Genomic DNA, 230,686 nt, shown 5'->3' with positions numbered 1-230,686 from the left:
TGGAATGATAAGGAGCATCTTTCATACGAGAGATGCTTTTATCATTTAAAACCTTCGTATAATAATAGCAAAGGCAGAGCCAAGCAAGGCGAAAATCGTATGTAATAGAGCTATATAGCTAGCGCCAATGATAAGTGCACTAATATCCATAAAAGAAACGCCATGAATATATAGTGGATTGCTAAAATTATTAATGATGGCCCATACAAAAACAGGTATAGAGCTTATAGCAAAGACTATCCAAATATTTTTATAAAATAAATATGTTAAACAGCCGAAAAGGGCATATAATGCGACAAAGCTTTTATGATCGCCGAGTAGGGATGAGTTGAGGGCAAACATAAAAGATAACACGATAAAAACGAGATGGAAAAATGTTAATGTGCTTTTCATTGATAAGTTTTGATTAGATGAAAGCTTCGTTGCGGCCAACTGCTGACAGTGTTTACATGTAGCTAAATGCTGCTCGACAAATTCAGTTGTATCGGCTTGTAAACCTTTAGTTTTATATAAAGGTAGTAGATCTTCTACTATTGAACATTCATGTGACAAAATTTCCCCTCCTATCACTCCTATTATACGACTTTTTTTAGGAAATAAAAAAAGCCTTCCGTCGATCAATTCATCGGAAAACTTGTACATGCACGTTATTTGTTTGTGTTTAATATTTCATTCGTTAGCGTTTGAATATCAATATGTGTTTTCTCCTTAACAGCATCCTTCAATATTTCAGTACGGAAATATTGGACTGTTGCTGGAAGGGGAATTGCTAAAAGCTTCGCTAGCGCTGTTTGATACATATAGACGAATTCCATATCGGTATTACCGCGCTTTAATTCTGCGAATGCTTCATAAAATTGATCTAGTTTATCTGCAAATTCGAGCAAACGTCCTTCAAGTGTTGCATCTTTGCCTTCTTTCATACGCTCGAAAAAGATGTCCTGGAACTCTTTAGGGATTTCATTAATAATGAATTTTTCCATCATTTTTTCTTCCACATGTGCGAGCATTTGTTTAAGCTCAGGACTAGCATGCTTAACGGGAGTTTTTATATCACCGATAAATACTTCAGCGAAATCATGATTGATGGTTTTTTCATATAATGACTTCCAGTTTACTGTAGCGCCATTCATTTCTTCAAGAGTGGCAAAAAACATGGCATATTGTGAAACTTTCCAAGAATGGGCAGCAACATTATGCTCTTCGAATTTAAAGCGGCCAGGGCAACGAATAATACGTTCTAAATCATTAAGACTTGTAAAAAATTGATGAATTCCTATAAGAATCACTCCTTTTTGTTCTATAAGTGCATGTTACTATAATCAATACCCTCATTGTGCAGATTTCAAACAATTTTACAATGATTCATGCTACGTTTACAAAGGATTCACAATTAGAATGAGAGAACATAATGAGGAATGCTATAATTAGTAAGACTTATTAAAGGGAGAGTATGCATTATGATATCGATTTATACACTTCTTCTATATATACATATTTTAAGCGCTATCCTTTCGATTGGGCCATTGTTTGTAGTTTTAGCAATAGTAAAGAAAATGCGTACAGCTGTGCATGAGGAAATGCCACCATATATTCAAGTATTTCAGGGTGCGATTACGATTGTTAAACATGCTGGACATGTTCTAGTTGCCTCGGGCATTTTATTAATGTGGCGTGGAGGATACCCGTGGACAACATCTTGGGTAGTTTTAACATTTCTTGTTATGGCAGGTTCCATTGTCTTTTTAGCGCGAGCGTTTAAACCGACGATTCGAACATTTAATACGCCGGCTTATAATCAGCAAAAATTTGCCTCACTGTTACATCGAAAGGCATGGATGTATATTGTATTACTGCTCATTATGCTTTGGTTAATGGTTGCTAAGCCCGTAATTTGGTAATCGATGCATGCAAAAGATCAGCCTCTTAAATTGTAAAAATTGTGTGAGTGCCTGGCACTTCGCTTCTTAAATTGTAAAAATCCACTGCTCTTTCCGCGGGCACATTGTAAGCCGCAGGAGACTCAGTGGATTTTTATTTGGCTATCCATAAATTGTGTGAGAATTGTGTGGGTGCCTGGCACTATTTTGGGATGTTGAAGGTGATTGTTGTGCCTTCATTTGGTGTACTTTTAATTTGCAGCCTTTGTCCGTATATTCTTTTAAGGCGTAGGTCAGTATTGCGTAGGCCTATGCCTCTACTAGTTGTATTAGTATCGGAAAGCAGTTGTGTTAATGTACTGGCTTCTATACCAATACCGTCATCTATAACACTTACGGCTACATAATCTGAATACTCTTTGATTCGAATACAAACAGTACCGCCGTCCTTTTGTTGCAATACGCCATGGCGTATTGCATTTTCTACCAAAGTTTGCAATGAAATAGGGGGTATCTCAATTTGAATATGTTCATCGATATCCCAGTCAATTTGTAATAGGTCCCCAAAACGTTCCTGTTCGATATAAAGATACGAACGGACGAGTTCTAGTTCATCACGAAGCGGTACAACTCGTTGTAAATTCCTTACATCAAAACTGGCATGTAGATACTTACCAAAATGGTGCATCAAGTCGATCATTCGTTCAGGATCAATTGCGCTGAGTGAGGCAATTGTATTAAGCGTATTATATAAAAAATGAGGCTGTATTTGTGCCTGAAGCCAAGCAGTTTCCAAATGTAGTCGTTGATTAATGCTATATTTTAAATCGATTAAAGCTCGACACCGTACTTTTAATTCCAGCGAATTAATAGGTTTTGTGACATAATCATTTGCACCGTGAGCAAATCCAGTATAAACATCTTCGGGATTACTTCGAGCAGTTAACAATAATATGGGTAGTTCTAGTAAGGTATAATGCTCGCGAATATTTTCAATTAAAGCATATCCAGATATATAAGGTAGCATAGCATCAATAATAACTAAATCCCATCTTTGCATAGACAACAATTCCAATACCTTTTCGCTACTTGTGATTGTTGTAATGTCATATTCTGTAGAGGAAAATAAACTTCGCATCATCGTTAAATTAACAGGATCATCATCAACCATTAAAATTTTAAACTGTTTTTCAGAAGGTGTGGCCTTTAAGTTTGTAGTACTTGCTGATAAATGTACCTTCTCTTGTTGTTCATCATTCATCTGCTCCTCATTTTCCATCTCATCGGCAATTGGTATGGTGAAAAATATATCAAAGCCTTTATTCGGACTAGAATAGATTAGTAATGACCCTCCATGTAAATCAATTAGTTGCTTAGAAACCAATAAACTTAGATGTATTCTATCATTATCTTCAATCCCTTGATCAGAAGAAAATAGATGATCCTGAAGTATCATATCCTTTTTTTCTAATCCAGAGCCTGTATCTTTAATATGAATAACAGCCATATTTTTTTCATTAGTTGCGCTAATTTCTATTAAGTCAGCGTTCGTATATTTAATAGCGCTATGTAGGAGATTGAAAAGTATTTGAATAAGTCGTTTTTCATCCGCTAGTACACGAGGGAAGTTCCGTGCAATGGTAGAAGTCAGTTGAATTTGTTTTCCAGCTGAAATAAAACGTAGCATATCAAAAATACCTGAAACAATTCCTTGAATACGCACATTTTTCTTATGAAGATGTAAGTTTCCATCTTTTAAGCGTGTATAATCCAATATATCATTTAGCGTAAAAGACATGCTTCGTCCAATATCAATTAAATATTTTAAATTCTGCTTATCCTCTGTAACGAAACTATTATTAGGATTATCATAAATTGTTTGCCCCAGGGTAATCATTTTATTCATAGGATCCCATAATTTCTGTGCATTGCTTAATAGAAATTCATCCTTTAATTCGTCGTCTCTTTGTAATTGAGCAACTAACAGATTAATTTGTCGTTTGTTTTCATAAAAACGTTTAAACCAATAACCTGAAAAGCCAAGTGCAATCATTAAATAGTCGAATGGATAGAAAGGAATAGTTAACACAAAATACATTTTTATAAGGCCCCATATGATACCATTTGTTGTTCCAATGGCTGTAAACGCAATAAAAGCCGAACTTTCCTGATGACCTATGTACTCCCTCAAGGCAAGTGTTAAAACATATAAAAAGGAAACAATATAGAGCATGAAAAACACTAGGTTTGCTGTGTATAGCCATTGGATAGGTAATAGCACAATGAGAAGCGCTCCTATTGTATATAACATTGAGAACAATCGAAAATATTTTGCTTGTTGATATTTAACTAACAAGATGCGAATAAATTGCACAAAGAAAAATGAAGCACCGAGATAAATAATATTTGATAGCTTCATTGACCATACATAATCTAAGTGAATCCAATCCAAAATTGAACGGTCGTATGTAATGAGCTCATCAGCTAAAGGTAAAAGAAAGCCTACTGTAAACAGCAATACTATTTTTTTGCGATAAATAAAGAGAAAGACAAGAATGCTAAACAATGCAAATAAAATGAGTAGCATTGAAATAGCTACTAGTGATAATTCCGTAATGAGTTGATAGTGCGTCATAGCTGATGCTGAACTAAATGAAAGTCGCTTAGTTATAAGTACATTCGACGGCGTATCGAAATTGGATACTTGTAAAATGACATCAATTTCGGGCTGCTCTTCTGTAAAATATACAGTGTAAGGCGCGGCCTGCCCTTTATGATTACTAGCATTTGTTGATACTTCACCTGACTGTCCTGCAAGTTTGCCATTAATATACAATGCTGAGGCAGTTGAGATTGCAGGAATTTGAATTGCATATCGGTAATCTGAACCGTCATTAGCATTTAACAAAACTTTTAAACGATAAGTGCCAAAGTGTTGTGTTTCTGCTACTGCTACTGCCTCTTGCATAGGAATAGTTCTAATAGTTTGTTTTAGATGAGGGGAGCTAGTCGTATCTAACAATATTTCAGGATAATAAATCCATTCACCATTCATTTGAAAAACTTCATTCTCTGATAAAGAATGGTTGCGCATATCTAAAATACCAGCTTGTGCAGTTGGTTGGTCATTAGAAGGCATAAAATAAGTTAGCCAAAGTATGCGGAAGATAGTTAGGACGATAAAAATCAAAGCGATAATTAGTAAATGTCGTACGATGGTTTTTTTCAACGCTACATAGAGCCTCCTGTAAGTAAATAATTTATTGTATTGTTTTACCATGCCATGGAATGAAGAAAAAGAAAACGTACTTTTCTATAAAAGAAATCTTTATGTAACTAAAAAGAAGTTTTTTAGTTCTTTTTGAGTAGTTAACTTCTTCGGAAACAGGTTAAAACTATTAGTTGTTAAGTATTTTTTAAGAGGTATGACGTATGATGTTAAAATAGGAACTTTTAATATTGAAATCAATATAGCTTTTGCAAAATATCATCTCAATGGGAGAAATGATCTATTGTGGAGAAACTCAAGTTAAATTTATCGTTTGTCATTATTAGTATGATGATTATTGTTGTACTCGTTACATCTAGTATCAGTATTTGGATTAGTTATCAAAGTTTTAACGAAATGCTCGTACAATCTAAACTTGTCATGCAGGAAGAGTATATAGCAGAAGTTTCGGACATAGCTGAAAAGTATGTACAAGAAGGATTACAAAATGCTGAAACAGAAGGTTTAACAAAGGAAAAGTTTAAACAAGCCGTATATCAGGTGCAAAAGGAAAATGTTATCTCTATAAGTATGTTCTTAAAAAAAGTATTATTGCCTTTATTATTAATGCTTGTAATCGTTTTCATATTTGTGTTATGGCTAGCTTTGAAAATTGCCCGGCCGCTACAAGAAATTTCTAAAAGCGGACGGAATGGCAATAAAATTGGTTCTTTACAATCAGTTGATGACTGGTACGTAGAGGTGAGTAACTTGAAAAATGGCATGTTAAAATCGATTGCAGAGTCACAAAATACAATTGATGAATTGACTAACCAGTTGAAATTAGATTCATTAACGGGGATTCCAAATCGTCGGAGTATGGATCATGTATTAAACAAATTAATTACAGAAAAAGTGCCACATGCCATAATATTAATTGATTTAGATGATTTTAAAAATGTCAACGATACATATGGCCATACAGTAGGTGATGAAGTTTTAAAAGCATTTGCAAGCAAAATGAAGGATAGTGTGCATCAGCAGGGGAGCTGTTTTAGATATGGAGGCGAGGAGTTTATGGTTATTTTACCGAATACTGCAATCGAAGAAGCTGTCAATTTAGCAGAAGATTTACGGATTAAACAAGCGTTAGCAGAAAATCCTAGTGGACGCCCGGTTACTTTATCTGCAGGAGTAACAGTTTTTGCTTCCACTTTTAGCAGCCCAAATGAGTTAATTGCTATTGCTGACCAAGCATTATATGAAGCAAAACAATCAGGAAGAAATTGTATACGTATAGTTGAGGATTTATCGAGTGTTGTTAATTAGTGAACTCAAAAGAAATATAGCTGTCTCTGGAAAACAATTGTTGGGAGGCAGCTACATTATTTTTAATCTTGCGCTATAGTATCATATAACGCAATGGTCTCTGGGTTGGGTAAAATACCAAGGTCTGCATACAGGTTTTTCTTAAAGGTTTTGTATACTCTTACTGCATTTGCGCGATTATCTTCTTCGATATAGTGCTGAATAAGTTTTTGGATAGTATTATCAGCATAAGGATTATACTCGATCATCAATAGTAAAGTTTGCTCTCTTTTTTTTGCATTATGTTTTGTTGTATAATGCTCGACTAAATAACTAAGTAAAAGTGTAAGTTGGTTAAGAATAAAATTTGCTTTACTATGAATCCAAGAGTAATCTAGTGTCGCCATGTACTCTCCGGGATCATTTTGAATAAATAATTCTGCTTTTTCTACATCAAGTTCCCCAAACTCTTCTTTGTTTTTTAACATTTGCTCCAATTCCAGAACATCGCAATGGAAATTTTCTAATTGTAAAATATAACACCCATTTGCATATTGCAATACGTTGAAATAGCCTAAAGATGAAAGGGTTGTACGTAAATAAGAAACCGTTGTATGCAGTTGAACTCTTGCTTTTTTGTATTCTGTTTCTGCCCATAAGGCATCAATGATTGTATCGCGTAGTATATGACTGTTGAGATTAGAAAAGAGAAAGGCGAACAACTCTTTTGTTTTTACAGTTCGCCAATGTACGATGTTCTTGTTATGGAAGACGGTGAATCCACCTAAGCAATGGATGCTAAGGGAAGGCTCAATCTGCTGTACTTGTTTAGAGGCTGTTGTTTCTATTTGAAAGAGTTCCTGTATTCTATTAATAGTTGTCTCAAGACGGGATTTGGAAATGGGCTTTAATAAATAGTCGAGAGAATTAATTTCAAAAGCCTGAACAGCATAATCTCGATACGCAGTTACAAATACAATACGGACATCCTTTTTCCATTTTTTTAATAATTGAGCAATCTCCAAACCGTTCATACCTGGCATTTCCACATCTAAAAAGGCTACATGAAAATCCAATGTCGGTGCCTCATCCAGCAAGTCGTGAATTGTTGAATATGCTTTAACAACTTCTACTGAATCAAATTCTTCTAACTTTTTTTCCATGTTTAAAAGAGCTAACGGCTCATCGTCTGCTATAATTACCCGAATCACAGTAGGACACCAACTTTCAGATTAGTATACAACCTCACTATGTTGCACTATAGATAATACTAATAATATTTTAATTGTTATTATTAGGTTAATTAAGATTTATTTTACATTAAAAGGGAAGTTAAAAACTATAAGTATGTATAGCGACATAATTGAGCCGCTTCATATTCTACGCTTAGTACTAGCCTCATAAGAAATTTCTACTTTATAAGGTTGAATCTATTAGATATCCCCTTTTCTATATTATCGGTTACATAAGCTGTATTTCCATTATATAAAATATGCAAATGGTTAGTAGTAATACGAACTATATTTTCCATTTAAATGTTTAATTTGCTAAAAAATGATTGGAATTGTATAAAATCTTGTTTAAATAGTAATAATTTGTAATATCAGGTCCGATGTCCTGTGAAATTTAGAAGCATTCTACAATATTGCGTGCATATTTAAGAGCCTAATTCTCTAGTGTGCTAGCAACAGAATGCAGAAAAATTAAACAACTGGAGGTATTACTTATTATGAAGAAAAAAGCGATAGCATTAGCTGTAGCATTGACTCTTGGCATGGGGATGTTCGGGAGTACCACTCCCGCTAAGGCAGCATATACTGGTCAGATTGGCGAGACACTGTGGGGATTGCCCAATATTTTTGATTTGAGTTTAGCCGATTTGAAGGAGTTAGATGAGATTGATACCATATGGGTTGATCCGGAACAAACCTTAAGTATTGAAAGAATTTTAAAAGAGGATACAGCCGACGAGACTTATATTATTGAGGCTGGCGATACATTATTCAGCCTTGCAAAAGTTTATAATGTGGAAGTTGAAGATTTACAAGAATGGAACAACCTATCATCTGATTTAATTTTAGTTGGTGACACTTTAGCTGTTAAGGCATCTGCAGCAAAACCTAAAACTGAAAAGAGTGTAGCGAGTACTTCTAGTACTTCTAGTTCTTCGAGTACTGTGAAAAAAACTACACCAAAACCGGTAACAACAGTTACGAGTGCACCATCTAACCAAGATGGCCAAACATATACAATGCGTGCTACGGCTTACACGGCATATTGTACTGGTTGCTCAGGTATTACAGCGAACGGAACCGATATACGCTCAAATCCAAATTTAAAAGTAATTGCTGTTGACCCAAGAGTTATTCCTCTTGGAACAAAGGTATGGGTTGAAGGTTATGGTGAAGCGATTGCTGCTGATACTGGCGGTGCGATAAAAGGAAATAAAATAGATGTTTTTATTCCATCAGATGGACAAGCCCGTAATTGGGGTGTAAGAACAGTTACAGTGAAAATTTTAAATTAATTAAAATAGGGATTTCTCAGTGTTTTTTCTGAGAAATCCCTATTTTCTGATATGAGGATAAGTGCCTAGTTATCAGTTGCGCAATTATTTAGACAGGTGATAAACTATAAAAAAAAGGAGGTAATTTAATGAAACTGACAACTTTATTGATTATTTCTTTAGGTGTATTTTTGGTTGGGTGTGCTAGTAATAAGGAGGAAGCTAACTCTCCTTTAACAGCAACTGCAAAAGTAATAGGCTCTAATAATGAAAGCTATGGAGATGCCTATTTTGAAGAGCAGGATAATGGTGTCAAGGTGACATTAAATTTAAGTGGTTTTCCTGCAGAGGCAAAAGGATTACATGGCATGCATATACATGAAGCCGGAAAATGTGAAGGTCCAGATTTCGGAACAGCCGGTGGCCACTTTAACCCAACTTTTAAAGAGCATGGGAAGGATAATCCGAATGGTCACCACCTTGGAGACTTGCCGAATTTAGAAATAGCTGAGGATGGCACGGCCAACATGACTGTCATGGCAGAAGGTGTCACTTTAAAAAAAGATGCAGAGTATTCTTTACTTGATGGAGAGGGTACTGCGATCGTTATTCATGAATCAACGGATGACTACATGACTGATCCCACTGGTGAATCTGGTGGAAGAATTGCTTGTGGCGTAATTCAATCATAATAGAGAAGGACTATATCTTTTATAGATATAGTCCTTTCAGACTGTAGACAAACTCGGAAAATTTTGAGTTTGTCTACAGTCTTTTTTATTTAAAATAAATATAGAGGTCTACTGCCGTTGATTTCCGTTACGGGCGGGCGCTTTCCGCGGGCACACCGTAAGCCGCAACCCTCGCTAACGCGCGGTTTGTTGCATCTTACGTACTGTGCGTTCCCGCAGGAGTCGCCCACCCTCCACTCCAATCAACTTTATATGTATTGCTAACAGTCCACTATAAATAATATAAACTATTTGAGGTGATGGAAAATGATGACGAAGAATCAAATCAATGAACGTGAACAATTATAGAAATGCTGACATTGACTAAATGGTGCCACGAGACCATTTAGTTCGAAAACTAGAGGCAGCGCTTGATTTTTTGTTTATCAATTTATTAATGGAAAATCTTTTATAGATATAGTCTTTTTTATTTTAGATGCCTACTGGCGTTGATTTTCGCAGAGCGCTCTATGCGTAGCAACCTTTGCTAGTACGTGGTTTGTTTATTAGAGCCATGCCTGCTATAAAGAGAGCGACTTGAGCAGTAAACGCGGAGTAGTATTACTTAATACAAAGCTAGTTAGACGCAGAAGTTATTCTATTACCTTTTGAAAAGTGATGAGAAATCACCAGTACATATTGCATAAGTAATGGGTGAGATGGGTACCATCAGAAATAGAGGAGGTAATAACATGAAAAAAATATCAATATTAATTATTTCTTTGACCGTATTTGTCGGAGGATGCAGCTTCTTTGATAAAAAAGAGGATAAAGTAGCTGTAAACGCTCCAAAATCAACTTTAACGGCAACTGCAAAAGTAATTGGTTCTAACAATGAAAGCTATGGAAATGCCTATTTTGAAGAAGAGGACAATGGAGTCAAAGTGACATTAGCTTTAAGTGGCATACCAGCAGGAACACATGGTATCCATATTCATTCGGTAGGAAAGTGTGAACCACCAACATTTGAATCAGCGGGTCCTCACTTTAATCCGACAAATAAAGAGCATGGTACATTAAATCCAAAAGGCTATCACTTAGGTGACTTACCAAATTTAAAAATTGGTGAAGATGGTACTGTAGATTTAAATTTCATAGCTGAAGGTGTTACTTTACAAAAAAATGTAGAAAATTCCTTACTTGATGGAGAAGGTACAGCGTTAGTTATTCATGAATCAGCGGACGACTATAAAACGGATCCTTCTGGTAATTCTGGTGCAAGAATTGCATGTGGGGTTATTCAATAAGGGAGATAGAAAGACTGTATCTATGGAAAATTTAGATACAGTCTTTTCCTTTAATAATGACCTTGGTAAGGGGTGTAATGTTACCTTTATACAAAATGTATACATTTTAAATTAATTATATTTTCTGATAAAATATAATTTAGTAGTTTATTAGAGATAAATAAAGGGTAAATGAGAAATTGTTTGTAAGTGGCGATAATTGATGAATGGGACAAAGGGTATAAATATAATTATCTGAATTTACTATAAATAGATTGACATAATTATACTTAATTTGATAATTTTAAATAGATTCTTATAATATTTCCAAAGGGGGAAGATTAATATGAAGAAAAAGCAATTTAGATTGTTAATGCTATTAAGTGCCATTGCGTTATTAATTTTAGCTGCATGTGGAACTGATAGTAGTACAGGCTCGAAGGATACAGATAAGGAAAATACGAATGGTGATGCAGCTAGCTCTGAAAAGCCAAAATTTTTAAGTTTACTAACAGGTGGAACGCAAGGTACTTACTATGCATTAGGTGGTACGTTTGCTGATTTAATAACAACAGAAACAGGCATTAAAACAACAGCAGAAGTTTCTCAAGCATCTGCAGCTAACATGACTGCTTTGCAAGATGGTAAAGGTGAGATTGCGTTTGTACAAACGGATATTGCTTATTACGCAACTGAAGGAAAATTAATGTTTGAGGGTAAAAAAATTGATACGATTGCCGCTTTAGGTGCCCTTTACCCAGAGACTGTGCAATTAGTAACAACTGAAGCTTCAGGTATTAAAACATATGCTGATTTAAAAGGGAAAAAAGTATCTGTAGGTGCTCCGGGTTCTGGTACTTATGCCAATGCTGAACAATTACTTGAAATCCATGGCTTAACAATGGATGACATTAAAGCACAAAATCTTGATTTTGGCGAGTCTACTGACGGTCTTCAATCAGGTCAAATTGATGCTGCATTTATAACTGCTGGTACACCAACAGGAGCCGTAGAAGCGTTAAATGCAACAACGAAAGTAAATATTATCGGTGTAGATGCTGGTAAAGCAGATGAGCTAATTGCCAAATATCCATATTATGCGAAAGACACAGTAAAAGCTGGTACTTACGATATTGCTAATGACACAGAGACAGTTTCTGTACTTGCAATGTTAGCAGTAAGTAAAAATCTTTCAGACGATGTTGTTTACGAAATGACGAAAGCTATTTATGACAACACGAATAAGATTTCACATGCAAAAGGTGCATTTATTAAAAAGGAAACAGCTTTAGATGGTATTAGCATTGATATCCATCCTGGTGCACAAAAATACTTTGATGAAAAGAAATAAAAAACTCAAGTTCCATGCTAATGAGGAAATTTTTATTTGCTCTTAGTTTGACTATGTGATGTGAATATTTTAGAAATCGAATAAGAATTTTCCTAAACAGACAAAGGGGCTCGTATTGCGTAAGCTTTGGGCCCTTTTTGATTCGTTAAGGTAAAGTGAAAAAGCGGATAGTTTTTAAAGTGGGGGAACAGATGTGATGCGAAAGAGAAAAATAGTTTTTGTTATAGCAGTATGTTGTATGTGCTTTGGCATAATTATTTTTCTTCCTCTTCAAAAGGTATTCGCATTTACAGAAACACGTATAGACAGCCCGAAAGTACATTATATACCATTTGCTGCTGATGATGCTTTTCGAATAAGGTACACACATTCAATCCATAAATCAGATGTACTTGAATATTATCGGTGCGTAGAAGAAAAGCGTATTCAAATGTTAGGAATGGAGTATGAAGACTTAGCGATTGGCATGCCAGGTTACGCGGAAGAAAATCAAACATTAACACAACGAGATGGTAAATATTTTCTGCAATTTGACAAGGAAGTCATTGATAATTTTACAATATTTATTGGGGATTTAGATTTGGATCTTGTGTTTGTTTATAAAAGTTATGAATATGATTTAAAAAAAGATTTACAAAGGGGTAAATCCTATTTATTTGAGGTGAAGCGATTATCGCTTTATGAAAGATGGAAAGGAGTTAGGTTGAAATGACAAAACTGAAGGAACACAACAACGAAGTAAAAGAAGAATTTGAGCAGATATCGGCAGAAGAGCAACAAGCAATTCTAGAAAAGTACGATATTGAATCAAATGTGCGTACGATTTCAGGAATCATGAAGCATGTAATCTTCTTTGGATTATTAGCATTTTCATTGTTTCAATTATATACTGCGATTTTCGGGCAATTTACAGCACCGATTCAACGGACTATCCACTTAGGGTTTGGGTTAGCACTTATTTTCTTATTATTCCCAGCTCGGAGAAAAGCGCCGAAGCATAAAATTGCATGGTTTGATTATATTTTATCGTTATTATCTGTAGTTGTAGGTTCGTATTGGGCATTAAATTATACGGAGCTTGTTAATCGTAATGGTACTATCACACAGTTGGACTTTTTAGTAGGTTTAATTGCTGTCGTTCTCGTGCTTGAGGCTGCTCGTCGAGCGGTAGGCTTACCGATTATGATTATCGCAACTTGTTTCTTGATTTATGCTTATTTTGGTCCATATTTCCCTGCCTTTATGGCGCACAGAGGGCAAGATTTTGAAAGCATTGTTAACCTTATGTATTTTACGACAGATGGTATTTTAGGAACTCCGATTAGTGTATCTGCTACATTTATTTTTGTGTTCCTATTATTTGGTGCGTTCCTTGTAAAAACAGGGGTTGGTCAGTATTTTAATGATTTAGCTGTAGCTTTTGCTGGAAAATTAATTGGTGGTCCAGCTAAGGTAGCTGTCTTCTCAAGTGCTCTACAAGGGATGATTTCAGGAAGTTCTGTGGCCAACGTTGTAACATCAGGTTCGTATACAATCCCGATGATGAAAAAGCTTGGATATCGTAAAGAATTTGCTGGTGCAGTTGAAGCAGCAGCTTCTACTGGTGGTCAGTTAATGCCTCCAATTATGGGTGCCGCGGCGTTTCTAATGGTAGAATTTATAGGACGTGGAATTACATATTGGGATATTGCAAAAGCAGCCGCAATTCCTGCGTTGCTTTATTTTACAGGTATTTGGATTATGACGCATTTTGAAGCAAAACGGGTCGGCTTAAGAGGCTTACGTGATGATCAAATGCCTAATCGTAAAGAAGTATTCAAGAAGATATATTTGTTACTACCTATTATTGCTATTATTGTTTTGATGTTAACTGGAACACCTGTTATGCATGCAGCACTTTACGGAATCGTTATTTCAATTGCTGTAACAATGTTCAATAAAGATACTCGTTTAAAGCCAAAAGATATTGTCGATGCGTTAGTTGAGGGCGCTCGTACGGCATTGGGTGTTGTAGCAGCAACAGCTTGTGCAGGTATTATTGTCGGAGTAGTTGTTAAAACAGGCCTAGGCTTAAGTTTAGCTAATAGTTTAGTAGCATTAGCAGGGGGAAGCATTATTTTAACGCTTATTTTCGTTATGATTGCATCACTAATTTTGGGAATGGGTGCCCCAACAACGGCAAACTACGTTATTACGTCAACGATAGCAGCACCTGCCATTGTGGCATTATTATCGCCAAATACACCACAAGAATTAGTGCCAGTTGTTATTTTATTATCGGCACACTTCTTTGTATTCTATTTTGGTATCATTGCCGATATTACACCACCTGTAGCACTCGCCGCCTTTGCTGCTTCTGGTATTTCGGGTGGAGATCCAATTAAGACTGGCGTTAACTCTGCAAAGCTTGCTATTGCAGCATTTATTATTCCGTATATGATTGTCTTCTCTCCGGCTTTGTTAATGATAGATACGACGATACCGCAAATTTTATGGGTCGTATTTACCGCTGTTACGGGGATGGTGGCAATCGGTGCTGGAATTATAGGTTTCTGGTACCGGAAAGTACTATGGATTGAGCGTGTATTTGCTATCGCAGCGGGCTTACTCCTTATTTATCCTGAAAAGTTCTCAGATTGGGCAGGTCTCGGAATATTTATTGTGCTTGTAGTGATTCAAATTTTAACACAGCACAAATATGGTGGAAACGGTACTGATAATGACAACAGTCATAATAAAAGTGTGACCGCATAATCAAAAAATAATAAAATTTTGACATATATTATAAAATAAAAGCAAGAGTTGATGGTAGCGGAGGCGAGTGACTCCTGCGGGAACAGCACAAGACGTAAGCCACAACAGGCGGCGCGACAGCGACGGTTGTGGCTTACGATGTGCCCGCGGAAAGCACGCGCCATAGCGGACATCAATGAAGCGGCAAAAAAGTGTTAGATTGAGGGCATTTTTCCGCTATGTAATAAAAATGAAACCTTAGAGGTTCAATCTTTTGCAGTAAATAAAAAATTAGAAATGAACGATGGTAGCGGAGGCGAGTGACTCCTGCGGGAACAGCACAAGACGTAAGACGCAACAGGCGGCGCGATAGCGACGGTTGTGGCTTACGATGTGCCCGCGGAAAGCACGCGCCGTAGCGGACATCAAAGACATGGCGAAAAAGTGTTAGATTGATTACAGTCAATCTAACACTTTTTCCATTTCCTCTATCTATTTTTAGATTTCAAAAAAGAGAAAGGCATGATTTTTACGTGGAATTGCAATAAGTTTAAAGTTTTATTATCTCGAAAAGAGATAAAATTAATACTTATTATGCATAATGAGTATTATTTGTTGATTTTTAATAAAAAGCTAGTATATAATTCTTTTATCAGAAAATTCTATTAATAAAGGAGGTAACGAAATGGAGCACATTTTAAACTCGAAATTTGAAACGTATTTGATGGATCAGGAACCGGAATTACAAACTACTGACAAAAATAATGAGGAGCAACCAAGACAAATACGTTATGAAGAATATCCAGAGGGGTTTTTTACAAGTTTATAAATTTCGAAAGGGCTGTGTTAAAAGTGGAACATAAACTTTTAACACAGCCCTTTGTTATGTAAAAGAATTGTACAGACACAATTTGTATGAAGTTTACATAAAATAGTAAGAAGGTTTTAAACATTTTCTTAATATTAAGTTATATGATATTTAAATGAATATAGTACTAATTTCATATATACTTTTCTAAAAAGCTTTCATGTATAATGGGGGAGAAAAAAGGTATATCGAGGTGTGTAGTTATGACAGGTGCAGCAATGGTAGAAGAAGCAATGTATCAATGGTTTGAACATTTTCATAATTATCCAGAAGTAAGCTGGAAGGAATATGAAACAACAAAGAAAATTGCATCTATATTAGATGATTTAAACGTTTCTTACCGTTTATTAGGCGATGTACCAGGGTTGCTTGCAGAAATTGGTACAGGCGATGAGATTGTTGCAGTTCGTGCAGATATTGATGCACTATGGCAAGAGGTAGATGGAAAATGGCAGGCAAACCATTCGTGTGGTCATGATGCCAATATTACAATGGTTCTAGGAGCATTATTGTTACTAAAAGATCGACCGTTACAACATCGTGTACGTTTTATTTTCCAACCTGCTGAGGAAGTAGGAAATGGTGCTTGTGCCGCATTTGATCGTGGTGCTGTAGATGGTGTCTCCCATTTATTTGGTGTCCATTTAAGACCAATCGAAGAGCTTCCTTTAGGGAAGGTTTCACCTGCAATCCATCATGGTGCTGCGTATTTTTTAGATGGGACTATTCATGGCACTGATGCACATGGTGCAAGACCGCACCAAGGGAAAAATGCGATAGATGTTATTATGGCTATTCAGTTAATGTTAAATAGCATTCATTTGTCTCCGTTCGAGCCACACTCGGCAAAATTAACAAAGATTATTGCAGATGGTGGTAGCACAAATATTATCCCAGGGACTGCTAGCTTTGCAATGGATATTCGGGCACAGCATAATGATCAGCTTGAGTTGCTTCGAAGCCGTATTGAAGCAGGTTTGAAATCAATTCAGCAGCAGTTTGAAATTGAACTGAAATGGAAATGGGTCGATTTCACGCCTGGTGCAGAAGTTTCACCTGTAGCCTCTCGTATGGCTAAAGATGCTATAGTAGAATCACTTGGCGAGCAATTTTTAGCTGAGGAGATTACAACACCTGGTAGCGATGATTTTCATTTTTATACAGTGAAAAAACCAGAGCTAAAGGCAACGATGATTGGAATTGGTGCTAATTTAGGCCCAGGGTTACATCACCCAAAAATGACTTTTGAACGAAGTGCATTAATAGATGCATCGAAAGTACTTGCGTGTGTATTAGAAAAAAAGCCTGAAAATAAGTAGAATATTTTTGAAAAGGTTCTATCCAACAGTTTACGTTGGGTAGAACCTTTTTTAGATTGCCTCTGCACAGCAGAAATGCATAAAGATGCGCCGTTTTGAATGGTTTCTAAAAGCTATTTGGAAGCGTTTTTTTTCCCTTTAACAGTCATAATTGCTATAGAAGCATAAAATTTTTGCGTTGACTTTATATTTTTTGAATATTAAGCTAAAAAACGTAAAAATATATTTGCGCCTGTGAAATAGCAAATCGTATTTAGGTGCAAAAAAAGGGGATGGGACAATGAAAAAGGAAATTAGTGCGAAATGGGCACTCCTGACTTTCGTTATAATGATTACTACAATGCTTGTTACTGTAGTTATGTTAGAGCAGAGTCCTCACGTGCCATTAATTGTTGGAACAATTGTAGCAGCGATTGTTGCCAAAATGCATGGCTTCAAGTGGATGGAAATTGAGGAAATGATGTATAAAGGCATCCGCCTAGCTCTTCCGGCCATTGTCATTATCATTTTAGTTGGTTTGACAATAGGAGCATGGATTGGTGGTGGAGTTGTTGCCACAATGATTTTCTACGGATTAAAATTAATTTCTCCAGCTTGGTTTTTAGTAACGATTTTACTATTATGTTCAATCGTTTCGCTAGCAATTGGAAGCTCATGGTCAACAATGGCAACTATCGGTGTCGCTGGTATGGGGATCGGTTTAAGTATGGGTATTCCCGCACCAATGATTGCAGGAGCAGTTATTTCAGGTTCTTATTTTGGTGATAAAATGTCACCTTTATCTGATACTACAAATTTAGCAGCAGGTCTAACAAACACAGACTTGTTTGATCATATAAAACATATGCTTTATACAACTATTCCCGCATTAATCATTACACTTGTAGCATTTGGCTTTATGGGAAGACGTTTCGCTGATGTATCGATGGATTCAGAAAAAATTATGACAACGCTTGATGTGATGGAAAAAAGCTTTGTAATTTCTCCATGGTTATTACTTGTCCCAGTTGGCGTTATTGTTATGGTCGCAAAAAAAGTTCCGGCAATCCCAGCATTAGTTATTGGTATTATTTCAGGCTTCTTATTACAAATTTTTGTACAAGGTGGATCACCAACTATGGCTGTCCATGCCTTACAAGAAGGGTTTACGATTTCTACAGGAAATGAAATGGTGGACGACCTCTTTAATCGTGGTGGCTTAGATTCAATGATGTATACGGTTTCAATGACAATTGTAGCTATGACATTTGGTGGGGTGTTAGAATATTCGGGCATGTTGAAGGCTCTTATGGATGTTGTCGTTAAGTTTGCTAAATCTACAGGTAGCCTTATTGCTTCAACAATTGCTGCATGTATTACAACAAATGCGACATGTTCTGAGCAGTACATATCAATTGTTGTACCTTCACGAATGTTTGCTGACGTTTATCAAAAACGAGGCTTGCACTCAAAAAATTTATCGCGTGCTCTAGAAGATGGGGGAACATTAACATCTGTATTCTTCCCTTGGAACACTTGTGGTGTATTTATTTTAGCGACATTAGGTGTAAGTGCGATGGAATATGCACCTTATGCAATACTTAACTTTGCTGTGCCAATTATTTCAATAATTTATGGTTATGTTGGATTTGCTATTGTAAAGATGACACCGGAAGAGATTGAAGAGGCAAAGCAACGAAAAAAAGAAGCGCAAGAGCAAGAGATGAATAATATGGTTGTTGCAGACTAATAAAAATGAATCTTGCTTAAATAGAAAACAAGACCAGCCCCAGTATATAGATTGCTGTTGGAAAGTGAAGAGACACTCTAAGCATAGTTGATGCCGTATGATGAGACTCTTCACTCGCCAATGAAAAGCGCTGTGTAGGGGCTTTGTCCTTGTATATTAATAGGTTGCAAAGTCCAATTCATAAATAGTGCGTGGTCGTCCTTGTTGGTGGGGCATTTCTTCGCCAACAACTTTAGCATAGCCATGATCAACTAATTTTTTGATAATACGTTCAGTCGTACGACGTGTAACTTGTAAGTACTCTGAAAGATTTTGCGCTGTAAATTGTGATGCCTGTCGTTCTTTGCTAAATTGAAAAATTTTAGAAATGTTTAATGGGCTTAAGCTTGTCTGTTTAGCCATTTGTAAAATAAACGGATCTTTTGTTTTTAAAGAGAGCTTACTTTCTGATTTAGGGAATGGACCAGATAAATTTTTATGTTCATCTAAAATATAAATTTCAAAAGGATTGGCAAATTTTAATGCATGTGTAGCATTTTCGGCTGCTTCAAAAATCGAATGTCCATAGCCAAAAGCAAGCCTAAAGGGAACGTCAATTTGTTGTATAAGATGCTGCAAATTTTCTTTTTCGAGTGCATTTTGTAAATGTCCAGCAGTTGTATAAAGCTCAAAATAGTTAGAGCTAATTTGCTTATAGGTTGAATGTGTTGTTGCAGTTATTTGCTGTAAAATATTCGAGCAATGACTAGTTTCAGGAATATCTAAAAATCCAACGGCAGCCTTTGCGGATTCGGATTTAGTAAGAAGAGATTGTGATTTCGTTTCTTCTAGACATTGTATAATGGAACTTGTTGCATCTAGCATTCGCATAGCAGGAATGTTTCGTAGCTGCAATTCATCAAATACTGCATGAATGCTTGTAACGATATAGTCAATTTTTTTGGACTCCCATAGAGCGATATGCTTTTGCAAAATATCGTCAGCCGTTTCTGTAATTGAAATAGAATGAACATATGGTTTTGTACCGGTGTATTCTATCTCCGTTAGAACGTTATCAACGAATATAGGGTGCATGACATCGATAGAAAGCCTTTGTAAAGGAATTGTCTTGTTCGCTATAAGAGATAATAAAGTCGTAGAAATTGTCATCTCATCTTGTTTTAAATAATTCCATGGAATCGGTAATGTCGCTAAAGATGTTTGTGCATGTAAATACGGTAATGTTCCTCCAAATAATAGTGCATCACAGGGCTTAATTTGTTTTAACAAAGACGGTGCATCAGAAGGTTGATTGTAAAGATAAAATTCTATTTGAATATTCTCTATGTTTTGTGCGATACTAAGGATACGCTTCATAAAAGCTTTAGAACAAATAATTGCTATTTTTGTAGACAAAGGCATCAGTCCTTTTCTAATATTTTTTAAATAATTAACGACGTATTAACGACAAATATAAATTATACAGGAGTATGATATAAAATGAAAATCCAACAAGTAGAAATTTTTGCAATTCAATTACCGCTTATTGATCCTTTTATTATTAGCTATGCTACTTATGATACAATGCCTTCTATCATTTTGAAAATAACAACTGATACAGGCATTGTTGGATATGGAGAAGCAGTACCTGATGAACATGTTACAGGTGAGTCGTGGGAAAGTACGTATGCAATTTTAAAACACCAACTTGTACCTGCAATCATTGGAGAAGATCCTATGGCCTTTGAGATGCTTCACGATAAAATGAATCACATCGTAAAAGATGTACCCGCTGCTAAAGCGGCGATCGATATTGCCTGTTTTGATATTGCTGGTAAAGCATTACAGGTTCCAGTTTATCAGCTACTTGGCGGTCGTTATCATGAAAAATTCCCAATTACACATGTGTTGAGTATCGGCACGCCTGAAGAAATGGCAAATGAGGCAGCTAAACGCGTGGAAATGGGCTATCAATCATTTAAAATGAAGGTGGGAACGGAAGTTAGACGAGATGTTGCCCGCATAAAAGCAGTACGTGAACGTGTAGGTGAGGATATTGCAATACGTGTAGATGTAAACCAAGGGTGGGGAAATGCTTCTACAACATTACAAGGTTTACGAGCACTAAAGGATTTAAATATCGACTGGTTAGAACAGCCTGTTGATAGTGAAGATATTGATGGAATGGTAGAAATTAAATCGAAATCCGATGTACCGTTAATGATTGATGAGGGACTTCGTGGAGTACGTGAAATGCGTGAAATCATTTTGAAACGTGCCGCAGACAAAGTGAATATTAAATTAATGAAATGCGGTGGGATTTACCCTGCTATGAAATTAGCGGTAATGGCGGAAATGGCAGGCATTGAATGTCAAATTGGTTCAATGGTTGAGTCTTCTGTAGGATCTGCAGCTGGTTTCCATGTAGCATTTTCTAAAAAAATTATGACAAGTGTAGAATTAACAGGTCCATTAAAATTCTCAAAGGACATCGGCAATTTATACTATGATGTTCCGTTCATTTGTTTAACAGAAAAACCTGGCTTAGGTGTAGATATAGATGAAGAAATACTTAAGGAACTATGCAAATTTTCAACAACCGTAACAGCTTAAGGGGGCTTCAACATGGAAAGAATTTATGAAGGAATACTCGGGGAAACGCCTTTTTATGTTACTCAATTACAGCTGCAGCATTTACCAGCAATACAGAAATTACAGCAAGAGGTATACGAAACATTAGCGGATCAAAGTATTTTACAGCCATTAACTACAGAAGAATTCGAATACATTTTGCAGGGAAATGGTTTGATGGTAGGGGCATACGTTAATAATGCGTTGATCGGTTTTCGAGCATTATTGAATCCGCCTATTGATGATGAGCACCTTGGATATGATTGCGGCATTGCTGAGGATCAATTCCATCGCGTGTTATATCAGGAGATATCAAATGTTTCACCACATTATCGTGGCTACGGATTACAAAAAACGTTAGCGACTATTGTGATGAATGAAATTGATTTGGATTGCTATGACTATGTTTGCTCTACGGTTAAACCTTATAATATTCCAAGCTTAAAAGATAAGTTTTCTCAATCGCTCGTAATAAAGGGTTTGAAGATTAAGTATGTTGATAAATTACGCTATGTCTTTTATAAGAATCTACAACAGGAGCAACCTGTATATACTGAAAAAAGAGCTGTTTTGATGAGAGATACGGCTTTACAGCAGCAATTTTTGAAAGAGGGCTATACGGGGACTGCAATGTATGAAGAACAAAATGATTGGTTCGTTGTCTATGAAAAATAACGGTAATGTTAATTAACATATATAGAGCTATTTAAATAAAAAGAAGGCCTTACTTTTTTCACGCAAATGTGAGAGTAAGGCTTTTTGTTATTTCTTAAGTGGACAAAATCCACAAGCAAGTAGGCCGGGAATATCCTTTGAAAAGCAGCAAGATTTTCGGACAGGAACATTAACTAACTTTGTAGGGCTCTGACCGCCAGTATATTCCGCCCACCATGATTTTTGTGAAATGCGAGCCCATGTTTTTGGGTTCTCTAAAATTTCAATATCATCCATTGCTTGATCTGCCAAGCCGGGGTTAGACAGCAGTATATGATAATGCCAAAGGAGGTAGCCAAAAAAGTTTTCCCAAATTGTTAAGGGTGAAATCGATGTTACTTTGCGCAGTTGCTGAACGATAACATGCCCGTCGTATAATATTTTTTCAATGACTGATTGTCGCTCCTCTTCATCCACATAACGCCAATCGTTAGGATTAACAAACATTGCGACAGTAAAGCTATTGAATTCCTTAGCTGCATCAAAGCGAATTTCAATTGGTTTTCCATCCCATACTTCATCGTAGGCAGCAAGCATATAAAGCTGCATAGCGAAAAACATACCATAGCGACGTGCAAAATGGGAAATGGCTGCTGTTTCTGTTGCAGCATCTGTAATGCCCATCATTAGATTTAAAAAATCAGGATGGTAGAAGTCTTTATGTATATCAGCCAATGTAAATAACGTTCGTTTTGGCTCCGTTGTATAAATACTGTAGGAATTCAGTTGTCTGACTTGATCCATCGTTAAAGCGGGCATTGTCATCACCTTTTCTTTTCAATCATTAACTTCAATTATAAGTTATTCATTTTTACTTCACAAATGGAATGCAATATAGTAAAATACATTAAACATATCTGAAAGGTAGGTTTTGAAATGTCATTGCCACATGCAATTCCAAGGCCGCTCGTACGACTCAATCAGTGGACGATACTGTTAAGTGTCATACTGACATGGCTAACAGGGTTTGAATGGATATTAGCGATTCCTTTAGTAGCAAATTTACTCGGTGTATTATGTAATTTTAATCCAATCATCCGATTTGGAAAGCTATTTTTGAAAAAAGCTTCTACAGCGTATATACCAGAGGACGCACAGCAACAAAAGTTTAATTCAAGTATTGCAAGCATATGTTTAGCTGGGGGTCTTGTCGCCTTTTTGTTTAATTGGCAAGTAGTAGGGTATGTGTTTACAACGATGGTAGCAATCGCTTCATCAGTTGCAATTGCAGGGTTTTGTATTGGTTGCTTTTTGCATTTTCAGCTAAAGCAATGGCAATATAGGCGGACACTTAAGAAAGCATGATATTCATTAAAAAAGTTTTAAGATAACAGTTGACATTTTAACTGATAATGATTATCATTATCATTGTAAAGATTATTCCTTCTCTGCAAAACAAGTGTAGAGAGGATGAACTTTAGCTACTTTTCTCCAGAAGTTTGCTAGTTCATAAAGCGCTCCTAAAACCCCCCTCATTTTTTGGGAACGTAAAATCTCTAGACGGCTTATTCATAACGGAATGAGCCGTCATTTTTTTTATGTGTAAATAGTTCAACAGCCTTTGTTAAGTTGACTGCTCAGAAGGGGTAGATTGTTGGGAAACGCTTTTCTTTCCAAGCACCATCGTATAGTAGCTATGCAACAACATACCAACAATAATAATACCAAGTCCAGCAAGAGCAATTGGCTCTGGAAACGCAATTCCAAGTAGTAACGCCTCACCAATAATGACAAATAGTATTTCAGTTGATTGAGTCGCCTCAACAGCGGCTAGTTTGCCTTGATGTTCACGAACGCGATCAGTTGCGATGAAAAATAGAATAGTTGCAATTACACCTGAGCTAATCCCAACTAGTAGTGATTGTAGAACTTGACTTAATGAAGGCAGTCCAACTGTTAAAATGGCGTAAATGGCCATTACAATCCATGCCGGCATTGAAGCAACTGTCATTCCAAGTACCCGCTGGAATGTATCAACACGTCCCCCGCAAACCTCCATCATTTTGCGATTACCGAGTGGGTAGGCAAATGCAGCGACTACAACAGGTAAAATCCCTAATAATAGATTTTTTGTTGGAACAGACTGTGCCTGTGGTACTTGAATAAGTAAAATTCCTGCTAAAATAACACATGAAATAAGCAAAGAAATTACCGGGATTTTTTGACGCACCGTTTTTCCAGCAATTACTGTTACAAAGAGGGGTGCGAGTAGAACACCAGCGACAATCGTAAATTGCCATGTTCCAGAAACGAGCCAGCCCGGACCAAATGCAGCAGCAAATGTAATGGGTGCATAAAATAGCACGAAGCCAACGAAGCTCCATAGTAGCCATGCTCCAGGTCTACTTTTCATTTCATTAGTTAGTTGCCTAAAGCCTTTACGGTAAAAGACGATGGCTAGTAAAAATGGCAACATGAAGAAATAACGAAGTGAAGCACTCCATAGCCAACTGCCTCCTTGCATTTCCATCGCATGATTTAAAATAAATGTCACTGCAAAAAAAAGTGAAGCTAAAATTCCTAATGCAATTTCTTTCAAAATCCATCATCCTAACTTTTATGTAATTTGAAAATTCAGTTATTATTGTAGAGAAATCACCATCGACATAATGGGCAATTTTTAATTTGCTTCAACAGAGGACGCTAATGCCATAAAAGGTGAATAAATGCCATATTCGAGCGGTTTACAGTGAAGATTCACCAACAATCAAAGGGCCCAGCATATGTAGTAGATTTTTAAGTAGCCTTTCGAGCGGGCTATAAGAAATGTGGACACAATTATGCCGAGACATAATTGATTATTAAAATAAAAATCCGCGTTGACTCCTAACAAAGAGCAAATGCACGGGCCTAGTAGCTTTACTAGTCGTACCTTACCCATCAGGAGCGAAGCGGATTTTAGTATCTTGAAGACTTTTTAGAAAGTCCTCGTGTTAATTTGTTTCTTATCGCTCGAATTTAAAAATGACTTATTTGCCTTGCTGTTCAAATAATTGCACGATTTCAATAATAACTTGTGTAGCTTTTTCCATTGTTTCGGCAGATACATATTCGTATTTACCATGCATGTTCTCGCCACCTGCAAAAATATTTGGGGTTGGTAAGCCCATATAAGAAAGTTGAGAGCCATCAGTACCACCACGAATCGGTAATGTATTCGGTGTAATATCTAATTTTTCCATTGCTTGACGTGCAATGTCAACAATTTCTTTTACAGGTTCAATTTTTTCACCCATGTTATAGTATTGATCCTCGATAGAAATTGTTAGTGCATCCTTACCAAACTGAGCTTGTATTTTGGCAGCAGCATCACGCATTAATTGCTTTTTCGCCTCAAATTTTTGACGATCATGGTCACGGACAATATAAGAAAGCTCTGTATGTTCAATAGCGCCTTTAAAGCCCATTAAATGGATAAAACCTTCATAGCCTTCTGTTTTTTCAGGTACTGCATCTGTAGGCATTTCGTTTTGGAAAGCAATAGCCATTGTGATAGAGTTGACCATTTTATTTTTCGCCGAACCTGGGTGTACGCTTGTTCCTTTTGTGATAACTTTAACACCTGCAGCATTAAAGCTCTCATACTGAAGTTCACCTAGTGGTCCTCCATCCATTGTATATGCGTAATCAGCTCCGAATGCAGCGACATCAAATTTATGCGGTCCACGGCCAATTTCCTCATCAGGAGTGAACGCTACACGTAATTTACCGTGCTTAATTGAAGGATTATTTATTAAATATTCCATAGCAGTTATAATTTCAACAATGCCCGCTTTATCGTCCGCACCTAAAAGTGTCGTACCATCTGTTGTAATTAGTGTTTGCCCAATGTAATTTTTTAGTTCAGGGAATTCAGTTGGAGACATGGCTAAATTTTCGTTTAATTGAATGTCACCGCCATCATAATTGTCAATTCGTTGCGGATTAACATTTGTACCAGTATAGTCTGTTGCTGTATCCACATGCGCTAAAAAGCCGATAGTCGGTACTTCTTTATCTGTATTTGCTTCAAGTGTTGCAAATAAGTAGCCATTGTCATCTAATGTAATGTCTGTTAAGCCGATTGCGGCAAGTTCATCCTTCAATACATGCAATAAGTCAAATTGCTTTTGAGTGGAAGGAGTTGTTTCACTTGTGAAGTCTGATTGTGTATCAATTTTTGCGTAGCGAATTAATCGCTCGATTACTTGTTCTTTCATAGAATATACGGCCTCCTTTGTAGGTGTCTGGCACTCAAACAATTCTGAATTGTTTGAGTGCCAGGCACTTTCATTGTACCACTTTACTTCGGATTTCGGAATATTGAAGGATGCTCAATGCAATAAGTATTTGAGCACTATAATATGTCATCATAATAACTTCATGTGAAAAAGGTAATGGCATAACAAATTTATTAATCGCTAAATAGGAATCCGATGCGATAAATAATATTGCGCCAATAATAGCGAAAGTAGAACGAGTGCGAATGGCAGTCCAGCCCATTGTTAAAATGATTGAAATATACGCTAAAACTGCAAAAGTAAGTATAGTTTCACCAGATTTAAAGACAGTAGTGGCAATCCAGCTCGCCATTAATACACCATATAGCAGTAATACAATCTTTGCCCAAGTCGGTACGGACTGTTCATTTGTACTTGAAAAGGCAAAAATATAAAAAATATGGCCAATTAAGAAGCTTGTAAGACCAATAAGAAACCATTGTAATGTGTAGTCACCTACCATACAAAATAGTAGCCCAATAATTATTAACAGTTGATATTTTTTAATTGATTGTGCTTTTTTGGTTGCAGCCATAATTATAATCAAAATCATAGGAATGACTTTGAATATTAGTTTCAAACTTTGGTCAATATGTGAAAAGAAAAAAATATAATAAAGACCAAATAGTATGATGAACGTTAACAAAATTTTTCTAGCCAAGTTTTTCAGCTCCTTTACATTGAAATTCTCTATCGTTGTTTAAATTTCCTTTTTCAAGTATAAGCTCTTTACCTCGCAATGTTCTTCTATTAAGTGTCCAATTCAATTTATGTTTGAAACTTTTTCAATATGTAACCGTAAATAAGTAGACAGTAAGTGAGGAGAGGGTGAACGGTATGACTAAGCTATTAATAGCTTCTGCAGTCATTGCATTAATTGCGAGTGTACTATTAACACCGCTAATAACGAAGAAGCGTGAAGATGGTGAATCGAAAAAAGTAGTTGGTTACTTTTTTATTGGTGTCTTTGTAATTGGATTTATAGCGTCGGGTATTACGCTGTATGTTACAAAAATTGATGTTAACTGGCTTGTCTTTTGGCCAGTAATTATATTACTCACTTTATGTGGTGCATTTCTTGCAAGTGGTATTGAAAGAAAGATTAAAGGTGTTTTATTTTTAGCAAGCTTAGTTGTTGGGGTCTATGTATTGTCCGCACCACTGTGGAATGCTAACGATAAATTTAAATCAGCGGAAATGAAAGAAGAGGTTGAAATTAAGCCGTTTGATGAAACGCAAACACCAGCGAGTGTCCCGCCTAAATTCGTCCGAAATAAAATGAAAAAGGCATTTGGGCAAGTACCAAATACAAGTTATTACGAGCTAGGACGTTTACAAATTCAAAAAGTAAATGGTGAGTATGTTTATATCGCACCAGTTGAATTTTCTGGGTTCTTTAAATGGATGAATGGTAAAACGACACCAGGTTATTTTACGATGAGTGCGACGGACTCAGCTGACAATCCTAAATTTATCCCGCAGGAAATGAAATACGTTCCTTCTGCGTTTTTAAATGCTAATTTAGAGCGTCATATGCGCTTGCAACATCCATTCCTTATATTCTATGGAGATGTTCAGCTAGAAATTGATGATGACGGTAAACCATACTATATCCGTTCGTATGGGGAGTTTATTTCTGCACGAAATGGTTTTGATGTACAGGGCATTGTACTTGTAGATGCATTATCAGGCAAATCTGAGCTTGTAAAATTAGATGATGTTCCGGCGTTTATTGATGGTGCCGTTTCACCAGAGACAGTAAGTTTACAAAATAGCTATTATGGAAAATACGTTCATGGTTATTGGAATAGTATGTTTGGTAAGAAAGATGTCAAATTACCTTCGGATGAAGGCACAGAATCAAATGTCAGCCCAATATTCGATGAGGCAGGCGATATGTATTATTTCACTGACTTCACAAGTCCGAAAGAGGGCGTGGATTCAATGCTTGGCTACTCATTAACGAATGCTCGAACTGGGGAAGCGACATATTACACAGGAAATCAAGATGAATCTTATATGGATTCACAAGGGAATTTGCAAATTATTGAAAAGAAATTTATTGAGAAAAAGTGGGCAGGAGAAATGCCTGTATTGTATAACTTTTATGGGGAGGCAAGTTGGTTAACAGCAGTGCTCGATGCGAATGGCTTCTTACAAAATTATTTCATCGTGTCCGCAGCGAATCCTGAAATTTCAGCTTATGCAACTACACCGAAAGAAGCGTTGAAACTATATAAAACAGCACTAAGCCGTGGTGGAAGTACGGTTGATGGTAGTTCAAATGCAGAAGAGAAAAATGCAAGTGGAACAGTACTGCGCGTTTATAAGGAACGCCTCGGTGACTTTACCATCGTATCGTTTTTACTGAATAATGGTGAAAACTATTTAGTAAGTGCAGAAACGGAGCCTCTTGCAATTTATTTACAAGAAGGTGACGAAGTAATATTAACTTATGGGAATACAGGAGAGCAATTTTTACCAGTACGCTCGCTAATAATTAAAGGTTTACAATAAACAAAAGACGATCAGCACAATGAATTTTGTTGTCTCGATCGTCTTTTTTATGTAGTCTGATTCTCGATGTAACGTAGCAGCTTTTCTTTATGATTAGAAAAGAGTGTTGCGGCGTGATCATTTAAAGCGAAAATCTCCTGAATATAGCTTTGTAACAAATTATTTTCGTACTCCAATGAATGGGCTGTTTCGTTAGCTATAATATGCTCCAATAAAAGTGCATGCAGCACAACCACTTCTAGGTTCTGAGTATTTGTCACAAATTTTAAGTTTAAAATGGTTGTATAGGAAACGAATTGATCGACATATGCAATAGCTTCTTTGTATTGATTGAGGTCGATATGTTGTTCAAGTCGCTTTCTTAAAAGTAAGCACTCGTTATTTAAGTCTTGGATTTTTAAAAATAAACCTCTTACGCTTCTCTTATGTTGTTGTTCTAGGGTACGGGCAAGATGCTTATTAACAAAGGACATTTTTACAAAACTCCTTTCGAGATAGGGTCCTTCTATTAATATTAATGGAAATGTTGGAAAAGGAAAGAGTCTTTTCGTTTAATTTGTACCTGAATTTAACATATCAATCAAGTCAAAAATACTAGGTTGGCAATAAAAAAACGTTAAAAATATGAAAAAAGTGGAGTTATTATCAGACGATAGTAACCCCACTTAAGTAATGTCATTTCCAATTAAATCCTTTTTTTGCTAGGAAGCTAGTAATGTGTGGACGACGCTGTTCAACTAAAAAATCAGCCATTTGCTTTGTCCAATTATCAATTTTACGATTTGAGGAACGACTATTGTAGTATGCTTCCATTGTTTCATTATAAGCAGGTAACAGTTCCTCATATTTTTCTGTATTGTATGCATTTTCATGGAGGATAGCAGCCACTGGTAAACGAGGTTTAACCTCATTGCGTCGAGCTGGAACGCCTATTGTTAAACCGAACAATGGGAAGACATAGTCCGGTAAATTAAATAAATCACTAATTTCTTCAGGCTTATTACGTACACCGCCTATATAACAAATACCGTATCCCATAGATTCAGCTGCAATAACAAAATTTTGTGCAAATAATGATACATCCGCTACGCCAACAAGAACGTTCTCAGCCGAATCTGCAACAATATCAATACCTTCTAATTTCCCTGCCATTTGTAGTCGTTTAAAGTCTACACAAAATACAAAAGCACCACCAGAGGTTTCGTATTGACGTGGATTTCCTGATAGCAAACCTAGCTTTTCTTTTTTCTCCTCGTCTGTTACCCAAATTACGCTATATGCTTGTACAAAGTGAGAAGTTGCTGCCATCTGTGCAGTAGCAATTAAATCCTCAACGATTTCTTTAGATATAGGATTCCCATCATAAATACGAACCGAAGAGTGGTTACGTAATAATTCTTTAACCATCTATAAAGTCCCCTTTTCCCAATTAATATACCAAGAGCATATCACGATTTATAGCTAAAATCGAATCAAATCCAATATAAAAGAATGTGAACGTTTAAGATGAAACTATTTTCAAATAATTAAGACTAATACTTAATTCACTCGTAAAGTAAAATATTTTGTTAGATATAGCTTAAATGTTCTGAATAGTGTAAAATTATGTATGACGACAGGTTATTTATCTCCTGTTTTTTTACATTGGTTGGGTGTACCGATGTGAAGGACAAATAATCTAGTTGAAGTAAATAAATGTGGGATGGAGGAATAAGGAATGGATGAAAAGTTAGCAAAAAAGCTTCGTAATGAACAATTACGGAACAAAGTCGTATCAGCAGAAGAAGCAGCATCTTGGATTAAGGACGGCATGGTACTTGGTATGAGTGGGTTTACACGTGCAGGTGACGTAAAAGTGGTACCGCTTGCACTTGTTGAGAAAGCAAAAACAGAAAGCTTCAAGGTAGATGTATATACAGGTGCATCACTTGGACCTGAAGTTGACCAATACTTAGCAGAAGCTGGTGTTATTCGCAAGCGCGGGCCTTTCCAAGGAGACGCAGGCATTCGAAACATGATTAATAGTGGGGAAGTTACTTATGTTGATGCCCATTTATCACACAATGCTGAATTAGTACGTCAGGGCATTATTGGTCCGATTGACTTTGCTATTATTGAAGCTGCTGCTATTACAGAAGATGGCTTATTAATTCCTACAACTTCAGTTGGTAACTCTCCGATTTTCGTACAAGAAGCAGACCAAGTTATCATCGAGCTAAACGTAGCACAGCTTGATGCATTAGAAGGTGTGCATGATATTTTTGTTCCAGGGCCACAAGGTAAACGTGATCCAATTCCAATGCTAAATGTGTCAGATCGACTTGGTACAATTGGCATTCCACTTAATTTAGACAAAGTAAAAGGTATTGTTATTTCAGATATTTTGGATGCGCCATCAATGATTGTTCCGGCTGATGAAGAAACAGATATTATGGCAAATCATCTACTGAATTTCTTAAGAGAAGAAATTAAAGTAGGTCGTTTAACGACGAGTTTACGCCCACTACAATCAGGTGTAGGTTCAGTGGCGAATGCTGTATTATTAGGTTTCAAAGATTCCGAGTTTGAAAATTTAGAAGTTTATTCGGAAGTACTACAGGATGCTGTATTTGAATTAATGGATGCTGGAAAAGTAAGCTTTGCATCTGCTACATCTATTACCCTATCTGAAAAAGTAGGAAACCAAGTTTACGGAAATTTTGAAAAATATGCAGATAAATTAGTGTTACGACCACAGGAAATTTCTAATCACCCAGAAATTATCCGTCGACTCGGCTTGATCTCTGTAAATACAGCGCTTGAATTAGATATTTATGGGAATGTAAATTCAACTCATGTTTCTGGCACAAAGATGATGAATGGTATTGGAGGTTCTGGAGATTTTGCTCGTAACGCACGATTAGGTATTTTCGTGACAAAATCGTATGCAAAAGGTGGGAAAATTTCTAGTATCGTTCCAATGGTTTCGCATGTAGACCATACTGAACATGATGTGGATGTTATCGTAACAGAGCAGGGCGTTGCAGACTTACGAGGTCTAGCACCTAAAGAGCGTGTCGGTCTAATCATTGAAAACTGTGCACATCCTGATTATAAAGAGCAATTATGGGCTTACTTTAATGACGCAAATGAAGCAACAGGTGGTCACCATACACCGCATGATTTAGAAAAAGCACTTTCTTGGCATGTGAATTTAGCAAAGAATGGTACAATGTTAGATCCATCATTTGCAAAATAATATATTTAAAAAGTGTTAGATTGACTGCTATCGATCTAACACTTTTTGCTGTGCGTTGATGTCTACTTCACGGGTAAACGTCAGCCAAAATCGTCGCTGCCGCGCTGTCAGTTGCGTCTGAAGTTTGTACTGCTGCCGCAGGAGTCACCGTCCTCGCTACTACCAACTAGTATCCTCAAAGTTATGTCCCATCTTCTTGTTTTATGCTGATTTTTTAAAGGCAGATGTTACTTTCGGTTCTGTTCCTTGGAATAGCCTTTTAATATTTTCAATATGCAAGATGAACGCTATGCATAAAAGTAGAATGGAAATAATAGTTGGGCCAATTCCAGGTATCCATAAATAAGTTGCCGTACAAAATACAATATAAAATTCTAACACACCGACGATTAAATAGTTTGTAGCGAAAGATAAAATCACAAATAATATAAGTGCACATAAAGCAATTTTCCAATCGACAGCAAGTAAAATCCCAATAATGGAGGCAGTACCTTTGCCACCTTTAAAGCCCATATGGAATGGGAAGTTATGCCCTAAAATAACACTAGCAGCCATTGTATAGATTAAGAGCCACGTTTGTATTTCAGTGAATTGTGATGCATTAGAAGAAAAGTAGTAGATGGCACAGAGAATAGCACCGACGCCTTTGCCAATATCAATTAGTGCCACTAATAGGCCGTATTTCCAGCCAAGAGAAAGCGTTGCGTTTGAGGCACCAGCATTGCCATGACCAGTCTTTTTTAAATCTACACCCGATAGAAATTGTGCTACTTTAGATCCGTGGATACAGCCGATTAAATAACCAATGATAATAATAATAAAAAAAATAATGGCTTTTTCCATAAAAAATGCTCCTTTCATTTTTATTTTTTAATATAGTGTATGTGCTCTTATTACGTAAATTAGCAGACAGAAGTTTCAGAAAAAAATAAATTTTACTGTTGACAGAAAAAAAGTCTATGTTTATACTGTGTAACAACGATGGAAATTGAATCACATACTCTTATCAAGAGCGGCGGAGGGATAGGCCCTATGATGCCCGGCAACCAGTGAGTGACGAACTTGCTAAGGTGCTAATTCCTACAGATTCTTACTTGGATCTGGCAGATAAGGGGAGGAAAACTTGCAACCGCAACCCTCTTCTTAACTGAAGAGGGTTTTTGTTTTCTACACATAAATCCTCCTCATCTCCGGTACCATCGTAAAACCATTAAGGAGGAAGAAAATATGTCGAATTTCAAACCAGAAACATTACTATTACACGGTGGTCAAGAGCCTGATCCAGTGACGGGTTCTCGAACTGTACCAGTGTACCGTTCAACAGCTTTCGTATTTAAAGACACTGCTCATGCGCAACGTCTTTTTGCATTAGAAGAAGCGGGCAATATTTACACACGTATTACAAATCCAACTGTAGATGTTTTTGAAAAACGCATCGCTTTATTGGAAGGCGGTACAGCAGCAGTAGCACTTTCATCAGGTGCAGCAGCTATCGCATTTTCAATTTTAAATCTAGCAAGTGCAGGGGATGAAATCGTAGCAGCAAGCTCTTTATACGGAGGAACATATAACTTATTAGCAAATACCCTACCAAACTACGGTATTAAAACAATTTTTGTAGATGAAACAAACCCTGAGAACTTCCAATCTGCGATTAATGAAAACACAAAAGCAGTGTTTGCTGAAATTTACGGCAATCCAAGTTTAAAGGTTTTAGATGTAGAAGCAGTAGCAGCGATTGCACATGAAAATGGCTTGCCATTAATTATTGATAGCACATTTGCTTCACCATATGGCGCAACGCCAATCGACTTTGGTGCAGATATAGTTGTTCACTCAGCAACAAAATGGATTGGTGGTCATGGTACAACTTTAGGTGGCGTTGTTGTAGATGCTGGGAAATTTGATTGGACACAAGGTAGATTCCCTAGATTTACAGAGCCAGACACATCGTATCATGGATTGCGATATGGTATTGATACTGCAGCGGCTGCATTTGCCACAAAACTGCGTGTGCAATTACTACGTGATTTTGGTCCAACATTAAGTGCTGATGCTGCATTTAACTTACTACAAGGTTTAGAAACGCTTCATTTGCGTATTCCTAAACATAATGAGAATGCGTTAGCAGTTGCTGAATATTTACGTAACCACCCATCTGTGGAATATGTAAATTATAATGGATTAGAGGATTTTGCTTCCCATGACTTAGCGAAGAAATACTTGAAAAATGGCTTCGGTTCAGTGCTTACATTTGGCATTAAAGGTGGACGAGAAGCAGGGCGTCAGCTAATAGACAGCGTGAAACTATTCTCGCATGTAGCAAACGTTGGAGATGCAAAATCGTTAATTATTCATCCAGCATCTACAACCCATCAACAATTATCTGCAGAGGAACTAATCCAAACTGGCGTATCCGAGTCGCTCATTCGCTTATCAATCGGTTTAGAGGCAGTTGAGGATATTATTGCAGACTTAGAACAAGCAATTGCACAAGTAACACCTACTGAACAAAAAGTAGAAGCTTAACATAAATTGATAAATTAGATTCATGTCGTAGCGTTAACGTATTTTCTCATTCGAAATGCCTCATTTGGTAATGCGTGTAACGTTGCTACATCAATCATTACCTCATTCGGTAAGTTATCTGAAATTTCCTATAAATAATACCTAGTATTTTTATAAGTATTGTTGACTTGATTAAAACCATGCTATATACTAGGGATTAAGTTGAATGTTCGAATGGCTACCAACCTAGAACAATTTTAAAGAGTGTCGATGTTACGTAATTCTAAATGCCGCTACAGTTTAGGCGGTAACAATTAATTTGTTTTCATAAGTGCTCCCCCACTTTTGAATAAATATATGAAAAGAGTGTAGCTACATAGCCAGTAGCTACGCTCGCTTAAAAAACTGATCGAAAAGGAGTGTTTTAAATGGGAAATGTTTATCGTGCACAAAATGTTACAGCTTATATAATTTATGAATTAAATGAAAGTCAACATTTTGTGAACAACCTATCCATTCAAAACTTACTTTCGACAGTTGAAACAAAATGGCAACAAACTTTTGGACATAGTGCTTTTGAAGAAATCGTATATGCTAAAGAAGAAGGCTATATAGTCAAAGAAGTTTTTGAAGAGTATGAAGCTTACGGTACAAGCCATATTGCACTACCAGCGACAGAATATTATTTAAAATACGGATCGTTTCAATTAATTGAACGCACATATGCGGTACCGGACTTTACACAAGAAGAAATAAAGCTAGTGCAATCAGCTTTAGCGCAATATCGTTATCGATTATTTTTACAAGCAAGTTAACTTTCCCTTATATTTTTTAGCTCATTCTCTACTGCTATAGGGAATGAGCTTTTTGTTGCGTTTTCGTTATTTGTGAAATTAGTTACTGCTTTTCAAAAACAGCTTATTCTATAACGGGTATCTTCATACATATATAATAGAAGAAAGGCATTTCTTTTTTTATAAGAATTCGTCAAGAGTTGTTCGAAAATTATAGATTTATTAATAAAACGTATAATAAAGGCAATGAAACCGATTTCTTTTGCACTCCTAGAGAAAACAATTGTCCATCCTAGAAAGATTTTTCTTGTGCAATGTATTTATTTGCGTTACAATTTTCTTTAGGTTAAATTTTGAATTATTTGAATATGTGCTTGTAGGCACAGACTTTATATATATATAAAACTGGAGAAATGTACGTTGGAGGGAATAACAAGTATGGCAACTATAAAGGCAGCAATCTTAGGATTTGGAACTGTAGGTCAAGGTATCTATCATATATTGAATGAAAAGCGTGAAGAACTTAAACGGAAATTAGGCATTGAATTGGAAGTAGCAAAAATATTAGTAACGGATACTAGTCGTGAACGTGTTCCAGGTACTGCTCATTTATTAACAACGAGTATGGATGAGGTTTTAGCAGAACCTGGCATGCAAGTTGTATTTGAAGCAATTGTCAATGAAGAACCGGCATTTGGTTATTTAAAGCGTGCAGTTGAACATAAGTGCCATGTGATTACAGCAAACAAAGTGATGTTTGCAAAACGTGGCTTAGAGTTACAAGAACTTGCAAAGTCAAATGGTGTATTCGTGGGCTTCGAAGCAACAACAGCAGGCGGCGTGCCTGTTATTAAAACGATGAAAAATATTTTGCTTGTAAATGATGTAAGCCGTATTCAAGGTGTCTTGAATGGAACATCAAATTATATTTTAACAAAAATGCGCGCACAGGGCTGGTCCTTTGAGAAAGCTTTAAAAGAGGCGCAAAACTTAGGTTACGCAGAAGCGGACCCGTATAATGATGTATCTGGTCAAGATGCCTTTAAAAAGTTAATGATTTTAAGCGCATTAGCATTTGGTGAACAACCAGATTGGGCTGACGTCGAAGTAATAGGCATTGACTGTATCTCAGCTGAACAGGTAAAGGATGCTTGTGAAAAAGGCTTACGTTATCGCCATGTAGCTGAAGTGGAGAAACTTACAAATGGTAAAGTGGTTGCAAAGGTCGGTCCACAACTAGTAGATAAAGAGCATCCGCTTTATCCGGTTGATGACGTTAATAATGCGGTTGCGCTTGAAACAAATTATATTGGTACATTAACATTAGTAGGTCCAGGCGCAGGCATGTATCCAACGGCAAGTGTGATGGTTGAGGACTACGCTGAGATTATCGGAAAACGTGCTGGATTTGTAGTAAGTATTTAGTTGAGTAGGTGCCAGGCACTCAAACAATTTTGAATTGTTTGAGTGCCTGGCACTTTTAAAGTTTAGTCTTCGTCCTTCACGTCGATATCTTCAGGAATAGGTGTGTTACGCCAAATTTCTATTTCTTCTTTTATCCGTTCTAACTGTTCAAAATAGGTACTAAATTGTCCGCTATTAATCAGTATTTGATCCCCATCATAAATTGAACGGATCCGTCCTTCATAAACAAGTCGCAGTATCTGCTCCTCAGGCATGCCAAGATCCAAGGCTGTTTCTTCAATAGTTTTATACATAAACGGTCGCTCCTTTTAATGTTATTATTATACCTCCTCTGTTATAGAAAACATAATAATGGATTGTATGTAAGGAAAGTAAGTTGGGAATTGTTTGATTTTGGATAAATCTGTATAGTTAACAGTAATAGTGTTAAAGGTTAGGAGGGAATCAGCAATGGTCTATCCATATTTTTTTGTACTGCTAGCAGCTATTTTATGGGGAATGACAGGGACAGCACAAACTTTTTTAGATAATGGCGTATCGCCGTTTGCAGTGGCGACTATTCGTTCAGCTATTGGTGGTGGATTATTATTAGTTGTAGTAGTGTTGTTACGTAAAATTACTTTTCGAACATGGTCCTGGAAATGGACAATATTGGCGGCGGCAAGTATTGCTTTATTCCAAGGTCTTTTTTTTACATCTATCCGTCTAACAGGCGTAGCAATCGGCACTGTTGTGACAATTGGTAGTGCCCCGATGTTTTCAGGCGTGCTGGAGTGGCTACTATTGAAATCGCGACCAACAAAAGTATGGGGCATCGCAACAGTTATGACAATTACAGGATGTATTCTTTTGTTTATTAATAATGGAGATGGAACTATACATATGGGTGGCATAGGGCTAGCCATTTGTGCGGGGGTTTCTTTCGCAGTATATACAAATATAAGTAAAAAACTAATGGCACAGCAGGAAGCATTACCTGCTGTGGCTATGACGTTTTCGATTTGTGCGCTTTTATTACTACCTTTTTCAATTGGCAATGGGTTTAGTTGGCTAGTAGTTACACAAAACTTATGGACAATGCTTTTTATGGGCGTTATGTGTACAAGCATAGCGTATTTATTGTTTTTAAGTGGTCTTCAGAAAATTAGCTCATCATCTGCTGTAACATTATCACTTGCGGAGCCCTTAACTGCAGCAATGTTAGGTGTAGTGCTAGTTGGCGAGCATTTAAGCGTAACATCTTGGTTTGGTGTTGCAATGCTACTTAGTGGCATTGTAGTTCTTACTTTTGCGGGAAGGAAAAAATAGAAATAGTAAGAATGGAAAATGGTAAAAGCTTAAGAAATTCTTCATTTTTATCCTAGTTGGTTTTTAAGATTTTATATGTAGACTAATAGTTGAGAGCGAGGTGTATATCATGACGAAGTTAACAGTTCTTGTAACAGACGATGATCAAGATATTCGTGATGGTATTGAAATTTACTTAAAAAATGAAGGTTATCATGTCATTAAGGCAGCAGACGGTGTAGAAGCACTTGAGAAACTAGAGAATAATGAAGTACATTTAATTATTTTAGATATTATGATGCCAAATATGGATGGTATTACGGCGACGTTTAAAATTAGAGCAGAGCGCAACATTCCAATTATAATGCTTAGTGCGAAAGCTGAAGATGGTGACAAGATTCATGGCTTATCCGTTGGAGCAGATGATTACGTTACGAAACCATTCCATCCTTTAGAGCTGTTGGCGCGTGTTAAATCACAATTGCGTCGTTATGTACAACTTGGGACGTATAATGACGGCGCAGCAAAGGTAGAAATTGATGGTTTAGTGCTAGATGAAGATGCTAAGGAAGTTGTGTTGGAAGGCGAACCTGTTCGTTTAACGCCAATTGAATATAAAATTACAGAATTACTAATGAAAAATGCAGGACGTGTTTTTTCGATTCGAGAAATTTATGAACGTGTATGGAATGAGGAAGCTTACAATGCTGAAAATATTGTAGCAGTTCACATTCGGAAAATACGTGAAAAAATTGAAGCAGATCCGAAAAATCCACGTTATTTAAAGGTGGTATGGGGCGTTGGCTATAAAATGGAAAAATAAAATAGAGAAGTATGTAACAATAGCAGGATTTGTGGCAGGTGTTATCGGTCTCGTTTATTTCGGTATTTATGCATATAAAATGGTAAATTCCCGCTCCTCCGAAATGTTACAATTTTTTGAAAAAATTTTTTAGAGGGGAGTTGGAAACATGATAAAAATTTGGAAGCCTCTTCTGACACTTATTTGTTTAACATGGTTTATTTTCGGTATATTTACGTTTTCTAAAATTGGCTATCAGTATTTAGGGAAATCGTATTTTCAATCCGGAAATTTTCAAAATGAACTGGATAATTTTCAAGCAGAACTAGGGCCATTAGTGCTTAATTTACCAACGGCTGAGGAATTAAAGAACAAGATTACAGTTTCAGAAAATGAAATTGAGGAACACCGCAATTATTATGGCTCACTAGGCACACAAATTGATAATATAAAGAGTCAATATGAAGAGAAGATTCAAGAAGCTGCTGATAATAATGCCAACGAATTAAAAACAAAGCTTGAAAATGAGCAAGATTCCAAAATAAAAGATATTACGAAAAACTTTGAAGATGATGAATATGTTCGGAAGAAAATTACGGCGCAAAAGGGTGCGCTCATCGATAAATATATAAAAGCTGTAAAAGATGAAGCAAAAGAATTTGCGAAAAACTATAGCTATTTATCTTATGAATTAACGAATGTTGAAACTGGAGAAACTTTTCAATCCGGAGATATTACTGACAGCAATGTATATAAAATAACATATGTACACCCTCCGCTAAGAACGGGAAGCATCAGTAACAATTCAAGTCATTTGTTATACGGTTCGGATGTCTACATTGAATCCGATGTATTAAATGAAACGAGTGAATACACAGGAACGATTACTATCTCGAAAAGAGCTGCACAGTCTGCAGCGATAATGGATGGGTATGACCAATTTAAACGGAATCAATACATGTTTTTTGTTATTTGGTTTACAAGTCTTATAGCAGCATTCTTTGCTTGGAAAGGACGTAAAGAATTGCTTCCTACTATAGGCAGCTTAAAGGAAAAAGAATCTTTAGCCAAGCTTCGCATTGATATCCAAATAGTATTACTGTTCATTACAGGTTGTATATACTGGTTTTCGTCACATATTGCATTCGAAGCAATTGAATATACGTACCAATACAATTATGTACGATTTTTAACGGACTTCGCATTTAAAATAGTGGTATTAATCGTTATTGGTGTTGCGTTTTTCGTGCAAGCTATTTGGCTGTATGAGCGCGTAAACACAGTGAAAAAACTAAGTGAAAATGTCCAAAATAGTTATATGTGGGGGATAGGGGAATCGATGACTGATTTATTTTTAAATCGATCGATCGCGTTAAACTCCATTGTCATGGTTGCAGCTGCCTTTTTTGGTGGTGGTAGTCTTGTTGCTAGTATTGTGGCAGGCGGATTCCCAGTCCTAGTATTGGGGATATGTGCGATTGTCGGTTTCCCAGCAATGATTGTCTTTCTCTCTAAAATGGGTTATTTAAATCGCATTATGAAGGATACAAAGGATATGGCAGAAGGGCGTCTAAATCGAGATGTGAAAGTAAAGGGGAAATCCCCGCTAGCAGCCCATGCAGAAAATCTTAATCATTTACGTGATGGTGTTCGTACATCAATGCATGAACAGGCAAAGAGTGAACGTTTAAAAACAGAGTTAATTACAAATGTTAGCCATGACTTACGTACCCCTCTTACATCTATAATTACGTATACAGATTTACTGAAAAATCCAGATATTACGGAAGAGGAGCGTAAGCAGTATATTCATATTCTCGATAAAAAATCAGACCGTTTAAAAGTATTAATTGAGGATTTGTTTGAAGTTTCCAAAATGGCGAGTGGCAATATTGAGCTTCATCGAAGTCGTGTTGATGTAACACAGCTTGTTCAGCAGGCGGTAGGAGAGCATGAGGAAGATTTAAGTAAAGCACGCTTAGATTTGCGCATGTCGATGTCTAATGATCCTATTTACGCTTATGTTGATGGACAAAAATGGTGGAGACTTATCGATAATTTAATTGTCAATGTATTGAAATATGCCTTAGAAGGTACACGTGTTTATGTTACGTTAAAAAGAACGACTAACGGTGATGCTGAATTCACTGTGAAAAATGTTGCGAAATATGAAATAAGTGAAAATGCTGATGAATTATTTGAACGCTTTAAGAGAGCAGATGCTTCACGTCATACAGAGGGCTCAGGGTTAGGTTTAGCCATTGCACAATCTATTGTAGATTTGCACGGAGCACGTATGAGCATAGACGTAGATGGAGATTTATTTAAAGTAATTGTTCGGATACCAGCTGTGTAAAAAGCAGCGGCATAATTTGCCGCTGTTTAAACTTTCCGCTCAAGAAACTTACTTTCCCAAAGGTACGGCATCTATGGCAAAGCTATTGTAAATTTCAGCTAGGTAGAGTGAACGAAAACTTAGCATTTCTATCCTTAGCAATCAATAAAGATTAGAAGTGAACACTAGTTGTTGGTAGCGAAGGAGGCGACTCCTGCGGGAACGCACACTGCGTAAGACGCAACAAACCGCGCGTTAGCGAGGGGTGCGGCTTACGGTGTGCCCGCGGAAAGCGTCCGCCGTAGCGGACAACAACGGCAGAGAAAAAGTGTTAGATTGACTAGAGCAATCTAACACTTTTTCCTTTTGTTCTAGTCGCATTTCCTCGCAGCGACAATGCTTTTTATAGCCCTACATTTTTTGCAATAATCATTTTCATCACTTCATTTGTGCCAGCGTATATAGACATTACGGGAATATCACGATAACGTCGTGCAATTTTATATTCCTCCATATAACCGTAGCCACCGTGCAACTGCATGCACTGAGCAGATATCTCTCGAGCGTTTTCAGTAATCCAGTATTTCGCCATAGAAACCTTTGTCACAACGTCTTTACCAGCAATATGTTCTTCGATTAAAGATTCTAAAAACGTTTTGCCAAGTTCTATTTTTGTCGCCATTTCAGCAATTTTAAATTGCGTATTTTGGAAGTCACCAATGGATTTTCCGTAAGCTTGACGTGATTTAACATAATCAATTGTTAATGCGAGCATATCTTCGGCTGCGGATTGGGCGGCGACTGCTACAGCTAAACGTTCCTGCTGAAGCTTTTCCATCATGTAAGTGAAGCCTTTTCCTTCCTCACCTAATAAATTTTCTACTGGAACACGACAATCCTCAAAAAATAGTTCGGCCGTATCTTGCGCATGCATGCCTACTTTTTCGAGTTTACGCCCCTTCGTAAAGCCTGGTGTTCCTGCCTCAATAACGAGAAGGCTAATTCCTCGATGTTTTTTCTCAGCATGGGGGTTCGTTTTTACCGCGACAACGACTAAATTTGCATGAATCCCATTCGTAATAAAGGTCTTTTGACCATTAACAATATAATGATCGCCATCTCGAATAGCGGTCGTTTGTATATTCGCTAAGTCGGAGCCTGTTCCGGGCTCTGTCATTGCAATTGCTGTAATAGTTTCACCTGTGACACATTTAGGGAGCCAGCGTGATTTTTGTTTAGCTGTTCCATATGCCTCAATGTAAGGGACAACGATATCATTATGCAAACCGACACCGATAAGGCTTGAACCTACGCGTTCTAATTCTTCTTGGATAATGACACCAAAGCTAAAATCTAAACCGAGACCCCCATATTGTTCTTCCACTTGTGGACATAGATAACCTAATTGTCCAAGCTTACGCCAAAAATCAAGCGGAATAAGGTGATCTTTTTCCCACTGATTATAATGGACCTCTGCTTCTTCTGTTAAAAACTTACGGAACGTTTTGCGGAATAACTCATGTTCTGTGGATTCAAATTTATACTTCCCCATCTGAGACAACACCCCTTTATTTGCTCGTTTATGCATAAATTTTCTAATACATCTATAATGTTACTGAAATATTGCCTAAAATAAAAGAGCTTTTAAAAATACGATTTCCATCTGTAATGCTATAATCACTATGAATATATGAAAGTAGAGGGCTAGTATATGGCAAAAATAAGCATGGGAGTTCTTTTTTTAGGTATATATAGTGCTTTAACGTTCTATTTAGGGTGGGGCTTAAAGCAGTGGCTTGTCGCAATGAATTGGTTTTACTATCCAATTTTCTATTGGCTGTTACTTTATATTGTTTCTTTTAGTGTTCTTATAGGAAGGATACATGAATCTTTACGTGTGTTTTCTGTAATAGGTAATTATTGGATGTTTATATTTGAATATGGCTTATTATTATGTTTAACAGTACAAATTGTTATGTGGCTAACGCCATTCAATAATATTCGCATTATTGGAAGTTTGGCTGTCGTTACGTTCTTTGTACTGTGGGTTGTCGGTACGTATCTGGCATATTCTCCGGTTGTACGTAATTTAGACATTACAATGGATAAAAAAGATAGTGAGTTATCGTCGATGCGGGTTGTTATTGCTTCCGATTTTCATTTAGGTGTGTTATCAAATAAAAAGCATTTACAACGTTTTGTAAATTTATCGAATGAAGCGAAGCCAGATGTTGTTTTTTTAGCAGGAGACATTGTTGATGATGACCCAAAATGGTTTGTTCAAGAGGGAATGGCTGATGTGATGAAACAGCTTACGGCTACTTATGGTGTGTATGGTGTGCTTGGTAATCACGAATATTATGGAAAGAAAATTCCTGAATTTGTAGAGGAAATGAAAAAAGCTGGAGTGGAAATTTTACGAGATGAAACAATTCTGGTAGGCAATGCGTTTATAGTAACGGGCCAAGAAGATATTACGAATAAAGAAAGACAACAACTCGATGCTATAAAATTGAACGATCATTTGCCTTGGTTTGTGATGAATCATACACCGGATGATTTGGCAACGCCGGAGCAGGCAGGGGTAGATCTCCATATGTCTGGTCATACGCATAAAGGGCAATTATGGCCAAATCAATATATTACAGCACGTGTTTTTGAGCTGGATCATGGTTATAAGATGAAGGGACAAATGCATACACTTGTTTCATCGGGCTTTGGATTTTGGGGACCACCAATGCGTATAGGTAGTCGTTCTGAGCTATGGGTTGTTGATATTACTTTTCAGTAAAAGAGGTAGTATATGAAAAAAGAGTAGCTTATAATAAGTTGGTGCGTGCAGAAAACGATTATGGCCAAGTATTTGATGTTATTGTCATAATTAAAGTGAATTCGGATTGTGAAAGAAGTACACAGTAGCTTTATTCAACATAGAGGCTGACTGTCTCCAACTGAAGCTAGCTTTCGTATGAGGTACTAGGAAGTTTATGAAAGCTATCTCACAATTGGAATCTATTGTAGAAGCTTCATTTTCCGCACATAGAGCAAAAGAAGAATAAAGGTAAAAGGTAAGGTGACAATGTGGATATAATAGAATTATTGAAGGCACTAATTTTAGGCTTTGTCGAAGGAATGACAGAGTTTGCACCAGTATCTTCTACAGGTCATTTGATTATTGTGGATGATATGTGGTTAAAGACAGAGGAGTTTTTAGGAAAGTATCCGGCTAATACTTTTAAAATCGTTGTTCAGTTAGGGTCAATATTAGCGGTCGTAGTGGTCATGTGGAAGCGTATGCTTAGCCTCGTGGGTCTATATAATATTAGTGGACAATCACGATCAATGAAAGGTCGCTTTAACTTAATGCATGTAATTGTCGGTATGTTACCAGCAGTGGTATTAGGATTTGCGTTTAAAGATTTTATTGACGATCATTTATTTAAAGTAGAGCATGTTATTTATGCATTAGTAGCTGGTGCAATTTTAATGATTGCTGCCGATAAATTTGCACCAAGAAAACCTAAAGTCGAATCATTAGATGATATTTCTTATGGCATGGCGTTTAAAGTAGGTTTAGTACAGTGTTTATCTTTATGGCCAGGATTTTCTCGTTCGGGTGCAACTATTTCAGGTGGTGTCCTTTTCGGAATTAGTCACCGAGTAGCTGCTGATTTCACGTTTATTATGGCTGTTCCAATAATGGCAGGTGCAAGCCTTGTATCTGTATTGAAAAACTGGGATACCCTTTCAATGGATTATTTAGGATTTTATGTAGTTGGTTTTATTAGTTCATTTGTATTTGCATTACTATCCATAAAGTTTTTCTTAGCTCTTATCTCAAAAGTAAAACTAATGCCATTTGCGATTTATCGTTTGGTATTAGCTGCTATACTAAGTATTATTATTTTTATGTAAATGAAAAAAGTCACTCATTTGTCACAATAATGAGTGATTTTTTTTTGAACCTAGAGCTATTCATTAAGTTGGTGAATATAAAAACGTTATTATTAACTAATTATTGGTAATGTTGTATGGTAAAATAGATAAAAAGTATTATAAAATCAGTGATAATGAGTGTCAAGAGGTGGTATAATAGATAATTTTTACTGAACTATTGTATCTATTAATACATACACTTTATAATCAATTATAGATAAGTTGCATACGAAAAAATAGAATGGCACAATATATTACTTTATGGGGTGGAAAGATGTTTCAATTTAGGAATAGACCTAAGCAAAATACAATTGTTATGAATGATGTGTCAAATACAGGTGTAACTATTCAAGATCCAGAACGTCTGCTACAGCTACAACTCGTCAATCTAACAAAACAAGATTTACAGTTAATAAAAAGTTTAAAGCCATATGTTGAGCAAAGTGTTGTGGAAGTGGTCGAAACATTTTATAAAGCAGTAGAGAGTGTACCAACTTTACGAGATGTTATTCAAAAGCACAGTTCGAGTGAGCGCCTTCGCCAAACACTTCGCCATCATATAATTGAAATGTTTGAAGGAAAAATAGATGACAACTTTTTAGAAAAGCGTCGGAGCGTAGGGAAAATGCATGTAAAGATTAATTTATATCCGAAATGGTATCTAGCTGCGTTTCAAAACCTAGAAAAATCTTTGCGGAAAGTCGTCTATAATTTGCATCTATCAAAAGAAGAAGAAGAAAAGTTATGTGATGCTATTAGTAAAATGTGTAATTTTGAACAGCAAATTGTTTTGGAAGAGTATAACAACTATTCTAATTCTATAGTAGAAGAGCAACGAAGTAGTATCCGTGCACATGTAAAAGATATAGTTGGGGGAATTTCGACGCAGTTAGAAGCCCAGTCTCATGAAACAAATGAATCGGTAATGGAGCTTATTTCTAGTACGAAGCAAGTAGATGCTTACTTAAAGGAAAGTATTGATGAAGCCAAGACGATGCAAAAAGTTTCATCTGAAGGCTATTCGAAAATAGTATTATTAAATGAGCAAACTGGAAAAATTAATGATAAGACTGCTGAAATGGCGATAATGGTAGAGGAGTTAAACCAGTCCTCTTCAAAAATTAATAATGTAATCGAGATGGTGAAAAGCATTTCTGGACAAACTAATTTACTAGCATTGAATTCAGCAATTGAAGCTGCACGGGCAGGGGAACATGGAAAAGGTTTTGCAGTAGTAGCCGATGAGGTACGTAAGTTAGCAGATCAAACGAAAGAATCAGTGGAACAAATTGCAGATTTGATTGGCATGTCTAATGGGATTACGAAACATGTAGTTCAGGCAATTCAAGAAATTCAAGAGCTCGTAAATAATAGTATCGAACAAAATTTGAACTCTCTAAAAGCATTCGATGCAATATCTGGCTCAGTTGAGGGCTCTATTGTAAACTTCCAAAATGTCGGAAGTCAAATTACTGAGTTGGCAAATGTAATTGAATCAATTGGCGAATCTTCGGAGGAATTAGAACGAGTTGCAAGTCGTCTTGATACGACAATTAAAGATTTCTAATTAAAATTATCGGTAGATAGTACTTAAAAAGATGCGTGAGACACTTTTTGCGCTCAAGCCACAACGTAAGCGGAAGCCCTTGTTTTTTATAGTTATATATCCCTTTTTTAAAATTACAAAAAACCTCAAGTTGAACTTCTTGATGACTGTTATCATAACTCTGAACTATGCATATAAAAAGTGCATAGTTTTTTTATGGATAAAATTGTTGAAATAGAGGGTAGAAAAGTTTGAAAAAGGATAAAATCCCATAACTGAAGGATAAAATTACTGATATGGAGGATAGATTTGAAAAAGGCAGAAAACCGTATTTTTTTATCGTGCAAAATGGAAATATTGAATATAAAAGCTTGCTTGTGACGTTAGCATATTAGTGTTACGCTAAAGGCAAAATGGGGAATTGACTCAAAGGGGTGTTGGAATATGAAAAAGAAATTGTTTATTACACGAAAATTTCCGGCTCAGTTTGTTGAGCCTTTAGAAGAGCATTATGATATAGAACAATGGGAGGAAGAAGAAATCGTTATTCCGCGAGACAAACTTTTAGCAGCAGTAGCCGATTGTGAAGTATTGTGGGTAACGATTGCAGACCAAGTCGACGAAGAATTACTAAAACACGCCCCCAATTTAAAACTAGTGACAAATCTAGCAGTTGGTTTTAACAATATTGATGTACCAGCGTTGCGCAAAAGAGGCATAATGGCTACAAATACGCCAGGCGTATTAACAAATACGACAGCTGATTTAGTATTCGGCTTATTGCTAGCAACAGCACGTAGAATACCAGAAAGTGAGCGTTATTTACGTGATGGTAATTGGAAAAGCTGGTACCCTATGCAATTAGTTGGTAAAGATGTGTCGGGCTCAACGATTGGCATTATCGGCATGGGACGTATCGGGCAGGCTGTTGCGAGACGTGCAAAGGGCTTTGATATGAAAGTTCTATATCATAACCGTAGACGTCGCCATGAAGCGGAAGAAATGTATGGCTTCCGTTATGCATCCTTAGAGGAGCTTTTAACGAAATCTGATTTTGTTGTTATAATGACCCCTTATAATAGCGATACAGTTGGTTTAATCGGCGCGAAGGAGCTTGCCTTAATGCAAGAGGATGCAGTATTGATTAATGCCTCTCGTGGAGGAATTATTGATGAAAATGCCCTTTATGACACGTTGAAAAATGGCAAGCTATGGGCTGCAGGGCTAGATGTTTTTGAGCATGAGCCAGTTGCATTGGACCACCCACTGTTAACCTTACCAAATGTCGTTGCGCTTCCGCATATCGGTAGTGCGTCATTAAAAACAAGAACAGCTATGCTAATGCTCAATGTCAATGCACTAATGGCATATGGAGAGGGCAAGCCGATATCAAATAGAATTGACTAAACAACTATTAAAGGGGTGCTTCCTCTCATGCGAGCGACCTCCATTAGAAATCAACTTCAAATTTAGTTGGGGTAGTAACAATAGGATAGTTTTTTAATTTTAATATTGCAAAACGTAGGCGCAAGATCTAATGGATCGAGCGTCTTTTTTTGTACCAGAAAGAGTAAATACTGCGCACTATTATTGAGAGCAATAAGAAAGTATGTTTATTAATTAATTTCATTTATGTGAATTTATTTCATAATACATTGAATATTTAGCTTAAATGTATTATATTATTCACAATTATGAAATTTTGAGGAGGTGAAGGAATGAATATAGGGATGGAAATAAAGAAATTAAGAACTGAAAAAGGAATTACTTTGAAAGAGTTAAGCGAAAAAAGCGAACTTTCTGTTGGGTTTTTGTCTCAATTAGAAAGAGGTCTTACTACTATAGCAGTTGATTCACTTGAAAAACTAGCTGATATTTTGGAAGTACATTTAACACATTTTTTTGATTATCCACATAAAAAGAAAGATATCGTTTTAAGGAGTTATGAACAAGAAATAATAGACGCCGTAGATGGTGGCTTTATTAAGTATAGTTTAAGTACAAATTTGGAAAATAAACAACTTGTTCCTAGGCTTATCGAAATATTACCTCAAAAGAAAGACGAAGAAATATTATCCTATAAGCATGAGGGAGAAGAGTTCATTTATGTTTTAGAGGGTATATTAACGGTTTACATAAATGGTAAGAACTATGAAGTGTATCCTGGTGATAGTATTCATATGGACTCAAATATTGCTCACAATTGGGCAAATTATACGAATAAAAAGGTTAAGCTCATCGCTGTTAATACGCCTAATTTCTATAATAGTAAGTTAAACAATATAGCTTCCGATTAGTCAAAACGTTAAATAAAGTTAATAGAAAGTGAAAATAACAATGGATAAATTTGTATTGCTCCTAATTGGCTCATTTTTTGTAATCGGAGGTATTGATTATATTACCGGTAATCATTTAAAACTGGGCCGGAAATTTGAGGAAGGCATAAAAACCATGGGGGCTTTAGGGCTTGGTATGATAGGAATACTTTCTTTAGCACCTATATTAGCAAATTTTTTATCCGCTAAGATTATTCCAATATGTCAAGTATTTCATTTAGATCCTTCTATCATTCCTGCAGCATTTTTAGCTGTAGATATGGGGGGCTATCAAATGGCTGAGGAGCTAGCAATGACAAAGGAAATGGGAGCATTCTCAGGAATTATCATTGCTTCTACTTTAGGAGCCACAATTAGTTTTTCAATTCCTGTCGCTTTAGGAATGCTTTCGAAAGAAGATGAGAAATTTTTTTCTAAAGGTGTTTTGGTTGGAATTATTACGATACCAATAGGATGCCTTGCAGCAGGCTTATGGCAAAAAATGAATTTTAATCTATTAGCATGGAATCTGGTACCTATATTTGTTTTTGCCATTATATTAGGGGTTGGATTATTAAAAGCTCCACATGTGTTTATAAAAGTTTTTAATGTATTTGGCAAGCTTATAATGAGTCTAAGTGCTGTAGGATTACTTTTACAAGGTGTAGATGTAATATTTGGTGTTAAGCTTGTTTCAGGATTAGCACCTCTTTCTGAATCTATGGTTATAGTAGGCAAAATCGCATTTATTTTAGCTGGTGCATATCCTATGCTAGAACTGATTAATCTAATTTTTAAAAATAGGTTTAAAAAAATAGGGAAGAAATTTGGCATTAATTCGGCGGCGGTAGCAGGCATTATCGGAAATTTAGCTAGCAATTTATTAATATTTGGCACATACAAGGATATGAATCCTAAAGGAAAAGTGGTATGTACTGCCTTCGGAGTAAGTGGAGCGTTTGTATTTGGTGGCCAATTTGGATATGTGTCAGAAGTAGCCCCAGAAATGTTAGGAGCGTTTATAGTTTCAAAACTTACTGCAGGCTTGTTGAGTATAGTACTAGCCTTATGGCTGTATGATCGTGAAAATAAAAAATTTAGTCTTAAGAATGATGGAGGTATAAGTAATGAATATTAGAAATAGAGTTGAAAAGCTAAGAGAGCTAATGCAAGAAAATCAAATGGATGCTTATATAATTCCGAGTTTTGATGCACATCAGAGTGAATATATAGCAGAACATTGGAAATGTAGAGAATGGATATCAGGATTTACAGGGTCTGCTGGTACTGTAGTGATTACGTTAAATGATGCTGGATTATGGACGGATGGCAGATACTATATTCAAGCTGAAAAGCAGCTTGAAAACTCGGGAATTAGATTATTTAGAATGGTAGATCCAGGGGTACCATTTTATTCAGAATGGCTAGCAGATGTTCTGCATGAAGGAAGCGTTGTTGGCTTTGATGGAAATGTTTTTTCAATAGATATGGTTAAAAAGATGGAAGAAGATTTAAAAGCAAAAGGTATCGTATTAAAAATGGATCAAGATTTTATTGGTGACCTGTGGGAAGATAGACCGGAAATTCCTAAAGGTTCGATTTTTACGCATGACGTAAACTATGCGGGGAAATCACGAGTAGAGAAATTAAATGAAGTAAGAGCAGAAATGAAAAATAAAGGGGCAAATTATTATATTTTAACCTCCCTTGATGATATTGCGTGGCTTTTAAATATAAGAGGTAACGATGTGCCTAACAATCCAGTTGCCATAGCCAATGTAATCGTAGCGGAACATAAATGTTATTTATTTATTGATTCGTGCAAGGTTCCCGCTTTGGTTAAATCGGAATTAGAGGCAGAAGGAATTGAAGTAAAAGAGAATGACGAAATACAAACATTTTTGGAAAATCTTTCGCACGAAGATGTCGTGATTTTAGATACAAATAAAACAAATATCAGATTATTTAACGCCATTAATAAAAAAACAAAGAAAATTGAAAGTCCTAACATTACGACGAATTTAAAAGCGATTAAAAATGACGTCGAGATAAAAAATTTAAAATGGTGTGAAATAAAAGATGGTTTAGCTATGGTTAAATTTATAAAGTGGCTAAAACACTTTGTAGATAAAGAAGAAATTACAGAGATTATGGCAGAAGAAAAATTAGAAGATTTCAGAAGTGAACAAGAAGGTTTTGTTGGACCTAGCTTTGATACGATTGCAGGTTATAAAGAACATGCAGCGATGATGCATTATAAAGCTAATCAAGAATCGCAACATACTCTGAACAATGAAGGATTATTTTTAATTGATTCAGGTGGACAGTATTATGATGGAACAACAGATATTACACGAACGATCGTTTTAGGAAAACTTACCGAAGAACAAAAAAGAGATTTTACTTTAGTGTTAAAAGGCTTTATAGCATTAAGCTCAGTAAAATATTTATACGGAGCAACAGGCTCTAACTTAGATGTTTTAGCAAGACAACCAATTTGGCAGTATGGTTTGGATTATAAGTGTGGGACAGGACATGGGGTAGGTTTTTTCCTAAATGTTCATGAAGGACCACAAAGCATTCGCAATACTAATCATGTTACATTAGAAAAAGGCATGATTGTTACGAATGAACCGGGAATATATCTTGAAGGTAAATATGGAATTAGAATTGAAAATATGATGTTAGTAGTTGAAGATGAGAAAACAGAATTTGGTCAATTTATGAAGTTTGAGGCAGTTACGTATTGCCCTATTGATTTAGCGGGTATCAATAAAGATATGTTAACAGAGAGTGAAAAGCAATGGTTAAACAATTATCATCAAGAGGTTTACACAAAGCTAGCGCCTTATTTAAATGAAGAAGAGAGTGCATGGTTAAGGGAAGAAACGAAAGAAATAGAATAAGGTATGGCCGGTGCCAGGCACTCAAACAATTTCCATGTTACCCACGCGATGGGTGCCAGGCACTCAAACAATTTTGAAAAAGCCTCATTAAATATAAGTGTAGGGTTGCTTGATATTCTTACAAAAGAACAAGCAACCCTGCAAAGTAATTTATTACATTTTGAATAACCATGTTAAGTGAAACGAAACAGAACATGGACTGCAACTACAGGAAAAGCACGAGCCCTGTTTAACTAGCTATTTGCCTATGAAAAAAGCTGATGATGACAGAAATTATTTTTTGTGACTAGGCTCTAGTTACTTATTGAACATATCGAATAGTCCACCGATACCACCTTCACCTGCTGAATGTCCGCCACCGCCTTGTGAAATCGGAGCAGCTGCAAAGACACGACTTGCTAAACGGCTAAACGGTAATGATTGAACCCAAACAGTACCTGGACCGCGTAATGTTGCGAAGAAGATTCCTTCACCACCAAATAGCGCAGTTTTTACGCCTCCAACCATTTCGATATTGTAATCAACGTCAGAAGTCATCGCTACTAAACAACCTGTATCAACACGCAATACTTCGCCAGGCTGTAAAGTTTTTTGATGAATTGCGCCACCTGCATGTACGAAAGCCATACCGTCGCCTTCAAGTTTTTGCATAATGAAGCCTTCACCACCGAAGAACCCTACGCCAATTTTTTTCTGGAATTCAACACCAACTGAAACGCCTTTAGCAGCCGCCAAAAAAGCATCCTTTTGACAAACAATTTTCCCTTTTAATTGACTTAAATCCATAGGGATAATTTTTCCTGGATATGGAGATGCAAAATAGACATGACGTTTACCTGAACCAGCGTTCGTAAATGTAGTCATGAATAAGCTTTCACCTGTCACAAGACGTTTACCTGCTCCAAGTAATTTTCCCATAAAACCGCTTTGTGAACTACCTCTTGAGCCATCACCAAAAATTGTTTCCATCTCAATAGCATCATCCATCATCATTAAGGCTCCTGCTTCTGCTACTACCGTTTCTTGCGGATCAAGTTCAACTTGTACATATTGCATGTCATCACCAAATATTTTGTAGTCGATTTCATGGTTATTCATAATGTAATTCCTCCAATATCGTTTATTGTTATTGTATACGATTATTAGACAGGATAGTTTCAGTACATAATTAATAATTTTAGAAAAAAAGGGAATAAGCTAGAAAATGTCGAATATAAAAAACTAGAATGTGTATTATTTATCTTTGCGCCAGTTGTGTCTATATAGTGATGAAAATATGTACTATCTATTTGAAATTGCTGGACAAAGATAAAGCCTTTGGTAATGTCACCGATATTTTTCACCAACGTTGCTTCGTGATTAATTTAATACTCATGAGGTTACTTTAAAATGAAAATTCGGAATTTTGACACTTTGTAACTGCATATATGTAATGTAGTGCACATAGGAAGCAATAGCGGCAGATATTTTCTGTAGCGAAAGCAAAAGGTACGTGGAAGCCAAAGCATCATAGATTTATCAGGGGGTGTTTGTAATGGAAATTAAAAACTATATCGGTGGTAAATGGGTTACACATTCGCATTTACAAAGTATAGCAGTGACAAATCCTGCAAACGGAGAGCACTTAGCAACAATACCGCTTTCAACTGCAAATGAAGTGATGGAAGCGGTAGCTGTAGCGAAGGCTGCACAAAAACAATGGGCACTTGTGCCAGCACCAAAGCGTGCAGATTATTTATATGCCATCGGTCAACGGATGAAAGAAAAGAAAGATTATTTGGCGACCGTTTTAACAAAAGAAATGGGTAAAGTGATTGAAGAAGCAAGAGGAGAAGTACAAGAAGGAATTGATATGGCTTATTATATGGCAGGGGAAGGGCGAAGGTTGTTTGGGGAGACAACACCGTCTGAGCTTGCCAATAAATTCGCCATGAGTGTGCGAGCACCAATAGGCGTAGTTGGCCTAATAACACCGTGGAACTTCCCTGTTGCTATCGCTACATGGAAATCTTTCCCTGCTCTTGTCGCGGGCAATACGTTCATTTGGAAGCCATCTAATGAAACACCAATGATGGCATATGAAATGGGGAAAATTTTTGAGGAAGTGGGCTTACCGGAAGGGGTAGCAAATATTATTTTTGGTACAGGGCCGACTGTAGGGACAGCATTGATTGAGCATCCCGATGTAAAAGTGATTTCGTTTACTGGCTCTACCACAACGGGAAGTAAGGTGGCGGAACTTGGCGGGAAGCATTTAAAGAAAGTGTCACTAGAGATGGGTGGAAAAAATGCTGTAATTGTCATGGACGATGCAGACTTACAGCTTGCTGCAGAAGCGATATTATGGAGTGCATTTGGTACAGCAGGTCAACGATGTACAGCATGTAGTCGTGTGATTGTGCATAAAGATGTAAGAGAAGAATTAGAAAACCGTCTATTAGAAGCAATGCAGTTTTTAACAATTGGAGACGGTTTAGATGAAAGTGTGAAAATTGGTCCGGTGATTAATAAAGCAGCATTGGAAAAAATTAATCATTATGTACAGATTGGTAAACAGGAAGGTGCAACCTTATTAACAGGAGGCAAAATTTTAAACGAGGCTCCTTACGATAAAGGGTTTTACTATGAGCCAACATTGTTTACCAATGTCAAGCCTCATATGATTATTGCACAGGAAGAAATTTTTGGACCGGTCGTCTCTCTTATTGAAGTTGCCAACTTAGATGAAGCAATTGAAGTCAATAATGGTGTGAAATTTGGCTTATCAAGCTCTATCTTCTCACAAAATGTTAATACGATTTTCCGCGCTCAACGAGACTTAGATACAGGTATTGTTTATATCAATGCGGGTACGACAGGTGCTGAAATCCATTTGCCATTCGGAGGAACGAAAGGAACAGGAAATGGGCATCGAGATTCTGGTGTAGCAGCATTGGATGTCTACACAGAATGGAAGAGCATATACGTTGACTATAGCGGCAAATTACAAAGAGCACAAATCGATACAAAGTAACAGATCAATGAAAGGGGATGTTCATGATGAAAGTTGTTGTATTAGGTGCAGGATTGATGGGGAAAGAAGTAGCTCGAGATTTAATAAAAAATAACAATGTTGAACGTGTAATTTTAGGGGATATCGACGTAAATACAGCTCAAAAATTTGTAGATACATTAAATACAGATAAAGTTGAAGTAGTAGAGCTGCATGCGGAAAGTGATGACTCATTAACATCGGTTATTGCAAAAGGTAATGTTGTTGTGAATGCATTGTTCTATTCGTTCAATGAACGTGTGGCAAGGGCTGCGATAGAAGCTGGTGTACATTCCGTAGATTTAGGAGGACATATCGGTGGTGTAACTGACAATATTTTGGCATTACATGAAGAAGCGAAGGCAAAAGGTGTGACAATCATTCCTGATTTAGGTGTAGCACCAGGTATGGTGAACATATTAGCAGGCTATGGCGCAACAAAACTAGATGAAGTAGAATCTATTAAACTATATGTGGGAGGCATTCCTACAGAGCCGAAGCCACCTTTGCACTATACGCGTGTCTTTTCTCTTGATGGTGTTTTTGACCACTATACACAACCTTCTAAAATGATTCAAAAAGGCAAGCTTGAAGAAGTTCCATCATTATCAGGAATTGAACCTATATATTTCGATGGTTTTGGTGTGCTTGAGGCATTTTATACATCGGGTGGCATTTCCACTCTTTATAAGACATTCCCAAATGTCCACACATTAGAATATAAAACGATTCGTTATAAGGGGCATGCAGAGAAATTTAAATTATTAGCAGACTTAGGATTTTTAGATGCTAATAATAATGTAGAGCTAGAAAATCAAGAAGTGCCTGTAAGAGCGGTTGTCAGGGAAGCACTGAAGAAAAAACTTGAACTTGGAACGAAGCCTGATGCGGTGCTATTACGTGTAATTGTAGCAGGTGAAAAGGCACAACAGCAGGTCACATATGAGTACGAAATGGTCGTACGTAAAGATATGACAATTAATGAGACAGCGATGGCTCGTGCTACAGCGAATACAATTTCTGTAGTAGCACAAATGATTGGCGATGGGCTTATTACAGAACGTGGAGTATTTGCTCCAGAAACCATTGTACCAGGTGAGCCGTATATTAAAGAAATGGCTAAGCGTGGGGTTGTCATTAAGGAAACATCTCATAAGTCTGCAATGATTGTGAAATGGTAGGTGAAGGCCTTGAATTTCGAATTTACAACAGAGCAGGAAATACTAAGAAAAACCGTACGCCAGTTTGTTGATGATGAAATAATGCCACATATTGCAAAGTGGGATGCAGAGGGGAGCTTTGATGCAAGCATATGGTCAAAGCTTGCTGAACTCGGATTTATGGGTGTATGCGTACCTGAAAAGTACGGTGGCAGTGGCATGGATTATAATGCACTTGCTATCGTTTGTGAGGAACTTGAACGAGGGGATACAGCTTTTCGAACGGCTGTATCCGTCCATATAGGTTTAAACAGTATGACGTTAATGCAATGGGGCACTGAAGCGCAAAAACAGCAATACCTTGTGCCACAGGCGAAAGGTGAACGTATTGGGGCATTTGGGTTGACTGAGCCTGGTGCAGGTTCAGATGTAGCGGCAATGACAACCACTGCAGTTCGAGATGGTGATTGTTATGTGTTAAATGGGCAAAAAACGTGGATTTCTTTATGTGATATAGCTGAACACTTTATTGTTTTTGCCTATACAGACAAATCGAAAAAACATCATGGTATCAGTGCCTTTATTGTTGAACGCTCAATGGATGGCTTTTCATCCAAGGCGATTAAAGGGAAGTACGGTATTCGTGCAGGCAATACAGGGGAACTTTTTTTCGAGGACTTGCGCATTCCTGTTGAAAATCGTTTAGGTGAAGAGGGAGAAGGCTTCAAAATTGCCATGTCTGCACTGGATAATGGCCGCTTTACAGTAGCAGCGGGTGCAGTTGGTCTTATGCAAGCGTGTATTGAGGCAAGTGTGAAATATTGTCATGAGCGTGAGACATTTGGCAAGCCAATCGGTGAGCATCAACTTGTTGGCCAAATGATTGCCAAAATGGAAGCAGGCTATCAAATGAGTCGTCTGCTTGTTTATCGAGTTGGTGAGTTGAAAAATAACGGTATTCGCAATACGAGGGAAACTTCGTTGGCAAAGTGGCAGGCTTGTGATTTTGCCAATAAGGCAGCAGATGACGCGCTGCAAATTCATGGTGCGTACGGCTATTCAGATGACTATCCTATTGCGCGTTATCTTCGTAACTCTAAAGCGCCAGTAATTTATGAAGGTACACGAGAAATTCATACCATTATGCAAGCCGATTATGTACTTGGTCGACGAAACGATAAGCCGTTAGCTAAAATGTTACCTAAATGGCCATTTGATGAGTAAAAGCGAGATATTATATTTTGGGATGTTAAGCTAACTAATTAATTAGTTCAGCTGAGATGCTCGACAAAAGGCGTCAAGAGACCACTCTTGATGCCTTTTGTTATTGTGCCAGGCACTCACACAATTCTCACACAATTTTATGTATTGCTAAGAAAAAAATCCACGAAGACTCCTGAGGAAATTGCGTGTTCGTAATCGAAATCAACGACAGGAGCCATCTACAATCTTGAGCTGAACTCCATATAGGAAATATTTTACCAATCTTTATTTAAATGCCACAGTAAGATATTTATAATAAAGTAGAATGTTCTTCCAGAATCAGCGCTTTTAGTTGATTTGAATTTTGGAGAAAGGAATCTTTGTATATGTCTAAAATGGTTAATATGCTTTCTATATTATGGCTCCTTAAAACAAGGAAACAATTGACTGCAAAGGAGCTAGCTGAAGAATTAGAAATCAGTATCCGTACGGTATACCGTTATATTGATGCCCTATGTGCAAGTGGGGTACCAATCATTTCAGATGCAGGGCATAACGGTGGGTACAGTTTACTAAATGAATTTACAAAGGCTCCTTTATTTTTTAACCCGGATGAGCAGAAAGCGCTTGTACACGCTGCGAAATTTGCGATAGATGCCGGGTATCCCTTTAGTGAAACTTTAGAGGAAGCCATTTCTAAATTGAAAATGTATACAAACGAGGAGCAACTGAATCATATTAATAATCATTTAAGAGGATTTGAAGTTATACATCCGACTGTTGCGCCTTCTTTAAAATCTATTCTTCAAGATTTAGAAATGGCTGTTGCAGACAGTTATAGTGTAAATATCGTTTATCATAAAGAAAGAGAGATTGAACCTCAATCTCGTCATATCGACCCTTATGGTATTGTATATTGGAAAAGTAAATGGTACACAGTAGCTTATTGCCATTTGCGGAAAGAAGTTCGGAGTTTTCGAATTGATCGTATTCAATCATTGTCCAAAACAGATCAAAAATTTGATCGGCCTTTTGGATTCTCAGCACGTTCTTACTTTTTAAAAGACCTTTTACCTGATTCGAATCAGCTTGATAAACTCGTTTCAGTCCGTATCGAAAGTAATGCACATGTGCTAGATGATTTATGTCAGCATTGGTTATTCAATCATGCTTTAATAGAACGAAAAAATAATCAAGCTCTATTTAAGGTTGATAAAGAGTCCATTCATAGTTTTGTACCTTATTTTCTTCTTCCCTATGGTAAATCACTTACTATTTTGGAGCCAGCTTTATTACAGGAAAAATTGGCAACTATTAGCTTTGAGTTATTCAAGCATTATCAAAATACTTCACTTCACTGACCGTAGTTGTCAGTGAAGTTTTTTTATACTGTAAATGTTCAAAACAAAATTATTAGGAGGCATAAAAATGATGAATGATTTAAAGTATCAATTTTTTATTGCAGGTACGCCTGAGGAAGTTTGGAAAGCACTTATCTCTCCTGAAGGTACAAAACAAATTTATTATGGTTCTGTCATTAACTCTACATTTCAAGTTGGCGACCTTTTGGAATACGTCGGTCCAGGTGTAGATGGAGATGAAACAGTACATGTATACGGCAACGTATTGGAATATGAACCAAATCGGTTACTACGTTTTACGCACTATCCTGGAAAGTCTTATGTTAAGGAAAATAAAGCATTGGAATCTAGAATTTCTTATCTTTTAGAGCCTGTTGGATCATGCACGAAATTGACGCTTGTTCATGACCAATGGAAAGAAGGCGATGCCTCCTATGACAACAGTGACATAGCTTGGTGGATGATTTTAAGTAATACAAAAACTTTAGTAGAAACAGGTAGCACGCTAGATTATGGTGAAGGTTTATAAGAGGAGAAGAAAGGACAGTCCTTATGAGCAACCGTTAATAAATAATCCATTTTGATAATACTTTTATCAAAATGGATTATTTTTATTTACCGACAAGCTCCTCGAAGTTTTGTTTCAATGAATCGTTTTATTTTTTTATAAAATTTTTTCTTTAAATGTAACTTTATAACACTTTAGTAGTCTAATTATAAAACAAGTATATGAAGGAGTGGAAAATAATGAGAGGTAAATGGCTAGCCATAATGATTATCGTCGTTTTAACTGTTTTGCCAGGGGTCTTCACATTTATGGTTTCCCCAGAAGCGCATGCTAAAGCAACAAGTACAATTATGTCAACGCAAAGTTGGACAGCATCCTTTACACAAGCATTAAAATCAAAAAATATAACGGATGAATTTGTCTATGTTACCGATGAAGCGGGGCAAAAAGTAACAGCAACAATTACGTTGGGAGAAGATAAAAAATCACTTATTGTTAGTGGAATTTCTCCAGGTAGTTATCGATTACATGTAAATAAAGAAGCATTCGCTTATAGTACGCTTAAGACGACATCCCATGATATTGCATTTACCGTTATTGAAAAACTAGAGCCTGTAAAATCTGAAAAAGAATTACAACAATATTTTGAAGCCATTATGGCAAATGGTAATAGGGAGCCGGAAATGGGCGTCCTTGAGGATAGTGCCTCAAGCAGTAAAGATAGCGCACCTTCAGCTAATAATTCTTCTACGACAAATAACCAAGTAGAAGGTGTCGAAGAGGGCGATATAGTAGTTGTGAAAGATGGTTTTATTTACGCTATAAAAGATCAAAGTATAACTGTTGTTGATGCAAATAATCCTAAAAACTTGAAGCTGGCAACGACAATTAAACAAAAGGAATCTCAATATATTGTGAAGTTAGCATTATACGATAATGTATTAATTGCAATCGGAGAAGACTACGTTGAAAAATCAGGCACAAGCATGTCGACGGCAGTTTTTTATGATATTACAAATCCGAAAAATCCAAAATTTATTCGTGAAGTTGCTCAAGAGGGCTATTTACAGGATATGCGAATTACAAATGATACGCTGTATTTAATCGGCAATATGCATCCGAATTATTGGATTCTTCAAGAGGAAGGAACGCAAGATTTAAAGCCAAAAATGTATGATAGTGTAGACAGTAAGGAATATAAAAGCTTACCTCTTGATAAGATTTCAATTTTACCAAACACAATGGATGGCACGTATAGTTTAATTACAGCAATTGATTTAAAAAATGGAGCCAAAACTTCTGCTAATACAAAAGGTTATTTAGGAGGTAGTAGTGGACTTTATATGTCAGAAGATGCGCTATATTTAACTACACCAATTTATGATGGCAATCAAGCAGTTCCATTCGGAGGTATCATGGACAGAATCTGGATGCCTCTATCAAGTAATACACAAGTATTTAAATGGGACTTAGATGGAACAGCCATGAATTTTGTTGGTACGAGTGAAGTTAAAGGCTCTGTGTTAAACCAATATTCAATGGATGAGTATGAGGGGAACTTCCGCATTGTTACGACTGAAGGCAACATGTGGGATGAGAAAAATATTTCCCGCAACCATTTGTTTATTTTAGATAAAAGCTTAAAGGAGATTGGTGCAGTAAAGGATTTAGCGCCAGGGGAAAAAGTGTATTCAGCACGCTTTATGGGAGAGAAAGCATATGTCGTAACATTTAAACAAGTTGATCCACTATTTGTTATCGATGTAGCAAATCCGAGAAAGCCAACAGTGCTAGGTGAATTGAAAATCCCAGGGTTTAGCAACTATTTACATCCATTAGATGATACACACCTAATTGGAATTGGATATGATACGGAAGAACGTTTTGATACTTATACGAAACGTAATTTCACGGTAACGACTAATATGAAAATGTCGCTATTTGATGTTACAGATTTTAAAAATCCAAAAGAGCAATCTACAGTGAAAATTGGTGGGAAAGGCTCTTATTCAGACGTACAATACAATCCAAAAGCATTATTCCGCAATAAAGAATACAATTACTTCGGCTTCCCAGTCGTGCTTTATGAGGCAGGGAAGGACGATGAAGTTGTATACCAAGGTCAAGGTGCACAAATTTATGAAATTACAGCGGAGAAGGGCATTGTACTAAAAGGAAATGTCATTAATAAAAGCACGGGGGAGCCATATGAAAATTGGGAGCAAAACGTCCAACGTGTAGTTTATGTAGAGGATACTTTATACACAATTGCACGCAATGAAGTAAAGAGCTACCAATTAAAAGATTTCAAACCGCTTGATACACTAAACATCAATTAATGGTAGCAAAGGGGGTGACTCCTGCGCCGAACAAACAAAACGTAAGACGTAACAACCCTCGCGTTAGCGGGGGAGCGTCTTACTGTTCTAAGCGAGAAGAAACCACCAAAACGGACATCGGTGGCATAGCAAAAAAGTGTTAGATTGATTTCAGTCAATCTAACACTTTTTCTATTCTTGTTATTGACGATAAGGAAGAATTTCAGATACTGTAACAAATTCATAGCCTTCTCCCTGTAAATAGGCGAGTACAGCATCGAGTCCATCTGCTGTTGATTGATGAATATCATGCATTAAAACGATGGAGTTATTGTGTAAATTACTTTTAATATACGTTAGTAATAATTGTGAATTACGATGTTTCCAGTCCAATGTGTCAATACTCCATAGTACTACAGGAACTGGTATTTTTTCGTTAATTTCATCATTGGTCGCACCATATGGTGGTCTAAAAACGGTTGCCCCTTGATTAATTGCTAATTCAATTTCATTAGCGGTTGATGTATATTCTTTTAATACTTGTTCTAACGGCATTTTTGTCAATACAGGATGGTTCCATGTATGGTTTCCAATTTCATGACCACGTGCAAGAACATCTCTGGCGATATCAGGATAGTGTTTCACACGACTGCCAAGCATAAAGAATGTAGCTTTAGCATGGTATTTGTCGAGCGTATTTAAAATTTGCTCTGTTACTTTCGGATGTGGACCGTCATCAAATGTTAACGCAATACGTTTAACATTTGGATCTCCCGGGGAAACAGGAGGTTTAGTTGGTTCCATTGTCTCCATAGCAATTTGGAATTCAGAGGCTAACAATGGGTTGATAAGTGAAAGTGAAAGCTTCACTATAGGTGCACCTGCTGATCCACTTGCAATTTCATATTCGTCAAAGTAAAAATGAATCGAATCATCGACAATAGCAAACCGATTAAAGTTTTCCCACTTTGGCTCCGTTACTTTAAGTAGCTCATCTTCATTTAGCACTTCTTTTAATTGAAGGTTTTGTTGTAAGTCTTTGCGAACATAGGCTGCTAAAGTTGATAAGTTATTGTTATCGTTTTGTAATAACGTTTGTATATTAATTTGTTCACCTGTCTCGTTATTATAGAAAAATGTTGTTGTTGAAACGACATGATTAGCTCCGCCTAAATACTGCATTTTCGTCAGGACAAATGAATAATGGTGCTCGTGAAATGGGAAGGTCTCTAAATTTATAGTAAGCTCACCCTTAGCCTCTTTATTCTTATTGTTTTTCATAGATGACAGATAGTTGTCTTTAGCATCCGTAATAAATTGTAGTACGGTCTCGTTAAAAACTTTATTTTCTGTTTGTGGATAGTGAACGGCAAAAGGTGAGCGTTTATCGTTAGAAACGTCAGATACAATTCGTATGCCAGGAAACGCAGAGTTTTCTGTGGATAAATTAGATTCACTATTTGTGTCTTTCGAGGCACTTATTTTTTGAAATTTAAATTCGTCCTTAGAGAGTATAATAACAAGGATGATGGATATTAATGTAACAATGAGCCCAATTAACAATAAATCAATTATTGGGCGGCGTCTTTTTCTGCGCTCCTCTATCAATGTGTGTTACTCCTTTCTATAATTATTCTTCTATAAAATCAGACGTACGAGACATTGGAAAAGTTATAGAAATCTACAAATATTTTATATAATTAAATAGAAATATAATAAAAAATAGTATATGTAACAGTTTTTTATAACCACCACGTGAATAACTTATAAAGACTCGACTTTGCAAACTGTATTTTACAGTTTTAAGCTCAATTAAATTCGATTAATAAATGGATTTTGAACTGAAGGCATTGTATCATTTAGCGACAGATACAATTATTCCAAAATATAATTGATAATATCGAAGATTTTTGGTTGAGTTTTTATTTGCAGTTCGTTACTATATGCAAGGAACCTTTTGAAGGAGGTAGATAACTGGAATGCTATCACATGAAGTGGATAATGAATTTACTATTGACTGCTTGTTACTTGCAGGGCGAATTATGATTGAAAGTGGTGCAGAAACATATCGTGTTGAAGATACGATGCTACGTATGGCACAATCTCAAAATATGCTAGATGCGCAATGTTATGCTACACCTACAGGTATCATTTTTTCGTTAGGCAAGACACAGCCGACGAGAATCACTTCGATTTCCAGTAGGGTTACTGATTTACAAAAAATATCCATGGTAAATTCAGTATCTCGTAGACTCACATCTCACATAATATCATTAGAAGACGCTTATGACGAGCTAAAGACGATACAAAAAACAAATTATTTTTTACCAATGTATATACAAGTATTTTCAGCAGCACTTGCGAGTGGCTGTTTTCTAATTATGTTTAAGGGCGGATGGTCTGATTTCCCTGCAGCATTTATAGCAGGAGGGTTAGGGTTTCTTACGCTTATTTTAATGAACCATTTAACAAAAGTGAAGTTTTTCTCGGAGTTCACAGCTTCGTTAATTATTGGTACTATTGCTTTTTTTGCGGTGAAATTTAACTATGGTACAGAAATTGATAAAATTATTATTAGCTCTGTTATGCCACTAGTACCAGGTATTTTAATCACCAACGCGGTAAGGGATTTAATGGCAGGTCATTTTATGTCAGGGATGGCAAAGGGAGCAGAGGCGTTTTTAACAGCTTTTGCTATCGGTTCAGCAATTGCCGTCATCCTATCATTTTAGGGGGCGGGAAAAATGGATATATTCGTACAATTAATTGTGAGCTTTTTTTCAACGGCCGGAATTGCAATTATTTTTAATGTTCCTAGAAAAACTTTGTTCCATTGTGGTTTTGTAGGTGTAATTGGCTGGATGATTTATTATTTATTAACAGAGCACGGTATGGATGTTGTGGACGCTTCGTTTTTTAGCTCATTTATCATAGCAATTGTTGCGCATTTATACGCACGTCGTTTTAAAATGCCGATGATTATCTTTATTGTAGCGGGAATAATTCCCCTTGTACCAGGGGGGATGGCTTACAATGCAATGCGAAATGTAGTGGAGGATGATTATTTACAAGGCTTGCAGTATGGACTGAAGGCGTTTTTAATTACAGGTGCAATTGTTATGGGTCTAGTATTTGCAGAAGTATTAATGCAGTTTGTGTTTCGAGCTGTACGTTCGAGCAAGTCAAAGCTGCAAAGGACTTACAGAAAATAAATGCTATGTAACTCTACATTATGAAAAGCAATAAAAAAAGAGCTGCTCCGTAAGTGATTATATCCCTAGGAACAGCTCTTTATCTTGTTTTTTATTTTACAAGTAGCGCCTCGATTTCTTCTGGTGTAATAGGTTTGCTTATATGAAATCCTTGAATAGTATCGCAGCCATAAGTAATTAACAGATTCGCTTGCTCAGCTGTTTCAACACCTTCAGCTACCACTTTTAGTTCCATGGATTTGCCCAACTGTATCATACCATGCATAAGCTTTTGTGATTTTTCGGATTTTAATAAAGAACTAGTAAATGTTTTATCAATTTTTAATGTATCAATCGGTAAAATTTGCATATAGCGGAATGAACCATAACCTGTACCGAAATCATCTAAGACGAAAGCGATGCCCTCGTTTTCAAGCTTGCGCATTTGTTGTGTAATAAAGGTTGCAGCTTCGGCTTCCAATGCAAATTTCTCTGTAATTTCAATTTGAATAAGGTTTGCCGGACAATTTGTTTTTGCTAACATTTCAAGAATTGACTTGGCCATGTTTTTGTCCCGGAATTCGCGAACAGACGAGTTAACCGCCACCTTTAAATTGAGACCGGCTTTCTTCCAGATAAGCGCTTGTTCGCAAGCCTTTTCTAGCATGAACGAGCCAATATTGTTAATAAGCCCTGTTTCCTCAGCAATTGGAATGAGCTCATCTGGTGAAACTACGCCAATTACTTCATCTTCCCAACGAACTAGTGCCTCTACAGCTGTAATTTTACCCGTGTATACATCAACTTGTGGTTGATAAAGTACTTTTAGGTTTTTCTGATCAAGTGCCTGTAGTAGACGTTTTTCAATTAATGCTTTACGATTTAAAGCTTTATGTGTTGCTTTTGAAAGTGAGACAATTTTGTCGCCACCAGCTTCGCGAACATTTGTAATCGTTGCAATAGAAGCTTTCATTAGCTGAGAGAAGGTAGTTTGATCCTCAGGGAAGCGTGTAATCCCACCACTAATTGAAATAGGAACTGCAATATTGCTGCTATAAATCGGATGCTGTTGTAAATAGGATAAGAAGCCTTGGATAAACCATTCACTTAAAGGTGTAATGACAACGAAATCATTTTCGTTAATACGTGCCATTGTACTGTCCTGGAAGTACATTTTGATACGATTTGTAAATTCAATAATAAGACTTTGGTTAATTTGTTGATCATGTAGTTCTTTTAATGTGTAAAACTTATCGATACTCAAATAAACGAAGGAGAAGTGTTTTTCTTCCTCGATCATTTTGGAGATTACTTTTTCTAGTCGATGTGCATTCATTAAGCCTGTTTCTGTATCAATGTAAGCAATTTTTTCAAGCTGATGTTGAATCGTCTTAGATTTTGTAATATCCTTTTCAATTAAAATAAATTGTTGCTCATTAGCTTCTAAATTAAATGTTGGGATAGCTGTGAGAAGCACCCAATATGACTGTCCTGTTTTCGTAACTTTTTCAATTTCACCTTGCCATGTGTGACCATTATTTAAATTGCGCCAAATCGTATTTGTAATTTTTTCGCTTACTTCATTTTCAGGGAACAATTGCCAGAATGTTTTGCCGATAACACGCTTTGGTGTCCATTGGCTAATTTTTAAAAACTCTGCATTACATTCTAAAATAAATCCATCACGATCAAGCGTTACGGTCATAAATGTAGAGTCTAAACCTTGCTTTAAGTCTACATAAGTAGTGCTGTTTGAAACCGAATTAATCATTAACTCTGGTAACATAAACATAATGAGAATAAGGTGTTCACCCTGTTCAAAGTATGGCTTAGCCAGCATTGCTGTAGTGATTTCTTCATCCGCTTGGGTGCAAACTTGAACCTGATCTATATATGTACTTTCTTCATTTTGTAAAATCGATTGAAACGTCTCATTTGAAAGATTTCTTAGTAGATTTTCATGTATGGATGGAGTAGTATGTCCTGTAATGTCATTGACTGAAAAACCAAATAATTCTTCAGCGTGTTTTCCTGAAATAGTTGCTTGTCCATTTTGTGTTATGACAATTGCAGGAAAAGGAAGTGAATTTATATAATGCTCATCTATCGTAAATGATTTGTGCTTAAGACTCATGATTATTCGATCTCCTTGGGTAATCTATATATACTAATATTATAGAGAATTATCGGGAATTAGTCATTATGAATATATTTGTAAATATTTGATAATCTGAAAAGATAGGACTTTTCTAGTGAAATAAAAGAAAAGTTTTGAAGAAAAATAACAATTTTTAGTACGTATATAGGAAGCGGGAATTGGATGGAACGATTAAAAGGTATTCTTTTTATTATCTCTGGAGCGATGCTATGGGGGGCAACTGGACCATTAATGGAATGGTTACTCAATCATACAGCATTGACAGTTTCTTTTATGCTGACAATTCGGTTGTCAGTTGCAGGTATTTTCTTACTTACATATTTGTTGCTAACGGGTAAAAATATTTTTTGTATATGGCAACAAAAGCTTTGGAGTAGGCAGCTCATCATCTTTGGTATCGTAGGGATGCTCGGTGTGCAATACGCTTTTGTCGGAGCTATAAATGAAAGTAATGCTGTGTTAGCTACGTTACTTCAATTTTTAGCGCCAATATTTGTTGTTGCCTATGTCTCTCTTAGTTTAAAGAAATGGCCACCTAAATATCAAGTGTTAGGTATTATTGGCACATTAGTAGGATTATTTCTGCTACTAACGAATGCTTCATTTGATTCTTTATTAGTTAGTAATAAAGCCTTATTATGGGGAGTAGCGGTTGGATTAACTTTTGCATTTTACACGCTATATCCTGCACGTCTTATGAAGGAATGGAATGTGCTCCTTGTTGTAGGATGGGGAATGTTAATTGGTGGTGTAACATTAGGCATAATAAGTCGTGTATGGCAATCAAATCAGTGGATTGTCTTTGCAGATTTAAAAATTACTGGGTTAATGATGGCGTTAATTTTTACAGGTACTTTAGCATTTATACTATTTTTAAGTAGCATGAAGTATATTACAGCTGTAGAGACGAGTATCTTATCTAGTATTGAACCTTTAACGGCGATGGTGATTTCAGTAATTGTATTTGGCACATCGCTAGGTTCGTGGCAATTAGTGGGAGTTTTCGTTATGCTTGTATGTGTAACGTGGCTATCTATTGCAGGTGAAAAAGCATAAAATTATTATTTGTATAGGTGATTTTAACTACATTTAGTGTAAATGATAGTTCTTCTCAAATAAGGGGGAGAGAATTTGAAAGTAATTTTTTCGTATGTAAAACCATATAAGTGGACTGCGATTTTTGCATTATGTTTGATGTTGATTGAATTATTTGTAGAGCTTGTTCAGCCACTTATCATGGCCAAAATTATTGATGATGGTGTACGTGGTCAAAATAATGACATGATTATTCAATGGGGAGCCATTTTACTTGTTTTATCTTTTATCGCCTTTATATCAGGCGTCGTCAATTCTTATTTTTCATCACATACTGCGCAAAGCTTTTCTTTTGATTTGCGCAATGCTTTGTTTGACAAAATTCAATCCTTTACATTAGCTACATATCAAAAATTTTCTACGGCTTCGCTTATTACACGGCTAACAAATGATGTAACGCAAGTTCAAACAGTGCTGTTTATGAGCCTTCGTATTATGCTCCGCGCACCACTTGCTGTTGTTGGGAGCATTGTCATGGCTTTTGTTGTCAATGCAAAGCTAGCACTGTTTTTAGTTATTGGTACACCGCTCATTTTTGTTTTCCTTATTTTTATGGTTGCAAAAGGTGTGTCATATTTTGGGCGAGTACAGAAGCGTGTGGACCGTTTGAATCGTGTCCTTCAAGAAAATTTGCAAGCGATGCGTCTTGTGAAGGCTTATTTACGTGGGGCGTATGAGGCTTCGCGCTTTGAGCAGGTTGCTTCACGATTAAAGGTGGATACGGTTAAAGCTCTGCGTACGATGGAGTATATTATGCCTGTATTATTGTTTGTAATGAACATGAGTTTATTGGCAGTACTTTGGTTCGGTACAAAGCAAGTTGCTGCAGGAACGACACCGCTTGGTGATATTGTAGCTATCGTCAATTATGCAATGCGTATGACAGGTTCATTTTCAATGTTTGCTTTTATTATTATTTTTTATGCACGTGCAAAAGCCTCAGCAGAACGTATGACAGAGGTGCTTGCTGCTGACAATGAAGTAGAAATTACTTCGTCATCTAAAGAAGGTGCATTTAGCGACTTGAAATTAGGCGAATTAGCATTTGAAAATGTAAGCTTCCACTATCCAGGTACAGAAACTGCTGTATTGTCTAACGTCACTTTTCAAGTGAAGTCGGGTGAGAAATTAGCAATCATGGGGGCTACAGGAGCTGGTAAATCGACATTACTGCAGCTTATTCCACGCTTTTATGATGTGTCGAAAGGGCAGATCTTTGTAGAAGGAAAAGATGTGCAGCAATGGGATCTACAAGAGCTACGTGACATTATAGGTTATGTACCGCAGCAATCCTTATTATTTACAGGGAGTATTGCTGACAATGTTCGGTGGGGCGATACAGAAGCCGAAATGGACGAAGTGCTTAATGCAACAATGCAGGCACAAATCCACGCATCTGTAGAAGATTTCCCAAGTGGATATGATACCCGTGTAGGGCAAAAGGGCGTTAATTTATCAGGTGGTCAAAAACAAAGATTGTCTATTGCTAGAGCGCTATTAAGAAAAGGACATATATTAATGCTTGACGATAGTACAAGTGCACTTGATGTTAAAACAGAACAGGCACTATGGGATGCGCTCAGTGAAGAGAGAGCAACGATGCTCGTTGTCACACAAAAAATTCGGACGGCTAAAGGTGCAGATCATATTTTGTTAATTGATGCAGGCGAAGTGGTCGGATATGGTTCACACGAAGAGCTTCTGCAAACTTCTGAACTGTATAAAAAAATCGCAATCTCCCAACAGGAGGTGGAATAATGGGATTTTTCCAAAAACCTTTTGGCTATGAGCCGATTATATCGAAGGACGATGTAAAGCAGGTCGTAAAGAAAAAGAAAGGTCCACGTGCAGCAGATTGGAAAAGTACACTTTGGCGTTTATGGAAGATTGTCGATGAACAACGTATGCTATTAATTGTCGTACTGTTACTCGTAATGGCCAGCTCGATTTTGGCACTTCTAGGACCATATTTAATAGGTAAAATAATAGATATATATGTGATGCATGGTGAGCTTAAAGGGTTAGGCAGTAAAGTGATGTTGCTTGTCGGTATTTATTTACTTTTAGCGATCGCTTTATTTTTACAAAACTTTTGGATGATAGGGATTGCCCAACAAACGATTTATCGACTGCGCACAAGTGTCTTTGCTCATTTTCAAAAGCTACCGATTTCGTATTTTGATAGACGCCAACATGGCGAATTAATGAGTCGAATGACAAATGATATAGAAGCAGTAAGCTCGACTTTGAATAGCTCTTTTATACAAGTATTTTCGAGTGTATTAACGCTTGGCGGCACAATCATCATTATGCTGAGCTTGAGTCCGTTGTTAACGATCTTAACAATGACAATTATTCCAATTATGTTTTGGGCGATGCGCTGGATTACCCGTCGAACGGCTCCGTTATTTAAGGAACAACAAGCAGCCATAGGAGCGCTTAACGGCATGATCGAAGAAACGATATCAGGGCAGCGAATTGTTAAAGCCTTTTCACAGGAAGAACGTGTAAAGGCAGAATTTCGCGACAAAAGTTTACGGTTGAAAAATACAGGCTTTTGGGCACAGACATACTCGGGTTATATACCGAAAGTCATGAACTTTTTAAATAATATGAGCTTTACAATTGTTGCAGGTATTGGTGGAGTGCTAGCACTATACGGTCACGTGTCAATTGGGGTAATTGTTATTTTTACAGAATATGCTCGCCAATTTACACGACCATTAAATGATTTGGCAAATCAGTTTAATACGGTATTATCAGCTATAGCAGGAGCTGAACGTGTATTTTCTTTACTTGACGAACAGCCTGAAAAGGAAATGCCTGCTGCAAAAAAACATACATTATTAGGACAGGTAACATTTCAACATGTGTTTTTTAAGTATGATGATGCACAGGAATCCTACACATTAAAAGATATTAATTTTACGATTGAGCCTGGGCATACTGTTGCATTGGTAGGTGCAACTGGTGCTGGAAAAACAACTATTCTACAGTTGATTGCTAGGTTTTATGAGGTGACAAAGGGCGATGTATTATTCGATGGTGTAAATGTACAGCATATTGACCGGGAGGCACTTCGCACACAAATGGCCTTTGTGTTACAGGATCCATTTTTATTCGAAACAACAGTAATGGAGAATATTCGTTATGGTCGTTTAGATGCTAGTGATGATGAAATTGTCGAAGCAGCGCAGCTTGCTAATGCCCATGATTTTATTATGAAACTAAAGGATGGTTATGACACCGTTCTTACGGCAGATGGACGTGAGATTTCCCAAGGACAAAAGCAATTACTATCCATTGCGCGTGCACTAATTGCTAATCCGAAAATTTTATTGCTTGATGAAGCAACAAGTAGCATTGACACAGTAACAGAATTAGCAATCCAAGAGGCGCTCGATAGGCTTATGCAAGGACGAACAAGTTTTGTAATTGCACATCGGTTGAACACTGTACACAATGCGGATGTTATTTTAGTTATGCAAAAGGGCGAGCTAGTTGAAGCTGGATTACAGCATGAGTTAATTGAGTCTGGTGGGATTTATGCCCAAATGCTAAATTCCTCAACACATCATTTAGATGAGTAGTGTGAAGAATCTTAAACAAGAGAGATTAATCATAGCGAAGGCGGTTTACCTGTAAATTAAGGGTATCGCCGATATAAGCTTATGAATCGCCGGTAAAGTAGGGGAGATCGCCAGTAAAAGTCCCCTAATCGCCGGTAACCATCAGGATGTATCGGTAGCATCTAGCTCTATGTGTTAATCTACAGTGTAGAGTGATTTCTTTTATGAAATCGCTCTTTTTTACAATGGGAGGCATCCTGCCAATAGTAACAGTACATGATTATTCAATATAGTCATTCAGTTTTTTAATAATGTAATTTATTTGAATAAATGTTATAATAATTACAGTAAGTATAATTATTTAATTTCTTATAAGGCATCCTATATAATAATTTATAACTAACGCCTTCTAGTAAATTTCATTTACTTTGAAGTACAATAGTAGTATAAATCCTTCTGTTTTTTCTGTATTTGAAGTAAAATTGCTGATTATTAGAAAAGGGTATTATAATTTGTTGCCAGTTTATTTTCTTTCTTGCTACAATAGGGCAATAGTCTGGTTTAAGAACGGAGTAAACAATGAACATTTCAGTAATTACAGTGTCATTCCCGCTGGACAAGGAAACACTGAATGAATTAAAAATATTATGCGAAGAAGCAACCTTAAATGATTATCGTGTATATGAAACGATTATGAATATTCCATTAGCAGGCTCTTTTGAATCAAAAGGTTTTATGGTGCTCGCTTATGAAGATGATAATGATGAATTAGTTGGTGCTGCAAGTGCTATTGATTTAATGGGGCTACATACGTATGAATGGTCGCTAGTAGTTACACCAGCTTATCGCCAAAAGGGAGTTGGGACAGCATTAGTTAACGTATTACAAGCTGGACTACAAGAGCGAGGAGCAGAAGGTCAATTAGCAGTAGTTATTGATGGATCTCCTTTTGGGCATACATTTATCGAAAAGTGCGGTTATTCATACAGTTTTTCAGAAGCGACGCTAGAAACGAAAGCAGAGTCAGTTGAACTACGAAATGATATTCATATAGCCCCATTTGCAGGAGAACAGACTGAATTGATCACTATTTATAGTGAGGCGTTTGGAGATTTGCCATCAGAATCTGAGGAGCTAATTGCCTTTAATACGTCAACGAATGGTCGAAAATTATGGGTAGCACATAAAGACGGTCAAGTTGTAGGTACGGTGGCGACAGTTAAGGAAAATGAAATACAATGGGTGACAGCCCTAGCAGTACATCCGCAGTATCAAGGGCAAGGAATCGGTACAGCTTTATTGTCTTTTTCAAAAGACTATGCAAGTAAACAAAACGCTAAATTTGTCATGCTTGATGTAGAAATCGAAAATAGAAAAGCGATTTCCATTTATGAGAGAGCAGGCTTTATGAAAGCGCAGCAACTAGACTATTATGTAAAAAATTAAATGATGGGTGAGGAGTGAGCGATAAGCATCACTTCTCACTTTTTTATTTTTAAGAAACTGTTAAAATCCTCATTTTTATCATAAATGTGTACTATGTCCATATAGTATTAATAAGCCTGAAGAAAGGGGTCGTTCTCATGCGTATGCCAGCATTGCCGAAAAAAAAGTCTCCTCAGAGGGAAGCACCTCGCTCATGGTGGAAGGTTGTTAAAGCGTACTTATCAAAAGGAAAGTTTTACAGACTACCACCGCGACATAAATAATTTTATAGTTTTATTTATCTAATATGATTGAGCAAGGCTATCCAACGTTAAAATAGCATGTTAGGGGGCAAGATCCTACTGTGCTATTTTTTTAGCTTATAGTAATATGGCATGCCGATTTTTAATTATCTAATAAAAATGTCTTTTTTGATGGACCGATTAAATAAAGCTCATGCATTGCACGAGTTAGTGCAACATAAAGTAGCTTTCTATCAATTTTAGTATCAAAGAAAGGAGTATCAAAAGCAGCAACAATGACAGCATCAAATTCCAGTCCTTTTGCTAAATGACTTGGTACTACAAGTAAGACTTGCTGATTAATAGACTCATCCTCGGTGAGAAGTTGACAAGGGATAGCATCACTCGTCAAAGCCTGTTGCATTGATTTGGCTTCAGCTGTAGTTTTACAAATTAAAGCAATCGACTGATGCCGGCTTGCTTTAATGCGATCAAAAACTTCTTTAATTTGCTTCGTATTAAAAGAAGCTGCCTGTATAAAAGTTGGCGCATCCCCGTGACGGACTACAGGCTCGACTAAAGGTAGCTGCTCATCCATTTGCATTAAAATTTGGTTAGCGACCTCCATAATTTCAATGGTTGTTCGGTAACTTTTTTGAAGTGTTCTGAAGCTGGCGCGAGGGAATAAATTTTGTACAGGCTCCCAAGCTGTTAGTGAACGGTAGCTATGAATTCCTTGAGCTAAATCACCTACCATTGTAAACATATCGGTTTCTAGCCCTGCTTTTAGAGCGGCTAGCTGGAATAGACTGTAGTCCTGTACTTCATCGATAAAGACAACGCGCATTTTCCACTCATCTGCAATACCTTTTAGTCGTGCCTGTAAATAATAGAGAGCAGCTAAATCTTCTAGCATCCATTGCTCTTTAGCATGTACTTGTAAAAACTGCTGTTGCTCTAAATAATGCCATTCTGGTGCGACTTCTGCTAATAGCTCGGCATTTGTTAAAAGTGTACGATAGAGCGTTTTTACATTATATTTTGCAAAGCGGCGCATATAGACAGATACCGTCGATTTTGCTTCTTTTTCAATTGCTGGCATACGTTCATCACGTTCATCTATAAATTTAGTGACAATGTTTTTACGCTTCTCTGCATCACGTATACCATTAAGTGCCTTGCCGAGTGCTTCATCGTACTTCGCATGTAACATATTTAAGACAGCTTGTTTTTTTTGCCGAACATGACTGGCTAGCACCTTTTTAATATGTGCGAGTCGTTTTTCAATTGGCATATAAGAAAATTCATATAAAAACAACTTTTTTAAATGAGAGGCACGCATTATACGATATTTTTCAATAAATACATCTTCGAATTGTTCAGCGATTTGCAGTTCGATTTTTTGTAAATAGCGTTCGATCATATCGCGATAATAGAGGGAACCCTTAACTTCAGAAATCCACGCAGAAGGCTGATCAGTGCCACCTATTACTAATGATTCCAGCTGTTCGTTAGGATTGCGAAGCTTTAGTTTTAGTTTTGTTGCTGCAAGGACATAATCTGAAAACGTAGTTTGGCATATTTTATCAACACCAAGCTCTGGTAGGACATCGCCGATATAATCAATAAATAGCTTATTTGGTGCTAAAATCATGAGCTGCTCAGGATTAAAATGTTCGCCCATTGTATATAAAAAGTACGAAATACGGTGTAAAGCAATTGTTGTTTTTCCACTACCAGCGGCTCCTTGAACGATAATTGGCTGGCGAAGATGCGCGCGGATAATATCATTTTGTTCTTTTTGTATGGTGGAGACGATTTCTGTTAGACGTACATCTGCTTTTCCTGCTAATGCCTCTTGGAGTAATTCATCATTTGTCGTTAAGTCAATATCCCGAATATCGAGTAATTCTCCATCTTCGATTTTATATTGTCGCTTGGCAAACAAATGTCCTTTATGAATTTCTCCACGTACATCATATTCCATATCTCCCAGTCGTCCATCATAGTAGACATTTGCCACAGGTGAACGCCAGTCTACAATAATCGGTTCATGTGTATCACGGTGAAACAAGGATGTTTTTCCGATATACAAAAATTCCTCAGGATCACCAGTCTTTTGGAAATGAATTCGAGCGAAATATGGCTTTTTTTGTACGGCTTCTAAGCCTTCCTTTTGATTCCGAGCCATTTCAAAGAAGCGAGCGTTTGTTAAAATATTCAAATAACTTAAACTGGAATCTAAATAATCAAGATCTGCCATGGACTTCCGAATATTTTCTTGCGCAGATTGCAAATCACGCTGTGATTCATTTAAGATTTGTTGCATATAATTTTGGGTGTATGCTAGCCTCTCCAGCTCAGCCTGAAAATCCGGGTGTTTTACAGTCATTTTTAGCACCTCCTAAGTACTTACAAATTCAAGTAGATTCTCATACTACTATACAAAATTTTACCTATCAAGTGTAAATATCATAATTCACTTATTGTTATACTATTAAGTAAAGATTAGAAGGAGGTTTTGCATTTGGATCTATTTGCACATAGAGGTGTATCTGCACACTATCCTGAAAATACAAAAGCTGCTTTTTATGCGGCTTCCAAGCTACCAATTGCGGGCATTGAGTTGGACGTTCATGTCACTGCGGACGGGGAGGTAGTAGTCATCCATGATGAAACGATTGACCGCACATCAAACGGTTCAGGCTATGTGAAAGACTTAACGCTTCAACAGCTTCGTTCATATGAATATGGTTCGTGGTTTGCAGAAGAATATAAAGGTGAGAGTATTCCAACATTAGGTGAAGTATTAGAGCTTTTCGTTGCTACACATCACCGTATTAATATCGAGCTAAAAACCGATATCTTTCCGTATGAGGGAATTGAGGCGCTTGTGTTAAAGGAAATTGCGAAGCACCAAATAACTGAGCGAGTAATTATTTCTTCCTTTAATCATGAATCGCTTCAAACTGTATCTCAGATGGCACCATACATTGAAACAGCGGCTTTATTTGCTGAAATTTTAGTTGATTTTACAACATATACGGCAAAAATCCCTGCAGATGCTATCCACGTTAGTTTACCAACAGCATTTAGGAGATCAATAGGAGTAGCACTTGAACAAGGGGCAACGATACGTGTATACACAGTTAATGACCTAGAGTATGCGAAACAATTGCAAAAGCTTGGTATACAAGCCGTTTTTACAGATGACCCAGAAGCAATACTAGCCGGATTAACAAAGTAAAGAGGCTAATATGCAAAAAAATTCGCGATACTTTTTGAAAAGAGGGCGAATTTTTTTGCAGCACATATGAACTTAATAAGTATTTTAGGCGCTTACCATTTTGCTTGATGTTCCTCGATACAACCAAGCATTTGCTTAATAACAAGTGTCTCACCATTGTCCAATAGAACAGTACCGTCATAATAGCCAAACATCTGGTGGACTTCCGATTTGACGAGTTTTGCATTTGTTGCGGCAATACGTTCAAAAAATGGGGAGAACGTTAGAGAGACTTGATTTGTGAATTTCGTCTTCACTTTCCAGCGTTGCATATAGTCCTCGCGATCATAATGGAATAGTAAGTCCTCATGTATTTTTGTCATTTTCCCATCAACAAAAACCGCATTTTCAGTCATTCCCGTACCATCAGTCCATTTACCACCTAAGTTGAGTCCAATACGTCTGCCACGAACTCGCTGAGATGCCATTCCCCAATTCCATGTGGCTTCTCGAGGCCAAACACCCCGCCCGTAATCAAGTACAGCAAAACTTTCCTCGGGAGTAAATGTAAAGTGACGATTACCGATAGTCACATCTCCTGATGTAGGGAGTATATGATGCTTCCCTGTAAATTGGAATGTTCTACGATTCCATGGAATGACGACATTTAACGATTCGTCTGCAGGTGGATGCTGAATAATTAAATTCGCACTTAGGGCATCGCCATCAAATGTAGGAATTGAAACAGATAAATGTGTTTCGTTTTGAATATAGGTCATATCAATCGACATTTCACTATTACTGAAAGATACGGATTCAAGCACGTGTGTTGGCATTTTAAGCTTGCCACCAAGTGGAACTGTTATTGTTTTTTCAAAATAGCGCTGAGTTTCATATTCAAGGAAATACACGAAGCAGACTGCTGCGTAATCGAGATGACTAATAGTTGCGGAGAATAAAATCTCATCACCATAGACACACCAATAATTCCATTTCTTTTTACGCATAATATGACCACTTAAATTGCTATTTATGAGAGGTTTTCGTGCAAATCCAATAGCAGCTGGATTTAAATTACCTTTTTTATCGCATAAATGAGTAGGCTGTAAGATTTCTTTCTCAGCATGCTGCTTCACATTCAACATCCCTTCTGTTCGTAAAATAAAAAAATGCCAATTTGTTTAATCTTATTGTAGCAAAAACTATCTTGAAATTGGAAAAGATAGCGCCTGATATAACCGTTTTCAGCAATAATACGATGAAGGACCTAATTAATAGAACGAATGATGTAGTCATATGATGGTCATAAGGAGGGGAAGCGTGGCCAAAATGTATAACAGACAGGCAGCTGTTCAATATGCGAATTTATGGTGGAATAGACGCAATCCAGCATTTCCAAACTTTGATGTCGATTGTACGAATTATATTTCGCAATGCTTACTTGCTGGAGGGGCGCCGATGAGAGGGGCGCCAAATAGAGAACGGGGTTGGTGGATTCAGCAAGGCAACTGGAGTTTTAGCTGGTCTGTCGCACATTCTCTTAGATGGTATTTAGAGGGCTCAAAAACTGGTTTGAAGGCTACACGTGTGCAATCTGCAGAAGAGTTAGAGCTTGGGGACATCATATTTTACGATTTTCAAGGAGACGGCAGAATCGATCATTCCGTTATTGTCACGAGTATACAAAATGGAATTCCTTATGTGAATGCACATACTTCCGATAGTATTAACAGGCCATATCTTTATCAGGATTCTACGGCGTATACCCCTAATATGACCTATTACTTCTACCATATAGATGATAGTTTTGCTTAGAGAGTTGGCGGTTTTAAAGCTCATCATTTTGTGATAATGTTGGAGATAGAACTAATGACGAATAATCAATATTCTAATATAAATAGAAGGAGATAATAGAAAATGAGTGAACAATTATTATCAGTAAGAGAAGCAATTATAAACCGCCGTTCTATAAAGAAATTTAATGGGAAGCCGGTAAATCGTGAAGAATTATTGAGCATTATTGATGATGCTATATGGGCACCAAACCACGGTAATCGTGAGCCTTGGCGTTTAGTTATAGCTTGTGATGATGAGCTAGTTGCAGTTCAACATTTATTGCGTGATATAGCTATCCCAAAATGGCAAGATCTTTCTAGTGAAGATTTAGCTAAGCAAACGACGAAATTTACACTACCAGGTGGCTTTGCTTTTGTCATTGTGCCAGAGGATGCACGCCAAAAAGAGCGTTTAGAAGATTATGCAGCAGCGAGCATTTTCATTCAAAATATCCAGCTGTTAGCTTGGGAGAAAGGCATCGGCACTTGCTGGAAAACACCAGGCTTCTTAGACAATCCGAAATTCCGTGAGGCTTTGAAAGTACAGCCAGGTGAACGTGTAATTGCAATGCTACAAGTCGGATATTTTGATGAAGTTCCAAAAGGGAAAGAACGTAAAAAATCAGCAGAATTTGTTACAAATTTCGGTGAATAGATGATTGAAAAAACCCCCTGCTATGAACTGCACTCCAATTGTTAGATGTGTCTAACAATAGGGATGCAGTTCACCAACTGGTGAGGGGGTTTTATTGAATCATAATGCATTGTAAGTAATCCTGAGAAAAACCGTCGTACTTCGTGGGAAAACGAAAGTGGTTGGTGCATAATCTTACAGGAATATAGAGGAGGGCACTAGTTGTTGGTAGCATCAGCGGCGACTCCTGCGGGAATGCACGCAGCGTAAGACGCAACAAACCGCGCGTTAGCGAGGGTTGTGGCTGACGGTGTGCGCGCGGAAAGCGTCCGCCGTAGCGAACAACAACGGTCGCAGTAAAAAAAGTGTTAGATTGATTGCATTCAATCTAACACTTTTCTCTTTTGTACTAGCAATCGCCTTGTTTATTTTTGTAACGCTGCAACCTCATATAAGTAGTCGCCTAATACGCGTAGACCTTTATCGAAGTTCTCTAAATGGAAGTGTTCGTTTGGTGCATGGAAGTTTTCACTCGATAAACCGAAGCCCATTAGAACAACAGGTAAATCTAAAATTTCATCAAATGCAGCAACGATTGGAATCGAACCACCGCCACGTGTGTAAGCAGTTGGGACATTATAAACTTTTTCATATGAACGACCAGCCGCTTGAATAAATGGATGATCAAATGGTGTTAAGAATGGACGTCCTTTATCGAATTCTGAAATGGTTACGTCTACGCCAACAGGCTTATGTTTTTCAATATGTGCTTTTAATAATGCAACAATCTCTTCTGGATCTTGATTTGGCACTAGTCGGCATGTAATTTTCGCACCGGCTTCAGCAGGAAGTACAGTTTTAATGCCTTCGCCAGAGAAGCCACCGAATACACCGTTTACTTCTAGTGTTGGACGAGCCCAAGTGCGTTCTAAATAAGAATAGCCAGCTTCACCAAATAATTGTGATACGCCAACTTCCTCTTTTACAGAGTCTTCGTCAAAGCCTAGCGCACGGTAAGCTTCACGTTCTTCATCTGTTAATGGTAATACTTTGTCGTAGAAACCTTCTACTTGAATTGTGCCGTGTTCATCGCGGAAGGATGCTAAAATTCCAGCTAATGCATGGATAGCATTTTGCACGCCTCCACCGTAAAGGCCAGAATGTAAATCGCCTTTTGCTCCACGAACATCAATTTGAACGCCTGTAAGACCGCGTAAGCCATAGCATACTGCAGGTTTACCTGGACCATAAAGACCTGTATCTGAAATTAAAATTAAATCTGCAGCTAATTTTTCTTTATGCTCTTCGACATAAGCAGGGAGGTGTGGACTTCCGATTTCTTCTTCACCTTCATAGATGAATTTGACGTTCACTGGTAAAGTACCTGTTGTCGCAAATAGTGCTTCAATCATTTTTAAGTGCATAAACACTTGGCCTTTATCATCACTTGCGCCGCGTGCAAATAATTTGTTATCACGAATTGTAGGATTGAACGGCTCTGTTTCCCATAAATGTAATGGATCTACAGGCTGTACATCATAGTGGCCGTAAAATAGAATAGTTGGTTTGCCTTCTGCATGTAACCAGTCAGCATAAACGACAGGGTGACCAGCAGTTTGTGTAATTGAGATATTTTCCAAGTTTAATTTCTTGAAAGCATCAGCAAGCCACTCAGCAGCGTGTTGAATATCATCCTTATGTTCTGATAACGAACTAATACTTGGAATACGTAAAAATTCATTGAGCTCGTTTAAGTGTGCCTCGCGATGTTCTGTAAAGTAAGCATTTAATGTCTCTACTTGCGTCATATTAGCATCCCTCTTTCAATATTTCGATAATAGAAATAGTATAGCATAATGTGGTTGGGGAATCCTGTTATTACAAAGGTTTTTCCAGTTTTTATTAATGCTTTGCTCCACTAGTTTTCGCTGAAGATGATGCCTTAGACATCCATCGTCTTCTTTTGAGTATTGCCTAACCTCTCTGGTCGATAACCTTCACATAAGTCCATCATTTCTATAAAAAAAGATCTGAATTCGATGTTTTCTCGAAATCAGATCTTTTTATTAATTAGTGAGCAGTATAACCGCCATCGACTAGAAGTGTTGTGCCGTTAACAAAGCTTGCGTCATCACTTGCTAAGAATAGAACGGCTTTCGCGATTTCTTCCGGTTTACCAAGACGACCTTGTGGATGAAGGGATGCTAAGTATTCTTTATTTTTAGCATCTACTTCTGCCAATAGAGGTGTGTCGATATAGCCAGGACATACCGCATTTACACGAATACCTTGTTTAGCATAGGCAGTACATAGGTTTTGTGTTAATAATTTTACGCCACCTTTTGCAGATGAGTATGCTGTAGGATTAGGTAAGGAAACAAAACTATGAATGGAACCAGCGTTGACAATAACGCCACCTGTACCTTGAGCAAGGAACTGTTCAATTGCATATTTATCAGAAAGAAATACACCTGATAAATTAATATCAATTGTTTTTTTCCATTTTTCGTAAGATAACTCATGTGCTGGTGCATCGTCAGCTACACCTGCATTCGCATACATAATATCAAGTTTACCGTATTTAGTAACAGTTTCATTAATCATGTTTTTAATGTTTTCTTCGATAGTGACATCCGTTTTCACGAAGAGTGTATCAAAACCATTATTATTTAATTCATCTGAGATGCTTTGTCCGCGCTCAGAGAAATCGGCAATGACTACTTTTGCACCCTCTTGTGCAAAAAGACGAACGGTTGCTTCACCGATACCGCTAGCACCGCCTGTTACGATTGCTACTTTATCTTGTAGTTTCATATATATGACCACCTTTATTTTTATTTTGCTGTTGCTCCGCCATCAATGACGAATTCTGCACCTGTTGAGAAGGAAGACTCATCAGAAGCTAAAAATAATACTGTTTGCGCTACTTCCTTAACAGAACCTAAACGTCCTAATGGGAAAAGATTTTTACCTAATTCATCTTTAGAGCTTCCAGTTGTTGCGGACGCATAGTCTGCCATTCCTGTGTCAATATAGCCTGGATGGATAGAGTTTACGCGTACGCCATATGGAGCATATTCCATTGCAGCATCTTTTGTCATAATGCGAACAGCTCCTTTACTAGCTCCGTATAGTACGTGCCCAGCAGCACCTGTTAAGCCAGCAATAGAAGAAGCATTAATAACAGAGCCCTTATTTTGTTTAGCCATAAGTGGCATAATATGCTTCATGCCTAAGAAGACACCTGTTACATTGATGGACATTAAGCGATTCCAATCAGATAGTTCGATTTCTGCAAGTGGTTTAATAATATAGATACCTGCATTATTGAAAAGAATATCCACTTGGTTAAATGTTTTGATTGTTTCATCTGCGACCTTTTTCCAGTCTTCTTCATTGCTAACATCATGACGTACAAATAATGCTTCACCGCCAATAGCTTGAATATCACGTACTGTGTCGTTACCAGATTGTTCGTTTATATCTGTAATAACTATTTTTGCTCCTTCTTTGGCAAACAATAGTGCAGTTTCTTTCCCGATTCCTGTTCCTCCACCTGTAATAATAGCTACTGTATTTTCCAGTCTCATTTATACATGCCCCTTTCAGTATTTCTCGTTATATAATTACCTTAGGATTCAAAAGTATTCGCATTGTTTAGCGATACCTTTATTTTACTATCGTCAATTTGAAATACTATCCTATAAGATGCTGTATAATATAGTGAGTGAATATCCTCCATTTATAGGGGTATTTTAGTGTGAAGGAGAAGAATTTCCTATGACGCATCCATTTCAGCCAATTGAAGAAGTAACACTGCAAGAGTTTGTGTTATTTATTAAAGTTCATCATAAACAAATTAAAGAGAATATGAATATTTACCTCAATCTAGAACCTACTATAGGCGAAACAGAACGAAATAGAGTAGCGTTGCTATTGGATTCATTTTTACGCTTACTGACACATACAAACATTGATGAATTAAATGGTGATGATAAGTATTTTTTTAATACGTGGCTACAATCACAATTATCCATTATTGATAGGAAGAGCTTTACTTTATTCCAATTAATATTTGAAAAGTCATTGATTACGTTTATGATTCAACAAAAGAGTAGTCGAACGAATGCTGTCTTAATGTATGTTTTATCATTATTTATATCTCTAGTACAGCTTTACTATGACTGTGAGGGAGAAGGCAAAAGTAGTAACATGCCTACTGAAAATGAGGGATTGAGACATTTACAGTTATTAGATATGCTCGATAAATTGCTTATCAGTTCCTCAGGCTATCAGGACTTAGCCTATATTTTAAAAAAATGTGAAGAATATTTTAGCTATAAGAGATGTGTATTTTACGCATATGTCCCATGGTCCAATCAATTTTACGGAGTTATTGGCGCAGAGCTTCCTAAGGTGCAAAGCATGAAAGGGGAGCTAACTGGAGAAAACACTATACTTAGTTCAAGAAAACCAATTTATTTAAAAAGCCCAAAAAATTACGTCAAGGAGGAGCATATCCAATTATTTGGTTTATCCTCAATTATTTTTATTCCTATTGTTGGGGTGGATCAGTTATTCGGCTGGCTAACATTTGATCAGCTAGGCGAGGAATTCGATTGTACAAAGGAAGAATTAACGCTTCTTGAGGAAGTAGGAAAGCGTTTAGGCTTATTTTTATCACGTAAGAGTGAGAAGGTAGAGAAAAATACAGAACTTCATTTAACGGAAAGGGAGTCGATGATACTCGGCCTGCTTGCTGAAGGATATGATAATAAAAAAATTGCCAGTTTATTATTTTTAAGCGAGCATACGATCAGAGATTATGTAAGTAGTCTCATGACAAAGCTCAAAGCAAAAAATCGAACACAGGTCGTAGCCTCATCTTTTCGTTTAGGGCTGTTAAGCTAACAATAAATGCGCTTCTGCTAGGAGTGCATTTTTTGTTTTTCATATCAATTAATGCCCGATTAATTTTCAGATAATAAATATTATTATAAATATAGCGATAAAATAGGGGAGTATTGTTTTGAAGTGGTCTTTTATTGGGAAAGTGATATAGTAGTAAAACAATTTTTACGAATATTACAAGTGAAACCTTTTAAGCTTACACGATTGTAATGAAATTGAAAGCCAATACGATAGAGTGTAATACATTATTTTGCGAGAATGTGTATAGAAGCAAGAACAAGAAGCGGAGGAATACACAATGAATGAAAAATTAGAAGGCGTATATGAGGAATTTAACCGTTATATATACCATTTATGTTTGAAACTTACTCGCAATAATGTAGAAGCAGAAGATCTAATGCAAGAAGTTTGGGTAAAAGTCGTACGTTATGAAGATAGCGTTGCCGAAGTTGAACATATTAAAGCTTGGCTAACAACAATTACAATGAATACATTTAGAGATCGCTATCGAAAAAAAGTACGACGCAGTAAATATATGATGAACCAACCTGAAACATTAGACGTACCGATTTTAGATTTGGTTCCCAATAATGACATTTCTACAGAAGAAAAAATTGAAAAAGAGATTGTGACGAAGCTAGTACAGGATAAAATGGGTCAATTAGATACAATCTATCGTAAAACATTATGGTATTTCTACATAGACCAATATTCACTTGCTGAAATTTCTACTATTATGAAAGTATCAATCGGTACGGTGAAATCTCGTTTATTCCGTGCGAAAGCGCGTTTAAAAGAAATGCTAATGGCCGATGTGTCAATCGTCGAGGCTGTGCTGCCAGCATAATAATAATATTGGTCGCACAACTATAACTACTTAGACGGAAGTATTCGTTCGGCCAATCCAAAAAAGGATGCACTGCAAACAAAAATTTGCGATGCATCCTTTTTCGTGTTTCCACACAAAACAAAGATGAAAATTTAATCTTGCCGATTTATATCAACAGATAGTAAGCATTTGGCGAAAATATCACGCAACGTTTGCACCTCTTCTGCTGAGAGCATACCAAACATATTGTTAATAATTTCACTCACTTGTTGACGGGATTCTTCAAGTATTTCTTCACCCTCGGTAGTAATAACTAATTGTGAGGCTCTACGATCAGTAGCATGCTGCGTTTTTTCAATAAAACCAGCATTAATCAGTTTGGTCGTTAATACCGTGACACCACCAGTTGTTACCTTTAAGCGTTCTGCTATTGCAGAAGGGCGCTTTGGTCCCTCCTGCGATAAGTAGTCTAAAATTAAAATATGGGATTTTGAAAAGCCGAGTGCATTATGATTATTCCACTCGTTTGCCCATTTACGCTCGATAGAAAAGACAACTTCAAACAATGAGGTAATGGCTTGTTGTTTTTCTTGATCCATATAAGGTCATCTCCAAAACTGTTTTAACTTTCTTGTGCCAATCTTGTCATCGCATTTAATTCGTAAGCACGTACTTTACGTGGAATAAAACGACGAATGTCCATCTCATTGTACCCAACTTGGATACGTTTTTCATCTATAAGGATAGGACTACGTAACATTCTAGGATGCGCTTGAATAATTGCGTACAGCTCTTGAATAGAAAGCTGATCAATATCAATATTTAGATTTTTAAAGTCATTTGAGTTAGTTGCAATAATTTCATCAGTACCATCTTCTGTCATGCTTAAAATTTCTTTAAATTCAGCAAGTGTAAGAGGATGTGATGTAATGCGTTTCTCTTTATATTCGATGTTGTGATCTTTTAACCATTTTAGTGCTTTTCTGGATGAAGAACAGCTCGCTTGTGAGTAGATAGTAACTGTCATTCTTCATTCCCCGCTTTCTTTGTTGGATTATATTTTATGAATAGCTTATTAGTAAGTAAAATAGGTTATACATATATCTTACTAGTAAGCTATATATAAATCAATAGTTAATTAAAAAACTTTTAAGAGAACATAGTATTTTTAATCTATACTAAATATACGCTGGAAAGTGCGAAAAGTTTCATTAAATAAGCTTACAATGATGTAAGTTTAGAAAATTTTAAAAATAGGGAATATTGAAATGATAGAAGTAAGTTAGTAGAGGTGTATGAGAAGCATGCCTGAGAAGCGTGCCAGTCACCCAAACAATTCTGAATTCTGACAAGGATAAGTGCCAGTCACCCAAACTGAATTTTCATAGCATGCTAGTAGAGTAGACTTACACGGAAAGCGAAGCGGATTTTTCCGATATAGAAGGTGCGATGCTTTGCAAAAGAGTGACCACCTATGAACGAGTCAAAAAGTTGTCGCATATAGCAATATCAGAAGGAAATATATTAATTCCAAAGAAAAAATCCACCTAGCATCCTGCGGGGCAGCACAAAAAGGAAGACGCAACAGCGACGGTTGCGGCCTACGGTGTGCCCGCGGAAAGCGAAGTGGATTTTTACGTTTTAGAAGGACACATTCTTTAGCTTTGTTGCCCAGAAGTGAACCAGTCTTGCACATCCCATACTTTTGTTGCTAAACCTTCATAGAAATCAGGCTCATGGCTAACAAGTACAATTGTGCCTTTAAATTCTTTCATAGCACGCTTTAACTCTTCTTTTGCATCGACATCCAAGTGGTTTGTCGGCTCGTCAAATAGCAACCAGTTAGCTTCTTCCATCATTAGCTTACATAATCGAACTTTAGCTTGCTCACCACCAGATAAAGAATTAAGTGGGCGAGTAATATGATCTGTTTTTAGACCAGCACGTGCTAATGCCGCGCGTACTTGTGCTTGCTCCATAGAAGGGAAGGCATTCCACACATCATCAATTGGAGTAATTTTATCTGCCTTTACTTCTTGTTCGAAATAAGAAGGAGCTAAATAATCACCACGAATTACCGTACCACCTAGCGGATTAATTTTACCAAGCATCGTTTTTAGTAAAGTAGATTTACCAACACCATTCATGCCGACTAAGGCAATTTTTTCACCGCGCTCAATCATAAATGAAAGAGGTGGTAGTAGTGGTTTTTCTTTATCGTAACCGATGACTAAATTCTCTGCTTCCACAACGTAACGGCTTGGCGTACGTGCTTCTTTAAAACCAAATTCAGGTTTCACCGATGTTTCAGGGCGATCGATACGTTCTAAACGATCAAGTTGCTTCGCGCGCGATTTTGCACGACCAGTTGTAGAGTAACGCGCTTTATTTTTCGCTATAAAGTCTTCTTGTTTTTTTATGAACTCTTGTTGCTTTTCATATGCATCAATATGTTGACGTTTATTGATTTCAGCAAGCTCTAAAAACTTTTCGTACGTAGCTGTATAGCGAGTTAGTTTTGAAAACTCCAATTGGAAAATAACATCTACTGTCTCATTCATAAATTCCGTATCGTGGGAAATTAATAAGAATGCATGTGGATAATTTTTTAAATAGTTTTTCAACCATGTAATATGTTCTTCATCGAGATAGTTCGTTGGCTCATCGAGTAATAATACTTTTGGCTTCTCTAATAATAGCTTTGCCAGTAAAACTTTCGTACGTTGACCACCAGAAAGGGCAGCTACATCGCGTTCAAGTCCAATAGCATCTAGACCTAGACCTCGTGCAACCTCCTCGATTTTCATATCGAGTGTGTAGAAATCTCCAGCATCAAGAGCATCTTGAACCTCAGCCATTTGTTCTAGTAAAACTTCTAATTCTTCAGGTGTTGCTTCAGCCATTTTACCTGTAATTTCGTTTAACTCTTCTTCTTTTTTATATAGTGGGAGGAAGGCATCACGTAATGCATCACGCATAGAACGTCCAGCTGTTAGCGCAGTATGTTGGTCTAAATAGCCATAATGTGTTCCTGGTAGCCATTCAACCTTTCCATCATCGTGAATTGTTTGTCCTGTAATAATTCCCATAAGAGTAGATTTACCAACACCGTTAGCGCCGACAAGACCAATATGATCGCCTTCTACTAAACGGAAAGAAACATCTTTAAAAAGTGTACGGTCACCGAAAGAATGACCTAAATTTTCAACTGTTAATATTGCCATATATGTTGCTCCTCCAAAATAATTCGATTAGGTCATGGGTAAAAAGATTAATCGCAGTGCTACTGCTACAACATAACAGTTGGCGCGATGCGTAACCTTTATAGCTCTGCTAGTTGTTTATTTAATTCTGCTAGCTTTGCTTCCATGTTAGCAAGGCGCTGCTCAGCTTTTGCGACTTGGTCGTTATGACCTGTAGATTCAAGTTTTTCGATGTCACCTTGTAAATTCATATAATCCATTTTTAATTCTTTGATTTGATATTCAATATCGCTTTTTGATGGCATGATACTTGGCTCCTTTATTAGTTTGTTTTTTATTACGAAAGCGTGTAAAAGCGATGGAGGTTTTGTCATCCCCCCACCGCTCAATTGTTAAAATTAATCGGGTACTGATGCGTTGAGATTCCTCAAATATTCTAGCCTACTTTGCAATGGATACATTCAACTAGAAGCAGGGGAATAACGAAAGTGAAAAATTCTAATATATTGTATCATATCCACCTTATAAGAATCACTAAGTAGAAGCGATATTATGACGATCATAAGCGAAATCAAGTAATAAAGATTCCAACGTTTTGTTATTGCTAGCGAGATTAAGCTGGCGCTGTTTTTTCACAGCACGTTCACTGCGTGCCTCATGCAATAAAAACTCCATAACAGCATTTTGTATTTGTGATTGTTTCATCTTACGCCCAAGGCCGAGATGTATAAAGCCATTATGCTCACGAGGGAATGCGTGTAATAGCTCATTTTCTGTCTGTGCGAGCGTAATACATGGCACGCCATAGGAAGCAATCTTATATGGTGTGTAATTAGCATTGCAAATTATGACATCAGCTTTGGGTAATAATTTTAGGAGTGCGTCTTTATCACGCAAAATGGCAGTATTACGACGACTTAATACCATCATTTGCAAGTCATCAGTAGCATGTCGATAGCTTTCATCTATCATTACTGTAATTTGTAGTGGGATTTGTAGCTGGGTTAGGTGTCGAAGAGTACGATATGTTAAATTATGCTCGTCCCCATCCTCGAAAGCAACAACAATATGAGGCGGGTTTTCTGGTGTTTTAAGATCAGGTAATTGTTCTGAATACTGATAAGCTTCTGGTAATGCAAAGACGAAACTGCCACCAATATAATGGGATGGCATATAATCTTTAACTTCTTGATAGAGTGCTAGTAATACACAGTCACAGGCTTGGCCACCTTCACCAAAATCATCAAAATGAATGATCGTTTTACAAAATGGTCGTATATTCTCCACTTGCCAGCTTTCTGAATTACGACCGTCCCTAACAATTAAATCAGGTTGTATAGCTTTTATTTGCTTAGGTAATTCGTCGAAATGATCGAATAGTATTGGTGAAAGATTGTGATTCATTAAAATTTGAATCCCATCATTTGAAGGGGTCTTTACGAATATGAAAACTTCCTCTTGTCCAAGCAACTTAGCTAATGTTGCAACTCGTTCAAAAGGATACAGCCCTTTATCAATACAGCTTTCAATTATGAAAACAATCGATTTTTTCGGTTTAATTGTTTGTGTTTCGTTTTGCAAATGTATCCCATCCTTTCATCTGTCTATTTAAATTATGGTGAAAATTGGGCAAGTATGTGTAAAAATTAACATTAGATAAATAATGTATGAGATGAAACTTTAAAAATTGACTTTGCTATACCGATGAATAGTAGAGAGGACATGCAAAATGAAGCTAGTTCTCATTATTGATGATACATACATAGAAATCGTCTTTGTGGAGCAAATATAAGACTTTCTCGAAGGGGGAATGAAATTGGGCATGCGTTCGGCAATTGTTGTAGGGGCTACTGGATTAACAGGTAGTTCACTAATAGAACAGTTATGTGACAACGATGAATATGTTTCGGTCATCGTTATAGCACGACGAGAGCTACAATATAAGCACCCGAAGTTAGAGGTGAAAATTCGAAACTTCGATACATTAGAAGAAAAAGATATTGAGTTTGCTCATGAGCTATTTTGTTGTTTAGGTACAACGATTAAAAAGGCTGGCTCACGTGAATCGTTTGAAAAAGTTGATTTTGAATATCCACTAGCCATTGCCTCATTGGCGAAAAAGCAAGGGATTCCGCATATGCTTGTCATAACAGCAATGGGTGCCAATGTGCGATCTCAATTTTACTATAATCGTGTGAAAGGGAAACTTGAGCATGCATTAATAGAGCTAGGCTTACAGCGTCTATCCATTATTCGTCCCTCTCTTTTAGCAGGACAGCGCGATGAATTTCGTTTTGGCGAAAAGGCAGGAGAAAAGCTATTAAAAGTTGCTAAACCTTTATTAATAGGACCATTAAAGCGGTTGCGTTCTATTGAGTCCTCGCAAGTTGCAAAAGCAATGATCGTTATTGGGTTACATGGAAAGAAACAGCCGGTAACAATTTATCCATCACAGGACTTAGCGAAAATGGATTTTCCTACTGTGGCACAAGATGAATTTACGCGGGAAGAGTTATTTAATTGGCAAAAACTTAAAGACTCAGATGTGTCAGATGCTAAGCACAAGGTAAATCGAGAGGTCATTATTAATCGAGATAAATTTAAAGTGGAAGAAACAGTAGTAGACAAAGAGGTGACATTTAATCGACACGATGAAAAATAGGCATTTTTCCATTAACTATAGCATTCCGTCTAAAGACTGAATTTATTGTTTTGACTACTACAATTCTTCCCGAGCCACTATTCATTTGTTACAATATTATTGTAGAAGATGAATGTGGAGGCAAAATGAATATGAAAATTTTACTCGTTGATGGCACAATGTTTGGTCGTAAAACTGGTGCTATTTTAGAGCAAGTAGAGCGTTATATTAAAGATTTCGATGCTAGTTTCGACTTAGAAATTATGCATTTTAGTGAATATAAGCATCAAATTGTCGATGGTTCACCGTTAAATGACGATATGAAAAAAATGATTCAAAAATTTGAAGAAGCGGATGCGTATATTATCGCAACGCCCATTTTCCAAGCTTCAATTCCAGGCGTATTGAAAAATGCTTTTGATTTCTTACATCCGAAAACAATGCGTTATAAGCCAGTATCTATCGTAGCGAATGGTGGCACATATCAGCACCATTTAGTAGTTGAAAACCAATTAAAGCCTATTTTAGATTACTTCCGTGCACTTGTGACACCAAACTATGTATATACGCATACGTCACATTTTGATGCAAATAATGTAATTGTAGACGAGGATGTTCATAATCGTTTACGTGAAATGGCACGTGTTTTCGTTCAGTACTGTGAAATGAGTAAAACATTACCGAAAGAAACAATAGACCAACATTAAAGATATGTCCTAATGTCGGTACCAATAAGTATTGATCCCTTGTACAGTGGAAGGAAATCACTGTGCAGGGGATTTTTCTTTGCAAGATTCCATTTACGATATGATAAAATAATACTTTAGTGAATTCGGAAAGGAGGGCAGCTCATGCAGAACATCGCTTTACTAGAGAAACAACGCTGTAATTTAATTTTGACGAATAAGGCGAAGGAAGCGGTAGAGGAATGCTCAGCAAACGAGCATGCCTTTTTTGCGTTACAAAAAACAGTTACTGTCTATATTGAAAAAAGAAAAGCCAAAACAATTGGCGAAACGTTTTTATCGATTTATTTTAATGCAGAGCACAATGAAAAGTTAGATAGTGTACTTGCCGGAAAAACGGCAATTATGGATTGTGTGCTAAAAGTGGAAGGGTTATTAGCAACAAATATTCGTTTTGTACATATGCGAGGTCCAATAAGTACGAATCGTCGCTTACCGGCTGCATTGCAATTCGTAACAAAGCCTAATAATGGCGCAGGTATCCCGCTTGACCTTCATACGAAAATAAGAGAACTTCCGATTGCTGAAGAACGCACCGAATATGTGAAAAAGCGTATTGCAAGTTGGGAAGGCTATTTAAAAATCCAAGAACGTGATGCAACAATTGATGATATTCATACGGAATTTAAACAAAGCTACTTCAATGAAGACTTTTCACGTTTAACACTTGTATGTCCATATGTAAAAGCGAAGGAATGGAAGCAACTTGAAGGTTTAAGTGTTAGCATCCAAGGGGTACGTGGCGAAATCGGACAAGTATTAAAATCGAATGCTGGCAAGCAAACAGTGGAAATTGATTTAAAGCCTTTTGCAAAGGATCAGGCTCGTAAAGATCAGTTAAACTTGCGCTCAAAACAAGCAAGCTTTAGTAATTTTGCAACACTGAGTCAAATTCGACGCTTACGCAATGGCTTTACGAAGCTAGAAAAGGGCGAAGCAGTTAATGCTAGTCTAGAGACGATTTTATTTGAAAAACGCCCAACTGTCCGCACTGCAAAGCTGCAAGATGATATTGAGTTTCATAATAATTTAAATGAATATCAACGTAAAGCGGTAATCGGGGCTCTATCTGTTGAAGATTTATATGTGATTCAAGGGCCACCGGGGACTGGGAAAACAACGGTTATTTCAGAAATATGCCAGCAAAATGTAAAAGCAGGCTTAAAAACTCTCGTTGCATCACAGTCAAATTTAGCTGTTGATAATGCATTAGGAAGACTTCTCTCCAATCAAGAAATTCGAATTTTACGGTATGGCCGAACAGAAAGTATTGAAGAAGAGGGAAAAAAATTCATTGAGGAAAATGTTGCCCTTCATTGGCGTGAACAAACATTAGCATCTGTTGAAGAAGAAATTATCGCTTTTGCTGAGCGTGAACAGGAATTGAAGGCAAGTATTTTAAAAGCAGCGAACGAGCGACAAAAGCTTGAGACATGGCTTGAAGAGCTAGTTAAGGAAATCGCTGCTAAGGAGCAGGCGGCAATAGACGAACCAATTTTGCAAAAAGAGATTCAATCGTTAAAAAAGGATTTGAAAACGGCAAAAGCAGAAAAAGAATCTAGTGAAGAGCAAAAAGAGCATCTTGAGAAACAGCTAGCACAACTAGAGTCCGTTATACAATCCCAAGCACAAATTTTATCTGAATATGATTCGCTTGAACAGCTACAACAAACGATTCAAGATTGCACCCATAAAATAGAACAATGGCAAGCTGCTATTCAATATAAAGAATTACTTGTAGAAAAGCAGGAGCTGACATCGCAGTTTCAAGATATTCAACTAAAATACGAACAAGAAAATAAGCGATTGCTTTTAATGAAGGAAGGACAACAATATATTGATACGTTAACGTCCTTTGATCGTATTCAACGCTTTTTAGAGCATTATCACATCCGTCCTACGCACATATTAGCTCAACAAATTGGAAGATTAGAGCATTTAGAGGATGCGAAAGATTTAGAAGCCTGGGCAACAATAAATTCCCGATTACAAAAAGCGATTGCAAAGCTTGAAACATTGGTATCGCCTGAGGAGAAAGAACGAGCGTTAGCTAAAAGTCGTCAACAGCCGGTTCAATCGTTCTCATTAAAAAATTTAACGGGTGTATTTGCGCAGCTTAATGAGTCATTTCAAGAAGGGCAAACACCTCCTATCGAACAGGTAGAAAGCTATTTACTAGGGCTCTATATGCGTCGCGATTTTGTTTGGCAAAAGGGTATGGCGCTTCGACAACAACAGGATCATAAAGATCGGGAATTTGAGTCACTACGTAAAAATATTAGTAGTTTAATACATCAAGAATGTGCCATTACAAGCTTCGACGTACAAAGCTTGCAACGCCAATTACAGCCATATATTAAACATACCGAGCGTCTACAGCAACTCGCTGATACATTCCAAGCTGATGTTATGCCAGAAGAATCGGTGGAACAGTTGAAAATGCTAGTAGCTAATACACAAACCTCTTTACAAACAGCCCGTCAACAGCTTCAGGCCGTTGAGCAAGCTAACACACAACTTGTGCCTAAGAAAGCAGCACAACAAACAGCAAAGGCAAGTTTACTTGAGGTTGAGGAGCAGCTAGCGCAATTAGAAGAAAACATTAAAGCTATAAATGTAGAAGGGCTAAAAAAGGAAAAACAACTAACTGCGTTAACAACATTGTTACAATCTACGCCAGAGCGCACATATGAGGAAGTAAAAGAAACTATTCAAGCCACAAATGAAAGCTTAGAAGAGCTACATCGTAAAGAACAGCAGCTACCTCTACGTAAGAAATTGCAAGAGCAATGGCGTGATAAGTTACAAAACGCAACAGAATATGATTTAGATGAAATTCGTAAATTATATGTGCGTCATGCCAATGTTATCGGCACAACATGCGTTGCTTCGGCAAGTAAGGAATTTATGGAAAACTATCCGACCTTTGATGTTGTCATCATTGACGAAGTATCCAAGGCGACACCTCCAGAGCTATTATTACCAATGCTTAAGGGCAAAAAAGTTATTTTAGTTGGTGACCATCATCAGCTACCACCACTTCTTGGTGATGATACCCTAGAGGAAACATTGAAGGGTATGTTAGAAGAAAATCCAAACTTCGATGGTGCACAAGAGCTAAAAAGCTTGCTGCGTGAATCGTTATTCGAGCGGTTATTTAATAACTTACCGCCAACACATAAGCAAATGCTCGCATTACAATACCGTATGCATGAAAAAATCATGCATAGTATTACACCTTTTTACGCCAAGGAAGAGAGTGGCCTGCAATGCGGTTTACCGGATTCTGATGCAGCACGTGACCATGGTTTAGAAGGACATTTCGTCAACCGAGAAGATCATTTACTATGGATTGATATGCCAACTGAAAAACCATTTTTAGAGGAACAAGTTAAAGGTGGCACGAGTCGTTATAATGAGGGGGAACTACAAACAATCCGTCGAATTTTAACAGATTTAAATGCTGCTGTTTTAGAAGCGAAAAAGGCAGGGCGCATACCACAAGATGTACAGAAAAGTGTAGGCGTTATTAGCTTCTATGGCGAGCAAGTGAAGAAAATTAATCGTTTACTTCAACAGGAATTACAGCTACCCCATTTACAGTTTAGAACGGGAACTGTCGATAAGTTTCAGGGGATGGAGATGGATGTCATATTAGTGAGTATGGTACGTAATACGCCAAAGGGAGGGGACATTGGCTTTGCGAGAGATTATCGCAGGTTAAATGTTGCACTTTCTCGTGCGCGTGAATTGTTAATGCTTGTTGGCAGTGCAGATATGTTTGCAAAACGTGCTAAACAACAAGATACACGTGACATGTACAGCAATCTATTAACGACGGTGAAATCCTACAACGGTTTACGTAATCATGAAGGACAGGTGATGTAGGGTGTTGAAATTACAACAGCGTTTAATGCGAGAGTTACAGCAAAATCGTCATGTGAAAATAGTGAAATCTACTGAATGGTGTATTCCGGTTCGCACGATTGAAGTGACATATGAGCCAATTCGTCGCTCAACGATGGATGTCCTAATGAAAATGCTATTAATTAGCATGCAGGAAGCAAATTTTCAAAATGTGCAGGAATTGAGTGAGCTGTTACTAGTAGACCCACTGTTTATTGAGGATTTAGTGTCGTTAATGTCTCGCGTCCGCCTTATAGAGCAAACGGATGGCTTCTATAAACTAACCTCTAAAGGGGAGCAACAATTGGAGCATGGCATTTTCGAGGAAGAGCTAGAGGTCGAAACGGCAACGCTTTTATTTAGCCCATGTCACCAAGCGATTCTTCCTATAGGAGAAGAGGCTATAGAGGAATATGATGAGTTACCTGAGCCATATCGTTATGTCGATAAGGACGCTGAGCAGCAAGAACATTTTGATGAGGAAATGATGCTTGCAGCTTTACAGCAGGAAGAGGAAGAAGAAGCGAGCTCACAAAAAATAGTAGCAACTATTGTTACTTCAGATGCGAAACAGATTAATGATATCCCCTGTTTAGAATTCGTTCTTTTTAATAAGGAGCAAAATATTGTATATACCCGAGTATGGAATACATTGCTAAACCAATGGGATGAAAAGCTGGAACAGCAACTTACAGAAAAAGAGCAACTACAATGGCGTGAACAATATTTATAAAAGACAGAACGAGCGGTAAAGCAATGAGCTGACCGCTCGTTTTTTGTGCTTAAAAAGTCTAGCTACGGAGACAATACCGCGGAATGAGATAGTGATTCGGAAGGGCGAGGAGATGATTCCGCGAAGTGAAGGTGTGATTCCACGGAGTGAGGAGGTAATTCCGCGGAGTGAGTGGGTGATTCCGCGGGGTGAAGGTGTGATTCCGCGGAGCGAAGGTTTGATTCCGCGGAGTGAGGAGGTGATTCCGCGGAGCGAGGAGGTAATTCCGCGGAGCGAGGAGGTAATTCCGCGGAGCGAGGAGGTAATTCCGCGGAGCGAGGGGTTAATTCCGCGGAGTGAGGGTTTGATTCCGCGGAGCGAGGGTTTGATTCCGCAAATTGAGGTAGTAATTCCGCGGAGCGAAGGTGTGATTCCGCGAAGCGAGGGGCTGATTCCCAGAGCGAGGGGTTAATTCCGCGGAGCAGCTGAACTCAAATGTATAATCCCCAAATAGAAAAAAGAATCTGCTTTACGCCCAGATGGTACAAAGGGCGTTGAGAAGATTCTTCTTTGACTCGTTTACTGTTGCACTATGTTTGTGGGACTAGCAATCTAGCTATAACCCCATTGTTTTTAAAAAACCTCAATATAATTTACATAAATCGAATGCCCAATTATTAGTGATAAAACAACAATAATCGTAATAATAATCACATTTCGAGGTCTAAAGTCTTGAGCTTGCATTTTCTACTCCTCCTTCACTATTTGGTGTGAATATTATGACAATTTAATGACAATTCAATATATGTTAAGGGAATAAGAGTATGCAATTTTAAAAGTACTTTTTATGTAAAAGAGGTTTCGCAAACATAATAGTTCTACTAGCAAAAATAAAAGCCGCAACACTCACTATGCGTGGTGTTGCGGCTTTTAAATATCTTGCTAGGGAGATGTCAGAATTGTGTGAGTGACTGGCACTCTTAATCGAGTTTTAGTCCTTTTAAGGCTTCAGCTAATGCGTTGTTTACTGGTTCATCATTATTTTGTTGCTTTAAATATTTTTGAACTGAGCGTTTATCAACTTTACCGCCGCCTTCTTTTTTACGGCGCGCTTCAAATGTAGATAATTTTTCGCGATGACCACATTTACATACAAAGATTTGCCCATCGCCTTCACCACGGAGTTCCAGTTTTTTCTTACATTGAGGGCAGCGAGCGTTTGTCACACGTGCTACATTTTTGCGGTGACCACATTCACGGTCCTGACAAACAAGCATTTTGCCTTTTTTGCCGTTGACTTCAAGCATCGGTTTACCACAATCAGGGCAAGACTTAGTAGAAATATTATCGTGCTTATATTTTTTATCGCTTGCCTTAATTTCAGAAACAATTTCCTTCGTATAATTTTTCATTTCACTAATAAATACATCTTTTTTCAGTTTTCCATTTGCAATCGCTTCGAGCTTTTGCTCCCATTCAGCTGTAAGGGTAGGGGATTTTAACTCCTCTGGAACTAAATCAAGCAGTTGTCTGCCTTTTGAAGTGATGTAAATATCTTTAGCACCACGCTTTTCAATTAAAAACGAGTTAAAGAGCTTCTCGATTATATCAGCGCGAGTTGCTACTGTGCCTAAACCGCCTGTAGATTTTAAAGTATCGGCTAATTTTTTATCGTTCGTCCCCATATATTTCGTCGGATTTTCCATCGCAGATAATAGTGTTGCCTCATTAAAGCGTGCTGGTGGCTTCGTTTGGCCAGATGTTTGTGCAATCAGTTTAATCTGAAGTGTGTCACCCTTGTCAATGCGGGGAAGGATTTGTTCTTGCAAATCATCTGTTGTATCCTCATCGTCAAAACGATTTTCATATACTTCCTTCCAGCCAGCTGATAGGATTGTTTTCCCGCGCGCGACAAAGCTTTCATCAGCGATTTTTGCACGTAATGTCAGCTGTTCGAATTCAAAAGCAGGGAAAAGAACAGCTAAAAATCTTTTCACAACAAGGTCGTAAATTTTACGTTCCTTATCGGAGAATGCAGAAGAATTGACATAGCCTTCGGTCGGAATAATCGCATGGTGATCAGAAACTTTACTATCATCGACAAATGCCTTCGACGTTTTAATTGGTTTATTTAAAAGCTTATTTGCAAGTGAACGGTATTCGCCAATACCACAAGCTTTTAAACGTTCTGGTATAGTTGCAACAATGTCTTGTGAAATATAGCGAGAGTCTGTACGTGGATACGTTAATACTTTGTGCTGCTCATATAATTTTTGCATAATATTCAGCGTTTCTTTTGCAGAATAGCCGAAAATTTTATTCGCATCACGTTGCAACTCTGTTAAATCATATAAACCTGGAGCAAAAGTTTTCTTCGGTTTTTTTTCAATGTCTGTTACAGTTGCATTGTTTCTACCAAGCTTTTTAACGATAGCGTCAATTGTATCTTTATCAAAGCTGCGGCTATTGCCTTTTGCATCCTGCCATGTCAATTTTAAATGGTCGGCAGTCTGAGCTTCAATACCGTAGTAAGTTTGTGCTTTAAAATGTTTGATTTCATCTTCGCGCGCCGCAATAATTGCCACTGTTGGTGTTTGTACACGACCGCAGTTTAGCTGTGCATTAAAACGTGTTGTTAAAGCACGAGTAGCATTTAGTCCGATATACCAGTCTGCTTCAGAACGGGCAACAGCGGAAGCATATAAATTATCGTAGGCCTTGCCAGGTTTTAAGTTAGCAAACCCGTCTTTAATGGCTTTATCAGTTACAGAAGAAATCCATAAACGTTTAATCGGCTTATTTATCTTTACTTTATCAATAATCCAGCGTGCTACGAGTTCACCTTCGCGGCCAGCGTCAGTTGCTACAATGATTTCTCCTACATCGCCGCGCGTCAGCTGGCTTTTTACCGCATTAAATTGTTTACCTGTTTGTTTAATCACTGTCAGTTTTAAGTGCTCAGGTAACATTGGTAAATCTTCTAAATTCCATGTTTTGTATTTCACGTCATAGCTTTCAGGGTCTGCTAATGTTACAAGGTGACCTAATGCCCATGTAACGATGTATTTATCCCCTTCAAGATAACCGTTTCCTTTTTTATTGCAGTTCAATACACGCGCAATATCGCGAGCTACTGATGGTTTTTCAGCTATTACTACACTTTTAGCCATAAATAACATCCTTTCGTAAATCCTTGTTTTTACTATATCATAGAGCATTATTATTATGCTAAATAAGAAATTAACGGTGTATACCAAGGGGGAATTGGACTTATCTTCATGTAAATTGTTTGAGTGCCTGGCACTTGTATTTTCATAATAAGAAAAATGAGGATCTCAAAGTGTCAGGCACCGAAACGATTCTGAATTTTATGAAAAAAGAAGTAAACTCGAAATTTTTCGAGTTTACTTCTGTCTGAATAGCCTTTACACAATAGAAGTACTAGAAGACTTTCTCACGATAAGCTTCGGTTGAAGATTAATTTTGCGATATTCACTTGGTCCGTTTCCTTCAACTCGTTCAATAACTAATTGTGTCCCCATATAGCCAAAGTCATATGCGGGCTGTGAAGCTACTGTGAAGAAAGGATCCAAATTTGAATAAGGCTCTAAGTCGTCGAAGCATACAACAGCAATATCTTCTGGCACTCGTATATTTTTGTTGCGCAGTGTTGTGATTGCGTTAATCGCTATAAAGTTATTAGCTGCGAAGATGGCAGTAGGTCGTTCTTCCTCAGGTAATAGCAGTAATCCATTGATAGTATCCCATTCTTCTTCTTGTTTATAATGTGTTTGGATAACCAAATTTTTATTAAAAGTCAAATCATTTACTTTCAATGTGTCTACATAAGTTTGATATCTTTCTTTGGATGTAGAAATATCTAATGGTGCATGAATAAGCGCAATCTTCTTATGTCCTCGATCAATTAAATGCTGAACTAACTCTCTTGTTCCCTCATGATTATTCCCCAATACCATATCGCATGGAAGATCATCTATCATCCTATCAATTAACGTAAAAGGAACTTTGTTTTTCACAAGCTTTTTTAAGTTTTTTTTAGACTGATTTCCAGTAGGCGCAATGATAACGCCATCTACCATTTTCGAAATAAGAGCATCTATATAGCCACTTTCTTTTTCTGGATCCTCGTCAGTATTACACAACATAAGCTGATAGCCTAGTTGATTAGCCTTATCTGCTGCACCTCTAGCAACCTTTGTGAAGAAAGGATTTGTAATATCAGGAATAACTAATGAAAGGAGCTTCGTTTTTTTAATATTTAAACTTCTGGCAGCGGAGTTGGGGATATAGTTTAATTCTTGAATAACAGCTTCTACTTTTTTTCTTGTTTTCTCGCTAATATTGCCTTTATTGTTAATGACTCTTGAAACAGTCATAGGAGAAACATTAGCTTTTTTTGCAATATCATATATTGTTGTCACCTATCGTACCTACCTTACATTGTTAATTTTTTTGGATTATTCCTACTGCTGGCGCAACGATTCTACGCAAAAAACATCTCGAATGAAGATACATTTTATTTCAAAATAAAGTCATCGTGATTACCATGTTGTTGGTTTATTTTTACATAAATAATTCGAATATAATTGTACTTCTTCTAACTCTACACTTTCCAATTGTTGATTCCAAGAGGGAAAGCGCTTCAAGTGAGCCAAAAATAAAATAATACAATTAGTTTTCCGTTTAAAGCTCCCCGATGTTTATCCACCATTTTTCTCAAGTCATTATAGCATGTGATTTAAAAATCTACATCACCATCCCATTTTATAACCTACTCAAAATTAAAAGTTTTTTAACATTTGAGCTTGGTAAATGTAACATTCAAATACGTCAACGCATCTAATGAATAGCGTTCATTGTCGCCATTCTACTTCACTAAGTATGAAATATTCTTAGCAATACCATCTATTTACTTCTGTTTTGAATTTTGGTTATTTTCAGAAATTAGTATTGACATGTAATTTTTTGTTTGTTATTTTTACGTTACCGGTAACATAAAAGTTAACAAAGGTGGTGTTGAATATGATAATCGATTCACATCAACATTTTTGGAAGTTATCAAGGAATGATTATAAATGGTTAACCGAAGATTTACCAGAGCTTTATCGTGATTATATGCCTAACGATTTATATCCAATTTTAAATGAACATCAAATTGAAAAGACAATAGTAGTTCAAGCTGCTCCAACAATCAATGAAACTTTATTTTTATTAGATTTATTTGAAGAGCATGAATGGATTGCAGGTGTAGTCGGCTGGTTAGATTTAACAGAATTAAACTTTAAGCAACATTTAGAGGAGTTTCTACAACATCCTGGTTTTGTAGGTGTGCGACCTATGTTACAAGATTTAAATGAGGATGATTGGATTTTGAGAAAAGATGTATTAAAGAACATTGAACTACTTGTACAGTATGATGTTCCGCTAGATCTTTTAATAAAGCCAAGGCATTTTCCTTACATACTAGAATTATTAAAAACATTTCCCCAATTGAGAGTAGTAGTGAACCACATTGCTAAGCCAAATATAGCAAAGCAACAAATTGATGGCTGGAAAGAAGCTATGGGTGAAATTGCGATGTACCCAAATGCGATGTGTAAACTTTCAGGATTAGTGACAGAAGCAACGCATAAAAACTGGGCGATTGAAGAATTCCAACCTTTTATCAACCATGTAGTAAATGTTTTTGGAACGAATCGAGTGATGTTTGGAAGTGACTGGCCTGTATGTAATTTATCAGGTACATACAACGATGTACTGACGATACTTATGGAAAACTTACCTACAAACTTACTTGGAAAAGATTTGGAAATGATATTTGGAGAAAATGCCAAGCGTTTTTATAAATTATGAGAAGGAGGACGAAGGAATGGCAGAGATGGCATATCAACAAGGGATAACTTGCATTGTAATGGATGAAAAAGATAATGTAACAACTCTTTTAACGGATGTAAAAAAAGGTGAAAGTGTAATTTACACAAAAGGTAATCAAACATATGAAGTAACTTTGCAACAAGATGTTAGCTTTGGACATAAAGTTGCGATTGCTCCTATCAATAAGGCTGAGAAAATTGTGAAGTACGGTGAAGTAATCGGAGCAGCAACAACTGCTATTCAGTTAGGGGAGCATGTACATGTTCACAATATCGAGGGCATACGCGGACGCGGAGATAAAAGGGCGGGAGGTGTGAAATGATGACATTTATTAAGGGCTATCGCAGAGACAATGGAAAATTTGGTATTCGAAATCATCTTTTAATTTTACCAACAGTTGTATGTGCAAATCAGGTTACTTCAAGAATTCAACAACAAGTTCCGGGGTCAGTAGCTATACCTCACCAACATGGATGTAGCCAAGTAGGTGCTGACAAAGAGAGAACACATAAAGTATTAGTTGGAATGGGAAAAAACCCGAATGTCGGTGCTGTATTAATTGTTAGCCTTGGCTGTGAAGTAATCAATGCACAAGACATAAAGCAAGAAATTGAAGAGACTGGTAAGCCAGTTGTTTGGATTGACATTCAAAATGAGGGTGGCTCTGTTAAAACGATCCAAAAAGGTGTGGAAGTAGCACAGGATCTTCTGAAAAAAATAGAAGATATTCCGTTAATAGATATTCCACTTTCAGAGCTAATTGTTGGTGTGAAATGTGGCGGTTCTGACGCTACATCAGGATTATGTAGTAACCCTGCACTTGGTAGAGCAGCTGATACTATTTTGAATGCAGGTGGCACAATTGTCATGGGCGAGACTACAGAAATCATTGGTGCAGAGCATCTTGTTGCTGCAAAGGCAATCAATCAAAATGTACAACAAAAATTATATAAATGTGTTGAACAATTTGAACTTGAAGTAGAACGTATGGGTGTCGATATGCGTGGAGGAAATCCAAGCCCAGGCAATATCGCAGGAGGCTTATCGACGATTGAGGAAAAATCTTTAGGTTGTATCAGTAAAGCTGGAACAGCAATCCTTCAAGGGGTTGTAGACTTCGCTGAAGAAATTCCAGGGACAGGCTATTATTTCATGGATTCACCAGGGAATGATATTGAATGTGTAACAGGCATGGCAGCAGCGGGTGTTCATGTTGTTTGCTTTACAACGGGAAGAGGGACACCGACAGGAAATCCGATTATACCTGTCATTAAAATAACAGGTAACGAAATTACTGGAAGACGAATGGCAGACAATATTGATGTAGATGTAAGCCCTGTTTTACAAGGGAAAGAAACGTTGGATGAATCGGGTAAACGCATTTTTGAATCGATTGTAAATGTAGCAAAAGGTCAGGAAACGAAAGCCGAGATTTTAGGCCATCAAGAATTTAGTATTAGCAGAATTGGTATTAGTCTATAAAACGTAGTTAGGAGAATAAATATGAAAAAACTTGAAAATCGTGTTGCTCTAGTAACAGGAGCAAGTAGGGGGATAGGGGCTGCTATCGCAGAAAGATTAGCAGAAGAAGGAGCCCATGTTGCCATTAACTATACATCTCAAAGTTCACTAGAAAAAGCCGAAATGTTAAAGGAACAAATAGAGAATCGTTTTAATGTTAGAGCGATGGTTGTAAAAGCGAATGTAGGTATTAAACAAGAAGTTGATCACATGATTGATGAAGTGGAGAAAACGCTTGGCAATGTAGATATATTAGTGAATAACGCTGGTATAGCGCCATTCGAGTCATTTATGAAGTTAACAGAAGAAACTTGGGATACGACGTATCAAATAAATGTAAAATCAATTTTTTTAACTTCACAACGGGTAGCTAAAAAAATGATTGAACAACGATACGGCAAAATCATTAATATTACATCTACGGCCAGCCTGCTTGTGACAAGTCCGGTTATCCCACATTATATTTCCTCAAAAGCGGCGGCGAGTCATTTGACTAAAGCTTTAGCGATTGAATTAGGTAAATATAATATTAATATCAATGCCGTCGGTCCAAGTACAGTAGCTACAGATATGTGTCAGGAATATCTTGAAGATCCAAGTATTTTAGAAAAAGAAATACAAGCCAATCCAATGAAACGATTGGGGACTGAAAAGCAAATTGCTGATGCTGTCGTATTTTTAGCTTCTGAGGAAGCGATGCAAATAAACGGACATTTACTAATGGTAGATGGAGGGCTTACTGTGAAAGCCGCACAGCCAGAAGACCATTTAGAACAAGAAAGGGAATTGTTGCTATGAGATTACAAGGTAAAGTAGCACTCATTACCGGGGGTGGTAGTGGTATTGGTCGTTCAACAGCCCTTCTTTTTGCAGCAGAAGGAGCCCACGTCATCATTAACGATGTTCACAAGGAAAATGGTGAAGGTACAGTAAAGGATATTCAACAAAACGGAGGAAGCGCAACATTTTATCATGCAGATGTGACTATTCCTGAAGCTGTAAAAGAGATGGTTGAACATATGACAAGGCAATTCGAAAAAATTGATATCCTTTTTAATAATGTAGGCATTAGTAATGTTGGGCGCATAGATGAGGTAGAGCCAGACGTATGGGATAAAGTGATGAGCGTAAATGTAAAGGGAGTCTATTTACCAACAAAATATATTGTCCCTCACATGATGGAGCAAAAGAGCGGATGCATCATTAATATGTCTTCATGTGCTGCGGAAATAGGCTTAAAGCAACGCGCATTATATTCGGCAACAAAAGGAGCCATTTTATCGTTAACAAAGGCGATGCAGGTAGATTATGCACCTTACAATATACGAGTAAATGCTTTATTACCAGGAACGATTTTTACACCATTTGTAGAAAATTATTTAAAAAATGCATATGACAATCCACAAGCTGCCATCACAAGTATTAAAACAAGACAACTAAGTGGTGAATTAGGAAAACCTGAAGATGTTGCGAAAGCTGCCTTATTTTTAGCATCTGATGAGTCCAGCTTTATGATGGGTTCTCCGCTTTACATCGATGGTGGCGTTGTCTTTGGGAAAAATGCTTAATATTACGAAATGACATGAGGAATGATTATGAAACTATTAACATTTGAAAAGCAGGGCAACTATCAATTAGGCGTTCAAACGATGCAAGGCATTATAGATATAGCCGCATCGATTGACAAAAATCCAAATTTTAATAACTTACCAGATGTAATGTCTTTATTTTCTTGTAATAAAGAAGAAATTGTAAAGCTTCAAAATTTTATTCAAGCAATAGAAGTAGAAGAAAGTGCAGTATTTGTAGATGACAGTCAAATCAGCTGGGGACCATGTGTTACAAAACCACATAAAATTATTTGCGTAGGTTTAAATTACCGTAAACATGCAGATGAAACGAATGCGCCATATCCAGAAGTGCCTATTTTATTTAATAAATTTGATAATACATTAACTGGACATCAAAGTGATATTCAAATTCCAAATGTAACAAAGCAACTTGATTATGAGGTAGAGCTTGGAATTGTTATTGGTGAAAAGATAAAAAATGTCAAAGAAGAAAATGCATTAGATCATGTTTTTGGTTATTGCACTGTAAATGATCTATCGGCGCGCGATTTGCAAATGAAAACACAACAATGGTTGTTAGGTAAAACGTGCGATAAGTTTAGTCCTGTTGGTCCTTACTTAGTGACGGCAGATGAAATAGAGAACCCTAATAATCTAGCATTAAAAACATATGTAAATGGAGAAATAAGACAAAACTCGAACACCGCAGATATGATTTTCAATTGTGCTGAAATTATTAGTTATATTTCCCGACATATGACATTAGAGCCTGGAGATATTATTTTAACAGGTACACCGGAAGGCGTAGTGTTCGGATATCCTGCAGAACAGCAAGTGTATATTCAACCAGGGGATGAAGTAACTGTAGAAATCGAGAAATTAGGTTCTCTTACAAATTACTTCGTAGCAGAAGATTAAAGAAATGAGTGTGAATAACTATGCTAAAAGGGATTCCTCCAATTATTTCACCAGACTTAATGAAGGTATTAATGGAGATGGGTCATGGAGATGAAATTGTGTTGGCGGACGGAAATTTTCCTGCTGCCAGCCATGCCCAACAGCTAATCCGTTGTGATGGACATACAATTCCAAAATTACTAGAAGCGATATTGGCGTTCTTTCCTATCGATACGTATGTGGAACATCCCATTCAATTAATGGCTGTTGTCCCAGGAGATCCAGTGGAACCAACGATTTGGAAAGAGTATGAGCAAATCGTTCAACGTCAATCCGAATATTCAATTCCATTTGAATTTATGGAGCGCTATGAATTTTACGAGCGCACAAAAAAGGCTTTTGCCGTAGTAGCAACAAGCGAAAAAGCTCAGTACGCTAATATCATTTTAAAAAAAGGTGTCATCAAATAATCGGTATTTCGAGGATGAACATTAACTGAATGTTCACCGTAAACTCGATATGAATACAAGCGTATCGGGAATTTGGTCATTCTAATGTATCGGGGGAAAGCGAATTATGAATTCTGAAGTGTTAGTAGAAGAAACAAGAGCGAACTTACTGGAAAATGTCCATTCTGGTGTCGTTTGTGGAGTGAATGACAGCAAGGAGGCTATCTATCAAGTTGGTAATATCCAACATAATACATATTTCCGATCTGCTGCAAAACCCATTCAAGCGTTACCCGCATTTTTATCTAAAATTGATTTAAAGTATGGCTTAACTGATAGAGAAGCAGCTTTATTTACTGCTTCACATCGTGGAGAAACATATCACATTGAAGCGCTAGAAACGATGAAAGAGAAATTAGCCATTGATGAGAATGAATTATTTTGTCCTTTTTCGTACCCTTTAAATGCAGAACCAAAAGAGGCAATGTTAAGACAAAATATAGAGAAAAGACGACTTTTTCATAACTGCTCAGGAAAACATATGGGCTTTATTGCAACTTGTCGTGAAATGGGTTTTCCAACGGAGGGTTATTGGAATATAGATCATCCCCTACAACAACTTATTTTGAAAACGCTATCTTATTTATCAGAAACACCGCTATCTGAAATTCATATCGGAGTAGACGGCTGTGGTGTGCCTGTGTTTGCTATACCATTACACAATATGGCTATTACAAGTTTGAAATTAGCTTGTCCAGATTTAATTGAAGATTTGGAACTTAAAGAAGCAGTAGAGCGAATGACAACAATGATGAACAAAGAATTCAACATGGTAGCGTCTGAAAACTTTATTTGCTCTGTATTATTGCAAGATCGAAATATTGTAGCAAAGGGCGGAGCAAAAGGTGTGTATTGCTTCGGCTTGAAAAAAGAACGTTTAGGTTTCGCTTTGAAAGTTTTAGATGGTTCAGAAGACGTTTGGCCAAATGTAATTGCTTCGATTTTAGAGCAAATAGACTATGAAAATAAAGAAACAATTGCTAATATTCGCTCTCTTAGACCAAGCATCATTAAAAGTGATGGGGGCATTGAAGTAGGATCAATCCATGAGGTATTTGCATTAACACCAAATACAAAATAAAAATTTGTTACAAAGGGGATGAAATTTATGAAGAAAAAGATGCTAGTCGTATTGATGGTTTTATTAGCTACTATACTTACTGCGTGTGGTGGTTCGAGTGATACTAGTGATAATGCAGATGGTAAGGTGAAAATTAGATTGCTAACAAGAATGGCAGGGACAAGCACTCAGGTACAAATCTACAAAGATATTATTAAAGAATTCGAGGCAAAACATTCTGATGTAGTTGTTGTTGATGAATCTCAAGGTGATGAATCAGCATTTAACAATAAACTGAAAACAGATCTTGCATCTGGCACTTTACCTAACATTTTTAGAGTTCAAGGTGTTGCAAATTTAAACGAGTATATTGAAAGTGGCTTACTTATGGATATGGACCCAATTTTAAAGGATGATCCTGAATGGGGACAACATTTCACAGAAGGTGCATTAAAGTATTATCAAGTGCCAGGTCATGAGGGGACATATGGAATTCCAATGGAGTCTGGTTTAATTGGTGTTTATTATAATGAAGAACTACTTAAAAAAGCTGGTATTAATGAATTCCCTGAAACATGGAGTGAACTAACAGCAGCTGTTAAAAAGTTAAAAGGCATCGATGTAACACCTATTGCACTTGGTGCAAAGGCAACGTATATGGCAGGACATTTACACAACCAAATTTTTTATAAATGGATGGGTACAGAAGCAGCAAAGAAACTAGGTACTAGAGAATTAAAATGGACAGATCCAGATGTTGTGAAAACACTTGAATATGTGGAAGACTTAAATAAGTTAGATGTATTTGGTAAAAGTGCAGCTGGTATAAGCGATGAGATTGTTGTGGCAGATTTCCTTGAAGGTAAGGCAGCGATGATTATTACTGGTCCATGGAACATTGGCAAATTTACGAATCCAAGTGAGACAGAATACGCTGATGCTATTAAACTTGCTAAATTCCCATACTTTGATGAAAAACCAGAGTTTAAAGATGAAGATATGCAAATCATTAGTCCATATATGGTGAATGGCAAACTTGAAGGAAAAGAAAAAGAATATACAATTGAACTACTAAAAATGCTTACTTCTGCTGAAGCAGCTAAACGATTTGCAGAGGAAGCACAGTTCTTAATTCCAAGATCAGATATCGCAATTGATAACTCGAAAGTATCTGAATTGTTCTTACACAATATTGAATTAGGTGCTACGTCAACAGGAATTGCAGTAGATGTGTTCGATTTTGATCCACTACCATCTATGCAGGATCGAACAAGAAACTCTATCGTAAGTATCTTAATTGGTGGTAAGCCTAAAGATGCAGCAAAAGAAATTCAAGATGAAATTGATAAATCTAAATAAGTAGTTTTTCAATAACGAATTTTAACGTGGAGCGGAATGCGGCGACTCCAGTGGGAAATGCAAGCATCGAGCGTAGCGAGGGAAGCGGCTCGGTGCTTACCCACGGAATGCGTCCCTGTTGCATATGCGAATTAGATTAAAATTGATTAAGATTACAAAAAATTTAAGAAATGGAGGGGAATAGATGAATGTAAAAACAAATAGAGATAAGTCAAAAATTTTTCTATTTACTTTACCGGCCTTAGTAATCTATATTCTATTCCTTATTATACCTATGATAGGCGCCCTTTATTTTTCCGTTGTCAATTGGAATGGCATTAAAGGAGCACCATTAAATTTTGTAGGTTTAGAAAACTATCTAAATGTGTTTAAAGATAAAGACTTTCTTATTTCTTTAAAAAATATGTTTGGCATGGTGTTTTTTAGCGTTTTATTCCATACACCAATCGCTTTATTATTAGCAGTTGCCATTAATACGAAATTTAGGGGACATCGATTCTTTAAAGTCATCTATTTTGTACCTACTATTTTTCCACTAACAGCTATCGGTCTACTTTGGTACTTTATTTTTATGCCGAATGGCTCTTTAAATAGCTTATTAGAATTTATTGGTCTAGCAGATTTAGCTAAAGGCTGGTTAATTGACTCATCTACTGCGATGGGTGCAATTATCTTTGTAAACATTTGGGCAGGTGTTGGATACTACATGGTCATCCTATTAGCGGGGTTAACAACGATACCAGAAGAAGTATATGAGGCGGCAGAGATGGATGGGGCTTCATCTGTACAAAAGTTCTTCCATATAACAGTTCCTATGCTAAAGCCAATTATTACTTTATGTATTTTAATGGATATTATTGGGACCGTGAAAGTATTTGATTTAATTTTTGTTATGACTGAAGGGGGGCCGAATGGTTTAACCAATTTGCCTACTACTTTAATGTATTATGAAGCGTTCAGATACAACAACTACGGCGTTGGTAGTGCATTAGGGGTCATCATTTTTGTTATTGCGCTCGTATTGACTATCGGTAGTGAAGCGCTCATGAATAGGAAGGAGAAGAACCAATGAAAAAGAAAATAATATTATATGTTTTTGTAATAGCAATGGCTTTAATGTTTATTGAACCGATGTTATTTACATTAGTTTCTTCTCTTAAAGGAAATAAAGAAATATTTAGTTCACCCTTTAGTTTGCCTGAGGTTTTTAGATTTGAGAACTATGTAATTGCTTGGCAAGAAGCGAATATGAGTAGATATTTTTTAAATAGTATACTTATTTCAATGGCAACAGTTATTATCCTTGCGATTGTCTCTTCTATGGCGTCATTTACATTATCAAGATTTAACTTTAAAGTGAATAAATTTTTAGCCCTGTTTTTCCTATTAGGTATGATGATACCTATGCATACAGTTCTTGTACCAGTTTCATATATTATTGGAGCACTAGAATTGAAAAATAATTTAGTGGCATTAGTTCTACTGTATGTGGCGTTTTCTTTGTCATTTAGCATTTTAGTTTTGACACGGTTTATGAAAGGAATTAATGCCTCTTTAGAAGAAGCGGCACTTATGGATGGCGCAAGTTATTTCCAAATATATTTCAAAGTTATATTGCCAATGTCTGTTCCAGCAATATCGACTGTTTCTATTTTTAATTTTTTAGGCGCATGGAATAACATTCTGTTCCCACTTTTATTTATTAATGATGACCGCTTAAAACCAATTGCATTGGGTCTATTAAACTTTAGTGGTGAAAGAGGATCAGAATACGGGCCATTAATGGCTGCAATCGTCATCACGATATTAGTTCCTTTAGTCGTTTATCTTCTATTCCAAGAGAAAATAGAAAGTGGTCTTGCGGCAGGCTCAGTCAAAGAATAGCAATGAAATAGAAAAAGTGAATATTATTGGGGGTTATGAATTTGAGTGAATTACGTTATAGACAGGTACATTTAGATTTTCATACGAGTGAAGATATTCTTGGTGTTGGAAAGGACTTCGTTGCAGAGGAGTTTGTTGAGACATTAAAAGAAGCGAATGTAAACTCGATTACTTGTTTTGCTAGATGTCATCACGGCTGGTTATATTACCCTTCACAGCATCGTCCAGATTTAATCCATCCGCATCTTGAAAATAAAAACCTTTTATTAGAACAAATAGAGGTTTGCCATAAAAATAATATTAAAGTTCCGATTTATACAACTGTGCAATGGGATGGCTATATTAGTAAACATCATCCTGAATGGTTATCGATTGATGAAAACGGAGAATTCATTAACAGTCAAGGTGTTCCGGAGCCACATTTCTACTATACAATTTGTTTAAATAGCGGCTATAGACAATATTTTAAAGACCATTTACAAGATATTATCGATACAGTGAAGAGCGAAAATATTGATGGTTTCTTTTTAGATATTTTATTTAAAGTTGATTGTAATTGTAAAAATTGTTTTAAACAGATGGAACGTAAAGGGTTAAACACAGAAAATAGAGTAGATAGAATCTATTATTCTACGCTGATGCTTGAGGAATTTAAAGAAGAGATTAGTGATTTTATTAGAACTAGAGTGCCACATGCAGGTATTTTCTATAATAGCTCTCATATTGGTCCAGGCAATAAAAGTAGCTTAAACAATTATACACATTTGGAGCTAGAGTCTTTACCAAGTGGTGGATGGGGCTATGATCATTTCCCTGCAACAATGAGATATTCTCGTATTTTGGGTAAGGACATCATCGGTATGACGGGTAAGTTTCACACGTATTGGGGTGATTTCCACTCATTGAAAAATAAAGCAGCTTTAGAATTTGAGTGCTTCAATATGCTTGCTTTAGGTGCAGGCTGTTCAATTGGAGATCAACTTCATCCAAATGGTAAATTATCGAAGGCGGCTTATGAATTAATTGGCAGTGTTTATGGAAAAGTGAAAGAAGTAGAAAAGTACTGTATGAATACAAAACCGGTTACAGAGATCGGGGTATTAACACCTGAAGAATTTTATACACCAGGAGATCATAACTTAGGTATCCATCCAGCATTAATCGGTGCAGTTAGAATGTTACAAGAGTTATCATATCAATTTAATATTATCGACAGTCAAATTAATTTTAATGACTATAAGTTAATAATCTTACCTGATGTAATTGACTATTCTCCTGAATTACAGCAAAAGCTACAAGCTTACGCGAACAATGGCGGGAAAATTATTGGTACGTTTGAATCTCTAATTAATAAAAATAGTAACGAAGAAGATTTATATGGAAATGTGTACATTGGTGAATCAAAGTATGACCGTGATTTTGTTTTACCGAATGATGTGATTGGGAAAAAATTGTATAAAGAAGAGTATGTCATGTATTTAAAAGGTTTAGAAATGAAACCCGTACAGTCAGAGGTACTGATGCAGACAGTAAAACCTTATTTTAATAGAGAAGGCACTACGTTTTGTTCGCATCAACATGCCCCATCATCGCATACATTTGGACATGCTGCAGTGACAAAATGCCAAAATATCATTTACTTCTCACATCCTATTTTTAAACTATATCGGAAAAATGGCCTAGCTTGGTGTAAATGGATGATGAATGATGCGATTGATCATCTTCTCGAAAGAAAGCTCATTGCTCATAATGGTCCATCGACATTGCTGACAGCATTAAATGAAGATAAAGAAACAGGGGCAAAGATTTTGCATGCACTTCATTATATAACTGAGAAACGCTCAGAGGATATTTATACGATTGAAGACATTATCCCACTTTATAACACAGAAATTAGCATGTTTGTTGGTGATACAAAGGTGACATCTGTAAAAAAACTGCCTGAATTATCAGAGGTAAGTTACAGTGTTGAAGGACAGTATATACAGTTTACTGTGGAAAAAATCGAAGGCCATTTAATGCTACATATCGATTAATGTTATGAAAAAACTATAAAAAAGGGAAATAATCTAAGAAAAAAAAACTTAGATATTTTCCTTTTTAATATAGTTAAAGGCTCTTGCGGGTGTCATCGATTTTAAGAGAAGCATTTCGAGCCGACTCGAAACTTAATGACGATAAATGAAAGATGTGATGATAGATGGAATTTCATTTTGGGCAACGGAACAAGGATATAGTAGTTGTAAATCCTGTATTAAAATCAGCCCATCAATCCATCCAAATTCCTAAATGGATGATTGAAAAACATAAATGTCACTGGTTAAGACATGAAACAGAGCAGGGTGGACAGGATTATGTAATCATTGGATTGGGAAGCAAAGAAACAGTTACTTATGAAAGCTTACGAGAAGCAGCAGGAGAAGTAGCACGAGTGGCTAATGCCAGTGAAAATAATGACATTCAAGTGGCATGTGAATTTTTAAATGCAGTAAATCTCAATCAGGTAGATGCTGTGACTGCTTTTGTAGAAGGTTGGATACTTGGGGCCTACCAGTTTCAAAAATACCGCAAAGAAAAAATAGTCGTAAAACCTTGTAATGTATATTTTTTATTAGAAGAAACAGAAGCTTTAAAAAATGCTATCACCGTTGGAATGTTACGTGCAAACAGCACTAATATAACGAGAGACTTATGTAATACAGATCCGATTGACCTTAATCCAGACACATTTACTGAAACGATTCGTCAGCATTTCGGAGAAAAAAATCTGTCTGTCAATATTTATAATACAGACGACTTGCAACAGCTCCAATTAAATGGGCTACTGGCAGTTGGAAGAGGCAGTCAATATTCATCTTATTTAGCAGAGATTAAGTACTGTACGAATGTTAATAAGCCACATATCGTGTTGATTGGTAAAGGCATGACTTATGATAGCGGTGGTATTAGCATTAAAACGGGTCTTAACATTAGCGATATGCGTATGGATATGGGAGGAGCAGGTGCTGTATTTGGTGCTATGGATTTAATCGCTTCAAAAAATGTAGATGTAAATGTCACTGCCCTGTTGCCGATTGCTGAAAACTTGCTTAATGAAAAGGCATTTTTACCAGGTGAAGTTATTCGTTTCGCAAATAATTTGCATGTTCAAGTTGGCAATACAGATGCTGAAGGAAGACTTATTTTAGCTGATGCTCTATTATATTCTGAAAGGTTAAAGCCAGATGTAATTATTGATATCGCTACGTTAACGGGCTCAATTGGTGCGGCATTAGGCTTAAAATATGCAGGTGTATTCGGAGATGAGTCGATTACAGAATTAATGAAAAAGCTAGGCGGTCAGAATGGTGATTTTATATGGCCGATGCCACTTATTGATCAATACGAGGAATCTTTAGCGAGTGATTATGCAGATATTTGTAATATTAGCTCAGACAATCTAGCAGGCTCTATTACGGCCGCACTCTTTTTAAGAAAATTCGTCCCTAAAGGTACAAAATGGGGACATATTGATATGGCGGCACCTGTTCAATCGCCGAAAACGAGAGGCTATCATGTGCGTGGTGCATCAGGTTATGGTGTTCGATTATTGGCAGATTTTATAGAAAGCTATAGTAAACTAGAAAAAGGGAATGACTAAATATGGTTATTGAAGTGATTGCAATTTCTTTAACAGATGCGAAAGCGGCGCAAAATGCTGGAGCAGACAGAATTGAATTAGTCGCAGGTATAGCTGAGGGAGGATTAACACCGAGCTATGCAATGATTGAAAGTGTTTGCGGTGAATTAACGATCCCTGTAAATGTAATGATTCGACCTCACAGCCGTTCATTCTTCTATGATCAAAACGATTTACAAATAATGTTAAAGGATATTCAAATATGTAAGCAGCTAGGTGCTAGTGGAATAGTTGTTGGTGCACTTACTGAAGAGCATGATATTGATGAATATACTTTAAAACAATTAGTAGAAGCAGCGGATGGATTGGATATTACATTTCATCGAGCATTCGATGAAGTAAGAGACCAATCAAAGGCATTAAATACGTTAATGTCTTATAAAGAAATCTCACGAATTTTAACATCAGGTGGCAAAAATAAAGTACTTGATGCGGTTAGCGAAATTCAAGCTTTAGAACAACAAGCAAGCCAATCTCACATTCAAATAATGCCAGGTTCTGGTCTATCACCTAATACCCTTCCATCCTTTTTGAATCAGGTCAACGTTTCAGAATTTCATTTTGGATCCGGTGTTCGGCATCAATCGAGCTTTGACCACTTTATAGACGAACATAAAATTAAAGAAATAAAGGATATCATTTTATACCGTGCATAGACACAGTGACCATTGGGGGAAATAAAATGCAGCAAAAAGAGTACCTAGTTGGGGTAGATATGGGTGGTACAAAAATTGCCGTTGGATTATTAAGTGTTGATGGGAAAATCATGAAGGAAACTCGTATGGATACGAGAGGGCATGAAGGTCCAGAGATTGTTGTCAATAGATTAGTAGAGGCGATTAATGCTCTTTCAGAAGGTTACGAGATAAAAGGTATAGGCGTCGGAGTGCCAGGGATAGTTGATACAGATAATGGAATTATTCACTATTGGTCTACTTTCAATTGGAATAACGTACCTTTAGGGCAGATGTTAAATGCACAGTTAGATAAGAAAATTACAGTAGTCAATGATGCGAGTGCAGCAACTTGGGGAGAATTTAACTTCGGGGCTGGTCGGCAATCAAAGAATATGCTTTTTATGACGATAAGTACAGGAATCGGTGGAGGCATTATTTTTGAACGACAATTGTTTACTGGCAGTAATATGTTAGCTGGCGAAATAGGGCATGTCACTGTTAATGCGAATGGACCAACATGCAATTGTGGCAAATTGGGTTGTTTAGAAGCATATGCATCGGGAGTATCCATTCAACGACGAGCAATGGATGCCATCAAAAATAGCACATCCATTTTGGTCGACATGGAGAAGCATGAAAGAAGACCAATTGATACAAAAATGGTATTTTCTGCATATGAGTCAGGAGACTTAGTTGCACAAGAAATTATTGAGCAAGCAGCTACATATGTAGGTATTGTTTTGGCGAATTTTATACAAACATTTAACCCGGACTGCATTGTATTAGGTGGCGGTGTTATGAAAACGAATTCCCGATTTATGGAGAAAATTGAGGAAGTGACTCAAAACTATGTTCTTCCTTCCTATCAAAACACATATGAAATTAGACGTTCGCAATTGTTTGAAAATGCAGCATTAATAGGTGCGGCAAATTTAATTGTTTGAGTGCCTGTCACTTCTAAAAACCCACTTAGCTTTCCGCGCACAGCACTCTGTAAGCGCAGGAGTCTTCGTGGGTTTTTACTTGGGTATATAAAAATTCAGAATTGTTTGAGTGCCTGTCACATAAAATTCAACTAGAGAGCATACAGTTAGTGTATGTATTTTGCCGAAAAAGCTCCAGTGAAAGTAGTGCCTCACAATAGAAAAGTACAGGATTACGTATGCAAATTACACTTTATATGGAGAAGTATCATTGTTTTCTTAAAGAACGATTGGTTTATATGCTGTTTAACGTAAAAAAAATTCTCGTTAATACTATTAAATTGTTTCGTGGAACTAGACACCAATTTTTGAGAATGCTATATTAAAGGAGTCATAGTATTTTTATAATTAGGAAAATTAAGAGAATGTAAGTCCTAGTTATAAGGAACAAAGGGGTAAGTGTTATAAAGAAGGATGATAGGTGCTTATGGTAAAAAAAACGTTAAAACAAAGAATTGTAGACGCTTCTGTAGTGCTGTTTCAGCAAGATGGCTATCATAATGTAACTGTTGATCGCATTGTAGAATACATCGGTGCATCAAAAGGTGGATTTTATCATAATTTTAAATCGAAAGATGAATTGTTATATGAAGTTCATGATGTGTTTATTTCCTATGTTATTAAACAGTCACAGGAAGCTTATGACAAATATGATACGCCGATTAAACGCTTATGTGCAATGCTTCAAACGCTAACGCAAGTGTTTGATGTGTATCAAGCCCATATTACTGTATTTTATGAAGAAAGCCGTTCGTTGTCAGAAGAATATAGTGCAATAATTCATAAAAAGCGGGACCAATATCGGGAAATATTACAAAAGGTGATTGAAGAAGGGCAGCAGACTAAGGATTTTCGTTCTGAATTACCTTGTACAATTGTAACAATGGCCATTGTGGGGATGATTAACTGGACATATATGTGGTTTAAACAAACCGGTCCGTTGACAATGGAGGAAATTACAGAAGTATTTACGGATATGATATTACGAGCAATTGTTACAGAGCAAGCTATGGAAGAAGCAACTCAATTTATGGTAAAGGTGAAGCCAGAAGAAAAAGCTGGTTTTATTAATCTTTAATACAGACCGACTAGTCGGTCCAGATTTGTGTAACTGTCGTCTGAAAGAAATCCGCTATGGCAAATTGGATATTAGGGGGAAATGGGAATGAACTTTGAACTAACGAAAGAGCAAGCGATGATTCGAGACATGGTACGTGATTTTGCAGAGAAAGAGATTAAACCTTACGCTCGTGAAGTCGACGAGACATCAACAATGAGAATAGAAAGCTTTGAAAAAATGGCAGAGCTAGGCTTATTGGGTATCCCGTTTCCTGAGGAATATGGTGGTTCTGGAGGAGATACGGTTTCCTATGCAATTGCTGTTGAGGAAATTGGGCGTGCTTGCGGTGGTACAGGTTTAAGCTATGCAGCAGCAGTAAGCTTAGGCGCTGCTCCAATTTATAACTTTGGAACGGAAGAGCAAAAGCGTGAATGGCTTGTACCTTTAGCGAAAGGTGAAACATTAGGTGCTTTCGGTTTAACGGAGCCAAATGCAGGGTCTGATGCGGGCGGAACACGTACAACAGCAGTCGTTGACGGCGATGATTACGTTATTAACGGTGAAAAATGCTGGATTACAAATGCAGGCCATGCACGACAAATTATTGTTACGGCAGTAACTGGCAAGCGTGAAGATGGCAAAAAGATCATCTCATCAATTATTGTGCCAACAAACACACCTGGTGTCACAATTAATTGTAATTACGACAAAATGGGTGTGCGTGGTTCCAATACATGTGAAATTATTTTGCAAAATGTTCGTGTTCCAAAAACGAATCTATTAGGGGACGAAAAACGTGGTTTTAGCCAATTTTTAAATACGTTAGATGGTGGACGTATTTCCATAGCGGCTTTATCAGTCGGCATTGCTCAGTCTGCTTATGAAAAAGCATTAAAGTTTGCGAATGAACGAGAGCAATTTGGAGCACCAATTTCCAAGTTACAAGCAATACAGTTTAAATTAGCGGATATGGCAATGGAAATAGAGCTTGCTCGTACACTAGTACATAAAGCGGCATGGCTTAAAGACCAGAAAAAACCATTTGCTAAGGAAGCAGCTATGGCGAAATTATTCGCTTCTGAGATGGGCTTCCGAACTTGCAATCAAGCCATTCAAATTCATGGTGGTTCAGGTTATATGAAGGAATATGATGTAGAACGTCATTTACGTGACATTAAATTAATGGAAATCGGTGAAGGTACATCTGAAATTCAACGTCTCGTTATTTCTCGTCTAATTGGCTGTTAAAAACATTATATAGCATATTTAAGGGGGATTTTCATGGCAGAACTTGTGTATCAAACAATTGGTCAATTGCTCGATGAACAGTCTAAAAAATATCCTAAAAATGAAGCGCTAGTGTATGCAGATAGAGACTTACGTATGACTTATGAGGAGTTAAATCATCAAAGTCGTTTAGTTGCTAGAGGATTAATGGCCCTTGGTATTGAAAAGGGAGATCATATCGCAGTGTGGACGACAAATGTTCCTGAATGGGTACAGTTACAGTTTGGCACAGGAAAGATGGGGGCGCCAATCGTTACGGTAAACACAAATTATCGTGCGCATGAATTGGAATATTTGCTAAAACAATCCGATGCTAAAACGATAATTTTAATCGAAAACTATCGAGACCATTCTTTTTTGAATACACTCCAAGAAATTTGTCCGGAGCTTGAAAATTGTGAACCTGGTAAATTGCAATCGGAGCGACTACCTCTATTGAAAAATGTTATTTTAATTGGCGAAACAAAATATCCGGGAGTACTCAACTGGTCTGATGTAATAGCAGCTGCTGAGCAAGTTACAGAGCAACAATTAGATCAAATACAAGCTTCACTCCATTATGATGATGTCATTAATATTCAATATACTTCAGGAACAACGGGGTTTCCTAAAGGGGTTATGTTAACACATTATAACTTAGTCAATAATGCGGTTAACATCGCAGAATGTATGCGCTTAACGTCGGAAGATCGCTTATGTATTCCAGTGCCTTTCTTCCATTGCTTTGGCTGTGTCATCGGTACATTAGCTATTACTACAAGTGGTGGAACAATGGTACCTGTGCAAGAATTCTCCCCTGCGGAAGTGTTACGAACAGTAGAAAAAGAGAGGTGTACTGCATTACACGGAGTACCAACAATGTTTATTAGTGAGTTGAATTTGCACAATTTTGCGTCATACGACTTATCGGCATTGCGTACTGGCGTTATGGCAGGTTCTAACTGTCCTATTGAAGTCATGAAAGCAGTAATCGAGAAAATGGGGATGACTGATGTCACTATTTGTTATGGTCAAACGGAATCTTCTCCTGTCATTACTCAAACGAGAGCAGATGACCCATTCCATTTAAAAGTAGAGACTGTAGGTAGGGCATTACCAAATCTAGAAGTTAAAATTGTCGTTCCCGGTACAGATGTAGAAGCTGCAACAAATGAGCAAGGCGAGCTATGTACAAGAGGCTACCATGTGATGAAAGGTTACTATAACAATGCTGAGGAGACACAACTGGCAATCGATCACGATGGCTGGCTTCATACCGGTGATTTGGCAACGATGGATGAAGAAGGTTATGTAAGAGTAACAGGCCGTTTGAAGGATATGATTATCCGCGGTGGTGAAAATTTATATCCACGTGAAATTGAAGAGTTTTTATATACATGTCCAAAAATCGCAGATGTACAGGTAGCTGGTGTTCCTGATCCTAAGTACGGTGAAGAAGCCGCTGCATGGATTATATTGCGAGAAGGGGAACAGGCAACAGAAGAGGAAATTCGAGCTTTTTGCCGAGATAAAATTTCTAAACATAAAATTCCGCGACATATTTTCTTTATCGATGGCTACCCAATGACTGCCTCAGGAAAAGTGCAGAAGTTTAAACTACGCGAAGATTTTGTGGCGGCAGTGAAGGTGAATTAGGGAGGGGGCAAGACAATGTTCAAGAAAGTATTAATTGCAAATCGTGGTGAAATTGCTAGACGTATTATTCGCACATGTAAGCGACTTAATATTCAAACGGTAGCGGTATATTCTGAGGCGGATGCTGAAAGTTTACATGTCAAAGATGCTGATGAGGCATACTGCGTTGGTAAGCCGCCTGTTGTTCAAAGCTATTTAAATATTGAGCGCATTCTTGAAATTGCAAAAGAAAGCGGGGCTGACGCTGTCCATCCAGGATATGGCTTACTTTCGGAAAACGCTGATTTTGCAAAACGTTGTACGGAGGCTGGCCTAGTATTTATTGGACCTAGTGCTACAGTGATCGCGTCCATGGGCAGTAAATTGGAAGCTCGTAAGACGATGAAATCTGCAGGTGTACCGATTGTAGAAGGGGTTGAAGCACCTGTCAAAGATGTTTCAGAAGCAATTGAAATCGCATCTCGTTTAGGTTATCCGATTATGCTAAAAGCCTCTGCTGGGGGTGGCGGAATCGGCATGCAACTTGTGTCAGATGCTGAGGAGTTAGAGAAAGCATTTGAGGGTAATCAGAAACGTGCACAATCGTTTTTTGGTGATGGCACGATGTACATGGAACGATTCATAGCCAACCCACATCATGTCGAAGTACAGATCATCGCGGATTATGAGGGCAATGTAGTTCCGTTATTTGAACGAGAATGTTCAATTCAACGACGCAATCAAAAAGTGGTGGAAGAGGCGCCATCTCCATTTATTTCTGAGGAAACGCGAGCACGAATGTTAGAAGCTTCTGTGCAAGCGGTGAAGCATATCGGTTATGTAAACGCAGGAACGATTGAGTATTTAGTAGATGCAGAGCAAAACTTCTATTTCTTAGAGATGAACACGCGCTTACAAGTAGAGCACCCTGTAACGGAAGAAATAACGAAACTGGATCTTGTAGAAGAACAATTTAAAGTAGCAGCGAAACAGCCATTAAGCTTTACACGCGACAGCATTGACAAACAGGGGCATGCCATTGAGGTACGAATTTATGCAGAAAACCCTACAACGTTTTTCCCGTCTCCAGGCAAAATTACAGATCTTGTATTGCCTATAGGTGAGGGTATTCGACATGAATGTGGTGTAGAAGCGGGTTCAACTGTGACGCCTTTCTATGATCCAATGATTAGTAAATTAGTAGTGTGGGGAGAAACGCGAGCAATTGCGTGTGAGCGCCTTATACAAGCATTGAAAGAGTATAAGATTGAGGGCATTCAAACAAATATACCGATGCTTTTGAAAACTGTAACCCATGAGCAATTTTTAAAAGGGCATACAACAACGAAATTTGTGGAGGAATTTTATTTACCACAATTAACAGAAACGAAATAAGGATAAGTTCATATTATGGACATTCGTAGCAACGAGATTGTAATCAAATGGCTCGTGATTACAATCAGATGTTTTCATACTGAGGAGCTTATGCAAAGCATGTGCGAGTATGTATGCGTTACAAAATGAAAATATGTGTGTTGATTTGAGTGATACGTTTGTCACTTGAAACAAATACACCTAACTATTTGGAGGGATTTATATGGCAACAGTAAAAGCGAGCATGGCGGGAACAGTATGGAAAATCGTAGTGGCAGAAGGCGATAAAGTGACAGCAGGGCAAGACGTAGCAATTTTAGAGTCAATGAAAATGGAGATTCCGATTGCTGCAGAAGAGGATGGCGTTGTAACAAAAATTATTGCGAACGAAGGCGATTTCATTAACGTTGATGATGATATTTTAGAAATTGAATAGGGAGGCATTTCTATGCAATTACCAAAGCATGTTACGTTAAAGGAAGTTGGGCCTCGTGATGGTTTGCAAAACGAAAAGGTACACATCGCTACTGCAGATAAAGTACAGCTAGTAAATTTACTTAGTCGGACGGGAATAAATTATATAGAAGTAACGTCTTTAGTCCATCCGAAGTGGATTCCTCAATTAGCAGATGCAGTAGAAGTGCTGCAAGCTATTAAGCGAGAAAAGGACATAACGTATGCGGCTCTTGTGCCAAACATGCGAGGACTAGAACGTGCATTGCTAGCGGGCATTGATGAAGCAAGCATTTTTATGTCTGCTAGTGAAAGCCATAATCTAAAAAATATCAATAAAACGATTCACGAAACATTTCCAATAATGAAGGAAGTAGTTGAGGGGGCAAAGGCCGCAAATAAGCATGTACGTGGTTATATCTCAACGGTAATTGGTTGCCCTTATGAGGGTTACATACACCCAGAAAAAGTTTTACAAGTAACAGATAAATTATTGGAAATGGGCGTTGATGAAATATCGCTGGGAGATACAATCGGCGTTGGAGTACCGACACAGGTTGAGCATCTTTTAGAAGAGCTGTTAAAGAGATATCCTGCTGAAAAATTTGCGATGCATTTCCATGATACGCGTGGTACAGCACTTTCCAATATTATGAAATCGTTAGAAATGGGTATTACGAAATTTGATAGTGCACTCGGTGGCCTAGGCGGTTGTCCTTATGCAAAAGGAGCAACGGGTAATGTAGCTACAGAGGATTTGTTGTATCTATTAGAAGGAATGGGCATCGAAACAGGCGTTAACATGCAAAGGCTGTTAGAAGCAGTACTATTTATAGAACAAAAGCTTGGGAAGGACGTTGCGTCTAAACAAATGGCCATTGTTCGTAATGAAGGGAGTGCTAATATCACGTGACACAACAACTCGTTCAATTTGATTTGTTACCAGGTAATATAGGGCTCATAACACTTTCTAGACCGGAAGCGGCAAATGCCATGTCAGTACAATTATTAAACGACCTTAGTGCTACGCTAGATAAAATAAATGCCGATCCAGCAGTGCGTGTTGTTTTACTAACAGGTGCAGGGGAAAAGGCATTTTGTGCAGGAGCAGATTTAAAAGAGCGTAAAGGGATGTCCGATCAACAAGTAAAGCAAATTGTGCATTTAATCGGAGCAACGATTGCAAAAGTAGAGTCATTAGCTCAACCTGTTATTGCTGTTTTAAACGGCGTTGCATTTGGAGGCGGACTAGAACTCGCTTTAGCTTGCGATTTACGCATAGCAGCTACACATATCAAAGTAGGTCTTACTGAAACCTCACTTGGCATTATTCCAGGCGCAGGTGGGACACAACGCTTACCGCGACTGATTGGAATTGGTAAAGCGAAGGAACTAATTTATACAGCACGTCGAATCGATGCCGAGGAAGCGAAACACCTTGGTATTGTGGAATATGTATATGAAGGGCATGAAGTGCAAGAAAGAGCGCAACAGCTTGCACTCGAAATGGCGAAAAATGCACCGCTATCATTAATTCAGGCGAAAAATGCCATTAATAATGGTGTTGAAGTAGATTTAGCTACAGGCTTGAAAATCGAATCACTCGCATATAGTGCACTTATTCCAACCGAAGATCGCTTGGAGGGCTTACAAGCTTTCCAAGAAAAAAGAACACCGCAATATTCAGGAAAGTAATGGACTGCAAAGGGGGAATTGGACATGAGCAATATATCCACAGAAAATACATCAAATGCGATGAAGGAACAAATTTTAGCAGGGGGTCTGCCGAAATATCACGATAAAAATGCACAACAAGGCAAGCTATTTGTCCGAGAGCGACTAGAATTATTATTAGATGATGGTCTTCAATCGGAAGATGGTCTGTATGCAAACTGTTTAGCAGGTGATTTACCAGCAGATGGCGTTATTACAGGTATCGGTAAAATCCATGGTCGTACAGTATGTGTTTTAGCCAATGATTCGACGATTAAAGCAGGGTCTTGGGGAAAACGTACAGTGGAGAAAATGATTCGTATTCAAGAAACGGCGGAGAAGCTAAATTGTCCATTATTTTATTTAGTTGATTCGGCAGGTGCACGTATAACAGATCAGTTAGAGATGTTCCCTGGACGTCGTGGAGCAGGACGTATTTTCTACAATCAAGTAAAACTTTCTGGTAAAGTGCCGCAAATTTGCTTGTTGTTTGGTCCTTCTGCAGCGGGAGGCGCTTATATTCCTGCATTTTCTGATATTGTGGTGATGGTGGAAGGCAACGCATCAATGTATTTAGGGTCGCCACGTATGGCAGAAATGGTCATTGGTGAAAAGGTAGATCTAGAAACAATGGGTGGCGCTAAAATGCATTGTTCAGTATCTGGTTGTGGGGATGTTCTTGTAAAAACAGAGCAGGAAGCTATTGCCTATGCACGCAAATATTTGAGCTATTTTCCGAATAACTATGCTGAACGTAGTAAAGTGGAAGCACCGAAGCCACCAGCAACATTTGAAAAATCAATTGAAGAATTAATTCCCAAAAATCAAAACTCGCCTTTTGATATGTATCAATTAATTGATCGGTTGATTGATGAAGATTCTTTCTGTGAAGTAAAAAAATTATTTGCATCAGAATTAATAACGGGGCTTGGACGCATTAACGGACAATCAGTTGGGATTATAGCTAACCAACCACGTGTGAAGGGCGGCGTATTGTTCCACGATTCAGCTGACAAAGCGGCAAAATTTATTTCATTATGTGATGCCTTTAATATTCCACTTATTTTCCTTGTAGACGTTCCAGGCTTTATGATTGGAACACAAGTTGAGAAGGCGGGCATTATTCGCCATGGCGCGAAGATGATTTTTGCAATGAGCGAGGCAACTGTACCTAAACTAACTGTAATTGTACGTAAGGCGTATGGTGCAGGGCTTTATGCAATGGCAGGTCCAGCTTTTGAGCCTGATTGCTGTATTGCGTTATCGAACGCACAAATAGCCGTAATGGGTCCAGAGGCAGCTGTAAATGCAGTATATGCCAATAAAATTGCCGAACTACCAAAAGAAGAACAAGCAAGCTTTATTGCTGAAAAGCGAAAAGAATACCAAGAGGAAATTGACATTTATCGCTTAGCATCTGAGCTAATTATTGATGATGTTATTGAGCCGAATGATTTACGGAAGGCACTGGAAACACGTTTGGACTTGTATATGTCTAAATACTTGTTATTCTCTCAACGGAAGCATGGTGTGAATCCAGTATAAGAAGAAATACTTTATCCAAAAAATGCACCCAGTTTATGCTGGTGTGCATTTTTTAATATATTTCACCCCTTGCATGAGCACGGTCAGACATATTAAAATATGGGATGGATAAGAGGAAGTGGGTGAATTAGCATGGCAAAAAATAATATATCTAGTATCCAAGGTGATGCCAAGCTACCATTACCATTTCGAGCGTGGATTGATACGTATTATATGCAGATTAAAGTAATAGGCTGGGTGTTTTTTAGTTTTTACACAATTATTGCCTTTTACAAATTAGTGATTAATCGTTTAGTGGATGTTTGTATTATGTTGTTCCGTGGCGATTATTCTTTAAGTGAGATTGGTTTGTTTGATTATAGTAGCTGGCGAGTAACGACAAATTTTATACCGTTTGAAACAATTTTACGTTATATCAATTACTCACAATATTTTAATTTAGATTTGATTGTCGTAAACTTATTAGGCAATTTGTTAATATTCACACCAATGGGCTTTTTGCTACCACTACTGTCAAAGAGGTTTCGAAAGGCATGGGTTATTATTTGTATAGGCTTTTTCTCTAGCCTTGCTGTTGAAACTGTGCAGTTTATTTTTACAGTTGGTTCTGCAGATGTTGATGATTTGATTTTAAATACGCTAGGCGCATGGTTTGGATACTTAGCTTATAAATGTGTGCTTATCATGCCCAAAAAACGTTCATAAAGTTCGATTATAGAAGAAACAGTCCATTTTATTAATGGGCTGTTTTTTATTAGTATAAACACTATTTTACAAGTGTTTAATGTGATAAATTTTCATGAAAATAAATGAAAAAGTAATAAAGAAATGTAATAACAATAAAAACACTCTTATTAACAAGGTGTTTTTACCTATATAAAATTTGGGGTATTGTTTCTTTAGGAGGTTAGTAGTAATTATTACTTGAATTTAAGAGAGAAAATTCCGATAATAAAAGTACAGAAACCGTTCAGTTTGAATAAAAATAGTTAATAGAGAGTTGTTCATATTTACTACTAAACTTGCATATTAAAAAGAAAGTCGAGGTGATGATATGAAACTATCAAACATGATGGAGCAAGAAAGACAATCCGCTCATTATAATCGTAAGAAAATCCTTCAGCGTAAAGAAGCTGGCGACGCTTATCGAAAAAATGCACAGTACTTCCAACCAGAAAAAAATAAAATATTGCTAGAGCTCGAAAATCTATTATTAGGCCGTCAAGATCAAGATTTATATGAGCAACATAAAGAAGAATCTAAGGAAGTAACGCCACAGCAACAGGCTATGATGCAAGATTTACAACAAACTGAAAAAAGTGTAAGAGCTCATGAGCAAGCATATAAAACAATCGGCAGTGATATTGGAGAATCTCCTTCTTCATCACGGCTAAAAGCATCAGATGACCGATATCCGGCATTAGATGATTTGACTGAAGCAGTAATGGATACGGATACTGAGGACGCGGACACATTGCAAATTTTACAGCAGGTTCGAAGTGCCGCGCTAACACCAACAGTTCCATCTTCACAAGATTTACGTATAGTGGCTAGTGCAGATGCTCAGATGCAACAAATTCAGAATGGTACAGAGCTAGATGAAACAGTGCTTAATGAGCTTGAACCACCTTATGTTACGGAAACAACTGATGTAAAGGTGCCAGAACGATTTTCGAAGGAATTGAATTTGGACCCATTTGCAGATACAATTTTCGGTAAGAGTTATGATGAGGCATTGAAAGCACGGACATTTAAAATAGCGTCTGCAAAATATGCTACGCATATTCAAATGGCAAAAAGCGGCTATCTATATGGAGACAACTCGACGTTTTCAATGACAGCTTAATGGTATAGATTGGGGATTTTAATTGTGGCAAAGGCGAAGCATACGAAAACAAATGCAATTAGACTATTAGAGCAACAAAAAATACAATTTGACGTTTTAGAATACGAGACAGGTGACGGTCAAGTAGATGGGGTGTCAGTAGCTGGGAAAATCGGGCATCCTGTATCATCTGTATTTAAAACATTAGTGGCAAAGGCGAGCGCCCAAAAGCTTTTTGTTTTTGTCATACCAGTTGCAGAAGAACTTGATTTAAAAGCTGCGGCTAAAGTCGTTGGTGAGAAAAAGATTGAGATGCTAGCAGTTAAGGAGCTACTTGGTTATACAGGCTATGTCCGTGGTGGATGCTCACCAGTCGGCATGAAAAAGTTGTATCCTACGGTTGTTGATGCATCTGCAAGTGCGCAAGGAAGTATTATTGTTAGTGCAGGGAAAATTGGTATGCAAATGCACATTCAACTAGATGATTTACTTGCAGTGACTAAGGCACAACTTGCTCCAATCACAACTATCCAAGAATAATCCTTGGATAGTTTTTTATTTGGGGAAATTTTATGTTCAGATTATTTTAAATTATTAACGAAAACTGCGATTTCGGAGTAAAAATGATGATAAAGTTAGAGCAATATCATACATAGAGAGAAGGATAGTGAAATGCGAAAAGTCACAGGATGGCGCTGGGTGTTTTTTGTGGTGGGAATGATGATTATGTCATTAGGAATTACGATGTCAATCAAGGGGAAAATTGTAGGAACAAGCCCATGGGATGTGTTACATGTAGGATTATTTCAAAATTTCGGCTTAACAATAGGAACTTGGTCCATTTTAACAGGGTTTTTAATCGTCGTATCAACCTCGATTGTATTACGGCAGTGGCCTAAAATAGGGACATGGCTAAATATGCTACTTATCGGGTCATTTATTGATGTGTTTAATTGGCTGTTGCCTTCAACTGATATTTATGGCTTACAAATAACCTATTTTGTACTAGGTTTATTTGTTTTAAGCTTCGGCTGTGGAATGTATATTGCACCAAATATGGGGGCAGGTCCACGTGATACTTTAATGATGATACTCGTTGAAAGGTTTGGAGGGACGATTAAAACAGCACGTATGGGCATTGAAGTTCTCGTAACCATTTTCGGATGGTTGCTCGGTGGCCCTGTTGGTGTTGGTACTGTCGTTATTGCACTAACATCCGGCTATATTGTGCAATTTTCCTTACCGTATTGTCGGAAAGTTTTAATGAAATGTATCGGAAGTATGGAAGGCATCAAACCATTTTGAGTTTTGGTGACAGTTTTGGTGACAGGCACACAAACAATTCTGAAATCTTCAGTAATCAATAACCAAGTAAAAATCCATGAAGACTCCTGCGGGAACGCACGTAATGAAAGGCGCAACAAACCGCGCGACAGCGAGGGTTGCGGCTTACACCGTGCCCGCGGAAAGCGAAGTGGATTTTTACGAATTAGGAGCTTATACTCTGCCAGATGTCCGTGGAAAAGTGTCGTGAAAAAGTGCCAGGCACACAAACAATTCTGAAATCATAAGTAATCAATACCACAGTAAAAATCCACAAAGACTCCTGCGGGAACAGCACAAAATGTAAGACGCAACAGGCGGCACGTTAGTGACGGATGCGGCTTACATTGTGCCCGCGGAAAGCGAAGTGGATTTTTTACGATGTTAGGAGCCTGTATTATGTCAGTTATCTATGCCAAGTGCCAGGTACGCACACAATTAGTGTCAGGCACTCAAACAATTTGCCTCCCCTTTCATCTTTTGGTGTGATAGTTCATATAATGTCATGGCATAAAAAAAGGGGGAGCGACTTTGAACGGAAATGTGACCTACTACTTTGGACACGCACTTACTGGGCAAGGAATTAAACATTTATATAAAGAAATGATGGATGAAGCGGAACTAGTTTACGTTCTGCAAGGCCCATCAACATATAAAGGATCAGAACTTCTGAAGGAGCTCGGCTATTATTATGTAAAACAGGGCTTTGCGGTAGAGTGGTTTCAACACGCATTGTTAGAGAACGTAATAGAGGGAGTATTTATTCGAGGCTGTAACCGACTCTATGTGTGGTCTTCACAGTGGGGGATTGAACCAACTTTATTTGGTACGAAGCATCGTGTGCTGTCCTTTTATGATTGCTTAGAAGAAGACCGACTTGAAGAGATTGGCCAAAAGCTAGCCGTTGCAATAAAAGAGCGAGAATTGTGGCGCGAGAAGTGTATTACAATGCTTGAAATTGCAAAGAAAATACATGATGACTGGGAGATTGTTACGCAAAGTTGCATGAACTGGCAAGCGTTAGATGAACAAGTTACCAACTTAAAGTCGAATATTTTTCAATCCATCGTTTTAAATAAAACAGGCAGACGGACACATCGACTATTAGGAACACTTACACCTCGCGGAGCAGAAAATACAGTGGATAGCATGACGAAAAATTTAGCGAAAAGATTGATGATAAAAGGCAAGCCAGGTACAGGGAAATCCTCATTAATGAAAGGATTGGCTGACGAGGCAAATGCAAGAGGGCTAGATGCGCAAATTGTTTGGTGTGGCTTAGATGCTGGTTCAGTGGATATGGTCATCGTTCCAGAATTAAACTTTTGTATATTTGATAGTACAGAACCACATGTATTTGAGCCACAGGATGGAAGATTAGGGGATGAAATTTTCGATATGGGGCAACATTGTATTTTGTCCGAGGAAGCGGAAGCTCAAATTGAAGAAATCCGCGTGAACTATAAAAGTGCAATGCAAGATGCAATCGGCTATACAACGCGATATGAAGAAGCGGAGAAAACAATTCGCCAGCTAATGGATCAATGTTTATCGACTGCAATTTGGCGTGAAAAAACGGCTCCTTTATTTGAAAGATTAGCAAAGTAATTTATTCTAATTGGTTGCTTATGCTACACTATGAGTAGACTAGTCGATCTTTATTCAATAGCTACTTGCTAAAGCGAAATTGATGCAAATGACCCCTTATTTGCATGGATGTCAACAGCAAGCTGAATGAAGACAATGCCTCTGGCAGAAGCCTTGGATTTTGAATTGTAGGATGCATGCATAAATTAAAATCCGAATATTATGACGCCGAGTCAAAACTAATCGTAGAAAGGATGATACTCTTGTCAAAAGTACTAAATGCATTTTTAGATGAAAACTTACAAGCCTTACGTGATCAAGGCTTATACAATGAAATTGACGCAGTAGAAGGCGCAAATGGGCCAGTTATTCAAGTTCGAGGTCAGAATCTTATTAATCTTTCCTCTAATAACTATCTCGGCTTAGCAACAAATGAGCAATTAAAGCAAATTGCTAAAGAAGCAACAGAAAAATATGGTGTAGGTGCAGGTGCTGTTCGTACAATTAACGGCACACTTGATCTGCATGTTAAATTAGAAGAAAAGCTTGCAGAATTTAAAGGAACAGAAGCAGCTATTTCCTATCAATCAGGTTTTAACTGTAATATGGCGGCTATTTCAGCTGTTATGGATAAAAACGATGCAATTTTATCAGACCAATTAAACCATGCATCTATTATTGATGGATGCCGCTTATCGCGTGCAAAAATCATTGCGTACAATCACTCCGATATGGACGATTTACGCGCAAAAGCAAAAGAAGCTACAGAATCAGGTTTGTATAATAAAGTGATGGTAATTACAGATGGTGTCTTCTCAATGGATGGGGATATCGCCAAACTACCGGAAATCGTCGAAATTGCGAAAGAGTTTGATTTAATTACTTATGTCGATGATGCACATGGATCAGGTGTTACAGGTAAAGGGAAGGGCACTGTAAAACATTTCGGTCTAGAAAAAGAAATCGACTTCCAAATCGGTACACTTTCAAAGGCAATTGGTGTAGTCGGTGGTTATGTTGCCGGCAAGAAAAATCTGATTGACTGGTTGAAAGTCCGTTCTCGTCCATTTTTATTCTCAACAGCGTTACCACCAGGTGATGTAGCGGCTATTACTGCAGCAGTACAAATGCTTATTGATTCAACAGAACTACATGATAAGCTATGGGACAATGGCGATTATTTAAAAGCAGGATTAGCGAAATTAGGCTTTAATATCGGTGAATCTGAAACACCTATTACACCATGTATTATTGGTGATGAAAAGCTGACACAAGCGTTTTCCCGTCGCTTATTTGAGGAAGGCGTTTATGCAAAATCAATCGTTTTCCCAACAGTTCCAAAAGGCACTGGTCGTGTTCGTAATATGCCGACAGCAGCTCATACAAAAGAAATGCTAGACAATGCATTGGCGATTTATGAAAAAGTAGGTCGTGAATTAGGCGTAATTCAATAAGGAATAGAAGGCACTTTTTGTTCAAATTGAACAGGAAGTGCCTTCTTTTATTTTTATATTACGTATAGTTTTACTGCGAAAATTCGAGATATTGCTAAAGTTATAACCATTTAATCGGAAATTAAATAATCGGTGATATGATAGATTGTCAAAAGAGATTGACAAATAACATAATTCGAACTATTCTATAAAGCATATTGAAATAGTAGGTTATAATTGCTATTGAATAATTGAATAAGGAGAACAAAATGCTCGAATTTCGTAATGTATCAAAAGTTTATAGCTCAAAGAAAAAAGAGGTTGTCGGTGTAGATGATGTATCCTTAACAATTAATCGTGGCGATATTTTCGGAATAGTAGGTTATTCGGGAGCTGGCAAAAGCTCGCTTTTACGTTGTATAAATTTACTCGAACGACCTACTAGCGGTGAAATATTAATTAATGGTAAGGATTTAACAAAGCTATCACGAAATGAACTACGTTTAGCTCGCTTAAAAATAGGGATGATATTTCAACACTTCTATTTAATAAGCCAAAAAACAGTAGGCGAAAATATAGCCTTTGCCCTAAAGGCAGCGAATATGCCAGCAGCAGATATTCCTGCAAGAGTGGACGAATTGCTTAAAATGGTCGATTTGGCAGAAAAAAGGGATGTTTATCCTGCGCAGCTTAGTGGTGGTCAAAAGCAAAGAGTAGGAATTGCACGAGCTTTAGCAAACAATCCAGCGATGTTACTTTGTGATGAAGCTACATCTGCACTCGATCCTAAAACAACCGTGTCCATTTTACGACTGTTAAAGGAAATTAATAGTAAGTTAGGTATTACGATTGTTCTTATTACACATGAAATGGATGTAGTGAAGGAAATTTGCAATCGTATGGCTGTAATGCAAGATGGTAAAGTCATAGAGGAAGGCGAAGTATATGATATTTTCGCTAGCCCACAAAAAGTATTAACACAGGAGTTTATTAGTAGTGTTGTATCGTTTGATATTCCGGAAACGATTTTAAAAGATGTACATGGTCAAATCGTCAAAATTTTATTTAAAGGAAATGTAGCAGGTGAAGGCGTTATAGCAGACACAATGCAACGTTTTTACGTTAAAGGAAATTTCCTTCATGGCACGATCGAATACATACAAGAACGACCACTTGGTATTTTTTTAATGGAGCTACAAGGTGAGCAAAGTGAGTTAGAGAAAGCTGTTGCTTATATGACCGAACGTGGTGCTATTGTGGAGGTGGTTCAGCATGTTTGATGTAACGCATTTTATGGAGATGATTCCGGATATATTGAAAGCCTTTCAGGAAACGATTATTATGATTGGCATCTCGGTAACTGTGTCGATCGTGGTAGGTTTACCGCTTGGTATTTTATTATTTGTCACGGATAAGGGGCTATTTTGGGAAAATCGTTTAATTAAAAGTGTGTTCGGCTTTGCGGTGAACTTTATTCGATCGATTCCATACATCATTTTATTAGTCGCATTATTCCCATTAACGAAATTACTTGTTGGACAAACAATTGGGCCGATTGCAGCAAGTGTTTCCTTATCGGTTGCAGCCATTCCATTTTTTGCACGATTAGTGGAAACATCATTACGAGAAATTGATAAAGGTGTTATTGAAGCGTCAATAGCGGTAGGCGCAACACCGTGGATGATTATTAAAGATGTTTTAATTCCCGAAGCAAAATCAAGCATCATTCAAGCAATGACAGTCACAGTAATTAGTTTAGTTGCTTTCTCTGCGATGGCAGGTGTAGTAGGTGGCGGTGGTATCGGTGATTTAGCTATCCGATTCGGCTACTATCGATATGATAATACAATTATGATTGCTACCGTTGCGATATTAATTTTGCTCGTGCAAGCGATACAAATTGCTGGCGACTGGTTTGCAAAATCAATTGATAAAAGATAAGAAGAGGAGAGAAAGAGAAGATGAGAAAATCATTACTAGCATTTTTAACAATCATTCTTGCTGTCGTTTTAGCAGCATGTGGTTCAAGCGACAAAGGATCCGATTCAAAAAAGGGTTCAGATGCAGCAGGGGAAAGCAAATCTATTAAACTAGGTGCAACAGCAGGTCCTTATAGTGATATGCTTAAAAAAGCAATCATTCCACAGCTTGAAGAAAAAGGTTACAAAGTTGATTTAGTAGAATTCAGTGATTATGTGCAACCAAACAAAGCTTTAGATAATGGCGATATTGATGCGAACTTATTCCAGCATACGAAATACTTAGAAAACTTCGAAGAGCAGAACAACATGGATTTAGAAGCATTAATTATTGTACCAACAGCACCAATGGGCTTTTTCTCAAACAAATATAAATCAATCGATGAAATTCCAGATGGCGCAACAGTGGCAATTGCCAACGATCCTTCAAATGCAGCACGTACATTATTATCATTGCAGGAGCAAGGCTTAATCGAGATTGACCCTAGCATCGAAGAATTAAAAGCATCAGAAAAAGATGTTGTGAAAAATGACAAAAATTTAGTATTCCAACCGATCGAGGCTGCGGCACTTCCACGTACAGTAGAGAGTGTTGATTTAGCTGGCGTACCTGGTAACTTTGCTTTAGCAGCGGGGCTAGATTTACTAAATGCGGTATTTTTAGAAAACATGCCTGACCAATTCCGTAACGTTATTGCGGTCAAGGCTGATAACAAAGATTCACAATTATCAAAAGACCTAGTTGAAATTGTAGAATCGGCTAAATTTGAAGAAGTAATTGATGCTGACTTCAAAGGCTTTGGTAAACCAGAGTGGATGGAAAATCGTAAATAATAAAGAAACAAGAAGCACTCGTCATATGGCGAGTGCTTCTTATTTTCTATTAGTAAATTATCGTTTAAAAAGGTTGAGCTTTTCAATACGGCCAATAGCTTCGCGTAAGCGTTCTTCGCTAACAAGTAAACCGACACGTACATAGCCTTCGCCGAACTGTCCAAAGCCATTGCCAGCAGCTACTGCAATATCAGCTTTATCAAGTAATAAATCGGCAAATTGTTCACTTGTGTAACCTAATGGAACAGGGAGCCATGCAAAAAACGAACCTTTTGGAGCTGTTACTTGCCAACCAATACGCTGTGCTTCTTCAATTAGGACGTTTCGACGGCGCTCATATGTCGCGTTAAGTTCCTGAGCACAAGTTTGGGAAGAAGTTAAAGCGACCGCTGCTGCCTGCTGAATGGCAGGAAATTGACTACAAAATAAATGATCTTGAATAAGATTAATAGCTTCTATAATTTGAGCATTTCCGACTGCGAAACCGATGCGCCAGCCAGCCATATTATAAGTCTTTGATAATGTATACAGTTCAATGCCGACATCTTTAGCACCGTCTGCCTGCAAGAAACTCACTGGTTTATTGCCATCAAAGCCAATCGCACCATAGGCGAAATCGTGTGATACGATGATTTGATGCTCTTTAGCAAAGCGTACTGTTTCTTCAAAAAATTCAAGTGTTGCCGTGCCACCAGTAGGATTGTTCGGGTAGTTCAAGTAAAGAAGCTTAGCTCTTTCTTTTACATCATCAGACAACGCATTATAGTCAGGTAAGAAGTCATTTTCCGCAAAAAGAGGCATCACATCATATTGCACGTCACCTAAAACAACACCAGATAAATAATCTGGATACCCTGGATCAGGTAATAGCATTGTGTCGCCAGGATTTAAAACGGCCATTGGTAATTCCACAAGTCCAATTTTTGTACCGCCTAGAATGGCTACTTCTGTCTCAGGATTAATATCCACATTGTATTCACGTTTATAAAACGCAGCTGCAGCTTGGCGTAATTCAGTAATGCCACGGAACGGGGAGTATTTATGGTGCTGTGGGTTTTCTGCTGCCTCTTGAAGTGCTTTAATAATGTGTGGAGGAGTCGGTTGGTCGGGATTGCCTTGTCCTAGATTAATAATGTCGCGTCCTTCCGCTAGTGCTGCATTGACCTTTTGTACAAGTGCTGCAAAAAATTGAGTAGGGAGTTGCTGTAGTTTTTTAGATAATTCCATGTATGTTCACCTTTTTCAGAATATAATAATTATTATAGATATGTTGCAAATACTATTACTTTTTCAATAGATTGTCTATAGTCTTTCTTTATCAAGGGTAAAAAACGTAAGAATAAGACTAAAAAGAGTGGGTTTAAAGGTTTTTATCTAATCTAATGCGGTTTCAAGGTAATTAACAGTTTTTGAATTTAGCACTTCTTCTCTCGTTTCTTTATCAATAATGTACTTAATTCTAATATAGCGATTATCACTTTTTGTTATATTAGACTTCGTATTGATTTTTAATATTAGCTTAAGCATATTATCTTTATTAATAATAGAGTTTTCTGCTGGTTTTACATTGCCACCAATTCTTTCTAAGTTTTTATGAACACCTATACGTGAATACTTATCCCCTATAAAAAAAGAATAATTAAATTCATTTATTAATATGTATTCGTCAATTCCTTCGTCAAATTTTACAATTTCAATTTTCTCAATTGTTGCAGACTTTTCCCCTAAATACTCTAAATCGGAAACAATGTAATAATCATCATTTTTACTAAATTTACTTGTGGAAATACTTGTAGCATTAAATAAGTTTTCATTTGATTCATTAGAACAACCTATAAGGAATGTTAATAATAAAAGTATAGATATTAATTTTTTTATTTGGATTCTCCCTTTTCTAATTTATTTTGTGAGGGTTATTTTTAAAAATACGTCTAATTGTTGCCTTGGTCTTTTTTGTACTTATGAGGATGGAATTGTCTATGTAATGTATCAACTCCAATGAAAACAAAGAATGCACCAATTATTCTTAAAAGAATATTCTTAATCAGAACATCATCAATGGTGATAGCAATGAGCATACTACCAAAAGTTATCATTATGAATCCTAAAAACCCCTTTATATATTTCATTTTACCTCCTAAAAATGCCACTCGAATGAGTGACATTAGTTTAAATTTAGTCTCTTTAAGCTATCTCACATGTTTTATAAATCCTGAAGTTCATTCACAGTAACAAATGTATAGCCCTCATTTGAAAGGTCTTGTAAAATGCCTTCAATTGTTTCAAGTACTTTATCAGTTTTATCATACATTGGGTGGATTAAAATAATCGAACCAGGTGTAACATTCTCTTTCACATAATTCACTTTGTTTCATAACAAACCTTCTTTCCGTTTAAGTTTTAATACAGTTTATAATTCAATTCGAAAGCTGCTTTCCCTCTAGTCTAAGGGAGTTAATCGGAAAAATAAAAAAGATGGGAATTCCCATCTTTTTTTTATCGCTTATCTAACTTATCAGAAATACTTTTAAGAATTTGTATTTGCTCTTGTTGTATTTTAAGAAATTTAAGCAGAAAACAAATGATAAAAACAACTGGAGCTATGTAGATTAATAAGCTTAAGAGAGGTAAAAAAACTAAAAATGCGCTGTCCATAAATAATAATACCTTCCTTCTTGATTAAGATTCTTATAAAGTTAAAAGGGTTTGCCTAGAAAACGATTTTTATTCATTCTATGTATGTAATAAGTATATCAGTATTGATTAATGTTGTCATTAAACGATAAATATGTATATTTATAGTGTTCTAAACAATGAATGAGACTTTAAATGATGAACATAGCTGAATTTAGTTATTGGAGAAGGTTTCCCTTCATATCATCGACTAGCTAAGATCACTCAGTGATATAATAGATGATAGAAATATGTTATGTAGTAAGCTAAACGCTTTTGGGAGTGCTTGGAATTACTTATATCCTGAAATATAAAACTATTTTTTACTAATGGGGGAATTAAAAATGAAAATAGGTTGTATTCAATTAAATGTAAGATTTGGAAAAGTAGAAGAAAACTTCGCGAGAGCTGAAGAAAAAATACGCGAAGCCGCAAGTTTAGGTGCGGAAATTATTGTACTTCCGGAAATGTGGAATACTGGATACGCGCTTGAAAGATTAGCTGAACTTGCAGATACAGACGGAGAGCGAGCAAAGGCGTTTCTACAAGGCTTAGCAATCGAACTTGGTGTACATATTGTGGGGGGCTCTGTCGCAACGAAGAAGGGCGATAAATTTTACAATACGATGTATACGTTTGATAACGAAGGAAAGCAAGTTGGCGAATATAGTAAAGCACATTTATTCCGTTTGATGGATGAACATCTCTATTTAGAAGCGGGTGATGAAATGAACCGCTTTGCAATAGGGGATATTGAAGCGGCGGGTGTTATTTGCTATGATATTCGTTTTCCAGAATGGTTACGTGCTCATGCATTAGATGGTGCAAAGGTGCTATTCGTGCCAGCACAATGGCCAACACCTCGTATTGATCATTGGAAAACATTATTACAGGCACGTGCAATTGAAAATCAATGCTTTGTCATTGCTGTTAATCGTATTGCCAACAAGGTAGAAAACTTCAATGGACAATCCATGGTTATTCAACCTTGGGGAGAAGTATTATGGGTTGGTGCAGAAGATGAGGAAGTAGCGGTTATTGATGTTGATTTTTCAATTGTCGATGAAGTACGAGGAAGAATTCCAGTTTATGATGACCGTAGACCTGAATTGTATAGCGGCGTTGTTGAGAAATAAGTGCCAGGCACACAAACAATTCTGAATTCTATATCCAAGTAAAAATCCACGAAGACTTCCGCGGCTTACAAAGTGCTGCGCGGAAAATCAAAGTGGATTTTTACGTTAAGTGCCAGGCACTCAAACAATTTTAAGAAATCTACTCAATTTTGCGTTTTATCTTCAATTAGTGAACTGGCAAGTAACATAAACTCAAGTGTAATACGATTGTGGCCTTTCATAAAATTTTCGCCTAGCAAACTTTCAAGCTTCTTTAGACGATGATAAAGTGTTTGCCGTACAATAAACAATTGATTGGCAGTTTGTTGTTTTGAGCCATTCGTTTGTAAATAAACTCTGAGCGTTTCTAACAGTTTGCTGTTGTATTTTTTATCATATTCAATAACAGGCTGTAAATAATCTTGAATGACTTCTTGCAAATCCACTTGCATTTGTAATTTGTAAATAAGGTGGTACAAGTGCAAGTCATCATAAAAAAACGATGTCGTTTGAACTTTACGACAAATATATAATGTTTCCAAAGCTGTTTGATAGCTCTTCGGAATTTCCTCGACATCCGAAACAACCTTACCGATAGCTAGCTGATACCCTTGCGACAATTGCTTTTTATAAAAATCCGTTTTTTGGAGCGTAGAAATTAGCGTATTTAATAATTCGCGACTCGCTTTACAATCTTTTGTATGGAGTAGGATGAATATAACATAGCTCTTCCTTTCGAATAAAAAGGGGATGAAACCATTTTGTTCAAATAGATTTCGATAATAAAGCTTGCTATACACAATATCTTCTTGTACCTTCATGATTGTATAAGGTGAAGATAAAATAAACACCGCGCTACTATAATAAGTAAAGTTAGAATGATGGGACACAATAAATTTAAAGATTTCCTCTTTCGTCAGCTTGTGATCGATCCAATCCGCTAAAATCGTTGCATCTTCAATATCTCTTTTCTCTTCTATATAAAATTCACGCATTAAAAGCTGTGCTAGTGCAGTCGCCGTACGGTCTAAAATAAGTAATTCAAATTCTGAGAATAATCCATCTGCTCGATAAATGGTTAAATCCGCATAATGCTGATCGACAATAAAAATAGGCTCATGTTTAAATTGTGTTGCTGATTTTGGCATCTTTAATAAATGCTGTCTTTTCGCTAGGGGCATATTTGGGTAAAAGATAGCGTCCCGATCTTTAATAGAAAAAATGATTTGTGTACGTAACGCTTGATAAAGGGTTTGCAAAATGTCATCAACAGTTTGTCCTAAAAGAGCGTTTTTGTTTAAAGTTTGTGAGTAAGTTTCTAAGGAAGAAATCATAAAATATTGTTGGTTCATGATTTGGCTATGTAAATCCTGTGTAATCCGAACAAAAGGCACTGTCTCATGAAAAACGATGATTGGGAAGTCATGGCGGTTAGCCAGTGAAAGAATAGATTCTGGTATTGTTTGTAAATAAGTGCCGTATTCTATGCAAAGTGCTGCACAGTTTTTTTCAATTAGAGACTCTACGAAAAAGGTAAAGTCCTCAATATGCTGTAAACTAATCCCCGTCGTTAAAACTAATTCGTCCCCGGCTAGGAAATTATCAACCTGTACAATTTCAATAACATGTGCCCACTTTACAATGCGTAATAACCCATCCTTGCCTGCAACGACCTCGGCGCTTTTAAAGTGTGCATTCTCTAATACATCCTTTACCTGAAGCTTATATTGACTCATCGTAGCCCTCCAATCAAAGTTCGTATTGCATATGGGAATTATGGACTCATAAGTGAAAAGTGATAATTTAGCTAGTAATTTACGTCATATACTTTTTAAAAACTATTTATTCTATTTTACATTATGTTAAAAACAAAATCATAGAATTATACAGAATGTCTATTACATTGCCTTGTTAGAAGATGTAAAATTTTTGTAAGAAACAATTCAATCAAATGGGGTGACACAAATAACAACCATGCTTGGAAATGGAGTTTTGATGTTTACAGGAAGTGGCGTGCAGCACATAAAGTCAATGTAACCGACTGACTAAATAACATACATTTTTGAACGTTGGAAGATGAAACATCAACAGGTTTAGTTGCCTTTCCAAGTTATAGCGATACCAAATTACATTAGGTGGAACAGTTCAAGCTGCTTCAATAATAGTACTTAATATAATTAAAGGGGTGCATGTAAATGGTTCAAACAAATCTTAAGAGTGATGTATTAAAAAAAGATGAACAGTATGTCTGGCATTCAATGAAGCCTTATAATCCGCAAGCCACATATGTTGTAGAAAAATCGGATGGTGCAAGAATCGTTGATACAGAAGGTAATGAATACATTGACGCAATGGCAGGGTTATGGTGTGTAAATGTAGGCTACGGGCGTAAAGAATTAGCGGATGTTGCACATGAGCAAATGATGAAAAATGCTTATGCGCCTCTATCACAAGGCCATTTACCCGCTGTTGAATTAGCAGAAAAGATTAACCAAATGCTTGGCGGTGATTATGTCATTTTCTTTTCGAATAGCGGCTCTGAAGCAAATGAAACGGCATTTAAAATAGCGCGTCAATACCATCAACAAAAAGGGGAAAGTACGCGCTATAAAATTGTCTCACGTTATCGGGCATATCATGGAAACTCGTTTGGGGCTTTAGCTGCGACTGGGCAAGCAGAACGAAAATATAAATATGAACCGCTATCACCAGGTTTTATTCATGTAGCGCCGCCAGATCAATATCGTGAACCAGAAAATGACTCGATAGCACCAACTGACTTAGCGAGTGTAAAAGCCGTCGATAAAATGATGACTTGGGAACTCGGCGATACCATTGCCGCGATGATATTAGAACCAATTATTACAGGTGGTGGTGTTATCATGCCTCCAGAAAATTATATGAAGGGCATTGAGGCAGTCTGTAAAAAACATGGGGCTTTAATGATTGTCGATGAAGTAATTTGCGGGTTTGGACGTACAGGGGAGCCATTTGGTTTTATGAACTATGATGTGAAGCCTGATATTATAACGATGGCTAAAGGTATTACAAGTGCTTATTTACCTCTGTCAGCAACGGCAGTGAAAAGAGAAATTTATGAGGCATTTACAGGAACAGATGCATACGGTTATTTCCGCCATGTCAACACATTTGGTGGATCTCCTGTAGCATGTGCTGTCGCTTTGAAAAATATTGAAATTCTTGAGCGAGAAGCGTTATTTGAGCGATCTAAGGAAGTGGGAGCTCAAACACTACAAACGCTTCAAAATGCTTTAAACACACATCCAAATGTAGGAGATGTGCGGGGGAAAGGCTTATTGATTGGGATTGAATTAGTTGTAGATAAAGTTTCCAAAGAACCTTTACCATTGGAAAAAGTGAATGCTGTCATTGCAGCATGTAAAGGGAAAGGTGTCATCATCGGAAAAAATGGAGCTACCGTTGCAGGGTTTAATAATGTCTTAACGTTATCACCTCCACTTAATATTGTACAAGAAGATCTAGACCGCATACTAAATGTGGTTGTCGATAGTTTAAATACGCTATAGACTATTCATGAAAGTTCTAAAAGCCGTGTAATAAAGGCTTTTAGAACTTTTATTGTGGCATTTTGTAGCATAAATGAACTTTAGGTTAATTATTATAGCCTAATAATAATAATTTTAAAATTCTGAATTTTATTAAAAAAACACTGGAAATATTAGATTTCATAGTTTATAGTTGTAAAAAATAATTAATTTTCTGATAATTAAAACAATATCCTGGAAGGGAATATTTTTTTAATCACTTATTTTCAGCAGTGGAATAAATACATCTTGTTATTTGAACTATACTTTCTGATTAACAGCAATTGTGATAGTTGAGGAAGCAACGGCTTTCCTGAATTGAATTGTCTAATCGTAAGAAAATATAGTTTTATTTTTTGTCTATTTATTTTCAGCAGTGGAGAAAATAAATGTTTTTAGTAATTATATTTCTTATTTTAGGTTATAGGAAATATTTTTATATATTTTTACAAAGGGGGAAGATGGGATGAATTATGTTAAAAAAATGGTTTTTGTCATTCTATGTACGTTGCTTTTAGCAGCATGCGCAGAGAAAGACAATTCTAACGCATCAAATAGTGGGGATAAGTCTACTACAGAATCGGGCACAGCTAGTTCAAAAAATGAACTTGTTATCGCTGTAAATGAAAATTTTATTTCAATGGATCCGCATAACACAGGGGATACTAATTCGAATTCTGTACAGGAGACGATGCTAGAAGGATTGTTAGGCTTCGATGCAGATGGACAAATTATTAAGGTTTTAGCTGATGATTATTCAATAAGTGAAGATGCTCTTGTATATACATTCAAACTTCGAGAAGGGGTTACTTTCCATGACGGGGAACAGTTTAATGCTGAGGCTGTAAAGGCCAACATTGAACGAATCATGAATGATGAAAGCTTACGCTTGTATTCTCGTGGTTTTAGCTTAATCAGTAATGTTGAAATTCTAGGTGACTATGAGATTAAAGTTACTTTAAAAGAACCATACGGACCAATGATTACTCGCTTCGGGGTTGCAAAAATGATTAGTCCAAAAATGATTAAAGATAATTTAGCAGATATACCTAAAAAACCTGTCGGCACAGGTCCTTATAAATTTGTTGAATGGGTACAAGGAGACCATTTAACAATTGAAAATTTTGATGGCTATTGGGGTGGCGGAGAACGTGTTTCTAAAATCACCTATAAACCAGTACCCGAAAACGGATCACGAGTGGCGATGCTAAAAGCGGGTGATGCACAGGTTATCTATCCAGTGCCATCTCAAAATATCGATGAACTTTCTAAAAGTAAAGATGTAGAAGTTAATAAAGTTCCTTCTACAATTGCACACTACGTTTCATTAAATACCTATAAAAAACCTTTGAATGATATTAAAGTTCGACAAGCTTTTAACTATGCGGTGGACAAAGATGCTTATATAAAAGTGGTGAATGCGGGGCTAGGGTTACCATTAGACTCCATTATTCCTTCCAAAACGGTTTATTATAAGCAACAAAAAATGTATGAACACAATATTGAAAAGGCAAAAGAATTATTGGCTGAGGCTGGCTATCCTGATGGCTTCGATATTGAAATCTGGGGGAACACAAACTCGGATACGATGAAAGGTATGCAGTTTATTCAACAACAGTTAGGTCAAATCGGTGTAAAAGTAGAAATTAAATCAATGGAAGAAGGCACTTTATCAGATGAAATCTATGGTGCACAAACACCAGATGATGCGAAATTACAAATGTGGTATGTGAGTTGGTCAGCTTATGCTTCGGATATAACGAATGCAACAAAGCCTCTTTTCCATAGCGTATCATTCCCGCCAAATGGTGCAAATACAGCTTACTATAATAACACGGAGGCAGATCAATTAATGGATGAAGCTAACTCCATCTCAGATGTAGATCGCCAAGCTGAACTATATGAAAAATTACAGGAAATCGTATATCAAGATACGCCTTGGATTTTCTTAGGGGTGGATGAGGTTGTATATGGTGTACGCTCAAATGTTAGTGGTGTGTTAGTAAATCCTACAGGTGGACTTGATGTGAAGAACGCCAAAGTGGAGTAATACACAGTAAAAGGAATTGATGCTAGTCAATTCCTTTTCTGAAAAATAGAAAGGAGGAAGGTGCCGTGTGGAAATATATAGCGAAAAGAACTGTTGAAATGATACCGATTTTAATTGTCATTTCCATATTGACATTTTTATTTATTCATTTCATACCAGGTGACCCTGCACGATTAGTAGCTGGTAAGGATGCCACGCTAGAAGATGTTGAAAATGTACGACATGAGATGGGTCTAGATAAACCCATTCTTAAACAATATGTGGATTATATGAAAAATCTTGTGACGGGTGAGCTTGGAACATCTTTAACAACAGGACTACCTGTCATTGATATGTTTAAAACAAGGTTTCTGCCTTCTCTGCAACTTACTTTCCTTTCCATGTTTTGGGCTACATTGATGGGTTTGGCCATTGGTGTTTTTTCTGCCATTAATAAAAACAAATGGCCTGATTATTTTGGAATGGTAACGGCTGTATCGGGCATTTCGATTCCAGGTTTTTGGCTTGGCCTATTATTGATTCAATTATTTTCAGTGCAACTAGGGTTATTTCCGACAGGTGGATTAGATGGCTTTTCTAGTTATATTTTACCTTCCTTGACTTTAGGGGCTGGCATTATGTCAATGATTGCTAGATTTACTCGATCTTCTATGCTTGAAACGTTACAAGCAGATTATATAAGAACAGGGAGAGCAAAAGGATTGAAAGAGCGCTCCGTTATTGTGACACATGCTTTAAGAAATTCCTTGATTTCTGTGGTAACAGTGGCAGGCTTGCAATTTGGATTTCTATTAGGAGGATCGGTCGTAGTGGAAACCGTTTTTAGTTTTCCAGGAATGGGACGACTTTTAATCGATTCTATCGCATTTCGAGATTATCCAGTTATTCAATCAGCACTGCTGTTATTTGCATTAGAATTTATTTTAGTGAATTTAGCCGTAGATGTGCTTTATACAGTGTTAAATCCAAAAATTCAATTAGATTCTTAAGGGAGGGAATAACATGACTTCACCAACTGCTGTGCAAAATGGCCAAGTGCAAAATACACAAAGAAAATACTCTCCTCTTAAAGAATTTTGGAAGTCTTTTAAAAAACAAAAGGCTGCATTAGTAGCAAGTATCTTTATAGGATTGTTAATTGTAGTCGCTATGATTGGTCCTTATATCGCGCCGTACGATCCTTTCGAACCGAATTATGATGCTTTATTAGAGGGACCAAGTGCAAGTCATTTAGCAGGAACGGACGAGTATGGTCGAGATATTTTTAGTCGTCTAATAGTAGGAGCAAAAATATCCTTGATGGTGAGTTTTAGTGCCGTATTTTTAGGCTTAATACTAGGCACAATTTTAGGTTTAATTAGCGGTTACTTTGGTGGATGGATTGACAAATTAATCATGCGTAGCTGTGATGTATTATTTTCATTCCCTGATTTATTGTTAGCCATTGCCATTGTAGCCTTATTAGGTCCTGGTATTAATAATGTCATTATTGCTGTGATGATTTTCAGTGTTCCATCTTTTGCCCGTTTAGTAAGAGGCGCTACATTGAATGCAAAAGAGAATGTATACGTAGAGGCAGCTCAATCAATGGGAGCTTCGCATGTTAGAGTGCTGTGGAAACATATTTTCCCCGAAACCATGAATGAATTAATCATTTTTGTCACAATGCGAATAGGAACAGCCATTTTAGCAGCTTCTGGTTTAAGTTTTTTAGGCTTAGGTGCCAGCCCTGAAATGCCTGAGTGGGGGGTAATGCTAAGTAGCGGGCGTGACTATTTAGGAACATCTTCACACGTAGTCATCATGCCGGGCATTGCTATATTTTTAACCGTACTAGCATTTAACTTAATAGGTGATGGATTACGAGATGTATTAGATCCAAAAATAAAAAATAATTAAGGAGAATGCCTATGTCAGAACATGTATTGCAAGTAACTGACTTAGAAACGTCCTTTACACGTGATAAAAAGGAAATCAAGATTTTAAGGGGTGTCAATTTTTCCATCCGTAAAGGAGAAATATTAGGCTTAGTGGGAGAATCGGGTAGTGGGAAAAGCTTAACATCGTTATCCATTATGCAATTATTCCATGGTACTACAGGCAAAATTGTCAATGGCTCTATACATTTTAATGGACATGACTTGACGAAAATGTCCGAATCAGCAATTCGGAAGATTCGTGGCAAGCAAATGGCGATGATTTTTCAAGAGCCTATGACTTCTTTAAATCCTGTCTTAAAAATTGGCAAGCAATTAATGGAAGCAATTGAGATGCATTTGAAGCTGCCAAAGAACGAAAGCAAGCATCACGCAATCCAAATGTTAAAAAGTGTGGGTATAGGAAGAGCCGAGGAAATCATTTATGAATATCCACATCAGCTATCAGGAGGAATGCGCCAGCGAGTAATGATTGCTATGGCGATGGCCTGTCATCCTAAATTACTCATTGCTGACGAACCAACCACTGCGCTTGATGTCACAATACAAGCCCAAATTTTAGAGCTAATGAAAAAGCTAAAGGAAGAAAATGAAACAGCTATTTTATTAATCACACATGATTTAGGTGTTGTTGCAGAAATGTGCGATAAGGTAGTTGTAATGTATGCAGGGCAGGTTGTAGAGGAAGCAGATGTCTTTGAGTTGTTTGCTAGCCCAAAGCATCCTTATACAAAAGGTTTAATTGCATCAGTACCGAAAATTGGCGATAACAAAGAAATATTAGATTCTATCAATGGTCAAGTGCCATCCCCGCAAAATATGCCAAATGGTTGTAAATTTGCTCCACGATGTAATGAAGCAATGTCCATATGCCATGAGGAGAGTCCACCGACAGTGGAAATTTCAGCTACACGGCAATGTAGCTGCTGGCTATACGCGAAAAAGGATGTGAAAGTAAATGCCTAACAATATTTTAAAAGTGGAGAATCTAAAAAAAAGCTTTCAAACAGCAGGTGGATTATTTCAAAAAAAGCAATATGTTAACGCAGTCATAGATGTTTCCTTTGAAATAGAAGAAGGTACGACATTTAGTCTAGTTGGAGAAAGTGGTTGTGGAAAATCTACTACAGGCAGGTTAATCACTAGATTAATAGCACCAACAAATGGAAGTATTGTTGTGGGCGGGAAAGAAGTAGCTACTGCAAAGCAATCCGAATTAAAGCATTTAAGGCAAACTGTTCAAATGATTTTTCAAGATCCATATGCCTCATTGAATCCAAGAATGAAAGTAAAGGAGCTTGTTGGAGAGCCTTTAGAAATTCATTCAAAACTTTCAAAAGCCGAGCGTGAAAAACTAGTTCTTGAAATGCTTGAAGTCGTTGGATTAAATGCTGAACATGCCGATCGCTATGCACATGAGTTCAGTGGTGGACAAAGACAGCGTTTAGGTATTGCACGCGCATTAATAACGAAACCAAAATTAATTATTGCTGATGAACCTGTGTCGGCGTTGGATGTATCTATACAATCGCAAATTTTAAATCTATTAAAGCAATTGCAGCAAGAATATAAAATATCTTATCTTTTTATTTCTCACGATTTAAGTGTTGTAGAACATATTAGCCATTATATAGGTGTTATGTATTTAGGGTCCATTGTAGAAATCGGGCGAAAAGAAACGATATTTAATGAACCTAAGCATCCTTATACACAAGCACTCATTGCTTCTGTGCCGATAGCAGACCCAACATTACGAAAAAAGAAGATCGTTTTAACTGGTGATATTCCGAATCCTAAAAACCCGCCAAGTGGTTGTACCTTCCACACAAGGTGTCCCCTTGCATCAGATATATGTAAGCAAGCAGTCCCGGAAATGAAAAAGATTAACGAAGAGCAAAGTGTTGCATGTCACTTTGTTAACTAATAGAGAGGGTGTTCATAAATGAAAATAGGGTTAAGCACATACAGTATGGTCAAAAAAATGAGGCAGGGGGAAATGAATGTTCTAGATGTTTTGCAATGGGTAGCAGACAACGGAGGACAGCATGTTGAATTAGTGCCTTATGAATTTACTGTTGTAGATAACTATGAACTTGCAACACAAATTAAAGAAAAAGCAGCAGAGCTAGGACTAGCGTTATCTGCCTATTCGTTACCAGCAAACTTTATTCAGGATACGGAGGAAGCTTTTCTAGTAGAAGTTGAGCGCTTAAAGAAACATGTTGATGTAGTACATCATATGGGCATTAACATTATGCGCCATGACGTAACGCTCTTTACTTTGCCAAAGGAGCAGACAACTATTCATTATTACAATGAACATTTTGAAGCAATGGTTAGAGGCTGTCAGTTGATTGCAGATTACGCGAAACAATTTAATATTACGACAACGATTGAAAATCACGGCTTTAATGTTCAAACAAGTGATCGTGTACAACAATTAGTACATGCAGTTAACAAAGATAACTTTAAAACAACTTTAGATATCGGAAATTTTTTATGTATTGATGAAGAACCTCTAATTGGTGTTATGAAAAACATTCCTTATGCTGCTACAGTACATTTCAAAGATTTTTATATTCGACCTTATTATGAAAATCCAGGAGAGGGCGAATGGTACCGTACAGTTCATAACAATTACATCAGAGGGGCTATTGTCGGACATGGCGATATAAATATTCGAGAAATTATTAAGCTCGTAAAGGGCAGTGGATATGATGGCTATATTACAGTGGAATTTGAAGGCATGGAAGATTGCCAAGTTGGTTCAAAAATAGGGATGGATAATGTACGTCGCTTATGGGACGAATGCAAGCTCTAAAGGGGGAAGAATATGAATAAATTAAAAGTTTGTGTAATCGGTACAGGTTCTATTTCCGATTATCATTTAGGCTCCTATATGAAAAATCCTGCGGTTGAGCTATATGGCGTGTACGATGCCTCTATTGAACGAGGCAAGGCAAAAGCAGCTCAATTTGGAGCAACTCATGTTTTTTCTTCTAAGGAAGCGTTATTCGCAGACAAAAATATAGATGCAGTAAGTATTTGTACATGGAATAATACGCATGCCGAATTGGCAATTCTCGCATTAGAAAATGACTTACATGTGCTGATTGAAAAGCCTTTATCCATGACCTATGCGGAGGCTTTACACATTCAAAAGGTTGCACAAAAGCATCAGAAAGTATTTCAAGTGGGCTATGTTAGACGGTTTGCAACAAATACTAAAGTACTGAAAAGCTTCATCGACGATAACAAACTAGGCGATATTTATTATGCGAAAGCTTCATGTCTAAGAAGATTAGGAAATCCGGGCGGCTGGTTTGCAGAAATCGATAAGTCTGGTGGCGGCCCTTTAATTGATTTAGGTGTACATGTAATTGATATATGCTGGTATTTAATGGGTAGACCAAAGGTGAAACGGATAACAGGTCATACTTACAATCAATTAGGAAATAGAAATCATGTTGAAAATTTATCCTTTTATAAGGCAGCAGACTATGATGCTACGAAAAATACAGTAGAAGACTTAGCAAATGCCCTTATTACATTTGACAATGGCGCGTCGTTAATGGTAGACGTTTCCTATACACTACATGCTATTAAAGATGAAATCAGTATTAAGTTATACGGAACGAACGGTGGAGCAGAGCTAGAGCCTGAGTTAAAAATTGTCAGTGAAGAGCATAATACGATTTTAAATATTCATCCTCAAATTAACGATTTAACATTTGATTTTGCGAAAGCCTTTCAAAATGAAATCAATTCATTTGTTGACTGCTGCCTTTATCAATATGATTCAGTTGCACCGGTGGAGGATGGGGTAGAAATTATGAAAATTTTAGAGGGCATTTATATTTCTGCAACTGAAGGAAAGGAAGTTGTTTATTAAAATGGTGAAATTGGACAATAAAATCGGTGTGATAGTAGATAGCTTTCGTTTGCCTATTCGTGAAGGTTTATTAAAGGCGAAAGAAGTTGGTGCACAAGGAGTACAAATGTATGCAGTTTCAGGTGAGTTGGACCCAGATAATTTAAATGCTGCACAAAGAGCAGAATTGAAGCAGTACATTTCAGAGTTAGGTCTAGAAATCTCCGCATTGTGTGGAGATTTAGGAGGACATGGCTTTCAAGATAAAACAGAAAATGCCTGGAAAATAAAAAAATCGAAAGAAATTATGCAATTAGCCAAGGATTTGGGAACATCCATTGTTACAACCCATATTGGTATTATTCCTGAAGATGAAACTGATCCGATTTATAAAACAATGCTGGAAGCCTGTGAAGAATTAGGCCAATATGCTACGTCATTAGATGCGTACTTTGCGATTGAAACAGGTCCAGAAACGAGTAAAACATTAAAGGGATTTTTAGATAAACTATCGACAAATGGTGTATCGGTTAACTTTGATCCAGCCAATATGGTAATGGTAACGAATGATGACCCTGTAGCTGGCGTTAAACTTTTAAAGAATTATATTGTACATACACATGTAAAAGATGGTATTCAACTACAGCCAACAAACCCTAAAGATGTGTATGGGTACTTAGGATACGATTCTGGAACATCTCATGATAAAATAGAAGAAATGGTGGAAAATGGAGAGTTTTTTAGAGAACTTCCATTAGGACAAGGAGATGTCCATTTCGAGCTTTATTTTTTAGCTTTGCAGGAAATCGGATACAATGGCTATTTAACTATTGAACGAGAAGTGAGATTAAATCCTGAAAAAGACATCAAAGAAGCTGTACATTTTATAGAAAAGTTTAAATAGGGGTTGAATCGATTTTGAAAAAGCAAGATCAAGTTCAGATGCGAAAGCAAAATAAATATATTGTGCTTGACGCAATAAGACAGATGGCGCCAATTTCAAGAATTCAATTATCAAAATATACAAAAATGAGTCCTACGACCATTACTCGTATTGTGCAGGAACTAGAAGCGGAAGGCTTTATTCAAGAAGGGGTATCGGAAGAAACAGCCATTGGTAGACGTCCTACGTTAATTCATATGCGTGAAGATGCTTTATATACTATTGGGATAGAAATTGATTGCTTTACTATTCGGATAGGTATATTAGATTTTTTAGGGAAGCTTATTGCCTTTCAGGAAGTTAAATGTAGCATCAGGCATCAATATGAAGAAGCTTTACATCTACTGAAACAGTCTATCGATAATATCATGACGGAATATCAGATTGTTCAAGATAAATTACTAGGCATTGGGATAGGAATTCCAGGCGTAATCAATAACGAGGAAGGAATAGTCGTTTCCTCTGAGCAATTGAAGTGGGAAAACTGCCACATAAAAGAAGATTTAAATTGTATTTTTGGTTGTGAAGTCATCGTAGATAATGAATTAAAAATGCAAATCAATGCTGAAATTGGTGATATTTATACACCACTGTATTCAAATTGTATTTTAGTCGGAATTGGAACGGGCATAGGTGCATCTATATTATTAAATGGAGAAGTCTATCGTGGCATTCAAAATAAAGCGGGAGAAATAAGCCATATCACGATTAATCCATTTGGAGAAATATGCCATTGCGGTAAAAGAGGATGCTTATCCATGTATGTTTCTGAAGTAGCGTTGTTAAAAAGAACGCCTAAAAATCTTAATATTCAATCAATAGAAGAGGTTTTGCATTGTGTTGATCATGGTGAGCAATGGGCAATCGATATTCAACAAGATGTAGCTACATTTTTAGCTATTGCCATCAATAATCTAGTTTGTTTATATGAACCGGAGGCTGTCATAGTCAGTGGAGAAATTATTGAGCATAATGTAACATTTCAAAAATTACTTAGTGAAAAGTGTAGACAGTATATATGGAAGGAATTACAACCCTTTGATTTGCAGTTTTCAAATCAATTAAAAGAAGGGGTTGTTAAAGGAGCGGCATTACAAGCACAAAAGCAGTTGCTGTCTGTTTAAAGAAAGGTTGGTTCATTCGTGGCTTACGCAGAATTTTTAAAAGAGTATCGTTCAGGATTAATGGAAAATGTGCATTATGGACAAATGAGTGCTGTGAATCTAACGAAGGAAGAATTCGTCTCTGTAGGTCAAGATTATGAGCCTGTGTATTTTCGCTCTGCAGCAAAACCATTTCAAGCCATTCCCATTTTTATGACCGATTTTATAGAAAAGTACGGGATTACTTCAAAAGAAAGTGCATTATTTTTGGCTTCACAAAGAGGTGAAATTTATCATCAAGAGGCATTAGTCTCTTTATTAGAAAAAATACCTATTAATGAAAATGAGTTAATTTGTGCCGCATCCTATCCATTAAATGAGGAACCTAAAACACAGTATATTCAACTGGGCTTTGAAAAGAGGAAACTATTTCATAATTGTGCAGGCAAGCATTTAGGATTTTTAACTGCCTGTCTAGCAAATGGCTATGATGTTAAGCAATATGGCCATCCAGATCATCCACTGCAGCAGATGATAAAAAAATACATTGCTTATTTAAGTGAATATGATGTGGAGAAAATTCATACAGGGATTGATGGCTGTGGTGCGCCGGTCTTTGCGATTCCGCTAAAAAATATGGCATTAGCCTATTTAAAGCTAGCACGACCAGAATTAATTGATGATCAACAGATTCGTGAAGCAGTAATAAAGCTTACTGGAGTTATGAATCAACATAATGATATCATTGCATCTCAAAACTTTATTTGTACGGCATTATTGAAGGATCCTAATATTGTGGCGAAGGGCGGGGCACAGGGCGTATACTGTTTTGCTCTAAGGAAAGAAGGGGTAAGTTTTGCTTTGAAAATTATGAATGGCTCAGAAAGTCCATGGCCAAATGTAATTGCTTCTGTATTGGAACAAATTCAATATACAAATATAGAAACAATTGAGCGTATTAAAGCATTGTCTCCTTCATTTGTGCGTAATGACGCGGGGGTTGAGGTAGGAGAAATTGTTTCTACAATTAAAATTGTATAGAGGTGAAGGCACTTGTATGTTTTGGCAATTGACGGTGGTGGAACAAAAACAATTGCAACTATCTCAACATGTCATGGCCAAATTATGGCGCTAGCAGAAACGGGTAAAAGTAACCCCACATCCATGAGCATGGAGCAATTTACAGAGACGATAATAGAACTAATAAATGATTTAAAAAGACAGGGACTTCACGAATTTCAACATATTACAAAGTGCCATGCGGGACTATCGGGAGTAACAGAAAATAATAATGAAAAAATTACCCGTGAATTATTATCCTCGCTTTTACCTAAAGACTGTCAACTATCACTTTCGAATGATGGGTTGAACGCGTTATATGCAGGAACATTGGGACAGCCTGGTATTGTACAGATTTCTGGTACAGGTGCGATTACACTCAGTATAGATTCGTCTGGAAAAATTGAGCGTACAGCAGGATGGGGTTATATTTTTGATGATGAGGGCAGTGGCTATGATATTGGCATTCGCACATTAAAAGCGGTATTTAAAGCATTTGATAAAAGAGGTCCTGAAACGCTCCTAACAGCAGCAGTATTAGAATATTTTCAATTACAGTCCGTTCCACAGATAATTGAAGTAGTGTATGGTGAAGGACATCCACGTGATACAATATCCCCTCTAAGTAAGATAGCAATCGAATGCGCTAAACGTGGTGATGAAGAAGCCAAAACAATTATTGATCAGGTATGCCATGTTTTTTATCGAAGTATAGACGCTTGTTACAAAAAAAATCCGTTTGCAAATAAGCGTGTCAACGTAGTGCTAGCTGGAGGAGTTTTTAATGAGTTGAGGCTATTTATTGAAAAATTAGTCGCTATTGATAAAAAGAATAGTAATCAGTATGACTTCATGGGTGCCTATAGCTTACCAGTGGGCGGTGCCGCTTTAGCTGCATTAAAATTATCTAGTAATGAAGCTAAAATATTTATCAATCAATATAATGCAAGTATGAAAAAGTTTTTAACTAATTAATCCCCCATTAACCTAGCAAGTAGAGAATGGTATGTACTTATCTCTACTTGCATTTGTTAATCCCCTACTTTAAACATATATCCCTTATAAGAGTTATGGATAATCATGACGATACCCATCAACATGAAATTTGAAAGTAGTGAACTCCCTCCGTAGCTTAGAAACGGTAACGTTACTCCTGTTACAGGTAAAAGTCCAATTGTCATACCAATATTTTGCGTAATTTGGAATGCTAATAAACTGGAGATACCTGCACCCATAAGTGTCATAAATGGATCCTTTGCTTGTACTGTAATAAGGACAATACGGTAAATAACAAAAAATAATAGTGCAATAACAAAGGCCCCTCCAATAAAACCTACTTCTTCAGCGATAGCAGAAAAAATGAAATCGGTATGCTTTTCTGGGACATAGACATTATTGTGTAAATAGCCTTTCCCAATAAACTCCCCTGAACCTATGGCCATAAAGCCTTGTCTAGTCTGAAAAGATGAATCAGTATATTCATAAGGTTGTAGCCATCCATAAATACGAGAAACCTGATGTCCAGATAATTTACTTAATAACTTTTCTGTAAAAAAATCATTAAACTTTATATAAAGAGTAGCAATAACAGTCACAATTGAAACTGGGATGGCTGTAAAGATTACGAGTAACTTAGTTTGAATACCTGAGAAGTAAATCATCGGTATGATCATCGCCATGTATAACATAACCATGCCTGTATCAGGTTGCTTATAGACAGCAAGTGTCGGTGGAAGAGTAATAATGCCAATCGTAAATAGTAGGCGCATATCTGATAGGAAGGAAGGGCGTACATATTTTGCTTGATGGGCAACAATGACTTTACTGACAACAATTAAAAATGCAAACTTCAAAAACTCTGATGGCTGAAATGATCCTAATAGTGGAACTTGATACCAAGATTTCGCCTCATTTATCGTTCGAGCGATGCTTTCTGGAGCAATAAATAAGCCAAATGTGAGGGCTACGATCATCCAGTAAAATGGCCAGCCTATTTTTTTAAGTTGTTCAATATCAAGTGTTGCAACGCCGTACATAATTAAAAATCCAAGGCTAAAATAAATAAATTGCTTTACAATAAACAAGCTTGCATACTGTTCAAATGCGATACTGCTAGAATGTACGAATAGACAACTAATAATTCCTAGCAATAATAGACTAATTGCTAAACTATTATCTAATTTTTTTAGCTGCAACAGTTTCACCCCCTTTCGTTTTTGGAAAAACCAACTAGTAATAGGGAACGAATGGAATAGAAGAAGGTTCCGTATGGGCATATGATAATTTCTTCAGATTTCTAGAAAATTTTACAAAAACATAACACTGGCTTTATATCTCCATACTATGATTAATGGTAAGAGTTGGAGAAGGAGCCGAAGATGATGCAATTTTTTCGTTATATTAAGGTAAAAGATAAGCTGCTTGTACTCATGATTGTTTGTGTACTATCAAATATCCTAATAGGTATATTTAGTGTAGATTACTTACGGAAAATGTCCTGGCATGCAAGTGAGAGTTATACCGAGGGGCTTGTACCGATTGGATGGCTAAATGAGCTCGAAGAAGCACAAAGACAATTGGATTTTTTAGTGGATTCCAGTGGTGATTACCAAGAGATGGCGGCTATTCTAAATAATATTGAACAGCCTTTAGGTCATTTAGAAAAATTAACGATTGATAAAAAGATGAATCATCAGGTAAAGAAGTATAATACGATATTCGCACAGCAGGTAGAGTTAGTTGAAAACTATCAGCAGTTAACTTCGGAAGAACGTCAGCAATTTTATGAGCTGTCCTATTTCCCTGTAAGCCAACAAAGCCATTCAATTTTAGAAGAAACACAGAGCTACTTAGTTCAAAGAGCTGAGGAACAGCAGCAGGCTTATCAAAAGGATGTACAATTCGGTTATTGGTTATTAGGTAGCGTTTGTATGTTTGTTGTGCTATTAGTTATTTTCATTGGTTTAGTTGCAACGAAAGCAGTCAATGTACCAACTCGGCAATTAAAATCACTATTAAAACGAGCGGAACAAGGAGATTTTACAGCCAATGCGAGCTATGTGGCACATGATGAGCTAGGGGAAGTTATACTGTCCTATAATCAGATGGCAACAGAAGTAAAGCAATTACTACATACGGTTACAAATAGTGCGCAAGAAGTAGAAGGTATGACAGAAAATTTGCAACAATCCTCTGAGCAATCTTCTACAACTACGCTTAAAATCGCAAAAGATGTGCAAAATATTTCGGAGTTAACTACTGCTTCAACTACTAAATTAGCGTCCAATTCAGCTTCATTAGAAGAAGTACTAAATGGTGTACAGATTATATTAGAAAAGGTGCAGCTTGTTGAGAGCTTTGCACATGACACTGCACATGAAGCAGAGAGTGGTACAGAAATTGTGCAGGCAAACTTAACACAAATTCAAGCTATTAAACAAGCGGTAGAAAAATCAAATACAGCTATTTTTAATTTAGTTGAACGTGCCGCTACAATTGACCAAATGGTTGAAGTAATCGAAAAAATAACAGCACAAACAAATTTACTTGCTTTGAATGCATCCATCGAAGCGGCTAGAGCTGGTACGCATGGGCAAGGGTTTGCAGTCGTTGCGAATGAGGTGCGCAAGCTAGCGGAGCAAACAGTTCATTCAACGAATACGATTACGTCAATTGTGCAAAACATCCATACAGATTCTCACTATGCTGTTAAGATGATGGAAGGTGTATTAATAGCTACCGAAAAGGGTGTAAATGTAACTGCAGAAACAGCAACAAGCTTCGATCAAATATTAGAAAAAGTGAATAATATCCAGCCTTATATAGTTGAGGTATCGTCAACAGTTCAAGAAATAGCTGAGCATACGAAAAAGGTTAACGAAGATGCAGTCATGTTAACATCTCTTTCAGATACCAATGCTGCCTCGACCAAACATGTGGCTAATTTAACGGCAGATCAATTAAATGCACAGCAACAATTTCATAATTATATAAAAGAATTACGAAAAGTTTCAAAGGTATTGCAAATTGCTGTGAAACGCTTTTCAATTTAATGAAAAAATAAGAATTAAGAACCTCTTGATATTAAAAGGTCAAAGGGGTTCTTTTATAATGTAAAAAATTAGATAATTGTATTTATGGAAAGTACAAATGTATTTTTAATGAATGCATCAGAACACTTTTAATGCAAAATCATATACTGATAACAAGGCGTTTTATGTTCTTTTTTAGAAAATCGCACATATTATTGTTGTATTTTTAATATGAACACTTTATAATAAAATTCATCAAAAGTGTTATTAAATCAATGTTTTAGTATAAAATATTGTACTTCTCAGGAGTACAATTGTTCATATGTGGAGGTTTGGAGAAATGGAAAAGATTATGGTTACAGGTGCTCTTGGTCAAATAGGCTCTGAGCTAGTAGAAAAACTTCGTAGTATTTATGGAGAGGACAATATATTGGCGACGGATATACGAAAGCTTGAACATACTAAGGGTCCATTCGAAGTACTGGACGTGACAGATGGACAAAGGATGCATGATTTAGCTAAGGATTTCGGGGCAGATACGATGATGCATTTGGCAGCATTATTATCTGCAACAGCGGAAAGAAATCCGTTACTTGCCTGGAATTTAAATATGGGTGGTTTGATGAATGCGTTAGAAGTTTCCCGTGAGTTAAATTTGCAATTTTTCACACCAAGTTCAATCGGTGCATTTGGACCATCTACACCTAAGGATGATACACCACAAGATACGTTACAGCGCCCAACAACTATGTATGGTGTTAACAAAGTAGCCGGTGAATTATTATGTGACTATTATTTTAATCGTTTTGGTGTAGATACACGTGGGGTACGTTTCCCAGGTTTAATTTCTTATGTAACTCCTCCTGGAGGCGGTACGACAGACTATGCGGTTGAAATATTTTATGAAGCAATTCAGCAAGGGAAGTATACTTCGTATATTCAAGAAGGAACTTACATGGATATGATGTATATGCCGGATGCATTACAAGCTATTGTAGATTTAATGGAAGCTGACAGTAGCAAGTTAATTCACCGCAATGCATTTAATATTACTGCGATGAGTTTTGAGCCATCTCAAATAGCGGCTGAAATTAAAAAGCATTTGCCACAATTCCGTATGGATTACAAGGTAGATCCAGTGCGTCAGGCAATTGCTGACAGTTGGCCAAACTCTATCAATACAGAGGCAGCTAAAAATGAATGGGGCTTCAAAGCGGAATATGACTTAGCTAAAATGACGGTCGATATGTTAGAGAAATTAAAAATTAAGCTGCAAAAAAAGGCTATTTCATAAAAAACATATATTAAAATCAGAAGTTTGTACTATAAAGCAGGTGAGGAAAACAATTTTGTTTTCTTTGCCTGTTTTTTTGTCGAGAAAAGATATGAATGGATATATTAAAAAGATGGATAGGAAAGAAAAAGTGAGTATGAAAAAGAAAATTTTTGGAATATATAGCATCGTAATAAATTTTTTAATATAATCATATTCAGAATATTAATATTATTCTGTTAAAATGGATGTTAATATTCTACAAAGTTTGGGGGAATTCACAAGAAGAAGGGATGATGTTTTATGATGCAAGCACCGTTAGTATTAACAAACTTTTTTAAGCGAGCAGAAAGTTATTTTGCTAGAAAGACAATCGTGTCACGTACAAGCCCACATAAAATTCACCGTTTGACATATGGAGAATGGGCGAAGAGAACCCGTCGATTAGCAGATGCGCTTACAAAGCTGGGGATGGAAAAGGGGAAGAAGATTGGTTCCTTCGCTTGGAATCAGCATCGCCACTTAGAGGCGTATTTTGCGGTGCCATGTGCTGGTGCTATATTGCATATGGTCAATATTCGATTATCGGAAGAACATTTAATTTATATTATTAACCATGCGGAAGATGAAATTTTAATGATCGATGAAGATCTTGTCCCTATCATTGAAAATATTGCATCTGAGTTAAAGACGGTAAAACACTATATTATTATGACAGATGAAGATACTCTACCAGAGACAACATTACCGAATGCTTTGTCTTATGAGGAATTATTAGCATCTGCGGATGAAAATTTCGAATTTCCGGATGATTTAGAAGAAGAAGCACCAGCAGGTATGTGTTATACAAGTGCAACGACAGGGAATCCAAAAGGCGTTGTTTATTCTCATCGTGGCTTAGTGCTACACAGTATGATGCTTAGCATGTCAGATTCCATGGGTATTGCTGAGCGTGATGTGGTAATGCCGATTGTGCCGATGTTCCATGCAAACGCATGGGGTTTACCATTTGCGAGTGTCAATGTGGGAGCAAGTCAAGTACTGCCAGGCCCTCAATTTACTTCTGATTTAATTTTAGATTTAGTGGAGCAAGAAAAGGTGACATTGACGGCAGGTGTACCGACAATTTGGATTGGCGCATTACAGGAACAGGAGAAGCGTGAGCGAGATATTAGTTCGCTACGTGCGATTTGTTGTGGTGGTTCGGCATCACCAACACGTTTAATTCGTACTTTTGAAGAAAAGTACGGTATACCGTATATCGTTGTCTATGGGATGACAGAGACGACACCAATCGTTGCATTATCGAATTATATGTCGTGGATGGATGAATGGCCGATTGAAAAACGAATTGAAGCGCGTGCTATGCAAGGTATGACGATGGCTGGTATTGAGTCTAGTATTGTCAATGATAATGGAGAGGTGCCATGGGATGGTGAGACGATGGGGGAATTACGTCTACGTGGTCCTTGGATTTCACATGAATACTATTGTGACGAGCGTACGAAAGATGCATATCGAGATGGTTGGTTATTTACGGGAGATATTGCGGTACGAACGGCGGATGGCTTTATAAAAATCACCGATCGTACAAAAGATTTAATTAAATCTGGCGGGGAATGGATTTCATCCGTAGATTTAGAAAATGCATTAATGACACATGACGCAATTTTTGAAGCAGCGGTAATTGCAATTCCACATGCCAAATGGCAAGAACGTCCGCTTGCTTGCGTAGTTTTAAAGGAAGGGATGTCAGCAACGGAAGAAGAATTGTTAGCATTTTTGGAAAGGCAATTTGCAAAATGGTGGGTGCCAGACGATATTGTATTTTTGGATGAAATACCAAAAACGTCTGTCGGCAAATTTCTAAAAGCTAAATTACGAGACAATGTGGCGGAATTTTATCCGAAATTAAGTACGCTTGTGTGACATGATAAAAGGCATCGAGAATATATTTCTCGATGCCTTTGTCTTTTTAGCCTTATGATTGTAGCCGTTGATTGGAGTGGAACGCATCCAAGTAACGAAAATCAACCGCTTTTGGAGCTATTATTTATTCAACATATTGAAAACTTGTTCAACGTCTTTATCTCCGCGACCTGAAATATTAATGATAATACTCTCTTCAGGTGATAAAGTAGGAGCTAATTTTAATGCATGCGCAACAGCATGCGAGCTTTCCAATGCAGGAATAATTCCTTCAACTTTAGAAAGTATTTGGAATGCTTCAAGTACTTCTTCGTTTGAAACTGTTACATACTCACCGCGACCGATTGTTTTTAAATAACTATGTTCAGGACCTGCGCCAGGGTAGTCAAGACCAGCTGCGATAGAATACGTTGGCAGTGGATTACCTTGTGCATCTTGAAGTAGTAAGCATTTGAAACCATGTAATTCACCTGGAGTACCTTCATTCAATGTCGCTGCTTTATCGGGCTCAATACCGATTAAGCGAACTCCTTCATCAGCGATATATTCTGCAAATGCACCGATTGCATTACTGCCACCACCAACACAAGCAAGCACTGCTGCTGGGAGCTTACCTTCTTTTTCTAAAATTTGTTCACGACTCTCGCGGCTAATTACCGATTGGAAATGCTTCACCATTGAAGGGAAAGGATGTGGTCCTACGGCAGAGCCTAATAAATAGAAAGTTGTTTCATAGTTTTCTACTAAATCAGCAAATGCCTCGTCTACTGCATCTTTTAAACGCCCTTGCCCTTTATCTACTGCAACGACTTTCGCACCGAGTAGCTCCATACGGAAGACGTTTAATGCTTGACGCTTTGTATCTTCTAGCCCCATGTAGACTGTACAATCCATGCCAAACATTGCGCAAGCTGTTGCTGTGGCAACACCGTGTTGACCTGCACCTGTTTCTGCTATTACACGATTAGCACCCATACGTTTTGCAAGTAATATTTGACCTAGTACATTATTAATTTTATGGGAACCAGTATGATTAAGATCTTCACGCTTTAAATAAATCTTAGCGCCGCCTAGTTGCTTTGTTAAGTTTTCAGCAAAATATAGTGGCGATTTACGACCTACATATTCACGGAAATAATAATCTAGTTCATTAGTAAATTCCGCATCATCCTTATATTTCTGGAAATTCTCATCTAAAATATTTAACACATTTTGAAGTTCTTCAGGAACGAAGCTACCTCCAAATTCACCAAAATATCCTTTTTGCTCGACTGTTGTACTCATCTGTTCTCGACTCCTCTAATCTAATTTTCCATAAAAAAAAGCCACTTCAATCCCTCTATAAAAAGGACGAGTAACCGTGGTGCCACCTTTATTCGCAAAATTGCGCGCTTGTGTACTCCTGTAACGGGGAGTTAGTTCGGCCACCTATTACTGAGGCTGCTCCAAAGTCCATTCACAAGTTCATACTACTGATTTGCACCATCCATCAGCTCTCTAAAAGTACAAGTTCTTGCTACTATTCTTTTTCTTAGCATTTATTATTGAAAAATTTTAAAGTATTTTCAAAATAGTGTCAAGAGAAAGAAAATGGATTTTTGATGCAAGGATTATCGAAGTCGCAAAAGCTTCGAGAGGTCAAAAAAAGACGAATCTAAAAAGACTCGTCTGTTAAATCAAGTTTTTGAAATTTAAGCGCTTATTGAGTATATACATAATCGGCGCACCGACTGCTAATACAACAAATTCGCCTGCTGCGACTGTTAGCCACGTCCAGAAGAATGGTAATTCTAGTGCTAAGTTTAGTTCGAAAGCGATAATAAACATCGTGCAAGTAAATAAAAGTGTGTTAATAATTAATCGCGCCCATATATTTTTCACAAATTTACAAATAACAATAAATAGGCCAAGCGTAATCATTGTCTGCCCAACGCCGAAAACTAAATCGTAAGCACCGAGTGGTGAAAATAAATTGGAAATAAAGACACCCATAATAATCCCAACGGCAAAGCGAGGGTTAAAGGCAACTAAATGATTAAAAATTTCCGAAACGCGGAATTGCACCTCTGTAAAACCGAATGGTGCGACTAGCAAAGTAACAGCAATATAAAGCGCGGCAATAATGCCACTTGCTGCTAAAAATTTTACTTTCATATTCATTTCTCCTTAGTTTTTTTTCGTGGGATGGTTACGAACCACGTAGAGCAAGTGCTATCATATCAGTGTTGGTGCGGGTTTGTAAATAGGTATGTGTAAAATGCGTATAGATAGAATATTCATAGTATTTCATCTTATAGGTAGAGTGTAAAAATAACGAATTGTTTAAGTATAAAGTATTGGTGTACCGACAGAAAAAATGTCGGTTGAAATGGCGGTATTGTGTTAGATAAAATTAAATTAACTCGAGTATATGTAATGTAAATTTACTATAGTAACAATTTTAAATGACTTTAGAAATAAAAGGTGATTTGGAAAAGGAAAAAGGGGTGCAAAGCATGATTAGAATATTTAAACTTACACTTCTTCTTTTGATTTTTTCTATTATAAAACTTATGGGAATTTTATCATTCAACAATGACAACTCATACAGGAACTGTTGGGGTCACTACGGTTTCCAGTGCTACTTATTCAGTTGCCTCAACTAGTAATTATTATGCATCGTTAACAATCTTAAGGACAAAACGGGATGTGTTAGGTTATTAGATAGGATAAAGTAAAATAATCTTATCCATAACTGGAGGGATGTCGTTTGAAGAAAATTGCATCTTTGCTTATTGGGGTTTTAATCTGTCTCGTTGGCTGCGACAATACGGAATCTGGAATTTATCAAGGGCGAGATTTAAAAATTGGCGTAATTGGGGCGATTCCAGAAGTAAGGGAAGAAAATATAGATTTTCAAGATATTACTTTTGAGGAGTTAAAAAATAATACGGAATCCCTATCTAAAGAGCTAGATGCCATTATGATTATGAAAGAATTTTTACATGAAGCAGATGATGACCGATATGTAGCTGCTTATAGGTCGTTAACAATTCCTACATTTTTTATGCAATCGCCTAAAGTACATGTACCATTTGTCAATGAAGGTGTTCATTTTGATGATATTATCGAAGTTGACCCTGCTAATTTCGCAGCAGGATTTCTCGATTTAGGAACAGATGAGGAAATTAAAGAACATACATGGAGATATAAGTTGGAAAAGAAACAGAATATTCGAGATGTTTACTCGCGAATTTTTGCTACTATTGAATCTGTAAGTTCCTTATAAGTAGTATTTTAAACAGAAGAAGTATTCCAATTTATTTTTAAGACCAGGTTTTATAAACCTGGTCTTTTTATGCACGTATAGACTTATGGATTAGGGAAGCAACCTTTAAATTTCGCAAAATTGCCATACAATTTTTTATTATATTACAAAAGAATTATAACGCTAGAAATGTAGCAGTTTAGCGGTTTAAAGCGCCAAATTGTACGAAAAAGTAAAATATTTTGTCAAATATAAAAGTCAGAACATTCATAATGTTGTTGACGAATATCAATAATAACGATAATATAGCGATACATTCACACTTTGCTAGAGTGAAGTGTGATAGATAATAGAGATATTAGTCGGGGGGATTAATTGTGAAGCGCAATATGACAAAGCTTTCGTTCCTATTATTTGGATTAGTATTACTGCTTGCTGCTTGTGGTAGCGGAGGTTCTAGTTCATCTGATTCAAAAGGCGACGAAAAAAATAATGCAAGTGAGAGCGGTAGTGTAGATCAAAAAACATATAAAATCGGGATTACGCAAATTGTCGAGCATCCATCTTTAAATGCGGCAACAGAAGGATTTAAAAAAGCGATTGAGGATTCTGGCTTAAAAGTGGAATATAATCAACAAATTGCACAGGGTGATAACAGTTTGAATACGACAATTGCCAATAACTTAGTAAGTGATGGCGTAGATTTAATCTTTGCTAACTCTACACCTTCAGCACAAGCAGCTGCTACTGCAACTAGTGAAACGCCAATTATCTTTACTTCAGTAACAGATGCAGTTGGTGCGCAACTAATTGAATCAATGGAGAAACCAGGGAAAAATGTAACAGGTACGATTGATTTACATCCTGAAACGATTTCTAAAACGGTAGCATTCTTAAAAGAACTAGGTGCTAAAAATGTTGGTATGGTCTACAACGCCGGTGAGCAAAATTCAGTAGCACAAGTATCAGAAGTGAAAAAGGTTATGGCTGAGCAAGGGCTTGCAGTAAAAGAAGCTTCAGCTGCAACTTCAGCGGATGTAAAACAAGCTGCTGAATCATTAATTGGTAAAGTAGATGCATTCTATATCATTACAGATAATACAGTAGTTTCTGCGTTAGAATCTGTCATTGATGTTGCTAATGCAAATAAATTACCACTTATCGTAGGAGAACTTGATTCTGTGGAACGTGGTGGCTTAGCAGCATTCGGCTTTGAGTACTATGATATCGGTTATGAGGCTGGTCAAATGGCTGTAAAAATTTTAAAAGGTGAGGCAACGGCTGCTGATACACCAGCTCAATATCCTCAAAACTTAAAATTAGTAGTAAACAAAAAAGTAGCTGATGATTTAGGAATCGAAATTAAAGATTCTTGGGGCGCAGAGCTATTAGAGAAATAATGCAAAAGTGAAGTCAATTTTAAGCTGAAGCGGGGGAGGATTAACCCCGCTTTATCTTCATTTTAATTTGCTTCAGCAGAAGTCTATTGCTCCTATAGCGGGGAATGAATGCCAAAGTACTACCAATACATTGGGGTTTAAAACCTAACCGAGTTAAGATAAAGCCCACGGCGGATGTCATAGATTATGAGTTGCTTTTCGAGCAAACTTGAAAAAATAAAGACACGATTACGACGAGACGTAAATGATACGATAATTTTAGGAGATGATTCAACGATGTTTACAGCTATATTTGGCTCAGTGGAGCAAGGAATCATCTATGCAATTATGGCACTCGGTGTGTACTTAACATTCCGTGTGTTAGATTTTCCGGATTTAACGGTTGATGGAAGCTTTGTAACAGGGGCGGCAACAGCAGCGACAATGATTCTGCTTGGCTACCACCCAATCTTAGCGACTTTAGTGGCAATTGTTGCTGGATTTATTGCAGGATGTATGACAGGAATTCTTCACACAAAAGGGAAAATCAATCCGCTATTATCAGGGATTTTAATGATGATTGCCTTGTATTCTATTAACCTACGTATCATGGGGTTAACTGCAGAAAATACGATAGGTCGTCCGAATATTCCATTGTTAAACTCTGAAACATTGTTTTCAAAGTTTCAAACATTTTGGAGTAATTTAGGTATTGATGATGCATTAAATAACGTATTAAAAAGCATCGGCATTCAGCAAGTACCGTCAACTTGGGGTACGTTGATTGTAGTTTTACTCATCACGATTTTAATTAAATTTATTGCGGACTGGTTCTTAAAAACAGAAGTCGGGCTAGCTATCCGAGCAACAGGCGATAATAAACGAATGATTCGTAGCTTCTCTGCGAATACAGATACGCTTATTATTCTTGGGCTAGGTCTTTCAAATGCACTTGTCGCATTTTCTGGAGCTTTAATCGCACAATATTCGAAGTTCTCGGATGTTAGTATGGGGATTGGTATGATTGTGATCGGCCTTGCTTCTGTCATTATAGGGGAAGCGATCTTTGGCACAAAAACAATTATGCGAACTACTTTAGCTGTAATCGCAGGTGCTATTATTTACCGCATCATTTTAGCGTTAGCATTACGCGTTGATTTCCTTGATTCAGGCGATATGAAATTAATCACGGCGATTATCGTTATTTTAGCGCTTGTCGTACCTCAATTTGTCGAAAAAAATAAAGAACGAAAGCGCAAAGCAAAGCGTGCAGCAGAACGTACTCAAGTAAAACCGGTAGAGCAAGGGGGAAAAGGCCTTGCTTAAATTAGACGGCATTAACAAAATTTTTAATGAAGGTACACCTGATGAAAAAATCGCACTTGCTGAAATAAACCTGCATTTAAAGCCAGGTGATTTCGTTACAATTATCGGTAGTAATGGTGCTGGTAAATCAACGATGATGAATATGATTTCAGGCGCGTTAACACCTGATTTCGGTTCTATTTTAATAGACGGTAATAACGTGACGGGGTTGCCGGAATATAAACGCTCGCATTTTATTGGGCGAGTGTTTCAGGACCCTATGGCGGGGACAGCACCAACAATGACAATTGAGGAAAATTTAGCACTAGCATATTCAAGAAATAAGAGTCGGGGATTGCATATAGGCGTTGATAAGAAGCGCCGACAAGTTTTTAAGGAATCATTAGAGATGCTTAGCTTAAACTTGGAAAATCGTCTATCGGCAAAGGTTGGTCTTCTTTCTGGTGGTGAGCGTCAGGCGTTATCACTTTTAATGGCCACGTTTACGAAGCCATCGATTTTATTGCTAGATGAGCATACAGCAGCCCTTGACCCTTCGCGTGCTGAGCTTATTACACGCATTACGAAGCATTTAGTTGAAAAGGATAACCTTACAACGCTGATGGTAACACACAATATGCAACAAGCATTGGATTTAGGAAATCGGCTCATTATGATGGACAAAGGTCAAATTATTTTGGAAGTCGGTGAGGATCGTAAACACGAACTCACAATTCCTGATTTAATGGCTGAATTTGAACGCATTCGTGGAGAGAAAATGAATTCAGACCGTGCGTTGCTAGGATAAAGATTTAACGCCCCTACATGAGTATGGGCGTTTTTATTGTCCTGGTGAAAATTCAGAATTGTTTCGGTGCCTGGCACTTTAATATACAATAAGGAATGATTTAATGAAAAAAATTTATTTTATCCTCTTAGTTGCAGTCGCTATAGTAATTGTCTTTGTTTTAAACCATAAATACGAAGATAAACAGGATCAAGCTATTTACGTTGCGACAAATGGAAGTGATGAAAATGTTGGTACAAAATCAAAGCCATTCCGCACACTAAAAAAAGCGGCGTCAGAAGCCAACTCCGGTACTACTGTCTTTATACGAAAAGGAAATTATCATGAAAAACTTGTCGTCAAACATAGTGGAACCAATTCAAGACCAATTACATTTAAAGCCTACAACAAGGAGAAGGTTGTTCTTAGTGGAAAGAACCTGAAGGATGTTGAAGGGACAGCCTTAGTGACGATAAATAATAAAAATTACGTGACCATCAGTGGACTGACTATCCAGGATTTATCAACGGATATAGCAGACGAAACAGTAATGGGCATTTATGTAACAGGCTCTAGTAGCCATATCACGATAGAAAATAATAATGTGCAGCGCATTGAAACCGATGCAGTTGATGGGAATGGCCATGGGATCGCTATATATGGAACTGGCACAATGAAAGATATAAATATTTTACATAATACGTTGGAAGACTTGAAACTCGGGGCAAGCGAATCTCTTGTTCTAAATGGAAATATTGACGGCTTTAAAGTGGAAAATAATACAGTCCGCCGTAGTGATAATATCGGGATTGATCTAATTGGTTATGAAGGCACTTCCCATGATAAAAAAGTGGACTATGTGCGGAATGGGATTGTAAAGAATAATATAGTTTATGAAATATCCTCTTACGGCAATCCAGCTTATGGGGAGGATTATGCTGCTGGCGGAATTTATGTAGATGGTGGAAAGAATATAACTATTGAAAAGAATACCATTTATAAAAGTGATATTGGAATTGAAGCAACGTCTGAGCATGCTAAAAAATACGCTGATAACATTAAAATAATAAACAATATTATTTATGAAAATTATTACACAGGGATATCAATTGGTGGGTATGATGAAGATCGGGGAGGTACAATCAATTCTACTATCTCTCAAAATATTCTTTATCGAAATGACACGAAGGGGCTAGATGGGGGACAGCTATTAATACAATATGATACAAAAAACAATGTAATAGAAAGAAATATTTTAACCGCTGGACCATCGCGGATTTTTATCTCGAACTATTTTACAACCAATCAAAACAATAAACTACAAAAGAATGTATTCCATAAAGAAAAAGGAGAAAAGGGTGTTTGGATATGGAAAGAGCAAGAATATACAGCTTTTTCTAAATTCCAAAAAGCCTCAAAAAGTGATGAGAAATCTAGTTATATCGATCCAGAATATCAAAATGCAAACAAATATGATTTTAGGCTGAAAAAGGATTCGCTTGCAAAAAAAATTGTATTCTAATTTTACCTACAAATTCAGAATTGTTTGAGTGCCTGACACTAAAAAATCCACTTTGCTCACTGAGGGTAAAAGGTAAGCCGCAACCTTCGCTGTCGCGCTGTTGCGGCTTACCTTTTTGTGCTATTCCCACAGGAGTCTACGTGAATTTTTACTTAATTATTAAAGTAATTTTCAGAATTGTTTGAGTGCCAGGCACTATACGAGTAATCCAAATAATTGGATATCATTATTTACTTCTTTGTAGTTGAAGCCAAACTCTTTCATCCGTCTTAGCAAGCCGTCATAGTCATCGCGATTACCTAGCTCGATGCCTACTAAGGCAGGGCCGCTTTCCTTGTTGTTTTTCTTTGTATATTCAAACGTAGTAATATCATCATTTGGCCCTACAACACTTGTAAGGAATTGGCGTAGTGCACCTGCACGTTGAGGGAAACTTACGATGAAGTAGTATAGTAAGCCTTCATGAATTAAAGATTTTTCTTTAATTTCTTGCATACGCCCAATGTCATTATTACCACCGCTAATAATTACAACGACAGATTTGCCTTTAATTTCTTCTTTATAGCTGTCGAGAGCAGCGACTGATAATGCGCCAGCTGGTTCAGCTATAATAGCGTGTTTATTGTACAAATCTAATATTGTTGTACATACTTTTCCTTCGGGTACGAGTACGATATCGTCTAAGTAACGGCGACAAACATCATATGTGTGGTGACCGACGCATTTTACGGCAGCACCATCAACGAATTTGTCAATCCAATCAAGAGCCACTGCACCGCCCTCTGCAAACGCGGCTTTCATACTGCCTGCGCCGGCTGGCTCTACACCGATAATTTTACTGTTAGGGGAGAGGTTTTTCACATAAGCTGAAACACCTGACATTAATCCGCCACCGCCGATACTACCGAATACATAGTCAATTGGTTCTTCCATGTCATTCATTATTTCAACAGCGACAGTTCCTTGTCCAGCGATGACGTCGAAATCATCGAAAGGGTGGATAAAGATTTTACTTTGTTCCTCACAGTAGACCATTGCACTTTCAGCAGCATCATCAAATGTATCTCCTGCTAAAATAATTTCAACATAATCACGGCCAAACATTCGGACTTGGTCGATTTTTTGTTTAGGGGTCGTTTGAGGCATAAAAATGCTGGCTTGAATCTTTAGTTGTGCACAGGCATACGCAACACCTTGCGCATGATTCCCAGCGCTTGCACAAACAACACCTGCTTCGCGAGCTTCTTCCTCAATTTTTTTAATTTTATAATAAGCACCACGTAGTTTAAACGAGCGAACATGTTGTAAATCTTCACGTTTGAAATAAATGTGGGCTCCGTACTTCTCCGATAAATAATCGTTTTTCTGCAGTGGTGTATGCACCACTACATCTTTTAAAAAGTGATGTGCAATTAAAATATTTTCTACTTGCACAGTTTTAGTATCAGTTACTTCCATAGTATTCATCCTCCGTTTTACGTATAAAACATTCATCTATGATAGCATATTTATCTCGTCTTTTGTTATAAATTTTTAGTAAATTCTAAATTTTCGGTGTCTATTTTATTATAGCGTTTTATTGGGGCAGCATAATTGGTTATGTTCGAGAAAAAACGTCTATTATTCGAGTTTAGTAGAAATTAATTGTTTTGAATTTTTTAAAAATGATAAGTGGGTGACACCTCATAACGATGATTGGCGAGCATATACTAGATTAGTTTAGGACAAGTAGGGGGGAAGAAGTTGGACATTATTCATGGGATACTATCTACATATATGCAATTTTTCGATTGGGACATGTGGAAAAAAGTATTGGCAGACCCAGTATCGTGGGGATTAATTTCATCGCTCGTTGTAATTGAGGGATTACTTTCAGCAGATAATGCCCTCGTACTAGCGGTACTTGTCAAACATTTACCGGATAAGCAACGTAAACGGGCATTAATGTATGGTATGCTCGGCGCTTATTTTTTCCGTTTTTTATTTATTGGAATTGGTGTGTATCTCGTAGAATTTTGGTTTATTAAAGTGTTAGGGGCTTTGTATTTAGGGTGGATTAGTATCGCTCATTTTTTACAACTAGGACAAGAGGATAGTGTCAAAGAAGTAAAAAAATCTGGTTTAATGGTACGTGTTTTTGGCGTATTTTGGGCAACAGTTATTGCTGTTGAGTTAATGGATATTGCCTTTTCGATTGATTCAATATTTGCTGCTTTTGCGATATCTGATCAAGTTTGGGTACTATTAATAGGCGGAATGTTAGGCATTTTAATGATGCGAACAATCGCAGGATTATTTTTAATTATTATTGAAAAAATACCAGAGCTAGAGGCAACTGCTTTTATCATCATTGGCATTATTGCAATCAAGATGTTAGTGACTGTGTTTGGTATATATGTACCTCATTATTTATTTTTTGTTATATTAGTGATTGCGTTTGTTTTAACGATGATTATCCATGTAATCAATAAATTAAAAGTAGCTAAATAAAAGCGGTCGTGACCTTTTTAGGGCACAACCGCTTTTCGTATTATTTTATATAATTGTCAGGGTTAACAATGTAGAACTTTTCAACATTAAGCCAGCTTTCGCTCATTGGCTCGCCGTCGTCAATACGTTTTTCAGTTTCTTGCATCATCCAACCTGTTTGTGAAGCGTGAGCTTGTAATGCCTGTAATTTATCCATCTTCATTTCACGAATATCGATTTCTACATGTGGCTCACCGTTTTTAGAGAGTGTATCATTGGCAAAGGCACACGCTAAAATTTGAGGGCGCGCTGCTTTAGGCATGCGACGAACAGCCTCAACAACAGCACGTGCTGTTGCTTCATGGTCAGGATGTACTGCAAAGCCTGGAAGGAAAGTGAAAATAAGCGATGGCATTAATTCTTCGATCAAGCCTTCCATGAGCTTGACCATTTTTTCATCGTCTTCAAATTCAATTGTTTTATCCCGTAGGCCCAACATACGTAAATCTTGAATACCCATAGCATCCGCTGCATCAACTAGCTCCTTGCGGCGAATTTCTGGCAACGATTCACGCGTAGCAAAAGGTGGATTTCCTAAATTACGACCCATTTCACCCAATGTTAAGCAGGCATATGTAACAGGTGTATTCATTTTCTTTGTATAATAGGCAATCGTTCCAGCAACTGAAAAAGCCTCATCATCTGGGTGCGGGTAAACAATTAAAATATGACGTTGTGGTTGTAAATTCAAATAGTTGTCCCCCTTAGTAAGTAAACGGCGTTTCGCTAATTTCAAGTGCTATCGCCAATTTACCTGAATAGTCTAGTCCAGCCATTAACAAACGGCCTAATTCATCTAATTCATAATGTGTAATACCTTGAGCATAAACCCAACCATGTGCCATTTTTAAGCCAACACGATGTGGGGAGGCATCTACCACTTTAGCCAGTTCGTAATTAATTTGTGCATTACGAATGAATGCACCGGCATTAAAAAATTTTTCATCATAGTGTGCTGCGTAAGAACCGTTTGTCGTCTCAAGATGGATATAAACGTCTTTGTTGGCGAAAGAATTTAGTAATTCTTGCAACGTCTCTACTTGTACTTCTTGCATCTTAACACTCCTCTCGATTATTTCTTTCTTAAGTATAGTCAAAAAAGGTCACAAAGGGAAATTGAATGACCTTTTTATGACAAATTTTTGTTGAGGCAATTACTCATATTTTAAAATAGGGTAAAATAGTGAAATCGCAAAAGTTTATGATACTCTTGTTATTTTTTAAGCAAAATCCTTGAAAAAGTTATTGTAATGTATCAATATATAGAGTGTGAAAGCAAATATGTACAAAAAGTGTCGCTTGAATTTGTATGCGGTTTCACAAAACAAAAAGATGTTGCATATTTGATTTCTCTCACGTAGAGTGACAGTTTACCGTGTAGAAGGGGATTTTTAAAAAAAACGATTTCTATCTTGGTACAATAGATGACGTCCTTCTACATAATTAGGTTTAAAACTGTAACGTGAAGAGAAGACATGAAAGCTCATTATCATAGTATAGTAAAAAAGCCACAATTCTCTTTATGACGGAGAATTGTGGTTTTTTTACATGTATGCGCATCAAAAATAAGACTACTCTTAAAACTTCCTAGCAAATAGCGGAGAGAATAGGATATGTACCTTTTAATAACGATTGAGCTTCTTTTCAATGGAATCTAAACGACTATTAACGGATTGTAATTGTTTGTACATTTGTTTAAATTGTTGATTTTGATCTTGTGAATTGGAAGCAAGTAATTGTGCATCCTCCTCCTCCTCCTGTAACGCTAAAATCGTGGCAAGGGTGGATAGTGAGTAACCGAGAGTTAATATAATGGATGCGATTACTTCAACTTTAGAAGAAGTTATATCTCCAGCTAACAAGCGTGATTCTTCAGTTGTTTCCTCAGATTTTTGTTTTTTCATACGTCTCCCTCCCATATACAGCTAATATATGGCATATGTAGTGATACTGTATCTTGTCCTATTTTATTGTGTAAAAGTAAAAATTTTAAATTTTCAGATAATAATATTGATTTTTCAATTAAAGTATTGCATTATAATAGGAGCAAAAAATAAGTAGTAGGGGGAATTGATGGGATGAAGGATTATAAGTTTTGTAAAGAATCTAGAGTTATGCGGACAAGTCGTGTTTTTCCGAATGATGTAAACAATCATAATACTCTTTTTGGTGGTCGTTTAATGAGTGATATCGATCAAGTCGCATCAATTTCCGCAGCCAAACATAGTAGAAGAGATTGTGTCACCGCTTCAACAGATTCGGTCGATTTCTTACAACCAATTCGGCCTACTGATTCTGTCTATTTTGAGTCCTATGTGACATGGACAGGGACGTCTTCGATGGAGGTATTTGTGAAAGTTATTTCCGAAAATCTCAAAACAGGTGAGCGAAAAGTTGCCGCAACAGCATTATTAACCTTTGTCGCACTTGATGAACAAAATCAGCCTACTGCTGTTCCGCGCGTTATACCTGAAACAGTAGAGGAAACAAAATTGCATGAGACTGCTTCTGAACGAGCAAAAGCACGTGCGGAGCGTAAAAAAGAAAGTAAAGCATTAGCTAGTTTTATTTCCATGAACGATCCATGGGATTATCGGCTCGAACTAATGGTTAACTATATGTAAAAAAGGTATCTAATTAGAAAAACCTGACCTGTTGGCAAGGTATATAGGTCAGTTCTAATTAGATACCTTTTTATATTTTATAGTCCTTTTTTTATTTAAAATTAATATAGAAGTGAAGACTACTGCCGTTGATTTCTGCTACGGGCGGGCGCTTTCCGCGGGCACATCGTAAGCCGCAACCCTCGCTAGCGCGCGGTTTGTTGCGTCTTACGTACTGTGTGTTCTGAGCAGGAGTCGCCCGCCCTCCACTCCAATCAACTTTATATGTATTGCTAGCAGTCTACTATAATGGCTACTTGGACATGGCAAACAGCTTCATAGAGAGGGGATGCTTGAAGGGTATGGCAAGACGAAAGTAAGACCAATCAAATCAAAGCGCAAGTAATTTATGAACTAAAGGAAATCTATGAAGTAGTGGAATTAATCAAAGTCGCTGATATTCCAACCCATTTTTCACAATAAAAATAACAAAAGGGAGTAAGATTTCTATTCTTAATCCCTTTTGTCGACAAGCTGAGAGCACTTTAATTGCTCTCTCTACTATTTAAATGTACTTTTACATTCATTAAATTTCAGTTACAGTCACTACTGGCGCTCCAAAGCGAGATTTCGCACCGTGCATTACTGGTCCAACATAGTCGTTTAACGCCCAACCATGAGCGATGGCAGCTGATACAAATTCCTTTGCTTCAATAACAGCTTCTTTTACAGATAGACCATTTGCTAAATTTGCTGTAACAGATGCAGCGAATGTGCAGCCTGCACCGTGGTTAAAAGTAGAAGCTACTTTTTCTGATTCTAACAAGTAGAATGTTTCACCATCAAAAAATAAGTCTGTAGCTTTTTCTGTTGCTAACGCTTTGCCACCTTTAATGACAACGGCTTTTGCACCTAGCTCATGAATTTTACGCGCTGCTGTTTTCATGTCATCAATTGACTTAGGTGTACCTGTGCCAGCTAATTGACCAGCTTCAAAAAGGTTCGGTGTTGTAACTGCAGCTAGCGGTAGAAGATATTGAATCATAGCATCAGTGTTTCCAGGATTTAATACTTCATCATCACCTTTACATACCATAACAGGATCGATGACAACATTAGAAGTACCAGATTTTGCGATTGCTTCACCAGCTATGCGAATGATTTCCTCTGTTGAAAGCATACCTGTTTTAACTGCATCAATGCCTGTAGATAACGCTGTATCAATTTGTTTTTGAAGAAGCTCTGTTGGTAATGGTGTTACATTATGTGTCCAACCATTTGGATCCATTGTAACAACTACTGTTAGTGCCACCATCCCGTATGTGCCATGTTCTTGGAATGTTTTAAGGTCTGCTTGCATGCCAGCGCCGCCAGATGTATCTGAGCCTGCAATTGTTAAAGTTTTTTTAAGAGCCATGTTAAAGATCTCCTTTGTTTTTGAATAGTTTAATCTACCGTTAAGTATAGTCCTATTCTGATTCTGTAAAAATAGTCAGAAATCAATATTTTTATAAGGTCAGTATAAATTGAAACTTGAATAACACATTATTTTTTTGTACCGTTGTAAGAAAGAAAGGGGCTTGTAATTTCAATGAAAGAAGTATTCCCAAATGATTGGCAAACAATACTAACAGATGAATTAGAAAAAACATACTATCAACAGTTACGTCAATTTGTGGCACATGAATATTCGACACAGACGATTTATCCACCGATAAATGATGTAATGAATGCATTTACCTGTACGGCTTTTCGTGATGTAAAGGTTGTAATCTTAGGACAAGATCCATACCACGGACCGAACCAAGCTCATGGCTTAAGCTTTTCCGTAAAGCCAGATGTTCCACACCCGCCGAGCTTACGCAATATGCTACAAGAATTACAGGATGATATAGGTTGTCCAGTTCCTCAGCATGGTACATTAACGAAATGGGCACAGCAAGGTGTATTGCTTTTAAATACTGTTCTAACAGTAAGAGCGGGACAGGCTCATTCCCATAAGAACCAGGGCTGGGAACAGTTTACGGATGCTGTTATCGAAAAACTTGCAGCGAGGCAAAAACCAATTATCTTTGTACTATGGGGCAAGCCGGCACAACGCAAAAAGCAAATAATTTGTCAGCATTCAACATCCCATGTGATTTTAGAAGCGCCACATCCAAGTCCACTTAGTGCCTATAGAGGCTTTTTTGGAAGCAAGCCGTATTCAAAAATTAATGAGCAGTTAATTGAATGGGGAGAGCAACCAATTGATTGGTCTTTAGAATAAAGTGGCACAAATCGTTTGCTTTATACACTATTAAAATAATGATACAGTTAATAATAGAAGAAAGAGAGGCATACGATGCAGGTAAATTGTTTTAAATGTCAATATTTTAAAGTAACATGGGACCCGCAAACACCGCGTGCTTGTGTAGCATACGGCTTTAAAACAAAGCAAATACCATCAGTTGTTGTCAAACAATCGTCTGGCACGGACTGCCTAAAATTTGTGCCAAAAGTGGAAGGTGAGAGAGCGCAATGATTTCATATGAAGCTGTCATACAGCAACTTGAAAAACAATTAGCCAGTGCAAAAAATACAACGAATGACCAGCAAATTCGTGAGGCACTGACAGCCATTCGTGCATTATGTGATGTGGTACTGGATTTACCAACAGATAGCGCACAAATTCAAGCAAAGCATTTACCGCAAATGTTAAGTACAGAGCAAATGCCATCTACATTAAACACGGCAAAAATAAAACATGACGATGGCGCAAACGGAGATTCGATTTTTGATTTTTAGATTGTTCGCTAAACGTTCCTAAAAACTAGCAATGTTGAGCATTAAGATGAAAAAAGGTAGGGTAAATGAGATGAAAAAATTTATTGTCACAGGTGCACTTCATGGTTTTTTAGCAGTAGCATTAGGTGCATTTGGTGCACATGCATTAAAAGATATAGTAGATGATTATGGTCTGGGCATTTGGGAAACAGCTGTGCAATATCAAATGTTCCATGCTACGGGTCTACTTATAATTGGTCTATTAATGAGCTCGAAATTGCTAGGCGAGGTTAAACAATTAAAGTTAGCAGGTATCTTCTTTAATCTAGGGATTGTATTTTTTGCCGGAAGCCTATATGTGTTAGCGGTCAGCGGCATTAAAGTTCTAGGGGCAATTACACCAATTGGTGGAGTGTTATTTTTAGCCGGCTGGGTACTGATAATCGTTAGTGCTTTAAAACATGCCAAATGATTAACGGATATTTTTTACACCACTTTTGTACAGTAATATTCCATTAAAATCGAAAAAATTAGTATGCTAGGTAATACTGGCATGCTATTTTTTATAGATAAAACAACCACTGTTTGTTTATAATTTTAATTCCTATTGGTTTTGTATGGATTTATAGGGTACACTAGTATTACTAAAAAAGGAACTAAAAGAAAGCAGGGTTATAGTTATGGAGAAATTATTTACATTACTTGATGAGAGATATGATGAGATGGTAGCAATTCGTCGCCATTTACATCAGTATCCGGAAATATCCTTTGAAGAAGTGGAAACACCAGCTTACATAGCAGCTTTTCATAGCGCATTAGGGCATGAAGTACGAGAGCAAGTAGGTGAACGAGGAGTTGTTGCAACGTTACGTGGAGCAAAGCCAGGAAAAACTGTGGCGCTACGTGCTGATTTTGATGCATTAGCTATCCAAGAAGAAAATGATGTGCCTTACAAGTCTATGGTCGACGGTAAAATGCATGCTTGTGGACATGATGGACATACCGCAACTTTACTTGGACTTGCCAAGGTGCTAAATGCCATGAAGGATGAGCTTGCCGGTAATGTAGTGTTCATTCATCAGCATGCAGAGGAGGTTGCGCCAGGCGGAGCAAAGCCGATGATTGAAGATGGTTGCCTCGATGGGGTTGACGTGATCTTTGGTACGCATTTATGGGCACCAACACCACTTGGGGACATTTTAGTGAGAGAGGGAGCTATAATGGCAGCCGCTGATAAAGCTGAAATTCTTATTCAAGGAAAAGGAGGGCATGGTGCAGAGCCACATCATTCCATCGATGCGGTTGTGCTAGCGTCTCAATTTGTTATTAATGCACAGCAATTAGTTGCTCGTCGTATAGACCCATTAAAATCTGCTGTCTTAACAATTGGTCATTTTGAGGCGATAAATCCATTTAATGTTATTGCTGATCGAGTAGCTTTAACTGGTACTGTAAGAACATTTGAGGATGAAGTACGTACACAAATGGAACAGGAGCTGGAGGCGATATTAAATGCTACTTGTCTCGCCTTTGGGGCAAGTTATGATTATCGTTATACAAGAGGATATCCACCAGTTTATAATCATGCGAAAGAAACAGAATTTGTTGCACAGCTTGCAGCGGATATTCCAGGAGTAGAAAATGTTATTACATGCCCGCCGTTTATGATTGGGGAAGATTTTGCGTATTACCTTGAGCGCATTCCTGGCACGTTTTTCTTTACGGGTGCCAAAAAACGTGAGTGGGAAACAGCCTATCCACATCATCATGCACGTTTTGATTTTGATGAACGTGCAATGTTAATCGCTGCAAAAACGTTAGGGAAAGCGACTTTGCAATTTTTGCAAGAGAATAACTAGCTCAAATGAGACTTGGACAAAGCTTTATACTTAAACCAATAAAATTTGGTAATAAATTTCTGCCATAAAAGATGAAAAGTTGTTGGTAGCGAAGTTGATAACTCCTGCGGGCATTCAGCGCGTTCGCGAGGGTTACGGCTTAAGGTGTGCCCGCGGAAAGCAACGCCGTAGTGGACAACAACTGCACAGCAAAAAAGTGTTAGATTGATTGCGGTCAATCTAACACTTTTTCTCTTTTGTCCAAACCTCATTTCAGTTATGGATTTTGATTGAAATATGACATTTCCTCATCGAATTCAGCGAAATCAAAGTAAATCATTGGGAATAAAAAGCGATGATTTGATTTAATTTCTCTTAAAATAACGTGATCCCGACCTGCAGCTTCTACCACACCACGTACTGTCTTTGTATTTTTCCCTTGCTCAACAGCATGTTCAAAAGAAAAGTGGAAAGTACCAGGTTTTCCTCGATTCAAACGTAAGATATTTTCAATGTACGACTCCTCACGTCCAGGTGGCCGTCCGCTTGGAAGTGTCACTGGAGGAGGTGTCATTTGTTGTTGAGTTGTCGGTGTCCAATAGTAAGGCATCATAAGTATCGACCTTCTTTCATTTAAATTTGAGGACAATCTTCTTCGGTTGGTGAGAAGAAGCAATGCGATTTGTAACGCCCCGTGTTCCATTGACCATACCATTGTTCAGGGCAATCACCCTCAGGTCTGAAAAACCACAGCGAGCGAGTAGCCGGATGGAACCTTTCACCTTCAATAACCCTTCTTGCTAATCGAATGTCTTGATCACGTGCCCGTTGATAAAAATAACTTTTTGTTGTAGCTTCAAACCCCCCTGGACGTTGATAAACCATTTGCTCGAGTGTTCGAATATCACCAAAATCGAGACAATCTGCTCGTACACGATTGACGCCAACATTGCCAACCATTAGCATGCCCAGTTCACCTTCACCCTCAGCTTCCGAACGCATAAGCCTTGCAAGCAAAGCAGTTTGTGCTTCATTAGTCTTTATAACAGCGATTTTCAAACCTCCTCGCAACCAGTATATGCTCAAAGGTGTTGTAGACATGTTTAATTTCCATAAGAAAGAAATTCACATTTCAAATTGCTGAAGCATATATTAGTAATAACGAGTAGTCCGTGGAAATAAGGGTGTTTATAGATTTTTTCTAAGTAAATGGGGTAAAGAAAAAAATAGAAAAAGTTCAACTTGCTTCAGCAGAAGTCCTCCACTTCTATAAGTTGGAGATGAATGCCAAATAGTCACATAAGCGAAATGGGGAGCGAACCCTTGCTGAATCAAGTTGAAGGCGCTGGCAGATGTCACAGGTTTTTCTAAGCATATTTGAAAAAATTTGGACGCAAATACGCCGAGGCGTTATTGCTGAGGGGAATGTGGATAGAAATTTGCATGTGTATTACTACATGTGAGGTGGAAGGGCATGGAGATTGGTGTTTGGTTTGGAATTTTATTGAGTGCCGTACTAGCTTTTTTACTCGGGAATATCTATGGTCAGCCTCTCCATTGGTATCTTTTAATATTAATAATTGTAGTTGGCTTTTTCATTAATACGATTATTATAATTTTAAAAGTTAAGGATGAAAGCTCGTAAAGTTTTTAATGTAGGTGAAAGCAGAGTAGTAGGTTGTAGGTTGAACATCATTAATAGGGTGCTTCCTGTTCAGTTTTGAACAGGAAGCACCCTATTTTATTGTCGTATTGAAGCGCATTAAATACTTACATAGGAAGATTGCAGTTTATGATAGATATTTGCGGATATGTTGAGAAAAAACTTATGATTTGCAAGTATATTGAAATTTGTTTGAGCCATACTAAATTGGAATGATATAGCTTTCATAAAGGAGTAGTACTATGCGTATTTTCAGTATGTTTGTAGCAATTATCGTAAGTGCATTAATGGCTGTTGGAATTGCTGAGTATTACCATCAGCCTTATAATTGGTATTTAGTATTTCTAATGATCCTTATAGGTTTTTTTATTCATACCATTATTTTAATAATAGAATCGGAAAACAGTGAGGAACATGAAGCATAAAAAAATGCGAGCCCATTTTATATGGACGCGCATTTTTTATTTTATTTAACTGATAGGAAGTTCACTAATTTTTCGTTATCAAGTAGGTTACCAACAAAGAATGCACCGAACTCACCATAGCGAGCAGATACTTCGTCGAAACGCATTTCATATACTAATTTTTTGAATTGTAATACATCATCTGCGAATAGAGTAACGCCCCATTCGTGATCATCGAATCCAACCGAACCAGTAATAATTTGTTTTACTTTTCCTGCATAGCCTCGACCAATCATACCGTGTGAACGCATTAAAGACTTGCGCTCATCCATTGATAACATGTACCAGTTATCATTACCTTGACGACGCTTGTCCATTGGATAGAAGCATACATACTTAGAACGAGGAAGTTCAGGGTATAAACGTGCACGCACATGTGGATTTTGATAAGGATCTTCGTTTGATTCACCAGCTAAGTAGTTTGAAAGCTCGACAACAGATACATAAGAATATGTAGGAATTGTAAAATCAGCAATTGCTAATTTGTTAAATTCCGCTTCAAGCTCTTGTAATTCATCCATCGTTTCGCGTAATGTCATAATCATAAAGTCTGCCTTTTGACCAACGATTGCGTAAAATGCATGAGCACCTGTTTTAGCAATATCTGCTTCATTTAGCTTTTCTAAATAAGCTATAAATTCCTCAACTGCTGCTTGACGTTCTTCAGCAGAAACAAGTTTCCAAGAAGCCCAGTCGATTGAGCGGAAATCGTGTAATGCGTACCAACCATCTAATGTAATTGCTGCTTCATTCATTATTCAAAGCACTCCTTTATAAGTGAAAATCATTCTTAATTTAGTTTATCATAGTTTGTACGAAATCCCTAAATTCATGAGTGAATTTCACGAATTTGACACCTTCGTCGGATGCTGTATGCTAAAGAGAAGAGATGTAAATAGAGGAGCTTCAAATTAAATGAATAGTAATTTACTACAGCCGATTTGGCGTATATATGATCAATCTATTAGCTTGAAAAACAGCACACCACTTGAATCATTTGCAACCGATGATACGCTGTGTCAATTAGTAGGACAGCTTGTATCGCCGCCGACTATACGAACTTGGGTACATAATGCCTCTGTGGTGCTCGGGATTCAAGATCATCGTTTACCATTTGTACAGCAAGGAATGAAGTTGCTTGAAGAACGAGGCTATCACCCAATTGTACGCAACTCAGGCGGGCTAGCCGTTGTGCTGGATGAAGGAATACTAAATATTTCACTTATTTTATCTGAACAAGCAACCGCAATAGGTATTAATGATGGCTATGATGTAATGGTAGCGCTAATAAAAGCATTACTACCAGAAGCTGCCGATAAAATTGAAGCCTATGAAATTGTAGGTTCTTATTGCCCAGGGTCCTATGATTTAAGTATTGAAGGTAAGAAGTTTGCCGGCATTTCACAAAGACGATTACGTCAAGGGGTTGCAGTGCAAATTTATTTATGTATTGAGGGAAGCGGTGCAGAACGTGCTGCGCTTATTCGTGATTTTTACACTGAGAGTTTACGAGGAGAAGAAACGAAATTTACGTATCCCAAAATTATACCGGGTGTAATGGCTTCATTAAGTGAACTGATCGATGTCTCATTAACGGTAGAAGACGTTGTGATTCGTCTTCAACAAGTTATCCAGACATTTGCCGATGAAGTTCGTTTAGAGCCCTTTCATGATGAAGAATTACAACTATATGCTTTTTATTTACAGCGTGTGTTCGAACGAAATGCTAAAATGCTTGAATTGAAATAATAGTAAATAAAAAAAAGGCGAATGTGCTAACTAAGCACATCGCCATTTTCTTTTTGATAAGTTGGACCGCTAACAACTAGATTACCGTTTTTCTCCATTTTGAAAACAGGCGCAATACGCTCATCCTCTTCATCTAGCGTTACAAGGCGTCTAGCACGGTTCATAATTTGTACAAACTGCTCATAATCTTTGCGAATCGCTCGATTTTCTTCTTCTAGCTGAACAATTGTTTTCTCTAGTTTTTTATTTTTCTCAGAGGTTACGTGTACAAGTTGTCTCCATTTTGAAGACTCATTACCTATTTCACCAGAATGTTGTAAACGTAGTAAATATGCTATGACAATATCAAGAGATAGTGCAGATAGTGGAATTGACTTGCTATCTGTATCACTATTAGTAATTGTAAACATATTTGTGGAACGACGTCTTGCTGGTGCGCCCAACACTCGCATTCTCTCTTTTCTTTCTTTTTTCGCATCTGCTAACTGCTCTTCATAAGTTTTACGAACAACTGCATTCCAACGGAAACCACATGCTGCAGCAGTACGATTTAACGCATCACCAGCTTCTTCAAAGGCATTTAACTGTGTGCTACCTTCTGTTACGTGACGAATTACTGCCTCTGCTAGCAATTCATCGTTTTCTTCTAACCAAGCATCTTGTCTTACTTTACTCATCATATAATCCTCCCACCTTTATTTGGAACTTCCTTATTTATGTCTAGCATGACCAATCTTTTAACCTTTTATTCATCCAAGTGGAAGGAATTATGCTTGAATACAAGGGGAAAAATGCGATACAATACCGGATGTAGGTTTGTGCGTATGCTGCATACTTAAATATGTGAAGGTTATGCGGACATTAAAAAATTTTATTTAACAAAATACTATATAGAAAGGGTTGTTGACAAAATGGCAAACGAATTTAAAGTTTGCGATGAATGTCAGGCCGTTAACTTAAAAACGTTAATTCCAAAATTAAAGGAAATCGATCCTGATGCAACCATCGAAATTGGATGTCACTCTTATTGTGGACCGGGACGAAAAAAAACATTTACATTTGTAAATAGTCGCCCTGTAGCTGCATTAACAGAAGAAGAACTAATGGAAAAAGTTTTAGCAAAATTAAAAAATAAGTAATAAAAAACTATCTTCACATGCTGAAGGTAGTTTTTGTTTTAGAGCGATAGTAACCTATTTAAAGTGAAAAATGCGTTCAATTAGGTTGATAGTCTCTATACTTACAGTGCAATCTCTATGCTAGTTCTATATTGTTTGCATATAATAGAAGAAAGATGAAATGGAGGTGCTGTACAATTGACACATTATGCAAAGGCAAAATTACAAGAGGAAAAAGTATTTAAAGATCCAGTACATCGTTATGTACATGTGCGTGATCAAGTTATTTGGGATTTAGTAGGGACAAAAGAATTTCAACGTTTGCGTAGAATTCGCCAACTTGGCACTACGTTTTTAGTATTCCACGGGGCAGAGCATAGCCGCTTTAGTCATTCACTTGGTGTTTATGAAATAGTGCGTCGTATTGTCGATGATATTTTTGTAGGTCGTCCGGATTGGGATGAGGACGAGCGGCTACTAGTGCTTTGTGCAGCCCTATTACATGATCTAGGGCATGGCCCATTTTCACATGCATTTGAAAATGTATTTGAGTTAGATCATGAATTTTACACGAGGCAAATTTTACTTGGTGATACAGAAGTACATGCAGTGCTAAAAAAAGTAGGACCGGATTTTCCCGAGAAAGTATCGCAAGTAATAGAAAAAACGTATCCGAATAAGCAAGTCATAAGCTTAATATCGAGCCAAATAGATGCTGACCGTATGGATTATTTACAACGTGACGCTTATTTTACAGGTGTAAGCTATGGCCATTTTGATATGGAACGCATATTACGAGTAATGCGCCCACGCAAAAATCAAGTAGTAATTAAAGCCACAGGTATGCATGCCGTAGAAGATTATATTATGAGCCGCTATCAAATGTACTTACAAATATATTTCCACCCTGTCTCACGTAGCGCAGAGGTTATTTTAAATAATATACTAAAACGAGCGAAGCAATTAAGCCAAGCAGGCTATAAGTTTAAGCATGAGCCTACACACTTTTTAGCATTTTTCCAAAACTCGATTACGTTGGAAGATTATCTTGCTCTGGATGAAAGTATTCTTTTTACATATTTTCAACTATGGATGCAAGAAGAAGACGCGATATTAAGTGATTTAAGTCGCCGCTTTGTCAATCGTAAGCTATTCCAGTACATCGATTTAGATCCAGGCGTGGAACTAGAGAAATATCAAAAGCTACAAGAGTTATTTAAACAAGCAGACATAAATCCAGAATACTACCTTGTGCATGATACAACGGCAGATCTTCCATACGATTTTTATCGACCAGGGGAAGAAGAAGTACGTGTTCCTATTTTTTTAGAGATGAAAAACGGGGAATTACGTGAACTATCAAGGGAATCTATTATTGTCGACTCCATTTCTGGTCGAATGAAACGAGATCATAAAGTATATTTCCCACTCGATATTTTAGAGGATGATAGTACAAAAGCGGGAGTTAAGCAACAGATTTTAAAGTTATTACAAATACAATAAAAGAAAATCTAAGGAATTATATCTATTTTAAGAATATACAAAACCAAATTGTGTATATATAATATAAAAGCACTAAACTCACTTGAATATAGTGATAGTTTAGTGTTTTTTATTATGTAAAATTTCATATTAGTTTGAAGGGCTGGAGATATATCTAGGAAATGATAATGAAAAATATGGTAATGTTTAGAATTTGTTTAGATTTGTTTTTTATAATGAAGTAAAACCTAAAAGGGGGTGAGGCCATTATCTTTGTAAAGGCGTCACATCAGCTTAGGATACATACAACTGTTTACAAACACAATGACTAGACAGCATGAGAATTGACCGCGTGTAAGACGGGCTTGGATGTATTCGTAACGACGACGAGTTATTTAAGGGGAAGAGGGGCAAACCGAATGTTTGAAGTGAAGCTTTCGAGGTTGAGAAAGCATGCAAAGTCGTCAGCAAACGCCTATAGGAATCTCTCTGAACTTAGAAAAGGAGAGAAACATGAAAAAATTAAATTTAGCAATCATTACATTATTGCTTGTGTTCCAAACCGTACTTTCACCGATATCCGTGTTTGCGGAAGAAGGAGATTCTACTTTACCTCCATCAGTGGAATCAGGAAATGATGGAACTACTTCCGATACGGCGGGCACAGGCGACTCGGATCCAGCAGTGACAATACCTGGGGAAACGGGGGAAGCTGATGGAGCTGATTCTGGTAGTGACTCAACTGAAATACTGCCAGAGGAAACAGAAAATGATGATGTGACGGAAGGTGAAGAAAAACCAAGTGAAGAGGTAACTGACACCAATACACCGGAAATAGCACCAATGAACATAGCACCATTAGCGTTAACTGCAGGTGATATGCAAGGTGATGTAGTTGGATTATCTGCCGGCATTCGACTAACAGGTCCGACTGGCGATGTGATTACTGATTCTTCACAAATTCCTGCTGACACTGCACCTAAAAAAGGTCAAACAGTTTATTTAAATTATGAGTTTGGCGTGACACCTACGCAAGATTATGGTGTAGGCTCTACATTTGCGTTTAACTTACCACAATATATGATTGAACAAGTAGATAACTCTTTTTCTGGATCGAAGTCAACGGATTATGCTACTTATTCTTATAGCTATGCTGCCGGTAAAATTACCGTAACATTAGAAAGTGAGATAACAGATGGGGTTGATGGAAATATTGACTTCAACTTCATGGCCAAGTTTGGCAATTTCCAAGATGAGTCAACACTTGATCAAGTATTGGTGATGCCTGTGTTAGGTGGTAATGCGGCTGTTACATTACCTTTTAAATTCAAACCACTAGGTAGTGGTGATCCAATTACTAAAACTGCTGGTACGATTACTCGTGCAGCGGATGGCGCTGAAATGGATTGGACAGTCTGGGTAAACACAGAAGGTAAAACAATCGTTTCAGGTGCTACAGTAGCGGATACGCCCGATGCAAACCATGCTTTCAAAACAGGAAGCTTGCAAGTTGAGAAATATCCAATTGGATTAAATGGTATTGATAAGAGTAATCCAGGAACGCCAGTAAGTTATGACAGTGGTTCTACAGAATTTCCTGTCGCTTTAGATGCTGGGGATTTTGCATATAAGCTGACGTATAAAACGAAAGTAACAGAAGATCCAACAAGCTCAAATATGACGTATAAGAACACAGCAGAATTTACAAACAATGGCGTTTCTAAAACGAGCCCAGGACAAACGAATATCACTTATGGACCAGCCTTACTAAAAACGATTACGTCTAATGATAAATACGAAGCATCTTGGGAAATTAAGTATAACTGGTTAGGAGAAGATCTTAGCAAAAAAACTTCCAAAACCTTAACGGATTCAATTCCGGCAAATAGCAAAGGTGCAAAGCACGATATACAATATGATGCTAATTTCCAAGTGTACCGTGTAACATTAAATGACAACGGTCAAACAGCCGCTTCAGAAACATTGTTAATAAAAGGTACAAATTACACTTTAAGTAATGATACGGCCCAAGGATTTACAATTGATTTTTCAAATGATGTTGCCTTGAATCCTCGAGCAGCCTATTTGATTAAGTATAATACGAAGTTTGATCAAGAATTCGTGACAGATGCGAACGCAGGAAATATAACAAACACTGTAACGCGTTTAGACGATAATAGCTCAAAATCAGCAACTGTCAATATTACATCAAATATCTTTACAAAAGAAAGTGGTGCGATTGACTATGTCAACAAAACGATTACGTGGAAACTGACAATTAACGCTGAAAAACCTTTAACAAACTTTGTGATTGCAGATACTATTTCAACGAAAAATGCGAACGGTAAAACGTTAAAGCATAAATTAATGTCGTGGGATGGTTCTAGTAAGGTATTCCATGTAACAAATGGTTCCGCACCAATAATTAATAGTGGTGGGCAAGTAGGCGATGAAGCATTTACTATGACATTCGCATCTATCCCATCAGGAAATGTAACGATTGAATACAAAACGAAGTTTGATATTGAGTCAAACGGTGGGGTGGCACTTAGCTATGACAACGTAGCAGACGCTACATGGGATGGACAAACAAGTACAAATAATGAAGCGCAAAAAAGCGCTACTTTTAAACCATCTGCAACATCACCTACAAGTAAAAATGGTTATAAAGACAATGCAATTGTGGATAATAACAAACAAGAGTTTTCTTGGAAAATTGGTGTAAACATCAATAAGCAAAATATTGAAGGTGCAGTACTGACAGATACATTAGGTACAGGACATCATATTGTTATTCCAGAAGGGCAAGATTTAAAACAAGCTATTACTGTGAGTCAATTAACATTAGGTGTTAATGATGAAAAAGGAAAAAAGGGCAACCCGTTAGATTCTACTAAATGGGATGTAGCATCTGTTCAGAAAGATGCTAAAGGAAATGTTACAAGCTATAAACTAACATTTACAGGGTTAACTACTGCAGAGAATAACGAAGCGTATTTAATAGAATATAAATCGAAAGATTCGGACGATGTTTACGGGAATGGTAGTACGACTCCTCGAACATATACGAATAAAGCGGTTTTAGATACACCAGATAATGGTAGCTATTCATATGATTCAACAGCAACGATTACAGATAAAGCGAACAAGTTAATTGTTAAGACAGCTAATCCACAACCAGCATCAGATACAATTGAATGGACTGTTACAATTAACGAATCGAACTCAAAGCTAGGTAACATTACGTTAACGGATAAGCCATCTAGTAACCAAAAGTTATTAACAAACACATTTACAAAGCAAGAAATCAAATTAAAAGCAACAGGGCAAACACAAACTGTTGGAGCAGCTGTTGCGATAAGTCCTAATGATATTAAAATCCAGGCAGATGGTTCATTTACATTAGATTTAGGAAATGTGGATGGCAATGGTTACATCATTAAATACAAAACATATTTTATGGGTGATCCTAATGCTGGCGAACAAGTTTCAAACGAAGCATCCATCAACTATGCTGGTGCAACTTCAGCCGGTACATCGTCCTCGGGCGGAGATAACAAGCTATTTAAATACAGCACATCTGATACAAATGCTTCAGGCAAAAAAGGTACATTTAAAATTAAGAAGCAAGGTGTAAACCCTAATACAGGTGTGACAACAGCGCTTAATGGCGTAGAATTTAAGTTATATAACCGTGATGGATCCATTGTTTTAGCTGAAGGTACGACGGATGATGGTGAACTTACATTCGATAATTTACGCTATGGTATTTATAAACTAGAAGAAAAAACACCAACAGGCTATAAAGCAGTTTCAACAGTTGAAATTAGGTTTAATGATACGAACAACTTCGAGGTAACAAACAAACCTTATACAATTATTAACGTTGAAGATGTTGCACCACCAGCGAATGCCTGTGCGGAATTTGAATTAACTATTAAAGATATTGATGGTGCCTTCATAGCTGACCAAAATGTAACATTTGAAGATGCAAATGGTACTGTTAAACATACAGGTCCAACTATTGGTGGAGTTGTCAAAGTTCCGAACACTGTATTGGCGGGTCAATACGATGTTTATGATTCAAATAATATTTGGCTAGGGAATGTGACTGTAAAATATACTGATGGCTGTAAAGATGAAATTGCACCATTACCAGCATGTCCAGTATTTACAATTACATTGAATGAAAACAAAGCAGGTGTTGACGTACCTCGTCCAGGTGTTACTGTCACATTGAAAGATTCAGTTGGTAACAAAATCATAACAGTAACAACAGATAAACATGGGAAATTTACTGTACCGTCAATTCAAGTAGCAAATGGAGTTAAAGCAGGCGAATACTATTTATATGAAGGTAATCAATTCTTGAGTAAAGTTGACATTTCCTATAAAGGTAATTGTGAGACTTCTCTTACACAAGCACCAAAATGCAAATCGTTTGAACTAACTGTAAAGGATGTTGACGGTAACTTAGTTGCCGATGGTACTTCTGTAACAATTAAAGATGCTGATGATAATATTGTTGCTACTAAAACTACAACTAACGGCGTTCTAGAGTTAACGGATTTAGATCCAGGGATTTATACAGTAGTAGTAGATGGCAAAGAAATTGGCAGTTTCCAATCTAATATAGATTGTGAAGCGTCAGTGCAACCAGCACCTTCTTGTCCACAATTTACTTTAACGGTAAAAGATGAAAATGGAAATGTACGTCCTAATGTAAGCAACATCATTATTAAAGATAAAAATGGGGCAACTATTGCTGCCAATAAAACAACAAACGCATTAGGTCAAATTACAATTCCATCTACAAATATTCCGTCAGGTAAGTATGATGTATATCAAGGGGACCTATATATTGGTCAAATTACAGTTCAATATTCAATTTCTTGTAACGCGGAAATTTTAGCAGCACCTACATGTCCTTCATTTACATTGACTGTACAAACTGCATTTGGCACACCTCTTGCAAATGCAGAAATAACAGTAAAAGATGCCAATGGTATTGTCATTAAGGATGCAGCGAACAATGAAAATTTAACTACTAGCATTGCAGGAACAATTGTTTTACCAAACAAGGCAATTCAACAAGGAACGTACAATGTATATGAAGGCAGTCGTTTAATTGGCTCATTCACAGTTAAAGATACATGTTCTGCACTTGTAAAACCGTCATTACCAGGTGGAGGCGGAGGCGAAGGCTCGACACCGGATCCAGAGAAACCAGTGGATCCAAACAAGCCAACACCAGATCCAGAGAAACCAGTGGATCCAAACAAGCCGACACCAGATCCAGAGAAACCAGTGGATCCAAGCAAGCCAACACCGGATCCAGAGAAACCAGTGGATCCAAGTAAGCCAACACCGGATCCAGAGAAACCAGTGGATCCAGATAACCCGTCAACGAATCCAGTTGAGCCAGGTAATCCAGAAAATCCGTCAACAGATTCAAAAAATCCAACGACACCTGGAAAACCAGAAACGTCTAAACCATCTGTACAAGATGTTATTGATCAAGGTAGAAACTTACCGCCTTACAATCCTTCTACTGCAAATAAAGACACACTAGATGCGTATAAGGATTTCCTTGATAAATATAATAATTTATCAAAAGAGGATCAGGCGAATGTTGCAAAAACACTTGATATTAATAAAATCAAGGAAGATGCGAGACGTTTGGAAGCTCAATTAAAAGCACAAGGTAAACTGCCACAAACAGATGGAGCAAATCAAACAGCACTTACTCTAACAGGTGTCATGCTTGTTTTAGGTGCATTGTTCTTCTTGCGTCGTCGTAATGCAGAAATGAAATAATGTACAATAATAAACCCCCAAGACTGAACTGCACCCCAATTGTTAGACACATCTAACAATTGGAGGTACAGTTCAATTAAGCCTTGGGGGTTTTTCTATACTAAAAAGCTTCCGATAGCTTTGCAGGAGCATTATTCAATGGATATTGCTCCACAAAATCTGCTTGGATAGCAAGGCGTTTTGTGCCATTATCCGCACATGTAATAAGGGTCAAAACAGTTTGATTTGGGATCTCATCAATGACATACACATCTGTTGCTGCAATCACTTTTTTTGTTGTTAATTTGTATTCATAAATATTTTCCAAATCCGTTATGTAAATTACATCACCAATGTTTGCTTTATATAATGGACTGAATAATATATTTTTTTCTTCAAAATAATGACCGGCTAAGGCGTAATTGCCTTGTCCTAATTTTTGATTAGACTTCATGGTACCTGCTCCGACTGCAAGAGAAGCATTGCCGACTCCTTTGATAATAGGAAGGTGCATGTCTACATTAGGTATGGCAATACTTCCGATGACAGGTAAATGATCGACCTGTGTCTGTGCTTTTAAAACGTCTGTGATGGACAAAGATTGGACATCTTCGAATTCAAAATTTGCACTTGCATTATTGTTCATTTGTAACTCTTCTGCACTGTAATCAGTCGTATTTAGCTGTTTACTTAAATGAGCGATAACTGCATTTTGGATAGGATTAATAAAAATAAGTAGTAAACCGATAATCAGCATACAAATGAGTAGTGTCATTTTGATTATTTTCATATTTTGTATGATCACTTCCTTAAATATTTAAGAATCGCCGGTAAACCGCTGTGAATCGCTGATAGAAGCGGGGAAATCGCCGGTAAAATCCCGTGAATCGCCGGTAGAACCCGAGCAATCACCGATAAACCAACACCAATCGCCGATAGAACTAGTAAAGACTAAAAAAAGGGTAGAGCGGTATGTTGCTCTACCCTGGTTATTGTTATTTATCGCTGAAGCGGACGCCTGCAACACCGTAATGGTTTTTAGACATTTCTTCGATGAAAACTGTTACGTTTTCAACTGGTGCGTTTACTGTGCGTGAAACGGCTTCTGTTACTTCTTTTACTAGTGCGCGTTTTTGCTCCTCTGTACGACCTTCAATCATTTTTACTGTTACGTATGGCATAATAGTGCCTCCTTTTAGAATTATGTTGTATAGTTAGTTTATAAGAAATAATAAACTTCTTACTTATGCACAAAAGCGCAAGAATATGCTTTACTTTATAATAGCAGAATGGAGGGAATTAAAGTATGGCAAATGAAGAGAAACCGAAACAAAAAATGGGCTTTACAATTATAAAAAATGACCCGACAGATGGCCATAAAGGATATGGTATTGGTTCGCTTTCGTTAGAAAACGTATCACCGGTCATTATTGATATAGAAGAAGGTAAGGCTTCAGTTGAAGTAGGTGCGATGCATGCACGTAGCGATATTGAACGAGGCATCAAATTTACGACAGATCGTGCTGATTCAGAGGGGGGAAAACCTTACTGGTTAATATGGGTAACGATTGATCATAAAGCAGACGGTCCTTACTATGCAGGTGTAACAGCATGTGAAATGGTAGTAAATCGTGAAAAACGTCGTGGGTATAAAATTTTAGCTGATCACGTTAATAAGATGGATAAGTCGATGAAACGACAAATTATTGTTGATCATATGGATGAAGCCTCTAAAAAAGTGTTAGCTTCTTTCTTAGCGGAGCTCAATCCGGAACTTTGGAAGCGCAGTGACAATCAATTACGTCAAGACTTATTTGTATAAAAGACCATCAATGATTGAACAATCTGTGACATTTTGCAATCGCTTTCGATATTAGGTTGAAAGTAGATATGAAAAAAAGTACACTTGATTCAGAGCTTACATTTTAGTAAGCTAGGACACTTGGTTCCAAGAATGTGATGAGGGCTATGCGACATTTGACAACCCAAACCCAAGCCAAATGCCCCATGATTCTCATCCTTTCCCGGGCCAAAAAAATAAGAAAAGCTTTCTGTTCCCACGGACACGTCTCCGGGGAAGAGAAAGCTTTTCTTTTTTCGCTTTATGTCGATAACTTTGTCGAGAGCTTTTCAATAAAATAAAACGACTATTCGAGAAAAAGGTTGCGCATTATTGTTTATTTTTAAAGAACGGAATCATATTCCAAAATTCTCCCCACGTATTGCTATCAAGAATATCAAAGTTAGTACATTTTTCAGTTGGTACATCTTTGGTATCTAAATAAACGAGACGTTGTTTAGGGCAGGCATCTGTAGCAAGCTTTCCTGTTTCAATATCTATGACAACGCCTTTAACACCTTTTGGTTTTGAGAAGTCCTCGTTTTTAGTACCTTTATTTACATTTTCCATAAAGTCAATCCATATTTGCTTTGTAGCAGCTGTATCTTCTTTCGTAGAAAGGTTTTTACCTTGATCGTAGCCGTTCCAAACACCAGCCGTTAAGCTTGGTGTAAATCCGATAAGCCATTGATCACTATTTGTCGAGCCAGACTTTGCAGCATACGTATGAGTCATGCGTGAACGAATGCCAATCCCTGTAGCAGGAGAGTAATCACTAAATACAGGATCGAAAATGCCAGTCATCATTTCTGTTAGAATATAGGAATTTTCTTTTGAAATCACCGTTTCATCCTGTTTTTCAACGTTCTTATTATCGTAAATAATGTCTCCATTGGCATTTTTAATGGAGATAATCGTTGTTGGAGCTGTTTTTTGACCTTCTGATGCTAAAATATTATACGCATTTGTCATTTCGTACAGTGTCGTTTCCATTGTTCCAAGAGCAAGCGATAAATTGTCCTTCGTACCAATCGATACTCCAAAGCGGTCCGCTATATTATGAAATGCTTTAAATCCGATATCCTCTAATGTTTTAACTGCATAAATATTATCGGAAATCGCAATGGCTTGTGCCAACGACATATCATGGTCGGCAAATTGACCGTTTACGTTTTTAGGAGAGTAGGTTCCACGTCCATTATCATAAGTAAACGTTGTTTGTCCTACATCTAAAAACGTTAAAGGCGTATAGCCATTTTCTAATGCTGCTGCATATAAAACCGGCTTAATAGTTGATCCCGGTTGACGTTTTGCTTGTGTTACGCGGTTAAAAGAGCTAGTGGCATAATCCTTCCCGCCAACAAGTGCTGTGACGGCGCCAGTTTTAGATTGCATACTAACAAATCCTGTTTGCAAATCATTAGCGGGCATATTTTTAGCTACTGCTTCTTCCGCAGCTTTTTGGTGGCCAAGGTTAAGGGTTGTTTGAATAGTCCAACCACCTTCGCTTATGTCTAGATTTTTTTCTTTTAAAATTTCACTTGCTTCTTGCCAAGCAACATCTAAGAAATATGGTGCAACAGATTTGGAAGCAACCCACATATCATTTTTTAAGACAAGCTGCTCTTCCTCAGCACGTGTTTTTTCATCTTGCGTTATTGCTCCTTGGTCTGCCATCAGTTTCAAGATCACGTGCTGGCGATTAGTAGCTTTTTCAATATTGGCGATTGGCGAATATATACTTGGACCTTTAGGTATGCCTGCAAGCATAGCAGCCTCTGCGAGCGTCAAGTCTTTTGCAGATTTCCCGTAATAATAACGACTAGCCGCTTCGATCCCGTACATTCCGTGTCCATAATATACAGTGTTTAAATAACCTTCTAATATTTCGTCCTTGTTATAAAAAACTTCTAATCTATAAGCATACAACGCCTCATTTGCTTTTCGAGTCCATGATTTTTCATGAGATAAATATAAATTTCGAGCATATTGTTGGGTGATAGTACTTGCCCCTTGAACTTTACTTCCGGCTTTAATATCAACTAATACGGCACCAGCAATACGAGAAAAGTCAAAACCGCCATGTTTGTAAAAGTCTTTATCTTCAACGGCCACTGCTGCTTTTACTAAATAGGGTGATATTTCATCAAGCCCAACCCAATAGCGACGTTCATTCGTAAAGTGGTCTCCAATTTGGTTCTCGTTTTCATCTAAGAAAATAGAGGCTTTCGGTACAGTTAATGGCGGTGCACCGGCCACTTGAACATAGACGCGTAGTGCAATAAATGCTACTACTATTGCAGATGCAAAGGCGACAAAAAGTGTAAGCGCTTTGCGTGAACGCTTCACACGCTTTTGCTTACGTTGATAGATTTTTCTTTTCATCCGACTTCACCTCGTTTTCTAACAACTTGAGTTTAGTATGTGTCTGAATATTCTTCTTTAATCGGAATTCTAAGCAAAAACTATTGCACTTTATTCAAAAACATCTATACTTTTTTTGTACTGATTTAAAACGCTAGCATTCGACAAGTGCATTGCAATTTGTAGATTTTAATTGAAATTTGCTAGTCGTTCCAATAATGTATACGAGGATTGAGTGAATGAGGTTTCATTACAAACCTGTAAGTCCTCAATGAGTAACAAATATAAAAACTGAATTTCATAGGAAGTTCAGATATTAATGGAGGCTAAATATGAGATTTGATGAAGCTTATTCAGGGAATGTTTTTATAAAAAGTCATCCTACGTATGAGGATGCTCAGGCAGTTATTTACGGCATGCCAATGGACTGGACAGTTAGTTATCGCCCAGGTTCACGTTTTGGCCCTCAACGTATTCGTGAAGTATCAATTGGTCTAGAAGAGTATAGTCCATATTTAGATCGCGAGTTAGAAGAAGTGAAGTATTTCGATGCAGGGGATATTCCGTTGCCATTTGGTAATGCACAACGTTCTTTAGATGAAATTGAGAAATTCATTGTGAAGCTATTAGAAGACGGTAAAATTCCTGTCGGCATGGGCGGCGAGCATTTAGTATCTTGGCCTGTTATGAAGGCAGTTTCTGCAAAATACGACGACTTAGCAATTATTCATTTTGATGCGCATACAGATTTACGCGTCGAATATGAAGGGGAGCCACTTTCACATTCAACGCCAATTCGTAAAATTGCAGAGCATATTGGACCCAAAAACGTCTATTCATTTGGTATTCGTTCAGGTATGAAGGAAGAATTTGAGTGGGCGAAGGAAAACGGCATGCACATTTCAAAATTTGAAGTACTAGAGCCGTTAAAAGAAGTGCTACCAACATTAGCGGGACGAAATGTATACGTTACAATTGATATCGACGTACTAGATCCAGCGCATGCGCCTGGTACAGGTACAGTAGATTGTGGAGGTATTACATCTAAAGAGTTGCTAGCTTCAATTCACGCAATTGCTGCAAGTGGCGTGAACGTTGTAGGCTTTGACTTAGTTGAAGTTGCACCAATTTATGACACATCAGAAATGACAGCCAACACGGCGAGTAAATTATTACGAGAAATGATTTTAGGCTGGGTGAAATAATAGGGGCTTTGTGAATGTTTATATGAAGCGATTTTGAGTGGGGTTAGCTATGTAGCTAGCCTCATTTTTTTATGTAAATTGTTTGAGAATTGTTTGAGTGCCTGGCACCCTAAAAGATAAATGTTAATAGTGAAATATTAACATTTGTCAGTATTTTTAATGGACACTCCTTTTTATAATTAAAAAGATATGTTAAAAGTATTCAATGAAAAAATATTGAGGGAGTTTTTATGTCATCTGAATAATGTGTATGCAATGAGAATAAAGGATTAAACAAGGAGAAAAAAGCGATTAAGGAAATAAATTGGAATTCAATTTAAATTATTAGCGTAGTGATTTTAGAAAATTTAATAGAAAGGGAGTATGTATGATGAGAAAGAAGATAGCTTCGATTGTTAGTTTATTGCCTTTGGTAGTTAGTTTGGGCATAATCTTTATTTTTAGTAATCAAGATGTAGCTTTTGCCAATAACAGTTCGGTACCAATTTATGTAACTGAGGACACGACAATGGTATACGAAGGTATTGATGCTGGATTTGCTTATGAGGATGGGACCCTGGGATATCTTGATGTAGGCTTTCAGGGAACATATGGTACGCCTTTGGAGGTTCAAGTATTGCTCAAGTTTCAGTTGCCTCCCATTCCTGCAGGGTACGAGGTTGAAAGTGCAAATCTTTATATTCCTGTAACAGGTGGTACTCTCCAAGCAACAACTAATTTTTCACTAAAAGTTTCTACAAGTACTGATCATAACTGGATTCAAGATACTGGGATAACATCACCACCAGCTCCTACTTCAGGATCTACCCAATCAAGAATGCTAGCCAATAATGTCACTATGCTTAAACCTACGCTAGCGCCATTTGATTTTACTAGCTATATATCAGAGGAGTCCACGAAAGCTGATTCTAGAGCAACCTTTATTCTTTCAGGAATGACTGCTCAAGAAGCTGCTCAAAACGGAATACTATTTATGGACCATTATATACAAATGACGGAATCTAATATGCACGGCGGTAGTCGGGGTCCATATTTAATTATTACATACTCCGAAATTGTCGACATTCAGGTAACAGGAGTTCAAGATGGTGGCCTATACAGCACGAATGTAACGCCACAGTTCAACATTGGCACAGCAACTTTGAATGGAAGTCCATTTACAAGTGGAACACAGATTACTGCTGAAGGTTCATATACATTAACAGTTACAGCAGGTAGCCGATCAAAAACCTTTCACTTTCAAATTGATAAGACCCCTCCGACAGGGACGGTAATTGTAAATCAAGGCAACCTATATACAAATAGTACAGGTGTATCCGTTTCAGTAATGCCAGATGTGGGTGTAAATGATATTACACATATTCGTTATGCGGTTAATGGAAATCCATTTACACAAATCCCTTATGTTTCAAGCTTTATGCTAGGTATAGGAACTGTTAATGGAGAAAAAATATTGACCTTTAAGCTTGTTGATGGAGCGGGGAATGAATCTCCAGAATATCAAAGAATCATAACTCTGGATACAATCGCCCCTATTGTCAAAGGTGTAGCAAACGGAGCGAGCTATAATGCTAAGCAGGCAATAACTTTTAATGAAGGTACGGCAAAATTGAACGGCAATCTCTTTATAAACGGCTCGTTTGTAGACGCGGAAGGCTCCTATGTGCTCATTGTTACGGATGGCGCTGGTAATACTACAACCATTTCATTTACCATCGATAAGACCGCTCCTATTGTCAGCGGAGTAGCGGAAGGAGGAAGTTACAATTCCTCAAAGACGATTACATTTAACGAAGGTACTGCAACACTAAATGGTAGTTCGATTGCGAGTGGGGTGTCTGTAGACGCGGAAGGCTCCTATGTGCTCGTTGTTACGGATGGCGCTGGTAATACTACAACCATTTCATTTACCATCGATAAGACCGCCCCATTTGTCAGCGGAGTAGCGGAAGGAGGAAGTTACAATTCCTCAAAGACCATTACATTTAACGAAGGTACTGCAACACTAAATGGAAATCCGTTTGTGAGTGGGATGTCTGTGGACGCGGAAGGCTCCTATGTGCTCATTGTTACGGATGGCGCTGGTAATACTACAACCATTTCATTTACTATCGATAAGACCGCTCCTATTGTCAGCGGAGTAGCGGAAGGAGGAAGTTACAATTCCTCAAAAACCATTACATTTAACGAAGGTACTGCAACACTAAATGGTAGTTCGATTGCGAGTGGGGTGTCTGTAGACGCGGAAGGCTCCTATGTGCTTGTTGTTACGGATGACGCTGGTAACTCAATTACCGTAACATTCAGTATTAATAAAACAGCTCCGCTTAAATATACAGTAAAATACGACGGAAACGGAGCAATTGGAGGACAAGCACCAGTCAATAGTCAAACTTATGAAAATGGACATAGCGTTATAGTAGCTGATAATACTGGCAATCTAGTGAGGACTGGATTTACGTTTAGTGGTTGGAATACAAAAGCAGATGGCAGTGGGATAAACTATGTGGCAAATAACAAGTTTACTATTAACACCTCCAATGTCACACTATATGCCTTGTGGAAAGTTAATCGTTATATATTATCATTTGAATCAAATGGAGGCAGTGGTGTCACGCCTCAAAATGTATCATACAACGTAAAAATAACAGAACCAACTGTACCGACGAAACTAGGTTATACATTTGGTGGATGGTATAAAGAGGCTACTCTTATTAATTCGTGGGATTTTATAAAAGATACGGTAGTAGGAAATACAACGCTATATGCGAAGTGGATAGAAAATAGTCCATCAGGTGGAGGTGGTGGATATATTCCAACGCCGGAAACAAAACCAAATCCTAAACCAACTCCAGAGATCCCAGTAGAGCCAGAAAATCCTACAGAACCTGAAGTACCAGAAAATCCAACACCAACAATAACATTCAGTGATATTTCTACAAACTGGGCAAAAGAAATGATTGAGGATATAGCAATGCGTGGAATAATCAATGGTTACCCAGACGGAACATTCCGTCCAAATGATTCAATTCAACGTCAGCATGTTGCAATTATTATTGCTCGTGCCTTTGAGTTAGTACCAAGTCGCGAGATAACGCCATTTAATGATGTTGCAGCAAACCATCCATACTATGAGGGCGTTATGAAGTTGCAGCAGGCAGGGATTATAGATGGTTCCAATGGATTCTTCCATCCAAGCGAATCATTAACACGAGCGCAATTGGCAAAAATAATAGTGTTGGCATTTGGATTGACTTCAGAAGGGACAAGTCATTTCGAAGATGTTCCTACAACACATTGGGCTCATGATTACATTGCTATTCTCGAAAATTACGGGATTGCGTTAGGGGATAATGGCAGTTTCAGACCGAATGAACCTGTCACACGTGCGCAGTTTGTTGCTTTCTTATACAGAGTGCTTCATTTATAACATTCACTCGTTTTGTCAAAGAAATTATTCTTTTTTATTACGTTTTGATACAGCTTGTTAATAAATTTTAAATAATATAAAGCGAAAGAGCATCTCCAGTCTTCATTGGGGATGCTCTTTATTAAGTTACCTAATAAAAGATAATGGAGTTAGCTATGAGCTAGCCTTATTTTTTATGTGAATTGTTTGGGAATTGTTTGAGTGACTGGCACTTAAGATAATTGTATTTTTCAGACATACCATTTAAAGTATGCGTTCGCGTATCTTGTTGTCTTAACGTCAAGTATTGATGTGCGCTGAGCAAGACTGCTTGAAGAAAGTCATATTCGTTGCAAACACCTTTAGTGATTTTCCCCGTACCATGCTTTGAAGAAAAAATGACTAAATGATTTGGCTTCGTCATAATTTTTTCTAAAGTCCATTGGATATCATTTAATGATATATCCGTTTCACCAAATCCATTGTGTAAGTAATCAATAACCATCGATAAAAACCCTGGCCATAGTAAGTCACAATCGTCCCAATCTAACAACGACGTAATGTGAACACCATCAATTTCTACAATAATAGCACCATGTAAAAAATGACCTTTACTTTTCGTTAGATTTTTTGCAAGAATCTGTAGTGCATTGTTACTTTGAATACTTGTGAATTCCTGTTGAAGCTGTTCAATCGTATGTGAATAGAAACTTTTTGTTTCGATTGCAATAAATGTATCAATTTTAATCATATATACCACCTAGCCGATAGGATAGAAAGTCGTAACTCGATTTTTAGATACTACTAATCTATAAGCTTGCCCCTCAATCATTACATCTATTCTTCCATAGCCGTTTAGATCAATCTTATTTCTATTTTGGTTTATGATTTGAATTATTTGTGATCTAAGTTGAGGAGTCGTGATGTTAGGATTAAAAAGGGTTTTATCAGTTAAACCTGTCCAAAAGCGTGGATGGTGATTTTGTAAAATATGCACCATACTACTTCTCTGTAAAAGCACTGTATTACCATTTCCGATATTTACAGTAGCAGACTGGAATGCTATCGTTTCTACTTGTGCAGCACTAGCAGGTTGTTTTTTAAAGATTTTTGAACCGAATTTAACTACGTATTGACCACCTGATAAAACAACTCTAGCTACCAAATGCCATAAGCGTGGTTGAATTTTGGGGAAATCTTCTTCATTAATAATATGAAACTGCTCATCATAGACTTCTCCAGGCTCAAGATCTACTATTTCAGCATTTTCGTCTTGTTCTTCAAAATAAATAGGGAAACTATCGTTTGAGTTTTCAAAATTCGTTTCTTCCCATCGGACGGATTCCCAATCAAAATCTGTGTTGTGAGTAGCGTTGTTTATTAAATCGAAATCACTTGTTGTCGTATTTGCTAGTGCGATACTACTGCTAATAGGAGTAAGTACAATTGAAAAACATAAGTAGGAAATTAAAATATAAGCTATTTTTTTCAAAACAAATTACCTTCTGTTTATACTAAACATTCTTTTAATGATAATTTGTTATAACAAATTTACTTATACTCGAGTTATTTAAAAAATATCATAACTATAACTATTATTTCAATTATTTTGCGGTCAATAATTTGAAAATTATAAAAATAAACAGTCCGTTGAGCCAAATAATTTTTGAACCGAAAAAGTGACTATTTGAAATTTAAATTGATCATTTTTTCTTAAATAGAATTAACCTCCTAACTCAGCAATTGCCTCCAATCCAATTAAGCAGCCATGGCTTAATTCTTTAATCGGGATAATTGCACGTGCAGGCTTATGAGTACCGAAAAATTGTGCATAGGCTTCATTTACGTTCCCTCATAAATCAGAGTGTAATATAAACTCTACACATGACGACAGCTTCTTTAGTAAGGCCACTTGCTTGAAGAATAGCCTCTATTTTTTGAAGAGCCATTAACGTTTCAGCTTGAATGCCACCCGTTGCAGGTTTTCTAGTAGCTAGATTTACTGAAGTTTGCCCCGAAATATACAAATTGCCGTTGCTAATGATTCCTGGTGAATAATGTCCAATGGGTTCTTTATCTATTGATACTTGTTTCATAGCAATAGTCTCCTTATAAATTGTGTAATTGATTTAACCCAACATTGCCGCCTGAAATAAGGAAGCAAACGTGATCGCTTTTACTTATAGGTAAATTCCCTTGAAGAGCTGCCCCGATTCCGATGGCAGACGAGGGCTCAGCCATTATTTTGCCTTCTAGTAGTAATGTCTTCATCCCACTAACGATAGAATCCTCGTCTACCCGAACAATATCATCGACTAGCTTTTGAACAATCGGGAAGTTTCGCTCACCAGGTTGTAAAGGTAGGAGTGCATCTGCTAAAGACTTTTGCTCTTTTAAAAGTAATCTTTCACCGGCAATTAAGCTATCTGCATAGCGAGAGACAACAGCTGGTTCCACGCCGATGATTTTAATATGAGGTGCTAACGATTTTACCGCAGTTGCGACACCACTTATTAGCCCACCACCGCCAATTGGTATAACGATTGCATTAGCTTGAGGGAGTTGTTCTAAAATTTCTAATGCTACCGTTCCTTGACCAGCCATAATGTCATAATCATCATAAGGATGAATGATGGCATATCCGTGTTCTAAGCTAAGTTTTTCCGTTATATCGTGTCTTTCAACAAGCTTACATTGTACAACGTTTGCACCTAGTGCTCGAATACCTTCAACTTTAATAGTTGGTGCTGAATCTGGTAGCACGATTGTTGCCGGAATATTTAATAGTTTGGCTGCGAAGGCAACCCCTTTACCATGATTACCTGACGATGCCGCAACAACGCCCTGTTGTAGTTGTTCAAGTGGCATCGAGAGCAATTTATTCAGAGCACCACGCAATTTGAAAGAGTTTGTTTTTTGCATATTTTCGGCTTTAATTGAAACATTGCAATTTAACAGTTCATCGAGTCCATGTAAGCGAATAACAGGTGTTTCATAAATATAAGGTGCAACTTTCATTTTGGCAGCTTGGATTTTCTCAAGTGTTAACATACAGCAATCCTCATTTCTATTAATGGATTGAAAATTCTGAAATTATAATATAAATGTAGTGTTATAGTGAATATCTGTCAACGACTATTAGTGGAGAGGAAAAGAAAAAGAATCTGCGTTACTATCGCAGATTCTCATGTATTAGACCAAGTATTAGTTTTCTGTGTGGAAGTCAATATTATTGGCGTGTAATACTTTGTTGCCACCTGAAGCTTTTATATCGGTTGTAACTTGAGCAGCGATAATGGCAAGTTCATCAAACTCTACACCGTTATCAGGACTTGAGCTAATACCGATGGAAACCGTTAATGGCGTAGTTTGCACAGTATTAATGTTGAAAGAATAAAGTGCAATTTGATGTCGCAGTTTCTCAGCATGATATAGAGCGATAGCTGGTGGGGCATCCTTTAATATAATATAAAATTCCTCCCCTGCAACCCGTGCAGCAATACCGTTTATAGCTTCTACATAGTCATTAATGATTGTGGCGAGTTGTTTAATAACCCCATCACCAGCTAAATGGCCATACTTGATATTAATTTCTTTCATATCATCGACGTCAAAATGGAGCACTGAAAAATGGTCCGTTTCTAAAACCATTCCTTGCGCAAAGGATCGAATTGCCAAATTATTTGGGAGCTGCGTTAAATAGTCCTTTTCTTTAAGATGGTAGGTGAGTTGTACCTTTTCACTTGTCGCTTGTAAACGTTTAATAACAGTGAAAATTGTAAAAAATGTAAAAATTGCATAGGCAACGAACCCTAATATAATCTTTATTTTTAGTATAACTGGTAAAGCGACAATAAGAACTAACATCATAGTAATTTCAATCGTCAGGCTATAAAAATAGGCTGTTAATGTGTGAAAAGTAATGGGTTTTTTTAATGCAAAAAGCGCAAGAACAATAGAAATTACTAATAAATTAATATTTGATAAACTTGTTATCGATAGTACTTCTTGTGTAGGGATGATGATTAAGCTTCCTATTGCCATGATTATGCCACTAATAACAATCGACCACGGGCCACCGATAAGTCCGCTAAAAAGAAGAGGGACGATATGGATGTTTATAAGTGTTCCATTCAAATAGTTTAACGAAATGCCACTTAGTATAAGACCTGTTAGACCAAAAGAAATACCCACCAAAATGGGTTTAAAATCTTTAATTAGTGATTGTCCTCGAGCCGGATGTGTAAATGGCCAATACGTTAAAATGATTAATGTAAAGGTAATACAAAAGCTGACAAAAATGTGAAGTAACATCTATAATTGTAGTTCCTTTCTCGAAGATCTATAAATAATAGTAAATCTTTTCACTTTGTCTGCCAATGCTTGAAAACATTACTCACTTCTATCTTGAAAAAGAGTAGACATTCATCCTATAATAAAAAGGTTATAGTAAAAAGAATAAAAGGGAGCGTCCATGATGGTGAACGAAGAAAAATCGCAGGTGAACATTAAGCTCATTTCGACGATTCGTCCGATTGATGGGGAGTCCGAAACCCTTGAAATGTGGTTAAATGGGCAGCTAATAAATAAAGCAGATTCCCTATATTTAAAATATGAAGAGATGCAGGATGAAAAAACAATCCGCACGACGATGAAGTTAGACAAAGAACGGGCACTTATTATGCGCGCAGGAGCAGTAAAAATGCGCTTACCACTCAACATTTTTGAACAACAAATAGGCCAATATGAAAGTGAATTTGGTTCGATGCCACTCGTGACTCAAACGAAAAACATGTTATTTACTAGACATGAAATGCGTGGAGATTTTCATGTGCAGTATGATTTACTAATGGGTGGACAAAATGTTGGCAATTATACATTAGACATTACATTTACGGAGGTACAATGATGAACGCAGTAGAACAAGTACAACAAGCCATTAAGACGGCGATTGCACAGGCTGTTGAAAAAGCTGGCTTAGTTGAAGCTGGCACAGAGTTAACGATTCACTTAGAAACACCAAAGGATAAAGCAAATGGTGATTATGCAACGAATATTGCAATGCAGTTAACGAAACTAGCTAAAAAGCCACCACGTGCGATTGCAGAAGCAATTTTAGAAAACCTTGAAACTGAAGGTACTGATATCGAGAAAATTGATATCGCAGGTCCTGGCTTTATGAATATAACTGTCCGTAAAGATTTCTTAACAGGTGTTGTAACAGCTGTCCTTGAACAAGGTACAGATTATGGACGTTCAAATGCAGGAGCTGATGAGAGAGTACAAGTTGAATTTGTATCAGCAAATCCGACAGGTGACCTTCACCTAGGTCATGCACGTGGAGCATCTGTAGGGGATTCATTGTGTAATGTTTTAGATATGGCTGGTTATGCAGTATCTCGTGAGTACTACATTAACGATGCTGGTAATCAAATTAATAACTTAGCTTATTCATTAGAAGCGCGTTATAAGCAAGCTTTAGGTCTTGCTGCAGATATGCCAGAAGATGGTTATCATGGTCAGGATATTATCGATATTGCAGGTAAATTAGCGAGTGAGCATGGTGATTCGATTTTATCAAAATCTGATGAAGAGCGTTTTGCATTTTTCCGTCAACATGGTCTAGCATTAGAATTAGATAAATTGAAAACAGACTTAGCGAATTTCCGCGTGAATTTTGATGTATGGTATTCTGAAACATCATTATATGAAAACGGCAAAATCGAAGTAGCATTAGATAAATTAAAAGCAAATGGCCATGTTTTTGAAGAAGATGGCGCTACTTGGTTCCGTTCAACAACATTTGGCGATGATAAAGATCGTGTATTAATAAAAAATGATGGATCTTTCACATATTTAACACCTGATATTGCTTACCATGAAGATAAAATTGTCCGTGGCTTTGATAAACTAATTAACATTTGGGGTGCTGACCACCACGGTTATATCCCACGAATGAAAGCGGCTATTCAAGCACTTGGTTATGACCGTGACACACTTGAAGTAGAAGTTATTCAAATGGTTCAGTTATATAAAGACGGCGAGAAATTTAAAATGTCGAAACGTACAGGGAATGCCGTAACGATGCGTGAGCTTGTTGAAGAAGTGGGATTAGACGCAGTGCGTTACTTCTTCGTGAAAACAGCTGGTGATTCACATATGGACTTTGATCTTGATCTTGCGGTATCACAATCAAACGAAAACCCGGTATATTATGCTCAATATGCGCATGCGCGTATTTCTTCAATTTTACGTTCAGCAACGGAACAAGGCTTTGCTACATCAACAAATAATTTAAGCCTGTTAACTGCTGAAAAAGAAATTGATTTATTGAAAAAAATTGGTGATTTCCCGAAAGTAGTGGCGGATGCAGCAAAACACCGTACGCCACACCGTATTGCCAACTATATTCAAGATACGGCAGCTGCGTTCCATAGCTTCTATAACGCTGAAAAAGTATTAGATGCTTCGAATAAAGAGCTAACAGAAGCACGTTTAGCACTTATTACGGCTGTACGTACTACTATTGCTAACGCATTACGTCTAATCGGCGTATCTGCACCTGAAAAAATGTAATATGATTATTAGACCCCGACACAATTGCGTGTCGGGGTTTTTTATTCGGTGGAAATTGTTTGAGTGCCTGACACTACTTTCCGATGGAAGCGACAACCCTTGCTATGTGCACTTTGTTGCTTCTTACGTTTCTAATGGTCTGAAAATTAAGAATCGTTTGAGTGCCTGACACTTTTTTATGCTTCTTTGTGTGCGGAATTTTCTATTTATTTCTGATTTTCTGTTGAAGTTTACGTTAACGTTAATGATATACTGATGAAAATTGTGAAGGGGGAGCAGGCTTGAAAACGATTCAGGAGGTAGCAAAGCAATTTAATGTGTCTACACGTACCATTCGTTATTACGAGGAGCTTGGGCTTCTATGTCCTCATCGTTCGGCTACTAATCAGCGCACCTTCTCAAAAAAAGAAATGGCGAAGCTCAAGCTTATTTTTAGGGGGAAGCGTTATGGTTTCTCGTTAGACGAAATCAGGGAAATGGTGTTGCTTTTTGATTTTGATCGTTCAGGAATTCAACAGCTGGAACGTACTGTGGCATATGGAGATCAAAAAATTCAAGAAATTGATAGTAAAATAGCCGAGCTTACACAAATGAAAAATGAATTACTGCAATTACATGGCATGTTTAGTGAGAAATTATTAACTTTAAAGGGAGAGATGCACGATGAATAGTTCAAATTTGTTAGCACGAAATGCCCGAAAGTATGCTGGAAAAGAAGCTGTTGTTTGTCATGGAAGAAGAGTGACTTATCGTGATTTAGATGAGCAAGTGACTCGACTCGGTCATACTTTGATAGAACTGGGTATTCGTCCAGACGATAAAGTAATTATTTTTATGCCAAATGTTGTAGAGTTTGTTGTTAGTTATTTTGCGATTCAACGTATTGGTGCAATTGTCGTTCCCGTAAATGCAAAATTTACATTGCAGGAGGTTGAATATGTTGCACAGCATGCAGAGGCTAAAGCTATTGTAGTGCATGAGGCTATTTTTGCCGCGGTCGAGCATATCAATGTCGTGCCGTTGAAAATTAAAACAGGACATGTGGAGGCAGGGTGGCTTCATTATGAGACACTAATACAACATGCCAGTACACAACCAATTGATTGTCAGCTAAATGAAGACGATGCATCAACGATTTTATATACATCAGGCACAACAGGAAAACCGAAGGGCGTCCTATTTAGCTATCGCAATATTTTAACTGTGGCCCAGATGATTGCAGTAGAAATGGAAGTAAAGCCTACAAGCCGCATTCTCCTTATGATGCCGTTAACGCATTCAGCACCATTGCATTTATTTTTAATGGCTGGCATACTTGTTGGCTCAACAAATGTATTAACGCCAACATTCACACCAGATTTATTGATAGATTCGATTGAACAAGAAAAAACGACGCATTTTTTCGGGGCTCCTGTTGCCTATTTATTAACTGCCCAAACAAAGAGATTGCAAACAGCGGATTTATCTTCGATGAAATGGTGGGTTTATGGAGGTGCACCGTTATCACAAAATGAAATTCGCCATCTACAAAAAACTTTCCAAACAGAAAATCTAACATGTGTTTATGGATTAACAGAGGCTGGGCCAAGTGGTTCCTTAATGTTCGGACAAGAGCATGAAACAAAGGCGGGGAGTATCGGTCAGCGTGCACCTCTAGGGACGGAGCTTCGTATTATTAACGACAGCGGGGAAGATGTCGAAGTGAATGAAGTGGGCGAAGTTGTGTTATTTGGTGAAGGCAATATGTTGGGGTATTACAGGGATGAAGTAGCAACAAAGGCAGCATTTATAGATAGCTGGCTGAAAACAGGAGATTTAGCTCGAAAAGATGAAGACGGCTATATTTGGATTGTAGATCGTAAAAAGGATGTTATTATTTCGGGCGGTGTCAATATTTATCCAAAAGAGATTGAGGATTTACTTTTAAACTATGAAGGCATTTTTGAGGTGGCTGTTATTGGTGTCCCTCACCCGCAGTGGGGAGAAACCGTAAAGGCAGTGTATGCTGCAAAGGCAGAGATTGATGATAGCGCACTAAAAGCGTATTTAGAGGAGCATCTTGCAAAATATAAAATTCCACGCTTATTCGAACAAGTGGAAGCGCTACCAAGAAACGCTTCCGGAAAAATATTAAAACAATCGTTGAAGGAACAAGAGGTGAGATGAATATGAAAGTATTACAGCAAGATGCAAATCGGACGACTAACTTTTTCACAGAGGATGAAACACTACACAAACTATTAGAAATGATGCTAGATAAAGAACTTCTAGTCTATGCTAAGCGAGAGTTAAAGGATTTCGGCGAGCTTTGTGCAAATGACATCGACGTGAGAGCGAAGCATACGGACAGAGAGGGAGAGCCCAAACTGCAGCGATACAATGCTTATGGTGAGGATATATCAGAAATTTGGGTCAATGAAGGCTACAAAAAAACGATTGAAGAAACATATAACACAGGGATCGTTGGCTATGTGCATAAGGACATTCCACAGTTAGGTAGAAAGGGAAATTATGTGTATAGCTTTGCACAAGGCTATTTACTGTCACATGCAGAGCCTGGCTTCTATTGTCCAGTTACCTTAACGATGGCAACAGCTTATTTGCTTGATCATTATGCGAGTGATGAGTTGAAGGACAGGTTTTTACCACATGTTTGTGCAACGGGGGATACAGAGCTATATGAGGGGGCAACATTTTTAACGGAGCGGCAAGGAGGCTCAGATGTCGGCGCAAATGTTGTAGAGGCTGTCGAGGAAGGAAGTCAGTATCGTTTGTATGGAGAGAAGTACTTTGCATCAAATGTTGGAATGTGTGGTGTGGCGATGGTATTAGCACGTATAGAAGGCGCTTCAGCAGGTTCGAAAGGTTTAACATTATTTGCTGTACCTTGGCGTCAAGATGACGGTAAGGTTAACCACCTTCGCATTCGACGTTTAAAGGATAAGCTCGGTGTCAGAGCAGTACCATCAGGAGAGGTGGAATTCGATGGTGCACTGGCGTATATCGTTGGAGAGCCGAATAAAGGAATTTATTATATGTTAGAGGCACTTAATTTATCGAGAATTTGTAACGCAGTCGCTTCCATTGGCATTATGCGTCGAGGCTATTTAGAGGCGAAGCATTATGTAACAAACCGAAATGCGTTCGGGCAACCTTTAATTCAATACCCAATGATTCAGGATACATTAGGGAAATATGCTGCGAAGCTCCATGTAGAAGTCGCTACTGTTTTTGATCTTATTCAATTATATGACAAGGTAACGAGTGGTCAGGGGAATGAGCAGGACATTATTCTTAATCGTTTGAATATCGCCATCATGAAAAAAGAAACGGCTGAACAGGCGGTGCATTACGCAAGCGAAGCAATAGAATTGCATGGAGGAAACGGCTATATCGAAGATTTTGTAACGCCACGTTTACTTAGAGATGCTCAAGTCCTTACGGTGTGGGAAGGAACGGCTAACATTTTAGCACTAGAGCTTATTCGCTTAGTAGATAAATATAATGCCCATGAATTATTTGTACATGTGATGCGGGAGCGTTTGACGAAGTTAACTGATTGTTCGTTCGTACAAATTGTAGGCGAGCAACTGAAGAAAATCGAAGCAACATTGCAAGTCTTTAGTCGTTTGGATGAGGCTACGAAGTCGTATGAGGCAAAGGGCGTAGCAGAAAAAATGGCTCATCTATACGAAAGTGTAGTGGCAGTCGAATGGGCAGTCCAATTTGGCGGCAAGTATGAAAAGCTAGCAGATATTTATTTAGAAGATACATGGGCATTGCGCGAAATAGGCGCACCAATGAAAACTGTTCAATATTTTTCGGAAATTATGTAGCGGGTGCCAGGCACACAAACAATTTTGAAAATTTTTATTATTAGTAAAAATCCGCGTAGACTCCTACGGGAACGCACGCAATGTAAGCTGCAACAAACCGCGCGGGTAGCGACGTTTGTGGCTTACGTATGTGCCCGCGGAAAGCGAAGTGGATTTTTCCGATTTAGGAGTCGGCATTATGTTAGGTTCTATGTAGTGCCAGGCACTCAAACAATTATACTAGTTGATCGAAGTGTAAAGTGTCCGCACGCAGCGGAAATCAACGGCAGTAGCATCACAAAAAAGAGACGCTAACTTAGCGTCTCTTTTTTTATCGTTATCTATTTCTATTTTCATGTATAATAAAATCAACTGAATATTATAAAGGTTCTTTACTAAAGTAAAGTGAAAAGGGAAATCGGTGTAATTCCGATGCGGTCCCGCCACTGTAAGTGTGAGTTTTTTCAATCTATGCCACTGAATTTTTTTGGGAAGGCATGAAAAAGCATTTGGAGCACGAGCCAGGAGACCTGCCTTTATAGAACGATACATTGCAGCCTACGAGGATAGGATGGTGGTTTATTTGTGCAAGCACCGCCTCTCGTTATGATGACGAGAGTTTTTTTGTTTTGGAAAGCTACTGACGATAAATAATTGAACATAAAGGCAATAAGTTCGGGTAGGGGAAATGCCTACATAATATCGATCAATCTACTGAACAAAGCTGAAAAATGCACATACAATCTAAGGAGGTCTCACAATGAAAAAGTATTGGAAGATAGGTTTATCAGCATTTTTAGCAATGGGCATTCTAGCAGCATGTGGAGAAGAGCCGAAAAACGACAAATCGGCAACAGAGCAACAGGAGCAACAGGATACAAAGCAGCTAGACGAAGCAACGTTCCCGCTAACAATAACAGATGCTACTGGCAAAGACATTGTACTAGAAGCACCGCCTGAAAGAATTATATCTCTTATTCCAAGTAACACAGAAATATTATTTGGACTTGGCTTAAATGATAAAATCGTTGGCGTAAATGATTATGATGATTATCCACCAGAGGTAGCTGACAAGGAGAAGGTCGGCAGTATGGAATTTAATATAGAACAAATTATTGCGTTACAGCCTGATATCGTTTTTGCACATGAATCAGGTATAGCTTCTTTAGGTGGAGCGATGGATCAACTGGAAGCAGCGGGTGTTAAAGTATTTGTTGTGACAAACGCTAGTGATTTTAATGAGACATATACGACGATTGAGCAATTAGGTCGTGCCACTGGTAAGCTTCCAGAGGCAGAAAAAATTATTGCCAATATGAAAGAAAAGGTTGAGGAAGTCCAAGCAAAATTACAGGACGTGAAGCCAAAGAAAGTCTTTGTAGAAACGTCAGATGAACCAGAAATCTACACACCTGGCAAGGACACATTTATGCAGGAGATGCTAGAGATGATTCATGCCGAAAATATCGCAGCTGATACGGATGGCTGGTTCAAAATTGATGCAGAACAAATTATTACAAAAAATCCAGATGTCATCGTGGTCACTTATAATTATGTGCCCGATATTTTAACGAAAATTCCACAACGTGCAGGCTTTGATACAATTACGGCTGTAAAAAATAAGGCTATTGTGCAAGTAGATGAAAATATGACAAGTCGTCAGGGCCCGCGTTTAGCAGATGGGCTTGAAGAGTTAGCGAAAGCCATCTATCCTGAGGCTTTCGAGTGAGCAAAACGGTTTTAGCTTATGTAACAGCCATTACGTTACTTATTGTTAGCATCTGGTGTGGCGTATCAATAGGCTCGGTTCATATTCCGTTAGAAGTATTTTGGAATAAAGCGGCAGATGAAACTGCTGCCAATATTTTATGGAAAATTCGTTTGCCACGAGTATTGCTCGCAGGTCTTGTAGGAGCATCGTTGGCGATTGCAGGGGCAGCCTTTCAAGGTTTGTTAAAAAACCCGTTAGCAGATCCGTATACGCTTGGTGTATCTTCAGGAGCGTCAGTCGGTGCTGTCATGACATTATTTTTCGGCATCTCTTTACCAGTTGTCGGTTTGTATGCATTGCCAACGCTCAGTATGGTAGGGGCTGTACTAACGATGGTAGCTGTGATGAGCTTTGCCAGAATAGTAGACCGTTCTCTGAAAATGGAAACACTTATTTTAACGGGGGTTATTTTTAGCTCGTTTTTAGGCTCACTTATCTCATTAATGATTGCGTTATCAGGTGAGGAGCTCCGCCAAGTGATCGGCTGGTTACTAGGGTCAGTCTCGATGCGGGGATGGCCGTATGTGCAAATGATTACCCCATTCGTTGTCATTGGCTCTGTTATTTTGTGGACGCAAAGACGCGAGCTAAATGTTCTGCTATATGGAGAGGAACGGGCGAAGCATTTAGGTGTCAATGTAAAGCGTAGCAAATATTTAATTTTAGTAGGAGGCTCCATGCTTACTGGGGCGGCAGTTGCTGTTTCAGGAACAATCGGCTTTGTCGGCTTAGTTGTGCCGCATATGACTCGTATGATTTGGGGTTCAGATCACCGTCATTTATTGCCGTTATCTTTTTTGAATGGTGCAACATTACTGATCATTTGCGATTTAGTGGCGCGTACGATAATTATCCCACGTGAGCTACCGATAGGTGTTATTACTGCATTTATTGGTGCACCTGTCTTTTCTTATATTTTCTATAAGCAGCGTAGAAGCAAGGGGGTACGTGTATGATTATCGTTGAACATCTATCAGGTGGCTATGAGGACGTACCAATCGTTAAGGATGTAAGTTTTACGGTAGAAAAGGGGAAAGTCCTTGGCATTTTAGGGCCAAATGGAAGTGGCAAATCCACATTATTGAAAGTAATTAGTGGCGTATTACCAGCAACGGCAGGAACTGTTTTATTGGATGGCAAAAATATTAAAACATATAGTCCTCGCACATTGGCAAAAAAGATGGCCGTACTACCACAATTACATGCCAATGCATTTTCAAATACAGTACGTGAGGCAGTATCGCTCGGTCGTTATCCACATCAAACTGGCTTTTTTTCTCATTGGTCAGAGAGGGATGAGCAAGCAGTTCAATATGCCATGGAGCAAACGGGCGTCACACGCTATGAGCATACATCAATGGAGTTTCTATCAGGCGGTGAGCAACAACGGGTTTTTGTAGCACAAGCTTTAGCGCAAACAGCGGAAGTATTATTGCTAGATGAGCCGACAAATCACCTAGATATTGCGCATCAACGTCAAATTTTAGATATGGTGCGTAAGGAAGCAATTGAATGTGGTTTAACCGTTATTATGGTGCTGCATGACATGAATTTAGCCTCCCTCTATTGCGATGAATTGTTATTAATGGAAAGAGGCTGTGTACGCGCTATAGGTGCACCACATAAAGTATTAATAGCGTCTCAAATTGAGGACGTATATCAGGCAAGAGTGACAACCTATGCCCATCCAGAAATACCTAAACCGCAAATTACAATCATGCCATCATCAAGTGAATATCAGCAACGAGCTGTCATTGTAAAAGAAGATTTTAACGTAACAACAGATTATATCCAACTGAAATCAAATGTCCCGTTAAAAACAGTTTCTTCAGCTGTTCATAATCCCGGAATAGGGTGGTATGACTGCCTATTAAATCGCTCTGTACCAGGAGACTATGTTGTTAATGATGTGAAACAAGAGGTCGCGAATTTTTTACAAAGAGAGCATTTTTCGCCGACTAGCACAGTTGTCATGTTAACCGCTGTTCCTACACAACTCTACGCACTAAATGAATATAGCACTTCTTTCGGTAGTGTGTTTGTCGTTGTCACTGCGGGTGTTGGAAATGCTGTAGATGTCTCTCGCACACACGAAAGACAGGATACGCCATATATTGGTACTATTAATACGTGGGTCATCATCAATGGCTGTTTGTCGGAAGAGGCATTTTTTCAAGCATTGATGACTGCAAATGAAGCAAAAACAAAGGCATTGCAAATGGAAAACATTCGCGATTACCGCAGTGATACAATTGCAACGGGCACTGCGACAGATAGCTTACTTATTGCGGCAACGCAAAAGGGTGAGGAAATGCGCTATGGTGGGCCGATTACAGATGTCGGTAAGATTATTGGTAAAGGCGTTTATGAGACGACGATACAAGCGATACAAAATTATAAAAATAAAGCATAGGAGTGAAAAAGGGATGAAACTTTACACGAAAACGGGCGATACAGGGAAAACAAGCTTAATTGGTGGGCGTGTCGACAAAGACAGTCTACGTGTTGAAACATACGGAGCAATTGATGAATTAAATTCGTTTATCGGCAAGGCAGTGAGCGAACTAGATCGCGAATTATTCAAAGACATTTTACTTGATTTAGAAACAATTCAACATGAGCTTTTTGATGCTGGTGGAGATTTGGCCAATGTTATGAAGGAGCGTCATTACAAGCTAGCGGAAGCACCGATTGAAGTATTGGAGGCACGTATTGATGCATTGTCTGATGAAGCGCCACCATTGGAGCGATTCATATTACCAGGAGGGGCTCCTGCAGCTGCAACATTACACATTGCACGAACTGTTGCCCGTCGAGCAGAGCGTCAAATGGTAACGCTAATGAAAGAAGTTCAAGATGTGCCTACTATTGTGCAAAAGTATTTAAACCGTTTATCAGATTATTTATTTGCCGCTGCACGTGTTGTTAATGCTCGTTTAAATTTACCTGATATTGAATATATTCGCAGTGGGAAAGTGTTTAAAAAATAAGTTGATTCTCTGAACAATAGTGGCTCGAGCCTGCCTGTGGCAAGCATCTGCCCGGAGCGTAACGATGTGAATCATCATTTTTAAAAATAAATATTTTAAATGAAACTTATTACAGAGAACACTAGTGATTGGAAGAAAAAGTGTTAATTACGTTAAATTAATATACAAAAAAGCTACTTTGAAGGAAAATTCAGGGTAGCTTTTTCACTTATAAAATGTAAGAATATAAAATTATCAGAAATATTTTTGTTTTAATGTTGACTGAATGCTCACTCATTTATTAAAATGTGAATATAGTGGTGGAATATCATACATTTACGTATGAGCTAGAAAATTTAACACAAAGAGAGAAAATTCACGACAAACTAAAAGGGGGGACCAACCATGAGTCCATTAGTTATTACAAACATTGTTCTAACAATCGTGGTTGTGCTTTATGCAGTAGGGTTATTTATCTATCTGTTAAAAACACGCTATAAATTCGTACAACTGGGGAAAAAGGTTGAGTTTGATGAAAGTGTCCAAGAACGTATTCGTTATTTAATGGTGAATGTGTTTGGTCAAAATAAGCTATTAAAGGATCCTAAAAGTGGTTTAATTCACGTTATGTTCTTTTACGGCTTCTTAATGGTTCAGTTAGGAGCCATCGATTTAATTTGGAAGGGGTTAGCTCCTGGGTCGCATTTACCACTTGGGATGTTCTATAGTGTATTCACTTTCTTCCAAGAGCTAGTCGTATTAATGATTTTAGTAGCCGTAGTATGGGCATTTTATCGCCGCTATGTAGAAAAACTAGTACGTCTAAAACGAGGCTGGAAAAATGGGCTTGTCTTAATTTTTATTGGAGGCTTAATGCTTTCAACATTATTAGCAAACGGTATGGGCCTTATCTGGCATGGAGAAGGTTTAACGTATACTGAGCCTATTGCTTCAAGCATTGCAGCTATTTTTGGCTTTTTGCCAACAACGGCAGCAGCGACTATTTTCTATATTTCATGGTGGGCTCATTTATTGATTTTACTGACGTTTTTAATTTATGTGCCACAATCGAAGCATTTCCACTTGATTGTCAGCCCACTTAATGTGTACATGAATCGTTTAGATCGCACAGGTACATTGACACCGATTGACTTTGAGGCGCTTGAAGAAGCAGGTGAGAATGCTGAAAATGAAGAAGATATCCCATCTATTGGTGTAGGACGTATTCAAGATTTTACACAAAAGCAAATGCTTGATTTATATTCTTGTGTAGAATGTGGGCGTTGTACAAATATGTGTCCTGCAACAGGAACAGGGAAAATGCTGTCACCAATGGATTTAATCGTTAAGCTTCGTGATCATTTAACGTTCACAGGTGCGGTAGTAACAAAGCAAAAACCTTGGGTGCCATATCAATTTTTTGCACATACAAAGGGTAATCAACTTGCGATGGCAGCTGGTGCTGAAGGAGCAGTTATTGAGGATATTTATAGCCCTTCATTAATCGGCGACGTTATTACAGAGGAAGAGATTTGGGCATGTACAACTTGCCGTAACTGTGAGGATCAATGTCCAGTCATGAATGAGCATGTCGATAAAATCATTGACCTACGTCGTTACTTAACGATGACGGAAGGGAAAGTAAACTCTGATGCTCAACGCGCAATGACAAATATAGAACGTCAAGGAAATCCTTGGGGACTAAATAGAAAAGAAAAAGAAAACTGGCGTGACTTAGATCCAACGATCAATATTCCAACAGTGAAAGAATTGAAAAAATCAGGCGGAGAAATGGAGTACTTATTCTGGGTAGGCTCTATGGGTGCATTTGATAATCGATCACAAAAAATTGCACTAGCGTTCTGTCGTCTATTAAACGAGGCGGGCGTGAAGTTTGCTATTTTAGGAAATAAAGAGAAAAACTCTGGAGATACACCTCGTCGTTTAGGAAATGAGTTTTTATTCCAAGAGCTAGCGACAGCAAATATCGATGAATTTGAGAAAAATGATGTGAAGAAAATTGTAACGATTGATCCGCATGCATACAATATCTTTAAAAATGAATATCAAGATTTTGGTTGGAAAGGCGAGGTTTATCATCATACTGAATTACTAAATGAATTGATAGAGGAAAATCGTTTAGTATTGAATCATGAAGTGGATGAAACAATTGTATTCCACGACTCTTGTTATTTAGGTCGTTACAATGATGTATACGATGCACCACGTGAAATTTTACGAGGCATTCCAGGCGTCAAGCTGGTGGAAATGGAACGTAATCGCGAAACGGCAATGTGCTGTGGCGCAGGTGGTGGCTTAATGTGGATGGAAGAGCATGTCGGCAATCGCATTAACGTTGCGCGAACAGAGCAAGCTTTAGCAACGAACGCTTCTGTAATATCTTCAGGATGTCCGTACTGCTTAACAATGTTAGAAGATGGCACGAAGGCAAAAGAGGTTGAAGATACGATTAGTACGTTCGATGTCGCAGAATTGTTAGAACGCTCTGTATTTGGTGAAAAAGTAAAGGCTGTGACAGAGAGTGACGAAGAAGTAACAGCAGAGGTGCTAGAAGAAGTAGTAGCTTCAGTGGAATTTCCGGAGAAAAACAAGAATGAAGAGTTAAACGCAGAGAAATAATAATTATTGTAGAAATATTTTCTTTATCTGAAAAATATAAATTGCACAATAATTAATTGTTTTGTAGAATAAGATTAATTAGAAATGGGAGTTGCTTAATAACTCCCATTTTTTTATCGGGAAGAGTCGAGCGAGCGTTCAGTCAATGGAGATCGCTTTGATGCTTCTTCGATAAACGTAAAACAAAAGGGGTGTTTTACTTGAATAGAGCTGTAATTTTAGCAGGAGCAAGAACGGCATTTGGTAAATTTGCTGGATCACTTTCCGCACTTAACGCAAGTGATTTAGGTGCAATCGCCATTACAGGTGCACTTGAAAGAGCAAATATAGCACCAGATGCAGTGGATGAAGTGATTTTAGGTACTGTTTTACAAGGTGGGCAAGGACAAATACCGTCAAGACAGGCTGCCCTAAAAGCAGATTTGCCTGTAGCAGTCAAAACAGAGACGATTAATAAAGTTTGTGCGTCGGGGATGCGCGCTGTAACTTTAGCTGATCAGTTAATTCGTTTAGGGGACGAGGAAGTGATTGTCGCTGGCGGTATGGAGTCTATGTCCAACGCACCGTATTATCTTCTAAATGGTCGTACTGGACTACGTATGGGTGATTCTACAATGGTAGATGGAATGCTTTATGATGGGTTAACTTGTGCCTTTAATGAAGCAAGACCACCAATGGGGAGCTATGGCAATAAGGCTGCAATCGAATTTTCATTAAGTCGTCAAGAACAAGACGCATGGGCTGTTCGCAGTCATGAACGTGCTCTTGCCGCAATTGAACAAGGCTATTTCGCTGAGGAAATTGTACCTGTGCAAATTGCACAGCGTAAAGGTGAGCCGCTCGTAGTAGATACTGATGAAGCGCCAAGACCAGGTACTACACAGGATGTGCTTGCTAAGCTTAAACCAGCTTTTGAAAAGGATGGTTCAATTACAGCTGGCAATGCTCCTGGCGTCAATGATGGGGCATGTGCACTCGTTGTAATGAGTGAAGAACGTGCAATGCGCGAAGGAAGAGAACCACTTGCCGTAATTATCGGGCATGCGGAAATTTCAATTGAGCCTGAAAATTTCCCGCAAACACCAGGTCTCGTTATTAATAGCCTGCTAAAAAAGACGGGGAAAACATTAGCTGACATCGATGTCATTGAAATCAATGAAGCCTTTGCAGCAGTGGCTCTTATTAGCAAACAACTTGCCGACCTAGATGCAGAAAAAGTGAATGTTAATGGTGGTGCAGTGGCACTTGGCCATCCTATAGGCGCTTCTGGTGCACGCATTATATTAACACTAGCACATGAGTTAAAGCGTCGTGGTGGAGGAATCGGTATTGCTGCAATCTGCTCTGGCGGAGGGCAGGGCGATGCAATCATGATTGAAGTACCAAAACAAAGGGGACATGAATGATGGGAATCCAAAAGGTAATGGTGATTGGTGCTGGGCAAATGGGCTCAGGAATTGCACAAGTTTGTGCGCAGGCAGGCTATGATGTTTTATTGAATGATATAAAACAACCGTTTTTTGAGCGTGGCATAGGCGTTATTACGAAAAACTTAACGCGTGATGTAGAAAAAGGACGTAAAACCGAAGATGAAAAAACGGCTATTTTAGGTCGTATCAAGATGTCACTAGATTTAGAGGATGCTAGTGATGTAGATATTATTATCGAAGCAGCAGTAGAAAACATGGAAGTAAAGCAATCTATTTTCAAGCAATTAGATGCAATTGCACCGGCACATGCCATTCTTGCGACAAATACATCATCGCTGCCAATTACAGAAATTGCAGCTGTCACTAACAGACCAGAGCAAGTGATTGGCATGCATTTTATGAATCCAGTACCTGTCATGAAGCTTGTTGAAATTATTAGAGGTTTAGCTACAACTGACGAAGTATACAAAGCTGTGGAAGGAATGACTGTACAGCTATCAAAAACACCAGTGGAAGTAAATGACTTCCCAGGCTTTATTGCAAACCGTATTTTACTGCCAATGATAAATGAAGCAATTTATGCGTTATATGAAGGTGTTGCAACGAAGGAAGCAATTGATGATGTTATGAAGCTCGGCATGAATCATCCAATGGGGCCTTTAACATTAGCGGACTTTATCGGTTTAGATACATGTTTATCAATTATGGAAATTTTACATGAGGGCTTAGGTGATAGTAAGTACAGACCTTGTCCTTTATTACGGAAATATGTAGCAGCAGGCTGGCTTGGTAAAAAATCAGGAAGAGGCTTTTACGTTTACGAATAATCCTATGGGGATGGGAAGATTCAAATTAATTACTTACGTCTCGGTATAATTTAGTCCAGATTTTTTCGAGTCTATTTGAAAAGCTTTTCAAAATCTGTGACAACCGCTGAGGACTATAACTTGATTCAGCTAGAAGATGAATGCTAAATCAAATTAAAATGTAATGCAACGTGACAGCATAGAGGGGTGACATTATAGATGCATTTACAATTTACAGATGAGCAGTTAATGATGCGTGATATGGTGCGAAGTTTCTCACAAGAGAAGATTGCACCGTGGGTAGAACGTATGGAGGCAGGAGAGTTTCCACGTGAACTCCTGCAACAGATGGGTGAGCTAGGTTTAATGGGGATTACAACGCCAGAAGAACTAGGTGGCTCTGCAATGGATTTTACATCATACATCATCGCTATCAATGAACTATCAAAAGTTAGTGCAGTAATGGGAGTTATTTTATCAGTACATACTTCAGTAGGTACGAATCCTATTATTTATTTTGGTAATGATGAGCAGAAAAAGCGTTATGTTCCGAAGTTAGCTGCGGGTGAATATTTAGGCGCATTTTGTTTAACTGAGCCAGGCGCAGGTTCAGATGCAGGCTCACTACAATCAAAAGCGATACGTGATGGTGATGAATATGTTATTAACGGCTCAAAAGTATTTATCACAAACGGAGGCGAAGCGGATGTTTATATCGTTTTTGCCTCAACCAATCAAGCTGAAAAAACACGTGGCATCTCAGCATTTATTGTTGAAAAGGGCACACCGGGCTTAATTATTGGTAAGGATGAACATAAAATGGGCCTACATGGTTCACGTACAGTCCAATTAACATTTGATAACTGTCGAATTCCATGTGGAAACCTTCTTGGGGAGGAAGGGGAAGGCTTCAAAATAGCAATGGCTAATTTGGATGTTGGACGCATAGGAATTGCAGCACAAGCTTTAGGAATCGCTGAAGCGGCACTTGAAGCAGCAACTAGCTATGCCAAAGAGCGTGTGCAATTTGGTAAACCTATTTCAGCACAACAAGGAGTCGGCTTTAAGCTTGCTGATATGGCGACAACTGTGGAAGCGTCAAAACTGCTTGTGTATCGAGCAGCTGATTTACGTGCGAAAGGTTTACCATGTGGAGCAGAAGCTTCGATGGCAAAGCTCTTCGCTTCACGTACAGCCGTACAAACAGCGATTGAAGCTGTACAAATTTTTGGAGGCTACGGTTACACGGAGGATTATCCGGTAGAACGTTATTTCCGTGATGCCAAAGTGACTGAAATTTACGAAGGTACAAGTGAAATACAAAAACTCGTTATAAGCAAACATTTAATTAAATAGAGAGCAACATTGTAAAAGAGTTAGTGCACACGTGCTTATTAGGAATCCAATGAAGTCTTAGATGAAATTCATTAAAATTAAAGGGGAAATGGACAATGAACTTTCAATTAACAGAAGAACATGAACAATTACGTGAAATGATTCGCGACTTTGCTTTAAACGAGGTAGCACCATCAGCAGCGGAACGCGATGAAAATGAGGAATTTGATCGTGCAATTTTCGACAAAATGGCTGAGTTAGGTTTAACAGGGATTCCGTGGCCAGAAGAATACGGCGGTGCAGGTTTTGATTATCTTGCTTATGTAATTGCTGTTGAGGAATTATCGCGTGTATGTGCTTCTACAGGCGTAACATTATCAGCTCATACATCCCTTGCTGGTTGGCCACTATATAAATTTGGCAATGAAGAACAAAAACAAAAATATCTTCGACCAATGGCAGAGGGCAAACATATCGGTGCTTATGGCTTAACAGAGCCAGCATCTGGATCTGATGCGGGTGGGATGAAAACATACGCAAAACGTGATGGCGATGATTATATTTTAAATGGTTCAAAGATTTTTATTACAAATGGTGGAGTAGCAGATACATATATCGTATTTGCTGTAACAGATCCAGAAGCGAAAAACGGTACTTCTGCTTTTATCGTTGAAGCTGGCTACGAAGGCTTTTCTGTTGGTAAAAAGGAGAAAAAGCTAGGGATTCGTTCATCACCAACAACAGAAATTATTTTCGATAACTGCCGTGTGCCAAAAGAAAACCTACTTGGGGCTGAAGGAGAAGGTTTTAAAATTGCTATGACAACACTTGATGGTGGTCGTAACGGCATTGCTGCACAGGCTGTGGGGATTGCCCAAGGAGCATTAGATGCTGCGGTTGACTATGCAAAAGAGCGTGTACAATTCGGTAAGCCAATTACGGCAAACCAAGGTGTTTCCTTTAAATTAGCTGATATGGCAACACAAATTGAAGCATCTCGTCTTCTTACATACCAAGCTGCTTGGTTAGAGACGAATGGTCTTCCATATGGTAAGGCATCGGCAATGGCGAAGTTAATGGCTGGTGATACAGCAATGAGCGTCACAACTGAAGCGGTTCAAGTTTTTGGCGGTTATGGTTATACGAAAGATTATCCAGTAGAACGCTATATGCGCGATGCAAAAATTACACAGATTTACGAAGGTACACAAGAGATTCAACGTCTTGTTATCTCACGTATGTTGACGAAATAATTTATGACAGAAAAAAACAAAAGGCCCCAAGTCCAGTCAACCGTGAAAGACGAAAATCTCATTGCCATTCGCCGAGAACAAATGATTCAAGGTGCCATTAAATTATTTAAAGAAAAAGGTTTCCATCGTGCGACAACAAGAGAAATTGCAAAAGCAGCAGGTTTTAGTATTGGTACATTATATGAGTATATTCGTACGAAAGAAGATGTACTTTACCTCGTCTGTGATAGCATCTACCACCATGCGATGGAGCGACTATCAAGCTATGAAATAAAAGCAGGTACGATAGAAGAGTTAAAAGAAATGATTCGTGAGTATTTCTTACAAATTGATAGCATGGTTGATGAATTAACAATTATGTATCAGGAAACGAAATCATTATCCAAAGAAGCACAGCGTTATGTTTTCGGTAAAGAGTTTGAGATGGTTGCCACTTTTGAAAGGCTGTTGCAACGCTGTGTGCAGTCAGGGGAACTAACGATGACTGATAAGCAAATTCATTTGGCAGCGAATAATTTAGTTGTTCAAGGACAAAGCTGGGCGTTCCGCAAATGGGCGCTGCATCGTCAGCATTCACTTGATGAGTATATCGAAATGCAAACAACATTGTTCATTTCAGGCATTAAGGGGTTTTAATAAGTTCCAAAGGGGTTCGTCGGTAATTGCATAAAGCGACATTGCAATTACCGATTTTTTTCATGATTTTGTATGGCAGAAAGCTCATAATAACGACAAAACCATACAAACGGGTCAATTTCATAAGTAGTTTTTCTAAAAAGAAATATGAACAAGTGAAGCGGAAGTAGCTCGATGCTTGCCTGCGGGAAGTGTCTGCATTGAGCAAATGCTGCGCTTGAAAATAATATGAATTGAAATTAACTTAAACATCCATGAAAAGGTTTACTAAGGGGAGAAAGTGGGGGTTTCATATGACAAAGGTAGAAGTGTATCGTCCAAAAAATCACGTACGTTTTGTAACAGCATCAAGTCTTTTTGATGGACATGATGCTTCGGTCAATATTATGCGACGCATTTTACAATCAAGCGGTGTGGAAGTTATCCATCTTGGACATAATCGCTCAGTAGAAGAAGTCGTTAATGCTGCGATTCAAGAAGATGCTCAAGGTATTGCTTTGTCTTCTTATCAAGGTGGCCATATGGAATACTTTAAATATATGTTTGATTTACTGCGCGAAAAAGGGGCACCGCATATTAAAATATATGGCGGCGGTGGTGGTGTTATTTTGCCACGTGAAATTAAAGAGTTACATGCTTATGGCATTGCGGGTATTTTCTCACCTGAAGATGGTCGAGTTCTAGGGCTGCAAGGAATGATTAATGAGCAAATTAAAGGAACTGATTTTCCAACTGCAACAGGCGACTATTTAGAAAAGCTTGATACTTTAACGACAGAGACACCAGAATTATTGGCAAACTTAATAACGGCTGCTGAATCGAATGATGATGAAGAAACGAAAAAGATGTTAGTGGAAGCACGTAAACGCTCAAAAGGAACACCAATTTTAGGGATTACAGGCACAGGTGGTGCAGGTAAATCTTCTTTAACAGATGAGCTCATCCGTCGTTTCTTGAAAGAATTCCCGGATAAACGCGTAGCGATTTTATCAGTCGATCCAACAAAGCAAAAAACGGGTGGTGCATTATTAGGGGATCGCATTCGTATGAATGCCATTTTCAATAACCGTGTTTATATGCGAAGTTTAGCGACACGTGGTTCTCGTACAGAGCTCTCCGCTTCTATTGGTGATGTGTTAGATGTCGTGCGTGTAGCCGGCTACGATTTAATTATTGTTGAAACAAGCGGAATTGGTCAAGGAGATGCAGAAATTACAAATTACACGGATCTATCCATGTACGTTATGACGAGTGAATTTGGTGCACCGACTCAGCTTGAGAAAATAGATATGATTGATTTTGCAGATGTTATTGCTATCAATAAGTTCGAACGAAAAGGCTCAGAAGATGCGCTACGTCAGGTGCAAAAGCAATACCAACGTTCACGAGAACTTTGGGATGAGCCAATTGATAAAATGCCAGTTTATGGTACGATCGCTAGTCAATTTAATGATAAAGGAACGAATGCTTTATTTGCTGCATTAGTTCATATTATTAACGAAAAAACAGGTAGTGACTGGGTAACAGGCTATGAGCAATTTGCTAAAACGCAAAAACAGGATGTTATTATTCCGAATGATCGCCGTTATTATCTACGCGAAATAACAGATACAGTGCGTGGATATCATAAAAAAACAGAGCAACAAGTTGCATTTGCTCGTCGCCTATTCCAACTAGAGGGCGCCATCGTAGCAGTGAAAGAAAAGGCACCAGATGATGCACTTGTCGCATCGCTTACATCTTTAGCGGAAGGTGTCCGTGACGAATTAACAGCAGAGTCTAAGCGTATTTTAGATAATTGGCAAGCTTTAAAAGAAGCGTATGCTGGAGATGAATTTGTAACGAAGGTGCGCGATAAGGAAATTCGTACAATTTTAAAAACAACGAGTCTTTCAGGGACAAAAATACCGAAAGTTGTACTACCGAAGTTTGTTGACTATGGAGAAATTTTACGTTGGGTGTATCGTGAAAATGTACCAGGCGAATTCCCATATACTGCAGGTGTGTTCCAGTTCAAACGTGAAGGTGAAGATCCGAAGCGACAATTTGCTGGAGAGGGTACACCAGAGCGAACAAATAAACGCTTCCATTATTTATCGAAAGACGATGATGCAAAGCGTTTATCAACAGCGTTTGATTCGGTTACGTTATACGGTGAGGACCCTGATTACCGTCCAGATATTTATGGAAAAGTTGGAGAATCAGGTGTCTCGATTTGTACGCTTGAAGATATGAAGAAGCTCTATGCAGGTTTTGACCTATGTGCACCTTCTACCTCTGTATCTATGACAATCAATGGACCTGCGCCAATTATTTTGGCGATGTTTATGAACACAGCGATTGATCAGCAAGTAAAGCTGCGTGAAGCAGAACTTGGTAGACCTTTGACAGTTGAAGAATTTACAGAGACGCATGCGAAAACATTACAAGTTGTGCGTGGTACGGTACAGGCAGATATTTTAAAAGAAGACCAAGGGCAAAATACATGTATTTTCTCTACGGAATTTGCTCTAAGAATGATGGGCGACATTCAGCAGTATTTTATCGACAAAAAAGTACGTAACTACTACTCTGTTTCCATTTCGGGCTATCATATTGCAGAGGCTGGAGCCAATCCAATTTCCCAGCTAGCGTTTACACTCGCAAACGGCTTTACGTATGTTGAATACTATTTAAGTCGTGGTATGAATATCGACGATTTCGCGCCAAATCTATCATTCTTCTTCTCAAATGGATTAGATCCAGAATATACCGTGATAGGCCGTGTTGCTCGTCGTATTTGGGCAGTTGTTATGCGCAATAAATACGGGGCAAATGAACGTGCTCAAAAGCTTAAGTATCATGTCCAAACTTCTGGCCGTAGTTTGCATGCACAAGAAATTGACTTCAATGATATTCGTACAACGTTACAAGCACTTATGGCATTGCAGGACAATTGTAATTCATTGCATACAAATGCATATGATGAAGCAATAACTACTCCAACAGAGGAATCTGTACGTCGAGCTATGGCAATTCAAATGATTATTACGAAAGAGCATGGTTTAGCGAAAAATGAAAACCCATTACAGGGGGCATTTATCGTTGAAGAATTAACAGATTTAGTAGAGGAAGCTGTACTAGAGGAGTTTGATCGTATTAATGATCGCGGTGGTGTACTAGGTGCTATGGAAACACAATATCAACGCGGAAAAATTCAAGAAGAATCGATGCATTATGAAATGTTAAAGCATTCGGGTGAATTACCGATAATTGGGGTAAACACATACTTAAATCCGAATCCACCAACAGATGATGCAATCGACAACATGGAAATTGCACGTGCATCGTCAGAAGAAAAAGAAACGCAAATTCGTAATTTGCAATTGTTCTGGCAACAACATGAAGGACAAACAGAAGCAGCAATTGCCCGCTTACAAGAGGTAGCTGTAAACAATGGTAATATTTTCGAAGAACTAATGGAAACCGTAAAAGTAGCTAGCCTAGGACAAATTACAAAGGCTTTATATGAAGTTGGTGGACAGTTCCGTCGCAATATGTAAAACAAGTAGATGATAATTTGCTAATTTATGGAACGTAAATGCTAGTTTATCCGACATGCTGCTGTATTTTAAAGTGTCTAGTCATACGATTAGGCACTTCTTTTCATTTTCGTTATAATAGAAATGTAAAAAAGAGGGGGCGCAGTAGAGGATGAAATCAATAATTCACTACATTATTATTTTAGCTTTAGTATTAGGAGTTATTTTCCTGTATAATAAGCAAATTGGCGCTATTCCTTTATTGTTATTATCGATTTATTTATTTTTTCTAGGGATAAAAAAAATGTGTAATATAAAAAACAGTAATTGAAGCTAGCAATGAGACTAAAACATTGTATATAATGGGTATTATGCTTATGGTATGGAAAGTTACTTTTGTGCGGTCTTTTTTAGCTGCGCTCCGAAAATAAAGCACTATTTAATTTTAAAACGTCCATTGTGATGAGAGGAAGGAAGTGCACGAATTGAATTTTCGTGAAATGACAAAGGAACAATTAACGGAAGAATCGTTAATTAACTTAACTTATGCAATTTTAACTGAAAAACGTGCTTCAGTGTCATTTAATGACCTGCTTACAATTATTAAAGAGCTAGTTGGCTATAGTGATGAAGAAATTAAATCACGCCTACTGCAATTCTACACTGATATGAACGTTGATGGACGTTTCTTATTTAATCAAGAAACTGGTTGGGGCTTGCGCGAATGGTTTAAAGTAGAACAAATCGAAGAAGAAACAGCTCCATCTGTGAAAACACACAAGAAAAAATCTAAAGCTACTCTTGATGATGATGATTTAGAAGAAGATTTAGAAGAAGATGAAGTTGACTTCGATGAGGATTATGAAGAGTTCGTTGAAGAAGAAGAAGAGGAAGAAGAAGATATCGATGGAGAAAAAGAAGATATTGACTTCGAGGAAGAAGATATAGAAGACATCGAGGATGAAATTGATGAAGATTTCATTGAAGATGAGGAAGAGTTCGAAGAAGAAGAAGAGGAAGAAGTGTAACACAAACACGCTTTGAATTTTCTTACTTTTTTACTTGTATTAAAAATTCTTGACTTATTTCACGGTACCGTTTAATCTTTTACTTGGGCTCCTTAAAAAAAGGAGAAAGACCGTGTATATAATACGCTCCCCCTGCAAACCTATGCAGGAGGGGCGTTTTTTTTGTTTTTAACTTGCTGAATCAAGTTAAAGATCAAGGCGAATATTAACGATTTTAAGAGGAGCTTTTTGACCAGGCTCGAATAAAATTTGGAAGTAATCGCCGAGATGTAATGAATAATCAGTCAAGCTCTCCCATGCTAATAAATAATGATTTGAATACGAAAGTGGTAAACTAATCATTATGTATATTAATCGGTGACTGAGTTATATGGTAAAGCTTCTCATAGCGATAATAATTAGATTGCCGATAGGCGATGCTAACTATGAAAGTTTTACTACGAAGAACAATTTAGAAAAGTAAAAAAGATATAGAAACGATTACAGCTTCGAATCGACTGCATTTAAATGTAGGCATTCTCGGCTTTTCTTATTTTAGGGATAGGAAAGCATGATGTTTCTTATTCATGTCCATACATTTGTGTTGTCAGTTTACATTTCCTTCCTGCAATTAGGCAATCGGTAAGCGGTATGACAGAATGGATGGACGCAATATACTTTTTTTACTAACAAGATCTAGTACAACATAAGGAGGAATTTTTCATGACAAAGTATATTTTTGTAACAGGTGGGGTTGTGTCATCACTTGGAAAAGGGATTGTAGCAGCATCTCTAGGACGTTTATTAAAAAACCGTGGGTTAGAAGTAACGATTCAAAAATTTGACCCGTATATCAATATTGACCCAGGTACAATGAGTCCATATCAACATGGTGAGGTGTTCGTTACAGATGATGGTGCTGAGGCTGATTTGGACTTAGGTCACTATGAGCGCTTCATTGACATTAACCTAGGCAAACATTCAACTGTAACATCTGGTCGCGTATATCAATCTGTATTACAAAAAGAACGTCGTGGTGACTATAACGGCGGAACAGTTCAAGTAATTCCTCATATTACAAATGAAATTAAAGAACGTATCCAACGCGCAGGACGTGAAACGAACGCAGATGTTGTTATTACAGAGGTTGGAGGAACTGTAGGCGATATTGAATCACTACCATTCCTAGAAGCTATTCGTCAAATGAAAACAAATTTAGGCCATAACAATGTAATGTATGTTCACTGTACGTTAATTCCTTACATTAAAGCTGCCGGGGAATTAAAAACAAAACCAACACAACATTCTGTTAAAGAATTACGTTCTTTAGGAATTCAACCAAATATTATCGTTGTGCGTACAGAACAAGAAGTACCAGAAGAAATGAAAGAAAAATTAGCATTATTCTGTGACGTTCAACCTCATGAAATTATCGAATCTCGTGATGCAGAGCATTTATATGAAGTACCATTAAATCTTCATGCACAAGATTTCGATGATATCGTACTTGATCATTTCGGAATTGAAGCACCAGAGGCAGATATGGAAGAATGGCGCGAGCTTGTTGCAAAAGTGAAGAGCCTACCAAATAAACGAAAAGTGGCATTAGTAGGTAAGTATGTTGAATTACAAGATGCGTACATTTCAGTTGTAGAGGCGTTAAAACATGCAGGTTATGCGTTTAACTCTGATATCGAAATTGATTGGATTAACGCAGAGCATGTAGATGCAGACAATGTTGTATCATTACTAAAAGATGCTGATGCCATTTTAGTACCAGGCGGCTTCGGTGATCGTGGCGTTGAAGGTAAAATTTTAGCAACTCAGTATGCTCGTGAAAATAATGTGCCGTTTTTAGGTATTTGTTTAGGTATGCAACTAGCAACAGTAGAATTTGCTCGTAACGTACTTGGCTTAAACGGAGCGCATTCCACAGAGCTTGATGCGGAAACACAATATCCTATTATTGATTTCCTTCCAGATCAAAATGATAATGTAGACATTGGTGGTACATTACGTTTAGGTTTATACCCATGTAAGTTAAAAGATGGCTCAAAAGCAAAAGATGCTTACGGTCAAGAGCTTGTGTACGAGCGTCACCGTCATCGTTATGAATTTAATAACGAATACCGTGAAGCAATGGAAGCGGCAGGTCTTGTATTCTCAGGTACAAGCCCAGATGGGAAATTAGTGGAAATTATAGAGCTACCAGAAAACAACTTCTTCGTAGCTTGCCAGTTCCACCCAGAATTAGTATCACGTCCAAACCGTCCACAACCATTATTCCGTGATTTCATCGGTGCAACATTTAAATAAAATAAAAAAAAGATGTCTCGTAATGACGAGACATTCATCAGATTGTAGACAAACTTGAGAAATTTCGAGTTTGTCTACAATTTTTTTGTAGAACAAAGGAACATGCCGATAAACACAGAGAAACGCCGATAGGTCAGTGCAAATCGCCGATAAACCTTCTGGAATCACCGGTAGGGCTTGGAAAATGTACGTTCCAGCGAGAAGTCGATATCGTCTGCTTCATTCAACTGCATAAGTTGTTAAATAAATTCCATTTTTAGACATGCTAAAAGGCACCAAAAATGAACTTCTAGATGCCTTTTGTGTATAGCGCTTTAATTTTAATATAGTGAAGCTTTACAGCTCTTCATCATCCAGTCCGAGCATTTCATCATAAGCGATTTTTACAGCTTCATAAATGAATAGGGCAGCTATTGCATGCGGTACAACAATGCGCTCACCTAAATCATTAGGTAACAATCCTCCGCGCATACGAGTAGAGATATATGTATACGCTAAATCCGCTAATGGATTTTCTGCATTTTCTACTTCACTAGCTACTGCTGCAAATGGAATAAAGTGTTCGTTCAATTTTTTTGCTAATGCTAATGCTTCCTGATCGTGTGCACTACGTGTAAAAATACAAATACGATCGGCTTCACTAACTTCAGTATGCTCTGTCCAAGGGAGTAGCTTAGCGAAACGCTCAACCCCTTGAAGTGCATTTAACTCGACAACTTGCATTTCGCCAAAACAAGCAAAGTAGACATTTCCTTCTCCTATTGCTGCTTGTGCAAGTAAACGTGCTGTTTCTTCAATAGATTCTTCTTCACTTTGTGTTATTCTTTGTAATAATCCGCTCAGCTGTGTTGTTAATATTTTTGACATGATTCCACCTCAATCAATATTATATGTATGTGTGAACCATAAAGCAAAAGTAGATAATTTATAATACTAGAAGGTATTAAGCTGTAAAAGGAGAATAATACATAATATAGATATCTTTGTGCAAAATAATAATTCAAAAAGGGCGGAATGCAATGTGAAACGATTACTAATTGTTGATGATCAGCAGGGAATTCGTTTGCTATTAAATGAAGTTTTGAAAAAAGAAGGTTACGTTACATATTTAGCAGCTAATGGCGCTGAAGCACTACGTTATGCAGAGGAAGAATCGATGGATTGTGTATTGCTAGATATGAAGATTCCTGGCATGGATGGCATAGAAATTTTAAAATGTTTAAAAGAGAAATGGCCTCAACTACCTGTCTTTATGATGACCGCTTACGGTGAATTAGATGTAGTACAGGAAGCATTGGAATTAGGGGCAATACGTTACTTTACTAAGCCATTCGATATTTTTGAAGTACGTGATGCAGTAAATAAAACATTAAACACATAAAAAAACAGGCAGTGGCAAACACCGCCTGTTTTTTACATATGCCCAAATAGTTGGTGCAGGTTGGTGCGGATGATAATTATCGCTGCGTTGCCCTCCGCTATCGGTGCTAAAATATAAGCACCTGAAATTTCTTTTCAGGTGCTTTTGAAAAAAAGGCACCTGTCGCTACGTTGCCCTGCGCTATCGGTGCTAAAATATAAGCACCTAAAATTTCTTTTATATTAGAAGAGGCATCTGCCGCTGCGTTTGCACTACGCTTTCGATGCAGAAAATATAAGCACCTGAAATTTCTTTTCAGGTGCTTTTGAAAAAAGGCACCTGTCGCTGCGTAGGACTCCGCTATCGGTGCTAAAATATAAGCACCTGAAATTTCTTTTCAGGTGCTTTTGAAAAAAAGGCACCTGTCGCTACGTTGCCCTCCGCTATCGGTGCTAAAATATAAGCACCTGAAATTTCTTTTCAGGTGCTTTTGAAAAAAGGCACCTGTCGCTACGTTGCCCTGCGCTATCGGTGCTAAAATATAAGCACCTGAAATTTCTTTTCAGGTGCTTTTGAAAAAAGGCACCTGTCGCTACGTTGCCCTGCGCTATCGGTGCT

192 protein-coding genes, 2 pseudogenes, 3 riboswitches and 1 other annotated feature are annotated in these 230,686 nt (G+C 37.5%); of the genes and pseudogenes, 140 read left to right on the top strand and 54 right to left on the bottom strand.

Annotation, left to right across the window (positions count from 1 at the left end; genetic code table 11):
- Positions 1 to 45: 45 nt before the first annotated feature.
- Entirely contained in the window at positions 46 to 552 is a 507-nt protein-coding gene (locus ACQKNX_RS17295; protein ID WP_427429943.1) for a zf-HC2 domain-containing protein, read from the bottom strand.
- Between the two features lie 95 nt (positions 553 to 647).
- The gene (locus tag ACQKNX_RS17290) at positions 648 to 1,289 is read right to left on the bottom strand and encodes a YfbR-like 5'-deoxynucleotidase (protein ID WP_427429942.1); all 642 of its coding nucleotides are present in this window, start codon (positions 1,287 to 1,289) and stop codon (positions 648 to 650) included.
- A gap of 171 nt (positions 1,290 to 1,460) precedes the next feature.
- On the opposite strand from ACQKNX_RS17290, the gene ACQKNX_RS17285 reads away from it, so the two are divergent.
- Positions 1,461 to 1,901, top strand: a complete 441-nt coding sequence (locus tag ACQKNX_RS17285) for a hypothetical protein (protein WP_427429941.1) — start codon at positions 1,461 to 1,463, stop codon at positions 1,899 to 1,901.
- Between the two features lie 181 nt (positions 1,902 to 2,082).
- Here ACQKNX_RS17285 and ACQKNX_RS17280 read toward each other — a convergent pair whose 3' ends face one another.
- Positions 2,083 to 5,109, bottom strand: a complete 3,027-nt coding sequence (locus tag ACQKNX_RS17280) for an ATP-binding protein (RefSeq protein ID WP_427429940.1) — start codon at positions 5,107 to 5,109, stop codon at positions 2,083 to 2,085.
- A 285-nt stretch (positions 5,110 to 5,394) separates the two neighbouring features.
- Here ACQKNX_RS17280 and ACQKNX_RS17275 point away from each other — a divergent pair, with 285 nt between their 5' ends.
- Entirely contained in the window at positions 5,395 to 6,417 is a 1,023-nt protein-coding gene (locus tag ACQKNX_RS17275; protein ID WP_427429939.1) for a GGDEF domain-containing protein, read from the top strand.
- A 62-nt stretch (positions 6,418 to 6,479) separates the two neighbouring features.
- Here ACQKNX_RS17275 and ACQKNX_RS17270 read toward each other — a convergent pair whose 3' ends face one another.
- Entirely contained in the window at positions 6,480 to 7,607 is a 1,128-nt protein-coding gene (locus ACQKNX_RS17270; RefSeq protein WP_427429938.1) for a response regulator, read from the bottom strand.
- A gap of 518 nt (positions 7,608 to 8,125) precedes the next feature.
- On the opposite strand from ACQKNX_RS17270, the gene ACQKNX_RS17265 reads away from it, so the two are divergent.
- The 10 genes and pseudogenes from ACQKNX_RS17265 to nhaC all read left to right on the top strand — a co-directional run bounded on the left by ACQKNX_RS17265 (position 8,126) and on the right by nhaC (position 18,859).
- Complete coding sequence (locus tag ACQKNX_RS17265) at positions 8,126 to 8,923, top strand: 3D domain-containing protein (RefSeq protein WP_427429937.1); 798 nt, start codon at positions 8,126 to 8,128, stop codon at positions 8,921 to 8,923.
- 128 nt (positions 8,924 to 9,051) lie between these two features.
- A complete protein-coding gene (locus ACQKNX_RS17260) occupies positions 9,052 to 9,594 on the top strand; it encodes a superoxide dismutase family protein (protein ID WP_427429936.1) in 543 nt (180 codons plus the stop codon).
- 306 nt (positions 9,595 to 9,900) lie between these two features.
- Positions 9,901 to 10,042: pseudogene (locus ACQKNX_RS17255) on the top strand (IS5/IS1182 family transposase); the annotation flags it as partial.
- Between the two features lie 283 nt (positions 10,043 to 10,325).
- Positions 10,326 to 10,880 carry a superoxide dismutase family protein gene (locus tag ACQKNX_RS17250; RefSeq protein ID WP_427429935.1) on the top strand — a complete coding sequence of 185 codons (555 nt, stop codon included), beginning with the start codon at positions 10,326 to 10,328 and terminating at the stop codon, positions 10,878 to 10,880.
- 325 nt (positions 10,881 to 11,205) lie between these two features.
- Positions 11,206 to 12,210: a TAXI family TRAP transporter solute-binding subunit gene (locus ACQKNX_RS17245; RefSeq protein WP_427429934.1), complete on the top strand. Its 1,005-nt coding sequence runs from the start codon at positions 11,206 to 11,208 to the stop codon at positions 12,208 to 12,210.
- Positions 12,211 to 12,406: 196 nt separating this feature from the next.
- The gene (locus ACQKNX_RS17240; protein WP_427429933.1) at positions 12,407 to 12,922 is read left to right on the top strand and encodes a DUF1850 domain-containing protein; all 516 of its coding nucleotides are present in this window, start codon (positions 12,407 to 12,409) and stop codon (positions 12,920 to 12,922) included.
- Positions 12,919 to 14,964 carry a TRAP transporter permease gene (locus tag ACQKNX_RS17235; protein WP_427429932.1) on the top strand — a complete coding sequence of 682 codons (2,046 nt, stop codon included), beginning with the start codon at positions 12,919 to 12,921 and terminating at the stop codon, positions 14,962 to 14,964. Before ACQKNX_RS17240 ends, ACQKNX_RS17235 begins: the two co-directional genes overlap by 4 nt.
- Before the next feature lie 664 nt (positions 14,965 to 15,628).
- A complete protein-coding gene (locus ACQKNX_RS17230) occupies positions 15,629 to 15,772 on the top strand; it encodes a hypothetical protein (RefSeq protein ID WP_427429931.1) in 144 nt (47 codons plus the stop codon).
- Between the two features lie 242 nt (positions 15,773 to 16,014).
- A complete protein-coding gene (locus ACQKNX_RS17225; protein ID WP_427429930.1) occupies positions 16,015 to 17,130 on the top strand; it encodes an amidohydrolase in 1,116 nt (371 codons plus the stop codon).
- 280 nt (positions 17,131 to 17,410) lie between these two features.
- A complete protein-coding gene (gene nhaC, locus ACQKNX_RS17220; RefSeq protein ID WP_427429929.1) occupies positions 17,411 to 18,859 on the top strand; it encodes a Na+/H+ antiporter NhaC in 1,449 nt (482 codons plus the stop codon).
- Positions 18,860 to 19,015: 156 nt separating this feature from the next.
- Here the strand turns inward: nhaC and ACQKNX_RS17215 are convergent, their stop codons facing one another.
- Entirely contained in the window at positions 19,016 to 20,260 is a 1,245-nt protein-coding gene (locus ACQKNX_RS17215; protein ID WP_427429928.1) for a hypothetical protein, read from the bottom strand.
- A gap of 78 nt (positions 20,261 to 20,338) precedes the next feature.
- On the opposite strand from ACQKNX_RS17215, the gene ACQKNX_RS17210 reads away from it, so the two are divergent.
- On the top strand, positions 20,339 to 21,451 hold the full coding sequence (locus ACQKNX_RS17210) for a mandelate racemase/muconate lactonizing enzyme family protein (protein WP_427429927.1): 1,113 nt from the start codon (positions 20,339 to 20,341) through the stop codon (positions 21,449 to 21,451).
- Positions 21,452 to 21,463: 12 nt separating this feature from the next.
- Entirely contained in the window at positions 21,464 to 22,144 is a 681-nt protein-coding gene (locus tag ACQKNX_RS17205) for a GNAT family N-acetyltransferase (protein WP_427429926.1), read from the top strand.
- Between the two features lie 87 nt (positions 22,145 to 22,231).
- Here the strand turns inward: ACQKNX_RS17205 and ACQKNX_RS17200 are convergent, their stop codons facing one another.
- Positions 22,232 to 22,942: a Fe-S oxidoreductase gene (locus ACQKNX_RS17200; protein WP_427429925.1), complete on the bottom strand. Its 711-nt coding sequence runs from the start codon at positions 22,940 to 22,942 to the stop codon at positions 22,232 to 22,234.
- A 117-nt stretch (positions 22,943 to 23,059) separates the two neighbouring features.
- Between ACQKNX_RS17200 and ACQKNX_RS17195 the strand changes: the two genes are divergently transcribed.
- Positions 23,060 to 23,488 carry a DUF4395 domain-containing protein gene (locus ACQKNX_RS17195; protein ID WP_427429924.1) on the top strand — a complete coding sequence of 143 codons (429 nt, stop codon included), beginning with the start codon at positions 23,060 to 23,062 and terminating at the stop codon, positions 23,486 to 23,488.
- 259 nt (positions 23,489 to 23,747) lie between these two features.
- Here ACQKNX_RS17195 and ACQKNX_RS17190 read toward each other — a convergent pair whose 3' ends face one another.
- The 3 genes from ACQKNX_RS17190 to ACQKNX_RS17180 form a co-directional block, all read right to left on the bottom strand.
- A complete protein-coding gene (locus ACQKNX_RS17190) occupies positions 23,748 to 24,722 on the bottom strand; it encodes a DMT family transporter (RefSeq protein ID WP_427429923.1) in 975 nt (324 codons plus the stop codon).
- A 430-nt stretch (positions 24,723 to 25,152) separates the two neighbouring features.
- Positions 25,153 to 26,382 (bottom strand): peptidase T, encoded by a 1,230-nt coding sequence (gene pepT, locus ACQKNX_RS17185; protein ID WP_401019462.1) that lies wholly within the window; start codon positions 26,380 to 26,382, stop codon positions 25,153 to 25,155.
- A 70-nt stretch (positions 26,383 to 26,452) separates the two neighbouring features.
- Positions 26,453 to 27,103 (bottom strand): lysoplasmalogenase, encoded by a 651-nt coding sequence (locus tag ACQKNX_RS17180; RefSeq protein WP_427429922.1) that lies wholly within the window; start codon positions 27,101 to 27,103, stop codon positions 26,453 to 26,455.
- A gap of 176 nt (positions 27,104 to 27,279) precedes the next feature.
- On the opposite strand from ACQKNX_RS17180, the gene ACQKNX_RS17175 reads away from it, so the two are divergent.
- The gene (locus ACQKNX_RS17175) at positions 27,280 to 28,959 is read left to right on the top strand and encodes a hypothetical protein (RefSeq protein WP_427429921.1); all 1,680 of its coding nucleotides are present in this window, start codon (positions 27,280 to 27,282) and stop codon (positions 28,957 to 28,959) included.
- Between the two features lie 47 nt (positions 28,960 to 29,006).
- Here the strand turns inward: ACQKNX_RS17175 and ACQKNX_RS17170 are convergent, their stop codons facing one another.
- Together ACQKNX_RS17170 and chrR are read right to left on the bottom strand one after the other, a co-directional pair.
- On the bottom strand, positions 29,007 to 29,432 hold the full coding sequence (locus ACQKNX_RS17170; RefSeq protein ID WP_427429920.1) for a hypothetical protein: 426 nt from the start codon (positions 29,430 to 29,432) through the stop codon (positions 29,007 to 29,009).
- Positions 29,433 to 29,634: 202 nt separating this feature from the next.
- Positions 29,635 to 30,366, bottom strand: a complete 732-nt coding sequence (gene chrR / locus ACQKNX_RS17165; protein WP_427429919.1) for a class II chromate reductase ChrR — start codon at positions 30,364 to 30,366, stop codon at positions 29,635 to 29,637.
- 310 nt (positions 30,367 to 30,676) lie between these two features.
- Here chrR and ACQKNX_RS17160 point away from each other — a divergent pair, with 310 nt between their 5' ends.
- Positions 30,677 to 32,197: a succinate CoA transferase gene (locus ACQKNX_RS17160; protein WP_403055939.1), complete on the top strand. Its 1,521-nt coding sequence runs from the start codon at positions 30,677 to 30,679 to the stop codon at positions 32,195 to 32,197.
- Positions 32,198 to 32,398: 201 nt separating this feature from the next.
- On the opposite strand, the gene ACQKNX_RS17155 is transcribed toward ACQKNX_RS17160, so the two are convergent.
- Positions 32,399 to 33,040, bottom strand: a complete 642-nt coding sequence (locus ACQKNX_RS17155; RefSeq protein WP_340821157.1) for a glycerol-3-phosphate acyltransferase — start codon at positions 33,038 to 33,040, stop codon at positions 32,399 to 32,401.
- Positions 33,041 to 33,197: 157 nt separating this feature from the next.
- Positions 33,198 to 33,311: riboswitch (SAM riboswitch) on the top strand.
- A 113-nt stretch (positions 33,312 to 33,424) separates the two neighbouring features.
- On the opposite strand from ACQKNX_RS17155, the gene ACQKNX_RS17150 reads away from it, so the two are divergent.
- From ACQKNX_RS17150 to ACQKNX_RS17140, 3 genes are all read left to right on the top strand, one after another.
- Positions 33,425 to 34,726, top strand: coding sequence for an O-acetylhomoserine aminocarboxypropyltransferase/cysteine synthase family protein (locus tag ACQKNX_RS17150; protein WP_427429918.1), 1,302 nt, complete (start codon positions 33,425 to 33,427; stop codon positions 34,724 to 34,726).
- A gap of 407 nt (positions 34,727 to 35,133) precedes the next feature.
- Complete coding sequence (locus ACQKNX_RS17145) at positions 35,134 to 35,520, top strand: hypothetical protein (RefSeq protein ID WP_427429917.1); 387 nt, start codon at positions 35,134 to 35,136, stop codon at positions 35,518 to 35,520.
- A gap of 417 nt (positions 35,521 to 35,937) precedes the next feature.
- Entirely contained in the window at positions 35,938 to 36,924 is a 987-nt protein-coding gene (locus tag ACQKNX_RS17140) for a homoserine dehydrogenase (protein WP_401011058.1), read from the top strand.
- Between the two features lie 62 nt (positions 36,925 to 36,986).
- On the opposite strand, the gene ACQKNX_RS17135 is transcribed toward ACQKNX_RS17140, so the two are convergent.
- Positions 36,987 to 37,217: a DNA-binding protein gene (locus ACQKNX_RS17135; RefSeq protein ID WP_337980032.1), complete on the bottom strand. Its 231-nt coding sequence runs from the start codon at positions 37,215 to 37,217 to the stop codon at positions 36,987 to 36,989.
- Positions 37,218 to 37,374: 157 nt separating this feature from the next.
- Between ACQKNX_RS17135 and ACQKNX_RS17130 the strand changes: the two genes are divergently transcribed.
- From ACQKNX_RS17130 to ACQKNX_RS17115, 4 genes are all read left to right on the top strand, one after another.
- The gene (locus tag ACQKNX_RS17130; RefSeq protein WP_427429916.1) at positions 37,375 to 38,232 is read left to right on the top strand and encodes a DMT family transporter; all 858 of its coding nucleotides are present in this window, start codon (positions 37,375 to 37,377) and stop codon (positions 38,230 to 38,232) included.
- Between the two features lie 109 nt (positions 38,233 to 38,341).
- A complete protein-coding gene (locus ACQKNX_RS17125) occupies positions 38,342 to 39,034 on the top strand; it encodes a response regulator transcription factor (RefSeq protein ID WP_340821152.1) in 693 nt (230 codons plus the stop codon).
- Positions 39,012 to 39,167 carry a hypothetical protein gene (locus ACQKNX_RS17120; RefSeq protein ID WP_340821151.1) on the top strand — a complete coding sequence of 52 codons (156 nt, stop codon included), beginning with the start codon at positions 39,012 to 39,014 and terminating at the stop codon, positions 39,165 to 39,167. Before ACQKNX_RS17125 ends, ACQKNX_RS17120 begins: the two co-directional genes overlap by 23 nt.
- A gap of 15 nt (positions 39,168 to 39,182) precedes the next feature.
- Positions 39,183 to 41,369 (top strand): histidine kinase dimerization/phospho-acceptor domain-containing protein, encoded by a 2,187-nt coding sequence (locus ACQKNX_RS17115; protein WP_427429915.1) that lies wholly within the window; start codon positions 39,183 to 39,185, stop codon positions 41,367 to 41,369.
- A gap of 382 nt (positions 41,370 to 41,751) precedes the next feature.
- On the opposite strand, the gene ACQKNX_RS17110 is transcribed toward ACQKNX_RS17115, so the two are convergent.
- Positions 41,752 to 42,900, bottom strand: coding sequence for an acyl-CoA dehydrogenase family protein (locus ACQKNX_RS17110; RefSeq protein WP_427429914.1), 1,149 nt, complete (start codon positions 42,898 to 42,900; stop codon positions 41,752 to 41,754).
- Positions 42,901 to 43,059: 159 nt separating this feature from the next.
- On the opposite strand from ACQKNX_RS17110, the gene ACQKNX_RS17105 reads away from it, so the two are divergent.
- The 7 genes from ACQKNX_RS17105 to ACQKNX_RS17075 all read left to right on the top strand — a co-directional run bounded on the left by ACQKNX_RS17105 (position 43,060) and on the right by ACQKNX_RS17075 (position 52,051).
- A complete protein-coding gene (locus ACQKNX_RS17105; RefSeq protein WP_427429913.1) occupies positions 43,060 to 44,139 on the top strand; it encodes a metallophosphoesterase in 1,080 nt (359 codons plus the stop codon).
- Between the two features lie 290 nt (positions 44,140 to 44,429).
- The gene (locus ACQKNX_RS17100) at positions 44,430 to 45,263 is read left to right on the top strand and encodes an undecaprenyl-diphosphate phosphatase (protein ID WP_427429912.1); all 834 of its coding nucleotides are present in this window, start codon (positions 44,430 to 44,432) and stop codon (positions 45,261 to 45,263) included.
- A 295-nt stretch (positions 45,264 to 45,558) separates the two neighbouring features.
- Positions 45,559 to 46,851 carry a protoglobin domain-containing protein gene (locus tag ACQKNX_RS17095; RefSeq protein WP_427429911.1) on the top strand — a complete coding sequence of 431 codons (1,293 nt, stop codon included), beginning with the start codon at positions 45,559 to 45,561 and terminating at the stop codon, positions 46,849 to 46,851.
- A gap of 423 nt (positions 46,852 to 47,274) precedes the next feature.
- Positions 47,275 to 48,237 carry a 2-hydroxyacid dehydrogenase gene (locus tag ACQKNX_RS17090; protein WP_427429910.1) on the top strand — a complete coding sequence of 321 codons (963 nt, stop codon included), beginning with the start codon at positions 47,275 to 47,277 and terminating at the stop codon, positions 48,235 to 48,237.
- Positions 48,238 to 48,548: 311 nt separating this feature from the next.
- Entirely contained in the window at positions 48,549 to 49,127 is a 579-nt protein-coding gene (locus ACQKNX_RS17085) for a helix-turn-helix domain-containing protein (RefSeq protein WP_427429909.1), read from the top strand.
- Between the two features lie 40 nt (positions 49,128 to 49,167).
- On the top strand, positions 49,168 to 50,283 hold the full coding sequence (gene eutH, locus ACQKNX_RS17080) for an ethanolamine utilization protein EutH (RefSeq protein WP_427429908.1): 1,116 nt from the start codon (positions 49,168 to 49,170) through the stop codon (positions 50,281 to 50,283).
- A complete protein-coding gene (locus ACQKNX_RS17075; RefSeq protein WP_427429907.1) occupies positions 50,273 to 52,051 on the top strand; it encodes an aminopeptidase P family protein in 1,779 nt (592 codons plus the stop codon). The genes eutH and ACQKNX_RS17075 overlap by 11 nt, the downstream gene beginning before the upstream one ends.
- 297 nt (positions 52,052 to 52,348) lie before the next feature.
- On the opposite strand, the gene ACQKNX_RS17070 is transcribed toward ACQKNX_RS17075, so the two are convergent.
- Positions 52,349 to 53,149 (bottom strand): TIGR00266 family protein, encoded by an 801-nt coding sequence (locus ACQKNX_RS17070; RefSeq protein ID WP_427429906.1) that lies wholly within the window; start codon positions 53,147 to 53,149, stop codon positions 52,349 to 52,351.
- 436 nt (positions 53,150 to 53,585) lie between these two features.
- Between ACQKNX_RS17070 and ACQKNX_RS17065 the strand changes: the two genes are divergently transcribed.
- The 6 genes from ACQKNX_RS17065 (at position 53,586) to ACQKNX_RS17040 (ending at position 61,653) form a co-directional block, all read left to right on the top strand.
- Positions 53,586 to 55,064 carry an aldehyde dehydrogenase family protein gene (locus tag ACQKNX_RS17065; protein ID WP_427429905.1) on the top strand — a complete coding sequence of 493 codons (1,479 nt, stop codon included), beginning with the start codon at positions 53,586 to 53,588 and terminating at the stop codon, positions 55,062 to 55,064.
- A 26-nt stretch (positions 55,065 to 55,090) separates the two neighbouring features.
- Entirely contained in the window at positions 55,091 to 56,263 is a 1,173-nt protein-coding gene (locus tag ACQKNX_RS17060) for a saccharopine dehydrogenase family protein (RefSeq protein WP_427430035.1), read from the top strand.
- 9 nt (positions 56,264 to 56,272) lie between these two features.
- Positions 56,273 to 57,466 (top strand): acyl-CoA dehydrogenase family protein, encoded by a 1,194-nt coding sequence (locus tag ACQKNX_RS17055; RefSeq protein ID WP_427429904.1) that lies wholly within the window; start codon positions 56,273 to 56,275, stop codon positions 57,464 to 57,466.
- A 365-nt stretch (positions 57,467 to 57,831) separates the two neighbouring features.
- On the top strand, positions 57,832 to 58,806 hold the full coding sequence (locus ACQKNX_RS17050) for a helix-turn-helix transcriptional regulator (RefSeq protein WP_427429903.1): 975 nt from the start codon (positions 57,832 to 57,834) through the stop codon (positions 58,804 to 58,806).
- A gap of 70 nt (positions 58,807 to 58,876) precedes the next feature.
- Positions 58,877 to 59,335: an SRPBCC domain-containing protein gene (locus ACQKNX_RS17045; protein ID WP_427430034.1), complete on the top strand. Its 459-nt coding sequence runs from the start codon at positions 58,877 to 58,879 to the stop codon at positions 59,333 to 59,335.
- A 218-nt stretch (positions 59,336 to 59,553) separates the two neighbouring features.
- Complete coding sequence (locus ACQKNX_RS17040) at positions 59,554 to 61,653, top strand: beta-propeller domain-containing protein (RefSeq protein ID WP_427429902.1); 2,100 nt, start codon at positions 59,554 to 59,556, stop codon at positions 61,651 to 61,653.
- Between the two features lie 180 nt (positions 61,654 to 61,833).
- Here ACQKNX_RS17040 and ACQKNX_RS17035 read toward each other — a convergent pair whose 3' ends face one another.
- Complete coding sequence (locus tag ACQKNX_RS17035; protein ID WP_427429901.1) at positions 61,834 to 63,240, bottom strand: polysaccharide deacetylase family protein; 1,407 nt, start codon at positions 63,238 to 63,240, stop codon at positions 61,834 to 61,836.
- 371 nt (positions 63,241 to 63,611) lie between these two features.
- Between ACQKNX_RS17035 and ACQKNX_RS17030 the strand changes: the two genes are divergently transcribed.
- Positions 63,612 to 64,364, top strand: a complete 753-nt coding sequence (locus ACQKNX_RS17030) for a threonine/serine ThrE exporter family protein (RefSeq protein ID WP_340821135.1) — start codon at positions 63,612 to 63,614, stop codon at positions 64,362 to 64,364.
- A gap of 12 nt (positions 64,365 to 64,376) precedes the next feature.
- The gene (locus ACQKNX_RS17025) at positions 64,377 to 64,844 is read left to right on the top strand and encodes a threonine/serine exporter family protein (protein ID WP_401019409.1); all 468 of its coding nucleotides are present in this window, start codon (positions 64,377 to 64,379) and stop codon (positions 64,842 to 64,844) included.
- 91 nt (positions 64,845 to 64,935) lie between these two features.
- Here the strand turns inward: ACQKNX_RS17025 and ACQKNX_RS17020 are convergent, their stop codons facing one another.
- Positions 64,936 to 66,957, bottom strand: coding sequence for a sensor domain-containing protein (locus tag ACQKNX_RS17020; protein ID WP_427429900.1), 2,022 nt, complete (start codon positions 66,955 to 66,957; stop codon positions 64,936 to 64,938).
- Between the two features lie 186 nt (positions 66,958 to 67,143).
- Between ACQKNX_RS17020 and ACQKNX_RS17015 the strand changes: the two genes are divergently transcribed.
- The 4 genes from ACQKNX_RS17015 (at position 67,144) to ACQKNX_RS17000 (ending at position 73,091) form a co-directional block, all read left to right on the top strand.
- Positions 67,144 to 68,037, top strand: a complete 894-nt coding sequence (locus tag ACQKNX_RS17015; protein ID WP_427429899.1) for a DMT family transporter — start codon at positions 67,144 to 67,146, stop codon at positions 68,035 to 68,037.
- A 75-nt stretch (positions 68,038 to 68,112) separates the two neighbouring features.
- Positions 68,113 to 69,834: an ABC transporter ATP-binding protein gene (locus tag ACQKNX_RS17010; protein WP_427429898.1), complete on the top strand. Its 1,722-nt coding sequence runs from the start codon at positions 68,113 to 68,115 to the stop codon at positions 69,832 to 69,834.
- Entirely contained in the window at positions 69,834 to 71,666 is a 1,833-nt protein-coding gene (locus ACQKNX_RS17005) for an ABC transporter ATP-binding protein (RefSeq protein WP_427429897.1), read from the top strand. The genes ACQKNX_RS17010 and ACQKNX_RS17005 overlap by 1 nt, the downstream gene beginning before the upstream one ends.
- A 558-nt stretch (positions 71,667 to 72,224) precedes the next feature.
- Positions 72,225 to 73,091, top strand: a complete 867-nt coding sequence (locus ACQKNX_RS17000; protein WP_427429896.1) for a GNAT family N-acetyltransferase — start codon at positions 72,225 to 72,227, stop codon at positions 73,089 to 73,091.
- 384 nt (positions 73,092 to 73,475) lie between these two features.
- Here the strand turns inward: ACQKNX_RS17000 and helD are convergent, their stop codons facing one another.
- On the bottom strand, positions 73,476 to 75,704 hold the full coding sequence (helD, locus tag ACQKNX_RS16995) for an RNA polymerase recycling motor HelD (protein WP_427429895.1): 2,229 nt from the start codon (positions 75,702 to 75,704) through the stop codon (positions 73,476 to 73,478).
- A gap of 135 nt (positions 75,705 to 75,839) precedes the next feature.
- Here helD and ACQKNX_RS16990 point away from each other — a divergent pair, with 135 nt between their 5' ends.
- Positions 75,840 to 76,559 carry a glycerophosphodiester phosphodiesterase gene (locus tag ACQKNX_RS16990; protein WP_427429894.1) on the top strand — a complete coding sequence of 240 codons (720 nt, stop codon included), beginning with the start codon at positions 75,840 to 75,842 and terminating at the stop codon, positions 76,557 to 76,559.
- Positions 76,560 to 76,651: 92 nt separating this feature from the next.
- Here ACQKNX_RS16990 and ACQKNX_RS16985 read toward each other — a convergent pair whose 3' ends face one another.
- On the bottom strand, positions 76,652 to 77,674 hold the full coding sequence (locus ACQKNX_RS16985; protein ID WP_427429893.1) for a DUF2804 domain-containing protein: 1,023 nt from the start codon (positions 77,672 to 77,674) through the stop codon (positions 76,652 to 76,654).
- A 184-nt stretch (positions 77,675 to 77,858) separates the two neighbouring features.
- Here ACQKNX_RS16985 and ACQKNX_RS16980 point away from each other — a divergent pair, with 184 nt between their 5' ends.
- Positions 77,859 to 78,353 (top strand): amidase domain-containing protein, encoded by a 495-nt coding sequence (locus ACQKNX_RS16980; protein WP_427429892.1) that lies wholly within the window; start codon positions 77,859 to 77,861, stop codon positions 78,351 to 78,353.
- A 102-nt stretch (positions 78,354 to 78,455) separates the two neighbouring features.
- Positions 78,456 to 79,028 (top strand): nitroreductase family protein, encoded by a 573-nt coding sequence (locus ACQKNX_RS16975; RefSeq protein ID WP_427429891.1) that lies wholly within the window; start codon positions 78,456 to 78,458, stop codon positions 79,026 to 79,028.
- A gap of 404 nt (positions 79,029 to 79,432) precedes the next feature.
- Here ACQKNX_RS16975 and ACQKNX_RS16970 read toward each other — a convergent pair whose 3' ends face one another.
- The 3 genes from ACQKNX_RS16970 to ACQKNX_RS16960 form a co-directional block, all read right to left on the bottom strand.
- Positions 79,433 to 80,815 (bottom strand): dipeptidase, encoded by a 1,383-nt coding sequence (locus tag ACQKNX_RS16970; protein WP_427429890.1) that lies wholly within the window; start codon positions 80,813 to 80,815, stop codon positions 79,433 to 79,435.
- Positions 80,816 to 81,077: 262 nt separating this feature from the next.
- Complete coding sequence (locus tag ACQKNX_RS16965) at positions 81,078 to 81,821, bottom strand: SDR family NAD(P)-dependent oxidoreductase (RefSeq protein ID WP_427429889.1); 744 nt, start codon at positions 81,819 to 81,821, stop codon at positions 81,078 to 81,080.
- A gap of 20 nt (positions 81,822 to 81,841) precedes the next feature.
- Positions 81,842 to 82,597 carry an SDR family NAD(P)-dependent oxidoreductase gene (locus ACQKNX_RS16960; protein WP_427429888.1) on the bottom strand — a complete coding sequence of 252 codons (756 nt, stop codon included), beginning with the start codon at positions 82,595 to 82,597 and terminating at the stop codon, positions 81,842 to 81,844.
- A 190-nt stretch (positions 82,598 to 82,787) separates the two neighbouring features.
- Between ACQKNX_RS16960 and ACQKNX_RS16955 the strand changes: the two genes are divergently transcribed.
- Together ACQKNX_RS16955 and ACQKNX_RS16950 are read left to right on the top strand one after the other, a co-directional pair.
- Positions 82,788 to 83,918, top strand: coding sequence for a LuxR C-terminal-related transcriptional regulator (locus tag ACQKNX_RS16955; RefSeq protein ID WP_427429887.1), 1,131 nt, complete (start codon positions 82,788 to 82,790; stop codon positions 83,916 to 83,918).
- 298 nt (positions 83,919 to 84,216) lie between these two features.
- Positions 84,217 to 84,765: an RNA polymerase sigma factor gene (locus ACQKNX_RS16950; protein ID WP_139859863.1), complete on the top strand. Its 549-nt coding sequence runs from the start codon at positions 84,217 to 84,219 to the stop codon at positions 84,763 to 84,765.
- 134 nt (positions 84,766 to 84,899) lie between these two features.
- Here ACQKNX_RS16950 and ACQKNX_RS16945 read toward each other — a convergent pair whose 3' ends face one another.
- From ACQKNX_RS16945 to ACQKNX_RS16925, 5 genes are all read right to left on the bottom strand, one after another.
- A complete protein-coding gene (locus tag ACQKNX_RS16945; protein ID WP_427429886.1) occupies positions 84,900 to 85,346 on the bottom strand; it encodes a MarR family winged helix-turn-helix transcriptional regulator in 447 nt (148 codons plus the stop codon).
- A gap of 23 nt (positions 85,347 to 85,369) precedes the next feature.
- On the bottom strand, positions 85,370 to 85,774 hold the full coding sequence (gene spx / locus ACQKNX_RS16940; RefSeq protein WP_036117523.1) for a transcriptional regulator Spx: 405 nt from the start codon (positions 85,772 to 85,774) through the stop codon (positions 85,370 to 85,372).
- 631 nt (positions 85,775 to 86,405) lie between these two features.
- Positions 86,406 to 87,971 carry an ABC-F family ATP-binding cassette domain-containing protein gene (locus ACQKNX_RS16935; RefSeq protein WP_427429885.1) on the bottom strand — a complete coding sequence of 522 codons (1,566 nt, stop codon included), beginning with the start codon at positions 87,969 to 87,971 and terminating at the stop codon, positions 86,406 to 86,408.
- A gap of 98 nt (positions 87,972 to 88,069) precedes the next feature.
- A complete protein-coding gene (locus ACQKNX_RS16930; protein WP_403056037.1) occupies positions 88,070 to 88,255 on the bottom strand; it encodes an SE1832 family protein in 186 nt (61 codons plus the stop codon).
- Between the two features lie 229 nt (positions 88,256 to 88,484).
- Positions 88,485 to 89,531: a PseG/SpsG family protein gene (locus ACQKNX_RS16925; protein ID WP_427429884.1), complete on the bottom strand. Its 1,047-nt coding sequence runs from the start codon at positions 89,529 to 89,531 to the stop codon at positions 88,485 to 88,487.
- A 229-nt stretch (positions 89,532 to 89,760) separates the two neighbouring features.
- Here ACQKNX_RS16925 and ACQKNX_RS16920 point away from each other — a divergent pair, with 229 nt between their 5' ends.
- From ACQKNX_RS16920 to ACQKNX_RS16905, 4 genes are all read left to right on the top strand, one after another.
- Complete coding sequence (locus ACQKNX_RS16920) at positions 89,761 to 90,612, top strand: NAD(P)H-binding protein (protein WP_427429883.1); 852 nt, start codon at positions 89,761 to 89,763, stop codon at positions 90,610 to 90,612.
- A 131-nt stretch (positions 90,613 to 90,743) separates the two neighbouring features.
- Positions 90,744 to 91,298 (top strand): NADPH-dependent FMN reductase, encoded by a 555-nt coding sequence (locus ACQKNX_RS16915; RefSeq protein ID WP_337982217.1) that lies wholly within the window; start codon positions 90,744 to 90,746, stop codon positions 91,296 to 91,298.
- Between the two features lie 144 nt (positions 91,299 to 91,442).
- Positions 91,443 to 95,225: a DEAD/DEAH box helicase gene (locus ACQKNX_RS16910; protein ID WP_427429882.1), complete on the top strand. Its 3,783-nt coding sequence runs from the start codon at positions 91,443 to 91,445 to the stop codon at positions 95,223 to 95,225.
- A gap of 1 nt (position 95,226) precedes the next feature.
- Complete coding sequence (locus ACQKNX_RS16905; protein WP_427429881.1) at positions 95,227 to 95,976, top strand: hypothetical protein; 750 nt, start codon at positions 95,227 to 95,229, stop codon at positions 95,974 to 95,976.
- A gap of 959 nt (positions 95,977 to 96,935) precedes the next feature.
- On the opposite strand, the gene ACQKNX_RS16900 is transcribed toward ACQKNX_RS16905, so the two are convergent.
- Together ACQKNX_RS16900 and ACQKNX_RS16895 are read right to left on the bottom strand one after the other, a co-directional pair.
- Positions 96,936 to 99,125 carry a DNA topoisomerase III gene (locus ACQKNX_RS16900; protein WP_427429880.1) on the bottom strand — a complete coding sequence of 730 codons (2,190 nt, stop codon included), beginning with the start codon at positions 99,123 to 99,125 and terminating at the stop codon, positions 96,936 to 96,938.
- Between the two features lie 255 nt (positions 99,126 to 99,380).
- The gene (locus ACQKNX_RS16895) at positions 99,381 to 100,397 is read right to left on the bottom strand and encodes a LacI family DNA-binding transcriptional regulator (RefSeq protein ID WP_427429879.1); all 1,017 of its coding nucleotides are present in this window, start codon (positions 100,395 to 100,397) and stop codon (positions 99,381 to 99,383) included.
- Between the two features lie 601 nt (positions 100,398 to 100,998).
- Here ACQKNX_RS16895 and ACQKNX_RS16890 point away from each other — a divergent pair.
- From ACQKNX_RS16890 to ACQKNX_RS16735, 32 genes are all read left to right on the top strand, one after another.
- Positions 100,999 to 101,829 (top strand): amidohydrolase family protein, encoded by an 831-nt coding sequence (locus ACQKNX_RS16890; RefSeq protein WP_427429878.1) that lies wholly within the window; start codon positions 100,999 to 101,001, stop codon positions 101,827 to 101,829.
- A 16-nt stretch (positions 101,830 to 101,845) separates the two neighbouring features.
- On the top strand, positions 101,846 to 102,172 hold the full coding sequence (locus tag ACQKNX_RS16885) for a UxaA family hydrolase (RefSeq protein WP_427429877.1): 327 nt from the start codon (positions 101,846 to 101,848) through the stop codon (positions 102,170 to 102,172).
- Positions 102,172 to 103,332: a UxaA family hydrolase gene (locus ACQKNX_RS16880; protein WP_427430033.1), complete on the top strand. Its 1,161-nt coding sequence runs from the start codon at positions 102,172 to 102,174 to the stop codon at positions 103,330 to 103,332. The genes ACQKNX_RS16885 and ACQKNX_RS16880 overlap by 1 nt, the downstream gene beginning before the upstream one ends.
- A 21-nt stretch (positions 103,333 to 103,353) precedes the next feature.
- Positions 103,354 to 104,169 (top strand): SDR family NAD(P)-dependent oxidoreductase, encoded by an 816-nt coding sequence (locus ACQKNX_RS16875; protein WP_427429876.1) that lies wholly within the window; start codon positions 103,354 to 103,356, stop codon positions 104,167 to 104,169.
- On the top strand, positions 104,166 to 104,939 hold the full coding sequence (locus ACQKNX_RS16870; protein ID WP_427429875.1) for an SDR family NAD(P)-dependent oxidoreductase: 774 nt from the start codon (positions 104,166 to 104,168) through the stop codon (positions 104,937 to 104,939). The genes ACQKNX_RS16875 and ACQKNX_RS16870 overlap by 4 nt, the downstream gene beginning before the upstream one ends.
- A gap of 27 nt (positions 104,940 to 104,966) precedes the next feature.
- Complete coding sequence (locus ACQKNX_RS16865; RefSeq protein ID WP_427429874.1) at positions 104,967 to 105,860, top strand: fumarylacetoacetate hydrolase family protein; 894 nt, start codon at positions 104,967 to 104,969, stop codon at positions 105,858 to 105,860.
- A 20-nt stretch (positions 105,861 to 105,880) separates the two neighbouring features.
- Positions 105,881 to 106,309, top strand: coding sequence for an L-fucose mutarotase (gene fucU / locus ACQKNX_RS16860; RefSeq protein ID WP_427429873.1), 429 nt, complete (start codon positions 105,881 to 105,883; stop codon positions 106,307 to 106,309).
- A gap of 106 nt (positions 106,310 to 106,415) precedes the next feature.
- Entirely contained in the window at positions 106,416 to 107,429 is a 1,014-nt protein-coding gene (locus ACQKNX_RS16855; RefSeq protein ID WP_427429872.1) for an asparaginase, read from the top strand.
- Between the two features lie 27 nt (positions 107,430 to 107,456).
- Entirely contained in the window at positions 107,457 to 108,767 is a 1,311-nt protein-coding gene (locus ACQKNX_RS16850; RefSeq protein ID WP_427429871.1) for an ABC transporter substrate-binding protein, read from the top strand.
- Positions 108,768 to 108,951: 184 nt separating this feature from the next.
- Positions 108,952 to 109,839 carry a carbohydrate ABC transporter permease gene (locus tag ACQKNX_RS16845; protein WP_427429870.1) on the top strand — a complete coding sequence of 296 codons (888 nt, stop codon included), beginning with the start codon at positions 108,952 to 108,954 and terminating at the stop codon, positions 109,837 to 109,839.
- A complete protein-coding gene (locus ACQKNX_RS16840) occupies positions 109,836 to 110,651 on the top strand; it encodes a carbohydrate ABC transporter permease (RefSeq protein WP_340821096.1) in 816 nt (271 codons plus the stop codon). Before ACQKNX_RS16845 ends, ACQKNX_RS16840 begins: the two co-directional genes overlap by 4 nt.
- A 35-nt stretch (positions 110,652 to 110,686) precedes the next feature.
- Positions 110,687 to 112,687 carry a beta-galactosidase trimerization domain-containing protein gene (locus ACQKNX_RS16835; RefSeq protein ID WP_427429869.1) on the top strand — a complete coding sequence of 667 codons (2,001 nt, stop codon included), beginning with the start codon at positions 110,687 to 110,689 and terminating at the stop codon, positions 112,685 to 112,687.
- A gap of 164 nt (positions 112,688 to 112,851) precedes the next feature.
- A complete protein-coding gene (locus tag ACQKNX_RS16830) occupies positions 112,852 to 114,291 on the top strand; it encodes a M17 family metallopeptidase (protein ID WP_427429868.1) in 1,440 nt (479 codons plus the stop codon).
- A gap of 2 nt (positions 114,292 to 114,293) precedes the next feature.
- Positions 114,294 to 114,986 (top strand): copper homeostasis protein CutC, encoded by a 693-nt coding sequence (locus ACQKNX_RS16825; protein WP_427429867.1) that lies wholly within the window; start codon positions 114,294 to 114,296, stop codon positions 114,984 to 114,986.
- 26 nt (positions 114,987 to 115,012) lie between these two features.
- On the top strand, positions 115,013 to 115,951 hold the full coding sequence (locus tag ACQKNX_RS16820; protein WP_427429866.1) for an ROK family protein: 939 nt from the start codon (positions 115,013 to 115,015) through the stop codon (positions 115,949 to 115,951).
- Between the two features lie 466 nt (positions 115,952 to 116,417).
- Positions 116,418 to 117,068, top strand: a complete 651-nt coding sequence (locus ACQKNX_RS16815; RefSeq protein WP_427429865.1) for a TetR/AcrR family transcriptional regulator — start codon at positions 116,418 to 116,420, stop codon at positions 117,066 to 117,068.
- An 87-nt stretch (positions 117,069 to 117,155) separates the two neighbouring features.
- Complete coding sequence (locus tag ACQKNX_RS16810) at positions 117,156 to 118,298, top strand: acyl-CoA dehydrogenase (protein ID WP_401010957.1); 1,143 nt, start codon at positions 117,156 to 117,158, stop codon at positions 118,296 to 118,298.
- A gap of 33 nt (positions 118,299 to 118,331) precedes the next feature.
- Entirely contained in the window at positions 118,332 to 119,972 is a 1,641-nt protein-coding gene (locus tag ACQKNX_RS16805) for an AMP-binding protein (RefSeq protein ID WP_427429864.1), read from the top strand.
- A 15-nt stretch (positions 119,973 to 119,987) separates the two neighbouring features.
- Positions 119,988 to 121,346: an acetyl-CoA carboxylase biotin carboxylase subunit gene (locus ACQKNX_RS16800; protein ID WP_427429863.1), complete on the top strand. Its 1,359-nt coding sequence runs from the start codon at positions 119,988 to 119,990 to the stop codon at positions 121,344 to 121,346.
- Between the two features lie 202 nt (positions 121,347 to 121,548).
- Positions 121,549 to 121,761 carry an acetyl-CoA carboxylase biotin carboxyl carrier protein subunit gene (locus ACQKNX_RS16795; protein ID WP_139860471.1) on the top strand — a complete coding sequence of 71 codons (213 nt, stop codon included), beginning with the start codon at positions 121,549 to 121,551 and terminating at the stop codon, positions 121,759 to 121,761.
- A 12-nt stretch (positions 121,762 to 121,773) separates the two neighbouring features.
- A complete protein-coding gene (locus ACQKNX_RS16790) occupies positions 121,774 to 122,691 on the top strand; it encodes a hydroxymethylglutaryl-CoA lyase (protein ID WP_427429862.1) in 918 nt (305 codons plus the stop codon).
- On the top strand, positions 122,688 to 123,473 hold the full coding sequence (locus tag ACQKNX_RS16785) for an enoyl-CoA hydratase (RefSeq protein WP_401019334.1): 786 nt from the start codon (positions 122,688 to 122,690) through the stop codon (positions 123,471 to 123,473). Before ACQKNX_RS16790 ends, ACQKNX_RS16785 begins: the two co-directional genes overlap by 4 nt.
- Before the next feature lie 24 nt (positions 123,474 to 123,497).
- The gene (locus ACQKNX_RS16780) at positions 123,498 to 125,036 is read left to right on the top strand and encodes an acyl-CoA carboxylase subunit beta (protein ID WP_401010947.1); all 1,539 of its coding nucleotides are present in this window, start codon (positions 123,498 to 123,500) and stop codon (positions 125,034 to 125,036) included.
- Between the two features lie 132 nt (positions 125,037 to 125,168).
- The gene (locus ACQKNX_RS16775) at positions 125,169 to 125,741 is read left to right on the top strand and encodes a VanZ family protein (protein ID WP_427429861.1); all 573 of its coding nucleotides are present in this window, start codon (positions 125,169 to 125,171) and stop codon (positions 125,739 to 125,741) included.
- 349 nt (positions 125,742 to 126,090) lie between these two features.
- Positions 126,091 to 126,882 (top strand): putative metalloprotease CJM1_0395 family protein, encoded by a 792-nt coding sequence (locus ACQKNX_RS16770; RefSeq protein WP_427429860.1) that lies wholly within the window; start codon positions 126,091 to 126,093, stop codon positions 126,880 to 126,882.
- 24 nt (positions 126,883 to 126,906) lie between these two features.
- The gene (ybaK, locus tag ACQKNX_RS16765; protein WP_401019329.1) at positions 126,907 to 127,401 is read left to right on the top strand and encodes a Cys-tRNA(Pro) deacylase; all 495 of its coding nucleotides are present in this window, start codon (positions 126,907 to 126,909) and stop codon (positions 127,399 to 127,401) included.
- A gap of 132 nt (positions 127,402 to 127,533) precedes the next feature.
- Positions 127,534 to 128,166 carry a YczE/YyaS/YitT family protein gene (locus ACQKNX_RS16760; RefSeq protein WP_427429859.1) on the top strand — a complete coding sequence of 211 codons (633 nt, stop codon included), beginning with the start codon at positions 127,534 to 127,536 and terminating at the stop codon, positions 128,164 to 128,166.
- Between the two features lie 549 nt (positions 128,167 to 128,715).
- On the top strand, positions 128,716 to 129,792 hold the full coding sequence (locus tag ACQKNX_RS16755) for a nucleotide kinase (RefSeq protein WP_427429858.1): 1,077 nt from the start codon (positions 128,716 to 128,718) through the stop codon (positions 129,790 to 129,792).
- Positions 129,793 to 130,025: 233 nt separating this feature from the next.
- A complete protein-coding gene (locus tag ACQKNX_RS16750) occupies positions 130,026 to 131,225 on the top strand; it encodes a glycine C-acetyltransferase (protein ID WP_340826371.1) in 1,200 nt (399 codons plus the stop codon).
- Positions 131,226 to 131,473: 248 nt separating this feature from the next.
- Positions 131,474 to 132,484, top strand: a complete 1,011-nt coding sequence (locus tag ACQKNX_RS16745) for a methionine ABC transporter ATP-binding protein (protein WP_427429857.1) — start codon at positions 131,474 to 131,476, stop codon at positions 132,482 to 132,484.
- Positions 132,477 to 133,145, top strand: coding sequence for a methionine ABC transporter permease (locus ACQKNX_RS16740; RefSeq protein ID WP_427429856.1), 669 nt, complete (start codon positions 132,477 to 132,479; stop codon positions 133,143 to 133,145). The genes ACQKNX_RS16745 and ACQKNX_RS16740 overlap by 8 nt, the downstream gene beginning before the upstream one ends.
- Before the next feature lie 20 nt (positions 133,146 to 133,165).
- Entirely contained in the window at positions 133,166 to 134,017 is an 852-nt protein-coding gene (locus tag ACQKNX_RS16735) for a MetQ/NlpA family ABC transporter substrate-binding protein (RefSeq protein WP_427429855.1), read from the top strand.
- Positions 134,018 to 134,074: 57 nt separating this feature from the next.
- Here ACQKNX_RS16735 and ACQKNX_RS16730 read toward each other — a convergent pair whose 3' ends face one another.
- From ACQKNX_RS16730 to ACQKNX_RS16720, 3 genes and pseudogenes are all read right to left on the bottom strand, one after another.
- Entirely contained in the window at positions 134,075 to 135,244 is a 1,170-nt protein-coding gene (locus ACQKNX_RS16730) for a pyridoxal phosphate-dependent aminotransferase (RefSeq protein ID WP_427429854.1), read from the bottom strand.
- 704 nt (positions 135,245 to 135,948) lie between these two features.
- A complete protein-coding gene (locus ACQKNX_RS16725; protein ID WP_427429853.1) occupies positions 135,949 to 136,146 on the bottom strand; it encodes a hypothetical protein in 198 nt (65 codons plus the stop codon).
- Positions 136,147 to 136,220: 74 nt separating this feature from the next.
- Positions 136,221 to 136,388: pseudogene (locus tag ACQKNX_RS16720) on the bottom strand (polysaccharide deacetylase family protein); the annotation flags it as partial.
- Positions 136,389 to 137,034: 646 nt separating this feature from the next.
- On the opposite strand from ACQKNX_RS16720, the gene ACQKNX_RS16715 reads away from it, so the two are divergent.
- Positions 137,035 to 137,826, top strand: coding sequence for a carbon-nitrogen family hydrolase (locus ACQKNX_RS16715; protein ID WP_427429852.1), 792 nt, complete (start codon positions 137,035 to 137,037; stop codon positions 137,824 to 137,826).
- 143 nt (positions 137,827 to 137,969) lie between these two features.
- Here the strand turns inward: ACQKNX_RS16715 and ACQKNX_RS16710 are convergent, their stop codons facing one another.
- Positions 137,970 to 139,541, bottom strand: coding sequence for a PucR family transcriptional regulator (locus tag ACQKNX_RS16710; protein WP_427429851.1), 1,572 nt, complete (start codon positions 139,539 to 139,541; stop codon positions 137,970 to 137,972).
- A 459-nt stretch (positions 139,542 to 140,000) separates the two neighbouring features.
- On the opposite strand from ACQKNX_RS16710, the gene ACQKNX_RS16705 reads away from it, so the two are divergent.
- The 12 genes from ACQKNX_RS16705 (at position 140,001) to ACQKNX_RS16650 (ending at position 153,309) form a co-directional block, all read left to right on the top strand.
- A complete protein-coding gene (locus ACQKNX_RS16705) occupies positions 140,001 to 141,353 on the top strand; it encodes an aspartate aminotransferase family protein (protein WP_427429850.1) in 1,353 nt (450 codons plus the stop codon).
- Positions 141,354 to 141,837: 484 nt separating this feature from the next.
- Positions 141,838 to 143,421: a glutathione ABC transporter substrate-binding protein gene (locus tag ACQKNX_RS16700; RefSeq protein WP_427429849.1), complete on the top strand. Its 1,584-nt coding sequence runs from the start codon at positions 141,838 to 141,840 to the stop codon at positions 143,419 to 143,421.
- A 65-nt stretch (positions 143,422 to 143,486) separates the two neighbouring features.
- Complete coding sequence (gene nikB, locus ACQKNX_RS16695) at positions 143,487 to 144,410, top strand: nickel ABC transporter permease (protein WP_427429848.1); 924 nt, start codon at positions 143,487 to 143,489, stop codon at positions 144,408 to 144,410.
- A 13-nt stretch (positions 144,411 to 144,423) separates the two neighbouring features.
- On the top strand, positions 144,424 to 145,320 hold the full coding sequence (locus ACQKNX_RS16690; protein WP_427429847.1) for an ABC transporter permease: 897 nt from the start codon (positions 144,424 to 144,426) through the stop codon (positions 145,318 to 145,320).
- Positions 145,321 to 145,331: 11 nt separating this feature from the next.
- Entirely contained in the window at positions 145,332 to 146,324 is a 993-nt protein-coding gene (locus ACQKNX_RS16685) for an ABC transporter ATP-binding protein (protein ID WP_427429846.1), read from the top strand.
- A complete protein-coding gene (locus ACQKNX_RS16680) occupies positions 146,317 to 147,282 on the top strand; it encodes an ABC transporter ATP-binding protein (protein ID WP_427429845.1) in 966 nt (321 codons plus the stop codon). Before ACQKNX_RS16685 ends, ACQKNX_RS16680 begins: the two co-directional genes overlap by 8 nt.
- Positions 147,283 to 147,300: 18 nt before the next feature.
- Positions 147,301 to 148,179, top strand: a complete 879-nt coding sequence (locus tag ACQKNX_RS16675) for a sugar phosphate isomerase/epimerase family protein (protein ID WP_427429844.1) — start codon at positions 147,301 to 147,303, stop codon at positions 148,177 to 148,179.
- Between the two features lie 12 nt (positions 148,180 to 148,191).
- A complete protein-coding gene (locus tag ACQKNX_RS16670) occupies positions 148,192 to 149,250 on the top strand; it encodes a Gfo/Idh/MocA family protein (protein WP_427429843.1) in 1,059 nt (352 codons plus the stop codon).
- Position 149,251: 1 nt separating this feature from the next.
- Entirely contained in the window at positions 149,252 to 150,133 is an 882-nt protein-coding gene (locus tag ACQKNX_RS16665; protein WP_427429842.1) for a sugar phosphate isomerase/epimerase family protein, read from the top strand.
- A gap of 14 nt (positions 150,134 to 150,147) precedes the next feature.
- Positions 150,148 to 151,296, top strand: coding sequence for an ROK family protein (locus ACQKNX_RS16660; RefSeq protein WP_427429841.1), 1,149 nt, complete (start codon positions 150,148 to 150,150; stop codon positions 151,294 to 151,296).
- An 18-nt stretch (positions 151,297 to 151,314) separates the two neighbouring features.
- On the top strand, positions 151,315 to 152,316 hold the full coding sequence (locus ACQKNX_RS16655) for an asparaginase (RefSeq protein ID WP_427429840.1): 1,002 nt from the start codon (positions 151,315 to 151,317) through the stop codon (positions 152,314 to 152,316).
- A 12-nt stretch (positions 152,317 to 152,328) separates the two neighbouring features.
- Positions 152,329 to 153,309 carry an N-acetylglucosamine kinase gene (locus ACQKNX_RS16650; RefSeq protein ID WP_427429839.1) on the top strand — a complete coding sequence of 327 codons (981 nt, stop codon included), beginning with the start codon at positions 152,329 to 152,331 and terminating at the stop codon, positions 153,307 to 153,309.
- 56 nt (positions 153,310 to 153,365) lie between these two features.
- Here the strand turns inward: ACQKNX_RS16650 and ACQKNX_RS16645 are convergent, their stop codons facing one another.
- The gene (locus ACQKNX_RS16645; protein WP_340821059.1) at positions 153,366 to 154,538 is read right to left on the bottom strand and encodes an FtsW/RodA/SpoVE family cell cycle protein; all 1,173 of its coding nucleotides are present in this window, start codon (positions 154,536 to 154,538) and stop codon (positions 153,366 to 153,368) included.
- Between the two features lie 174 nt (positions 154,539 to 154,712).
- Here ACQKNX_RS16645 and ACQKNX_RS16640 point away from each other — a divergent pair, with 174 nt between their 5' ends.
- The 3 genes from ACQKNX_RS16640 (at position 154,713) to ACQKNX_RS16630 (ending at position 159,567) form a co-directional block, all read left to right on the top strand.
- A complete protein-coding gene (locus ACQKNX_RS16640) occupies positions 154,713 to 156,386 on the top strand; it encodes a methyl-accepting chemotaxis protein (RefSeq protein WP_427429838.1) in 1,674 nt (557 codons plus the stop codon).
- Between the two features lie 319 nt (positions 156,387 to 156,705).
- The gene (locus tag ACQKNX_RS16635) at positions 156,706 to 157,659 is read left to right on the top strand and encodes an L-threonine 3-dehydrogenase (protein ID WP_427429837.1); all 954 of its coding nucleotides are present in this window, start codon (positions 156,706 to 156,708) and stop codon (positions 157,657 to 157,659) included.
- 282 nt (positions 157,660 to 157,941) lie between these two features.
- Positions 157,942 to 159,567 (top strand): long-chain fatty acid--CoA ligase, encoded by a 1,626-nt coding sequence (locus ACQKNX_RS16630; RefSeq protein ID WP_427429836.1) that lies wholly within the window; start codon positions 157,942 to 157,944, stop codon positions 159,565 to 159,567.
- Positions 159,568 to 159,687: 120 nt separating this feature from the next.
- Here the strand turns inward: ACQKNX_RS16630 and trpB are convergent, their stop codons facing one another.
- Both trpB and ACQKNX_RS16620 read right to left on the bottom strand, forming a co-directional pair.
- Positions 159,688 to 160,851, bottom strand: coding sequence for a tryptophan synthase subunit beta (gene trpB, locus ACQKNX_RS16625; RefSeq protein WP_427429835.1), 1,164 nt, complete (start codon positions 160,849 to 160,851; stop codon positions 159,688 to 159,690).
- A 59-nt stretch (positions 160,852 to 160,910) separates the two neighbouring features.
- Positions 160,911 to 161,109: a binding site (T-box leader), on the bottom strand.
- Positions 161,110 to 161,238: 129 nt separating this feature from the next.
- The gene (locus tag ACQKNX_RS16620; protein WP_427429834.1) at positions 161,239 to 161,721 is read right to left on the bottom strand and encodes a QueT transporter family protein; all 483 of its coding nucleotides are present in this window, start codon (positions 161,719 to 161,721) and stop codon (positions 161,239 to 161,241) included.
- A gap of 6 nt (positions 161,722 to 161,727) precedes the next feature.
- A riboswitch (PreQ1 riboswitch) is annotated at positions 161,728 to 161,772 on the bottom strand.
- A gap of 544 nt (positions 161,773 to 162,316) precedes the next feature.
- On the opposite strand from ACQKNX_RS16620, the gene ACQKNX_RS16615 reads away from it, so the two are divergent.
- From ACQKNX_RS16615 to ACQKNX_RS16595, 5 genes are all read left to right on the top strand, one after another.
- Complete coding sequence (locus ACQKNX_RS16615; protein ID WP_427429833.1) at positions 162,317 to 162,835, top strand: hypothetical protein; 519 nt, start codon at positions 162,317 to 162,319, stop codon at positions 162,833 to 162,835.
- A gap of 356 nt (positions 162,836 to 163,191) precedes the next feature.
- Positions 163,192 to 164,214, top strand: a complete 1,023-nt coding sequence (locus tag ACQKNX_RS16610; RefSeq protein WP_427429832.1) for an ABC transporter substrate-binding protein — start codon at positions 163,192 to 163,194, stop codon at positions 164,212 to 164,214.
- A 276-nt stretch (positions 164,215 to 164,490) separates the two neighbouring features.
- The gene (locus tag ACQKNX_RS16605) at positions 164,491 to 165,519 is read left to right on the top strand and encodes an ABC transporter permease (protein WP_427430032.1); all 1,029 of its coding nucleotides are present in this window, start codon (positions 164,491 to 164,493) and stop codon (positions 165,517 to 165,519) included.
- Positions 165,512 to 166,306, top strand: a complete 795-nt coding sequence (locus tag ACQKNX_RS16600) for an ABC transporter ATP-binding protein (protein ID WP_427429831.1) — start codon at positions 165,512 to 165,514, stop codon at positions 166,304 to 166,306. Before ACQKNX_RS16605 ends, ACQKNX_RS16600 begins: the two co-directional genes overlap by 8 nt.
- 103 nt (positions 166,307 to 166,409) lie before the next feature.
- The gene (locus tag ACQKNX_RS16595) at positions 166,410 to 167,807 is read left to right on the top strand and encodes a right-handed parallel beta-helix repeat-containing protein (RefSeq protein WP_427429830.1); all 1,398 of its coding nucleotides are present in this window, start codon (positions 166,410 to 166,412) and stop codon (positions 167,805 to 167,807) included.
- 195 nt (positions 167,808 to 168,002) lie between these two features.
- Here the strand turns inward: ACQKNX_RS16595 and ilvA are convergent, their stop codons facing one another.
- Entirely contained in the window at positions 168,003 to 169,265 is a 1,263-nt protein-coding gene (gene ilvA / locus ACQKNX_RS16590; RefSeq protein ID WP_427429829.1) for a threonine ammonia-lyase IlvA, read from the bottom strand.
- Between the two features lie 285 nt (positions 169,266 to 169,550).
- Between ilvA and ACQKNX_RS16585 the strand changes: the two genes are divergently transcribed.
- Positions 169,551 to 170,297 carry a TerC family protein gene (locus tag ACQKNX_RS16585; RefSeq protein WP_427429828.1) on the top strand — a complete coding sequence of 249 codons (747 nt, stop codon included), beginning with the start codon at positions 169,551 to 169,553 and terminating at the stop codon, positions 170,295 to 170,297.
- Positions 170,298 to 170,337: 40 nt separating this feature from the next.
- Here the strand turns inward: ACQKNX_RS16585 and bshB2 are convergent, their stop codons facing one another.
- From bshB2 to ACQKNX_RS16570, 3 genes are all read right to left on the bottom strand, one after another.
- Entirely contained in the window at positions 170,338 to 171,027 is a 690-nt protein-coding gene (gene bshB2 / locus ACQKNX_RS16580; RefSeq protein WP_427429827.1) for a bacillithiol biosynthesis deacetylase BshB2, read from the bottom strand.
- A gap of 13 nt (positions 171,028 to 171,040) precedes the next feature.
- A complete protein-coding gene (locus ACQKNX_RS16575) occupies positions 171,041 to 171,391 on the bottom strand; it encodes a YojF family protein (RefSeq protein WP_427429826.1) in 351 nt (116 codons plus the stop codon).
- A 567-nt stretch (positions 171,392 to 171,958) separates the two neighbouring features.
- The gene (locus tag ACQKNX_RS16570) at positions 171,959 to 172,240 is read right to left on the bottom strand and encodes a hypothetical protein (protein ID WP_401010868.1); all 282 of its coding nucleotides are present in this window, start codon (positions 172,238 to 172,240) and stop codon (positions 171,959 to 171,961) included.
- A gap of 174 nt (positions 172,241 to 172,414) precedes the next feature.
- On the opposite strand from ACQKNX_RS16570, the gene ACQKNX_RS16565 reads away from it, so the two are divergent.
- Positions 172,415 to 172,960 (top strand): acyl-CoA thioesterase, encoded by a 546-nt coding sequence (locus ACQKNX_RS16565; protein WP_427429825.1) that lies wholly within the window; start codon positions 172,415 to 172,417, stop codon positions 172,958 to 172,960.
- Positions 172,961 to 173,525: 565 nt separating this feature from the next.
- Here ACQKNX_RS16565 and thiD read toward each other — a convergent pair.
- On the bottom strand, positions 173,526 to 174,356 hold the full coding sequence (gene thiD, locus ACQKNX_RS16560) for a bifunctional hydroxymethylpyrimidine kinase/phosphomethylpyrimidine kinase (RefSeq protein ID WP_427429824.1): 831 nt from the start codon (positions 174,354 to 174,356) through the stop codon (positions 173,526 to 173,528).
- Between the two features lie 174 nt (positions 174,357 to 174,530).
- Between thiD and ACQKNX_RS16555 the strand changes: the two genes are divergently transcribed.
- The 5 genes from ACQKNX_RS16555 (at position 174,531) to ACQKNX_RS16535 (ending at position 177,564) form a co-directional block, all read left to right on the top strand.
- Positions 174,531 to 175,208 carry a uracil-DNA glycosylase gene (locus ACQKNX_RS16555; protein WP_427429823.1) on the top strand — a complete coding sequence of 226 codons (678 nt, stop codon included), beginning with the start codon at positions 174,531 to 174,533 and terminating at the stop codon, positions 175,206 to 175,208.
- A 75-nt stretch (positions 175,209 to 175,283) separates the two neighbouring features.
- On the top strand, positions 175,284 to 175,463 hold the full coding sequence (locus ACQKNX_RS16550; RefSeq protein ID WP_340821041.1) for a uracil-DNA glycosylase: 180 nt from the start codon (positions 175,284 to 175,286) through the stop codon (positions 175,461 to 175,463).
- On the top strand, positions 175,460 to 175,726 hold the full coding sequence (locus ACQKNX_RS16545; RefSeq protein ID WP_427429822.1) for a YwdI family protein: 267 nt from the start codon (positions 175,460 to 175,462) through the stop codon (positions 175,724 to 175,726). The genes ACQKNX_RS16550 and ACQKNX_RS16545 overlap by 4 nt, the downstream gene beginning before the upstream one ends.
- Positions 175,727 to 175,796: 70 nt before the next feature.
- Positions 175,797 to 176,177: a DUF423 domain-containing protein gene (locus tag ACQKNX_RS16540; RefSeq protein ID WP_427429821.1), complete on the top strand. Its 381-nt coding sequence runs from the start codon at positions 175,797 to 175,799 to the stop codon at positions 176,175 to 176,177.
- Between the two features lie 208 nt (positions 176,178 to 176,385).
- Positions 176,386 to 177,564 (top strand): M20 family metallopeptidase, encoded by a 1,179-nt coding sequence (locus ACQKNX_RS16535; RefSeq protein ID WP_427429820.1) that lies wholly within the window; start codon positions 176,386 to 176,388, stop codon positions 177,562 to 177,564.
- Between the two features lie 256 nt (positions 177,565 to 177,820).
- Here the strand turns inward: ACQKNX_RS16535 and gerQ are convergent, their stop codons facing one another.
- Positions 177,821 to 178,156, bottom strand: coding sequence for a spore coat protein GerQ (gerQ, locus tag ACQKNX_RS16530; protein ID WP_173478664.1), 336 nt, complete (start codon positions 178,154 to 178,156; stop codon positions 177,821 to 177,823).
- 20 nt (positions 178,157 to 178,176) lie between these two features.
- Entirely contained in the window at positions 178,177 to 178,602 is a 426-nt protein-coding gene (locus ACQKNX_RS16525; protein ID WP_427429819.1) for a cell wall hydrolase, read from the bottom strand.
- A 415-nt stretch (positions 178,603 to 179,017) separates the two neighbouring features.
- Between ACQKNX_RS16525 and ACQKNX_RS16520 the strand changes: the two genes are divergently transcribed.
- Positions 179,018 to 179,188 (top strand): hypothetical protein, encoded by a 171-nt coding sequence (locus tag ACQKNX_RS16520; RefSeq protein WP_427429818.1) that lies wholly within the window; start codon positions 179,018 to 179,020, stop codon positions 179,186 to 179,188.
- 260 nt (positions 179,189 to 179,448) lie between these two features.
- On the top strand, positions 179,449 to 179,631 hold the full coding sequence (locus ACQKNX_RS16515; RefSeq protein ID WP_427429817.1) for a hypothetical protein: 183 nt from the start codon (positions 179,449 to 179,451) through the stop codon (positions 179,629 to 179,631).
- 41 nt (positions 179,632 to 179,672) lie between these two features.
- Here the strand turns inward: ACQKNX_RS16515 and hemQ are convergent, their stop codons facing one another.
- Positions 179,673 to 180,425, bottom strand: a complete 753-nt coding sequence (gene hemQ, locus ACQKNX_RS16510; protein WP_427429816.1) for a hydrogen peroxide-dependent heme synthase — start codon at positions 180,423 to 180,425, stop codon at positions 179,673 to 179,675.
- A 160-nt stretch (positions 180,426 to 180,585) separates the two neighbouring features.
- On the opposite strand from hemQ, the gene ACQKNX_RS16505 reads away from it, so the two are divergent.
- Positions 180,586 to 181,419 (top strand): lipoate--protein ligase family protein, encoded by an 834-nt coding sequence (locus tag ACQKNX_RS16505; RefSeq protein WP_427429815.1) that lies wholly within the window; start codon positions 180,586 to 180,588, stop codon positions 181,417 to 181,419.
- A 26-nt stretch (positions 181,420 to 181,445) separates the two neighbouring features.
- On the opposite strand, the gene ACQKNX_RS16500 is transcribed toward ACQKNX_RS16505, so the two are convergent.
- A complete protein-coding gene (locus ACQKNX_RS16500; protein ID WP_427430031.1) occupies positions 181,446 to 182,096 on the bottom strand; it encodes an RsfA family transcriptional regulator in 651 nt (216 codons plus the stop codon).
- Between the two features lie 234 nt (positions 182,097 to 182,330).
- On the opposite strand from ACQKNX_RS16500, the gene ACQKNX_RS16495 reads away from it, so the two are divergent.
- The 3 genes from ACQKNX_RS16495 (at position 182,331) to ACQKNX_RS16485 (ending at position 189,836) form a co-directional block, all read left to right on the top strand.
- A complete protein-coding gene (locus ACQKNX_RS16495) occupies positions 182,331 to 182,558 on the top strand; it encodes a DUF1450 domain-containing protein (protein ID WP_024362844.1) in 228 nt (75 codons plus the stop codon).
- 177 nt (positions 182,559 to 182,735) lie between these two features.
- A complete protein-coding gene (locus tag ACQKNX_RS16490) occupies positions 182,736 to 184,040 on the top strand; it encodes an HD domain-containing protein (protein ID WP_427429814.1) in 1,305 nt (434 codons plus the stop codon).
- Positions 184,041 to 184,532: 492 nt separating this feature from the next.
- Positions 184,533 to 189,836, top strand: coding sequence for a collagen binding domain-containing protein (locus tag ACQKNX_RS16485; RefSeq protein ID WP_427429813.1), 5,304 nt, complete (start codon positions 184,533 to 184,535; stop codon positions 189,834 to 189,836).
- 100 nt (positions 189,837 to 189,936) lie between these two features.
- Here the strand turns inward: ACQKNX_RS16485 and ACQKNX_RS16480 are convergent, their stop codons facing one another.
- On the bottom strand, positions 189,937 to 190,605 hold the full coding sequence (locus tag ACQKNX_RS16480) for a class A sortase (protein ID WP_427429812.1): 669 nt from the start codon (positions 190,603 to 190,605) through the stop codon (positions 189,937 to 189,939).
- Between the two features lie 205 nt (positions 190,606 to 190,810).
- The gene (locus ACQKNX_RS16475; RefSeq protein ID WP_024362848.1) at positions 190,811 to 190,996 is read right to left on the bottom strand and encodes a 2-hydroxymuconate tautomerase; all 186 of its coding nucleotides are present in this window, start codon (positions 190,994 to 190,996) and stop codon (positions 190,811 to 190,813) included.
- 125 nt (positions 190,997 to 191,121) lie between these two features.
- On the opposite strand from ACQKNX_RS16475, the gene ACQKNX_RS16470 reads away from it, so the two are divergent.
- Positions 191,122 to 191,637, top strand: a complete 516-nt coding sequence (locus ACQKNX_RS16470; protein WP_427429811.1) for a YwhD family protein — start codon at positions 191,122 to 191,124, stop codon at positions 191,635 to 191,637.
- Positions 191,638 to 191,985: 348 nt separating this feature from the next.
- Here the strand turns inward: ACQKNX_RS16470 and ACQKNX_RS16465 are convergent, their stop codons facing one another.
- A complete protein-coding gene (locus ACQKNX_RS16465; RefSeq protein ID WP_427429810.1) occupies positions 191,986 to 194,040 on the bottom strand; it encodes a transglycosylase domain-containing protein in 2,055 nt (684 codons plus the stop codon).
- A gap of 311 nt (positions 194,041 to 194,351) precedes the next feature.
- Here ACQKNX_RS16465 and speB point away from each other — a divergent pair, with 311 nt between their 5' ends.
- Positions 194,352 to 195,224, top strand: a complete 873-nt coding sequence (gene speB, locus ACQKNX_RS16460) for an agmatinase (protein WP_069512861.1) — start codon at positions 194,352 to 194,354, stop codon at positions 195,222 to 195,224.
- Positions 195,225 to 195,594: 370 nt separating this feature from the next.
- Positions 195,595 to 198,654, top strand: coding sequence for an S-layer homology domain-containing protein (locus ACQKNX_RS16455; protein WP_427429809.1), 3,060 nt, complete (start codon positions 195,595 to 195,597; stop codon positions 198,652 to 198,654).
- Positions 198,655 to 198,820: 166 nt separating this feature from the next.
- Here the strand turns inward: ACQKNX_RS16455 and ACQKNX_RS16450 are convergent, their stop codons facing one another.
- The 5 genes from ACQKNX_RS16450 to ACQKNX_RS16430 all read right to left on the bottom strand — a co-directional run bounded on the left by ACQKNX_RS16450 (position 198,821) and on the right by ACQKNX_RS16430 (position 202,947).
- On the bottom strand, positions 198,821 to 199,384 hold the full coding sequence (locus tag ACQKNX_RS16450) for a hypothetical protein (RefSeq protein ID WP_427429808.1): 564 nt from the start codon (positions 199,382 to 199,384) through the stop codon (positions 198,821 to 198,823).
- Between the two features lie 9 nt (positions 199,385 to 199,393).
- Positions 199,394 to 200,125 carry a hypothetical protein gene (locus tag ACQKNX_RS16445; protein WP_427429807.1) on the bottom strand — a complete coding sequence of 244 codons (732 nt, stop codon included), beginning with the start codon at positions 200,123 to 200,125 and terminating at the stop codon, positions 199,394 to 199,396.
- A 367-nt stretch (positions 200,126 to 200,492) separates the two neighbouring features.
- On the bottom strand, positions 200,493 to 200,729 hold the full coding sequence (locus ACQKNX_RS16440) for a RidA family protein (RefSeq protein ID WP_427429806.1): 237 nt from the start codon (positions 200,727 to 200,729) through the stop codon (positions 200,493 to 200,495).
- Positions 200,730 to 200,742: 13 nt separating this feature from the next.
- Positions 200,743 to 201,684: a threonine ammonia-lyase gene (locus ACQKNX_RS16435; RefSeq protein ID WP_427429805.1), complete on the bottom strand. Its 942-nt coding sequence runs from the start codon at positions 201,682 to 201,684 to the stop codon at positions 200,743 to 200,745.
- A 153-nt stretch (positions 201,685 to 201,837) separates the two neighbouring features.
- Positions 201,838 to 202,947 carry a GGDEF domain-containing protein gene (locus ACQKNX_RS16430; RefSeq protein WP_427429804.1) on the bottom strand — a complete coding sequence of 370 codons (1,110 nt, stop codon included), beginning with the start codon at positions 202,945 to 202,947 and terminating at the stop codon, positions 201,838 to 201,840.
- Positions 202,948 to 203,107: 160 nt separating this feature from the next.
- Between ACQKNX_RS16430 and ACQKNX_RS16425 the strand changes: the two genes are divergently transcribed.
- The 18 genes from ACQKNX_RS16425 to ACQKNX_RS16340 all read left to right on the top strand — a co-directional run bounded on the left by ACQKNX_RS16425 (position 203,108) and on the right by ACQKNX_RS16340 (position 228,708).
- Positions 203,108 to 203,542 carry a DUF1934 domain-containing protein gene (locus ACQKNX_RS16425; protein WP_427429803.1) on the top strand — a complete coding sequence of 145 codons (435 nt, stop codon included), beginning with the start codon at positions 203,108 to 203,110 and terminating at the stop codon, positions 203,540 to 203,542.
- On the top strand, positions 203,542 to 205,209 hold the full coding sequence (gene argS, locus ACQKNX_RS16420; protein ID WP_427430030.1) for an arginine--tRNA ligase: 1,668 nt from the start codon (positions 203,542 to 203,544) through the stop codon (positions 205,207 to 205,209). The genes ACQKNX_RS16425 and argS overlap by 1 nt, the downstream gene beginning before the upstream one ends.
- A gap of 281 nt (positions 205,210 to 205,490) precedes the next feature.
- Positions 205,491 to 205,880 carry a MerR family transcriptional regulator gene (locus ACQKNX_RS16415; RefSeq protein ID WP_427429802.1) on the top strand — a complete coding sequence of 130 codons (390 nt, stop codon included), beginning with the start codon at positions 205,491 to 205,493 and terminating at the stop codon, positions 205,878 to 205,880.
- Entirely contained in the window at positions 205,873 to 207,375 is a 1,503-nt protein-coding gene (locus ACQKNX_RS16410; protein WP_427429801.1) for a class I adenylate-forming enzyme family protein, read from the top strand. Before ACQKNX_RS16415 ends, ACQKNX_RS16410 begins: the two co-directional genes overlap by 8 nt.
- Before the next feature lie 2 nt (positions 207,376 to 207,377).
- On the top strand, positions 207,378 to 209,045 hold the full coding sequence (locus ACQKNX_RS16405) for an acyl-CoA dehydrogenase family protein (RefSeq protein ID WP_427429800.1): 1,668 nt from the start codon (positions 207,378 to 207,380) through the stop codon (positions 209,043 to 209,045).
- Positions 209,046 to 209,392: 347 nt separating this feature from the next.
- Positions 209,393 to 209,576, top strand: a riboswitch (cobalamin riboswitch).
- A 208-nt stretch (positions 209,577 to 209,784) separates the two neighbouring features.
- Positions 209,785 to 210,753 (top strand): ABC transporter substrate-binding protein, encoded by a 969-nt coding sequence (locus ACQKNX_RS16400; RefSeq protein WP_427429799.1) that lies wholly within the window; start codon positions 209,785 to 209,787, stop codon positions 210,751 to 210,753.
- Positions 210,750 to 211,751: a FecCD family ABC transporter permease gene (locus ACQKNX_RS16395; protein WP_427429798.1), complete on the top strand. Its 1,002-nt coding sequence runs from the start codon at positions 210,750 to 210,752 to the stop codon at positions 211,749 to 211,751. Before ACQKNX_RS16400 ends, ACQKNX_RS16395 begins: the two co-directional genes overlap by 4 nt.
- A complete protein-coding gene (locus ACQKNX_RS16390; protein ID WP_427429797.1) occupies positions 211,748 to 213,208 on the top strand; it encodes an adenosylcobinamide amidohydrolase in 1,461 nt (486 codons plus the stop codon). The genes ACQKNX_RS16395 and ACQKNX_RS16390 overlap by 4 nt, the downstream gene beginning before the upstream one ends.
- Positions 213,209 to 213,221: 13 nt before the next feature.
- The gene (locus tag ACQKNX_RS16385; protein WP_427429796.1) at positions 213,222 to 213,785 is read left to right on the top strand and encodes a cob(I)yrinic acid a,c-diamide adenosyltransferase; all 564 of its coding nucleotides are present in this window, start codon (positions 213,222 to 213,224) and stop codon (positions 213,783 to 213,785) included.
- Between the two features lie 384 nt (positions 213,786 to 214,169).
- Positions 214,170 to 216,404 (top strand): heterodisulfide reductase-related iron-sulfur binding cluster, encoded by a 2,235-nt coding sequence (locus ACQKNX_RS16380; protein ID WP_427429795.1) that lies wholly within the window; start codon positions 214,170 to 214,172, stop codon positions 216,402 to 216,404.
- Between the two features lie 200 nt (positions 216,405 to 216,604).
- Positions 216,605 to 217,810 (top strand): acetyl-CoA C-acetyltransferase, encoded by a 1,206-nt coding sequence (locus tag ACQKNX_RS16375; protein ID WP_427429794.1) that lies wholly within the window; start codon positions 216,605 to 216,607, stop codon positions 217,808 to 217,810.
- Positions 217,810 to 218,661, top strand: coding sequence for a 3-hydroxybutyryl-CoA dehydrogenase (locus ACQKNX_RS16370; protein WP_340826370.1), 852 nt, complete (start codon positions 217,810 to 217,812; stop codon positions 218,659 to 218,661). Before ACQKNX_RS16375 ends, ACQKNX_RS16370 begins: the two co-directional genes overlap by 1 nt.
- Positions 218,662 to 218,859: 198 nt before the next feature.
- Positions 218,860 to 219,996, top strand: a complete 1,137-nt coding sequence (locus ACQKNX_RS16365) for an acyl-CoA dehydrogenase (RefSeq protein WP_427429793.1) — start codon at positions 218,860 to 218,862, stop codon at positions 219,994 to 219,996.
- A gap of 95 nt (positions 219,997 to 220,091) precedes the next feature.
- Positions 220,092 to 221,228 carry an acyl-CoA dehydrogenase gene (locus ACQKNX_RS16360; RefSeq protein ID WP_427429792.1) on the top strand — a complete coding sequence of 379 codons (1,137 nt, stop codon included), beginning with the start codon at positions 220,092 to 220,094 and terminating at the stop codon, positions 221,226 to 221,228.
- Positions 221,229 to 221,231: 3 nt separating this feature from the next.
- Positions 221,232 to 221,864 (top strand): TetR/AcrR family transcriptional regulator, encoded by a 633-nt coding sequence (locus tag ACQKNX_RS16355; protein ID WP_173478637.1) that lies wholly within the window; start codon positions 221,232 to 221,234, stop codon positions 221,862 to 221,864.
- Positions 221,865 to 222,157: 293 nt separating this feature from the next.
- Positions 222,158 to 225,406: a fused isobutyryl-CoA mutase/GTPase IcmF gene (gene icmF / locus ACQKNX_RS16350; protein WP_427429791.1), complete on the top strand. Its 3,249-nt coding sequence runs from the start codon at positions 222,158 to 222,160 to the stop codon at positions 225,404 to 225,406.
- A 464-nt stretch (positions 225,407 to 225,870) separates the two neighbouring features.
- Positions 225,871 to 226,413, top strand: coding sequence for a DNA-directed RNA polymerase subunit delta (gene rpoE, locus ACQKNX_RS16345; RefSeq protein WP_427429790.1), 543 nt, complete (start codon positions 225,871 to 225,873; stop codon positions 226,411 to 226,413).
- Between the two features lie 702 nt (positions 226,414 to 227,115).
- Positions 227,116 to 228,708: a CTP synthase gene (locus ACQKNX_RS16340; RefSeq protein ID WP_427429789.1), complete on the top strand. Its 1,593-nt coding sequence runs from the start codon at positions 227,116 to 227,118 to the stop codon at positions 228,706 to 228,708.
- A 336-nt stretch (positions 228,709 to 229,044) separates the two neighbouring features.
- On the opposite strand, the gene ACQKNX_RS16335 is transcribed toward ACQKNX_RS16340, so the two are convergent.
- Positions 229,045 to 229,575 (bottom strand): DUF2529 family protein, encoded by a 531-nt coding sequence (locus tag ACQKNX_RS16335; protein ID WP_427429788.1) that lies wholly within the window; start codon positions 229,573 to 229,575, stop codon positions 229,045 to 229,047.
- A 154-nt stretch (positions 229,576 to 229,729) separates the two neighbouring features.
- Here ACQKNX_RS16335 and ACQKNX_RS16330 point away from each other — a divergent pair, with 154 nt between their 5' ends.
- Complete coding sequence (locus ACQKNX_RS16330) at positions 229,730 to 230,089, top strand: response regulator (protein WP_340821005.1); 360 nt, start codon at positions 229,730 to 229,732, stop codon at positions 230,087 to 230,089.
- Positions 230,090 to 230,686 lie beyond the last annotated feature (597 nt).

The sequence above is a fragment of the Lysinibacillus sp. NPDC093712 genome, assembly GCF_050280025.1.
Lineage (GTDB): Bacteria > Bacillota > Bacilli > Bacillales_A > Planococcaceae > Lysinibacillus.
This window is presented reverse-complemented; position numbering and strand designations above follow the sequence as displayed.

Coding starts and splice junctions, on each gene's coding strand:
- ACQKNX_RS17285 (WP_427429941.1), top strand. CDS start 1,461: ATGATATCGATTTATACACTTCTTCTATATATACATATTTTAAGCGCT.
- ACQKNX_RS17265 (WP_427429937.1), top strand. CDS start 8,126: ATGAAGAAAAAAGCGATAGCATTAGCTGTAGCATTGACTCTTGGCATG.
- ACQKNX_RS17260 (WP_427429936.1), top strand. CDS start 9,052: ATGAAACTGACAACTTTATTGATTATTTCTTTAGGTGTATTTTTGGTT.
- ACQKNX_RS17250 (WP_427429935.1), top strand. CDS start 10,326: ATGAAAAAAATATCAATATTAATTATTTCTTTGACCGTATTTGTCGGA.
- ACQKNX_RS17245 (WP_427429934.1), top strand. CDS start 11,206: ATGAAGAAAAAGCAATTTAGATTGTTAATGCTATTAAGTGCCATTGCG.
- ACQKNX_RS17240 (WP_427429933.1), top strand. CDS start 12,407: ATGCGAAAGAGAAAAATAGTTTTTGTTATAGCAGTATGTTGTATGTGC.
- ACQKNX_RS17235 (WP_427429932.1), top strand. CDS start 12,919: ATGACAAAACTGAAGGAACACAACAACGAAGTAAAAGAAGAATTTGAG.
- ACQKNX_RS17230 (WP_427429931.1), top strand. CDS start 15,629: ATGGAGCACATTTTAAACTCGAAATTTGAAACGTATTTGATGGATCAG.
- ACQKNX_RS17225 (WP_427429930.1), top strand. CDS start 16,015: ATGACAGGTGCAGCAATGGTAGAAGAAGCAATGTATCAATGGTTTGAA.
- nhaC (WP_427429929.1), top strand. CDS start 17,411: ATGAAAAAGGAAATTAGTGCGAAATGGGCACTCCTGACTTTCGTTATA.
- ACQKNX_RS17215 (WP_427429928.1), bottom strand. CDS start 20,260: ATGCCTTTGTCTACAAAAATAGCAATTATTTGTTCTAAAGCTTTTATG.
- ACQKNX_RS17210 (WP_427429927.1), top strand. CDS start 20,339: ATGAAAATCCAACAAGTAGAAATTTTTGCAATTCAATTACCGCTTATT.
- ACQKNX_RS17205 (WP_427429926.1), top strand. CDS start 21,464: ATGGAAAGAATTTATGAAGGAATACTCGGGGAAACGCCTTTTTATGTT.
- ACQKNX_RS17200 (WP_427429925.1), bottom strand. CDS start 22,942: ATGCCCGCTTTAACGATGGATCAAGTCAGACAACTGAATTCCTACAGT.
- ACQKNX_RS17195 (WP_427429924.1), top strand. CDS start 23,060: ATGTCATTGCCACATGCAATTCCAAGGCCGCTCGTACGACTCAATCAG.
- pepT (WP_401019462.1), bottom strand. CDS start 26,382: ATGAAAGAACAAGTAATCGAGCGATTAATTCGCTACGCAAAAATTGAT.
- ACQKNX_RS17175 (WP_427429921.1), top strand. CDS start 27,280: ATGACTAAGCTATTAATAGCTTCTGCAGTCATTGCATTAATTGCGAGT.
- ACQKNX_RS17170 (WP_427429920.1), bottom strand. CDS start 29,432: ATGTCCTTTGTTAATAAGCATCTTGCCCGTACCCTAGAACAACAACAT.
- chrR (WP_427429919.1), bottom strand. CDS start 30,366: ATGGTTAAAGAATTATTACGTAACCACTCTTCGGTTCGTATTTATGAT.
- ACQKNX_RS17160 (WP_403055939.1), top strand. CDS start 30,677: ATGGATGAAAAGTTAGCAAAAAAGCTTCGTAATGAACAATTACGGAAC.
- ACQKNX_RS17155 (WP_340821157.1), bottom strand. CDS start 33,040: ATGGAAAAAGCCATTATTTTTTTTATTATTATTATCATTGGTTATTTA.
- ACQKNX_RS17150 (WP_427429918.1), top strand. CDS start 33,425: ATGTCGAATTTCAAACCAGAAACATTACTATTACACGGTGGTCAAGAG.
- ACQKNX_RS17145 (WP_427429917.1), top strand. CDS start 35,134: ATGGGAAATGTTTATCGTGCACAAAATGTTACAGCTTATATAATTTAT.
- ACQKNX_RS17140 (WP_401011058.1), top strand. CDS start 35,938: ATGGCAACTATAAAGGCAGCAATCTTAGGATTTGGAACTGTAGGTCAA.
- ACQKNX_RS17135 (WP_337980032.1), bottom strand. CDS start 37,217: ATGTATAAAACTATTGAAGAAACAGCCTTGGATCTTGGCATGCCTGAG.
- ACQKNX_RS17130 (WP_427429916.1), top strand. CDS start 37,375: ATGGTCTATCCATATTTTTTTGTACTGCTAGCAGCTATTTTATGGGGA.
- ACQKNX_RS17125 (WP_340821152.1), top strand. CDS start 38,342: ATGACGAAGTTAACAGTTCTTGTAACAGACGATGATCAAGATATTCGT.
- ACQKNX_RS17115 (WP_427429915.1), top strand. CDS start 39,183: ATGATAAAAATTTGGAAGCCTCTTCTGACACTTATTTGTTTAACATGG.
- ACQKNX_RS17110 (WP_427429914.1), bottom strand. CDS start 42,900: ATGGGGAAGTATAAATTTGAATCCACAGAACATGAGTTATTCCGCAAA.
- ACQKNX_RS17105 (WP_427429913.1), top strand. CDS start 43,060: ATGGCAAAAATAAGCATGGGAGTTCTTTTTTTAGGTATATATAGTGCT.
- ACQKNX_RS17095 (WP_427429911.1), top strand. CDS start 45,559: ATGTTTCAATTTAGGAATAGACCTAAGCAAAATACAATTGTTATGAAT.
- ACQKNX_RS17090 (WP_427429910.1), top strand. CDS start 47,275: ATGAAAAAGAAATTGTTTATTACACGAAAATTTCCGGCTCAGTTTGTT.
- ACQKNX_RS17085 (WP_427429909.1), top strand. CDS start 48,549: ATGAATATAGGGATGGAAATAAAGAAATTAAGAACTGAAAAAGGAATT.
- eutH (WP_427429908.1), top strand. CDS start 49,168: ATGGATAAATTTGTATTGCTCCTAATTGGCTCATTTTTTGTAATCGGA.
- ACQKNX_RS17075 (WP_427429907.1), top strand. CDS start 50,273: ATGAATATTAGAAATAGAGTTGAAAAGCTAAGAGAGCTAATGCAAGAA.
- ACQKNX_RS17070 (WP_427429906.1), bottom strand. CDS start 53,149: ATGAATAACCATGAAATCGACTACAAAATATTTGGTGATGACATGCAA.
- ACQKNX_RS17065 (WP_427429905.1), top strand. CDS start 53,586: ATGGAAATTAAAAACTATATCGGTGGTAAATGGGTTACACATTCGCAT.
- ACQKNX_RS17060 (WP_427430035.1), top strand. CDS start 55,091: ATGAAAGTTGTTGTATTAGGTGCAGGATTGATGGGGAAAGAAGTAGCT.
- ACQKNX_RS17050 (WP_427429903.1), top strand. CDS start 57,832: ATGTCTAAAATGGTTAATATGCTTTCTATATTATGGCTCCTTAAAACA.
- ACQKNX_RS17045 (WP_427430034.1), top strand. CDS start 58,877: ATGAATGATTTAAAGTATCAATTTTTTATTGCAGGTACGCCTGAGGAA.
- ACQKNX_RS17040 (WP_427429902.1), top strand. CDS start 59,554: ATGAGAGGTAAATGGCTAGCCATAATGATTATCGTCGTTTTAACTGTT.
- ACQKNX_RS17030 (WP_340821135.1), top strand. CDS start 63,612: ATGCTATCACATGAAGTGGATAATGAATTTACTATTGACTGCTTGTTA.
- ACQKNX_RS17025 (WP_401019409.1), top strand. CDS start 64,377: ATGGATATATTCGTACAATTAATTGTGAGCTTTTTTTCAACGGCCGGA.
- ACQKNX_RS17020 (WP_427429900.1), bottom strand. CDS start 66,957: ATGAGTCTTAAGCACAAATCATTTACGATAGATGAGCATTATATAAAT.
- ACQKNX_RS17015 (WP_427429899.1), top strand. CDS start 67,144: ATGGAACGATTAAAAGGTATTCTTTTTATTATCTCTGGAGCGATGCTA.
- ACQKNX_RS17005 (WP_427429897.1), top strand. CDS start 69,834: ATGGGATTTTTCCAAAAACCTTTTGGCTATGAGCCGATTATATCGAAG.
- ACQKNX_RS17000 (WP_427429896.1), top strand. CDS start 72,225: ATGAACATTTCAGTAATTACAGTGTCATTCCCGCTGGACAAGGAAACA.
- helD (WP_427429895.1), bottom strand. CDS start 75,704: ATGACTGTAAAACACCCGGATTTTCAGGCTGAGCTGGAGAGGCTAGCA.
- ACQKNX_RS16975 (WP_427429891.1), top strand. CDS start 78,456: ATGAGTGAACAATTATTATCAGTAAGAGAAGCAATTATAAACCGCCGT.
- ACQKNX_RS16970 (WP_427429890.1), bottom strand. CDS start 80,815: ATGACGCAAGTAGAGACATTAAATGCTTACTTTACAGAACATCGCGAG.
- ACQKNX_RS16965 (WP_427429889.1), bottom strand. CDS start 81,821: ATGAAACTACAAGATAAAGTAGCAATCGTAACAGGCGGTGCTAGCGGT.
- ACQKNX_RS16960 (WP_427429888.1), bottom strand. CDS start 82,597: ATGAGACTGGAAAATACAGTAGCTATTATTACAGGTGGAGGAACAGGA.
- ACQKNX_RS16955 (WP_427429887.1), top strand. CDS start 82,788: ATGACGCATCCATTTCAGCCAATTGAAGAAGTAACACTGCAAGAGTTT.
- ACQKNX_RS16950 (WP_139859863.1), top strand. CDS start 84,217: ATGAATGAAAAATTAGAAGGCGTATATGAGGAATTTAACCGTTATATA.
- ACQKNX_RS16945 (WP_427429886.1), bottom strand. CDS start 85,346: ATGGATCAAGAAAAACAACAAGCCATTACCTCATTGTTTGAAGTTGTC.
- spx (WP_036117523.1), bottom strand. CDS start 85,774: ATGACAGTTACTATCTACTCACAAGCGAGCTGTTCTTCATCCAGAAAA.
- ACQKNX_RS16935 (WP_427429885.1), bottom strand. CDS start 87,971: ATGGCAATATTAACAGTTGAAAATTTAGGTCATTCTTTCGGTGACCGT.
- ACQKNX_RS16930 (WP_403056037.1), bottom strand. CDS start 88,255: ATGCCATCAAAAAGCGATATTGAATATCAAATCAAAGAATTAAAAATG.
- ACQKNX_RS16920 (WP_427429883.1), top strand. CDS start 89,761: ATGAAATTGGGCATGCGTTCGGCAATTGTTGTAGGGGCTACTGGATTA.
- ACQKNX_RS16915 (WP_337982217.1), top strand. CDS start 90,744: ATGAAAATTTTACTCGTTGATGGCACAATGTTTGGTCGTAAAACTGGT.
- ACQKNX_RS16910 (WP_427429882.1), top strand. CDS start 91,443: ATGCAGAACATCGCTTTACTAGAGAAACAACGCTGTAATTTAATTTTG.
- ACQKNX_RS16900 (WP_427429880.1), bottom strand. CDS start 99,125: ATGGCTAAAAGTGTAGTAATAGCTGAAAAACCATCAGTAGCTCGCGAT.
- ACQKNX_RS16890 (WP_427429878.1), top strand. CDS start 100,999: ATGATAATCGATTCACATCAACATTTTTGGAAGTTATCAAGGAATGAT.
- ACQKNX_RS16885 (WP_427429877.1), top strand. CDS start 101,846: ATGGCAGAGATGGCATATCAACAAGGGATAACTTGCATTGTAATGGAT.
- ACQKNX_RS16880 (WP_427430033.1), top strand. CDS start 102,172: ATGACATTTATTAAGGGCTATCGCAGAGACAATGGAAAATTTGGTATT.
- ACQKNX_RS16875 (WP_427429876.1), top strand. CDS start 103,354: ATGAAAAAACTTGAAAATCGTGTTGCTCTAGTAACAGGAGCAAGTAGG.
- ACQKNX_RS16870 (WP_427429875.1), top strand. CDS start 104,166: ATGAGATTACAAGGTAAAGTAGCACTCATTACCGGGGGTGGTAGTGGT.
- ACQKNX_RS16865 (WP_427429874.1), top strand. CDS start 104,967: ATGAAACTATTAACATTTGAAAAGCAGGGCAACTATCAATTAGGCGTT.
- fucU (WP_427429873.1), top strand. CDS start 105,881: ATGCTAAAAGGGATTCCTCCAATTATTTCACCAGACTTAATGAAGGTA.
- ACQKNX_RS16855 (WP_427429872.1), top strand. CDS start 106,416: ATGAATTCTGAAGTGTTAGTAGAAGAAACAAGAGCGAACTTACTGGAA.
- ACQKNX_RS16850 (WP_427429871.1), top strand. CDS start 107,457: ATGAAGAAAAAGATGCTAGTCGTATTGATGGTTTTATTAGCTACTATA.
- ACQKNX_RS16845 (WP_427429870.1), top strand. CDS start 108,952: ATGAATGTAAAAACAAATAGAGATAAGTCAAAAATTTTTCTATTTACT.
- ACQKNX_RS16840 (WP_340821096.1), top strand. CDS start 109,836: ATGAAAAAGAAAATAATATTATATGTTTTTGTAATAGCAATGGCTTTA.
- ACQKNX_RS16835 (WP_427429869.1), top strand. CDS start 110,687: ATGAATTTGAGTGAATTACGTTATAGACAGGTACATTTAGATTTTCAT.
- ACQKNX_RS16830 (WP_427429868.1), top strand. CDS start 112,852: ATGGAATTTCATTTTGGGCAACGGAACAAGGATATAGTAGTTGTAAAT.
- ACQKNX_RS16825 (WP_427429867.1), top strand. CDS start 114,294: ATGGTTATTGAAGTGATTGCAATTTCTTTAACAGATGCGAAAGCGGCG.
- ACQKNX_RS16820 (WP_427429866.1), top strand. CDS start 115,013: ATGCAGCAAAAAGAGTACCTAGTTGGGGTAGATATGGGTGGTACAAAA.
- ACQKNX_RS16815 (WP_427429865.1), top strand. CDS start 116,418: ATGGTAAAAAAAACGTTAAAACAAAGAATTGTAGACGCTTCTGTAGTG.
- ACQKNX_RS16810 (WP_401010957.1), top strand. CDS start 117,156: ATGAACTTTGAACTAACGAAAGAGCAAGCGATGATTCGAGACATGGTA.
- ACQKNX_RS16805 (WP_427429864.1), top strand. CDS start 118,332: ATGGCAGAACTTGTGTATCAAACAATTGGTCAATTGCTCGATGAACAG.
- ACQKNX_RS16800 (WP_427429863.1), top strand. CDS start 119,988: ATGTTCAAGAAAGTATTAATTGCAAATCGTGGTGAAATTGCTAGACGT.
- ACQKNX_RS16795 (WP_139860471.1), top strand. CDS start 121,549: ATGGCAACAGTAAAAGCGAGCATGGCGGGAACAGTATGGAAAATCGTA.
- ACQKNX_RS16790 (WP_427429862.1), top strand. CDS start 121,774: ATGCAATTACCAAAGCATGTTACGTTAAAGGAAGTTGGGCCTCGTGAT.
- ACQKNX_RS16780 (WP_401010947.1), top strand. CDS start 123,498: ATGAGCAATATATCCACAGAAAATACATCAAATGCGATGAAGGAACAA.
- ACQKNX_RS16775 (WP_427429861.1), top strand. CDS start 125,169: ATGGCAAAAAATAATATATCTAGTATCCAAGGTGATGCCAAGCTACCA.
- ACQKNX_RS16770 (WP_427429860.1), top strand. CDS start 126,091: ATGAAACTATCAAACATGATGGAGCAAGAAAGACAATCCGCTCATTAT.
- ACQKNX_RS16760 (WP_427429859.1), top strand. CDS start 127,534: ATGCGAAAAGTCACAGGATGGCGCTGGGTGTTTTTTGTGGTGGGAATG.
- ACQKNX_RS16750 (WP_340826371.1), top strand. CDS start 130,026: ATGATACTCTTGTCAAAAGTACTAAATGCATTTTTAGATGAAAACTTA.
- ACQKNX_RS16745 (WP_427429857.1), top strand. CDS start 131,474: ATGCTCGAATTTCGTAATGTATCAAAAGTTTATAGCTCAAAGAAAAAA.
- ACQKNX_RS16740 (WP_427429856.1), top strand. CDS start 132,477: ATGTTTGATGTAACGCATTTTATGGAGATGATTCCGGATATATTGAAA.
- ACQKNX_RS16735 (WP_427429855.1), top strand. CDS start 133,166: ATGAGAAAATCATTACTAGCATTTTTAACAATCATTCTTGCTGTCGTT.
- ACQKNX_RS16730 (WP_427429854.1), bottom strand. CDS start 135,244: ATGGAATTATCTAAAAAACTACAGCAACTCCCTACTCAATTTTTTGCA.
- ACQKNX_RS16725 (WP_427429853.1), bottom strand. CDS start 136,146: ATGAAATATATAAAGGGGTTTTTAGGATTCATAATGATAACTTTTGGT.
- ACQKNX_RS16715 (WP_427429852.1), top strand. CDS start 137,035: ATGAAAATAGGTTGTATTCAATTAAATGTAAGATTTGGAAAAGTAGAA.
- ACQKNX_RS16710 (WP_427429851.1), bottom strand. CDS start 139,541: ATGAGTCAATATAAGCTTCAGGTAAAGGATGTATTAGAGAATGCACAC.
- ACQKNX_RS16705 (WP_427429850.1), top strand. CDS start 140,001: ATGGTTCAAACAAATCTTAAGAGTGATGTATTAAAAAAAGATGAACAG.
- ACQKNX_RS16700 (WP_427429849.1), top strand. CDS start 141,838: ATGAATTATGTTAAAAAAATGGTTTTTGTCATTCTATGTACGTTGCTT.
- ACQKNX_RS16690 (WP_427429847.1), top strand. CDS start 144,424: ATGACTTCACCAACTGCTGTGCAAAATGGCCAAGTGCAAAATACACAA.
- ACQKNX_RS16685 (WP_427429846.1), top strand. CDS start 145,332: ATGTCAGAACATGTATTGCAAGTAACTGACTTAGAAACGTCCTTTACA.
- ACQKNX_RS16680 (WP_427429845.1), top strand. CDS start 146,317: ATGCCTAACAATATTTTAAAAGTGGAGAATCTAAAAAAAAGCTTTCAA.
- ACQKNX_RS16675 (WP_427429844.1), top strand. CDS start 147,301: ATGAAAATAGGGTTAAGCACATACAGTATGGTCAAAAAAATGAGGCAG.
- ACQKNX_RS16670 (WP_427429843.1), top strand. CDS start 148,192: ATGAATAAATTAAAAGTTTGTGTAATCGGTACAGGTTCTATTTCCGAT.
- ACQKNX_RS16665 (WP_427429842.1), top strand. CDS start 149,252: ATGGTGAAATTGGACAATAAAATCGGTGTGATAGTAGATAGCTTTCGT.
- ACQKNX_RS16640 (WP_427429838.1), top strand. CDS start 154,713: ATGATGCAATTTTTTCGTTATATTAAGGTAAAAGATAAGCTGCTTGTA.
- ACQKNX_RS16635 (WP_427429837.1), top strand. CDS start 156,706: ATGGAAAAGATTATGGTTACAGGTGCTCTTGGTCAAATAGGCTCTGAG.
- ACQKNX_RS16630 (WP_427429836.1), top strand. CDS start 157,942: ATGATGCAAGCACCGTTAGTATTAACAAACTTTTTTAAGCGAGCAGAA.
- trpB (WP_427429835.1), bottom strand. CDS start 160,851: ATGAGTACAACAGTCGAGCAAAAAGGATATTTTGGTGAATTTGGAGGT.
- ACQKNX_RS16620 (WP_427429834.1), bottom strand. CDS start 161,721: ATGAAAGTAAAATTTTTAGCAGCAAGTGGCATTATTGCCGCGCTTTAT.
- ACQKNX_RS16605 (WP_427430032.1), top strand. CDS start 164,491: ATGTTTACAGCTATATTTGGCTCAGTGGAGCAAGGAATCATCTATGCA.
- ACQKNX_RS16595 (WP_427429830.1), top strand. CDS start 166,410: ATGAAAAAAATTTATTTTATCCTCTTAGTTGCAGTCGCTATAGTAATT.
- ilvA (WP_427429829.1), bottom strand. CDS start 169,265: ATGGAAGTAACTGATACTAAAACTGTGCAAGTAGAAAATATTTTAATT.
- ACQKNX_RS16575 (WP_427429826.1), bottom strand. CDS start 171,391: ATGCAAGAAGTACAAGTAGAGACGTTGCAAGAATTACTAAATTCTTTC.
- ACQKNX_RS16570 (WP_401010868.1), bottom strand. CDS start 172,240: ATGAAAAAACAAAAATCTGAGGAAACAACTGAAGAATCACGCTTGTTA.
- ACQKNX_RS16565 (WP_427429825.1), top strand. CDS start 172,415: ATGAAGGATTATAAGTTTTGTAAAGAATCTAGAGTTATGCGGACAAGT.
- thiD (WP_427429824.1), bottom strand. CDS start 174,356: ATGGCTCTTAAAAAAACTTTAACAATTGCAGGCTCAGATACATCTGGC.
- ACQKNX_RS16555 (WP_427429823.1), top strand. CDS start 174,531: ATGAAAGAAGTATTCCCAAATGATTGGCAAACAATACTAACAGATGAA.
- ACQKNX_RS16550 (WP_340821041.1), top strand. CDS start 175,284: ATGCAGGTAAATTGTTTTAAATGTCAATATTTTAAAGTAACATGGGAC.
- ACQKNX_RS16545 (WP_427429822.1), top strand. CDS start 175,460: ATGATTTCATATGAAGCTGTCATACAGCAACTTGAAAAACAATTAGCC.
- ACQKNX_RS16540 (WP_427429821.1), top strand. CDS start 175,797: ATGAAAAAATTTATTGTCACAGGTGCACTTCATGGTTTTTTAGCAGTA.
- ACQKNX_RS16535 (WP_427429820.1), top strand. CDS start 176,386: ATGGAGAAATTATTTACATTACTTGATGAGAGATATGATGAGATGGTA.
- gerQ (WP_173478664.1), bottom strand. CDS start 178,156: ATGATGCCTTACTATTGGACACCGACAACTCAACAACAAATGACACCT.
- ACQKNX_RS16520 (WP_427429818.1), top strand. CDS start 179,018: ATGGAGATTGGTGTTTGGTTTGGAATTTTATTGAGTGCCGTACTAGCT.
- ACQKNX_RS16515 (WP_427429817.1), top strand. CDS start 179,449: ATGCGTATTTTCAGTATGTTTGTAGCAATTATCGTAAGTGCATTAATG.
- hemQ (WP_427429816.1), bottom strand. CDS start 180,425: ATGAATGAAGCAGCAATTACATTAGATGGTTGGTACGCATTACACGAT.
- ACQKNX_RS16505 (WP_427429815.1), top strand. CDS start 180,586: ATGAATAGTAATTTACTACAGCCGATTTGGCGTATATATGATCAATCT.
- ACQKNX_RS16500 (WP_427430031.1), bottom strand. CDS start 182,096: ATGAGTAAAGTAAGACAAGATGCTTGGTTAGAAGAAAACGATGAATTG.
- ACQKNX_RS16495 (WP_024362844.1), top strand. CDS start 182,331: ATGGCAAACGAATTTAAAGTTTGCGATGAATGTCAGGCCGTTAACTTA.
- ACQKNX_RS16485 (WP_427429813.1), top strand. CDS start 184,533: ATGAAAAAATTAAATTTAGCAATCATTACATTATTGCTTGTGTTCCAA.
- ACQKNX_RS16480 (WP_427429812.1), bottom strand. CDS start 190,605: ATGAAAATAATCAAAATGACACTACTCATTTGTATGCTGATTATCGGT.
- ACQKNX_RS16475 (WP_024362848.1), bottom strand. CDS start 190,996: ATGCCATACGTAACAGTAAAAATGATTGAAGGTCGTACAGAGGAGCAA.
- ACQKNX_RS16470 (WP_427429811.1), top strand. CDS start 191,122: ATGGCAAATGAAGAGAAACCGAAACAAAAAATGGGCTTTACAATTATA.
- ACQKNX_RS16465 (WP_427429810.1), bottom strand. CDS start 194,040: ATGAAAAGAAAAATCTATCAACGTAAGCAAAAGCGTGTGAAGCGTTCA.
- speB (WP_069512861.1), top strand. CDS start 194,352: ATGAGATTTGATGAAGCTTATTCAGGGAATGTTTTTATAAAAAGTCAT.
- ACQKNX_RS16455 (WP_427429809.1), top strand. CDS start 195,595: ATGAGAAAGAAGATAGCTTCGATTGTTAGTTTATTGCCTTTGGTAGTT.
- ACQKNX_RS16450 (WP_427429808.1), bottom strand. CDS start 199,384: ATGATTAAAATTGATACATTTATTGCAATCGAAACAAAAAGTTTCTAT.
- ACQKNX_RS16440 (WP_427429806.1), bottom strand. CDS start 200,729: ATGAAACAAGTATCAATAGATAAAGAACCCATTGGACATTATTCACCA.
- ACQKNX_RS16435 (WP_427429805.1), bottom strand. CDS start 201,684: ATGTTAACACTTGAGAAAATCCAAGCTGCCAAAATGAAAGTTGCACCT.
- ACQKNX_RS16430 (WP_427429804.1), bottom strand. CDS start 202,947: ATGTTACTTCACATTTTTGTCAGCTTTTGTATTACCTTTACATTAATC.
- ACQKNX_RS16425 (WP_427429803.1), top strand. CDS start 203,108: ATGATGGTGAACGAAGAAAAATCGCAGGTGAACATTAAGCTCATTTCG.
- argS (WP_427430030.1), top strand. CDS start 203,542: ATGAACGCAGTAGAACAAGTACAACAAGCCATTAAGACGGCGATTGCA.
- ACQKNX_RS16410 (WP_427429801.1), top strand. CDS start 205,873: ATGAATAGTTCAAATTTGTTAGCACGAAATGCCCGAAAGTATGCTGGA.
- ACQKNX_RS16405 (WP_427429800.1), top strand. CDS start 207,378: ATGAAAGTATTACAGCAAGATGCAAATCGGACGACTAACTTTTTCACA.
- ACQKNX_RS16400 (WP_427429799.1), top strand. CDS start 209,785: ATGAAAAAGTATTGGAAGATAGGTTTATCAGCATTTTTAGCAATGGGC.
- ACQKNX_RS16390 (WP_427429797.1), top strand. CDS start 211,748: ATGATTATCGTTGAACATCTATCAGGTGGCTATGAGGACGTACCAATC.
- ACQKNX_RS16385 (WP_427429796.1), top strand. CDS start 213,222: ATGAAACTTTACACGAAAACGGGCGATACAGGGAAAACAAGCTTAATT.
- ACQKNX_RS16380 (WP_427429795.1), top strand. CDS start 214,170: ATGAGTCCATTAGTTATTACAAACATTGTTCTAACAATCGTGGTTGTG.
- ACQKNX_RS16370 (WP_340826370.1), top strand. CDS start 217,810: ATGGGAATCCAAAAGGTAATGGTGATTGGTGCTGGGCAAATGGGCTCA.
- ACQKNX_RS16365 (WP_427429793.1), top strand. CDS start 218,860: ATGCATTTACAATTTACAGATGAGCAGTTAATGATGCGTGATATGGTG.
- ACQKNX_RS16360 (WP_427429792.1), top strand. CDS start 220,092: ATGAACTTTCAATTAACAGAAGAACATGAACAATTACGTGAAATGATT.
- ACQKNX_RS16355 (WP_173478637.1), top strand. CDS start 221,232: ATGACAGAAAAAAACAAAAGGCCCCAAGTCCAGTCAACCGTGAAAGAC.
- icmF (WP_427429791.1), top strand. CDS start 222,158: ATGACAAAGGTAGAAGTGTATCGTCCAAAAAATCACGTACGTTTTGTA.
- ACQKNX_RS16340 (WP_427429789.1), top strand. CDS start 227,116: ATGACAAAGTATATTTTTGTAACAGGTGGGGTTGTGTCATCACTTGGA.
- ACQKNX_RS16335 (WP_427429788.1), bottom strand. CDS start 229,575: ATGTCAAAAATATTAACAACACAGCTGAGCGGATTATTACAAAGAATA.